This window comes from Microbacterium sp. 4R-513, assembly GCF_011046485.1.
Classification (GTDB): Bacteria; Actinomycetota; Actinomycetes; order Actinomycetales; family Microbacteriaceae; genus Microbacterium.
Genome location: NZ_CP049256.1, coordinates 3,384,116 through 3,609,831, shown reverse-complemented (window position 1 = coordinate 3,609,831; position 225,716 = coordinate 3,384,116). Strand labels below are relative to the sequence as shown.

The 225,716-nt window shown below is 69.9% G+C and carries 210 protein-coding genes, 8 tRNA genes, 1 other RNA gene and 4 pseudogenes (2 of these 223 running past the window's edge); 90 read left to right on the top strand and 133 right to left on the bottom strand.

Features of this window, described 5'->3' with window-relative positions; translation table 11 throughout:
• Positions 1-402, top strand: partial view of an ABC transporter ATP-binding protein gene (locus G5T42_RS16085; protein WP_165129771.1) — the 3' portion only. Its footprint begins 426 nt before the window's first position; the window shows 402 of its 828 coding nt (coding positions 427-828); its start codon lies off the left edge, out of view; its stop codon occupies positions 400-402.
• Between the two features lie 31 nt (positions 403-433).
• On the top strand, positions 434-1,477 hold the full coding sequence (locus G5T42_RS16080) for an iron-siderophore ABC transporter substrate-binding protein (protein ID WP_165129770.1): 1,044 nt from the start codon (positions 434-436) through the stop codon (positions 1,475-1,477).
• A 65-nt stretch (positions 1,478-1,542) separates the two neighbouring features.
• Here G5T42_RS16080 and G5T42_RS16075 read toward each other — a convergent pair whose 3' ends face one another.
• Entirely contained in the window at positions 1,543-1,788 is a 246-nt protein-coding gene (locus G5T42_RS16075) for a hypothetical protein (RefSeq protein ID WP_165129769.1), read from the bottom strand.
• 158 nt (positions 1,789-1,946) lie between these two features.
• Here G5T42_RS16075 and G5T42_RS16070 point away from each other — a divergent pair, with 158 nt between their 5' ends.
• Complete coding sequence (locus G5T42_RS16070; protein WP_165129768.1) at positions 1,947-2,969, top strand: hypothetical protein; 1,023 nt, start codon at positions 1,947-1,949, stop codon at positions 2,967-2,969.
• A gap of 83 nt (positions 2,970-3,052) precedes the next feature.
• Here the strand turns inward: G5T42_RS16070 and G5T42_RS16065 are convergent, their stop codons facing one another.
• Entirely contained in the window at positions 3,053-3,691 is a 639-nt protein-coding gene (locus tag G5T42_RS16065) for a biotin transporter BioY (protein ID WP_165129767.1), read from the bottom strand.
• A 124-nt stretch (positions 3,692-3,815) separates the two neighbouring features.
• On the opposite strand from G5T42_RS16065, the gene G5T42_RS16060 reads away from it, so the two are divergent.
• Positions 3,816-5,414 (top strand): ABC-F family ATP-binding cassette domain-containing protein, encoded by a 1,599-nt coding sequence (locus G5T42_RS16060; protein ID WP_165129766.1) that lies wholly within the window; start codon positions 3,816-3,818, stop codon positions 5,412-5,414.
• Positions 5,415-5,463: 49 nt separating this feature from the next.
• Here G5T42_RS16060 and G5T42_RS16055 read toward each other — a convergent pair whose 3' ends face one another.
• Genes G5T42_RS16055 through G5T42_RS16040 form a run of 4 tightly spaced genes read right to left on the bottom strand, consistent with a single transcriptional unit; the run spans position 5,464 to position 7,617 of the window.
• Positions 5,464-6,333 (bottom strand): SURF1 family protein, encoded by an 870-nt coding sequence (locus G5T42_RS16055; RefSeq protein ID WP_165129765.1) that lies wholly within the window; start codon positions 6,331-6,333, stop codon positions 5,464-5,466.
• A complete protein-coding gene (locus G5T42_RS16050; RefSeq protein ID WP_206535783.1) occupies positions 6,330-6,542 on the bottom strand; it encodes a hypothetical protein in 213 nt (70 codons plus the stop codon). The genes G5T42_RS16055 and G5T42_RS16050 overlap by 4 nt, the downstream gene beginning before the upstream one ends.
• Positions 6,543-6,544: 2 nt before the next feature.
• Positions 6,545-6,955 carry a DUF3099 domain-containing protein gene (locus G5T42_RS16045; RefSeq protein ID WP_241245866.1) on the bottom strand — a complete coding sequence of 137 codons (411 nt, stop codon included), beginning with the start codon at positions 6,953-6,955 and terminating at the stop codon, positions 6,545-6,547.
• Between the two features lie 59 nt (positions 6,956-7,014).
• The gene (locus G5T42_RS16040; protein WP_165129762.1) at positions 7,015-7,617 is read right to left on the bottom strand and encodes a DUF4190 domain-containing protein; all 603 of its coding nucleotides are present in this window, start codon (positions 7,615-7,617) and stop codon (positions 7,015-7,017) included.
• Between the two features lie 112 nt (positions 7,618-7,729).
• On the opposite strand from G5T42_RS16040, the gene fabG reads away from it, so the two are divergent.
• Positions 7,730-8,440 (top strand): 3-oxoacyl-ACP reductase FabG, encoded by a 711-nt coding sequence (gene fabG / locus G5T42_RS16035; RefSeq protein WP_165129761.1) that lies wholly within the window; start codon positions 7,730-7,732, stop codon positions 8,438-8,440.
• 39 nt (positions 8,441-8,479) lie between these two features.
• Here fabG and G5T42_RS16030 read toward each other — a convergent pair whose 3' ends face one another.
• The 3 genes from G5T42_RS16030 to G5T42_RS16020 are packed head-to-tail and all read right to left on the bottom strand — an operon-like array spanning position 8,480 to position 11,135.
• Entirely contained in the window at positions 8,480-9,175 is a 696-nt protein-coding gene (locus G5T42_RS16030) for an alpha/beta hydrolase (protein WP_165129760.1), read from the bottom strand.
• A gap of 32 nt (positions 9,176-9,207) precedes the next feature.
• The gene (serB, locus tag G5T42_RS16025) at positions 9,208-9,879 is read right to left on the bottom strand and encodes a phosphoserine phosphatase SerB (RefSeq protein WP_165129759.1); all 672 of its coding nucleotides are present in this window, start codon (positions 9,877-9,879) and stop codon (positions 9,208-9,210) included.
• A gap of 11 nt (positions 9,880-9,890) precedes the next feature.
• The gene (locus G5T42_RS16020) at positions 9,891-11,135 is read right to left on the bottom strand and encodes a glucose-1-phosphate adenylyltransferase (protein WP_165129758.1); all 1,245 of its coding nucleotides are present in this window, start codon (positions 11,133-11,135) and stop codon (positions 9,891-9,893) included.
• Between the two features lie 77 nt (positions 11,136-11,212).
• Here G5T42_RS16020 and glgA point away from each other — a divergent pair, with 77 nt between their 5' ends.
• From glgA to G5T42_RS16005, 3 genes are all read left to right on the top strand, one after another.
• The gene (gene glgA, locus G5T42_RS16015; RefSeq protein ID WP_165129757.1) at positions 11,213-12,406 is read left to right on the top strand and encodes a glycogen synthase; all 1,194 of its coding nucleotides are present in this window, start codon (positions 11,213-11,215) and stop codon (positions 12,404-12,406) included.
• Positions 12,407-12,415: 9 nt separating this feature from the next.
• Positions 12,416-13,207, top strand: coding sequence for an ABC transporter ATP-binding protein (locus G5T42_RS16010; protein WP_165129756.1), 792 nt, complete (start codon positions 12,416-12,418; stop codon positions 13,205-13,207).
• 143 nt (positions 13,208-13,350) lie between these two features.
• Positions 13,351-13,602 (top strand): type B 50S ribosomal protein L31, encoded by a 252-nt coding sequence (locus tag G5T42_RS16005; RefSeq protein WP_165129755.1) that lies wholly within the window; start codon positions 13,351-13,353, stop codon positions 13,600-13,602.
• Positions 13,603-13,652: 50 nt separating this feature from the next.
• On the opposite strand, the gene G5T42_RS16000 is transcribed toward G5T42_RS16005, so the two are convergent.
• The gene (locus G5T42_RS16000) at positions 13,653-14,372 is read right to left on the bottom strand and encodes a 3'-5' exonuclease (RefSeq protein WP_241245865.1); all 720 of its coding nucleotides are present in this window, start codon (positions 14,370-14,372) and stop codon (positions 13,653-13,655) included.
• A 155-nt stretch (positions 14,373-14,527) separates the two neighbouring features.
• On the opposite strand from G5T42_RS16000, the gene G5T42_RS15995 reads away from it, so the two are divergent.
• Positions 14,528-15,427 carry an alpha/beta hydrolase gene (locus tag G5T42_RS15995; protein WP_165129753.1) on the top strand — a complete coding sequence of 300 codons (900 nt, stop codon included), beginning with the start codon at positions 14,528-14,530 and terminating at the stop codon, positions 15,425-15,427.
• On the opposite strand, the gene G5T42_RS15990 is transcribed toward G5T42_RS15995, so the two are convergent.
• Entirely contained in the window at positions 15,387-15,941 is a 555-nt protein-coding gene (locus G5T42_RS15990) for a CGNR zinc finger domain-containing protein (protein ID WP_165129752.1), read from the bottom strand. The genes G5T42_RS15995 and G5T42_RS15990 overlap by 41 nt on opposite strands.
• Before the next feature lie 70 nt (positions 15,942-16,011).
• Here G5T42_RS15990 and G5T42_RS15985 point away from each other — a divergent pair, with 70 nt between their 5' ends.
• Positions 16,012-16,995 (top strand): DMT family transporter, encoded by a 984-nt coding sequence (locus tag G5T42_RS15985; protein WP_165129751.1) that lies wholly within the window; start codon positions 16,012-16,014, stop codon positions 16,993-16,995.
• Here G5T42_RS15985 and G5T42_RS15980 read toward each other — a convergent pair.
• On the bottom strand, positions 16,967-17,440 hold the full coding sequence (locus tag G5T42_RS15980) for an Lrp/AsnC family transcriptional regulator (RefSeq protein ID WP_165129750.1): 474 nt from the start codon (positions 17,438-17,440) through the stop codon (positions 16,967-16,969). The genes G5T42_RS15985 and G5T42_RS15980 overlap by 29 nt on opposite strands.
• Before the next feature lie 168 nt (positions 17,441-17,608).
• On the opposite strand from G5T42_RS15980, the gene pdhA reads away from it, so the two are divergent.
• The 3 genes from pdhA to G5T42_RS15965 are packed head-to-tail and all read left to right on the top strand — an operon-like array spanning position 17,609 to position 21,155.
• A complete protein-coding gene (gene pdhA / locus G5T42_RS15975) occupies positions 17,609-18,742 on the top strand; it encodes a pyruvate dehydrogenase (acetyl-transferring) E1 component subunit alpha (RefSeq protein ID WP_165129749.1) in 1,134 nt (377 codons plus the stop codon).
• A complete protein-coding gene (locus tag G5T42_RS15970; RefSeq protein WP_165129748.1) occupies positions 18,739-19,752 on the top strand; it encodes an alpha-ketoacid dehydrogenase subunit beta in 1,014 nt (337 codons plus the stop codon). The genes pdhA and G5T42_RS15970 overlap by 4 nt, the downstream gene beginning before the upstream one ends.
• A complete protein-coding gene (locus tag G5T42_RS15965) occupies positions 19,749-21,155 on the top strand; it encodes a dihydrolipoamide acetyltransferase family protein (RefSeq protein WP_165129747.1) in 1,407 nt (468 codons plus the stop codon). Before G5T42_RS15970 ends, G5T42_RS15965 begins: the two co-directional genes overlap by 4 nt.
• A gap of 76 nt (positions 21,156-21,231) precedes the next feature.
• Here G5T42_RS15965 and G5T42_RS15960 read toward each other — a convergent pair whose 3' ends face one another.
• Positions 21,232-23,109, bottom strand: a complete 1,878-nt coding sequence (locus G5T42_RS15960; RefSeq protein WP_165129746.1) for an alkaline phosphatase family protein — start codon at positions 23,107-23,109, stop codon at positions 21,232-21,234.
• A gap of 22 nt (positions 23,110-23,131) precedes the next feature.
• The gene (locus tag G5T42_RS15955; protein WP_165129745.1) at positions 23,132-23,728 is read right to left on the bottom strand and encodes a TetR/AcrR family transcriptional regulator; all 597 of its coding nucleotides are present in this window, start codon (positions 23,726-23,728) and stop codon (positions 23,132-23,134) included.
• Positions 23,729-23,844: 116 nt separating this feature from the next.
• Between G5T42_RS15955 and G5T42_RS15950 the strand changes: the two genes are divergently transcribed.
• From G5T42_RS15950 to G5T42_RS15940, 3 genes are read left to right on the top strand one after another with little or no spacing between them, the layout of a single operon-like run.
• Complete coding sequence (locus G5T42_RS15950; protein WP_165129744.1) at positions 23,845-24,999, top strand: acyl-CoA dehydrogenase family protein; 1,155 nt, start codon at positions 23,845-23,847, stop codon at positions 24,997-24,999.
• A 10-nt stretch (positions 25,000-25,009) separates the two neighbouring features.
• Positions 25,010-25,537: a MaoC family dehydratase gene (locus G5T42_RS15945; protein WP_165129743.1), complete on the top strand. Its 528-nt coding sequence runs from the start codon at positions 25,010-25,012 to the stop codon at positions 25,535-25,537.
• The gene (locus tag G5T42_RS15940) at positions 25,534-26,343 is read left to right on the top strand and encodes a CoA ester lyase (protein WP_165129742.1); all 810 of its coding nucleotides are present in this window, start codon (positions 25,534-25,536) and stop codon (positions 26,341-26,343) included. Before G5T42_RS15945 ends, G5T42_RS15940 begins: the two co-directional genes overlap by 4 nt.
• A gap of 30 nt (positions 26,344-26,373) precedes the next feature.
• Here G5T42_RS15940 and G5T42_RS15935 read toward each other — a convergent pair whose 3' ends face one another.
• Positions 26,374-26,979: a histidine phosphatase family protein gene (locus G5T42_RS15935; protein ID WP_165129741.1), complete on the bottom strand. Its 606-nt coding sequence runs from the start codon at positions 26,977-26,979 to the stop codon at positions 26,374-26,376.
• Between the two features lie 28 nt (positions 26,980-27,007).
• Positions 27,008-27,859 (bottom strand): Sir2 family NAD-dependent protein deacetylase, encoded by an 852-nt coding sequence (locus G5T42_RS15930; protein ID WP_165129740.1) that lies wholly within the window; start codon positions 27,857-27,859, stop codon positions 27,008-27,010.
• Between the two features lie 78 nt (positions 27,860-27,937).
• On the opposite strand from G5T42_RS15930, the gene G5T42_RS15925 reads away from it, so the two are divergent.
• On the top strand, positions 27,938-28,744 hold the full coding sequence (locus G5T42_RS15925; protein ID WP_165129739.1) for an RNA methyltransferase: 807 nt from the start codon (positions 27,938-27,940) through the stop codon (positions 28,742-28,744).
• 165 nt (positions 28,745-28,909) lie between these two features.
• Here G5T42_RS15925 and G5T42_RS15920 read toward each other — a convergent pair whose 3' ends face one another.
• Complete coding sequence (locus tag G5T42_RS15920; RefSeq protein ID WP_165129738.1) at positions 28,910-29,770, bottom strand: SGNH/GDSL hydrolase family protein; 861 nt, start codon at positions 29,768-29,770, stop codon at positions 28,910-28,912.
• A 223-nt stretch (positions 29,771-29,993) separates the two neighbouring features.
• Between G5T42_RS15920 and G5T42_RS15915 the strand changes: the two genes are divergently transcribed.
• The 5 genes from G5T42_RS15915 to G5T42_RS15895 all read left to right on the top strand — a co-directional run bounded on the left by G5T42_RS15915 (position 29,994) and on the right by G5T42_RS15895 (position 35,467).
• Positions 29,994-31,853, top strand: coding sequence for a DEAD/DEAH box helicase (locus tag G5T42_RS15915; RefSeq protein ID WP_165130289.1), 1,860 nt, complete (start codon positions 29,994-29,996; stop codon positions 31,851-31,853).
• Positions 31,854-31,970: 117 nt separating this feature from the next.
• Positions 31,971-33,062 (top strand): VIT1/CCC1 family protein, encoded by a 1,092-nt coding sequence (locus G5T42_RS15910; RefSeq protein ID WP_165129737.1) that lies wholly within the window; start codon positions 31,971-31,973, stop codon positions 33,060-33,062.
• Between the two features lie 72 nt (positions 33,063-33,134).
• A tRNA-Leu gene (locus tag G5T42_RS15905) sits at positions 33,135-33,219 on the top strand.
• Between the two features lie 109 nt (positions 33,220-33,328).
• Positions 33,329-34,630 carry a M20/M25/M40 family metallo-hydrolase gene (locus tag G5T42_RS15900; RefSeq protein WP_165129736.1) on the top strand — a complete coding sequence of 434 codons (1,302 nt, stop codon included), beginning with the start codon at positions 33,329-33,331 and terminating at the stop codon, positions 34,628-34,630.
• A gap of 9 nt (positions 34,631-34,639) precedes the next feature.
• Positions 34,640-35,467 (top strand): undecaprenyl-diphosphate phosphatase, encoded by an 828-nt coding sequence (locus tag G5T42_RS15895; RefSeq protein ID WP_165129735.1) that lies wholly within the window; start codon positions 34,640-34,642, stop codon positions 35,465-35,467.
• A 28-nt stretch (positions 35,468-35,495) separates the two neighbouring features.
• Here the strand turns inward: G5T42_RS15895 and G5T42_RS15890 are convergent, their stop codons facing one another.
• Positions 35,496-36,359: a PAC2 family protein gene (locus G5T42_RS15890; protein WP_165129734.1), complete on the bottom strand. Its 864-nt coding sequence runs from the start codon at positions 36,357-36,359 to the stop codon at positions 35,496-35,498.
• A gap of 129 nt (positions 36,360-36,488) precedes the next feature.
• On the opposite strand from G5T42_RS15890, the gene G5T42_RS15885 reads away from it, so the two are divergent.
• The 9 genes from G5T42_RS15885 to lnt all read left to right on the top strand — a co-directional run bounded on the left by G5T42_RS15885 (position 36,489) and on the right by lnt (position 46,480).
• Positions 36,489-37,175, top strand: a complete 687-nt coding sequence (locus G5T42_RS15885; protein ID WP_347103997.1) for an HAD family phosphatase — start codon at positions 36,489-36,491, stop codon at positions 37,173-37,175.
• A complete protein-coding gene (locus G5T42_RS15880) occupies positions 37,172-38,179 on the top strand; it encodes a tRNA (adenine-N1)-methyltransferase (RefSeq protein ID WP_165129733.1) in 1,008 nt (335 codons plus the stop codon). The genes G5T42_RS15885 and G5T42_RS15880 overlap by 4 nt, the downstream gene beginning before the upstream one ends.
• A gap of 9 nt (positions 38,180-38,188) precedes the next feature.
• Positions 38,189-39,136, top strand: a complete 948-nt coding sequence (locus G5T42_RS15875; RefSeq protein ID WP_165129732.1) for a hypothetical protein — start codon at positions 38,189-38,191, stop codon at positions 39,134-39,136.
• Positions 39,137-39,171: 35 nt separating this feature from the next.
• On the top strand, positions 39,172-40,167 hold the full coding sequence (locus tag G5T42_RS15870; protein WP_165129731.1) for a WYL domain-containing protein: 996 nt from the start codon (positions 39,172-39,174) through the stop codon (positions 40,165-40,167).
• Complete coding sequence (locus G5T42_RS15865) at positions 40,164-41,126, top strand: WYL domain-containing protein (RefSeq protein WP_241245864.1); 963 nt, start codon at positions 40,164-40,166, stop codon at positions 41,124-41,126. Before G5T42_RS15870 ends, G5T42_RS15865 begins: the two co-directional genes overlap by 4 nt.
• 79 nt (positions 41,127-41,205) lie before the next feature.
• On the top strand, positions 41,206-41,466 hold the full coding sequence (gene tatA / locus G5T42_RS15860) for a Sec-independent protein translocase subunit TatA (protein WP_165129730.1): 261 nt from the start codon (positions 41,206-41,208) through the stop codon (positions 41,464-41,466).
• Positions 41,467-41,532: 66 nt separating this feature from the next.
• Positions 41,533-42,294 carry a twin-arginine translocase subunit TatC gene (tatC, locus tag G5T42_RS15855; protein ID WP_165130286.1) on the top strand — a complete coding sequence of 254 codons (762 nt, stop codon included), beginning with the start codon at positions 41,533-41,535 and terminating at the stop codon, positions 42,292-42,294.
• Entirely contained in the window at positions 42,291-44,792 is a 2,502-nt protein-coding gene (locus G5T42_RS15850; protein WP_165129729.1) for a DEAD/DEAH box helicase, read from the top strand. The genes tatC and G5T42_RS15850 overlap by 4 nt, the downstream gene beginning before the upstream one ends.
• 53 nt (positions 44,793-44,845) lie before the next feature.
• The gene (gene lnt, locus G5T42_RS15845; protein WP_165129728.1) at positions 44,846-46,480 is read left to right on the top strand and encodes an apolipoprotein N-acyltransferase; all 1,635 of its coding nucleotides are present in this window, start codon (positions 44,846-44,848) and stop codon (positions 46,478-46,480) included.
• 6 nt (positions 46,481-46,486) lie between these two features.
• On the opposite strand, the gene G5T42_RS15840 is transcribed toward lnt, so the two are convergent.
• From G5T42_RS15840 to G5T42_RS15825, 4 genes are all read right to left on the bottom strand, one after another.
• Positions 46,487-46,870 (bottom strand): RNA polymerase-binding protein RbpA, encoded by a 384-nt coding sequence (locus G5T42_RS15840; protein WP_165129727.1) that lies wholly within the window; start codon positions 46,868-46,870, stop codon positions 46,487-46,489.
• 157 nt (positions 46,871-47,027) lie between these two features.
• On the bottom strand, positions 47,028-47,804 hold the full coding sequence (locus G5T42_RS15835) for a glycerophosphodiester phosphodiesterase family protein (protein WP_165129726.1): 777 nt from the start codon (positions 47,802-47,804) through the stop codon (positions 47,028-47,030).
• On the bottom strand, positions 47,801-48,856 hold the full coding sequence (locus G5T42_RS15830; protein ID WP_165129725.1) for an SPFH domain-containing protein: 1,056 nt from the start codon (positions 48,854-48,856) through the stop codon (positions 47,801-47,803). The genes G5T42_RS15835 and G5T42_RS15830 overlap by 4 nt, the downstream gene beginning before the upstream one ends.
• Positions 48,853-49,338 carry an NfeD family protein gene (locus G5T42_RS15825; protein ID WP_206535662.1) on the bottom strand — a complete coding sequence of 162 codons (486 nt, stop codon included), beginning with the start codon at positions 49,336-49,338 and terminating at the stop codon, positions 48,853-48,855. The genes G5T42_RS15830 and G5T42_RS15825 overlap by 4 nt, the downstream gene beginning before the upstream one ends.
• Positions 49,339-49,491: 153 nt before the next feature.
• On the opposite strand from G5T42_RS15825, the gene G5T42_RS15820 reads away from it, so the two are divergent.
• Positions 49,492-50,265 carry an SDR family oxidoreductase gene (locus G5T42_RS15820; protein WP_165129724.1) on the top strand — a complete coding sequence of 258 codons (774 nt, stop codon included), beginning with the start codon at positions 49,492-49,494 and terminating at the stop codon, positions 50,263-50,265.
• Position 50,266: 1 nt separating this feature from the next.
• Positions 50,267-52,250, top strand: a pseudogene (locus G5T42_RS15815) (S9 family peptidase).
• A gap of 60 nt (positions 52,251-52,310) precedes the next feature.
• Here the strand turns inward: G5T42_RS15815 and G5T42_RS15810 are convergent.
• Together G5T42_RS15810 and G5T42_RS15805 are read right to left on the bottom strand one after the other, a co-directional pair.
• Complete coding sequence (locus tag G5T42_RS15810) at positions 52,311-52,871, bottom strand: DUF308 domain-containing protein (RefSeq protein WP_165129723.1); 561 nt, start codon at positions 52,869-52,871, stop codon at positions 52,311-52,313.
• A gap of 143 nt (positions 52,872-53,014) precedes the next feature.
• Positions 53,015-53,935: an AEC family transporter gene (locus G5T42_RS15805; RefSeq protein WP_165129722.1), complete on the bottom strand. Its 921-nt coding sequence runs from the start codon at positions 53,933-53,935 to the stop codon at positions 53,015-53,017.
• 163 nt (positions 53,936-54,098) lie between these two features.
• On the opposite strand from G5T42_RS15805, the gene G5T42_RS15800 reads away from it, so the two are divergent.
• The 3 genes from G5T42_RS15800 to G5T42_RS15790 are packed head-to-tail and all read left to right on the top strand — an operon-like array spanning position 54,099 to position 55,689.
• Positions 54,099-54,692, top strand: coding sequence for a sulfite oxidase-like oxidoreductase (locus G5T42_RS15800; RefSeq protein ID WP_165129721.1), 594 nt, complete (start codon positions 54,099-54,101; stop codon positions 54,690-54,692).
• Positions 54,689-55,423, top strand: coding sequence for a ferredoxin reductase (locus tag G5T42_RS15795; protein ID WP_241245863.1), 735 nt, complete (start codon positions 54,689-54,691; stop codon positions 55,421-55,423). Before G5T42_RS15800 ends, G5T42_RS15795 begins: the two co-directional genes overlap by 4 nt.
• Complete coding sequence (locus G5T42_RS15790; protein ID WP_165129720.1) at positions 55,423-55,689, top strand: DUF6510 family protein; 267 nt, start codon at positions 55,423-55,425, stop codon at positions 55,687-55,689. The genes G5T42_RS15795 and G5T42_RS15790 overlap by 1 nt, the downstream gene beginning before the upstream one ends.
• A gap of 3 nt (positions 55,690-55,692) precedes the next feature.
• On the opposite strand, the gene G5T42_RS15785 is transcribed toward G5T42_RS15790, so the two are convergent.
• Both G5T42_RS15785 and G5T42_RS15780 read right to left on the bottom strand, forming a co-directional pair.
• On the bottom strand, positions 55,693-56,145 hold the full coding sequence (locus tag G5T42_RS15785) for an SRPBCC family protein (RefSeq protein WP_165129719.1): 453 nt from the start codon (positions 56,143-56,145) through the stop codon (positions 55,693-55,695).
• 141 nt (positions 56,146-56,286) lie between these two features.
• Entirely contained in the window at positions 56,287-57,210 is a 924-nt protein-coding gene (locus G5T42_RS15780) for a patatin-like phospholipase family protein (RefSeq protein WP_165129718.1), read from the bottom strand.
• Between the two features lie 250 nt (positions 57,211-57,460).
• On the opposite strand from G5T42_RS15780, the gene G5T42_RS15775 reads away from it, so the two are divergent.
• From G5T42_RS15775 to G5T42_RS15755, 5 genes are all read left to right on the top strand, one after another.
• On the top strand, positions 57,461-58,336 hold the full coding sequence (locus tag G5T42_RS15775) for an AraC family transcriptional regulator (protein ID WP_165129717.1): 876 nt from the start codon (positions 57,461-57,463) through the stop codon (positions 58,334-58,336).
• A 43-nt stretch (positions 58,337-58,379) separates the two neighbouring features.
• Positions 58,380-58,973, top strand: coding sequence for a VanZ family protein (locus G5T42_RS15770; RefSeq protein WP_165129716.1), 594 nt, complete (start codon positions 58,380-58,382; stop codon positions 58,971-58,973).
• 80 nt (positions 58,974-59,053) lie between these two features.
• On the top strand, positions 59,054-59,503 hold the full coding sequence (locus G5T42_RS15765; RefSeq protein WP_165129715.1) for a nitroreductase family deazaflavin-dependent oxidoreductase: 450 nt from the start codon (positions 59,054-59,056) through the stop codon (positions 59,501-59,503).
• Positions 59,500-60,426: a pseudouridine-5'-phosphate glycosidase gene (locus tag G5T42_RS15760; protein WP_206535661.1), complete on the top strand. Its 927-nt coding sequence runs from the start codon at positions 59,500-59,502 to the stop codon at positions 60,424-60,426. Before G5T42_RS15765 ends, G5T42_RS15760 begins: the two co-directional genes overlap by 4 nt.
• The gene (locus G5T42_RS15755) at positions 60,426-61,268 is read left to right on the top strand and encodes a PfkB family carbohydrate kinase (RefSeq protein WP_165129714.1); all 843 of its coding nucleotides are present in this window, start codon (positions 60,426-60,428) and stop codon (positions 61,266-61,268) included. The genes G5T42_RS15760 and G5T42_RS15755 overlap by 1 nt, the downstream gene beginning before the upstream one ends.
• A 4-nt stretch (positions 61,269-61,272) precedes the next feature.
• On the opposite strand, the gene G5T42_RS15750 is transcribed toward G5T42_RS15755, so the two are convergent.
• From G5T42_RS15750 to G5T42_RS15740, 3 genes are all read right to left on the bottom strand, one after another.
• Positions 61,273-61,536, bottom strand: a complete 264-nt coding sequence (locus tag G5T42_RS15750) for a DUF6458 family protein (RefSeq protein WP_165129713.1) — start codon at positions 61,534-61,536, stop codon at positions 61,273-61,275.
• Between the two features lie 106 nt (positions 61,537-61,642).
• The gene (locus tag G5T42_RS15745; RefSeq protein WP_165129712.1) at positions 61,643-62,089 is read right to left on the bottom strand and encodes an SRPBCC domain-containing protein; all 447 of its coding nucleotides are present in this window, start codon (positions 62,087-62,089) and stop codon (positions 61,643-61,645) included.
• Positions 62,082-62,462: a metalloregulator ArsR/SmtB family transcription factor gene (locus tag G5T42_RS15740; protein WP_165129711.1), complete on the bottom strand. Its 381-nt coding sequence runs from the start codon at positions 62,460-62,462 to the stop codon at positions 62,082-62,084. Before G5T42_RS15740 ends, G5T42_RS15745 begins: the two co-directional genes overlap by 8 nt.
• A gap of 85 nt (positions 62,463-62,547) precedes the next feature.
• Between G5T42_RS15740 and G5T42_RS15735 the strand changes: the two genes are divergently transcribed.
• A complete protein-coding gene (locus G5T42_RS15735; RefSeq protein WP_165129710.1) occupies positions 62,548-63,108 on the top strand; it encodes a dihydrofolate reductase family protein in 561 nt (186 codons plus the stop codon).
• Entirely contained in the window at positions 63,105-63,584 is a 480-nt protein-coding gene (locus G5T42_RS15730; protein ID WP_241245861.1) for a DUF2087 domain-containing protein, read from the top strand. Before G5T42_RS15735 ends, G5T42_RS15730 begins: the two co-directional genes overlap by 4 nt.
• Here the strand turns inward: G5T42_RS15730 and G5T42_RS15725 are convergent.
• The 3 genes from G5T42_RS15725 to G5T42_RS15715 are packed head-to-tail and all read right to left on the bottom strand — an operon-like array spanning position 63,573 to position 66,819.
• The gene (locus G5T42_RS15725; protein ID WP_165129709.1) at positions 63,573-64,337 is read right to left on the bottom strand and encodes an SGNH/GDSL hydrolase family protein; all 765 of its coding nucleotides are present in this window, start codon (positions 64,335-64,337) and stop codon (positions 63,573-63,575) included. The two genes, G5T42_RS15730 and G5T42_RS15725, sit on opposite strands and share 12 nt — an antisense overlap.
• A gap of 41 nt (positions 64,338-64,378) precedes the next feature.
• A complete protein-coding gene (locus tag G5T42_RS15720) occupies positions 64,379-65,728 on the bottom strand; it encodes an MFS transporter (protein WP_165129708.1) in 1,350 nt (449 codons plus the stop codon).
• Between the two features lie 47 nt (positions 65,729-65,775).
• Positions 65,776-66,819 (bottom strand): LLM class flavin-dependent oxidoreductase, encoded by a 1,044-nt coding sequence (locus G5T42_RS15715; protein ID WP_165129707.1) that lies wholly within the window; start codon positions 66,817-66,819, stop codon positions 65,776-65,778.
• An 85-nt stretch (positions 66,820-66,904) separates the two neighbouring features.
• Between G5T42_RS15715 and G5T42_RS15710 the strand changes: the two genes are divergently transcribed.
• Complete coding sequence (locus tag G5T42_RS15710; protein ID WP_165129706.1) at positions 66,905-67,531, top strand: phosphoribosyltransferase family protein; 627 nt, start codon at positions 66,905-66,907, stop codon at positions 67,529-67,531.
• An 11-nt stretch (positions 67,532-67,542) separates the two neighbouring features.
• Here G5T42_RS15710 and G5T42_RS15705 read toward each other — a convergent pair whose 3' ends face one another.
• Entirely contained in the window at positions 67,543-69,216 is a 1,674-nt protein-coding gene (locus tag G5T42_RS15705) for a DUF885 domain-containing protein (protein ID WP_165129705.1), read from the bottom strand.
• Between the two features lie 125 nt (positions 69,217-69,341).
• Positions 69,342-71,981, bottom strand: coding sequence for a DNA polymerase I (gene polA, locus G5T42_RS15700; protein WP_165129704.1), 2,640 nt, complete (start codon positions 71,979-71,981; stop codon positions 69,342-69,344).
• A gap of 93 nt (positions 71,982-72,074) precedes the next feature.
• Here polA and G5T42_RS15695 point away from each other — a divergent pair, with 93 nt between their 5' ends.
• Positions 72,075-72,503, top strand: a complete 429-nt coding sequence (locus G5T42_RS15695; protein WP_165129703.1) for a hotdog fold thioesterase — start codon at positions 72,075-72,077, stop codon at positions 72,501-72,503.
• 53 nt (positions 72,504-72,556) lie between these two features.
• On the opposite strand, the gene G5T42_RS15690 is transcribed toward G5T42_RS15695, so the two are convergent.
• On the bottom strand, positions 72,557-73,171 hold the full coding sequence (locus G5T42_RS15690) for a response regulator (RefSeq protein ID WP_141882809.1): 615 nt from the start codon (positions 73,169-73,171) through the stop codon (positions 72,557-72,559).
• Between the two features lie 34 nt (positions 73,172-73,205).
• On the opposite strand from G5T42_RS15690, the gene G5T42_RS15685 reads away from it, so the two are divergent.
• Positions 73,206-73,288 (top strand) — tRNA-Leu (locus G5T42_RS15685).
• Here G5T42_RS15685 and G5T42_RS15680 read toward each other — a convergent pair.
• From G5T42_RS15680 to rpe, 16 genes are all read right to left on the bottom strand, one after another.
• Positions 73,270-74,448 (bottom strand): low temperature requirement protein A, encoded by a 1,179-nt coding sequence (locus tag G5T42_RS15680; RefSeq protein WP_165129702.1) that lies wholly within the window; start codon positions 74,446-74,448, stop codon positions 73,270-73,272. The two genes, G5T42_RS15685 and G5T42_RS15680, sit on opposite strands and share 19 nt — an antisense overlap.
• Before the next feature lie 70 nt (positions 74,449-74,518).
• The gene (locus G5T42_RS15675) at positions 74,519-74,893 is read right to left on the bottom strand and encodes an SHOCT domain-containing protein (RefSeq protein WP_165129701.1); all 375 of its coding nucleotides are present in this window, start codon (positions 74,891-74,893) and stop codon (positions 74,519-74,521) included.
• Between the two features lie 108 nt (positions 74,894-75,001).
• Positions 75,002-76,444: a pyruvate kinase gene (gene pyk / locus G5T42_RS15670; RefSeq protein ID WP_165129700.1), complete on the bottom strand. Its 1,443-nt coding sequence runs from the start codon at positions 76,442-76,444 to the stop codon at positions 75,002-75,004.
• Positions 76,445-76,509: 65 nt separating this feature from the next.
• The gene (locus G5T42_RS15665) at positions 76,510-77,979 is read right to left on the bottom strand and encodes a glutamate synthase subunit beta (protein WP_165129699.1); all 1,470 of its coding nucleotides are present in this window, start codon (positions 77,977-77,979) and stop codon (positions 76,510-76,512) included.
• Complete coding sequence (gltB, locus tag G5T42_RS15660; RefSeq protein ID WP_165129698.1) at positions 77,972-82,558, bottom strand: glutamate synthase large subunit; 4,587 nt, start codon at positions 82,556-82,558, stop codon at positions 77,972-77,974. Before gltB ends, G5T42_RS15665 begins: the two co-directional genes overlap by 8 nt.
• Positions 82,559-82,639: 81 nt before the next feature.
• Complete coding sequence (gene lgt / locus G5T42_RS15655) at positions 82,640-83,620, bottom strand: prolipoprotein diacylglyceryl transferase (protein WP_165129697.1); 981 nt, start codon at positions 83,618-83,620, stop codon at positions 82,640-82,642.
• A gap of 50 nt (positions 83,621-83,670) precedes the next feature.
• Positions 83,671-84,465, bottom strand: coding sequence for a tryptophan synthase subunit alpha (trpA, locus tag G5T42_RS15650; protein ID WP_165129696.1), 795 nt, complete (start codon positions 84,463-84,465; stop codon positions 83,671-83,673).
• Positions 84,462-85,679 carry a tryptophan synthase subunit beta gene (gene trpB, locus G5T42_RS15645; protein ID WP_241246085.1) on the bottom strand — a complete coding sequence of 406 codons (1,218 nt, stop codon included), beginning with the start codon at positions 85,677-85,679 and terminating at the stop codon, positions 84,462-84,464. The genes trpA and trpB overlap by 4 nt, the downstream gene beginning before the upstream one ends.
• 53 nt (positions 85,680-85,732) lie before the next feature.
• Complete coding sequence (gene trpC, locus G5T42_RS15640; RefSeq protein ID WP_165129694.1) at positions 85,733-86,542, bottom strand: indole-3-glycerol phosphate synthase TrpC; 810 nt, start codon at positions 86,540-86,542, stop codon at positions 85,733-85,735.
• Positions 86,543-86,577: 35 nt separating this feature from the next.
• Positions 86,578-86,808, bottom strand: a complete 231-nt coding sequence (locus tag G5T42_RS15635; protein WP_165129693.1) for a DUF6704 family protein — start codon at positions 86,806-86,808, stop codon at positions 86,578-86,580.
• Between the two features lie 33 nt (positions 86,809-86,841).
• Entirely contained in the window at positions 86,842-87,450 is a 609-nt protein-coding gene (locus G5T42_RS15630) for a Trp biosynthesis-associated membrane protein (RefSeq protein WP_165129692.1), read from the bottom strand.
• Positions 87,447-87,806 carry a phosphoribosyl-AMP cyclohydrolase gene (hisI, locus tag G5T42_RS15625; RefSeq protein WP_165129691.1) on the bottom strand — a complete coding sequence of 120 codons (360 nt, stop codon included), beginning with the start codon at positions 87,804-87,806 and terminating at the stop codon, positions 87,447-87,449. The genes G5T42_RS15630 and hisI overlap by 4 nt, the downstream gene beginning before the upstream one ends.
• Positions 87,803-88,597, bottom strand: coding sequence for an imidazole glycerol phosphate synthase subunit HisF (gene hisF, locus G5T42_RS15620; protein WP_165129690.1), 795 nt, complete (start codon positions 88,595-88,597; stop codon positions 87,803-87,805). Before hisF ends, hisI begins: the two co-directional genes overlap by 4 nt.
• Positions 88,597-89,439, bottom strand: coding sequence for an ATP phosphoribosyltransferase (gene hisG, locus G5T42_RS15615; RefSeq protein ID WP_165129689.1), 843 nt, complete (start codon positions 89,437-89,439; stop codon positions 88,597-88,599). The genes hisF and hisG overlap by 1 nt, the downstream gene beginning before the upstream one ends.
• Before the next feature lie 46 nt (positions 89,440-89,485).
• Positions 89,486-89,749, bottom strand: coding sequence for a phosphoribosyl-ATP diphosphatase (locus tag G5T42_RS15610; protein WP_165129688.1), 264 nt, complete (start codon positions 89,747-89,749; stop codon positions 89,486-89,488).
• Positions 89,750-89,817: 68 nt separating this feature from the next.
• Positions 89,818-90,495 (bottom strand): ribulose-phosphate 3-epimerase, encoded by a 678-nt coding sequence (rpe, locus tag G5T42_RS15605; protein WP_165129687.1) that lies wholly within the window; start codon positions 90,493-90,495, stop codon positions 89,818-89,820.
• Between the two features lie 20 nt (positions 90,496-90,515).
• Between rpe and glsA the strand changes: the two genes are divergently transcribed.
• Complete coding sequence (glsA, locus tag G5T42_RS15600; RefSeq protein WP_206535660.1) at positions 90,516-91,688, top strand: glutaminase A; 1,173 nt, start codon at positions 90,516-90,518, stop codon at positions 91,686-91,688.
• Positions 91,689-91,850: 162 nt separating this feature from the next.
• Here the strand turns inward: glsA and G5T42_RS15595 are convergent, their stop codons facing one another.
• The 13 genes from G5T42_RS15595 to pyrR all read right to left on the bottom strand — a co-directional run bounded on the left by G5T42_RS15595 (position 91,851) and on the right by pyrR (position 107,319).
• Positions 91,851-93,215, bottom strand: coding sequence for a transcription antitermination factor NusB (locus G5T42_RS15595; protein WP_165129686.1), 1,365 nt, complete (start codon positions 93,213-93,215; stop codon positions 91,851-91,853).
• Positions 93,212-94,135, bottom strand: a complete 924-nt coding sequence (gene fmt / locus G5T42_RS15590) for a methionyl-tRNA formyltransferase (RefSeq protein ID WP_165129685.1) — start codon at positions 94,133-94,135, stop codon at positions 93,212-93,214. Before fmt ends, G5T42_RS15595 begins: the two co-directional genes overlap by 4 nt.
• 8 nt (positions 94,136-94,143) lie before the next feature.
• Positions 94,144-96,129 carry a primosomal protein N' gene (locus G5T42_RS15585; RefSeq protein WP_165129684.1) on the bottom strand — a complete coding sequence of 662 codons (1,986 nt, stop codon included), beginning with the start codon at positions 96,127-96,129 and terminating at the stop codon, positions 94,144-94,146.
• Positions 96,130-96,159: 30 nt separating this feature from the next.
• A complete protein-coding gene (metK, locus tag G5T42_RS15580) occupies positions 96,160-97,353 on the bottom strand; it encodes a methionine adenosyltransferase (RefSeq protein WP_165129683.1) in 1,194 nt (397 codons plus the stop codon).
• Positions 97,354-97,465: 112 nt separating this feature from the next.
• Complete coding sequence (rpoZ, locus tag G5T42_RS15575; protein ID WP_165129682.1) at positions 97,466-97,720, bottom strand: DNA-directed RNA polymerase subunit omega; 255 nt, start codon at positions 97,718-97,720, stop codon at positions 97,466-97,468.
• 80 nt (positions 97,721-97,800) lie between these two features.
• Positions 97,801-98,697 (bottom strand): guanylate kinase, encoded by an 897-nt coding sequence (gene gmk, locus G5T42_RS15570; protein ID WP_165129681.1) that lies wholly within the window; start codon positions 98,695-98,697, stop codon positions 97,801-97,803.
• Positions 98,690-99,583: an orotidine-5'-phosphate decarboxylase gene (gene pyrF / locus G5T42_RS15565; protein ID WP_165129680.1), complete on the bottom strand. Its 894-nt coding sequence runs from the start codon at positions 99,581-99,583 to the stop codon at positions 98,690-98,692. Before pyrF ends, gmk begins: the two co-directional genes overlap by 8 nt.
• Positions 99,580-102,870 carry a carbamoyl-phosphate synthase large subunit gene (carB, locus tag G5T42_RS15560; RefSeq protein ID WP_165129679.1) on the bottom strand — a complete coding sequence of 1,097 codons (3,291 nt, stop codon included), beginning with the start codon at positions 102,868-102,870 and terminating at the stop codon, positions 99,580-99,582. The genes pyrF and carB overlap by 4 nt, the downstream gene beginning before the upstream one ends.
• Positions 102,863-104,020 (bottom strand): glutamine-hydrolyzing carbamoyl-phosphate synthase small subunit, encoded by a 1,158-nt coding sequence (gene carA, locus G5T42_RS15555; protein WP_165129678.1) that lies wholly within the window; start codon positions 104,018-104,020, stop codon positions 102,863-102,865. The genes carB and carA overlap by 8 nt, the downstream gene beginning before the upstream one ends.
• Positions 104,017-104,526, bottom strand: coding sequence for a hypothetical protein (locus G5T42_RS15550; RefSeq protein WP_165129677.1), 510 nt, complete (start codon positions 104,524-104,526; stop codon positions 104,017-104,019). Before G5T42_RS15550 ends, carA begins: the two co-directional genes overlap by 4 nt.
• Positions 104,523-105,833, bottom strand: coding sequence for a dihydroorotase (locus G5T42_RS15545; RefSeq protein WP_165129676.1), 1,311 nt, complete (start codon positions 105,831-105,833; stop codon positions 104,523-104,525). Before G5T42_RS15545 ends, G5T42_RS15550 begins: the two co-directional genes overlap by 4 nt.
• The gene (locus G5T42_RS15540) at positions 105,830-106,792 is read right to left on the bottom strand and encodes an aspartate carbamoyltransferase catalytic subunit (protein WP_165129675.1); all 963 of its coding nucleotides are present in this window, start codon (positions 106,790-106,792) and stop codon (positions 105,830-105,832) included. The genes G5T42_RS15545 and G5T42_RS15540 overlap by 4 nt, the downstream gene beginning before the upstream one ends.
• A complete protein-coding gene (pyrR, locus tag G5T42_RS15535) occupies positions 106,789-107,319 on the bottom strand; it encodes a bifunctional pyr operon transcriptional regulator/uracil phosphoribosyltransferase PyrR (protein WP_165129674.1) in 531 nt (176 codons plus the stop codon). Before pyrR ends, G5T42_RS15540 begins: the two co-directional genes overlap by 4 nt.
• Before the next feature lie 194 nt (positions 107,320-107,513).
• Between pyrR and G5T42_RS15530 the strand changes: the two genes are divergently transcribed.
• On the top strand, positions 107,514-108,095 hold the full coding sequence (locus G5T42_RS15530) for a hypothetical protein (RefSeq protein WP_165129673.1): 582 nt from the start codon (positions 107,514-107,516) through the stop codon (positions 108,093-108,095).
• 18 nt (positions 108,096-108,113) lie between these two features.
• On the opposite strand, the gene G5T42_RS15525 is transcribed toward G5T42_RS15530, so the two are convergent.
• On the bottom strand, positions 108,114-109,676 hold the full coding sequence (locus tag G5T42_RS15525; RefSeq protein WP_165129672.1) for a Rieske 2Fe-2S domain-containing protein: 1,563 nt from the start codon (positions 109,674-109,676) through the stop codon (positions 108,114-108,116).
• Between the two features lie 102 nt (positions 109,677-109,778).
• A complete protein-coding gene (gene sigJ, locus G5T42_RS15520; protein WP_165129671.1) occupies positions 109,779-110,690 on the bottom strand; it encodes an RNA polymerase sigma factor SigJ in 912 nt (303 codons plus the stop codon).
• A gap of 63 nt (positions 110,691-110,753) precedes the next feature.
• Here sigJ and G5T42_RS15515 point away from each other — a divergent pair, with 63 nt between their 5' ends.
• A complete protein-coding gene (locus G5T42_RS15515; protein WP_165129670.1) occupies positions 110,754-111,725 on the top strand; it encodes an NAD(P)-dependent oxidoreductase in 972 nt (323 codons plus the stop codon).
• Positions 111,726-111,747: 22 nt separating this feature from the next.
• Here G5T42_RS15515 and nusB read toward each other — a convergent pair whose 3' ends face one another.
• The 15 genes and pseudogenes from nusB to G5T42_RS15445 form a co-directional block, all read right to left on the bottom strand.
• Positions 111,748-112,158 (bottom strand): transcription antitermination factor NusB, encoded by a 411-nt coding sequence (gene nusB, locus G5T42_RS15510; protein WP_165129669.1) that lies wholly within the window; start codon positions 112,156-112,158, stop codon positions 111,748-111,750.
• Positions 112,159-112,177: 19 nt separating this feature from the next.
• Positions 112,178-112,738, bottom strand: coding sequence for an elongation factor P (gene efp, locus G5T42_RS15505; RefSeq protein WP_165129668.1), 561 nt, complete (start codon positions 112,736-112,738; stop codon positions 112,178-112,180).
• Between the two features lie 122 nt (positions 112,739-112,860).
• A complete protein-coding gene (gene aroQ, locus G5T42_RS15500; protein ID WP_165129667.1) occupies positions 112,861-113,319 on the bottom strand; it encodes a type II 3-dehydroquinate dehydratase in 459 nt (152 codons plus the stop codon).
• Between the two features lie 12 nt (positions 113,320-113,331).
• A complete protein-coding gene (locus G5T42_RS15495) occupies positions 113,332-114,993 on the bottom strand; it encodes an MFS transporter (RefSeq protein ID WP_165129666.1) in 1,662 nt (553 codons plus the stop codon).
• A 134-nt stretch (positions 114,994-115,127) separates the two neighbouring features.
• Positions 115,128-116,204 carry a 3-dehydroquinate synthase gene (gene aroB, locus G5T42_RS15490; protein ID WP_165129665.1) on the bottom strand — a complete coding sequence of 359 codons (1,077 nt, stop codon included), beginning with the start codon at positions 116,202-116,204 and terminating at the stop codon, positions 115,128-115,130.
• A complete protein-coding gene (locus tag G5T42_RS15485; protein WP_165129664.1) occupies positions 116,201-116,713 on the bottom strand; it encodes a shikimate kinase in 513 nt (170 codons plus the stop codon). Before G5T42_RS15485 ends, aroB begins: the two co-directional genes overlap by 4 nt.
• Entirely contained in the window at positions 116,710-117,951 is a 1,242-nt protein-coding gene (aroC, locus tag G5T42_RS15480; protein WP_165129663.1) for a chorismate synthase, read from the bottom strand. The genes G5T42_RS15485 and aroC overlap by 4 nt, the downstream gene beginning before the upstream one ends.
• Before the next feature lie 4 nt (positions 117,952-117,955).
• The gene (locus G5T42_RS17835; RefSeq protein WP_241245860.1) at positions 117,956-118,798 is read right to left on the bottom strand and encodes a shikimate dehydrogenase; all 843 of its coding nucleotides are present in this window, start codon (positions 118,796-118,798) and stop codon (positions 117,956-117,958) included.
• Positions 118,792-120,660, bottom strand: a complete 1,869-nt coding sequence (mltG, locus tag G5T42_RS17830) for an endolytic transglycosylase MltG (RefSeq protein ID WP_241245859.1) — start codon at positions 120,658-120,660, stop codon at positions 118,792-118,794. Before mltG ends, G5T42_RS17835 begins: the two co-directional genes overlap by 7 nt.
• Before the next feature lie 2 nt (positions 120,661-120,662).
• On the bottom strand, positions 120,663-121,136 hold the full coding sequence (gene ruvX, locus G5T42_RS15470; protein ID WP_165129662.1) for a Holliday junction resolvase RuvX: 474 nt from the start codon (positions 121,134-121,136) through the stop codon (positions 120,663-120,665).
• Positions 121,133-123,789 (bottom strand): annotated as a pseudogene (alaS, locus tag G5T42_RS15465) (alanine--tRNA ligase). Before alaS ends, ruvX begins: the two are co-directional and overlap by 4 nt.
• A 64-nt stretch (positions 123,790-123,853) precedes the next feature.
• Positions 123,854-124,324 carry a hypothetical protein gene (locus G5T42_RS17825; protein ID WP_241245858.1) on the bottom strand — a complete coding sequence of 157 codons (471 nt, stop codon included), beginning with the start codon at positions 124,322-124,324 and terminating at the stop codon, positions 123,854-123,856.
• Between the two features lie 96 nt (positions 124,325-124,420).
• Positions 124,421-125,050, bottom strand: coding sequence for a 30S ribosomal protein S4 (gene rpsD, locus G5T42_RS15455; RefSeq protein WP_165129661.1), 630 nt, complete (start codon positions 125,048-125,050; stop codon positions 124,421-124,423).
• 179 nt (positions 125,051-125,229) lie between these two features.
• On the bottom strand, positions 125,230-125,685 hold the full coding sequence (locus G5T42_RS15450; protein WP_241245857.1) for an NUDIX domain-containing protein: 456 nt from the start codon (positions 125,683-125,685) through the stop codon (positions 125,230-125,232).
• Between the two features lie 10 nt (positions 125,686-125,695).
• Positions 125,696-126,970 (bottom strand): replication-associated recombination protein A, encoded by a 1,275-nt coding sequence (locus G5T42_RS15445; RefSeq protein WP_165130279.1) that lies wholly within the window; start codon positions 126,968-126,970, stop codon positions 125,696-125,698.
• A 225-nt stretch (positions 126,971-127,195) separates the two neighbouring features.
• Between G5T42_RS15445 and G5T42_RS15440 the strand changes: the two genes are divergently transcribed.
• From G5T42_RS15440 to G5T42_RS15430, 3 genes are all read left to right on the top strand, one after another.
• A complete protein-coding gene (locus tag G5T42_RS15440; RefSeq protein WP_165129659.1) occupies positions 127,196-127,525 on the top strand; it encodes a dioxygenase in 330 nt (109 codons plus the stop codon).
• Between the two features lie 118 nt (positions 127,526-127,643).
• A complete protein-coding gene (locus G5T42_RS15435; RefSeq protein WP_347103972.1) occupies positions 127,644-129,500 on the top strand; it encodes a DUF349 domain-containing protein in 1,857 nt (618 codons plus the stop codon).
• Between the two features lie 95 nt (positions 129,501-129,595).
• Entirely contained in the window at positions 129,596-130,159 is a 564-nt protein-coding gene (locus G5T42_RS15430) for a type IV toxin-antitoxin system AbiEi family antitoxin (RefSeq protein WP_165129658.1), read from the top strand.
• On the opposite strand, the gene G5T42_RS15425 is transcribed toward G5T42_RS15430, so the two are convergent.
• The 4 genes from G5T42_RS15425 to G5T42_RS17820 all read right to left on the bottom strand — a co-directional run bounded on the left by G5T42_RS15425 (position 130,138) and on the right by G5T42_RS17820 (position 135,412).
• Positions 130,138-132,399 carry a bifunctional (p)ppGpp synthetase/guanosine-3',5'-bis(diphosphate) 3'-pyrophosphohydrolase gene (locus tag G5T42_RS15425; RefSeq protein WP_165129657.1) on the bottom strand — a complete coding sequence of 754 codons (2,262 nt, stop codon included), beginning with the start codon at positions 132,397-132,399 and terminating at the stop codon, positions 130,138-130,140. The two genes, G5T42_RS15430 and G5T42_RS15425, sit on opposite strands and share 22 nt — an antisense overlap.
• A gap of 64 nt (positions 132,400-132,463) precedes the next feature.
• Positions 132,464-133,453, bottom strand: a complete 990-nt coding sequence (secF, locus tag G5T42_RS15420; protein WP_165129656.1) for a protein translocase subunit SecF — start codon at positions 133,451-133,453, stop codon at positions 132,464-132,466.
• Positions 133,453-135,207, bottom strand: coding sequence for a protein translocase subunit SecD (gene secD / locus G5T42_RS15415; protein ID WP_165129655.1), 1,755 nt, complete (start codon positions 135,205-135,207; stop codon positions 133,453-133,455). The genes secF and secD overlap by 1 nt, the downstream gene beginning before the upstream one ends.
• 40 nt (positions 135,208-135,247) lie before the next feature.
• Positions 135,248-135,412: a hypothetical protein gene (locus G5T42_RS17820; RefSeq protein WP_241245856.1), complete on the bottom strand. Its 165-nt coding sequence runs from the start codon at positions 135,410-135,412 to the stop codon at positions 135,248-135,250.
• Between the two features lie 7 nt (positions 135,413-135,419).
• On the opposite strand from G5T42_RS17820, the gene G5T42_RS15405 reads away from it, so the two are divergent.
• Positions 135,420-135,656, top strand: a complete 237-nt coding sequence (locus G5T42_RS15405) for a hypothetical protein (RefSeq protein ID WP_165129654.1) — start codon at positions 135,420-135,422, stop codon at positions 135,654-135,656.
• Between the two features lie 1,095 nt (positions 135,657-136,751).
• Here the strand turns inward: G5T42_RS15405 and ruvA are convergent.
• The 8 genes from ruvA to pdxS all read right to left on the bottom strand — a co-directional run bounded on the left by ruvA (position 136,752) and on the right by pdxS (position 142,236).
• The gene (gene ruvA / locus G5T42_RS15400) at positions 136,752-137,336 is read right to left on the bottom strand and encodes a Holliday junction branch migration protein RuvA (RefSeq protein ID WP_165129653.1); all 585 of its coding nucleotides are present in this window, start codon (positions 137,334-137,336) and stop codon (positions 136,752-136,754) included.
• Between the two features lie 51 nt (positions 137,337-137,387).
• Complete coding sequence (gene ruvC, locus G5T42_RS15395) at positions 137,388-137,963, bottom strand: crossover junction endodeoxyribonuclease RuvC (RefSeq protein ID WP_165129652.1); 576 nt, start codon at positions 137,961-137,963, stop codon at positions 137,388-137,390.
• A gap of 120 nt (positions 137,964-138,083) precedes the next feature.
• Positions 138,084-138,842 (bottom strand): YebC/PmpR family DNA-binding transcriptional regulator, encoded by a 759-nt coding sequence (locus tag G5T42_RS15390; protein WP_165129651.1) that lies wholly within the window; start codon positions 138,840-138,842, stop codon positions 138,084-138,086.
• 10 nt (positions 138,843-138,852) lie between these two features.
• On the bottom strand, positions 138,853-139,581 hold the full coding sequence (locus G5T42_RS15385) for a hemerythrin domain-containing protein (protein WP_165129650.1): 729 nt from the start codon (positions 139,579-139,581) through the stop codon (positions 138,853-138,855).
• 64 nt (positions 139,582-139,645) lie between these two features.
• On the bottom strand, positions 139,646-140,179 hold the full coding sequence (locus G5T42_RS15380; protein WP_165129649.1) for a DUF1697 domain-containing protein: 534 nt from the start codon (positions 140,177-140,179) through the stop codon (positions 139,646-139,648).
• A gap of 1 nt (position 140,180) precedes the next feature.
• Positions 140,181-140,702: a hypothetical protein gene (locus G5T42_RS15375; protein WP_165129648.1), complete on the bottom strand. Its 522-nt coding sequence runs from the start codon at positions 140,700-140,702 to the stop codon at positions 140,181-140,183.
• 33 nt (positions 140,703-140,735) lie between these two features.
• Positions 140,736-141,356, bottom strand: coding sequence for a pyridoxal 5'-phosphate synthase glutaminase subunit PdxT (gene pdxT, locus G5T42_RS15370; protein WP_241245855.1), 621 nt, complete (start codon positions 141,354-141,356; stop codon positions 140,736-140,738).
• Positions 141,346-142,236, bottom strand: coding sequence for a pyridoxal 5'-phosphate synthase lyase subunit PdxS (gene pdxS / locus G5T42_RS15365; RefSeq protein ID WP_165129647.1), 891 nt, complete (start codon positions 142,234-142,236; stop codon positions 141,346-141,348). The genes pdxT and pdxS overlap by 11 nt, the downstream gene beginning before the upstream one ends.
• Positions 142,237-142,315: 79 nt before the next feature.
• On the opposite strand from pdxS, the gene G5T42_RS15360 reads away from it, so the two are divergent.
• Positions 142,316-143,647, top strand: a complete 1,332-nt coding sequence (locus tag G5T42_RS15360; RefSeq protein ID WP_165130276.1) for an aminotransferase class I/II-fold pyridoxal phosphate-dependent enzyme — start codon at positions 142,316-142,318, stop codon at positions 143,645-143,647.
• An 8-nt stretch (positions 143,648-143,655) separates the two neighbouring features.
• A complete protein-coding gene (gene pdxY / locus G5T42_RS15355; RefSeq protein ID WP_165129646.1) occupies positions 143,656-144,507 on the top strand; it encodes a pyridoxal kinase PdxY in 852 nt (283 codons plus the stop codon).
• Between the two features lie 9 nt (positions 144,508-144,516).
• Here the strand turns inward: pdxY and G5T42_RS15350 are convergent, their stop codons facing one another.
• Together G5T42_RS15350 and thrS are read right to left on the bottom strand one after the other, a co-directional pair.
• Positions 144,517-145,071, bottom strand: coding sequence for an HIT domain-containing protein (locus G5T42_RS15350; RefSeq protein WP_241245854.1), 555 nt, complete (start codon positions 145,069-145,071; stop codon positions 144,517-144,519).
• Entirely contained in the window at positions 145,068-147,077 is a 2,010-nt protein-coding gene (gene thrS, locus G5T42_RS15345; RefSeq protein ID WP_165129645.1) for a threonine--tRNA ligase, read from the bottom strand. The genes G5T42_RS15350 and thrS overlap by 4 nt, the downstream gene beginning before the upstream one ends.
• Before the next feature lie 281 nt (positions 147,078-147,358).
• On the opposite strand from thrS, the gene G5T42_RS15340 reads away from it, so the two are divergent.
• Together G5T42_RS15340 and G5T42_RS15335 are read left to right on the top strand one after the other, a co-directional pair.
• Positions 147,359-148,438 carry an alpha/beta hydrolase gene (locus G5T42_RS15340; RefSeq protein ID WP_165129644.1) on the top strand — a complete coding sequence of 360 codons (1,080 nt, stop codon included), beginning with the start codon at positions 147,359-147,361 and terminating at the stop codon, positions 148,436-148,438.
• A 21-nt stretch (positions 148,439-148,459) separates the two neighbouring features.
• Positions 148,460-149,920 (top strand): hypothetical protein, encoded by a 1,461-nt coding sequence (locus tag G5T42_RS15335; protein WP_165129643.1) that lies wholly within the window; start codon positions 148,460-148,462, stop codon positions 149,918-149,920.
• 44 nt (positions 149,921-149,964) lie between these two features.
• Here the strand turns inward: G5T42_RS15335 and G5T42_RS15330 are convergent, their stop codons facing one another.
• From G5T42_RS15330 to G5T42_RS15320, 3 genes are read right to left on the bottom strand one after another with little or no spacing between them, the layout of a single operon-like run.
• Positions 149,965-150,888 (bottom strand): dipeptidyl aminopeptidase, encoded by a 924-nt coding sequence (locus G5T42_RS15330; RefSeq protein WP_165129642.1) that lies wholly within the window; start codon positions 150,886-150,888, stop codon positions 149,965-149,967.
• Positions 150,869-152,212, bottom strand: coding sequence for a cytochrome P450 (locus G5T42_RS15325; protein ID WP_165129641.1), 1,344 nt, complete (start codon positions 152,210-152,212; stop codon positions 150,869-150,871). The genes G5T42_RS15330 and G5T42_RS15325 overlap by 20 nt, the downstream gene beginning before the upstream one ends.
• 28 nt (positions 152,213-152,240) lie before the next feature.
• A complete protein-coding gene (locus tag G5T42_RS15320) occupies positions 152,241-154,100 on the bottom strand; it encodes a peroxidase family protein (protein ID WP_206535659.1) in 1,860 nt (619 codons plus the stop codon).
• A gap of 259 nt (positions 154,101-154,359) precedes the next feature.
• Between G5T42_RS15320 and G5T42_RS15315 the strand changes: the two genes are divergently transcribed.
• The gene (locus G5T42_RS15315; protein ID WP_206535658.1) at positions 154,360-156,768 is read left to right on the top strand and encodes a GMC family oxidoreductase; all 2,409 of its coding nucleotides are present in this window, start codon (positions 154,360-154,362) and stop codon (positions 156,766-156,768) included.
• On the top strand, positions 156,765-157,820 hold the full coding sequence (locus G5T42_RS15310; protein WP_165129638.1) for an alpha/beta fold hydrolase: 1,056 nt from the start codon (positions 156,765-156,767) through the stop codon (positions 157,818-157,820). The genes G5T42_RS15315 and G5T42_RS15310 overlap by 4 nt, the downstream gene beginning before the upstream one ends.
• On the opposite strand, the gene G5T42_RS15305 is transcribed toward G5T42_RS15310, so the two are convergent.
• Entirely contained in the window at positions 157,817-158,491 is a 675-nt protein-coding gene (locus tag G5T42_RS15305; RefSeq protein ID WP_165129637.1) for a DNA alkylation repair protein, read from the bottom strand. The genes G5T42_RS15310 and G5T42_RS15305 overlap by 4 nt on opposite strands.
• A 197-nt stretch (positions 158,492-158,688) precedes the next feature.
• Between G5T42_RS15305 and G5T42_RS15300 the strand changes: the two genes are divergently transcribed.
• The gene (locus tag G5T42_RS15300; RefSeq protein ID WP_165129636.1) at positions 158,689-159,561 is read left to right on the top strand and encodes a M23 family metallopeptidase; all 873 of its coding nucleotides are present in this window, start codon (positions 158,689-158,691) and stop codon (positions 159,559-159,561) included.
• Between the two features lie 31 nt (positions 159,562-159,592).
• Entirely contained in the window at positions 159,593-159,790 is a 198-nt protein-coding gene (locus tag G5T42_RS15295) for a KTSC domain-containing protein (protein ID WP_241245853.1), read from the top strand.
• A gap of 54 nt (positions 159,791-159,844) precedes the next feature.
• On the opposite strand, the gene G5T42_RS15290 is transcribed toward G5T42_RS15295, so the two are convergent.
• The 3 genes from G5T42_RS15290 to G5T42_RS15280 form a co-directional block, all read right to left on the bottom strand.
• A tRNA-Val gene (locus tag G5T42_RS15290) sits at positions 159,845-159,919 on the bottom strand.
• A gap of 26 nt (positions 159,920-159,945) precedes the next feature.
• Positions 159,946-160,019, bottom strand: a tRNA-Cys gene (locus G5T42_RS15285).
• 55 nt (positions 160,020-160,074) lie between these two features.
• Positions 160,075-160,147 (bottom strand) — tRNA-Gly (locus G5T42_RS15280).
• A gap of 149 nt (positions 160,148-160,296) precedes the next feature.
• On the opposite strand from G5T42_RS15280, the gene G5T42_RS15275 reads away from it, so the two are divergent.
• Positions 160,297-160,369 (top strand) — tRNA-Val (locus tag G5T42_RS15275).
• 46 nt (positions 160,370-160,415) lie between these two features.
• Here the strand turns inward: G5T42_RS15275 and G5T42_RS15270 are convergent.
• The 3 genes from G5T42_RS15270 to zapE form a co-directional block, all read right to left on the bottom strand.
• Complete coding sequence (locus tag G5T42_RS15270; protein ID WP_165129634.1) at positions 160,416-160,934, bottom strand: type II toxin-antitoxin system PemK/MazF family toxin; 519 nt, start codon at positions 160,932-160,934, stop codon at positions 160,416-160,418.
• Between the two features lie 68 nt (positions 160,935-161,002).
• Positions 161,003-162,277 carry an ammonium transporter gene (locus G5T42_RS15265; protein ID WP_165129633.1) on the bottom strand — a complete coding sequence of 425 codons (1,275 nt, stop codon included), beginning with the start codon at positions 162,275-162,277 and terminating at the stop codon, positions 161,003-161,005.
• A 167-nt stretch (positions 162,278-162,444) separates the two neighbouring features.
• Entirely contained in the window at positions 162,445-163,473 is a 1,029-nt protein-coding gene (zapE, locus tag G5T42_RS15260; protein ID WP_165129632.1) for a cell division protein ZapE, read from the bottom strand.
• Between the two features lie 120 nt (positions 163,474-163,593).
• On the opposite strand from zapE, the gene G5T42_RS15255 reads away from it, so the two are divergent.
• From G5T42_RS15255 to G5T42_RS15245, 3 genes are read left to right on the top strand one after another with little or no spacing between them, the layout of a single operon-like run.
• The gene (locus tag G5T42_RS15255) at positions 163,594-164,496 is read left to right on the top strand and encodes a sulfurtransferase (protein WP_165129631.1); all 903 of its coding nucleotides are present in this window, start codon (positions 163,594-163,596) and stop codon (positions 164,494-164,496) included.
• 42 nt (positions 164,497-164,538) lie between these two features.
• Positions 164,539-164,979, top strand: a complete 441-nt coding sequence (locus G5T42_RS15250) for a SufE family protein (protein WP_165129630.1) — start codon at positions 164,539-164,541, stop codon at positions 164,977-164,979.
• Positions 164,979-165,740, top strand: a complete 762-nt coding sequence (locus tag G5T42_RS15245) for a dihydrofolate reductase family protein (protein WP_241246084.1) — start codon at positions 164,979-164,981, stop codon at positions 165,738-165,740. The genes G5T42_RS15250 and G5T42_RS15245 overlap by 1 nt, the downstream gene beginning before the upstream one ends.
• On the opposite strand, the gene G5T42_RS15240 is transcribed toward G5T42_RS15245, so the two are convergent.
• The gene (locus tag G5T42_RS15240) at positions 165,709-166,932 is read right to left on the bottom strand and encodes an alpha/beta fold hydrolase (protein ID WP_165129628.1); all 1,224 of its coding nucleotides are present in this window, start codon (positions 166,930-166,932) and stop codon (positions 165,709-165,711) included. The two genes, G5T42_RS15245 and G5T42_RS15240, sit on opposite strands and share 32 nt — an antisense overlap.
• A 25-nt stretch (positions 166,933-166,957) precedes the next feature.
• Here G5T42_RS15240 and G5T42_RS15235 point away from each other — a divergent pair, with 25 nt between their 5' ends.
• From G5T42_RS15235 to G5T42_RS15220, 4 genes are all read left to right on the top strand, one after another.
• Positions 166,958-167,548, top strand: a complete 591-nt coding sequence (locus G5T42_RS15235; protein WP_165129627.1) for a DUF3000 domain-containing protein — start codon at positions 166,958-166,960, stop codon at positions 167,546-167,548.
• Positions 167,541-168,740 carry an HRDC domain-containing protein gene (locus tag G5T42_RS15230; RefSeq protein ID WP_165129626.1) on the top strand — a complete coding sequence of 400 codons (1,200 nt, stop codon included), beginning with the start codon at positions 167,541-167,543 and terminating at the stop codon, positions 168,738-168,740. The genes G5T42_RS15235 and G5T42_RS15230 overlap by 8 nt, the downstream gene beginning before the upstream one ends.
• A gap of 74 nt (positions 168,741-168,814) precedes the next feature.
• Positions 168,815-170,017 carry a thiolase family protein gene (locus G5T42_RS15225; RefSeq protein WP_165129625.1) on the top strand — a complete coding sequence of 401 codons (1,203 nt, stop codon included), beginning with the start codon at positions 168,815-168,817 and terminating at the stop codon, positions 170,015-170,017.
• A gap of 13 nt (positions 170,018-170,030) precedes the next feature.
• Positions 170,031-172,175 carry a 3-hydroxyacyl-CoA dehydrogenase NAD-binding domain-containing protein gene (locus tag G5T42_RS15220; protein ID WP_165129624.1) on the top strand — a complete coding sequence of 715 codons (2,145 nt, stop codon included), beginning with the start codon at positions 170,031-170,033 and terminating at the stop codon, positions 172,173-172,175.
• Between the two features lie 85 nt (positions 172,176-172,260).
• Here G5T42_RS15220 and dxs read toward each other — a convergent pair whose 3' ends face one another.
• The 6 genes and pseudogenes from dxs to dut all read right to left on the bottom strand — a co-directional run bounded on the left by dxs (position 172,261) and on the right by dut (position 179,324).
• A complete protein-coding gene (dxs, locus tag G5T42_RS15215; RefSeq protein WP_165129623.1) occupies positions 172,261-174,213 on the bottom strand; it encodes a 1-deoxy-D-xylulose-5-phosphate synthase in 1,953 nt (650 codons plus the stop codon).
• 184 nt (positions 174,214-174,397) lie between these two features.
• The gene (acnA, locus tag G5T42_RS17940) at positions 174,398-175,933 is read right to left on the bottom strand and encodes an aconitate hydratase AcnA (protein WP_277601785.1); all 1,536 of its coding nucleotides are present in this window, start codon (positions 175,931-175,933) and stop codon (positions 174,398-174,400) included.
• Positions 175,934-176,046: 113 nt separating this feature from the next.
• Positions 176,047-177,225, bottom strand: a pseudogene (locus G5T42_RS17935) (aconitase family protein); the annotation flags it as partial.
• Positions 177,226-177,363: 138 nt separating this feature from the next.
• Positions 177,364-178,167 carry a DUF3159 domain-containing protein gene (locus G5T42_RS15205; RefSeq protein WP_165129622.1) on the bottom strand — a complete coding sequence of 268 codons (804 nt, stop codon included), beginning with the start codon at positions 178,165-178,167 and terminating at the stop codon, positions 177,364-177,366.
• Entirely contained in the window at positions 178,164-178,787 is a 624-nt protein-coding gene (locus G5T42_RS15200; protein WP_165129621.1) for a DUF3710 domain-containing protein, read from the bottom strand. Before G5T42_RS15200 ends, G5T42_RS15205 begins: the two co-directional genes overlap by 4 nt.
• A 57-nt stretch (positions 178,788-178,844) precedes the next feature.
• Positions 178,845-179,324, bottom strand: coding sequence for a dUTP diphosphatase (dut, locus tag G5T42_RS15195; protein WP_206535657.1), 480 nt, complete (start codon positions 179,322-179,324; stop codon positions 178,845-178,847).
• 12 nt (positions 179,325-179,336) lie between these two features.
• Here dut and G5T42_RS15190 point away from each other — a divergent pair, with 12 nt between their 5' ends.
• The gene (locus G5T42_RS15190) at positions 179,337-179,837 is read left to right on the top strand and encodes a DUF3093 domain-containing protein (RefSeq protein WP_165129620.1); all 501 of its coding nucleotides are present in this window, start codon (positions 179,337-179,339) and stop codon (positions 179,835-179,837) included.
• On the opposite strand, the gene G5T42_RS15185 is transcribed toward G5T42_RS15190, so the two are convergent.
• Complete coding sequence (locus tag G5T42_RS15185; protein WP_165129619.1) at positions 179,812-180,105, bottom strand: DUF4193 domain-containing protein; 294 nt, start codon at positions 180,103-180,105, stop codon at positions 179,812-179,814. The two genes, G5T42_RS15190 and G5T42_RS15185, sit on opposite strands and share 26 nt — an antisense overlap.
• A gap of 214 nt (positions 180,106-180,319) precedes the next feature.
• On the opposite strand from G5T42_RS15185, the gene sepH reads away from it, so the two are divergent.
• On the top strand, positions 180,320-181,357 hold the full coding sequence (gene sepH / locus G5T42_RS15180) for a septation protein SepH (protein WP_165129618.1): 1,038 nt from the start codon (positions 180,320-180,322) through the stop codon (positions 181,355-181,357).
• A gap of 3 nt (positions 181,358-181,360) precedes the next feature.
• On the opposite strand, the gene G5T42_RS15175 is transcribed toward sepH, so the two are convergent.
• A complete protein-coding gene (locus tag G5T42_RS15175) occupies positions 181,361-182,488 on the bottom strand; it encodes a nucleotide pyrophosphatase/phosphodiesterase family protein (protein WP_165129617.1) in 1,128 nt (375 codons plus the stop codon).
• A 79-nt stretch (positions 182,489-182,567) separates the two neighbouring features.
• Here G5T42_RS15175 and G5T42_RS15170 point away from each other — a divergent pair, with 79 nt between their 5' ends.
• Positions 182,568-185,027, top strand: coding sequence for a DNA topoisomerase IV subunit A (locus G5T42_RS15170; protein WP_165129616.1), 2,460 nt, complete (start codon positions 182,568-182,570; stop codon positions 185,025-185,027).
• Positions 185,028-185,120: 93 nt separating this feature from the next.
• On the opposite strand, the gene G5T42_RS15165 is transcribed toward G5T42_RS15170, so the two are convergent.
• On the bottom strand, positions 185,121-187,214 hold the full coding sequence (locus G5T42_RS15165; RefSeq protein ID WP_206535656.1) for a DNA topoisomerase IV subunit B: 2,094 nt from the start codon (positions 187,212-187,214) through the stop codon (positions 185,121-185,123).
• A gap of 157 nt (positions 187,215-187,371) precedes the next feature.
• On the opposite strand from G5T42_RS15165, the gene G5T42_RS15160 reads away from it, so the two are divergent.
• Positions 187,372-187,590: a hypothetical protein gene (locus G5T42_RS15160; protein WP_165129615.1), complete on the top strand. Its 219-nt coding sequence runs from the start codon at positions 187,372-187,374 to the stop codon at positions 187,588-187,590.
• Between the two features lie 3 nt (positions 187,591-187,593).
• Here the strand turns inward: G5T42_RS15160 and G5T42_RS15155 are convergent, their stop codons facing one another.
• Together G5T42_RS15155 and G5T42_RS15150 are read right to left on the bottom strand one after the other, a co-directional pair.
• Positions 187,594-188,625, bottom strand: coding sequence for an alanine racemase (locus tag G5T42_RS15155; protein WP_165129614.1), 1,032 nt, complete (start codon positions 188,623-188,625; stop codon positions 187,594-187,596).
• Entirely contained in the window at positions 188,622-189,344 is a 723-nt protein-coding gene (locus tag G5T42_RS15150; RefSeq protein WP_241245852.1) for an alanine racemase C-terminal domain-containing protein, read from the bottom strand. Before G5T42_RS15150 ends, G5T42_RS15155 begins: the two co-directional genes overlap by 4 nt.
• A gap of 46 nt (positions 189,345-189,390) precedes the next feature.
• Here G5T42_RS15150 and G5T42_RS15145 point away from each other — a divergent pair, with 46 nt between their 5' ends.
• Both G5T42_RS15145 and G5T42_RS15140 read left to right on the top strand, forming a co-directional pair.
• On the top strand, positions 189,391-190,413 hold the full coding sequence (locus G5T42_RS15145) for a sugar-transfer associated ATP-grasp domain-containing protein (RefSeq protein ID WP_165129613.1): 1,023 nt from the start codon (positions 189,391-189,393) through the stop codon (positions 190,411-190,413).
• Between the two features lie 63 nt (positions 190,414-190,476).
• On the top strand, positions 190,477-190,797 hold the full coding sequence (locus tag G5T42_RS15140; protein WP_241245851.1) for a hypothetical protein: 321 nt from the start codon (positions 190,477-190,479) through the stop codon (positions 190,795-190,797).
• 80 nt (positions 190,798-190,877) lie between these two features.
• On the opposite strand, the gene G5T42_RS15135 is transcribed toward G5T42_RS15140, so the two are convergent.
• From G5T42_RS15135 to G5T42_RS15125, 3 genes are all read right to left on the bottom strand, one after another.
• Positions 190,878-191,588: a coenzyme F420-0:L-glutamate ligase gene (locus tag G5T42_RS15135; RefSeq protein WP_165129612.1), complete on the bottom strand. Its 711-nt coding sequence runs from the start codon at positions 191,586-191,588 to the stop codon at positions 190,878-190,880.
• The gene (locus G5T42_RS15130) at positions 191,585-192,973 is read right to left on the bottom strand and encodes an RNA polymerase sigma factor (protein ID WP_165129611.1); all 1,389 of its coding nucleotides are present in this window, start codon (positions 192,971-192,973) and stop codon (positions 191,585-191,587) included. The genes G5T42_RS15135 and G5T42_RS15130 overlap by 4 nt, the downstream gene beginning before the upstream one ends.
• 213 nt (positions 192,974-193,186) lie before the next feature.
• The gene (locus tag G5T42_RS15125) at positions 193,187-194,107 is read right to left on the bottom strand and encodes a PAC2 family protein (protein WP_165129610.1); all 921 of its coding nucleotides are present in this window, start codon (positions 194,105-194,107) and stop codon (positions 193,187-193,189) included.
• A gap of 83 nt (positions 194,108-194,190) precedes the next feature.
• Here G5T42_RS15125 and G5T42_RS15120 point away from each other — a divergent pair, with 83 nt between their 5' ends.
• The 3 genes from G5T42_RS15120 to sucB all read left to right on the top strand — a co-directional run bounded on the left by G5T42_RS15120 (position 194,191) and on the right by sucB (position 198,970).
• Positions 194,191-195,669, top strand: coding sequence for a leucyl aminopeptidase (locus G5T42_RS15120; protein WP_165129609.1), 1,479 nt, complete (start codon positions 194,191-194,193; stop codon positions 195,667-195,669).
• On the top strand, positions 195,666-197,039 hold the full coding sequence (lpdA, locus tag G5T42_RS15115) for a dihydrolipoyl dehydrogenase (protein ID WP_165129608.1): 1,374 nt from the start codon (positions 195,666-195,668) through the stop codon (positions 197,037-197,039). Before G5T42_RS15120 ends, lpdA begins: the two co-directional genes overlap by 4 nt.
• Before the next feature lie 65 nt (positions 197,040-197,104).
• Positions 197,105-198,970 (top strand): 2-oxoglutarate dehydrogenase, E2 component, dihydrolipoamide succinyltransferase, encoded by a 1,866-nt coding sequence (gene sucB, locus G5T42_RS15110; protein ID WP_165129607.1) that lies wholly within the window; start codon positions 197,105-197,107, stop codon positions 198,968-198,970.
• A gap of 12 nt (positions 198,971-198,982) precedes the next feature.
• Here the strand turns inward: sucB and G5T42_RS15105 are convergent, their stop codons facing one another.
• Entirely contained in the window at positions 198,983-200,299 is a 1,317-nt protein-coding gene (locus tag G5T42_RS15105; RefSeq protein ID WP_165129606.1) for a hypothetical protein, read from the bottom strand.
• 123 nt (positions 200,300-200,422) lie between these two features.
• Here G5T42_RS15105 and G5T42_RS15100 point away from each other — a divergent pair, with 123 nt between their 5' ends.
• Complete coding sequence (locus G5T42_RS15100) at positions 200,423-201,133, top strand: DUF4191 domain-containing protein (RefSeq protein ID WP_165129605.1); 711 nt, start codon at positions 200,423-200,425, stop codon at positions 201,131-201,133.
• Between the two features lie 85 nt (positions 201,134-201,218).
• On the opposite strand, the gene G5T42_RS15095 is transcribed toward G5T42_RS15100, so the two are convergent.
• The gene (locus G5T42_RS15095) at positions 201,219-201,641 is read right to left on the bottom strand and encodes an RDD family protein (protein WP_165129604.1); all 423 of its coding nucleotides are present in this window, start codon (positions 201,639-201,641) and stop codon (positions 201,219-201,221) included.
• Between the two features lie 104 nt (positions 201,642-201,745).
• On the opposite strand from G5T42_RS15095, the gene glnA (G5T42_RS15090) reads away from it, so the two are divergent.
• Positions 201,746-203,170, top strand: a complete 1,425-nt coding sequence (gene glnA, locus G5T42_RS15090) for a type I glutamate--ammonia ligase (protein WP_165129603.1) — start codon at positions 201,746-201,748, stop codon at positions 203,168-203,170.
• Between the two features lie 95 nt (positions 203,171-203,265).
• Here the strand turns inward: glnA (G5T42_RS15090) and G5T42_RS17815 are convergent, their stop codons facing one another.
• The 5 genes and pseudogenes from G5T42_RS17815 to G5T42_RS15060 form a co-directional block, all read right to left on the bottom strand.
• Positions 203,266-203,622: a polysaccharide lyase beta-sandwich domain-containing protein gene (locus G5T42_RS17815; protein ID WP_277601784.1), complete on the bottom strand. Its 357-nt coding sequence runs from the start codon at positions 203,620-203,622 to the stop codon at positions 203,266-203,268.
• Between the two features lie 57 nt (positions 203,623-203,679).
• Positions 203,680-204,144, bottom strand: a pseudogene (locus tag G5T42_RS17930) (polysaccharide lyase family 8 super-sandwich domain-containing protein); the annotation flags it as partial.
• 1,697 nt (positions 204,145-205,841) lie between these two features.
• Positions 205,842-208,841: a bifunctional [glutamine synthetase] adenylyltransferase/[glutamine synthetase]-adenylyl-L-tyrosine phosphorylase gene (locus G5T42_RS15070; protein ID WP_165129601.1), complete on the bottom strand. Its 3,000-nt coding sequence runs from the start codon at positions 208,839-208,841 to the stop codon at positions 205,842-205,844.
• A 15-nt stretch (positions 208,842-208,856) separates the two neighbouring features.
• Positions 208,857-210,194, bottom strand: a complete 1,338-nt coding sequence (glnA, locus tag G5T42_RS15065) for a type I glutamate--ammonia ligase (RefSeq protein WP_165129600.1) — start codon at positions 210,192-210,194, stop codon at positions 208,857-208,859.
• Positions 210,195-210,224: 30 nt separating this feature from the next.
• Positions 210,225-210,446 carry an SPOR domain-containing protein gene (locus tag G5T42_RS15060; protein WP_165129599.1) on the bottom strand — a complete coding sequence of 74 codons (222 nt, stop codon included), beginning with the start codon at positions 210,444-210,446 and terminating at the stop codon, positions 210,225-210,227.
• A gap of 65 nt (positions 210,447-210,511) precedes the next feature.
• On the opposite strand from G5T42_RS15060, the gene ppgK reads away from it, so the two are divergent.
• Entirely contained in the window at positions 210,512-211,276 is a 765-nt protein-coding gene (gene ppgK / locus G5T42_RS15055) for a polyphosphate--glucose phosphotransferase (protein WP_165129598.1), read from the top strand.
• A gap of 37 nt (positions 211,277-211,313) precedes the next feature.
• Here the strand turns inward: ppgK and rnpB are convergent.
• From rnpB to G5T42_RS15040, 3 genes are all read right to left on the bottom strand, one after another.
• Positions 211,314-211,700: RNase P RNA component class A (gene rnpB / locus G5T42_RS15050), an RNA gene on the bottom strand.
• Positions 211,701-211,749: 49 nt separating this feature from the next.
• On the bottom strand, positions 211,750-213,468 hold the full coding sequence (locus G5T42_RS15045) for a bifunctional 3'-5' exonuclease/DNA polymerase (RefSeq protein WP_165129597.1): 1,719 nt from the start codon (positions 213,466-213,468) through the stop codon (positions 211,750-211,752).
• A gap of 27 nt (positions 213,469-213,495) precedes the next feature.
• Positions 213,496-214,227: a C4-type zinc ribbon domain-containing protein gene (locus G5T42_RS15040; RefSeq protein ID WP_165129596.1), complete on the bottom strand. Its 732-nt coding sequence runs from the start codon at positions 214,225-214,227 to the stop codon at positions 213,496-213,498.
• 86 nt (positions 214,228-214,313) lie between these two features.
• Here G5T42_RS15040 and G5T42_RS15035 point away from each other — a divergent pair, with 86 nt between their 5' ends.
• Complete coding sequence (locus tag G5T42_RS15035) at positions 214,314-215,837, top strand: amino acid permease (protein ID WP_165129595.1); 1,524 nt, start codon at positions 214,314-214,316, stop codon at positions 215,835-215,837.
• Positions 215,838-215,871: 34 nt separating this feature from the next.
• Here G5T42_RS15035 and G5T42_RS15030 read toward each other — a convergent pair.
• A tRNA-Val gene (locus G5T42_RS15030) sits at positions 215,872-215,947 on the bottom strand.
• Between the two features lie 34 nt (positions 215,948-215,981).
• Positions 215,982-216,440, bottom strand: coding sequence for a peroxiredoxin (locus tag G5T42_RS15025; protein WP_165129594.1), 459 nt, complete (start codon positions 216,438-216,440; stop codon positions 215,982-215,984).
• Between the two features lie 124 nt (positions 216,441-216,564).
• On the opposite strand from G5T42_RS15025, the gene aceE reads away from it, so the two are divergent.
• The 6 genes from aceE (at position 216,565) to G5T42_RS14995 (ending at position 224,139) form a co-directional block, all read left to right on the top strand.
• Positions 216,565-219,294 (top strand): pyruvate dehydrogenase (acetyl-transferring), homodimeric type, encoded by a 2,730-nt coding sequence (gene aceE / locus G5T42_RS15020; protein WP_165129593.1) that lies wholly within the window; start codon positions 216,565-216,567, stop codon positions 219,292-219,294.
• Between the two features lie 29 nt (positions 219,295-219,323).
• Positions 219,324-220,523: a PucR family transcriptional regulator gene (locus G5T42_RS15015; protein WP_241245850.1), complete on the top strand. Its 1,200-nt coding sequence runs from the start codon at positions 219,324-219,326 to the stop codon at positions 220,521-220,523.
• Between the two features lie 85 nt (positions 220,524-220,608).
• The gene (locus G5T42_RS15010) at positions 220,609-221,523 is read left to right on the top strand and encodes an ACP S-malonyltransferase (protein ID WP_165129591.1); all 915 of its coding nucleotides are present in this window, start codon (positions 220,609-220,611) and stop codon (positions 221,521-221,523) included.
• A complete protein-coding gene (locus G5T42_RS15005; protein ID WP_165129590.1) occupies positions 221,520-222,521 on the top strand; it encodes a beta-ketoacyl-ACP synthase III in 1,002 nt (333 codons plus the stop codon). The genes G5T42_RS15010 and G5T42_RS15005 overlap by 4 nt, the downstream gene beginning before the upstream one ends.
• 76 nt (positions 222,522-222,597) lie before the next feature.
• Positions 222,598-222,846, top strand: a complete 249-nt coding sequence (locus tag G5T42_RS15000) for an acyl carrier protein (RefSeq protein ID WP_165129589.1) — start codon at positions 222,598-222,600, stop codon at positions 222,844-222,846.
• A 54-nt stretch (positions 222,847-222,900) separates the two neighbouring features.
• The gene (locus tag G5T42_RS14995; protein ID WP_165129588.1) at positions 222,901-224,139 is read left to right on the top strand and encodes a beta-ketoacyl-[acyl-carrier-protein] synthase family protein; all 1,239 of its coding nucleotides are present in this window, start codon (positions 222,901-222,903) and stop codon (positions 224,137-224,139) included.
• A gap of 184 nt (positions 224,140-224,323) precedes the next feature.
• Here the strand turns inward: G5T42_RS14995 and G5T42_RS14990 are convergent, their stop codons facing one another.
• Positions 224,324-224,827 (bottom strand): DUF3145 domain-containing protein, encoded by a 504-nt coding sequence (locus G5T42_RS14990; protein WP_165129587.1) that lies wholly within the window; start codon positions 224,825-224,827, stop codon positions 224,324-224,326.
• A 159-nt stretch (positions 224,828-224,986) separates the two neighbouring features.
• On the opposite strand from G5T42_RS14990, the gene G5T42_RS14985 reads away from it, so the two are divergent.
• Both G5T42_RS14985 and G5T42_RS14980 read left to right on the top strand, forming a co-directional pair.
• A tRNA-Ile gene (locus G5T42_RS14985) sits at positions 224,987-225,060 on the top strand.
• A gap of 262 nt (positions 225,061-225,322) precedes the next feature.
• Positions 225,323-225,716 carry the 5' end (the start) of an ATP-dependent DNA helicase RecQ gene (locus tag G5T42_RS14980; protein ID WP_165129586.1) on the top strand. Its footprint extends 1,226 nt past the window's final position, so the window shows 394 of its 1,620 coding nt (coding positions 1-394); it begins with the start codon at positions 225,323-225,325; its stop codon lies off the right edge, out of view.

Below are 225,716 nucleotides of genomic sequence, written 5' to 3'. Positions count from 1 at the left end.
CCGGTCGGCGACCTGTCCGGCGGTCAGCGGCAGCGCGTCTGGATCGCGATGGCGCTCGCGCAGGATCCGCGGATCCTGCTCCTCGACGAGCCCACGACCTTCCTCGACCTCAGCCACCAGATCGAGGTGCTCGACCTGCTCCGCGAGCTCAACCGCAGCGACGGCACGACGATCGTCGTCGTGCTGCACGAGCTCAATCTCGCGGCGCGCTATGCCGACGAGCTGGTCGTCATGTCGCACGGACGCATCGTCGCGCACGGCAACGCTGCCGAGGTGCTCACGCCAGAGGTGATCTCGGAGGCCTTCTCGCTCGACGCCCTGGTCATCCCCGATCCGCTCACCCAGACCCCCCTCGTCGTCCCCGTCCCCGGCGGCTCCCATGTCGTCGCGGACGAGGAATGACGGACCGCCCCACGAAAGGAAGAACACAGCAATGCCTTCTCGCCTTCACCCCGCCGCCGTGATCGCGGCCTTCGCCGCAGCAGGCGCCCTCATCCTGAGCGGCTGCGCGGGTTCGGCTGCGTCGGACTCGTCGTCGGATTCCGCGTCGGCCGCGCCCGGCGACGCCTCCGCGTTCCCGGTCAGCTTCGAGCACATCTACGGCGAGACGACGATCGACGCGGCGCCTGAGCGCATCGCGACATGGGGCTGGGGCGCCACCGACGCCGTTCTCGCCCTCGGCATCGTTCCCGTCGCGATCTCCTCGATGGACTACGGCGGGGGCGACGACCGCATCACGCCGTGGGTCGAGGACGCGATCGAGGAGCTGGGCGGCGAGAAGCCCGTCATCCTCGACAACGCGACGTACGAGCTGTCGATCGAGGAGCTGCTCGCTGCCGACCCCGACGTCCTGATCGCGCCGTACTCGGGGCTCACGCAGGAGGAGTACGACGCGGTCACGAAGGCGGGCATTCCCGTCGTCGCCCCGGAGGAGGCGCTGTGGTCGACGCCGTGGCGAGACGTGATCACCGAGACCGGCAAGGCTCTGGGCCTCGAGCCCGAGGCGGAGAAGATCGTCAGCTCACTCGACACACAGGTTGCGGATGCCGCGGCGGCGCATCCGGAGTTCGCCGGCACATCCATCGCGTACATCGACGATGACGTGGACACCCTGTACCTCTATCTGCCGGCCGATCCGCGAGTCGAGATCCTCGAAAACCTCGGATTCGTCTCGCCGGAGAGCGTCACGGCTCTCGACACAGGGGAGGGCACCTTCTACACGACGGTGAGCTACGAGAACCTCGACAAGATCGACGCCCAGGTCGTGTTCACGCAGGCCGAGGAGCAGTCCACGCTCGATGAGTTCCTCGCATCGGATCGTGGACAGCTGATCCCCGCGGTCAAGAAGGGCGCCGTCGCTCCGATCGTCGGCGAGGAGAACGTGGCTGCGGTCTCGCCGACGGCTCTGTCGCTGCCGTGGCTGCTCCCCACGATGGTGGAGAAGCTGGCCGAGGCGACGGCTGTGGCGAAGAGCTGACCGTCCCAGAAGAGCGAGAAGACCCCGGCCGCGCTGGCCGGGGTCTTCTCGGTTGTCTCGGGCGGCTACTCGTCGTCGCCGGGTCTGCCGGCCTTCCTCCGCTCGAGCCGCCAGTGGATCTCATGGGTCGTGGGATGCCGCCACTCGATCATTCGGTACTCGAATCCGGGAAGCAGGACGATCGGGATGGGGTCGGGCGATGCCGGGGCGACTGCGCCGACGACGATCTTGGCGTCCGTCGGGATGAACGGCGACTGGGCGGGGACGGGTGCCGTGATGATCTCTACCGGGTCTCCGTATGGTCTGGCCATAGACGCAACATAGCAGTAACCGGGAGATTCCTGAGTAGGCCTTGAAGATGTGTTAGGGACGACATAGAGAGATGATAAAGTTCTCATAAAGCAGTCAAGGCCGCTCCGGCGGCGCATGAGCGAACCCGAAACACCACCTGATCGAAGGAGATCACCCGATGCGTCGCATCACCAAGATCGCCGCGGGCACCGTCCTCGCGTGCGCGCTCGTCGGCACCGCCGGCGCGGCCAACGCCTATACGCTGACGCCCAACGGCACCGGCTTCATCGGCAAGGGCGAGGTCCAGACCGCGCTCGGCATGAACAACGCCGCGCTGCAGAAGGCCGTCGACGCGAACGCTCTGACGTTCACGAGCAAGCAGAGCGTGTCGCAGGCCGTATCGCAGGACGCCACGCAGGCGGGCACGCAGGCCGGCGTTCAGTCCGGCCTCCAGGCCGGCGTCCAGTCGGCTACCCAGGCCGGCACGCAGACCGTGTCATGGGACCTGTCCTGCACGATCGACAACAAGAACAAGCAGTTCCACCGCGAGGGCACCCGTGACGGCGTTCGCGCCGGCACCGCGGTCGGATCCCGCACGGCCGAGCGCGACGCCGTGCGCACCGCCGACCGCGACGGCGTTCGCACGGGCACCCGCTCGGGCGTCGTCTCCGGCGTCGTCGACGCCGACATCGACGCCAAGGCTCGCAAGACGGGCCAGTGGACCGGCTGGAACATCAAGGGCATGACCAACCAGAAGACCACGATGTCCGAGGTCGCGGTCTGGAACGAGCCGACGACGTTCGGCGACTGGGAGCTCGGTGCCTGGTCGCAGGGAGGCGAATGGTCGGCCGCCGGTGACTGGACCTTCGGCGACTGGTCGTTCGGCGACTACTCGTTCGGCGACGTCACGTGGGGCGGCTGGCAGAACGAGCCGGGCGAGGCTCCCGGCGACTGCGACCGCGGCAACGCCAAGGCCATCAACATCGTCGAGACGATCACGTACGGCGCGACGGTGAACGGCGTGATCACCCCCGGCACCATCGCCCCCGGTGCTGTCGTCGCGGGTGACGTCGCCGAGGCGGGCGACATCGTCCCCGGCGACGTGGCGTACATCGACCCGGTGCGGAACGTCGGCGACATGACGTACGGCTCGATCACGCTGTTCGTCAACGGCAAGTCGCTCGGCACTCCGGCGGTCTGATCGCCGGCACCACGCACACAGCCCCCCGGTCCTCATTCGATGAGGGCCGGGGGGCTGCTGCGTTGGCGGGTTCCCGAGTGCGCTCAGGCGCCCTTGCGCTTGTCGGCTGCGCGGACGAGGGCCCACGCGCCGGGGATGATGAGGGCCGCGAGGCCGGCCTTGATGAAGCCGCCCAGGATGAAGGGCAGGACGCCCACCTCGAGCACCTGCCAGAAGCCGTAGTCCAGGCCGAGCACCGAGTTCAGGATGTAGGCCATGTAGGGCACCCCGAACAGGAACGGGATCACGCTCGCGATGGCGAATCCCGCGAAGGCGAGCAGGGGCTTGCGGTCCCACGCGCGCTCGGCGAACCAGCCGGCCACGAACGCCGAGACGATGAAGCCGACGATGAAGCCGAAGCTCGGCTTGGTCACCGCGGCGATCGTGCCCGTGAACTCGGCGAAGATCGGGAGCCCCGCGAGGCCCAGTACGAGGTAGGTGGTCAGGGCGGCGGCGCCCCGCCAGGCGCCGAGAGCGGCGCCGACGACGATGACGCCGAGGGTCTGGCCAGTGATCGGCACGGGCCATAGCGGGATCTCCACCTGGGCGAGCACTGCGACGACCGCGGCGCCGGCGAGGACGAAAGCGGCGTCGACCGCAAGCGCGCGGGCGCGATCGGTGGGGCGGGCGATGAGGTCGGCGAGGACGAGGCGGCGATCAGGAGATGCGGCGATGGCGGACATGGGGCTCCTTGGCGTCGAGCGCACGGGGCGGCGCGGGAAGGGAGGGGCGGTCTCGCGACTTATACTAGGGGGCTGGCCATCGGCCCCATCTGCACCCATTCACCTAAGGAAACGGACGTCCGCTGTGCTCGCCGTGCACGACCTCGAGATCCGCGTAGGCGCTCGCGTCCTCATGTCGGACGTCTCGTTCCGCGTCTCGGACGGCGACAAGATCGGCCTCGTGGGCCGCAACGGCGCCGGCAAGACGACCCTGACCAAGGTGCTCGCGGGCGATGTGCTGCCCTCGGCGGGCAGTGTCGATCGCTCAGGCGAGCTCGGCTACCTCCCGCAGGATCCCCGTTCCGGCGACCCCGAGATGCTCGCCCGCACGCGCATCCTCGATGCCCGTGGTCTCGGCACGATCGCGATCGGCATGCACGACGCATCGCTCGCGATGGCATCGGACGACGCGGATGCCGCGGCCCGCGCCATGCGCAAGTACGCCAACCTCACCGAGAGGTTCGAAGCGCTCGGCGGCTACGCGGCAGAGGCGGAAGCGGCATCCATCGCCCACAATCTCTCGCTGCCGGATCGCATTCTCGACCAGCCGCTGAAGACCCTCTCGGGCGGACAGCGCCGGCGCATCGAGCTGGCCCGCATCCTCTTCTCGGATGCGCAGACGATGATCCTCGACGAGCCCACGAACCACCTCGACGCGGACAGCGTCGTATGGCTCCGCGAGTTCCTCAAGGGCTACAAGGGCGGCCTCATCGTCATCTCGCACGACGTCGAGCTCGTCGGCGAGACCGTGAACCGCGTCTTCTACCTCGACGCCAACCGCCAGGTCATCGACATCTACAACATGAACTGGAAGAACTACCTGCGTCAGCGGGTGGCCGACGAGGAGCGCCGCAAGAAGGAGCGCGCGAACGTCGAGAAGAAGGCGAGCGTGCTGCAGCAGCAGGCGGCACGGTTCGGAGCGAAGGCCTCGAAGGCCGCCGCGGCGCACCAGATGGTCGCGCGGGCCGAGAAGATGCTCGCGAGCCTCGACGACGTCCGTCAGGAGGAGCGCGTCGCGAAGCTGCGCTTCCCCAAGCCCGCACCGTGCGGCAAGACCCCGCTCATGGCCTCAGGTCTGTCGAAGTCGTACGGCTCCCTCGAGATCTTCACGGACGTCGATCTCGCGATCGACCGCGGTTCGAAGGTCGTCGTGCTCGGACTCAACGGCGCCGGGAAGACGACCCTGCTCCGCATCCTCGCGGGCGTCGACAAGCCCGACACGGGGCAGATCGAACCCGGCCACGGCCTCAAGGTCGGCTACTACGCCCAGGAGCACGAGAACCTCGACGTCAGCCGCTCGGTGCTCGACAACATGATGTCGGCCGCGCCGGACATCACGGCGACCGAGGCGCGCAAGGTGCTCGGCTCGTTCCTCTTCACGGGGGACGACGTGCTGAAGCCGGCGGGCGTGCTGTCGGGCGGCGAGAAGACGCGACTCTCTCTCGCGACGCTGGTCGTCTCGAGTGCGAACATGCTGCTGCTCGACGAGCCGACGAACAACCTGGACCCCGCATCGCGTGAGGAGATCCTCGGCGCGCTCGCGCACTACGAGGGCGCGGTCGTGCTCGTCTCGCACGACGAGGGTGCGGTCCAGGCCCTCAATCCCGAGCGCGTGCTGATCCTCCCCGACGGCGTCGAGGACATCTGGGGCCGCGACTACGTCGACCTCGTATCACTCGCCTGAAGGCGGGTGCGGCGGGCCCGGCGCTCACCGGTCTGCCGGCAGCCTGCCGTCACCGCCCCGCGGTGTCGAGAAGCGCATCCTCGGCGTCGGCATCGGCATCCCGGCGCTTCTTCGTCCGCACCGGCGCAGGCTCGCCGTTGCGCGCCGCTTCGGCGTCCTCCCGCCGGTGGGCTCGCTCCGTGCGGATGATGTAGCCGATGAAGATGAAGCCCATGACGGCGAAGAGGATCCACTGCACCGCGTAGGAGAGGTGGGGCCCCGGGTCATCCGACGGCGCCTCGAGAGCCTCGGGCCGCTCGGCCGGTGCCGGGTCCTCCGACACCATGACGCCGTACGCGCTCCGCTCGAGCGCGTCGCCGGCGGAAGGATCGACGAGGCCCGCGACGGTCGGCAGGTGGATTGTCGGCACCTGGCCGTCGGGCGCGGAGCGACCCGAGCCCGGGAGCGGCTCTCCCGGACGGAGGCGCACGACGACGGTCACCTCGCCGTCGGGCGGGCCGGGAACGTGGTCGGGGGCGTTCTGCGCCTCACCCGGCGGGACCCACCCCCGATCTACCAGCACGACCCGCCCATCGTCGAGGCGGAAGGGAACCAGCACCTCGTACGCGGCCGTGCCGCCGTGCGCCCGGTTGCGCGCGAGCAGCTGGTCGTCTGCGAGGTACGTGCCCGTGAGGGTCACGGGAGTCCACTCGTCGGAGGGCTTCAGCGAGGCCCCGGCCGGGATGACGTCGGCGAGCGGCACGGGATCGGAGTCGTAGTTCGCCGCCACGAGGGCGAGCTGCTCGGAGCGCTGCGCGTTGCGCGAGAACTGCCAGTTCGAGAGGAACGCGCACGCGATCGCGAAGACGATCGCGATGGCGACGTAGACCGTCCAGCGGACGGCGGCCGGGGCATCCCGGCGACGCGAGCGAACGCTCATCCCGGCTCTCCCGCCGCCTCGAGCTGAGACACCTCGACGGGGAAGTCCCGCGTCGCGAGGAAGTCGCGGAGGTAGTCGCGATGCTCGTCGCAGGCCACCCAGGTCTTGCGGCGGTCGGCGGAGTGGATCCGCGGATTGCGCCAATCGATCCGCCACGTCGCGGCCGCGCGGCATCCCGCCCGCGAGCACATCGCGGGCTCGGCATCCATGCTCATGCGGAGCTGCCCTGCTCGGGATCGGAGAGGTCGGACGGATGCCGCGGTACGCCGTCGTCGCTGCTCGCCGCGAGCGGTCGCTGCTCCTCGAGGCGGATCACCCGCGGATTCTCCTCGCGTGGAAGCGCCGGCGTGGCGCTCGGAAGCGCACGCTCGGGAGCCTCGCGACGGACCCTGCGTCCGTCCTCGCCGACATTCGCCATCACGACGGCGATGTAGGGGAGGAAGACGGCGCCCGCCGCGAAGATCCACGTGTACCAGCTGTAAGGAGTGATCACGACCATGAGGATGAAGCACGCGACACGGATGCCCATCGTGATGAGGTAGCGGGTCGACCGCGCGCCGACCTCGTCACGCGGCGCCTGCGGAAGCGACGTCGCGGACTGCGCTCCGCTCGAGTTCTTCACGATGCTTCCAGGGTACGCCGCGTGCAGGTCACAGGCCCCGCCGGGGGCCTCGGAACGGGCTACGAAGTCTGGAAGTTCCCCACGTTCGCGGTGAACCAGCTCAACCATGCGAAGAAGACGATGATCCCGATGATCGCGAAGGCGAGGCCCACATAGCCGACGATGGTTCCGGCGAGGGCGATGCCCCGGCCGTTCTCGCCGGTCCGCTTGATCTGACCGAGCGCCATGTGACCGGTGATGATGCCGACGATCGATCCGATGAACGGGATGATGAAGATGCCGACGAGAGACGAGACGAGCGACACGATCGCGAGCCCGTTGGTCTTGGGCGCCGCGTACGCCCCGTAGGCGGGAGCCGAGTACGCGCCGCCCGGGTAGGCGGCCTGGCCGTACTGCTGCTGCCCGTAGGCGGGCGGCGTGCCGTACTGGCCGTACGCAGGCGGCTGCTGGCCGTAGGACGGCTGCGCCGCGGCGGGGGGCTGCTGTCCGTACTGCTGGCCGTAAGCGGGGCTCTGATCCTGCCCGTACGCGGGAGGCTGCTGGCCGTAGGCCGGGGGAGCCGGGGGAGCGGGCGGCGCCGGGTCGAGAGGTGTCGTCGGCTGGTCGTCCGGGCGCGGCGTGTAGCCCTCGTCCCGCGTGTCGTCGTTGCGCGCATCGCTCATGATCGGGCCCCTTCCGTCGCGTGCGCTCCCAGGCTCCCAGCGCTGCGGGAGCGTGTCAAACGCGCCGCTAGGCTGGTGCGGACCACCGCCGTCACCTTCCCCGGGAGTGAGCATGTCCACTGATCGCGTCGTCCTCGTCACCGGTGGGAACCGCGGCATCGGCCGCGCGATCGCCGAACGCTTCGTCGCCGAAGGGTACAAGGTCGCCGTGACCGCCCGCTCGGGCGAGGGCCCCGAGGGAACGCTGACGGTCCGGGCGGATGTGACGGATGCCGCGGCCGTCGATGCGGCGTTCACCGAGGTCGAGGCATCCCTCGGTCCGATCGGGATCGTCGTCGCGAACGCCGGCGTCACGAAGGACACCCTCCTCCTGCGCATGACCGAGGACGACTTCGACAGCGTCGTCGCGACGAATCTCGGCGGCGCCTTCCGTGTCGTCAAGCGCGCCTCCAAGGGGATGCTGCGTGCCAGGTGGGGGCGCGTCATCCTCATCTCGAGCGTCGTCGGCCTGTACGGATCGCCCGGGCAGATCAACTACGCGTCGTCGAAGGCCGGGCTCGTCGGATTCGCCCGGTCGCTCACGCGCGAGCTGGGCGGCCGAGGCATCACGGCCAACGTGGTCGCACCGGGTTTCATCGAGACCGACATGACGGCCGCGCTCCCCGACGAGACCCAGGCCGAGTACAAGAGCAACATCCCTGCGGGCCGCTTCGCGACGCCCGACGAGGTGGCCGGAGTCGTGACGTGGATCGCGTCGGACGACGCCGCCTACATCTCGGGCGCCGTCATCCCCGTCGACGGTGGCCTGGGCATGGGGCACTGACCCCGAACCACGCGCCCCCGGCGCATCCGCCGTCCGGAGTCAGCGGTCGACGGCTTCGAGGATCGCGGACGCGACCACGTCGGGCTTGGAGAACTGCGGCCAGTGCCCGGAGTGGAGGTCGACGATCTCGAGGTCCTCGAGAGCGGCGAGCTCCGCTGCCCAGGGCGGCGGGTCGGCGATGAGCTCCCGGACCTGGGACCCGGTCATCGACCCCGCCAGCATCGTCACGGGCACGCCGCGCCGCCGCTCGTCGCCGAGCCGCACGCTGTCGGTCGGCACCTGCGCCGGCACGGACTTCACGCGACCCGCGACATCTCTGCGGGTCTGATCGTCGAGGTCGCCGATCTCGGCGTCTTCGAACGAGTCCCAGCCGGGGAAGGGCACGACGCCGTCGACGATCGGGAACTCCCAGATCGACCCGCCGTCGGTCGGCGTGAACGTGTCGAGCAGGATGACGCGCGCCACGCGGTCGGGGCGCGCACCCGCCGCACCCCACACGACGTTGCCGCCGCCCGAATGCCCCACGAGGACGACCGGCGCGTCGACCGCATCGATCTGCTCGACGACCGCGTCGACCCAGTCGTTGATGCCTATGTCGGAAGACTCCTCGCCGGACGCTCCGACGCCGGGCATCGTGAGCGGATGCACGCGATGCCCCGCCGCTTCGAGAGCGGGGGTGACGCCGTCCCAGGACGATGCGTCGAGCCAGAGACCGGGAACCAGGATGATGTCCATGCCGCGACGCTACGCGTGGCCGCCGACATCCGTCACGGGAGGAGCGGGATGACCTCGCGCAGGTCGACGGGCCCCACCACGATGTCGGCCCGCTCGCGCACGGCGGGCTTCGCGTTGAAGGCGATCCCGAGCCCGGCGACCGCCATCATCCGCAGGTCGTTGGCGCCGTCGCCGATCGCGATCGTGCGCGACAGGGCGACGCCGCCGTCATGCGCCCATTCGCTCAGCGCGAGCGCTTTGCCCTCGGCATCCACGATCTCACCGTCGACCAGGCCGGAGAGCCGGCCGTCGCTCACCGCGAGACGATTCGCGCGCCACACGTCCACGCCGAGCTCGGGGGCGATCGTGTCGAGGATCTCGTGGAAGCCGCCCGATACGACGCCCACGCGGCCCCCGCGCTCATGGACCGCATCGATGAGCTCCCGCACGCCGGGCGTCGGCTCGATCCGCGAGAGCACGTGCGCGAAGGACGAGACCGGGACGCCCTCGAGCGCCAGCACCCGCGAGCGCAGGCTCGTGGCGAAGTCGACCTCTCCGCGCATGGCGGCCTCGGTCGCCGCCGTCACCTCCGCGCCCCGCCCGGCCTCGTCTGCGATGAGCTCGATGACCTCGTTGCGGATGAGGGTCGAGTCGGCGTCGAGCACGACGAGGAAGCGGGTGGATGGCGCGGGCACGCCTTCCACCGTAGCGGCGGGCCGCGGCATCCCTCGCCCGCTCAGCGCTCGATGAGAACGCCCTTGCCGACGACCGTGATCCCGCTGTCGGTCACCGTGAAGCCGCGGGACAGGTCCCGCTCGCGGTCGACCCCGACCGTCGCCCCATCGGCGAGCACGACGTTCTTGTCGAGGATCGCCCGGTGCACACGCGCCCCCGCTCCGACTTGCACGTGATCGAACAGGACGGAGTCGGTGATCGTGGCGCCGCCGCCCGAGAGCGTCCACGGCCCCACGACGCTGCGCTCGAGATGCGTGCCGGAGAGCACCGACCCGAGCGACACGATCGAGTCGATCGCGTTGCCCATGCGCCCGACCGAGTCCCGAACGAACTTCGCCGGCGGGGAGTTGACCGTCTGCGAGTGGATGGGCCACTGCATGTTGTAGAGGTTGAAGATCGGGAGCGTCGAGATGAGGTCCTGGTGGGCGTCGAAGAACGACTCGATGGTTCCCACGTCGCGCCAGTAGTCGCGGTCGCGGTCGGTCGACCCGGGCACGTCGTTGCGCTTCATGTCGTAGACGCCCGCTTCGCCGCGGCCGACGAAATAGGGGACGATGTCGCCGCCCATGTCGTGGTTCGAGGTGGGCAGCTCGCCGTCCGCCTCGACGGCGTCGATGAGCGCATCGGCGTCGAAGATGTAGTTGCCCATCGAGGCGAGCACCTCGTGCGGCGAGTCGGCGAGCCCCGTCGGGTTCTGCGGCTTCTCGAGGAACTCGTTGATCCGCACGCCGCCGTCCTTGGCGACGTCTATGACGCCGAACTGGTTGGCCAGTGAGATGGGCTGACGGATGCCGGCGACCGTCGCCTGCGCGCCGGACTCGATGTGGGCCGCGAGCATCTGCCGGAAGTCCATACGGTAGACGTGATCCGCGCCGATGACGACGACGATGTCGGGCTTCTCGTCGTTGATGAGATTGAGGCTCTGCAGGATCGCGTCCGCGGAGCCCGAGAACCACCGCTTGCCGAGCCGCTGCTGCGCGGGAACGGATGTCACGTACGAGTCGAGCAGGGCCGACATCCGCCACGTCTGCGAGATGTGGCGATCGAGGCTGTGCGACTTGTACTGCGTCAGGACGACGACCTGTCGGAGACCGGAGTTGATGAGGTTCGAGATCGCGAAGTCGATGAGACGGTACTGCCCGCCGAACGGCACCGCGGGCTTCGCCCGGTCAGCCGTCAGGGGCATCAGTCGCTTTCCCTCGCCACCGGCGAGGATGATTCCGAACACCTTGGGGGCTGCTGGCATGGCACCACCCTAGAGGCACGTGCGCGGCCCGGGTAGCGGCTGTACCGCGGCGCGTCACTTGTACTAGGTTTCGTGGCATGCGCGTGGACATCGTCACGAAGGAGTACCCGCCCGAGATCTACGGCGGTGCGGGGGTGCACGTGACGGAGCTCGTCAAAGCGCTCCGGGAATCGATCGACGTGCAGGTCCGGGCCTTCGGCGCCGAGCGCGAAGAGGCCGGGACGACCGCCTACGGCGTGCCGCAGGAGCTGTCGACCGCGAACGCCGCGATCCAGACGCTGGGCACGGATCTCGAGATCGTGACGGATGTCGCGGGCGCCGACGTCGTGCACTCCCACACCTGGTACGCGAACTTCGCAGGTCATCTCGCGTCGCTCCTGCACGGCATCCCGCACATCGTCACAGCGCACAGCCTCGAGCCGCTGCGTCCGTGGAAGGCCGAGCAGCTCGGGGGCGGGTACGCCGTCTCGAGCTACATCGAGAAGACCGCCTACGAGGGCGCGGCCGCGATCGTCGCGGTGAGCGAGGGCATGCGCGGGGACATCCTCCGCAGCTACCCGTCGCTCGATCCGGCCAAGGTCCGCGTCATCTACAACGGCATCGACGTCGAGGCGTGGCATCCCGTCGAGGATGCCGAGCTGCTCGCGCAGCTCGGCGTCGACGCCGCGAAGCCGTCGATCGTCTTCGTCGGCCGCATCACGCGTCAGAAGGGCCTGCCGTACCTCCTGCGCGCCGCCGAGCAGCTGCCGCCCGACGTGCAGCTGGTGCTGTGCGCGGGCGCGCCCGACACGCCCCACATCATGGCTGAGGTCGAGGAGCTCGTGCGGGGCCTGCAGGAGTCCCGTGAGGGCGTGGTGTGGATCGACCGGCTGCTCTCGCGGCACGAGCTGTGCACACTGCTCAGCGCGGCCACGACCTTCGTCTGCCCCTCGGTGTACGAGCCCCTTGGGATCGTCAACCTCGAGGCCATGGCGTGCGGAGCCGCTGTCGTGGGGACCGCGACGGGCGGCATCCCCGAGGTGGTCGCCGACGGAGTGACCGGGCGGCTCGTGCCCATCGAGCAGGTGCAGGACGGCACCGGCACGCCGACCGACCCCGAGAAGTTCGTGGACGATCTCGCCCGCGTCCTGACCGAGGTCGTGACCGATCCGGAGCGGGCCGCCGGCTACGGCAGGGCCGGGCGGGAGCGCGCGGCGAACGACTTCAGCTGGGCCGCGATCGCCGATACGACGCGGGCGCTGTACGAAGAGGTGAGCGGCGCGGCCCGATAGGCTGGCGGCATGCCGCAGGTCCTCTCGTTCTCCGACGTCGTCGTCCGCAGGAACGCAAGGGACATCGTCGACCACTTGAACTGGTCGGTGAACGATGACGAGCGGTGGGTCGTCCTCGGCCCGAACGGCGCCGGCAAGACGACGCTCCTGCAGCTGGCCGACACCCTCATGCACCCGACCGGCGGTGTCGTCACCATCCTGGGCGAGCGACTCGGCCGCACCGACGTCTTCGAGCTCCGCCCGCGCATCGGCTTCGCGTCGTCGGCGATGGCCAAGCGCGTTCCGCCCGAGGAGACCGTCCTCAACGTCGTGCTCACGGCTGCGTTCTCGGTGCTCGGTCGCTGGAACGAGGCCTACGAGGACATCGACGAGCGGCGCGCGCTGCGCGTCCTCGCCGAATGGAAGCTCGACCACCTCGCCGACCGCACGTTCGGCACGCTGTCCGACGGCGAGCAGAAGCGCGTGCAGATCGCGCGAGCCGTCATGACCGACCCCGAGCTTCTGCTCCTCGACGAGCCGACCGCGAGCCTCGACCTCGGGGCGCGCGAGGAGCTGCTGACGCTTCTCGGCGGCTACGCGCAGGCGCCGACGACTCCCGCGATGATCATGGTCACGCACCACGTCGAGGAGATCCCCGTCGGCTTCACGCACGTCCTGCTGCTGCGCGACGGCCAGGTGGTCGCCGCCGGCCCGATCGGCGAGACGCTCACCGCCGAGAACCTGACGACGGCCTTCGGCCTCCCGATCGCGCTGACGTCGGAGGACGGCCGCCACGCCGCGCGCGCGGCCTCCGGCTCCTGAGCTGGTCTCCGGTTCCTGAGCTCGTCGAAGGACGATTCCTCGGTTCGGCACCAGGGCTGATAGAATCGCTCTTTGGTGCATTCGCACCGCAGACTTCGTCCGTCCTGGCAAAATCCAGGGCACCACATCTCAAAGGACTTCCCATGAAGACTGACATCCACCCCGAGTACCAGGCCGTCGTTTTCCGCGACCTCGGCTCCGGTGAGACGTTCCTCACGCGTTCGACCGTCACGAGCGACAAGACCGTCGAGCTCGACGGTGTCGAGTACCCCGTCATCGACGTCGAGATCTCGTCCGCCTCCCACCCGTTCTACACGGGCAAGCAGCGCATCATGGACTCGGCCGGTCGCGTCGAGAAGTTCAACCAGCGCTTCAAGAACTTCGGCTCCAAGTAAGTCCGAGCCCGAGAAGACCCCGTGTGTCGCACACGGGGTCTTCTTGCATTTCAGCGGATGGGCCAGTCTCCGTCCAGCCGCTCGGTCGGGTCGAGCCGCCCGATCTGGATGAAGTAATCGGTGAGGCTCGCGGCCTGAGCCCGGGCCCAGCCGATCTGGCGCGTGTGCAGCTCGTGCGCGGACGCGGGGAGCCAGGGTGCGAACCGCTCCGCGAGCGCCTGCGCGACCCGACCGGCCGCAATGGCGTCGGCGGAGGCCTCGTGGGCGGCATCCAGTCGTACGGCATAGTGCTGCGCCACCACCGTGAGCGTCCGCTTCCCGCGCCGCCAGCGGTCATAGGCCTTGTCGACGACGAGCGGGTCGATGACGGGGGAGGGCGACAGGATCGGCTCGACGCCGTGCCGCAGCGCCTCGTGCTTGAGCAGCGAGAAGTCGTACGGCGCGTTGTAGGCGACGACGGGGATGCCGGCATCCATGATCCCGCGGAGGGCGTCGACCACCTCCTGCACGACCTCGGGCGCCGGCCGACCATGGGCACGGGCGTACTCGGTGGAGACGCCGTGAATTGCAGAGGCACCCTCGGGGATCGGCACGCCGGGATCGGCGAGCCAGTCGTGCGCCGTGAGCACCGAGCCTGCCGCATCCAGGACCCCTACATGAGCGGTCACGATGCGATCGCGTGTCACGTCGACGCCGGTGGTCTCGAGGTCGAACACTCCCACGACCCGCGTCCACTCGGGCCTTCGGAACATGGCGAGGGGCTCCTGCATGCCGCCCACGGTATGAGTCGCCTCCGACATCGCCCCGCAGGCGCGCCTTCCGCACGACCGGACGCCGACACGCGGGACGGATGCCTCGGCCCGTCGGCGTGTCGTCAGCACGTCGTGCGGACGGCATCCGCACCGCCCGTCCGTAGACTCGAACAGTGACCGTCGCCAGCCCGTACTCGTCGCTCCTCGCCGGCATCCCCGTCGTACGACGCGAAGCCGAGCTTCTCGGAGGCACGACGGCGTACTGGACGTACGGCCCGGCGGATGCCGAGACGACCCTCGTCGCGGTGCACGGCTTCCGCGGCGAGCACCACGGCCTCGAGCCCGTCGTCGCCCATCTGCCCGAGTACCGGATCGTCTCGCCCGACCTGCCGGGTTTCGGCGAGACGCCGCCGCTGCCGGACCGCCGGCACGACCTCGACGCCTACGCCGAGTGGCTGACGGCGTTCGTCGCCGACGTCGCGCCCGGCGCGGTCATCCTCGGCCACTCGTTCGGGTCTATCGTCGTCTCGGCGGCGGTCGCCGCGGGGCTCCAGACCCCGCGCGTCGTGCTCGTCAACCCGATCGGGGCGCCCGCGCTCGAGGGGCCCCGAGGCATCCTGACCCGTCTCGCGGTCTTCTATTACTCGGCAGGCGCGAAGCTCCCGGCGGCGATCGGCGAGGCGCTCCTTCGCAACGGTCTCATCGTCCGGGCCATGAGCGTCTCGATGGCCAAGACCCACGACCCCCACCTGCGCCGGTTCATCCACGACCAGCACGACACGTACTTCTCGCGCTTCGCGGATCGCGATGTTCTGCACGATGCGTTCGTCGCATCCGTCTCGCACGACGTGCGCGAGTTCGCCCCCCGCATCGCCCAGCCGACGCTGCTCGTGGCGGCTCAGAAGGACGACATCACGCCGATCGAGGCCGAGCGAACGCTGGTGACGCTCTTCCCGTCCGCAGAGCTCGTCGAGATCCCCGAGGTCGGGCATCTCATCCACTACGAGACGCCCGAGCCCGCGGCGGCGGCGATCAGGCGGTTTCTCGCGCCTTCCGGGCCCGGTAGGCGATGACGTTCATGCGGTTGCCGCAGTTCCCGGTGTCGCAGTAGCGCTTCGATCCGTTGCGGGAGTAGTCGACGTAGACGGACTCGCAGTCGTCGGCGGAGCACACGCGGATCCGGTCGTACTCGTCGGAGCGGATGACGTCGACGAAGGCCATCGCCGCCTCTGCGAGGATGCGGGTCGACAATGGGGCATCGTCGGACGTCGCGTGGATGTGCCAGTCGTACGAGTCGTGGATGACCAGCTGGGGGAGTGCGCCGCTGTCGCGGAGCATCTCGTTCACGATCGGAACCGCTCCGACCCGGTCGACGTCCCAGAGCCGGCGGAGACGGCCGCGTGCGGCGCGCAGCTCGTCGACCGTGGCGCGGGTGCGGTCGATGCGACCCGTGAACGGGTTCGCGGCGAGGAAATCGTCGAAGTCGGCGAGGGTCTCGAGACGGTCGGGATCGTCGTGACCGGGCAGGGTGTTGACGAGATTCACGACCGCGGCGAGAGACAGACGGGTGTCATTAGTGAAAACCACATTGACTCCTGACTCCTCCGGCGGCTATTGTCACCAGTGTAACCTCCGACGCTCCTGACAGGCCCCTGCGATGACCGCGACTCTCACTCTGCCCCATGTCGCCTCGTCGCGCCGCGTGCGCACTGTCGGTCTCGTCATGGCCGTCACGTCGGCACTCGCCTTCTCGTCGAGCGGACCGATGATCAAGCCGCTTCTCGAAGCGGGCTGGTCGCTCGGTGCGGCCCTTCTCGTCCGCATGGGCGTCTCGGGCCTGCTCCTCGCGCCGGCGCTCCTCATCGCGATCCGCCGGGAGCGCTCGTTCCTCCGCAAGCACTGGCGCATCATCGTGGGCTTCGGCCTGACCGCCGTCGCGGGGTGTCAGATCCTCTTCTTCGCGGCCATGCAGCGGATGCCCGTCGCGGTCGCGCTGCTGATCCAGTACCTGGCCCCGGTGCTGCTCGTCGGCCTCGCCTGGGTCCGCACACGGCGCCCGCCGTCGCGGCTCGTCATGGTGGGCTCCGTCGTCGCCATCCTCGGACTCGTGCTCGTCGTCGACATCTCGGGTGCGACCTTCGACCTGCTGGGCACCTTCCTCGCCCTCGGCGCCGCGGTGTGCGTCGGCGCCTACTTCCTCATCTCGGAGCGAGCGGGCGACGACCTGCCGCCGCTGGCGCTCGCGTCCGGGGGACTGCTCGTCGGCGCGGCGCTCATGGCCGTCCTGTGCGCCAGCGGCATCCTTCCGTTCCAGACGCCGTCGGTCGAGGTCGTGCTCGGGGGAGCGACGCTGCCCTGGTTCGTGCCCCTCTTCTGGGTCGCCGGCATCGCGACGACGCTCGGCTACGCCTTCGGCGTCATGGCCGTGCCCCGCATCGGCTCGCGCGTGGCGTCGTTCGTCGGACTCTCCGAAGTGCTCTTCGCCCTCGGGTTCGCGTGGCTTCTTCTGGGCGAGGTGCCCGCACCGGTCCAGTTCCTCGGGGGCGCGCTCATCCTCGCGGGGGTGGTGCTCGTGCGGATGGATGCCGAGGCCGGCCTCCGCGACGAGCCGCTCACTGCTCCCGCTGTGCCAGCTCCATGAGGGGGGCCACGCGGTAGCCGATGACCTCGCCCATGACGAGCGAGGTCTCGGTGCGCTCGACGCCCTCGATCGCGAGGATCCGGGCATCCGTGTCGAAGAGGTGCTGGGTGTCGCGGCATGCGACGCGCACGAGCAGATCGACCTGGCCGCTGAGGCCGTGCACCTGCACGATCTCGGGGATCGCCGTGAGGTCGTGGCCGATGCGCGGAAGATCGGCCTGGCGCACGATGACGCTCACGAACGCCTCGATCGGGAAGCCGAGCGCGGCGGACGAGATGGCCCGCTCGTAGGACAGGAAGACGCCGGCGCGCTCGAGGCGGCCCATGCGCGCCTGCACCGTGTTGCGCGAGAGCCCGAGCTTCTCGGCGAGCGCGACGACCGTGGCGCGCGGGTCGGCCGACAGGGCCGCGAGTAGCTCGAGATCGACGTGGTCGAGGGTGCTCATAGTGCGAAACATTAGCACGACGACTCGACCCGTCCCTTGTCAACATGCTCAAAGCGATCGGTGATGCTTGAGCTAGGTGCAAGATCGACGTACTCTCGGCCTTGTCCGGTGAAGATGCCGGCACTCCGATGACGACCGCCTCACGAGGGCGGGTCGACTCGCGAAGGGATGACGACGATGCACACCCTCACACCACAGACGGATCTCGCGACAGATGTCGACGACGTCGCACGTCTCGTGAACGAAGACGGCGAGCGTGTCGCCGATCCCGAGCTCGAGCGGTGGGTCGCCGATGTCGACGTCACGGCTCTGCAGGGCCTCTACCGCGACATGACGCTGGTCCGTCGCATCGACACCGAGGGCATCGCCCTGCAGCGCCAGGGGCAGCTGGGCCTCTGGGCGCCGTGCCAGGGTCAGGAGGGCGTCCAGGTCGGAACCGCGCGCGCCTTCCGCGCCGATGACTTCGCCTTCCCGAGCTACCGCGAGATCGGCGTCCAGCACGTCCGCGGCGCGAAGCCCGCGGACTTCGTCATCGCCTGGCGCGGCGAGGAGCACTCGACGTACAACCCCTACGACATCAACACCGCGACGCCGCAGATCATCATCGGCGCGCAGAGCCTGCACGCGGTGGGCTACGCGATGGGCATCCAGCGCGACGGCACCGACCAGGTCGCCGCGGCCTACTTCGGCGACGGCGCCTCGAGCCAGGGCGACGTCAACGAGGCGATGATCTTCGCCTCGTCGTTCCGCGCCCCCGTCGTCTTCGTGTGCACGAACAACCAGTGGGCGATCTCGGAGCCCGTCACGGTGCAGGCCAAGTTCCCGATCGCCGGCCGTGCGCCGGGCTTCGGCATCCCGAGCATGCGCATCGACGGCAACGACGTCCTCGCGAGCCTCGCGGCGATGCGGTGGGCTCTCGACCACGCGCGCAGCGGCAAAGGCCCCGCCTTCATCGAGGCCGTGACGTATCGCATGGGCCCGCATACGACGTCGGACGACCCGACGCGCTATCGCGACAAGGAGGAGGTCGAACGCTGGAAGCGCCGCGACCCCATCGCCCGCGTCGAGGCGCTGCTGCGGTCGCAGAACGCCTTCGGCGATGACTTCCAGGCGGATGTCGCGGCCGACGCCGACCGTCTGGGCGCCGCTGTCCGTGCCGCGGCGCTCGGCGCCGTCTCGCGCCAGCCGATCGGCGTGTTCGACCACGTCTACGAAGAGCCGCACACGGGGCTCGCCGAGCAGCGCGAGCACTTCGCCGCCTACCTCTCCGGCTTCGAGGCAGATGCGGAGGTCGGGCGATGACGCAGCTCACGATGGCCAAGGCCATCAACGAAGGCCTGCGCCGTGCGATGGTCGACGACGACAAGGTCCTCGTCATGGGCGAGGACATCGGCAAGCTCGGCGGCGTCTTCCGCATCACCGACGGACTTCTCGACGAGTTCGGCGCGCAGCGCGTCGTGGACACGCCCCTCGCGGAGGCGGGGATCATGGGCACCGCCGTGGGCCTCGCGTTCCGCGGGTATCGCCCGGTCGTCGAGATCCAGTTCGACGGCTTCGTGTACCCCGCCTTCGACCAGATCGTCTGCCAGGTCGCGAAGCTGCACTACCGCACGCGCGGCAACGTCAAGATGCCGATCACGATCCGCATCCCGTGGGCGGGCGGCGTCGGGGCGGCCGAGCACCACTCCGAGTCGCCCGAGGCCTACTTCGTGCACACGTCGGGACTGCGCGTCGTGGCGGTCTCGAACCCCCAGGACGCATACGTCATGCTGCGTCAGGCGATCGCCTCCGACGACCCGGTGGTGTTCTTCGAGCCCAAGCGGCTGTACCACTCCAAGGGCGAGGTCGACCTCGGCGCCGATCTCGCCGATGCACCGCCGATGGGGCTGGCCCGCATCGCGCGCGAGGGCTCGGACGTCACGCTCCTCACGTACGGCTCGCAGGTCGCGGTGGCGATGGATGCCGCGACCGCCGCCGAAGACGAGGGCATCTCGATCGAGGTCATCGATCTCCGCTCGATCTCGCCCGTCGACTACCGCACCGTGACGGCGTCCGTCCGCAAGACGGGACGGGTCGTCGTGACGCACGAGGCCGCGCGCGAAGCCGGTGTCGGGGCGGAGCTCATCGCGAGCGTCACGGAGAAGTGCTTCAACTACCTCGAGGCCGCCCCCGTGCGCATCACGGGCCACGACATCCCGTATCCGCCCGCCAAGCTCGAGAAGCACCACCTGCCCGACCTCGACCGCATCCTCGACGGTGTCGATCGCGTGCTCGACCGGCCGAACAGCATGTCCGGGGTGATCGAACCGTGATCCAGGAGTTCCGTCTCCCCGACCTCGGCGAGGGTCTTCCCGAGGCCGAGCTCGTGCAGTGGCTCGTCGCCGAAGGCGACACCGTCACCCTCAACCAGACGATCGCCGAGGTCGAGACGGCCAAAGCCGTCGTCGAGCTGCCCTCGCCCCACGCCGGCGTGGTCTCCAAGCTCCACGCCCAGGCGGGCGACGTCGTCGCGGTCGGCTCGGTGCTGATCGCCTTCGACCTCCCCGGCGGGAACGGGACGAGCGAGAAGGCACCGTCGGCCGAGGCCCCAGTCGGGGCTCCGGTCGAGGAGAAGGCCGAGGAGAAGGCCCAGCCCAACCTCGTCGGCTACGGCGCGGCGCCGCAGTCCAGCGGACGCCCCCAGCGGCGCGCCCGGGCGGCCGCGGCATCCGTCTCCCGTTCCGGCGCCGACACCGCCGTGCTCGAAGCGGCCCCGCACGACGTGCTGCACGCGACCGAGACGGTCGACGTGCCGCTCGAGCGGCCCAAGTCGACGCCTCCCGTCCGCAAGCTCGCGAAGGATCTGGGGATCGACCTCGGCCTTGTCGAGCCCACCGGCCAGGGCGGCATCATCACGCGCGGCGACGTCGAGGCGTACGCCGAGCGCGTCGGAACGTCGGTCCAGCCCACGAGCGCCGCGGAGGAGCCCGTCGAGACCGCACCGTCCTCGCCCGCGGCGCTCGCGGCCGGCCGGGAGCGCGAGCGGCGCATCCCGATCCGAGGCGTCCGCAAGCACACCGCCGAGGCGATGGTGCGCAGCGCCTTCACGGCGCCGCACGTCACGACGTTCCTCACGGTCGACGTCACGGCGACGACCGAGCTTCTCGCGTCGCTCAAGTCCGACCGCTCGCTCGAGGGTCACCGCATCGGCATCCTGGCCGTCGCGGCGAAGGCCGTGTGCCTTGCTCTCGCCCGTACGCCCGAGCTCAACTCGCGGTGGGACGAGGAGCACGGCGAGATCGTCGAGTTCGGGTACGTGAACCTGGGCATCGCTGCTGCGACGCTGCGCGGCCTGGTCGTGCCGAACGTCCGAGACGCCGACGCCATGACGCTCGTCGAGCTGGCGGACGCGATCGGAGAGCTCGCCCAGACGGCTCGCTCGGGGAAGACCTCGCCCGCCGAGATGATGGGCGGCACCTTCTCGATCACGAACGTCGGCGTCTTCGGCGTCGACGCGGGCACGCCGATCCTCAATCCGGGGGAGGCGGGCATCCTCGCGCTCGGCGCCGTCCGTCGCCAGCCGTGGGAGCACCGCGGCGAGATCGCGCTCCGTGACGTCATGACCCTGGCGCTCTCGTTCGACCACCGCCTCGTCGACGGGGAGCAGGGTTCGCGCTTCCTGGCCGACGTCGGTGCGATCCTCCGTGAGCCCGGAAGGGCCATGCTGCTGCGCTGACGGGAGAGGGACTGACGGATGCCTCGGCCCGGCGCGGTGCGCCGGCCGAGGCATCCGTCGATCACGTCACCCGAGCTCAGTCGATCTTCGGGTAGAAGAGTCCGAGGCCGTGCTTTCGGAGGACCCGGTAGGCGTCGGCGTACGTCTCGGGCTCGGTGCTGTCGTCCGACTGGCCGTAGCGCGCGAGGAGGAGCCCGAGGAGCCCGCGCCCGGGAGGGCTGAGGGGCTTGTCCTTGTGCGGCGCGTCGTCGAGCTCCGAGACCTCGTCCGCCTCGGGGTTCGGCGGCACGTACATCGGGTGCACGATCGGCCACGTGCGGGGATCGCGCGGCTTGTCGAGGTTGACGATCGGGAAGAGGTCGTTGGCGCCTGCGTCGCGGCGTGTCAGCGGCCGCAGACCGTGCAGCCGGGAGAGTGTCGCGATGACGGCTCCGTGGTGCAGCTCGTCGTGGATGATTGTGCCCGCGCGGGTGTAGGCCGAGACGGCGATCGCCGGCACCCGCACGCCGAGCCGGTCGAAGGCGAAGCCCATCTCGCCGGGCGGCGCGTCGACGTGCGGGGGAGTGGCCGCGGGCGGCGGAACGTGGTCGTAGGTCCCGCCGTGCTCGTCGAACGTGATGAGCAGGAGCGTGTTCATCGCGTTGGAGCCCTTGGGGCTGTCGCTCTGCCTGATGGCGTCGTAGATGCCGGCGACGAGCTTCTCGCCGGCCCGGACGTCGGAGACCGCCGAGTCGATCACGACGACGCCGTCCACGTCGCTCGACCGCAGCTTGCCGAACGGCGGGTGGAAGTCGTTGTGGTTGTAGACGAGCCGGGGCTCGATGAACGAGTACGCCGGGAGCTCCCCCTTGCGCGCATCCTCGTAGAACTGCGACATGTGCGCGAACCGCTTCGTGCGCCAGTACTTCTCGAGCACGGGCGCGTGCATAATGCCCGTGAGCGACACGAGCTGCATCTCGTCGAAGTACACCTTCCACGAGACGCCGGCCTCTTCGAGCCGGTTGAAGATCGTCGGGGCGGGCTCGGCGTCGAGCCACTTGTCGTAGCCGCCGTCGTGCTTGTTGGTGACGAAGCCGTGCGACGTCGAGGCGTGGAAGAACGACCGGTTGCAGTACGTCTGCGAGGGGACGGCCGCGAACCACGCGTCGAAGACGGCGAACTCCTTCGCGAGAGTAGAGAGGACGGGGAGCTGCTCGGGGGAGAACCCGCCCATGATCTGGGATGCCTCGGCCGGCGTCGGCGCGAGACCCTTGCGCAGCCGCGTGATGTTGTTGACGTAGTCGTGGAGGAACCCCTGCATCGTCGCCTCGCTCCCGCGCGGAGGAGCGTTGAAGGGCGACGCCATGTCGCCGACCTGACTCGTCGCGTTGGAGGCGGGGCTCACGACTCCGAAGAGCTGGGTGTTGACGTGCGGGAACTCCTCGCCGGGGTCCGGGTTCGGGGCGCCCATGACGATGTCGGTCGGTCCCGAGTACGCGTGAGCCGCCACGCGGGATCCGTCCGGTCCGACGTTCGAGTAGTCCCCGAACGCGAGGCCGTCGAACGTCTGCCCCTCCGGCAGCGTCTCGGGGGTGTAGAGCCAGCCGAGGAGGTTGTCGAAGGAACGATTCTCGCCCATGAGCACGACGACGTGGTCGAAGCCCGGCTCGTGCCGCGGCGCGAGCGCGCCGTAGTCCTCGGCCCCCTCGCGGTAGCCGAGGCGCTGACCGATCGAGGCACCGGCCGCTGCGCCTACCCCACCCCCTACGATGAGCCCGGCCGCCGCGATGCCGCCGAACTTCAGGAAGTCGCGCCGGGACGCCGCCGTCTCGTCGGCTCCGGCAACGAGCGGTTCCGCCTCCAGCGGAGGTCTCGTCCGGGCGTCCGCAGGCGCATCCGGAGCGGCGTCCGCCCCGATGCGCGCGTCCTCGCCCCCGTTCGCGCCTGCCCCGTCGTGCTCGCTGTCACTCGGCATCGTGGCCCCAGGATAGCGAGTCTCAGATGGTGAGGGCCGCGAGCGCCATCGATTCGAGCACCGGGCGGACGGTGCGGTCGGACGCCGCCTGGCGCGCCCCGCGCATGCTGTGCGGCGTCGAGTTGATGAGGCCGAAGCACGCGTGCGCGCGGACTCTCAGGTCGCTCTCGGCGCGGTCGGGGTGAAGGCGGGCCAGGACGATCATCCACAGTTCGACGTACTCGCGCTGGAGCCTGCGGACTCGATTGCGGTCCTCGTCGCTCAGGCTCGCGAGGTCGCGGTCCTGCACGCGGATGACGTCGGCGTCGCTCAGGGCGAAGTCGACGTGGAAGGCGACGAGCGACGCGAGCTGCTCCCGCGGATCGTCGGAGCGCGCGAGCACCTCCTGCCCGCCGGCGAGGAGCCGCTCGCTCACGCCGACGAGGATGGCGCCCAGCAGCGCCTGCTTGTTGGCGAAGTGCCGGTACACGGCCGGGCCGCTCACGCCTACCGCCGCTCCCAGGTCTTCGAGGCTCACGCCGCTGAAGCCGCGCTCGGCGAAGAGACGTGCGGCCTCGTGCAGAATCGCGGCCTGACGATCGGCTTTCGCGCGGTCGCGCTCGGTCAGACCGCTTGTCATTTCAGTTAATCCTCGCTAACCTGAATATCGAGTTAGTGAACACTAACCAATGCGCGCGCGTCACGACAATGGATGTGATGCGATCGTGACGTCGACGGGGATGACACGGAGAACCCATGGATCAGTACGACCTGTCCGATGACGAGCGGGAGCTCGCGAAGCTCGTCCGCGAGTTCGCCGACGAGGTGGTGGCGCCGCGCTCCTACGAGGCCGATCGCACCAAGACCCTGCCGCTCGACGTGGTCGCGCAGATGGGGGAGCTCGGGCTGTTCGGACTGCCGTTCCCCGAAGAGCTGGGCGGTCAAGGCGGCGACTACTTCACGCTCTGCCTCGCGATCGAGGGTCTGGGCCGGGTCGATCAGTCCATCGCGATCACGCTCGAAGCGGGCGTCAGCCTCGGAGCCATGCCAGTCTTCCGCTTCGGCACAGACGTGCAGAAGCAGGAGCTGCTGCCGGATCTGCTCGCCGGCCGCGCGCTCGCCGGCTTCGGCCTGACCGAGCCCGAGGCGGGATCGGATGCCGGGGCGACGCGCACGACCGCAAGGCTCGACGGCGGCGAGTGGGTCGTCAACGGCTCGAAGCAGTTCATCACCAACTCCGGCACCGAGATCACGCGCTTCGTGACGGTGACGGCGGTCACGGGCGAGGCCGGCGGCCGCAAGGAGATCTCGACGATCATCGTGCCGAACGGCACGCCCGGTTTCACGGTCGAGCCCGCCTACGACAAGGTCGGCTGGCACGCGTCCGACACCCACCCGCTCACGTTCGTCGACGCACGCGTGCCCGAGGCGAACCTCCTCGGCGAGCGCGGCTGGGGCTTCGCCAACTTCCTCCACATCCTCGACGAAGGTCGCATCGCGATCGCCGCGCTCTCGACCGGAGCGGCCGAGGGATGCCTCGAAGCGGCCGTCGACTACGCCAAGAAGCGCACCGTCTTCGGCGAGCCGCTCTCGACGCGGCAGAGCATCCAGTTCACGATCGCCCGCATGCAGGCGCGCGTGCACAACGCTCGCCTCGCCTGGCACCATGCGGCCCGTCTGCGCGATGCCGGCAAGCCCTTCAAGACCGAGGCCGCGATCGCCAAGCTGACGGCGAGCGACGCCGCGATGGACAACGCGCGTGATGCGACCCAGGTCTTCGGCGGCAACGGCTTCATGAACGAGTACCCCGTCGCGCGGCACTACCGCGACTCGAAGATCCTCGAGATCGGCGAGGGGACCACCGAGGTGCAGCTGCTCGTCATCTCGCGCGCCCTCGGCCTCGACGGGTAGCGTGGCGATCGTGGGCGACGGCACGGGCTACGACGACAATTCCGAGCATCGGGCGCTCGAGGTGCTCCAGCGCGGGCTCTACTACGAAGAGCTCGACGTCGGCGTGCGGTACGTCCACCGCCCCGGGCGCACGGCGACCGAGGCCGACAACGTGCTGTTCTCGTCCCTGACGATGAACACCCAGGCGCTCCACCTCGACGCCGCCTTCTCGGCGACGCAGCCGTTCGGGCAGCGGCTCATGAACTCGATGTGGACGCTCGCCACGATGGTCGGGGCATCCGTCGCCCAGATCACGCAGGGCACGCTCGTCGCCCAGCTCGGGCTCAGCGACATCGCCTTCCCTGCGCCGCTCTTCCACGGAGACACGCTGTACACCGAGACCGAGATCCTCGAGAAGCGGCGATCGGGATCGCGGCCGGGGCAGGGCATCGTCACGATGCGTCACACCGGGCGCAATCAGGACGGCGTCGTCGTGGCGACGGCGACACGCGTCGCGCTCATGTGGTGCCGGGACCGCCCCGAGGAGGAAGCCCGATGACGTTCGACCACGGACCGGCGATCCTGTTCTGCCCGGCGGATCGACCCGAGCGGTACGCGAAGGCGCTGGAGCGGGCGGATGCGGTCATCCTCGACCTCGAGGACGCCGTCGCCCCCGCAGACAAGACGGCGGCACGAGGATTCCTCATCGAGTCCGAGCTCGATCCCTCCCGCGTCATCGTGCGCGTGAACCCGATCGCCTCCGATGCGTTCCTCAGCGACCTCGCGACGCTGTCCCAGACCGACTACCGCACGATCATGCTCGCCAAGACCGAGTCGCCCAAGCGCGTCGCCAAGATCGACGCGCGCTTCGAGGTGGTCGCGCTCCTCGAGACGGCGAAGGGGGTGTCGCAGGCCGAGCGCATCGCCGAGCTCGACAACGTCGTCGCGCTCATGTGGGGCGCCGAAGACCTGGTGGCGAGCATCGGCGGCACGTCGAGCCGCAAGCCCAACGGGCGCTACCGCGACATCGCACGCTATGCGAGAGCGCGCACGCTCCTCGCGGCGGGGGCGCGCAACAAAGCCGCGATCGACGCGGTGCACCTCGACATCTCCGACGTGAAGCGGCTTCGGATCGAGGCGACGGATGCCGCGGCCTCCGGCTTCGCGGCGACGGCATGCATCCACCCGAGCCAGGTCGAGATCATCCGTGCGGCCTATCGGCCCGACTCCGACGACGTCGCGTGGGCCGAAGCCGTCCTCGCCGCGGCGAAGGGCGAGCGCGGCGTCTTCACGTACGACGGCCGCATGGTCGACGAGCCCGTCCTGCGGCACGCCCGGGGCATCCTGCGTCGCGCCGAGGCCTGACTGCCTCCCGAAGCAAGGCGCCGCGTGAGACTAGGCGGCGTGCGGCGTGTACGACAGCAGACGCAGATGGTCGCGCTCGAACAGCACCGTGTGCGCTGAGGCGTTCGCGAGCTTCTCGCCCTCGAGCGGCAGCGTGTCGCCGCTCGCGTGGCGGATCACCTCGCGGATCAGCGCGCCGTGCGTGACGACGATGACGGATGCCGCGCCCGGCGCGGTCGCACGGCGCACGTCTCGCGCCACCTTCTCGAGACCTTGGATGGCCCGCGCCCGGAGGTCCTCGCGCGTCTCGGCCTCGGGCACATCAGTCCCATGCCAGTCGCCCCAGCGCTCGAAGTACTCGTCGACGCTCAGGCCCTCGGCGACCCCGTACGCCCGCTCACGGAGCTCGGGGTAGAGCCGGGGCGCCGCGAGCCCCAGCTCGCGCGCGATGATCTCCGCCGTCTCCCGCGCTCGGGACAGGTCGCTCGCCACGACGACGGCGGGAATGCGCTCGTCGAGCGTGTCGCGCAGGGTGGCCGCGGCATCCCGAGCCTGCTGACGACCCGTGTCGTTGAGCGGCACATCCGTCGCGCCCTGGATGCGGCGGGCGTGGTTCCAGTCGGTCTCGCCATGCCGCAGGAGGATGAGAGTCGTCACCCTCCGAGCGTAACCGCGCGCCCGGAGGTCAGCGCGAACGGGGGAGTGCCTCGGCGAAGGCGCGGAGCACATCGCTCGTTCCCGCGTCGATCTTCACCGTCGCCCGCGCATCGGCCCGCGTCTCGCCGCGGTTGACGATGACGACGGGGATGCGCTTGCGCCGTGCGCGCTCCACGAACCGGATGCCCGAGTTGACGACGAGGGACGACCCGGCGACGACGAGGGCGTCGCTCGTCCGGACGAGCTGTTCGGCCTCACGGAACTTCTCGGCGGGGATGAACTCGCCGAAGAACACGACATCGGGCTTCAGCATCCCTCCGCACACGGTGCAGGCGGGGATGCGGAAGCCGTCGGTGCTCTCGGGAAGCACGTCGCCGTCGGGGCCGAGGGCCACGTTCTCGGGGATCGCGATCCACGGGTTGTCGGCTTCGACGCGGGCAGCGAGGTCGCGCCGGTCGAAGACCTGCCCGCAGTGCGTGCAGAAGACGCGGCGCATCGTGCCGTGGAGCTCGACGACCCGCCGGCTTCCGGCTCGGACGTGCAGGCCGTCGACGTTCTGCGTGATGATGCCCGTCGCGACGCCGTCGGTCTCGAGCTGGGCAAGCGCCCGGTGGCCGTCGTTGGGCTCGGCCGCGGCGAACGCCTTCCAGCCGAGGTGGCTGCCGACCCAGTAGCGGCGCCGGGAATCCTCGCTGGCGAGGAAGGCCTGCGCCGTCATGGGCGTCCGTACGGGTGCGCCCTTGCCGCGGTAGTCGGGGATGCCCGAGTCGGTCGAGACGCCCGCGCCGGTCAGCACCGCGATGCGGCGGCCCGCCAGCACCTCGATCGCGCGCTCCAGCGACTCGGCCGTCGGCGCGTCGAACTCCGTCACGAGCGTCATGTATCCCACCCTCTCGCGTCCGAGGGTACGCCCGGCGCTTTTCCGGCGTGTTACAAGCCGGCGTGCGAAGGTGGAGTCGTGCATGTCATCCCCATCGGCTCGGCGGACGACCAGCGCATCGCCGACTACCGGGATCTGACCGATGTCGCGCTCCGCCGCGTGCTCGAGCCGGAAGGCGGCCTCTACATCGCCGAGTCGGCGAAGGTCATCGCCCGGGCGGTGCGGGCGGGGCACGAGCCGCGGTCCGTGCTGGTGCAGGAGAAGTGGCTCGACGACGTCGCTGACGTGCTCGGCGACGACTCGCGTGCGCCGGTGTACGTCGTGTCGCCGGAGGTCGCCGAAGGCATCACGGGCTACGTGGTGCACCGCGGCGCCCTGGCCGCCATGCACCGGCCCGCCCTGCCGTCGGTGGCCGAGGTCGTCGCCGATGCACGGCGCGTGGTCGTGCTCGAGGACATCGTGGACCACACGAACGTCGGAGCGATCTTCCGCGGCGCGGCGGGGCTCGGCGCGGACGCTGTGCTCGTCTCGCCGCGGTGCGCCGATCCGCTGTACCGGCGCTCCGTGCGCGTGTCGATGGGCACGGTCTTCCAGGTTCCGTGGACACGGCTTCCGGAGTGGAGCGAGGCACGCGGCATCCTGCACGGTCTCGGGTTCCACCTCGCGGCGCTCGCGCTCGCGGAGGATGCCGTGGCCCTCGACGATTTCGCGGCTCCGGCGCCCGAACGGGTCGCGCTGATGCTCGGCGCCGAGGGGGACGGGCTCTCGCGCCGCGCGCTCGAGGCGGCCGACACCGTCGTGACGATCCCGATGGCGGGCGGCGTCGATTCGCTCAACGTCGCCGCCGCCGCGGCGGTGGCGATGTGGGAGCTGCGCGTGCGCTAGTTCTCTCGTTCCGCGGTGCCCCCTGCGGTCGGTCCTGCCGTCGAGAACGTACGCACTCGCCGAATGCACACGTCGTCGTCGCCGACACGATGTGCGCTCGGCGAGTACGTACGATCTCGTCGCAGACCGCGGCGTTGAGCGGCACCGGATGAGCTCGGCGGCGGGCTAGACCTGCTCCCCGCGGGTCTGCTTCGGGTCCTTGCCGGGCAGCAGGGTCATGACGGGGAGCGGGTCCGGGCGCTTGGGCTTGATGTCGTCGCCCGACGACTGATGCCGCAGCCGGCGCAGCACCCAGGGCACGAGGTACTCGCGTGCCCACACGAAGTCGACGGCACGTGCCTCGCGCCACGTGCGGCGCGGATACGGGTCGGGCTGCATGGGCTGCAGGTCGTTCGACACGTTGAGGGCGCGCAGCACCATCCGTGCGACCTCGTGGTGACCGAGGCGGTTGTAGTGCAGCCGGTCGTCGTCGAAGAAGCGCATGTCCTGCACCTCTTTGAGCGCCCACTGGTCGGCCACGATGCAGTCGTACTTGTCGGCGATGGCGCGGATGTTCTCGTTGTAGATCGCGACCTTCCCGCGGATGCCGCGGAAGACCGGCGTGAAGTTCGTGTCGATGCCCGTGAAGACGACGAGCGTGGCGCCGTCGCGGCTCAGCCGCACGACGGCGTCCTCGAACTGCTGCGAGACGTTGTCGGGGTCGGTTCCGGGACGGATGACGTCATTGCCGCCCGCGGAGAAGGTGATCAGGTCGGGAGCCAGGGAGAGGGCCGGCTCGATCTGGTCGGCGATGATCTGGCCGATGAGCTTCCCCCGTACGGCGAGGTTGGCGTACGCGAAGTCGTCGACCTGCTGGGAGAGCACCTCGGCCACGCGATCGGCCCAGCCGCGGACGCCGTTGGGTGCCGTCGGCTCGGGATCGCCGACGCCCTCGGTGAACGAATCGCCGATCGCGACGTAGCGTCGCCACGGGTGCGGCCCGGTGTTCGCGACGTACGGGCTGCGGGAATGGTCGTTGCTCGACATCCGTCTTTCCTCGGTTTATGACCCCTAACCAGGCTATCGCCCGAGACGGATGCCGGTGAACCGCCGGGCTGTCGGCGCGAGCGTTTATGGTGGTCGTTCGTGCCGTCGGGTGCGCATGCGGAGGGGAGGCCGAGTGGAAGAGGACGCGGTTCTGCTCGCACGCGCCGAGGGCGACCTGCCCGCTGACGCCTCCGCCGAGACCGTCCGGGACTTCGGTGCGGAGTTGCGGGCCGAGCACACCGAAGCGGCGCCTTCCACCGACGATCACGGGCGCCCGCATCTCGGCAGCTTCGCTGCCGAGCACCTCTCGCCGTCGTATCCGCAGCGCGCCCCGTGGGGAACGGCGCAGCGCCTGCGTGCCTGGCAGGCCGAGGCCCTCGACCTGTACTTCAGCCTCGACGGACCCGATGGGGTCGGCGGCGGCCCGCGCGACTTCCTGGCCGCGGCGACGCCGGGCGCCGGCAAGACGACGTTCGCGCTCCGCCTTGCGAGCGAGCTGCTGCGCCGCCGCATCGTCGACCGCCTCGTCGTCGTGGCGCCGACGGAGCACCTCAAGACCCAGTGGGCGGATGCCGCGGCCCGCGTCGGCATCCGGCTGGACCCCGCCTTCAGCAACCGTCATGTGGCGCCCGCGCGGCATTACCACGGGGTCGCCGTCACGTATGCGCAGGTGGCGGTCAAGGCATCCGTCCACCAGCAGCTGATCCTCGACCGGCGCACGCTCGTGATCCTCGACGAGGTGCACCACGGCGGCGACGCCCTCAGCTGGGGCGACGCTCTGCGCGAGGCGTACAACCGCGCGACCCGGCGCCTCCTCCTCTCGGGCACGCCCTTCCGCAGCGACACCGCCCCGATCCCGTTCGTGGAGTACCACCCGAACGAGAAGGGCATCCGCCTCTCCCGCACCGATTACAGCTATGGCTATCGGCGCGCGCTCGAGGACGGGGTCGTCCGCCCTGTGATCTTCATGGTCTATGCCGGCCAGATGCGCTGGCGGACGAAGACCGGCGACGAGATGGAGGCGCAGCTCGGGCAGGACAACACGAAGGACATCACGTCGCAGGCGTGGCGCACGGCTCTGGATCCCGAGGGCGACTGGATCCCGGCGGTCCTGCGGTCAGCGGACCGGCGCCTGACCGAGGTCCGCGAGCACGTCCCCGACGCGGGCGGTCTCGTCATCGCGACCGATCAGACGGCGGCGCGCGCCTACGCCGCGATCCTCCGCGAGATCACGGGGGAGCCGCCGACCGTCGTGCTCTCCGACGAGGCCGAGGCGTCGAGCCGAATCGAGGAGTTCTCGAAGGGCGACTCGCGCTGGATGGTCGCCGTGCGCATGGTGTCGGAGGGTGTCGACGTCCCCCGCCTCGCCGTGGGGGTCTACGCGACGAGCGCGTCGACCCCGCTCTTCTTCGCACAGGCGATCGGCCGCTTCGTGCGCGCGCGCCGCCGCGGCGAGACGGCGAGCGTCTTCCTGCCGAACGTCCCGCAGCTCCTCGCACTCGCGAACGAGCTCGAGCGCCAGCGCGACCACGCACTGGATCGCGACAGCGACGGCGACGACGAGTGGAACGCCGAAGAGGACATGATGGATGCCGCGGAGCGTGAGGACAAGGCATCCGACGCCCTCACCGCGGAGTTCACCTATCAGGCGCTCGGGTCGCAGGCCCACTTCGACCGGGTCCTCTTCGACGGCAAGGAGTTCGGGCAGCTCGCAGTCCCCGGAACCCCGGAAGAGGAGGAGTTCCTCGGGCTTCCCGGACTCCTCGAGCCCGAGCATGTCCACGACCTCCTTATGCAGCGCCAGGCCCGCCAGACGCGCCACCGCAAGGCGCGCGAGGCCGCGTCGCCGGACGGCGACTCGACGCCGGCGTCCGCGCCGCCCCAGGCGCTGCACCGGACCCTGAAGGAGCAGCGCCAGCTGCTCAACAGCCTCGTCGGGCTCTACGCGCGCCAGTCCGGCGAGCCGCACGGCGCCGTGCACGCCGAGCTGCGGCGGATCTGCGGCGGACCGGCCGTCTCGCAGGCGACGGTCGCGCAGCTGCAGTCCCGCATCGACGTGCTCCGCCGGCGCGTCCACTCCTGACGCACCTCCGGTTCGGAGCCCCGAAATGCTGGCAATCGCGGGGTTTCCGCGATGGCGCCGACGCGCGCTGGCTAGCGTGGAAGCATCCCCGCACCGCCGCAGCCTTTGGAGGCTTCCTTGAGCGCGCCCGCCGCCGCCCCGACCGCCCGCGACCGACGCCGCTGGGCGCAGTACCTCGTCAACGAGCGCGCCGAGGCGCGGGTGTACCGGGAGCTCGCCGCCCGCCGCGAGGGGGAGGAGCGCGAGATCCTCACGGCGCTCGCCGACGCCGAGGGCCGTCACGAGGCGCACTGGCTGGAACTTCTCGGCGGGGAGCCCCCGCGTCTTCCGAAGCCGGACTTCGGCACCCGATCGCTCGGCTGGATGGCTCGGCGCTTCGGGTCGATCTTCGTGCTCGCCCTCGCGCAGAACGCCGAGGGGCGCTCGCCGTACGACGACGAGCCCTTCGCGACGTCGGCCATGGCCGCCGACGAGAAGGTCCACCACGAGGTCGTGCGCGGCCTCGCGGCGAGGGGGCGCCGTCGGCTGTCGGGAACCTTCCGGGCGGCCGTCTTCGGCGCGAACGACGGCCTCGTCTCCAACCTCGCCCTCGTCCTGGGCATCGGTGCGACGGGCGTCGCCCCGCAGTTCGTGCTCTTCAGCGGGATTGCCGGCCTTCTCGCCGGTGCGCTGTCGATGGGCGCGGGCGAGTTCGTCTCGGTGCGCTCGCAGCGCGAGCTGCTCCAGGCGACCGAGCCGAACGGATACGCGGATGCCGCGCTGCCGCATCTCGACATCGACGCGAACGAGCTGGCGCTGGTCTACCGGACGCGCGGGATGCCGGAGGCCGATGCGCTCGCACGCGCCCGGCGCATCGTCGCGGCGGCGCGCGGGCAGGAGTCGCAGAGCACGTACACGGGCCCGCTGGAGGTCGTCGAGTCGCACGAGGTCGTCGGAAGCGCGTGGGGAGCCGCGCTCTCGAGCTTCCTCTTCTTCGCATCGGGTGCGATCATCCCCGTCCTGCCCTGGATCTTCGGTCTCTCGGGCTTCGCCGCGATCGTCCTCGCGCTCGTGCTCGTGGGCATCGCGCTCCTGTCGACGGGCGCCATGGTGGGCCTCCTCTCGGGCGGTCCGCCGCTGCGCCGCGCCCTGCGACAGCTCGCGATCGGGTTCGGCGCGGCGGCGGTCACGTATGCGCTGGGACTCCTCTTCGGCGTCTCGATGGGATGACCGCCGATTCTGTCGCTGGCGCGGAACGTGATATCGTCGATCCTCGGTTGCGAAACCGAAAATCACCCAGATGCGCGGGTGGCGGAATAGGTAGACGCGCTAGCTTGAGGTGCTAGTGCCCGTATAGGGCGTGGGGGTTCAAGTCCCCCCTCGCGCACAGAAGAAGAAGAAGGCCCCCGAAAGGGGGCCTTCTTCGTTTCGGCAGGTGTCCTCGCGGCCACCGCCGCGAAACGGAGTCGCAACGCGCGGCAGGTAGGTTAGTCCGCATGCCCACGCCCGAAACCGACCTTCCCGAGGTCGTGCGGATCGCGCGCGATCTCATTCGGTTCGACACGACCAACCACGGCGGAGGACGCGCCGCCGGCGAGCGCGAAGCGGCGGAATACGTCGGCGCCTACCTCGAGTCGCTCGGGCTCGCTCCCGAGTACTACGAGCCCATTCCGAGGCGCACCAACGTCGCGGCGCGTGTGCCGGGGAAGGACCCGGGCAAGCCCGCGCTCGTGCTCCACGGACACCTCGATGTCGTGCCCGCGATCGCGGAGGACTGGAGCGTCGATCCGTTCGCCGGCGAGATCCGCGACGGACTGCTGTGGGGCCGCGGCGCGGTCGACATGAAGGACATGGACGCCATGATCCTCACCTCTGTCGCCGACCTGCTGCGGGCGGGGGAGCAGCCCGAGCGCGACCTCGTGCTGGCGTTCTTCGCCGACGAGGAGAACGGCGGCATCGAGGGCTCGGCCCTTGTGGTCCGCGACAAGCCGGACTGGTTCGCCGGGGCGACGGAGGCCATCAGCGAGGTCGGCGGCTACTCGATCGAGGCCGCGGGGCGCCGAGCGTATCTCCTGCAGACCGGCGAGAAGGCGCTCGTGTGGATCAGGCTCGTCGCGCGTGGGCGCGCCGCGCACGGCTCGAGCCTCCACGAGCACAATGCCGTCACGCGCCTCGGTGAGGCCGTCGCGGCGCTCGGCCGCACCGAATGGCCCGTTCGCCTCACCGAGACCACCACCGCCTTCGCCGACGGCCTCGCCGCTCTGCTGGACGCCGATGCGAGCGACCCCGACGCCCTTGCCGCGTCGATGGGCGCGGCATCCGGATTCCTCCGCTCGACGCTCCGCACGACGACGAACCCCACCGGTCTGACGGCGGGATACAAGCACAACGTCATCCCCGACCGCGCGGAGGCGCTCATCGACGTGCGCACCCTGCCGGGCATGGAGGAGGCGGTGCTCGCCGACATCCGCCGCATCGTCGGCGACGACGTCGAGGTCGAGATCGTGCACCAGGACATCGGTCTCGAGGTGCCGTTCCAGGGCGACCTCGTCGACGCGATGGTCGCGGCCCTCGGCCGCCACGACCCCGGCGTCCCCGTCATCCCCTACCTCATGGGCGGCGGGACCGACAACAAGGCGCTGTCTGCACTCGGCATCGCGGGCTACGGGTTCGCGCCGCTGCGGCTGCCCGCCGACCTCGACTTCACCGGCATGTTCCACGGCGTCGATGAGCGCGTGCCGCTGGATGCCCTCGTCTTCGGCCAGCGCGTGCTCACCGATCTCATCCGCAGCTACTGAAAGGCGCGTATGCACCTCCTCGAGGCGATCATCCTCGGGCTCGTCCAGGGCCTGACCGAGTTCCTCCCCGTCTCATCGAGCGCACACCTGCGCATCCTGGGCGAGCTGCTGCCCGGGGCGCAGGATCCGGGCGCCGCCTTCACCGCCATCACGCAGCTCGGCACCGAGACGGCCGTGGTGCTCTTCTTCTGGCGTGACATCGTGCGCATCGTGAGCCACTGGTTCAAGGCGCTGTTCGGGAAGATCCCGCGGAACGACCCCGACGCGAAGGTCGGATGGCTCATCATCATCGGCAGCATCCCGATCGTGGTGCTGGGGCTGCTGTTCCAGGACCAGATCGAGACGACCTTCCGCTCGCTGTGGCTCGTCGCGACGATGCTCATCGTCTTCGGCATCCTGCTCGGCATCGCCGACTGGGTGGGCCGCAAGACGCGGAGGATGGAAGACCTCACGGTGGGCCACGGCATCCTCTACGGCCTCGCGCAGGCGCTCGCACTCATCCCCGGCGTCTCGCGCTCGGGAGGCACCATCACGATGGGTCTGTTCCTCGGGTATCAGCGCGCCGCGGCGGCGCGCTACGCCTTCCTCCTCGCGATCCCCGCGGTGTTCGGCAGCGGCCTCTACCAGCTCTTCAAGAGCTGGGACGAGCCGAGCGTCTTCACCCTCGGCGAGACGGCGGTCGCGACGGGTGTGGCGTTCGTGGTGGGCCTCGGGATCATCGCGTTCCTCATGAACTGGATCTCGAAGCACAGCTTCCTGCCGTTCGTGATCTACCGGATCCTTCTCGGCGGCACCCTGATGGTGCTCCTCGCGCTCGGCGTGCTGCAGCCCTACTGATCCTCGGTCGCAGCGACGGGTCGCGCCGCTAGCGGCGCGGCTCGTCGCGACCGGGCTTGGTCGGTCCGTCGCCTCCGCGCCGCAGATAGCGCTCGAATTCCTGCGCGATGGCGTCACCCGAAGCCTCGGGGGAGTCCCACGTGTCGCGCGTCCGCTCGAGCTGGCGGATGTACTCCGTCATCTCCTCGTCGTCGGCCGCAGCCGCGTCGATCGAGGCCTCCCAGGCGACCGCTTCGCTGGCCAGGTCTCCGCGCGGGATCTGCGCGCCGGTCAGGTCTTCCAGACGATCCAGCAGTGCGAGCGTCGCCTTGGGCGACGGCGTGTGGCCCGCCACGTAGTGGGGGACGCTCGCCCACAGGCTCGCGGTCGGGATGCCGGCGGCATCCGCCGCATGCGACAAGACGCTCAGGATGCCGACGGGCCCCTCGTACGTCGAGCGCTCCAGGTTGAGAGACGTGCGGATCTGCTCGTTCTCGCTGCCCGCGAAGACCGAGATCGGCCGGGTGTGCGGAACGTCCGACATCATCGAGCCGATCGAGACGAGGCCCGTGATGTCTTCGCGGAGCGCGACATCGATGAACTCGCTCGCGAAAGCCTGCCACGCGCGGGCGGGTTCGACGCCGGTCAGCAGCCACAGCTGCGCGCTGCGGGTCGGTCGGGCGGGCCGCAGGATCGTCGCCTCGGGCCAGCGCAGGCTCCGCCGGCCGTCGCCGTCGGTCGCGATCTGCGGGCGCGTGTACTGGTAGTCGAAGTAGAGCTCGGGATCGACCGAGAACACCACCTCGTACTCGCCGCTCTCGCGCAGCTGCGTCACGGCGCTGGAAGCGGCTTCGCCCGCATCGTTCCAGCCGTCGAACGCGGCGACGAGCACTCGACGTCCCAGTCCGTCCACGCACCCTCCTCGGCCCCGTGCTGGGGCTCCATCCAGAATAGGCTCCTCGTCGGGATCTCGGGCCACGACCACCCGTGAGCGCCAGATCGGCCGCAGGATCGCCTGATCCCCGCCGGATAGCATGTGTCAGTGAGTCCCCGCCTCCCTGCCGCCGTCCTCTGGGACATGGACGGCACCCTCGTCGATACCGAGCCGTACTGGATGGCCGCCGAGACGCCGCTCGTCGAGAAGTTCGGCGGGACGTGGTCGCACGAGCAGGCGCTCCGCCTCGTCGGGCTCGGTCTCGAGGACTCGGCGCGCATCTTCCAGGATGCCGGCGTGCGGATGGGGATCACCGACATCGTCGACCACCTCACGGACGACGTCATGAACCAGCTCGCCACGAAGGGCGTGCCGTTCCGGCCCGGAGCGCGCGAGCTCCTCACGAGCCTGCGCGACGCCCGCATCCCCACGGCGCTCGTGACGATGTCGCTGCGCCGGATGGCGGAGTCCGTCGTCGATCTCATCGACTTCGACGCCTTCGACGTCATCATCGCGGGAGATGACGCGACCCGGCCCAAGCCGTTCCCCGACCCCTACTGGCAGGCGTGCGAGGCGCTCGGCGTCGCCCCGGCCGACACCGTCGCGATCGAGGACTCGCCCAATGGCCTGCGCTCGGCCGTCGCATCGGGAGCCGCGACGATCGGAGTCCCGCTCATGGTCTCGGTCGCCGGCGCCGGCGCCCACACGATCTGGTCGACCCTCGAGGGCCGGACCGCAGACGACATCGCGGAGTTCCACCGCGAGCACACGGCACGACAGGGAGCCCATCGATGACCTCGGCACGACCCAGCGGACCGTTCCGCATCGGCGATCGCGTGCAGCTGACCGGGCCCAAGGGCCGCCTGCACACGATCACCCTCCGCGAGGACGGCGAGCTGCACACGCACCACGGCGTCCTCAAGCACACGGCGCTCATCGGGCAGCCCGACGGCTCGGTCGTGATCAACAGCGGCGGACACGAGTACCTCGCGCTCCGCCCGCTCCTGCGTGACTTCGTCATGTCCATGCCGCGGGGCGCAGCCATCGTCTACCCGAAGGATGCCGCGCAGATCCTCGCCGAAGCGGACGTCTTCCCGGGCGCCGTCGTCGTCGAGGCCGGTGTCGGATCCGGCGCGCTGTCGCTGTGGCTCCTGCGAGCGATCGGCGGCGAGGGGCGCCTGGTCTCGTTCGAGCGGCGAGCCGAGTTCGCGGAGGTCGCGCGCGCCAACGTCGAGACCTTCACGGGGCATGAGCCCGGGAACTGGGACGTCGTCGTGGGCGACCTCGTGGAGGAGCTCCCGAACGCCGTGGCCGCGGCATCCGTCGACCGGGTCGTCCTCGACATGCTGGCGCCGTGGGAGTGCATCGACGCGGTTGCCGACGCCCTCGCGCCCGGCGGCGTGGTGGTCTGCTACGTCGCCACCGCGACGCAGCTCAGCCGTACGGCGGAGTACATCCGCGGCACGGGCCTGTTCACCGAGCCCGATGCGAACGAGACGATGGTGCGCGGCTGGCATGTCGAGGGCCTGGCCGTCCGGCCCGACCATCGGATGGTCGCCCACACGGGCTTCCTCGTCTGGGCACGCCGGCTCGCTCCGGGCGCGGTGCTGCCGGGGGTCAAGCGTCGCGCATCCAAGTCGAGCTACGGCGACGAGGACGTGGAGCTGTGGACTCCGGGCGCCGTGGGCGACCGCGACATCACGGACAAAAACCTCCGCAAGCGCGTGCGCGAAGCGCAGCGGGCGGCGCAGGGCGCCCGAGAGGCGGCCGGGTCGGGGCGGCCCGAGGCTTCCGCCTAGACTGTTCCGGTGCGCAAGATCCCCGCTGTCCTCGCGGTCCTCGGACTCTCCGCGATCGGCCTGACCGGCTGCGGCATCCCCGCCGGCTACCCATCCTGCCCGCGCCCGACGTCGGACACGTCGGCGGCCGACCTGGTGAAGGTCTCGGGCGAGACGGGCGAGGAGCCGAAGGTCACCACCCGCACGCCGTTCCACGTCGACTCGACCTCGTTCGGCGACATCGCGGAGGGTGACGGCACGGCGATCTCCGCCAAGAACCAGGCCGTCGTGCTCGACCTCCAGATCGTGAGCGGCAAGACCGGCGAGGTCCTCGTGTCGACCCCGTACGACGGCGACCTCTCGCGCGTCAACACGTACGAGCGCTGGATCCAGGCCGTGCCCGCCTTCGAGACGGCGCTGCAGTGCGCCACCGAGGGCACGCGCACGGTCGTGGCGCTCGCGCCCGGCGACATCGAGCCCGAGACCGCCGCGAGCCTCGGCCTCGGCGAGAAGGACTCCGCGATCGCCGTCGTCGACGTGCAGAAGGTCTACCTGCCGCACGCCCAGGGCTCGCTCGTCTACAACGACGCGCTCGGCCTGCCCACGGTCGTGCGCGCGCCCGACGGGCGCCCCGGCGTCATCGTCCCCGACGCGGCCGCGCCGAAGGAGCTCGTCGCCCAGACGCTCATCAAGGGCGCGGGCCCCGAGGTGAAGGCCGACGACACCATCCGCGTGCAGTACACGAGCGTGTCGTGGGACGACAAGTCGGTCCTCGACACCACGTGGGACGGCGAGCCGCAGTCGGTGACGCTCGAGCAGCTCGTGCCCGGGGCGGCCGAGGAGCTCGGAGACGTCACGGTCGGCTCGCAGCTGCTCGTCGTGCTCCCCGCCAGCGACGGCTCGGACGGCGGATCGGCCGGTGTCGCGCGCGTCTTCGTGATCGACATCCTCGGCGTGGACGCCGCTCCCGCCCAGTAGGCGAGTGTCGCGGCGGGCGACTCTAGGATGAGGGAGTGCCCGCGAAATCCCCTGTCCGCAACCCGCCCGAGGAGCGGCTCGTCAACCTCGTGGTCGCCCTCATGGCGACCGAGCAGGGGCTGACGAAGGACACCATCCTGACGTCCGTGTCGGGGTACCGCGAGCAGAGCGAGTCCGGTGCGTCGAAGGACGCGCTCGAGAAGATGTTCGAGCGCGACAAGGAGAGCCTCCGCGGCCTCGGCGTCCCGATCGAGACGATCGGCGACCGCGCCGATCCCGACGACCTCCGCGAGGCGCGCTACCGCGTGCCCACGGCCGAATACGAGCTCCCCGAGGACATCGAGTTCACCCCGGCCGAGATCGCGCTCCTCAACCTCGCCGGCGGCGTCTGGAGCGAGAGCTCGATGTCGGCCGAAGCACGCAGCGGCCTGCGCAAGATCCGCGCCCTCGGCATCGCCGTCGAGGACCCGATCATCGGCTACTCGCCGCGGATCAGCCTGCGCGATCCGGCGTTCCCCGCGCTCCAGCAGGCCATCGAGCTCAGTCGCGTCGTCACCTTCCCCTACCTCAAGCCGGGGGAGGAGGCGCCCCGGGTGCGCCGCGTCCGCCCGCTCGCGCTCGTCGAGTACGAGGCGCGCTGGCACGTCTTCGGCTTCGACCTCAACGTCGGCGCCGACCGCACGTTCCTCCTTTCCCGCATCGTGGGGGAGGTGCAGCAGACGCGGGAGTCGTTCGACCCGGCGCTGCGCGAAGGCGCCGGGGAGCGGGCCCTTGCCGGACTGGAAGAGCTCGCCGAGCGCCAGCTCGCGCTCCTCGAGGTCAACCCCGGCACCGAGGCCGCGCTGCGGCTGAGCCGCCGCGCACGACCCGCGGCACAAGGCATACGCGTCCCGTATGTGGACGCGCAGATCTTCGCGGACGAGCTGGCCTCGTACGGGCCCGAAGTCCGGGTGGTCGAGCCGTCCGACCTGCGCGAGCAGGTGATGGCGCGGCTGCGCGCCACGCTCGAGGTCCACGGAGGCGCCGCGTGACCACCCGCCGCCCCCTCATCGCGACCGATCGCGCCGCGATCATGCTGCAGCTCGTGCCGTACCTCATCGGCAAGGGCGAGGTCTCGGTCGAAGAGGCCGCCGACGAGTTCGACGTGACACCCGTCCAGATGCGCGGCATGGTCGAGAAGCTGACGGTCATCGGGCTCCCCGGCGAGCGCGGCTACTGGCAGATGGCGAACGATCTGTTCGACATCGACTGGGACCTGCTCGACGAGCGCGACCTCATCGTCATCACGAACTCGGTTGGTCTCGAGCGGTCGCCGAAGCTGACCGCCCGCGAGGCGGCCGCGCTGCTCGCGGGGCTTCAGGTGGCCCGCGCGATCCCGGGCGTCGGCGACACCGACCTCTTCACCGGCCTCCTTGCCAAGCTCGCACGCGGCGCGGCGACCGCACCCGCGGAGGTCATCGTCGCACCCGAGCCCGTCGACGCCGTGCGCGGCACCGTCGCGGCGGCCGTGCGGGAGGGCGTGGCCGTGTCGTTCACCTACAAGGCTCCGGATGCCGCGCCCACGACCCGCACGGTCGATCCGGTCAAGATCCAGATCGCGAGCGACCAGTGGTATCTGCAGGGCTGGTGCCACATGCGCCAGGCCATGCGCACGTTCCATCTGGATCGGGTGAGCGACCTGCGCCTCACCGACATCCCCGTGACGCACGGCGAGGAGCCGGCGCCCGGCTGGTTCGAGACCACGAGCGACGAGATCGTGGCCCGCGTCCGCTTCCCGGCCGCCGTCGCCCCGCTCCTCGGCGAGTACGTCGACCGTGCCGAGGTCGAGACGATCGAGGGCGTGTCCATGGCGACGATGCGCATCGCCGACGAGCTGAGCCTTCGCCGCCTCGCCGCCCGCAGGGGCGGCGCCCTCGAGATCATCGAGCCGGCCGGCGCGCGTCGTGCGGCCGCGGACTGGGCCGAGGCGGGGCTCGCGCAGTATCACTGAAGTCGGCCGGCTTCCGGCGGGGGTCCGAGGCTCCGGGTTTAGGATGGACTCATTCCCGCACGACGTTACGGAGCGCAACATGTTTGGCAACCTGAACGGCTGGCACCTGCTGATCCTGCTCGCCGTCATCCTGCTCCTGTTCGGCGCTGCGAAGCTGCCGGCCCTCGCCAAGAGCGTGGGTCAATCGGCCCGCGTCTTCCGCGGTGAGATGAAGGCGATGAAGGAGGAGGACGACAAGCCGTCGACCGCCGCCGGCACCGCCACCTCCACGACGCCCGACACCTCGGCCCCGGCATCCACCACGTCCTCGCCTGCCGACACGCCCGAAGCTAAGCCGTAGCCCGCAGTGAACCCGGCCGGACCGCCGCTGTTCGACGAGCCGGAAGCCCCCCGCCGCGACAAGCGGATGTCGCTCGGGGCGCACCTCGTCGAGTTGCGCAAACGACTCGTGATCGCCGCCCTCGCGCTCGTCGTGGGCATGGTGGTGGCGTTCTTCGTCACGGACTGGGTGCTGTGGCTCATCACCGAGCCGATCCGTGTCATCGCCGCCGAGGACGGTGACACGCGCAAGGTCGAGCTGATGTTCAGCACGGTGACCTCGGCCTTCGATCTGCGACTGCGGATCTCGTTCGCGATCGGCCTTCTCATCTCGGCGCCGATCTGGCTGTGGCAGATCTGGGCGTTCATCATGCCCGGGCTCACCCGCAAGGAGATCAAGTACACGTGGGGCTTCCTCGGCGCCGCGATCCCGCTGTTCTTCATCGGCAGCTACGTGGGCCTGCAGATCATGCCCCACATCGTCGAGCTCATGAACGCCTTCGTCCCCGAGGGCGGCGCGTCGTTCTACGACGCCCAGTACTACTACGACTTCGTCTTCAAGCTGCTGATCGTCGTCGGCGTCTCGTTCGTGCTGCCGGTCTTCCTCGTCGCGCTCAATCTCGCCGGCGTGATGTCGGGCCGGGCGATCCTCAAGGGCTGGCGCGTCGCGGTGCTCATCGCCACGGCCTTCGCCGCGCTCGCGACACCGGCCGCCGATGTGGTCAGCATGCTCATCCTCGCCGGCATCCTCATCGTGCTCTTCTTCGCCGCTGCGGCGCTGTCGATGCTCTTCGACCGGAGGAGGGCCAAGCGCCAGGCCGCCTTCCTCCCGCCGGAGGCGCCCGCGTGAGCGGCCCGAGTCCGGCAGAGCGGTACGCCCAGGCCCGCGAGGAGCGCGCCCATCCGATCACAGCCGCCTTCGCGGCATCCCAGCGCTTCACGCTCGACCCCTTCCAGATCGCGGGATGCCACGCCCTCGAAGAGGGCCGCAGCGTGCTGGTCGCCGCGCCGACCGGGGCGGGCAAGACGATCGTCGGCGAGTTCGCGGTCCACCTCGCCATGCGGGACTCCCCGGAGCGGCGGCATCCGTCGAAGGCTTTCTACACGACGCCCATGAAGGCGCTGTCGAACCAGAAGTTCCGCGAGCTCGTCGACGTGTACGGAGCCGATGACGTGGGCCTTCTCACGGGCGACACGAACATCAACGGCAACGCCCGGATCGTCGTCATGACGACCGAGGTGCTGCGGAACATGCTCTACGCCGACTCTCCGGCGCTGCGCGGCCTCGACTACGTCGTGATGGACGAGGTGCACTACCTCGCCGACCGCTTCCGCGGCGCCGTGTGGGAGGAAGTGATCATCCACCTCCCGCCCGGGGTCCGGCTCGTGTCGCTGTCGGCGACCGTGTCGAACGCGGAGGAGTTCGGCGACTGGCTCGACACGGTCCGCGGCGACACCGAGGTCATCGTGTCGGAAGTGCGTCCCGTGCCGCTCGAGCAGCACGTCCTCGTGCGCGGCGACCTCCTGCCTCTGTTCGACGATCGCGCCGGCGTCGCGACGGCGCAGGTGAATCAGGAGCTCATGCGCATCCGGTCCTTCAAGGGGCCGAACTTCGAGAACAACCGCCGCGTGCAGAGCATGAACAGTGCGCGGCAGCGCGGGTACGAGGCATCCCGTCGTCGTCCCAACAAGGGCGGCACGCGACCCGTGCGCTCCGCCAACGTGCACCGCATCGAGCGCCTCGACCGGCCCGACGTCGTGCAGCTCCTCGAGCGGGCGAACCTGCTGCCCGCGATCTTCTTCATCTTCAGCCGCGTCGGGTGCGACGCCGCCGTGCAGCAGGTGCGGCGGTCGGGCATGCGGCTCACGAGTCAGGACGAGCGTCGCGAGATCCGGGCGATCGTCGAGGAGCGCACGCGCACGCTGCTCGACGAGGATCTCGCCGTCCTCGGCTACTACGACTGGCTGGACAACCTCGAGCGCGGCGTCGCGGCCCATCACGCCGGCCTGCTGCCGGCGTTCAAGGAGGTCGTCGAGGAGCTCTTCCAGCGCAAGCTCGTGAAGGCCGTCTTCGCCACCGAGACGCTCGCCCTCGGCATCAACATGCCGGCGCGCACGGTCGTGCTCGAGAAGCTCGAGAAGTTCAACGGCGAGGCGCGCGTCGCCATCACGTCGGGGGAGTACACGCAGCTCACGGGGCGCGCCGGACGACGCGGGATCGACGTCGAGGGGCACGCGGTCATCCAGTGGACCGAGGGCCTCGACCCCCAGGCGGTGGCCGCGCTCGCCTCCCGGCGCACGTATCCGCTCAACTCGAGCTTCCGGCCGACGTACAACATGGCCGTCAACCTCATCGATCAGTTCGGCCGGGCGCGGGCGCGCGAGATCCTCGAGTCCTCGTTCGCGCAGTTCCAGGCCGACCGCGCCGTCGTCGGGCTCGCCCGGCAGGTGCGCGAGCAGGAGGAGTCGCTCGCGGGCTACGAGCAGGCGATGACGTGCGACCGCGGCGACTTCACCGAGTACTCCCGCATCCGGCGCGAGCTGAGCGACCTCGAGAAGATCAACCGCAAGGACCTCACTGCGGGCCGGGCGACCCGCGACCAGCGGCAGCGCCAGATCGCCTCACTCCGCAAGCAGATGCAGCGGGATCCGTGTCATCAGTGCCCCGACCGCGAGAACCACGCCCGCTGGGCAGAGCGGTACTGGAAGCTCAAGCGCACGATCGACGGCCTCCGCCGCCAGATCGAGACGCGCACCGGCACCGTCGCCCGCATCTTCGACCGGGTCGTCGATGTGCTCGCCGAGCTCGACTACGTGCAGCTCGCCGTCGACGGGGCGACGTCGCTGACGGGGGCCGGGCGCACGATGCGGCGCATCTACGGCGAGCGCGACCTGCTCGTGGCCGAGTCGCTGCGCACCGGCATTTGGGACCAGCTGGATGCCGCGTCCCTCGCGGCGCTCGCGTGCTGCCTCGTCTACGAGCCCCGCCGCGACGAGGGCGGCCCAGGGGAGCAGCGACTGCCTCGGGGTCCGTTCCGCACGGCGCTCTCGGCGACCGACGACCTGTGGCAGCGCCTGGACGACCTCGAGAAAGAGCACCACCTGCCGGGGACGGAGTCCATCGCGACGGGTCTCGCGCAGGCGATGCACTCCTGGGCACGCGGCGTTCCGCTCGACCGGGTGCTCGTCGAGGCCGACATGGCCGCGGGCGACTTCGTGCGCTGGTCGAAGCAGACGATCGACCTCCTCGACCAGCTCTCGCTCGTCGCGGACGGGGGCCTCGCCTCGACGGCGCGCAAGGCGCTCGACTCCGTTCGGCGCGGGATCGTCGCCTACTCCTCGGTATGACGGCGAACCCGGGCCTCAGCAGAGCATCAGCGGCGCGGCCTTAGGCTCGATCCGTGCCCGACGCTCCTCTCGCCGCCGCGCCTTCGCGACCGCTTCTTCCGCTCGCGATCGCGGCGCCCGCGTCAGCCGCCGCGGGGCTCGTGCTCACGACGGCGTTCCCCGCGCTCGCGTGGTGGCCGATGGTCTTCGTCGCGGTGCCGCTCGCACTCGTGTGCCTCGTCGGCCGGCGGACATGGTCGGCGTTCCTCGTCGGGTTCGCCTTCGGGGCGGCGTTCTTCTTCGTGAACCTGAGCTTCACGGCCCGCTACCTCGGCCCGGTGCCGTGGATCGCGCTGTCGATGCTGGAGGCGCTTCTCACCGCCGCCTGCGCGATCCTCATCGCTCTGGCATACCGGTGGGTGCCGCGCGTGCTGCCGAACGCCTGGGGACGGCTCGTCGTGCTGCCGGTCGTCGTCGCCGGACTCTGGACGCTGCGCGAGGAGGTGCTCGGCACCTTCCCTTATGGCGGCTTCCCGTGGGGGCGTATCGGCGTGACGCAGTCGAACGGTCCCCTCGCCGATGTCGCCTCGTGGGTCGGGATGTCGGGCCTCTCATTCCTCGTCGTGCTCGTCTGCGCCGCCGCGATCGAATACGTCCGGCTCGGGCGGTGGCGCGACCTGCGCGCAGCGGTTCCGACCGTCGTCGCACTCGTCCTCCTGATCGCGCCGCCTCAGTTCGCGACGACGGATGCCGGGAGCATCCGCGTCGGAGCCGTGCAGGGCAACGGGCCGGCCGGCTACTTCGACCAGCGCGGGCCGAACGACATCCTGCGTGCCCAGGTCGAGGCGACGCGTCCGCTCATCGGCGAGGACATGGACGTGCTGCTCTGGCCCGAGGGCGGCATCGACTCCGATCCCACCCAGAACGAGGCGACGGCCGGCGTGCTCGACACGCTCGCGGATCGCATCGGAGCGCCGCTGCTCGTGAGCGCCGTCACACAGCGCGGCGCCGAGTACTTCAATTCGTCGCTGCTGTGGGAGGACGGCGCCGACAACCCCGTCGACACATACGACAAGCGGCATCCCGTCCCCTTCGGGGAGTATGTTCCCGATCGCTGGCTGTACCGCAACTTCGCACCCGACCTCATCGACCTGATCCAGCGCGAATACACCCCCGGAACCTCGTCGCCGATGTTCGACGTGAACGGGGTCGGGGTTGGCCTCGCGATCTGCTTCGACGTCATCTACGACGACGTCATCTGGGAAGGCGCTCAGGCCGGCGCAGAGGTGTACATGTTCCAGACGAACAACGCCGACTTCCGCGGCACGGACGAGAACCTGCAGCAGCTCGCCTTCGCGCGCATGCGCGCCATCGAGACCGGCCGCTCCGTCGTGAACCTCTCGACCGTCGGCACGAGCCAGGTCATCGCCCCCGACGGCACCACGATCGACGGTCTTCCCGCGGACGAGGCCGGTCAGATGCTCACTGACGTTCCGCTGCGGACGGGGCTCACGCCAGCCGTCGTCCTGGGTCCGTGGGTGAAGGCGCTCCTTGCCTGGGGGAGCGTCGTCGCGCTTCTCGGCTTCGGGCTCGCGATGGCCATCCGCCGGCGATCCGCCGCGCGCAGCACGACCCCGCCCTCGGCGGGAACCGGCGCTGCACACAGCACGACGCCGGCCCCCGAAGGGACCGGCGTCGTGGACGTCTGATGCGGGTCAGGCGCTGATCTTGTCGACCGTCACGTCCTCGCCGGCGCCGCGACGGGCGCGGACGTAGGCGAGACGCTCCTCGAGGAGCTCTTCGAGCTCCGGGAGGCTGCGACGCTCGAGCAGCATGTCCCAGTGGGAGCGCGCCGCCTTGTCGCCGCTGTGGTCGACCGTCGCGGTGCCCTCGCCGATGCGCAGGAGAGCCTCGGCGCCGCACGTGCGGCATTCCCAGGTCTCGGGAACCTCGGCGTCCGCCGCGAAGGTCAAAGTCGTGTCACGCCCGCAGGACGTGCACGCGTAGATGTGCTGTGCGCGCTCATGGAACACGACGCCCTCCTCGCTCTGGAGGCTCTGGGCGCCGAGCCGGATGCCGCGCAGGCTGCGATCTGCCATGGTTTTCGGGTCCTCTCGTCGCTGTACAGGTATAACGAAACGACCTGGGCATCTCATCCGAACGGAGGGCCTGCATCGCGCTTTCACAGTGTATGCACAGGCGAGACGCAGTACCGCCGGTCGTGGGACCGAGGATCGGGTCCGGTGGGTCGAGAGGTCAGCGCAGCGCCGCGAGCGCGACGTCGGCGCGATCGGTCACGATGCCGTCGACACCCATGCCGACGAGTCTCGTCATCTCGCCCGGATCGTTGACCGTCCACACGTGCACCTCGACATCCGCACCGTGCGCGTAGTCGAGCAGGCGCGGCGTCACGATCCGCAGCCGGCCCTGGCGCTCCGGAACCTGCAGAGCATCGATGCCGCGAAGCAGGCGCCGCGCGAGCGGACGTGAGCGCATGGACACAGCGCCGATGAGCCGCGTCACTATCGACGTCCCGGCCGAGGTCGCGGGACGGATGCCGCCACCCGCCGCCGCCGCGGCATCCAGAGCAGCGCGCCGGCGGTCGTCGGAGAAGCTCGTGAGGAGGACGCGTGCCCCGTGCGGCGCGACGATGCGCCCGACCGCCTCGGCTGCACCCTCCGCCTTGACGTCGAGGTTGAAACGGACGTCGGGGAACGCGTCGAGCGCCTGCTCGAGCGTCACGAGGCCGCCGTGCCCACCCATGAGCTGGTCGAGCTCGCGCGAGGTCACCGCGTCGACGCGCCGAGGATCACCCGTGACCCGGGACAGGTCGGCATCGTGGAAGAGCACGACCACGCCGTCGAGGGTCAGGTGGCAGTCGGACTCGACGTAGTGCGCGCCGGCGGCCTGGGCTGCCGCCACCGCGGCGAACGAATTCTCGACCACACCGTGCGTGGCATCCAGCGGTGTGACCAGGCCGCGATGCGCCAGCACCCGCGGTCGCGGGACACCGGCGAACCACGGGTGGGTCACGCCGACGGCGGCTGCTCGGCCGGGCTCTCGGGAAGCTCCCGCTGCGGCGACTCCGGCGATCCGGAGGTCGCGGCGGGCCCGGCCGGTGATGCGGCGGCTTGCGGCACAGCGGCGCGGGCGGCGGGGGACGAGGCATCCGTCGTCTTCGCAGCCTCGGCGAGCGAACCCGCGAAAGCCCCGCTGACGCCCTTGAGCGCCTCGGTGAACTCGCTCGGGATGATCCAGAGCTTGCTCGACGGGCTCTCGCTGATCTTCGGGAGCGTCTGGAGGTACTGGTAGGCCAGGAGCTTGGGGTCGGGGTCTCCGACGTGGATGGCGTTGAAGACCGTCTCGATCGCCTCGGCCTCGCCCTGCGCGCGAAGGACGGCGGCCTGCTTGTCGCCCTCCGCCTTGAGGATCTCGGCCTGCCGGCGACCCTCCGCCTCGAGGATCTGCGACTGCTTGGAGCCCTCGGCCGTCAGGATCGCCGCACGACGGTCGCGCTCGGCGCGCATCTGCTTCTCCATCGAGTCCTGGATCGAGATGGGCGGATCGATCGCCTTGATCTCGACGCGCCCGACGCGGATGCCCCATTTGCCGGTCGCCTCGTCGAGGACGACGCGCAGCTGGCCGTTGATCTCGTCGCGGCTCGTGAGCGCCTCTTCGAGGTTGAGCCCGCCGACGACGTTGCGGAGCGTCGTCGTCGTCAGCTGCTCCACAGCGCCGAGGTAGTTCGCGATCTCGTACGTCGCGGCCCGGGCGTCGGTCACCTGGAAGTAGATGACGGTGTCGATCGAGACGACGAGGTTGTCCTCGGTGATGACGGGCTGCGGCGGGAACGACACGACCTGCTCGCGGAGGTCGATCAGCGGGCGCAGGCGGTCGATGAAGGGGATCAGCAGGTTGAGGCCCGGCATGAGCGTCTTGTGGTAGCGGCCGAGACGCTCGACGATGCCCGCGTTCGCCTGCGGGATGATGCGGATGGATCGGAAGATCACCACCAGCACGAAGATGAAGACCGCGGCGGCGAGCACCCACCCGATCGTGGCGGGGATGATGTCGTCCGGGTTCATGCGGGAAGCTCCTGGGTGTCGACGGGACGGACGTAGGCGGTGGCGCCGTCGATGCGGCTGACGCGCACCGGCGTTCCGGGCTCGAGGGCGAGGGTGGCGAAGGATGCCTCGGCCCGCGCCGTCCAGACGTCGCCGTTCGAGAGCTTGACCTGGCCCGCGTCCGCCGAGACGGTCGAGAGGACGCGCCCGGACAGGCCGATGAGGGCGGCCACGTTGCTCGGCGTCGGGTCTTCGCCGCGGCGCAGACGCCGCAGCAGCGGCGGACGGAGGAACAGGACGAGGACGGCGGCGACCACGGCGGCGATCACGACCTGGAGCCACAGCGGGGCGCCGAAGAGGTCGGAGGCGAGACCGGCCACGCCGCCGATGCTGAGCATCAGGAACGTGAAGTCGAGCGTCAGCATCTCGATGACGAGGAACAACAGGATCAGCACCAGCCAGCCGATCCATGCCCAGTCTTCGATCGTCTGGATGAGCTCCACGATGTGCCTCCCTGTGCTCGAACCTACCACGGTGATTTCGGGCCGGATCGGCCCGGCGGAGGCGGATTGGTAGGGTCGAAGAGCGCCGCGCGACACGACCGCGGCGGCCGCGGCATCCGTCGCTCGGCACCTTCTTACCCGTTGGGAAATCACGTGTCCGAAACCCTCACGCCCCTCCCGCAGGGCTCGCTCAGCGGCAAGACCGCTCTTGTCACCGGATCGTCGCGCGGCATCGGCGCAGACACCGTCCGCTACTTCGCGCAGGCGGGTGCGAACGTCGTCATCAACTACCGCAACAAGGCTCCGCGGGCCGAGAAGCTGGCGGGCGAGCTGCGTGGGCTCGGCGTCGAGGCGCTCGTCGTCGGAGCCGACCTGACCGATCCCGAGTCGGTGCGGGCGATGTTCGCCGAGGTCGAGCGCGCGTTCGGCGGCCTCGACATCCTGGTGCTCAATGCCTCCGGCGGCATGGAGTCGGGCATGGCCGAGGACTACGCCCTGCAGCTCAACCGCGACGCCCAGGTGAACGTGCTCGAGACGGCTCTGCCGCTCCTTCGCGAAGGCTCGCGGGTCGTCTTCGTCACGAGCCACCAGGCGCACTTCATCCGCACGACGCCGACGATGCCCGAGTACGAGCCCGTCGCACTCTCCAAGCGCGCCGGGGAGGACGCTCTGCGGGAGCGCATCCCCGAGCTCGAGGGCAAGGGCATCGGCTTCACCGTCGTCTCGGGCGACATGATCGAGGGCACGATCACGGCGACCCTCCTCGAGCGCGCGAACCCCGGGGCCATCGCCGCGCGGCGTGAGGACGCCGGAAAGCTCTACAACGTCGCCGAGTTCGCCGCCGAGGTCGCGCGCGCGGCGCTCGACCCCGTGCCCGCCGACAACACGCGCCTCGTCGGCGACACCGACTCGTTCGGCGAGGAGTGACGTGCGCGCGAACGACATCGAGAAGCTCGTCTCCGTCGGCCGCCCCGACATCGCACCGGACGGCTCGTTCGCGGTCTTCCCGACCTCGCGTCCCGATCTGGCCGCGAACAAGGCGGTCGGCCAGCTGTGGCGTGTCGACCTTCCGGACGGCACTCCGCGCCGCCTGACCCGCGGCACGTCCGATTCCGCCCCCCGCCTCTCGCCGGACGGCGGCCGTCTCGCCTTCCTCCGCGGCGACGGCAAGGGCAAGCCGCAGATCTTCGTCGTGGACGCCGGGGGAGGGGGAGCCGGTTCAGGCGACGGATGCCGAGGCCGGCGTCTCGGAGTTCGCCTGGGCGCCTGACGGCGCAACCTTCGCCTACATCGCCCGGGTGCCGGAGAAGGGCCGCTACGGAACGGTCGAGGGGCTGGATGCCTCGGCGGAGGCGCCTCGGCACATCACGAGCATCCGCTGGCACGCCAACGGCCTCGGCTACGTCGCGGACCGCCCGGCGCACGTGTTCGCGATCGCCGTTCCGGCGACCGACTCCGAGCCGTTCTACGAGCCCGCCGCACGGGTGCTCGGCGAGGACGAGAAGCCCGACGAGAAGCGCGTCGTGGCCGCGGAGCCCCGGCAGCTGACCGAGGGCGAGGCATCCCATTCCGGCGTCGCCTTCCTCGGCCGCGAGATCCTCACGGTGCGCGATGTGCTCGAGACCGGCAAGCGCGACCTCCGCACGACCGTCGTGGCGGTCGGCGACGACGGCGCGGGGGAGCGGGAGGTCGTCTCGCGGGACGCGGGCCTGTCGATCAGCGATGTCGACGTCGCGCCCGACGGGACCGTCGTGCTGCTCGCGAACGACGTCGGACCCGACTTCACGGACTTCGTCGCACCCGGCGTCGCCCTCTACGTCGTCGAGAACGGCGAACCGCGCCGGCTCACCGACGCCGAGACGGTCGACCTCGGCGAGGTGGGCAGCCACGTCGCTTTCGACGGCGAGGACTTCCTCGTGCAGGACCGCACCCGCGGTCGCGTTCGGCTTCTCCGCGTCACCCGCGCGGGCGGTGTGTCGGAGGTGCTGGCCGGCGATCTCGAGGTCAACGGCCACGCCACGTCCGGCGGCCGCACGGTCGCGGCGGTCGCGACTCCCGAATCGTTCGGTGAGCTCGTGCTCGTCGACGGCGGGGATGCGACGACGCTGACGGCCTTCGGCGCGGGGGCCGCCGCATCCGGCATCTCCGTTCCCAGCGAGCTGACCATCGAGGGGCGCGACGGCTACCCCGTGCACGGATGGGTCGCCAAGCCCGCCGGCGAAGGGCCGTTCCCCGTCATCCTCCAGATCCACGGCGGCCCGTACGCGTCGTACGGCGTGCACCTCTTCGACGAGACGCAGGTGCTGGTGGATGCCGGCTACGCCGTCGTCTACTCGAACCCTCGCGGCTCTGCGGGCTACGGGCGCGAGCACGGGCGGGTGATCCGCCAGGCCATGGGCACGGTGGACTTCCACGACGTCATCGACTTCCTCGAGGGAGCGGTCGCGGCCGACCCGTCGCTCGACGGCTCGCGCGTCGGGATCATGGGCGGCTCGTACGGCGGGTACCTGACGGCGTGGATCATCGCGCACGACCACCGCTTCGCCGGCGCGATCGTCGAGCGCGGCTTTCTCGACCCCGAGAGCTTCCAGGGCACGAGCGACATCGGCTCGTTCTTCGGCGACGAGTACGTCGGCGTCTCAGCCGAGGACATCGCGCGGCAGAGCCCGATGGCCGTCGTCCGCGACGTGACGACCCCGACCTTCGTCGTGCATTCGGAGCTGGACTTCCGCTGCCCGCTCGAGCAGGCCACACGGTACTACTCGGCGCTCAAGCGCCAGGGCACGCCGGCCGAGCTGCTGATCTTCCCCGGCGAGAATCACGAACTGACCAGGGGCGGCCAGCCACGGCACCGCGTCCAGCGCTTCGAGGCGATCCTGGACTGGTGGAGCCGGTACCTTCCGGTCGGCTGAAGCGGCAGAAAGAAGAAGGGCCCCGGGAGTTCCGGGGCCCTTCTTCTCATGCGCGTCGACTCAGAGGTCGCGGCCCGAGAAGCGGAACGCGCGGATGATCTGGATGATGCCCAGCACGACGAGCGCGATGCCCAGCAGCCACCACAGCACGAAGGCGCCGTAGAGGGGCGTGAAGAGCAGCACGATGCCCGCGAGGATGCTGATGATGGCGAAGAAGATCGTCCACCCCTTCGACGCGGCGTCGCCGAGGGTCGAGAGCGAGACGATGCCCTCGATGATCCACAGGATGCCGACGAGGATGCCGAGGAAGACGGCGAACCAGCCGGTGGCGGCCTGGAGGTTCACGAAGGCGAAGATGCCGGCCAGGATGAACAGGATGCCGAGGACGATGTGTCCGACGCGCGCCCACCCGCCCTTGGACTTCGAGAAGATCCCGAGGCCCGCGTAGACCAGGCCGGCTGCGATCGCGTAGATGGCGATGATGGCCGTGACGACGACCGCGGTCTTGCCGGGCCACACGAGGATCAGGATCCCGATGATGACGGAGAGCACGCCGCCGACGCCGAAGGCGGTGCGGATGCCGTTGACGGCCGACTTCTCGGCTGCGGATTCGGTGGACATGGGAGCGAGCCCTTTCTGAGTGTTTGCTGTGAGCGTTCTGCCACAGCCTAGACCCGCCGGTGCACGCGGTTCGGCAATGCCGCGGTGCGTTCACCGTTTTGTGACGAGGTGTGTCGGCGCGGTGGTCGGCCCGCCACTTGGGCTCAGCCGAGCAGGATCGTCGCGAGCAGGAGGATCGGGACGCAGCCCACGGTGGTGAGGAAGACGGTGTCTCGCGAGATCGTCTCGCCGACGCCGTAGCGCTGCGAGTAGTTGAAGACGTTCTGCGCGGTCGGCAGCGCCGCGAGTACGACGACGACCAGCACGTCGTGCGCAGGCAGTCCGAACACGAACTCCGCGACGAACCACGCGACGACGGGCATGACGAGCAGCTTGAGCGCCGAGGCGAGCGCGATGTCGCGTCGGCGGCCCGACGGCCCGAGCACCCGCTGTCCGTGCAGCGAGATGCCGTAGGAGATGAGGAGCACCGGCACGCACGCGTTCGCGATGAGCTGCGCGGGCTCCATCACGATCGGCGGGGGATCCCAGCCGGAGACCGAGACGATCGTGCCGAGCGCGGATCCGAGCACGATCGGATTGGTCGCCGTGCGCAGAAGCGCGCGGCCGAACGAGGAGCGTCCTGCGGTCGCGGCCTCGAGGATCGTCATCGAGATGGGCGTGAAGACGAGCAGCTGCATCAGGATCACGGGCGCGGGATACGCCGCCGAGCCGAGCAGGTAGAGCGACAGTGGGATGCCGATGTTGTTGGAGTTGACCTGTCCGGCCGACAGCGCGCCGATGACGATCTCGCCGATGGACCGACGCCAGATGAGCCACGCGACGACGCTGTAGATCGCGATCATCGAAACGGCGGCGATCGCCGAGACCGGCAGCATCGCGGAGAAGAGCGTGTGGACGTCCGCGTTCGCGAGCACGACGAAGAGGAGGAACGGCGACAGCACGAAGAACGTCAGACGGCTGAGGACGGGTCGAGCATGTTCGCCGAGCAGGTCCGTGCGCCCGATGATCCAGCCGACGAGGATCGCCACGCCGACGACGGCGAACCCGGTGAGCGCCTCGATCACGAGGTCGGGAACGCTTCGCCGACGGATGCCACGTCCTCCAGGCTATCGACCGGTTCCGCCTGCTCCGTTCCCCGGCGGATCGGCGCTGTCGCGCCGCCCTCGCCGTCGCTAGCCTGGAGGCGGTCGACGCGTGGGCGCCGATCGCTGTGCGAGGAGGGGTTCGATGGCTGTTTTCTCCCGCGGGTTCGGCGCGCGACGCCGGGAGTCCGACCCGAGGCTGCCTCCGGGGCAGTACCTGACGGAGGACTTTCCGGTGCTGTCAGCGGGCCCGACGCCGGACGTCGACCTCGCGGATTGGCGTTTCACGATCCGCACCGAGAAGGGCATGCAGACGACCTGGACGTGGGACCAGTTCATGGCTCTGCCGATCGAGACGATCGACACCGACATCCATTGCGTCACGCGCTGGTCCAAGCTCGGCACGCAGTGGCGCGGGGTCTCGCTCGACACCCTCTTCGAGAACGTCGACACGGACGTCGAGTTCGCCATGGCGCATTCGTACGGGGGCTACACGACGAACGTCCCGCTCGACGACCTGCTCGACGGCAAGGCGTGGGTAGCGTTCGAGTTCGACGGCGAGCCCCTCGATCCCGAGCACGGCGGACCGGCGCGCCTGCTCGTGCCGCATCTCTACTTCTGGAAGAGCGCGAAGTGGCTGCGCGCGCTCGTGCTGCAGGACCGCGACGACCCGGGGTTCTGGGAGCAGAACGGCTACCATATCCACGGTGACCCGTGGACCGAGGAGCGCTACTGGTGACGGGCGCCGGACGAGTTTCGTGGCGGGAGGCCACGGTGCTTTCGGTGGTCGAGGCGAACGCGCACGCCCGCATCCTGACGCTCTCGGTGCCGGGCTGGGAGGGCAGCGTGCCCGGGCAGCACATCGACGTCCGCCTCACGGCGGAGGACGGCTATCAGGCTGTGCGGTCCTATTCGCTCGGCCTGGCGGGGGAGGGGGGCACGGTCGAGATCGGGGTCGACGAGGTGCCCGACGGCGAAGTCTCGCCGTACCTCGTGCGAGACGTCGCGCCGGGGGACGCGCTCGAAGTGCTCGGACCCCTCGGCGGCTACTTCGTCTGGCGCGAGGAGGATCCCTCGCCTGTGCAGCTGATCGCCGGGGGCTCGGGGATCGTGCCCCTGCGGGCGATGGTGCGATCGCGGCTCGCCGCCGCCAGCGACCAGCCGTTCCGCCTCCTGGTCTCGGTGCGAACCCCGGAAGACGCGATATATCGTGATGAGCTCGAATCCGTGCCGGGGGACAGGGGAGTGGAGGTGGCGTGGGCGTACACCCGCGAGGCGCCGGCTTCCTGGTCCGGTCACGTCGGACGCCTCGACGCCGAGACGCTGGACGCCGCGGTGTGGCCCGTCGCCGACGACCCGGTGATCTACGTGTGCGGCCCGACGGGATTCGTCGAGTTCGTCGCACACGAGCTCGTGGCGCGCGGACACTCGCCGCGCCGCATCAAGACCGAGCGCTTCGGGGGCCTCTGATGAGTCGGAACGTGCAGCACCTGGACGGGAACGCCCTCGCGGGAGTGCTGGCCGAATTGATGAGCACGGATGCCTCATCCCTGACGATCACGTGCGCTCACTGCGGCGCGCACGGCGACATGGCAGAGGTGTCCGTGGAGCGCGATGCCGTGGCATCCATCGTCCGCTGCCTCTCGTGCGACCACACGCTGCTCGTGATCCTTCGGGACGCGGGCGGAGGCATCCGTCTGCGCTTCGAAGGCACCGCGGAGATCGCGTCGGCCTGAGGACTACCGCTCGTCGAGCCTGGGCAGGGCGTCGGAGATGAGGCGCTGCCACTCGGCGAGCATGTCGTCGTACTCGGCGACGAACTGCTCGAGCAGCGCGTCGGCGGACGGGTCGAGCGACGTGAGGTCGTAGTCGACGTGGACGAGCGATCCGGTAACGGTCGCCTCGAGGCGCACGCGGACCGTCGTCGCGCTGTGACCGGGCGTCACGCGCGCGTAGGTCGCCGCTGTGGGCGGCCGCGACTCCACGACGATCCAGGTCGTCTCGTGCTCGTGCGTTCGCGTGCGCCACACCGTGCCGGGCTGCGTGTCGTCGTCGACGTCTGAGACGAACTCGGGCGACCAGCCCGGTACCCAGAGCGTCTCACCGCGCGCGGTGAACAGCGGAAAGGCCCGCTCGGGCGGAAGCGCCACGGTCAGCGTTCCGGTGCAGATGTGGCGAGGGCGGTGCGGCACAGCGGAGAGGCTACACGTGCTCCGGCGTGCGAGCGGTCGATATAATCGCCGATAATGCACATTATGTCAACTCACCCACCGGATGCGACCCTGGTCCGCGCGGCACGCGAACCAGGGACGCTCCCCCTCGGCGAGGCTAGGTCAGTCCCAGAAGGCGCTCAGTGATTCGGCGAGCGAGGCGCCGTGCGCGTGCCCGGCTCGTGCGGCCGGCGGTCGGCTCGCGGGATCCATGACGTCGTCGCCGAACGCCGCCAGCGCGTCGGCGTCCGGGTAGATCGCCTCGACGTGGCTGCCCTGAGCGCGCAGCTCGTCGATCTGCGTCACGAGATCGAGACGCCACTCCAGGGGCAGTCTCGTGCGCCCGCCGAACGGCGACAGCACGAGAACCTTCTCGTAGCCGCTCGCCAGATCGGCGTTCTCGGCATTCGTGCGATAGCCGCCGTCGATGTACCGCCGGTCGCCGATCGCGTACGCGAAGCCGCCGGCGCAGCTCGCGGCGACGGCGTCGGCGAGCTCCACGCCGCTGTCGCGGTCGAACACCACGGGTTCGCCGGTACGGGCATCGACAGCTGTGATGAGCACACGCTGCCGCGGCCATTCCTGCTGCGGAAGCCGTGCGGCGACGATCGTGCGCCACCTGTCGCTTCCGGTGGCCGAGGACGCGGCATCCGCCTCCAATTCGGCGCCCATCCTGCGGCGCATGTCGGCAGCGTCCCGTGAGTCGGCGATCACCGCGTTCATGCGTTCGAGGTGGGTGCGTGTGAGTGTCGGCCGGGCGGGGCGACCGCCGCCCGGTGTGACCGCCGGCGCATCGAGGACGTCCGCGAGGAGCCGTTCGGGGCTCGCTCCGGTGATCTGGGCGGCGGCGGTCGACCCGGCGGAGGTGCCGACGATGAGGTCGGCGGTCGTGACGTCGAGCCCGCCGTCGTACAGGCCGGCGACGACGCCGATCAGCCAGGCATTGCCCGCCGATCCCCCGCCGCCGAGCACGAGGGCCTTGCCGGATGGATGCTCCGACTGCGCGCCGGACCGGGGCTCCGCGTCGTGGAGAAGAGAGTGCTTCATGTTCGCAGCTTTCGGAAGTGCTGAGGCGCTCCCTGCGACGGCTACGTCAGTCGCGCGATCGTGAACTCGAAGGAGCGCCCGGAATGGACAGTGTGTGCATCGGGCTCACCTCCTTCACTCGTGTCACGTTCGGTGAGAAGCCTACCCGTTCGCCCGGCCGACGAGCGACGGTGCGGCACGATCGAATCGGGCACGGATCATCGGGTCGGCGGGCGGTCGGTCGGCGAGGCTCGATGTCGAAGGAGGAACTGTGATCGCGATTCTCAATCGAGTCGTCGATCTCGTCGAGGAGCGTCTCACGGACGAGATCGACGTCGGGGGCCTGGCGACGAGCCTGGGCACGACGGAGTACCACGTCCGCCGGATGTTCTCGTCGCTCGCCGGGATGCCGCTGTCGGAGTACATCCGTCGCCGTCGCATGACGGTCGCCGCAGCGGAAGTGATCGGTGCGGACGACCTGCTGGACATCGCGGTGCGCTACGGATACGGCTCGACCGAGGCATTCGGACGAGCGTTCCGCGCTGTCCACGGCGTCCGTCCCGGCGACCTCCGCCGAGACGGCGGTCCCCTTCGCTCGCAGCCGCAGCTCAGGTTCCGCCTGACCGTAGAAGGGAACATCATCATGGACACGCGAATCACGGACCGACCCGCGTTCCGGCTCGTCGGCCACGCCGTTCGGGTCCCCCTCATCCATGACGGCGTCAATCCGCACATCCAGGCGCACGTCGCCGCGCTCCCCGAGGCGGAGCACGCTCGACTGAAGGCCCTCAGCAGCACCGAGCCGTCGGGCCTGCTGCAGGTGACCGCCGACGTCGATCCGGACTACACCGAAGGAACCGAGCTCACCTACCTCCACGGCGTCGCGATGCGGGACGACTCCCCCGTGCCCGAGGGTCTGGATGCGATCGATGTTCCTGCCGGCGTCTGGGCCGTGTTCCGCAGTGCGGGCGCATACCCCGCGGCGCTTCAGTCGACCTGGGCGGCGACGGCGAGCGAGTGGTTCCCGTCGAATCCATGGCGACTCCGGCCCGGCCCGTCGATCGTGGCGATCCTGGACCGCTCCCCCGACTTCCGCACTGCGACGACCGAGCTGTGGGTGCCCGTGGAGCCCGAGTCCACGAGGTGAAGCGCATACGCGGAGGAAACGCCCGACACGGTTGACTGGACGGATGCCTCTCCCCCGCCGAGACCGGACGAGAGCCCGTCTGCGGGTGCTCTTCGGCGTCTACGTCGTGCTCCTGATCTGGATCGTGCTGTGGAAGCTCAATCTCCCGTGGATCGGCGTGCATCGTCTGGTGAAGCTCGTGCCGTTCGTTCCGACCGGTGCGGAAGGGCCCAGTGAACCGCTCGAGATCGCGATCAACTTCCTCCTCTTCGTCCCGTTCGGCATCTACCTCGCGCTTCTCGCGCCGAGCTGGCGGTGGTGGCGCGCCACGCTGGTCGTCGCCGGCACGAGCCTCCTCCTCGAGGCGGCGCAGTTCGCCTTCGGCGTCGGGAGCTCCGACACGTCGGATCTCATCGTCAACACGATGGGTGGCCTGGCCGGGATGGGGCTCGTCGCGGCGATCGTGCGGCGCCAGCGTCCTGAGCTGGCGCGAGCGGTCATCGCGCGCGGGCTCTCGATCGGGACGGTGCTCGCAGTAGCCGCGGCGGCGGTCTTCGTCGCGGCTCCCCTTCACTACGGGCGGCCGCCCGGCGATGGCCCCCGTCAGGCGCCGGGGCAGTCGATGGAGACGGGAGTGGGCACGGAAGCCGGCAGATGAGCCGTCGACGCCCCCTCGTTGCGCCGACCCGGCCGCACGCCTGGTTGACTGGGAAGCGAAGGCAGTTCGAGGAGGATCAGATGCCGTTGCAAGGTGAGTATCTGCCCAGCACGTCGCAGTGGGCGCGCCGCCAGGCCGAGGCGTATGAGGCGAGCGGCGGGGCCGAAAAGGCAGACATGCGGGGCAAGCCCGTCATCGTCCTGACGACCGTCGGTGCGAAGTCCGGCGGCCTGCGTAAGACCGCTCTCATGCGCGTCGAGCACGAAGGCAAGTACGCCGTCGTGGCTTCCATGGGCGGCGCTCCGCAGCATCCCGCGTGGTACTGGAATCTGCGGAAGAACCCGCACGTCGAGCTCCAGGACGGTCCGGACAAGAGCGACTACCTCGCGCGGGAGCTCGACGGCGAGGAGTACGCCGCCTGGTGGGAGCGCGCCGTCGAGGCGTGGCCGGACTACGCGAACTACCAGACGCGGACCGACCGGCGGATCCCCGTCTTCCTGCTCGAGCGCGCCGGCGACGGAGCCGCGTGACCTCTCGCCCGGAGCGAGGGCTCCATATCGGCGACGAAGTCTCCGATGCTTTGGAACGCGGCATCCCGGTCCTGGCGCTCGAGTCGACGATCTTCACGCACGGCCTTCCACGCCCGCGCAACCTCGTCGTCGCGCTCGAGGCTGAGGAGAGAGTCCGCGCGGCGGGAGTGGTCCCTGCCACGATCGGCGTGATCGGAGGGCGCGCGACAGTGGGCCTCTCCCCCGCCGAGATCCAGCGGCTCTCGACGGACGACGGCGCCGTCAAGCTCAGCCTCCGCGATCTCCCCGTCGCCTCCGCCAAAGGGCTGAGCGGCGGCACGACCGTCGCCGCGACCGCCTTCCTCGCCAGCAGAGCCGGCATTCGCGTCTTCTCGACGGGCGGTCTGGGCGGCGTGCATCGCGAGGCGCAGCAGACCTTCGACGAGTCGGCCGACCTGCCGACCCTCGCGGCGCTCCCCCTCGTCGTGGTCAGCGCCGGCGTCAAGTCGATCCTCGACATCCCGCTCACGCTCGAACGACTCGAGACTCTGAACCTGACGGTGGTCGGTTACCGCACGACGGACTATCCGGCGTTCTACATCGCGGACTCCGGCTTCGATGTCGAGTACGCCGCCGAGTCGGCCGACGAGATCGCCGACATCGCCGCAGCGCGGGACGCGCTCGGCATCGTGTCGACGCTCCTCGTCGCGAACCCGGTCGATGCCGATCGGCAGCTCCCCGCCGAGGTGCACGACGACGTCCTCGCCCGCGCGCTCGCCGAAGCGACGGAGCGAGGTGTGACCGGGCACGACACGACGCCGTTCCTCCTCGACTTCATGCAGCGCGAGACGGGCGGGCGGAGCCTCGACGTCAATGTCGAGGTGTACCGGGGGAACGTCGCGCTCGGCGCCGAGATCGCGACGGCGCTCGCCGCGCGGGCCTGATGCTCACCGTCATCGGGGACCTCCTCGCGGACGTCGTCGTGCTGGGTGCGTCGTCGTTCGAGACGGGCACGGACAACCCTGCGGTCATCACGCACACCCGAGGCGGGAGCGCCGCGAACGTCGCCGCGGCGGCGGCCGGCTCGGGTCGCGTCCGATTCATCGGACGAGTGGGAGCGGATGCCGAGGGCGATGCGCTGACGCATGCACTCGCACTGAGCGGGGTCGACGTGCGCGTCCAGCGCGGCGGCCGGACGGGCTCGATCGTGATCCTCGTCGACGACGCCGGTGAGCGGACCATGCTCACGGATCGCGGCGCCGCGGCCGAGTTGGAGCCGGTCGAGCCCGAGTGGCTCGAGGGGTCGCACTGGCTGCACCTTCCGCTCTACGGCTTCGCGGCTCCCGTCTCGCGGCAAGCCGTCCTCGCCGCATGCCGGTGGGCGCATGAGTCTTCGGTGCGGGTCAGCCTCGACCTCTCGAGCGTCTCGGCGATGCGTGAGCTCGGCCCGGTCATCCTGGCGGCCATCCTCGGGGATGCCGCGCCCGCTGTCGTGTTCGCGAATGCGGACGAAGCGCGGCTCCTCGGCGAGCTGGGGCTGCGGCATCCGGTCGGCTCTGTCCTGGTCGTCAAGCGGGGACCCGACCCTGTGGTGGTCGTCGGAGACGGCGGCACGGCGGAGATACCGGTCGAAGCGGTGCCCGACGTGGTGGACACGACGGGCGCGGGCGACGCCTTCGCCGCCGGCTACCTCGTCGCCGCGCTCGGCGGCGCGATGCCCCGAGAATGCGCGAAGGCCGGCGCAGCCTCCGCACGCGGAGCGCTGCGCCGGCCAGGCGCGATCTAGTGGGTCAGAGGCCCGCGGCGTCGTCGGGGTGCGACGCCGTGCGGCGCGTCACCTGCTCGCCCGCGACCGGGTCGACCGCGGTGCGCGTGACGACGTCGGAGCGGCGGCGACGCATCAGAAGGATGATCCCGATCAGGACGACCACGACGCCGGCTGCCATGAGGATGTAGCCGACGAGGTCGAGGTTCACCCAATCCAGCTGGACGTTGAGGGCGAACGTGAGGATCGCGCCGATCACGAAGAGGACGATTCCAGCACCGATGCTCATGCGAGGATTCCTTTCCGGGACTACCCCAAGTGGCATCCCTTGGCCCTCATCGTGACAGGCGGCCCGGGGTCGACCCAGGCCCTTGACAACCGCCGGAAACGGCTCATCACGCCTTCTGCATGCGGGAGAGCTCGTTCTCGATGTCGTCGATGAAGGCGTTGTAGCCGGCGATCGTCGCGGCGACCTGCTCGTCCGAGAAGTCCGCGCGATCCTGGCTGATCGTCAGACGCGTGCCGCCGTCGACCTCCTCCAGATCGAAGAGGACAGGGAGGCCCGCATACTCGTCGGGCCGGTCGGTGAGGGTCATCGCGAGGTGCGCCGGCGGGTCGACCTCGACGTACTCTCCCGCCCAGTCGATGCGGTTGCCGTCGGGGAGGAGCATGACCGCACGGAAGGCGCCGCCCGGGCGGACCTCCATCGTCAGCGAGTCGCGCGGGACCTCGACGGCCGCGGTGCCGAACCAGACGGCGAAGTGCTCGGGCTTGGTGATCGCGTCGAAGACGAGCTCGCGCGGTGCGGTGAGCTCGCGCGTGATCGTGAAGTACTCAGCCATGGGGATTCTCCTTGTCGTGGGTGTTGTCGGTGGATGAGAGCTGCTGCAGGGCGTGAAGGTACGAGTCCAGGGAGTCGAGAGAGTCGCCCCAGAATCTGGCGTAGTCCGAGATCCAGTGCGAGGCGGCGGCGAGGGGCCGAGCGTCGAGTCGCGCGGGCCGGTACTGCGCCTCCCTCCCCCGCGTCACGAGCCCCGCTCCCTCGAGCACCCGCAGGTGCTTCGAGACGGCCGCGAAGGTCATGTCGAAGGGCTCGGCGAGCTCGCCCACCGTCGCCTCCCCCTGCGCCAGGCGCTCGAGGATCTCGCGGCGGGTCGGATCGGCGAGCGCGGCGAATGTCCGGCTCAGGCCGTCCCGTTCGCTGTCACTGCTCATCTCGGCTCCTTATTCAACTAGTAGGTACTGTACCGAATGGTTGAATAGCTGTCAAGCGTCGGATGCCGCCGCTAGCGTGTCGCTCATGACACGCGTCGTCTACAACACCGCCACAACCCTCGACGGATACCTCGCCGACCCTGACGACTCGCTCGAGTGGCTCTTCGCCGTCCCCGGCTCGGCGGAGGCCGAGAGCTCCTTCCCCGCCTTCCTCGAGGGCATCGGAGCGCTGGTGATGGGATCGACCACCTACGAGTGGGTCTACAACCACGAGAGGCTCGACGAGCACCCCGAGAAGTGGGCCTACGGCGACCGTCTCTCGCTGGTGCTGACGACGCGCGACCTGCCTCTCGTCGAAGGCGCGAACATCCGGCTCCACTCGGGCTCCGTCCGCGAAGCCTGGGAGCAGCTCGTCTCGGCCGCGGACGGCAGGGACGTGTGGGTCGTGGGCGGCGGGGACGTCGTCGGCCAGTTCGCCGACGCAGGCCTCCTCGATGAGATCCGCGTCTCGATCGCCCCCGTCACGCTCGGCGCCGGCAAGCCGCTGCTGCCGCGGCGCCTCGAATCCGACCGCCTCGTGCTCGAGTCCGCCCGCCAGAGCGGGCAGTTCGCCGAGCTCGTGTACTCCGTGCGGAGTTCCTCGTGAGCGAGCGCTGGCGCGGCGTCGTGGCGGCGCTCCTCAATCCCGAACTTCGGGCCGCCCTGGCGGAGGTGATGACGGATGCCTCGCTCACGCCGTCCCGGCGGGAACGCGCCCTCGCACGCCTGGGCGAGCTCGGACTCGTGCGCGACCTCGACGGGCATGCCGTGTTCGACGACACCGCGCTGCGCGGCATCCTCGCCGACGGCGCTCCCGCCAAGCCCCAGGGTCCGCACCGCTACCTCGACCGGAACGGCCGCATCGATCAGTACCCCGTCCGGGAGGCCGACCGCCGGGAGCTCCTCGCCTGGGTGGCCGATCGCGCCGTCGCGCCGGGCGAGGTGCTGACCGAGAAGGAGTTCAACGAGCGGCTGGGCGGTTTCACCACCGACGTCGCCCTGTTGCGCCGGCACCTCGTCGATCACGAGCTCGTCCAGCGCACGCGGTCGGGATCCGCGTACATGCGGCCGTCAGACGGCTGAAGGCTCGATCGGCGTCCATGCGCCGTACTTCGGCTCGCGGCCGTCGCCCGACGATGTGCGCGTGAGCCGCCGCCGCACCCAGGGGCCGACGTGAGTCCGGTAGTACGCGCTGCCGGCGAGCGGTGCAGCCTCGGGCAGGGCGGGGAGCGACCACCACGCGGCAGGCGGCTCCATGCCGAGGGCCGTCAGCACCCGCGCCGCCACGCGGTGATGCCCACGGGCGTTCATGTGGAGCCGGTCCTCGGACCAGTAGCCGGCTGTGGAGAGCTCACGGTCGGGCCAGTTGAGCGCGCGGATGACGTCGGGGCGCTCATCGAGCCTCGCCGAGACGGCCGCCGACAGCAGATCGCCGCGACGCTGGATAACGCGGCTGAGCGGCAGCTGGGCGGAGGGGTTGGCGCCGGAGAGGACGATCAGCCGCACCCCTTCCTCGTCGCAGCGGTTCAGCACGTGGTCGAAGGCCGCCACGACGTGCGCGATCGAGGTGCGCGGGCGCAGCATGTCGTTGCCGCCGCCGTTGAACGACAGGTGCGTCGGCTGCAGGGCGAGCGCGGGCTCCAGCTGCTCGTGGACGATAGGCCACACGAGCTTCCCGCGGATCGCGTAGTTCGAGTAGTCGACGCTCTCCCCCAGAGCGTCGGCCCAGCCCTGCGCGACGAGATCCGCCCACCCGCGTACACGCCCGTCGGGCAGCTCGTCGCCCACGCCTTCGGTGAAGGAGTCGCCGATCGCGACATATCGAACCGATGCCATCCGTCCAGCCTACGACCGGCGTGGAGCGTGCCGAGCGGTCGTCAGCGGTCGTCGAGTGCGCGACCGCGCCGATCGACGAGACCCCATGCCGCGATCGCCGCGATGGCGAAGAACACCGCGAAGAGGACGAACAGCGCCGGTGCGCCGCCCAGCGCGAGCATGACGGGCACCGTGAGGGGCGCGACGATGGACGCGATGCGCCCGACGCCCGCGGCCCAGCCGGACCCCGTCGCGCGCAGGGACGTCGGGTACATCTCGGGCGTCACGGCGTAGAGCGCGCCCCACGCGCCGAGATTGAAGAACGACAGCGCCATGCCCGTCGCGATGACGGTGGCCTCGCTCGTCGCGGTGCCGAAGAGGACGGCGGCGACGGTGGATCCGGCGAGGAACACCGACAGCGTCGCGCGGCGCCCCCAAACCTCGATGAGCCAGGCCGCAAGCGCATAGCCGGGAAGCTGAGCGAGCGTGATGATGAGCGTGAATCCGAACGACCGCACGAGGTCGTATCCCTGCGACACGAGGATCGTCGGGATCCAGATGAAGGCGCCGTAGTACGAGAAGTTCACGCAGAACCATACGAGCCACAGGCACGCGGTGCGCACGCGGAACTCCGGCGACCAGAGCGCGCCCAGTCGCTGACCCGCCGTGATCGCCGCGGGGGCATCGGCGGGGGTGCTCGGCGCCGACGCCGGCGCGATCGCGGTGTCACCCGCCTCCGCCTCGAACTCCCGGACCACCCCGTCGGCCTCCTCGAGCCGACCCCGGCGCTCGAGCCAGCGCGCCGACTCGGGGAGGCCCCAACGCACGATGAGGGCGTAGACGGCGGGAATGGCGCCGAGTGCGAACGCCCACCGCCATCCGTTCTCGGAGCTCGGGATGACGAGATAGCCGATGAGGGCGGCAGCGGTCCATCCGATCGCCCAGAACGCCTCGAGGATCACGACGAGCCGCCCCCGGATGCGTGCCGGCGCGAACTCGCTCACGTAGGTCGATGCCACAGGCAGCTCGGCACCGAGACCCAGCCCGACGAAGAACCGGAAGACGAGGAGCAGGGCCAGACCGCCCACGAGCGCGCTGGCACCGGTCGCGACGCCGTAGACGATGAGGGTCAGCGCGAAGACCTGCCGGCGCCCGAACCGGTCGGCGAGGAGCCCGCCGAGGCTCGCGCCGATCGCCATGCCGACGAATCCGATGGAGGCGATCCAGGCCGTCTGCGAGGGCTCGAGGGCCCACTGCTGCGCGAGCGCCGCGATGATGAACGAGATGAGCCCGACGTCCATGGCGTCGAGCGCCCAGCCGATGCCCGACCCCGTGAGCACTCGCAGGTGCCGGCGGGTGAAGGGCAGGCGGTCGAGGCGCTCCGAGATCGTCATGGTCGTGGCATCCGTCATGAACGTCATCGTACGGATGCCGCGACCCGCCTTGCGAGCCTTGACGGCTACGCGAGCATGTCGCGCACGAGCGGGGCGACCTTCGTGCCGAAGAGCTCGATGGAGCGCAGCAGCTTGGCGTGCGACAGGGTGCCGGTCGAGAACTTCATGTCGAAGCGCTCGACCCCGAGAGTCCGGACCGTGTCGGCGATCTTGCGGGCGACGGTCTCGGGCGAGCCGACGTACAGAGCGCCCTCCGGCCCGACGTCGTGCTGGAAGCGCAGGCGGTTGTAGGTCGGCCAGCCGCGCTCGCGACCGATCGTGTTGTTCATCGCCTCGAAGCCCTCGTAGGCCTCGTCCCACGCCTGCTGGTCGGAGGCGGCGACGTGCCCGGGCGAGTGGACGCCGATCGGCAGCCGGTCGCGCCCGAACGAGTCGAGCGAGCGGTGGTAGAGATCGACGAAGGGCCGGAAGCGACCGGCAGGCCCGCCGATGATTGCCAGCATCAGGCCGTAGCCGTACCGCGCCGTGCGCACGACCGACTCGGGGGTGCCTCCCACGCCGACCCAGGCCTTCAGGCCGTTCTCGGTCTTGGGGAACACATCGGCGTCCTCCAGCGCTGCGCGCGTCGTACCGTTCCACGTGACGGGCTTCTCGGTCAGCAGCTGCGAGAAGAGGTCGAGCTTCTCGTCGAAGAGCACCTCGTAGTCCCGCAGGTCGTAGCCGAAGAGCGGGAACGACTCGATGAACGACCCGCGGCCGAGGATGACCTCGGCGCGACCGCGCGAGATCGCATCGAGCGTCGCGAAGCGCTCGTAGACGCGCACGGGATCGTCGCTCGACAGCACCGTGACTGCCGTGCCCAAGTGGATGTTCTTCGTGCGCGCGGCCGCGGCGGCCAGAACGATCTCGGGACTCGACACGGCGAACTCCGGCCGGCGGTGCTCCCCCACCCCGAAGAACGAGAGTCCCACCTCGTCGGCGAGGACGGCCTGGTCGACGACGTTGCGGATGGTCTCGGCGCCGCTCACGAACGCGCCCGACTCGTCGCGGGTCACGTCTCCGAAGGTGTCGAGCCCGAGCTGGAGCTGCGAGGGTGCGGTGTTCGGCATGTGCCTTCCTTCCATTCACCTGCATAGAACCGAGGAGGCGTCTCTCCCATTCCCGCGCTCCCCCGGCGCGCGTAGGGTGAGGCACGTGGCCATCTTCTCGGACCGGGCCGAAGCGGGCCGCGAACTCGCGGAGCATCTTCTCGATCGGAAGGGGACGGATGCCGCGGTCCTCGGCATCCCCCGCGGCGGCGTCGTCGTCGCAGCGGAGGTGGCGCGGCTGCTCGGGCTGCCGCTGGGCGTGGCGGTCGTGCGCAAGCTCGGAGCCCCCGCGCACGAGGAGTTCGCGGTCGGCGCGATCGCCGAGGGCGTGCGCATCGTGGATCCCCATGCACTTCGTCAGGGCGGAGTGACGGCCGCGCAGCTCGCGTCGGTCGAGGAGCACGAGCGAGCGGAGCTCGAACGGCGGACTCGCGCGTTCGACCCCGATCCTCTCGACGTCCGGGGCCTCACCGTGATCGTGGTGGATGACGGCGTCGCGACCGGGTCGACCGCGATGGCCGCATGCCGCGCGCAGCACGCGCGGGGGGCGTCGCTGATCGTCCTGGCCGTGCCGGTCGCCCCGGCGAGCTGGCGGCCCGAGGCATCCGTCGTCGACGCATACGTCTGCCCGCACCCGATCGCCGACTTCTGGGCGGTGGGCCAGTTCTACGACGACTTCCGGCAGACCGAAGACGAGGAGGTCGCGCGCCTGCTGGCGCGCGACCTCCCCTGAATTCGCCGGCGTCAGCCGATGAGAGCCGTGCGCAGTGTGTCGAGGCCGACTCCGCCGATGCTCAGCGCGCGCTTATGGAACGCCTTGATCGAGAAGTCGTCGCCCTCGCGTTCGGCGACCTCGTCGCGCAGCTGCTCCCAGATGCGCTGACCGACCTTGTACGACGGAGCCTGCCCGGGCCAGCCGAGGTAGCGGTTGACCTCGAACTGGACGAACTCGTCCGACATGTTGACGTTGTGGCGCATGAAGTCCAGCGCATAGTCGGCATCCCACTCGCCCTGACCGTCGAGGCGGGGCTTGCCGAGGTGCACGCCGATGTCGAGCACGACGCGGGCGGCCCGCATGCGCTGTCCGTCGAGCATGCCGAGGCGGTCGGCCGGGTCGGAGAGATAGCCCAGCTGCTCCATGAGGCGCTCGGCGTAGAGCGCCCAGCCCTCGGCGTGACCCGACGTTCCGCCGAGGAGACGGCGGTACGAGTTGAGCTCCGCGCGGTTGTAGACGGCCTGCGCGATCTGCAGGTGGTGGCCCGGAACGCCCTCGTGGTACACGGTGGTGAGTTCACGCCACGTGTCGAAGTCCTCGACGCCCTCCGGGACGGACCACCACATGCGGCCCGGGCGTGAGAAGTCGTCGGTCGGCCCGGTGTAGTAGATCCCGCCTTCCTTCGTCGGCGCGATCATGCACTCGAGCTTGCGGATCGGCTCCGGGATGTCGAAGTGCGTCTTGCCGAGCTCGGCGACGGCCCGGTCGCTCGTCTCCTGCATCCAGCGCTGCAGCGCCTCGGTGCCGTGGAGCTTGCGGGACGGGTCCTGTTCGAGGAAGGCGACGGCCTCCTCGACGCTCGCGCCGGCCTTGATCTCGTTCGCGATCGACTCCTGCTCGGCGACCATGCGCGCGAGCTCCTCGATGCCCCACTCGTATGTCTCGTCGAGGTCGATCGTTGCACCCAGGAAGCGGCGCGACATGAGGCCGTAGATCTCGCGGCCGACGCCGTCCTTCTCCGTCGCGGCGGGTGCGAGCTCGCTCGACAGGAACGTGGCGAGCTCGTCGTAGGCGACGCGCGCGGCGTTGGCGTTGTCGGCGAGGTCGCGCGCGAGCGAGGCGGGAAGCTGCCCCTCACTCGGTGCGGCGTCGCCGGCGAACGTCGCGAAGAAGCCCGACTCGTTCGTGTAGCGGGCGATCTGCGTCACGACCTCCTCGACCTGACGTCGGGCGGGGACGACTCCCTGATCGACACCCGCGCGGAGGGTCGTGATGTAGCCCTCCACCGCGGCGGGGAGCGCCTTCAGACGCGTCGCGACAACGGACCAGTCGTCGACCGTGTCGGTGGGCATGAGGTCGAAGACCGATCGGATCTCCTGCGCGGGAGAGGCGATGACGTTGAGGTCGCGCAGGTTCCACTTCGCCTCGTGAAGCTGGATCGCAAGGCGGATCTCGCGCGAGACGTCCTCCTTCGTCACCTCATCAACCGCGTCCACGGGGGTCGCCGCCTCGAAGGCGGCAAGGGTCGACCGACCCTCGTCGATGAGGCGCGCCGTACCCTCCGGCGTGTAGTCGGCGAAGCGGTCGTTGTACTCCGTGCGGCCGATGTACGTGGCGAGCGACGGATCGAGCTCTGCGAGCGTGTCGACCCACGCGTCGGCGATCTTGTCGATCGACGTGGGAGTCCGGGGTGCATCTGTCATGCGTCGAGCCTATAAACGGCACGGCGTCCCAGCCAATCTCAGACGCCGTCTCAGCGCCGCAGATCTCGGACGACTCCTCCTCCCCGGTGCTTCCGAGAAGCGGGGCGATCCGACTCCGCCGTGGCTCAGTGCGCCGCTTCGTTCCAGTCGGCTCCCCGGCCGATCTGCACGTCGAGGGGCACCGACAGTTTCGCGGCGTCGCCCATCCGGTCGCGCACGACGCGCTCGGCCGCATCCCACTCCCCCTCGGCGACCTCGACCACAAGTTCGTCATGGATCTGCATGAGGACGCGGGAACGCAGGCCCTCGGCGGCGAAGTCGTCATGGATGTGGAAGAGCGCGATCTTCATGATGTCGGCCGCGCTTCCCTGGATCGGAGCGTTCAACGCCGCGCGTTCGGCGTTCTCGCGCAGCACGCGGTTGGGGCTGGCGAGATCGGGGAAGGGCCGACGGCGACCGAAGATCGTCTCGGTGTAGCCGTCGATCCGCGCGCGCTCGACGGATGACCGGAGGTAGTCGCGGACGGCGCCGAAGCGCGCGAAGTACTCCATCATGAGCTGCTTGGCCTCGGACTGCTCGATGCGCAGCTGCTTGGAGAGTCCGAACGCCGACAGGCCGTAGACGAGCCCGTACGACATCGCCTTGACCTTCGTGCGCATCGCCGGCGTGACCTCTTCCGGGGCGACGGCGAACACCCTCGCGCCGACGAAGCGGTGCAGGTCCTCCCCCGAGTTGAACGCCTCGATCAGTCCGGGGTCTTCGGACAGATGCGCCATGATGCGCATCTCGATCTGCGAGTAGTCGGCGGTGAGGAGCGTCTCGTAGCCCTCGCCCACCTCGAAGGCGGACCGGATGCGGCGGCTCTCGTCCGTGCGGACGGGGATGTTCTGCAGGTTCGGGTCGGTGCTCGACAGGCGCCCCGTCTGGCTCCCGGTCTGCAGGTAGGTCGTGCGGACGCGCCCGTCGCCGGCGATCGCGACGTCGAGCGACTCGATGATCTGCCGGAGCTTCGTCGCCTCGCGGTGCTGGAGCAGCAGGTCGAGGAACGGATGCGGGTTGGTCTCCTGAAGGTCGGCGAGGACCGCGGCATCCGTCGAGTAGCCGGTCTTCGTCTTTCGGGTCTTGGGGAGCTGCAGCTCGTCGAACAGCACCTCCTGCAGCTGCTTCGGCGAGCCGAGATTCACCTCGCGGCCGATTGCGGCGTACGCCTCCTGTGCGATCGCATCGGCACGGTCGCCGAGCTCGCCCGAGAACGTCGACAGTTTGTCGTGCGACACGGTGACGCCCGCCAGCTCCATGTCGGCGAGGGTCTGCAGCGTCGGCAGCTCGATGTCGGTGAGGACGGATGCCACGGACTCGGCGAGCTCGCCGCGCAGCGCTTCGGCGACCCGGAGCGTGAACCACGACACCTGCCCGGGCGTCGCACCCTCGGTCTCGGGGACGAGCTGCGCCGGGTCGGACTCGGGCAGCTTCTCGTCGAGGTAGCGGTCGACGAGGTCGGCGAGCGTCTTGTCGGGGAAGCTCGGCCGGAGGAGCCATCCAGCGAGGACCGTGTCGAATGTCAGGCCCCCGAGCCGCACGCCCGCCCGGTGCAGGGCCTTCACCTGCGGCTTGGCGTCGCTGAAGATCTTGGGGGCGTCGGAGGCGAGCCACGGCGCCACGGCGGCTGCGACATCGGCCGTCCACTCGGCCTCGGCCGCGGCATCCATCGTCGCGAAGCCCACCCGGCGGGGCAGGCCGCCCTCGACGACGAAGGTCACGCCGACCTCGCCCTCGGCCGCGTCGAGCCACGCCCGCAGCTCGGCGGCGGACGGCGTGAGCGGCACGGGCATGGGAACCGCCGCGGCCGACGTGACGGCGGCCATCTGCTGCTCGATGCCCGCGAGCTCGGCGACGCGCGGGATGAGCGTCTTGAACTCGAGGCGCGCGAAGATGTCGCGCACCGCCTGGGCGTCCATCGGCTGCACCTCGAGGTCGCCGGGGCCCAGGGGCAGCTCGACGTCGGTGAGCAGACGGTTGAGCGAGCGGTTCCGGCGCACGTCGTCGAGGTGCTCGCGCAAGTTGTTGCCCACGACGCCGGTGACCTTGTCGGCGTTCTCGAGCAGACCGTCGAGCGACCCGAACTGGGTCAGCCACTTCACCGCGGTCTTCTCGCCGACCTTCGGCACACCCGGCAGGTTGTCGCTCGTCTCACCCACGAGCGCGGCGATGTCGGGGTACTGCTCGGGTGGGACGCCGTAGCGGTCGATGACGGCCTGCCGGTCGTAGCGCTTGAGCTGCGACACGCCCTGCACATTCGGGTACAGCAGCGTCACCCGCTCGTTGACGAGCTGGATCGTGTCGCGGTCCCCCGAGCAGACGAGGACGTCGAACCCCGCGTCGGAGCCCTGGGTCGCGAGCGTCGCGAGGATGTCGTCGGCCTCGATGTCCTCCTGCTGGAGCACCTGGATGCTCATCGCGGCGAGGCAGTCCTGCAGGAGCGGGATCTGCCCCTTGAACTCGGACGGCGTCTCGGAGCGGTTGGCCTTGTACTCGGTGTACTCCCGCGTGCGGAAGGACTGCCGCGACGTGTCGAACGCGACCGCCATGTGGGTCGGCTTCTCGGCCTTGATGAGATTGATGAGCATCGAGAGGAACCCGTAGATGCCGTTCGTGTGCTGGCCGTCCTTGGTCGAGAAGTTCTCGACCGGCAGGGCGTAGAACGCCCGATATGCGAGCGAATGGCCGTCCACGACGAGGAGGGTAGGCTTTGCGGAGTCCGTCACCCTGCAAGCCTAGTCAGGGCACCCGACACCCCCGTCCCCGCGAGGAGGCGCTCGATCGCCGTCCTGCGCGGGCGTCCGCAGCACAGGAGAACGATGTCCGACGCCTCCCCCGCGACCGAGGATCGACTCGACTGGGCACGTGCCCGGGGCGTCGGCGCCCTTGCCGAGAAGATGGGCTTCGAGTGGGTCGAGTTCACCCCCGAGCGCGCCGTGGCGACGATGCCCGTCGAGGGCAACACGCAGCCCGTCGGCCTCATGCACGGCGGCGCATACGTCGTGCTCGGCGAGTCGCTCGGCTCGATGCACGCGAATCTCCACGCCGGTGCCGGCCGGCTCGCGGTGGGCATCGACATCAACGCGACGCACACGCGCTCCGCGACCTCGGGCCGCGTCACGGGCGTGTGCACGCCGATCCACCTCGGCCGGAGCCTCACGGTCCACGAGATCGCCGTGACCGACGATCAGGGCCGGCGGTGCTCGACGGTCCGCATCACCAACATGATCCGCGATCTACCGGAATAGGAAGACGGATGCCGCGACCCGAGGGCCGCGGCATCCGTCGAAGTCTTTGGGGCTCAGCCCTTCTTGGGCGCGAGCTGCTCGATGATCGCCTTCGCGACGTCCTGCATCGTGAGGCGACGGTCCATCGAGGCCTTCTGGATCCAGCGGAACGCCTCGGGCTCGCTCAGGCCCATCTTCTCGTTGAGGAGGCCCTTGGCGCGGTCGACCAGCTTGCGGGTCTCGAAGCGCTCGACCATGTCGGCGACCTCGGCCTCGAGCGTGATGATCTGGTCGTAGCGGGCCAGGGCGATCTCGATCGCGGGCAGGAGGTCGTTCGGCGTGAACGGCTTGACGACATAGGCGAGGGCACCGGCCTCGCTCGCGCGCTCGACGAGCTCCTTCTGGCTGAAGGCCGTGAGGAGGACGACGGGCGCGATGTGGTTCTTGCTGAGCTTCTCGGCGGCGCTGATGCCGTCGAGCTGGGGCATCTTGACGTCCATGATGACGAGGTCGGGACGCAGCTCGGTGGCGAGGGCGACGGCGGTCTCGCCATCCCCTGCCTCGCCGACGACGTCGAACCCGTTGTCACGGAGGATCTCGACGATGTCGAGGCGGATCAGCGATTCGTCCTCCGCTACGACGACGCGGCGGGGGGCAGTGGCCGAGGCGGCCTGCTCTTGCTCAGTCACCATTGAATCCTACGGTATGGTCAATCGCGTGCCGGCCGGTGTGGCGGAATGGCAGACGCGACCGACTCAAACTCGGTTGCCCGAAAGGGCGTGTGGGTTCAAGTCCCACCACCGGCACGATCCGCGGTCTTCGACCGCGCTGCGTGCACGCGGCGTGCGTTCACGGCGTTGAGCGTCGCAAGGACCGCGATGACGAGCAGCGCGACGCCCACGAGTCCGACGGCACCGATCGCCCCGCGCAGCGGCACGAGGATCCACGGCAGCAGGATGCCGGCCGGCCCCCACAGCACGATGTCGCGCCACGGGGCGCCGTAGCGCAGCGACTCGGCCGTGCTCGCGAGGAAGAACAGGCTCACCCCGCCGGCGAGGCACACCGCGGCTCCGAGCGGCAGCTCTCGCTCCCCCTCGGCGACGGCCGTCCCGAGACCTGCGGCGAACAGGGTGATGCCCGCGATGAGGAGGAACGGCAGGTACATCACGGCATCGCGCAGCCCGGAGACGTTCCCCCGGGACTGGAGCCGATGGAGCCCCCGTTCGACGGCTCTCGTCGCGAACCCGAAGAAGATCCACGCGAGCAGCGCGACCGATGCGAAGGCGAGCGCGGCGGTGACGCCCGCGACGACGGACCAGTGCTCCGAGAGCTCGTCGATGATCGAGAGGATCGACTCGCCGAAGACGATCACGACGAGCAGGCCGACCCGCTCGACGGCATGGTCGACGTCGATCGAGTCGCGCACCCAGCCGTGATCGCCCACCCTGCCGAGGAGCGCCACTTCGATCGCGACGGCCAGCACCCAGAGGAGCACCTGCCACGGCTGCGGAACCGCGATGGAGACGAGCCAGAGTCCGATCGGCACGATGTTGTACGCGACGGGTCGCCACCACGGGAGGCCGGTGATGCGGCGCTTGACGAACCACGGGACCATCCAGATCGCCCTGATCGCCGCGTTGCCGATGGCGAAGGCGGCCGCGCGGTCGCCGAGCGCCTCGGGAGCGGCGGCCGCCATGAGTCCCATGGCGGCCATCGCGAGGATCACGGCGGTCCAGATCATCGACGTCACCCGTGCGCCGAACAGGTTCATGGTGATCGTGGCGTTGACCCATGCCCACCAGACCGCTGCGAGCAGCAGAGTGAACACGGCCGCGGCCGCCCAGTCGGGATCGCCGTGCATCGTGTGCGCGATCTGCCCGATGCACGCGACCATCACGAGGTCGAAGAAGAGCTCCAGCCAGTGCACGCGGCGGCCGCCGGGCGGGTTCGGCTGCTCAGCGCTCACGCTCGCCCCGCCTCCCATGCGAAGAGCGGATGCCTCGGCCGAGGCATCCGCTCTTCATCGTCGTACGGCGCTACGCGCCGAAGTACTGGTTGCCGAGCGCCTTGCTCTTGAGAGCGTCGAACTCGCCCTGTGAGATCGTGCCGGCGTCGAGGAGCGCCTTGGCGCGCGCGATGTCCTCAGACGGGCTGGACGAGGCCTGCGGGGTGTACGAGTCGTTCTCGGGAGCCATGCGCCGCGCTTCGTACTCGCGCTCGGCGATGCCCTTGCCGTTGACGATGACGTAGATGAGCCCCGTCAGGAACGGCACGAAGATGAGCAGGATGATCCACAGCGCCTTGATCCATCCGTTCGCCTTGTGATCGCGGAAGAGGTCGCGGATCACGAAGATGATCACGTACAGGTATGCGGCGAAGTAGAAGAACCACAGCAACCACCAGAAGAACATGGCCGAGCCCTTTCGAGTGACGACGTTCCACTGAAGACGCCGAATGGCCCTCACTCTAGCGAGCGAGGGCCATCCGGATGCGTGTCGTTCGCCCGTGTCGGGTGAGCGTCACTGACGGTAGATCGGGGCTGCCCCGTGCACCGCGTCCCCGACCTTGTGGACGCGGATGTCGTTCGTCGAGCCGATGATCCCGGGGGGCGATCCCGAGATGACGACGACCTTGTCTCCGACCTTCGCGAGGTCGTTCGACAGGAGGTAGTCGTCGACCTGGATGAACATCCGGTCGGTGTGCGGCACGTGCTCGACGAGCGTCGAGCTGACGCCCCACGTGATCGCCATGCGGCGGCGGATGGCCGGCTCGGGCGTGAAGGCGATCATTGGGATCTTCGAGCGGATGCGCGACATGCGGCGCGCCGTATCGCCCGACTCGGTGAAGAGGCAGAGGTACTTCGCCTCGACGAAGTCGGCGACCTCGACGGCGGCGAGGGTGATCGCGCCGCCCTGCGTTCGGGGCTTCGCGGTGAGCGGGAGGATGCGCTCGAGGCCGTGCTCCTCGGTCGACTGCACGATGCGGGCCATCGTCTCGACGACGCCGACGGGGTACTTGCCGACGCTCGTCTCGCCCGAGAGCATGACCGCGTCGGCGCCGTCGAGCACGGCGTTGGCGACGTCGCTGGTCTCGGCGCGCGTCGGGACGGGGTTCTCGATCATCGACTCGAGCATCTGCGTGGCGACGATGACGGGCTTGGCCATGCGGCGGCACAGCTCGACGGCGCGCTTCTGGACGATCGGAACGGCCTCGAGGGGCAGCTCGACGCCGAGGTCGCCACGGGCGACCATGATGCCGTCGAACGCGTCGATGATCTCTTCGAGGTTGTCCACCGCCTGCGGCTTCTCGATCTTGGCGATGACGGGGACGTGGCGCCCCTCCTCGGCCATGATGACGTGGACGCGCTGGATGTCCTTGGCGTCGCGCACGAACGACAGCGCGATGAGGTCGGCGCCGATGCGCAGGCCCCAGCGGAGATCGGCCTCGTCCTTCTCGGAGAGTGCCGGCACGTTGACCGCGACGCCGGGCAGGTTGATGCCCTTGTTGTTCGACACCGGGCCCGCGACGATCACCTTGGTGGTGACGACGGTCCCGTCGGTCTCGACCACCTGAACGCGCACCTTGCCGTCGTCGATGAGCAGGTAGTCGCCGGGCTTGACGTCGTTCGGCAGCCCCTTGAAGGTCGTCGAGACGATCTCCTTGGTGCCGAGGATGTCCTCGGTCGTGATCTTGAAGATGTCGCCGACGGCGAGCTCGTGCGGTCCGTTCTCGAACTTTCCGAGGCGGATCTTCGGGCCCTGCAGGTCGACGAGGATCGCGACGGGACGACCTGCGTCGTCAGCAGCCTTCCGGACGTTGGCGAAGTTGTTCTCGTGCACGGAGTAATCGCCGTGGCTCAGGTTGAACCGCGCGACATCGACGCCGGCCTCGATGATCGCGCGGACCATCTCGTACGTCGAGGTTGCGGGGCCGAGGGTTGCGACGATCTTGGCGCGTCTCATCCGTATGTGCTCCGTGGGTGGGAGGGGAATATGTCGGGAAAGCGGTCGAAATGACCTCCGTCAGCCTACGCGGGCTGGAGGCCTATCGCGACATCGTCGGCCCGCACGGGGGCCGGCAGGGCGGTCTCGCCCATGAGGTACGCGTCGACGGACGCGGCGGCCGCACGGCCCTCCGCGATCGCCCACACGATGAGCGACTGCCCGCGCCCCGCATCGCCCGCGACGAAGACGCCGGGGGTCGTCGAGTGGAAGTCGCTCGCGCGCTCGTAGTTGCCGCGCCCGGTGAACTGCGTGCCGAGCTGCTCCTCCACGAGGGCTCGCTCGGGGCCCGTGAAGCCCATGGCGATGAGCACGAGGTCCGCGGGGATCTCGCGCTCCGTGCCGCTCTTGGGGATGCGCCGGCCGTCGGCCGCGTACTCCGTCTCGGCCACGCGGATGGCGCGGACCTCGCCCGCACCGTTGCCCACGAACTCGACGGTCGAGGCGAGGTACGACCGCTCGCCGCCCTCCTCGTGGGCGGACTGGACCTCGAACACCGTCGGCGTCATGGGCCAGGGCTGGTGCTCGGGACGCTCGCCCGGGGGGCGGCGGCCGATGGCCAGGTTCGTGACGCTCAGTGCGCCCTGGCGGTGCGCCGTGCCGATGCAGTCGGCGCCGGTGTCGCCGCCGCCGATGACGACGACGTGCTTGCCTTCGGCGGTGATCTGGTTCGGCACGGAGTCGCCGGCCGTCGCGCGGTTGGACTCGACGAGGTACTCCATCGCGAAGTGCACCCCCGCGAGGTCACGACCCGGGATCGGGAGGTCGCGCGGCAGCGTCGCGCCCGTGGCGACCACGACGGCGTCGTAGCGCGCCCGGAGGTCGCTCCACGAGATGTCCTTGCCGATCTCGACGCCCGCGCGGAAGCGCGTTCCCTCGTCGCGCATCTGGCGAAGACGCATCTCGAGGTGCTTCTTCTCCATCTTGAAGTCCGGGATGCCGTAGCGCAGGAGTCCGCCGATGCGGTCGTCGCGCTCGAACACGGCGACGGTGTGGCCGGCGCGCGTGAGCTGCTGCGCGGCCGCGAGACCCGCGGGACCCGAGCCCACGACGGCGACCGTCTTGCCCGTGAGACGTCCCGGCGGCTCGGGCTCCACCCAGCCGTTGCCGAACGCCTCGTCGATGATCGAGACCTCGATCTGCTTGATCGTGACGGCGGGCTGGTTGATCCCGAGAACGCACGCGCTCTCGCACGGCGCCGGGCAGAGCCGCCCCGTGAACTCGGGGAAGTTGTTCGTCGCGTGCAGACGCTCGATCGCGCCGCGGCCCTCGCCGCGCCACATGAGGTCGTTCCACTCCGGGATGAGGTTGCCGAGCGGGCAGCCCTTGTGGCAGAACGGCACGCCGCAGTCCATGCAGCGTCCGGCCTGCCGGCGGATGACCGCCGAGTCGCCCGGCTCGTACACCTCTTTCCAGTCGAGGATGCGCACCGGCACCGGGCGGCGAGGCGGAAGCTCGCGCTCGGTGACCTTCAGAAAGCCTTTCGGGTCAGCCACCCGTCACCTCCAGGATGCGGTTCCAGACGACGTCGCCGTCGGGGTCGAGCCCCTGCGCGACGGCCTCCTGCCGTGTCTGCAGCACGGCCGCGTAGTCCCGCGGCAGCACGCGGACGAAGTCGTCCAGCACTGTTTCGAAGTCTTCCAACAGGGATGCCGCGAGCGACGAGTCCGTCTCGGCGACGTGCTGCGTCAGCAGGTCGCGCAGGATCTCGGCATCCCCCGATCCCAGCTCGCCCAGGACGAGCTCGCCCGCCGCGAGAGCCTCGCGGTTGACGAGGGCCTCGTCGAGCTTGTACACGTACGCCATGCCGCCGGACATCCCCGCGCCGAGGTTGCGGCCCGTCTTGCCGAGGATGACGGCCAGGCCGCCGGTCATGTACTCGAGCGCGTGGTCGCCCACGCCCTCGACGACCGCGGTCGCCCCGGAGTTGCGCACGAAGAAGCGCTCGCCGACGACGCCGCTCAGGAACATCGTCCCCTGTGTCGCGCCGTAGCCGATGACGTTGCCCGCGATGACGTTCTCGGACGCCGCGAACGTCGCGCCCTTCGGCGGGCGGATGACGATCTGCCCACCCGAGAGGCCCTTGCCGACGTAGTCGTTCGAGTCGCCCTCGAGCCGCAGCGTGATGCCCGCGGGCATGAACGCGCCGAACGACTGTCCGGCGGAGCCCTTGAGCTCGATGACGATCGAGCCGGTCGGGAGGCCGTTCTGCCCGTGCGCACGGGTCACGTGGTGGCCGAGCATCGTGCCGACGGCCCGCTCGGTGTTGCGGATCGGAAGCTCGATCTTCAGCTCGCCGCCGTGCGCCACGACGTCCTGCGCGCGCTCGATGAGCTGCACGTCGAAGTGCTCGTCGAGCTCGTGCTTCTGCCCGCGGCGGTTGCGTCGCGGCTCGTCGTCGGCGAAGGCCGGACCCTCGAGCACCGGGGCGAGGTCGAGGCCGTTCGCCTTCCAGTGGTCGACCGCGCCGTTGATGTCGAGGAGCTCCGTGCGGCCGATCGCCTCGTCGAGTGAGCGGAAGCCGAGCTCCGCGAGGTACTCGCGCACCTCTTCGGCGATGAACTCCATGAAGTTCACGACGAACTCGGGCTTGCCGTTGAAGCGCTGCCGCAGAACCGGGTTCTGCGTCGCGACGCCCACGGGGCACGTGTCCAGGTGGCACACGCGCATCATGACGCACCCGGACACGACCAGCGGAGCCGTCGCGAAGCCGAACTCCTCGGCGCCGAGCAGGGCGCCGATGACGACGTCGCGCCCGGTCTTGAGCTGTCCGTCGACCTGGACGACGACGCGGTCGCGCATGCCGTTGAGGATGAGCGTCTGCTGCGTCTCGGCGAGGCCGAGCTCCCACGGGGTGCCCGCGTGCTTGAGCGAGTTCAGCGGGCTCGCGCCCGTTCCGCCGTCGTGGCCCGAGACGAGGATGACGTCGGCGAGGGCCTTCGCGGTGCCGGCGGCCACCGCGCCGATGCCCGACTGGCTCACGAGTTTGACGTGGACCCGTGCCCGGGGGTTGGCGCGCTTCAGGTCGAAGATGAGCTGCTTGAGGTCTTCGATCGAGTAGATGTCGTGGTGCGGCGGCGGCGAGATGAGACCGACACCGGCCGTCGCATGCCGAGTCCGCGCCACCCAGGGGTAGACCTTGGTCGGCGGCAGCTGGCCGCCCTCGCCGGGCTTCGCGCCCTGAGCGAGCTTGATCTGGATGTCGTCCGACTCGGTGAGGTAGAGGCTCGTGACGCCGAAGCGGCCGGAGGCGACCTGCTTGATCGCGCTGCGGCGCTCGGGGTCGAGCAGCCGGTCCACGTCCTCGCCGCCCTCGCCCGTGTTGGACTTCGCGCCGATGGAGTTCATCGCGATCGCGAGCGTCTCGTGCGCCTCCTTGGAGATCGAGCCGTAGCTCATCGCCCCTGTGGAGAACCGCTTCACGATCGACGACACCGGCTCGACCTCGTCGATCGGCACGGCCGGGCGCACTCCCGTGCGCAGCTTGAAGAGCCCGCGCAGGGTCTTCAGCTCGCTCGCCTGGTCGTCGACGAGCTTCGTGTACTCGCGGAAGATGTCGTAGCGGCGCGTGCGCGTCGAGTGCTGCAGGCGGAAGACCGTCTCGGGGTTGAAGAGGTGCGGCGAGCCGTCGCGGCGCCACTGGTACTCGCCACCGGTCCAGAGCCGCTCGTGCGCGCGGACCGCGGCATCCTCCGGGTACGCGTACGCGTGCCGCGCGGCGTTCTCGCTCGCGATGACGTCGAGCCCCACTCCCCCGAGCTTCGTCTCGGTCCCGGTGAAGTACTTCTCGACGAACTCCTGCGAGAGGCCGATCGCCTCGAACACCTGTGCGCCCGCGTAGGACGACACGGTCGAGATGCCCATCTTCGACATGATCTTGAGGACGCCCTTGCCGAGCGCCTTGATGAGGTTCTTGACGGCCTTCTCGGGGGCGATGCCGGTGATGTAGCCGGCGCGCACGAGGTACTCGACGGTCTCCATCGCGAGGTACGGATTGACGGCGGATGCCCCGTATCCGATGAGCGTCGCGACGTGATGCACTTCGCGCACGTCGCCCGCCTCGACCACGAGACCGCACTTCATGCGGGTCTGGTTGCGGATGAGGTGGTGGTGGACCGCCGCGAGCATGAGCAGCGACGGGATCGGCGCGAGGTCCTTGTTCGAGTCGCGGTCGCTCAGGACGATGAACTCCGCACCGTCCTCGATCGCCTGGTCGACCTCGTCGCACATCTGCGCGAGGCGCTTCTGCATGCCCTTGTGACCGGCTTCGACGCGGTACAGGCCGCGGATCGTCACCGAGGTGCGGCCCGGGAGGGCGGTGTCGATGTGCTGGATCTTGGCGAGCTCGTCGTTGTCGATGACCGGGAAGTCGAGGGTCACGACGCGCGTGTGGTCGGGGCCCCACGTCAGGAGGTTGCGTTCCGGGCCGAGGCCGAGCGAGAGCGAGGTCACGACCTCTTCGCGGATGGAGTCGAGCGGAGGGTTCGTCACCTGCGCGAACTGCTGCGTGAAGTAGTCGAACAGCAGGCGCGGCCGGTCGCTCAGCACGGCGACAGGCGTGTCGCTGCCCATGGCGCCGAGGGGCTCGGCACCGGTCTGGCCCATCGGCGTCAGGAGGATGCGCACCTCCTCCTCGGTGTACCCGAACGTGCGCTGACGGCGGGTGATCGAGGCGATGGGGTGCACGATGTGCTCGCGCTCGGGCAGCTCGGCGAGGCGGACGCGCCCCTTGTCCAGCCAGTCCTGCCACGGCTCGAGCTCGGCGAGGCTGCGCTTGATCTCGTCGTCCTCGATGATGCGGCGCTGCGCCGTGTCGACGAGGAACATGCGTCCGGGACGCAGGCGTCCGCGGCGCTTGATGCGCTCCGGCTCGAAGTCGAGCACGCCGGTCTCGCTGCCGATCACGATGAGGCCGTCGGTCGTCTCGGTCCAGCGGCCGGGGCGCAGGCCGTTGCGGTCGAGCGTCGCGCCGACGAGCGTGCCGTCGGTGAAGATGAGCGCGGCGGGGCCGTCCCACGGCTCCATCTGCATCGAGTGGTACTCGTAGAATGAGCGGAGCTTTGGGTCGATGTCGAGCTGCTTCTCGTACGCCTCGGGGACCATCATCATGATGGCGTGCGGCAGGCTGCGGCCAGTCAGGGTGAGGAGCTCGAGCACCTCGTCGAAGGACGCCGAGTCGCTCGCGCCGGTCGTGCAGATGGGGAGCAGCGGCTCGATGTCGCCGAGGAGCTCGGACTCGAGCTGGGACTGGCGGGCCCGCATCCAGTTGCGGTTGCCGTTGACGGTGTTGATCTCGCCGTTGTGCGCGAGCATCCGCAGCGGCTGCGCGAGGGGCCACGACGGGAAGGTGTTGGTCGAGTACCGGGAGTGCACGACGGCGAGCTCCGACATGAAGCGCTCGTCCGACAGGTCGGGGTAGAACGGCTCGAGCTGGAGGGTCGTGACCATGCCCTTGTAGCCCAGGGTGCGGCTCGAGAGCGAGACGAAGTAGGCGTCGAGCTCCGTACGGGCGCGCTTGCGCAGACGGTACACGCGCCGGTCGAGGGCGATGCCCGACAGAGCGGCCTGGTCGCCCACGGCCGGACGCGAGACGAACAGCTGCTCGAAGGCGGGGCGCGCGGCGTAGGCGAGCTTGCCGAGGTTCTCGTCCTCGGTCGGCACCTCGCGCCAGCCGAGCACCGTGAGGTTCTCGCTAGCGGCGAGCTCCTCGATGCCCGCCTTCTGCGCAGCCCGCTCCTCGTCGTCGAGCGGGAGGAAGATCATGCCGGCCGCGTACTCGCCGACCGGAGGAAGCTCGAAGTCGACGACGGCGCGGAGGAAGGCATCCGGCATCTGCGTCAGGATGCCCGCTCCGTCGCCCGTGCCGGCGTCGGATCCGATCGCGCCGCGGTGCTCCAGGTTGCGCAGCGCCGTCAGCGCCAGCGCGATGATGTCGTGACCGGGCTCGCCGCGGAGGGTGGCGACCATCGCGAGGCCGCAGGCGTCCTTCTCGAAGGCAGGGTTGTACATGCCCTGCTTCTCGGGGAAACCGGTGGGTCCCGACGGGCGTGCGTTGTGACGGGGGCTCGAGGCCATACCAACCGTCCTCACTTGACTCGAAATGGGACGCCGTCGGCCCGGGGTGCTAGCTGTGCTGCATCTCAGATGTGCAGTGGGTTACTTCGAGGCGACAGTGCTTGTGGCGGCGCGCTGCTCGACATCGTCGGCGGGTGGTTCGCTGACGTCGACGAAGTCGGTGTCCTGCGATTGTACAGCCCCCTTGGGCTTCCATTCGCGGCCGGGCACGTACGGCGAGGGCTCGAGGCCCGGGTGGCGCCGCTTCTGCACGAAGAAGATCACGATGCCGAGGAGCACCCCGAAGATCGCCGCCCACACGTTCGTCCGGAGGCCGAAGTAGATCTCGCTCGGGTCGATCCGGATGGTCTCCCAGACGATGCGCCCGGCGCTGTACCAGACGAGGTACAGGGCGAAGAGGCGGCCCCACTGCAGGCGGAACTTCTTGCCGACCCACAGGAGGAAGAGGACGCCCAGCACGTTCCAGACGACCTCGTAGAGGAACGTCGGGTGGAAGAGCGTGTCGGCGGGCAGCCCTGCAGGGAACGCCGGGTTGTCGGCGTCGATCTCGAGGCCCCACGGGAGGTCGGTGGGCAGGCCGAAGAGCTCCTGGTTGAACCAGTTGCCGAAGCGGCCCAGCGCCTGCGCGAGGAGGAGTCCCGGGGCGAGGGCGTCGGCGAACGTCCAGAACCGGATGCCGGTCCACTTGCAGCCGAGCCATGCGCCGATCGCACCGCCGATGAGGGCGCCGTAGATCGCGATGCCGCCCTCCCAGATGCGGAACACCGCCCAGATGTCGGTGCCGGGCCCGAAGTAGAAGCCGGGGTGGGTCGCGACGTGGTAGATCCGCGCGCCGATGATCGCGAGCGGCACGGCCAGCAGCGCGATGTCGATGACGACCCACGGCTCGGCGCCCCGCTTGGTGAGGCGGTGGTTCGTCATGAAGACCGCGACGATGATGCCCGCGATGATGCACAGCGCGTAGAAGTGGATGCGGAACGGTCCGAGGTCGATGTAGCTCACCGAGGGACTCGGGATGCTGGCGGCCACGCCTCCCGCAAGGCTCAGAGCGGCATTCATCATGGGTGTGTCCTTCGAGGCAGGGGGGATCGGCCGCGGCCGACCTGAGAAGTCTAGTTCGCGCGCCCGCGTGTGCCCGCGGCGAGGGCCCGCGCGGTCTCGGCGAGACCGTCGAGCCCGCCGTCGCGCAGCGCCCGGACGAGCGCCGTGCCGACGATCGCTCCGTCGGCGTACTCGAGCACGCCGCCGACCTGCTCGGCGTTCGAGATGCCGATGCCGACGCACGTGTGGCCGGCCCCGTGCTCGCGCAAGCGTGCGACGAGCGTGCGGGCTGCGGCATCCAGCTGCGCCCGCTCGCCCGTGATGCCCATCGTCGAGACCGTGTACACGAACCCGGTCGTGCTGCGGACGATCATCTCGAGGCGCTCGTCGGTCGACGTCGGCGCCGCGAGGAAGACGCGGTCGAGGCCGGTGCGGGTGCTCGCGGCGATCCAGTCCTCCGCCGCGTCCGGCGTGATGTCGGGCGTGATGAGGCCGGCACCGCCGGCGGCGAGGAGGTCGTCGGCGTAGCGGTCGACGCCGTACTGCACGACGGGGTTCCAGTACGTCATGACGAGCACGGGCACATCGACGCGGCTGGCGATCGCCTCGACGGCCGTGAAGGTGTCGCGCATGCGGAAGCCCCCCGCGAGGGCCGCCTGCGTCGCCTCCTGGATGATCGTGCCGTCCATGACGGGGTCGGAGTAGGGAGGGCCGAGCTCGAGCACGTCGGCGCCGTTCTCGGCGAGCGTGACGGCGGCCTCGATGCTCGTCTCGAGGTCGGGGAATCCGAGCGGGAGGTAGCCCACGAAGGCTCCGCGCCCCTCCGCCTTGGCGGCGTCGATCGCCGCCGCGACCCGCGAGCTCACAGCTGCACGCCTTCGCCCGAGGCGGCGTCGCTGTGCTCCGGCGACTCGACCGGCGAGCCCTCTTCGGGTGTCGTGCCGTCGTAGAGGTCGAAGTAGCGGGCGGCGGTGTCCATGTCCTTGTCGCCGCGTCCCGAGAGGCACACCGCCAGCACGGCGTCGGGGCCGAGCTCGCGCCCGATGCGCAGGGCGCCCGCGAGGGCGTGCGCCGACTCGATGGCGGGGATGATGCCCTCGGTGCGGCTCAGGAGCCGGAGGGCCTGCATCGCCTCGTCGTCTGTCGCCGGAATGTACTCCGCGCGGCCGATCGAAGCCAGCCACGAGTGCTCGGGGCCGACGCCCGGGTAGTCGAGGCCCGCCGAGATGGAGTGCGACTCGATCGTCTGGCCGTCCTCGTCCTGCAGGACGAAGGTCTTCGCGCCGTGCAGCACGCCGGGGCGCCCGCGCTCGATGGATGCCGCGTGCCGGGGCGTGTCGACGCCGTCCCCGGCCGCCTCCACCCCGTAGAGCTTGACGCCCTCGTCGTCGAGGAACGCGTCGAACATGCCGATCGCGTTGGAGCCGCCGCCGACGCACGCGAGGACGGCGTCGGGCAGGCGGCCGAGCTCGTCGAGGAGCTGCGCACGAGCCTCTTCGCCGATGATCTTCTGGAAGTCGCGCACCATCGCGGGGAACGGATGCGGCCCCGCCGCCGTCCCGAAGATGTAGTTCGTCGTCTCGACGCTCGCGACCCAGTCGCGGTACGCGTCGTTGATCGCGTCCTTTAGCGTGCGGGAGCCGGTCTTGACGGGCACGACCTCGGCGCCGAGGAGCCGCATCCGGGCGACGTTGAGCGCCTGCCGCTCCGTGTCGACCTCGCCCATGTAGATCGTGCACTCGAAGCCGAAGAGCGCAGCGGCTGTCGCCGTGGCGACGCCGTGCTGCCCGGCACCCGTCTCGGCGATGACGCGCGTCTTGCCGAGCCGCTTCGTGAGGAGCGCCTGGCCGAGCACGTTGTTGATCTTGTGCGAGCCGGTGTGGTTGAGGTCTTCGCGCTTGAGGAAGACGCGGGCTCCCCCGGCGTGCTCCGCGAAGCGGGGCACCTCGGTGATCACCGACGGACGGCCGGCGTAGGAACGAAGGAGCTCGGCGAACTCGGCGAGGAACGCGGGGTCCACGATCGCGGCCTCGTACACGGCCGTCAGCTCGTCGATGGCGGCGATGAGCGATTCCGGCATGTACCGCCCGCCGAACTCGCCGAAGAAGGGGCCTTTTGCTTCACGCAGCAGCGTCACTTCGTCTCGCTCCGCTCGCTCAGTACGGCGCACTTGCCTGCCTCCAGGAATGCTCCGAGCGTCGCGACGGGATCGCCCGTCACGAGCGCCTCGCCGATCAGCACGACGTCGGCTCCCGCCGACCGGTAGTGTGCGACATCCTCGGGAGCGAGGACCGCGGACTCTGCGATCCTGATCGCGTCGGCCGGGATGCGCTCGGCCAGCCGGCCGAACAGGTCGCGGTCCAGCTCGAACGTCGACAGGTCGCGGGCGTTGACGCCGACGAGCTTCGCGCCGATGTCGGCGGCGCGGTCGACCTCGTCAGCCGAGTGGGTCTCGACGAGCGGCGTCATGCCGAGGTCGAGCGTGAGCGCGTGGAGGCGCGCGAGCACATCCTGCTCGAGCGCCGCGACGATGAGGAGCACGAGGTCCGCGCCCGAGGCGCGCGCCTCGAGCACCTGGTACTCCGTCGCGATGAAGTCCTTGCGCAGCACGGGGAGCGCGACGGCGGCCTTGACCGCCTCGAGGTCTGCGAGGCTGCCCTTGAAGCGCCGTCCCTCGGTCAGCACCGAGATGGCCGAGGCACCGCCCTGCTCGTACAGCCGCGCCTGAAGAGCGGGGTCGGGGATCGACGCGAGGTCGCCGCGCGACGGGCTCGCGCGCTTGACCTCGGCGATGATCTTGACGCGATCGGCCGGCGCGAGGGCCGCGAGGGCGTCGCGGGCGGGCGACTGCGCGGCTGCGGCGGCCTCGACCGCGGCGAGCGGCCGCTCGAGGGCGCGGGCCTCGGCATCCTCCACCGCACCGGCGGTGAGGTCGGCGAGCATCGTCCCGATCACTGGCGCTCGCCCGGCTCGGATGCTCAGTGCTCTTTCGCCTTGTACTTGGGGCCGTTCACGCCATAGCCCATCCGGGCCATGATCCAGCCCACGATGAGACCGATGACCAGCAGGACCGCGGCCGCCCACACGAAAGCGGGCATGTCGAGGAAGAAGAAGAACGTGCCGATCGCGATCGCGACGAGGCCGATGATGACGGCCGTCCAAGCTGCCGGCGAGTGTCCGTGGCCGGGGTCGCCGATGGGGTTGCTCATGGATTTCCTCCGTAGTGCGCGGGCTGCCCCAGTCTAGCGGGCGGTGGGATCGTCGCCGCGCGACAGGTCGTCCCACGAGTCGATGGCGTCGTGGGGCCGGGATGCCGCGGGGCCGGTCGCTGCGGAGGCCGGGGTCGTGGCATCCGCCGTGTACTTCCGGCCGCTCCCCCGCCACCGTCGCGCCGTGACGACCGTGAGGACGCCGGCGCCGACGAGGACGATCCACGCGAAGAGCGTCACGGCGGGCCAGAGTGTCGGCTCGATCCGCAGCACGAGGTCCGAGACGGCCTTCTCACCCGTGAGACCCGTCGCCGTCGTCACGGTCGAAGCGACGGATGACAGCGGCCGGGCGAAGGCCACCTGGGCGGTGAGGATGCCGGAGACGGCGCCGATCGCGAGGGCGAGGGCGCCGAAGACGTACCGGAGGACGAGTCCCACGATCGACAGCGCCGCTCCGAGGGCGAGAGCGGCGAGGCTCAGCGGGGCGAGCACCGGGATGGCGTCGGCCCCGGCCACGGCGAGGGAGTGCTTCGCGCCGTCGTTCAGCACGACAGTGAGCCACGTCTGCGTCGAGGAGATGATGCCGACCGCGCCCGCGAGCACGGTCGCGACGACGGCGAGGAGCCGTGCGCGGGCGATCACTTCTCGGGTCCGCGGACCGGGTCGAGGTCGTCGGAGTCGAAGCACGTGCGGGTGCCCGTGTGGCAGGCCGGCCCGATCTGCTCGACCTGCAGCAGGATCGCATCGCCGTCGCAGTCCAGACGGGCGCCGCGGACGAGCTGGATGTTCCCGGACGTGTCGCCCTTGCGCCAGTACTCCTGCCGCGACCGGGACCAGAAGGTGACGCGACCCTCGGTGAGGGTGCGGCGGAGGGCCTCGGCATCCATCCACCCGAGCATGAGGACCTCGAGCGAGTCCCACTGCTGGACGATGGCCGCCACGAGGCCCTGGTCGTTGAACTCGACGCGCGCGACGCGCTCCTCGACGGTCTCGCTCATGCTGCGACCTCGGTCTCTCGGACGGGGATACCGGCCGCGACGAGCGACGCCTTGACGTCGCCGACGGTCAGCTGGCCGGAGTGGAAGACGGATGCCGCGAGCACGGCGTCGGCGCCGGCGTGGACGGCGGGTGCGAAGTGCTCGACGGCACCGGCTCCCCCCGAGGCGATGACGGGCACGCTCGAGACCTCACGCATGAGCGAGACGAGCTCGAGGTCGAAGCCCTCGCGCGTGCCGTCCGCGTCGATGGAGTTGACGAGGAGCTCGCCCGCGCCTCGTTCGATCGCCTCGCGGGCCCACGCGAGGGCATCGAGATCGGTCTCGGTGCGGCCGCCGTGGGTCGTCACCACGAACCCGGACGGGATCTGCCCGGCGCGCTCGGCCGAGACGCGCTTGACGTCGAGCGAGAGGACGAGCACCTGCGCACCGAAGCGGTCGGCGATCTCGTCGAGCAGCTCCGGGCGGGCGATCGCGGCGGAGTTCACGCCGATCTTGTCGGCGCCGACCGAGAGCAGGCGTGCCACGTCGTCGGTCGAGCGCACTCCCCCGCCGACCGTCAGCGGGATGAAGACCTGCTCGGCGGTGCGGCGCACGACGTCGTAGGTCGTCGCGCGCTCGTCGACCGTCGCCGTGACGTCGAGGAAGGTGATCTCGTCGGCTCCCTGGTCGAAGTACAGACGAGCGAGCTCGACGGGGTCGCCCATGTCGCGGAGGTTCTCGAAGTTGACGCCCTTCACGACGCGGCCGCCCGCGACGTCGAGGCACGGGATGACGCGGGTGACGAGCGACATCAGAGCCTCGCGTTGTGGATCGCGGTCACGAGGATCGCGCGCGCGCCGATCGCGTACAGCGCGTCCATGACCTGATTGACGCCCTTGCGAGGGCTCATGACCCGCACGGCGACCCACTCCGGGTCCCGAAGCGGCGAGATCGTCGGCGACTCGATGCCCGGGGCGACCTTGACCGCCTCGTCGACGAGGTGCGCCGGCAGGTCGTAGTCGATGAGCACGTACCGGCGCGCGACCATGACGCCGCGCAGTCGGCGGAGAAGCGTCTCGGTGCCGTCCGCCTCCTCCGGCGCCGCGATGAGCACGGCCTCGGAGTTCAGGATGACGGGGCCGAAGATCTCCAGGCCCGCCTGTCGCAGGGTCGTCCCGGTCTCGACGACGTCGGCGATCGCGTCCGCGACGCCCAGCCGGACGGCGGACTCCACCGCTCCGTCGAGCGGCACCAGGTCGGCGGCGACGCCGCGCTCGTCGAGGAACGCGTCCACGAGGCCCGGGTACGAGGTGGCGATGCGGATGCCCTCGAGATCGCCGACGTCGGCGAAGCGTCCGGGAGGCGCCGCGAAGCGGAAGGTCGACCCGGCGAACCCGAGGGCTTCGATCTCGCGGGCCCCCGGCATCCGTGCGTCCAGAAGCAGGTCCCGGCCCGTGATGCCGACATCGAGCGCGCCGGACCCGACGTAGGTCGCGATGTCCTTGGGGCGCAGGTAGAAGAACTCGACCTCGTTCTGCGGGTCGATGACGTGGAGGTCCTTCGGGTCGCGTCGGCCGACGTATCCGGCCTCGGAGAGCATCTCGGAAGCGGTCTCGGCGAGCGAGCCCTTGTTGGGCACGGCGATTCGCAGCATGCGGCGGTGGCTTTCGGTGTCGGAGCGTCGGAGGTCGAGTCGTCGCTCAGAGATGTCGATAGACGTCCTCGAGCCCCAGGCCCTTCGAGATCATGAGGACCTGCAGGTGGTACAGCAGCTGCGAGATCTCCTCGGCCGCGGCATCCGTCGACTCGTACTCCGCCGCCATCCAGACCTCGGCGGCCTCTTCGACGATCTTCTTGCCGATGTGGTGCACACCCGCGTCGAGCTCGGCGACGGTGCCCGATCCCTCGGGCCGCTCGACCGCTTTCGCGGAGAGCTCGGCGAACAGCTCGTCGAACGTCTTCACCATGCCAGGGTAGCGGGCGGGACGGATGCCTCGGTCCCCCGTGACTCCGCCAGTCTTCGCGGACCGGGTCAGTGCCGGTGCGCCGCCAGGTCGCGGAGCGCCGCGATCGCGGCATCCGGGTCATCGGCGCCGAACACCGCCGAGCCCGCGACGAAGGTGTCGGCTCCCGCGTCGGCGGCCTGCGCGATCGTCGAGGCCGAGATGCCGCCGTCGACCTGGAGCCACACCGCGGACCCGCGACGTCGCGCCTCGGCCGAAAGCGCCGTGAGCTTCGGCATCGTCTCGGGCATGAACGACTGGCCGCCGAAGCCGGGCTCGACCGTCATGACGAGGATCTGGTCGAACTCGTGGAGGTGCTCGAAGAGCGGTTCGACCGGGGTCGCCGGCTTGACGGCGACCCCCGCGCGGGCGCCGATGTCGCGCAGCCGACGGGCGAGCGCGACGGCCGCCCGCGCGGCTTCGAGATGGAAGGTGACGGATGCCGCGCCGAGCTCGGCATAGCCGGGCGCCCAGCGGTCGGGGTCATCGATCATCAGATGCACGTCGAGGGGAACCGGGCTCGTGGCCTGGATGCGCTCGACCATCTGCGGCCCGAAGGTCAGGTTGGGCACGAAGTGGTTGTCCATGACGTCGACGTGCACGAAGTCGGCGGCATCGATGCGGGCGAGCTCGGCCTGCATGTTGACGAAGTCGGCGGCCAGGATGCTCGGGTTGATGCGGACGCCGGGCTCTCCGTCTGGCTGCATGCGTCCATTATGGTCGAGCCGTGGATCCCATCGTGGCGCTCATGCAGCAGGTGCTCGACGACGTGAAGGACGACGACAGCGGCGCCACCGCCTCGTACATCCCCGAGCTCGCCGCCGCTGAGCCGGACCATCTCGGGTTCGCAATCGTGGGGCCGCGCGGGCAGGTGCGATCGGTCGGCGACGATGCGGTGGAGTTCACGATCCAGTCCATCTCGAAGCCGTTCGTGCTCGCCCATGTGCTGTCCGAGATCGGCCTCGACGCGGTCATGAAGCGCGTCGGCACAGAGCCGAGCGGCGAGCCGTTCAATGCCATCAGCCTCGAAGAGGACACCGGGCGGCCGGCGAACCCGATGGTCAACGCGGGGGCGATCGCGACGACGGGGCTCGTCGAAGGCGCCGACATCGACGAGCGGACCGAGCGGATCCTGGAGACGCTCTCGGCGTTCGCGGGCCGGGACCTGCGCGTCGACGAGTCGGTGTACCGGTCGGAGTCGTCGACGGGCGACCGCAATCGCGCCCTCGGTCACCTCATGCGCTCCTACGGCGTCGTGGATGCGCCCGTCGAGATCGCCCTCGAGACGTACTTCCGCCAGTGCTCGATCCTGGTCACGGTGCGGGACCTCGCCGTGATGGCGAGCACCCTCGCCTTCGGCGGCGTGAACCCCGTGACGGGGAACCGGGTGGTCGAGGAGCGGGTCGCGCGCAACGTCCTGTCGATCATGTCGAGCTGCGGGATGTACGACTTCTCGGGCGAGTGGCTCCTGCGTGTGGGCCTTCCGGCGAAGAGCGGCGTGAGCGGAGGCGTCCTCGCCGTGGCGCCGTCGCAGTTCGGCGTCGCGGCCTTCAGCCCGCGCCTGGACCGTCACGGCAACAGCGTCCGCGGGCAGGCGATCGTCGCCACGCTGAGCGACCGGATGGGGATGCACCTGCTCGAGCCCCACGAGAGCATCTCGCAGCCCATCGTGGACATCTCCGAGACCGACGACGGCCGCACGATCCGGCTGAGCGGCGAGCTCGGTTTCGCCGCCGCCGAGCGGGTGCTCGCGGTCCTGCGCGACCTCGCGGTCGTGCTCCCGGACGGCTCCGTCATCCACCTCGACGCGCGGGAGCTCGCGCGGACGCATCCGGCGGCCCTCGTCGCCCTGCAGAGCGAGCTCGACGCGCTCCCGGTCACGATCCGGTACGTCGAGTAGCGCCCCGCCGCAGGCCGCCCGGGGGTGCCGCCGCCCCGTGCGCCGGCCACGTGTGCACAGCGGCGGATGAAGTGGACGACACGCCGGTTCCACCCCGGCGTGTCGGTCGAAATCTCCGCCGTTGTGCACTGGTGGAACCAGCCCGGCGTGCGGGCCGGGGGGTCAGAGTTTGCGCAGCAGCGAGATCGACATGGCGTCGGTGTTGTGGCGGTGGGGCCACAGCTGAGCGCGCTTCGAGCCGTCGGCCTGATCCGGCAGGCGCGGATCCGTCGACGAGATCTCGGTCAGCACGGCGCGCGCGTCGAGCTCTTCGAGCGAGGAGCCGAAGGAGCGGCGCACCTCGCTGACGACCCCCGACGTCTCGGCGAGGTGCGGCGAGCACGTGACGTAGGCGACAATCCCGCCGGGCTTGAGCGCCACGACGGCGGCGCTCAGGAGCTCGGTCTGCAGCTCGGTGAGCGACGGGACGTCGGCCGGCGACTTGCGCCACCGCGCCTCGGGCCGGCGACGGAGTGCCCCCAGGCCGGTGCAGGGAGCATCGACGAGGATGCGGTCGTACATGTCCGGGCTCTCGGACGCCCGCACCCGCCCGTCGGCCTCCGACACGGGGACGTCGAGAGGCACTCCCTCGATGGCCCGGCGCACGAGTCCCGCACGGGCCGGCGAGACCTCGTTGGCCTCGAGGGACGCGCCGCCCGCGAGGGCCTCAGCAGCGAGCACCGCCGTCTTTCCGCCGGGGCCGGCGCAGAGGTCGAGCCACCGCTCCCCCGCGCGCACGGGCTCGGCGCGGGTCAGCGCGAGCGCGGCGAGCTGCGAGCCCTCGTCCTGCACCCGCACCCGGCCGTCGGACCCCGACACGAGCGACTCGGGGTCGCCCCCGCCGAGGCGGAAGCCGAGGGGCGAGTACGGCGTCCGCCGCGCCTCCTCGGGCACCTCGCCGAGTCCCGGGAGCGCCGCCATGGTCACGCGCGGGGACGCGTTGTCGGCCGTCAGGAGCGCTTCGAGCTCGTCGGTGCGCCCCTCGGCCGCGAGCGCCCGGCGGAAGGCGCGGACGACCCACACCGGATGCGAGTACACGAGACCCAGTCGCTCGTCATCGGAGCGCGCGGAGTCCTCGACCCTCGTCATCCAGTCCCCCGGCGTGTCACGCGAGATCCGTCGGAGAACGGCGTTGACGAACCCGGACGCCGCCCGCCCACCCTCGCGGGCGAGTTCGACCGACTCGTTCACGGCGGCATGCGAGGCGACCCGCGTCGAGAGCAGCTGGTGCACTCCCAGGCGCAGCGCGTCGAGCACGGCCGGGTCGATCTCCTGAACCGGGCGGTCGGCGGCGATCGAGATCACGGCGTCGTAGGTGCCTTGGCGTCGTAGCGTGCCGTACGTGAGCTCGGTGGCGAGGGCCGCGTCGGCCGTCGTCAGTCGCGCGCGCTCGATCGAGGTCGGCAGCAGCAGATTGGCGTAGGCGTCGGACTCGTTGACCGCCCGCAGCACGTCGTAGGCGACGCGGCGCGGGGCACTCGCCGTCATGACGCCACCACCGTTCCGTCGACGCGCAGTCCGCGCCACCAGTCGGGCGCGCTCATCGAGCCCTTGCCCGCCGGCTGAACCCGCTCGAGCACGATCGGCTCGGTCCCGGTGCCGGCCACGACCGTCTTGCCCGCGAGTCCGATCTCGCCCGGCGCCAGTGCAGCGACGGATGCCTCGGCCTCCCCCGCGGCGAGGATCTTGAGCCGCGCGTCGTCCAGCGTCGTGTGCGCACCGGGCTCGGGCGTGACGCCGCGGATGCGGGCGAGCACCGCCTCGCGCGACTCCTCCCAGCGGATGCGGCCGTCGTCGAGCGTCAGCTTGGGCGCGACGGTCGCCTCCCCCTCCTGCGGCACGGCGCGCGCGGTGCCGTCCGCAATCGCGTCGACGACGTCGGTCAGCACGTCGGCTCCGTCGACCGCCAGAGCGGCCAGCAACGCGCCTGCGGTGGCACCGGCGGGGATGAGATACGGAACCTGAGCGAAGACGTCGCCGGCGTCGAGCTCGGGCACGAGCTGGAACACGGCGACGCCGGTCTCGGCATCCCCCGCCATCACGGCCCGCTGCACGGGAGCCGCCCCGCGCCAGCGCGGCAGGAGCGAGAAGTGCAGGTTGATCCAGCCGTGGGCGGGCAGCGACAGGAGCGGCTCGCGGACGAGTCCGCCGTACGCGACGATGACCCCGAGGTCGGGCCGCAGGTCGTGGATCGCGTCGGTCGCCGCGCTGTCGAGCCGATCGGTCTTGATCGTCGGAATGCCGAGCTCGTCGGCCGCCTGGGCGACAGGCGACGGCGTGAGCACGCGCTTGCGCCCGAGCGGCGCGTCCGTGCGGGTGACGACCGAGACGATGTCGTGATCGGATGCCGCGAGCCGCCGGAGCGACGGGACCGCCGCCTCGGGGGTGCCGGCGAAGACCAGGCGCATGAAGCTCCTCACAGATCGAGGTCGGGAACGTCGACCCGGACTCTGAGTGTATTGCGGGCGCCGGGCGTCCTCCCCTTGGCCGCCTTCCGGGCGCGGAGCGCATCGGCGACGACGGACGAACGCAGGCTCTCCGCGACCCGTGACCCGAGGCCGTAGTCGAAGCGCACGAGTGCTCGTGCGCCGCCCTCGTCGCGGCTGACGGGTCCGAGGACATCGTCCGGCCCGAGGGCCGGCACCGTCTCGCGGAGGGCGGAGAGCGCAGCCGAGATGGACGTGGATGGGCCGTCGACCGAGGCGACTCGCACCACGGGCGGCATTCGGAGAGGTGTGCGGTCGGCAAGCTCCGAGCGGGCGTACGCCGCAGGCGTCCAGGTCGCGAGGGCTCGGGCGACGGGACCGGCGACCCCGACGAGGTGCACCGGGGCGCCCGGCGCGGCGAGGGCGGCGGCGTTCATCCACCACCTAAGCGCCGACTCTCCGATGCGCAGGTCGTCGGCCAGCAGCATCCGCTCCCCGTCGAGCAGCATGATCGCGCGATACCCGCCCTCGGCGATGGGCTCGGCGCCGCGCGTCGCGACGACGAGAGCCGGGCGCGCGTCGACGCGCGCCACAGGATGCTCGCCGTCGGCGACGATGACGCGGACGCCGGGGAACGCCCGGCCGAGCTCGTCGGCCGTGCGCTCGCTGCCGGCCGAGGCCATCCGCACGCGTGTCGACTCGCAGTGCGGGCACGTCCAGCCGTTCGCGGCGCGGCCGCACCAGCTGCACTCGGGCACGGCGCCCGGCCGCTTCGCGCGCAGCGGCCCGGAGCAGTGGGCGCAGCGCGCGGGTCGCCGGCACTCGGCGCAGACGAGGACCGGCGCGTAGCCCGGGCGGGCGACCTGCACGAGCACAGGGCCCGCTGCGAGCGCCTCACGCGCCGCGGCGAAGGCGGCCGACGGCACCCGGGCCCCGCGCGACTCCCCCTCGCGTGTCGCGCTGAGCACGACTCGGGGGCTGGCCCGGCGCTTGGGCGGCACCTCGCGCACCCAGCCGACGCCGACGAGTCGCTGGACGTCGGTCGTGCGGGTGTGGCCCGCGAAGAGAAGGGCGCCGCCCTCGAGCTCCTGACGGATGAGGGCCGCGTCGCGCGCGTGCACGCCCGGCGAGAGCGGCTCGGTGAGGAGCGGGTCGCCGTCGTCCCACACCGCGATGAGTCCCGGTGCGTGGGCCGGGGCGTAGACGGCGGAGCGCTGGCCGATCACGATGCACGGCACCGGGTCGAGGGTGCGGAGGAACGAGGAATAGCGGGCGGGCGAGGCCTGGCGAGCGTCGTGCCGGACGACCGCGCCCTCCGGCACCCGTCCCATCAGGGCCGTCTCGAGCTGCGCCTGGTCGCGGTGGTCCGGCACGACGAGGATCGCGCTCCGCCCCCGGGCGATCGTGCGCACGGCGGCCGCGGCGAGGAGTTCCGCCCACGCGCCGACCGACAGGGCACCGCCCGCGGCATCCGGAACAGTCACGAGCTTCGCGGGCGCCTCGACGGCGAGGCGATGCCCTTCGTCGAGACCCTCCGCGAGGCGCGGGAAGGCGTCGAGCGCCCGGTCGATCCATGCACCCTGCTCGATGACCGGGGCCTCCGGCGCCGGCGCGGCGAGCCACGCCTTCTCGGCCCGCACCATGCGCTTCGGGATCGCGAGGCGCAGGATGTCGGATGCCGATCCCGCCGCCCGATCGGCGGCGCGGCGTGCCAGCGCGTAGAGCCCTGGGGTCAGCACTTCGACGCGAGAGACCACCGCATCGAGTTCGGACAGCGGCCGGTCGCCCGGGTCTTCGATCACCCGCTCGACGAGGAAGCCGTCGACGACTCTGCCGGCGCTCCGCAGCGGCACGCGCACGCGCACGCCGGGCTTCGCGTCGGCATCCAGCTCGCGCGGGATGGCGTAGTCGAACAGCCGGTCGAGCTGTGGCAGGGGCGAGTCCAGCAGCACTCGTGCGACGGCCCGCGCGGTCATGTCGGCGCCCCGGTGAGACGCGCGATCACGTCAGAGCCCGGCGGCCGCGCGGAGCTCCTCGACACGGTCGGTGCGCTCCCACGTGAAGTCGGGAAGCTCGCGACCGAAGTGGCCGTACGCGGCTGTCTGTGCGTAGATCGGGCGGAGCAGGTCGAGGTCGTCGATGATCGCCTTGGGGCGCAGGTCGAAGACGCTCTGGATCGCGCGCGTGATGACGTCGTCGGCCACATGGCCCGTGCCGAACGACTCGACGTAGAGGCCGACGGGCTTCGCCTTGCCGATCGCATAGGCCACCTGCACCTCGAGACGGTCGGCGAGCCCCGCGGCGACCGCATTCTTGGCGACCCAGCGCATGGCGTAGGCGGCAGAGCGGTCGACCTTCGAGGGGTCTTTGCCGCTGAAGGCGCCGCCGCCGTGGCGAGCGGCACCGCCATAGGTGTCGATGATGATCTTGCGGCCCGTGAGACCCGCGTCGCCCTTGGGTCCGCCCGTCACGAACGGGCCCGCCGGGTTGATGTAGTACTTGACGTCCGGCAGGTCGAGACCCGTCTGCTCCAGCACCGGGTCGATGACCTCGGCGCGCACGAGCTCGCGCACCTCGTCCTGCGTGATGTCGGGGTGGTGCTGCGTCGAGAGCACCACCGACTCGACGGTCTTGGGGGTGCTGCCGTCGTAGCCGAGGGTGACCTGCGTCTTGCCGTCGGGGCGCAGGAACGGCAGCGTGCGCGACCGGCGCGTCTCGGTGAGGCGCTCCGCGATCCGGTGCGCCGTCCAGATGGCCATGGGCATGAGCTGCGGCGTCTCGCGGGTCGCGTAGCCGAACATGATGCCCTGGTCGCCGGCGCCCTGGAGGTCGTGCGGATCCTCAGACCCGTCCTCGCGCCGCTCGAACGCCTTGTTGACGCCTGCTGCGATGTCGGACGACTGCGCGCCGATCGAGATGCTCACGCCGCACGAGTCGCCGTCGAAGCCCGTCTCGCTCGACGTGTAGCCGATGCGATTGACGACCTCGCGCACGATCGCCGGGATCTCGACGTAGGCATGGGTCGACACCTCGCCGGCGACATGCACGAGGCCCGTCGTGACCAGCGTCTCGACCGCGACGCGCCCAGTCGGATCGGCCGCGAGGATCGCGTCGAGGATGCTGTCGGAGATCTGGTCGCAGATCTTGTCGGGGTGGCCCTCGGTGACGGACTCGGAGGTGAACAGGCGCAGCTCGGTCATCGCAGCTCCAGGATCGTGGCGGAGACGGGTGCGGGCACCCACTGATTCTGCTGGCTACCGCCGACAGCGCGCCGGAGCGCGCCGTGCGGCGTAACCTGCGGCCCGGTCGGTCTTACTCGGCGCTGCGGAGGCGGAGCTTGTCCTCGTGGATCTCGTGGAGCGCGATGGTGAGCGGCTTGTCCTCGACGGTCGAGTCGACGAGCGGCCCGACGTTGTCGAAGAGGTTCCCCTCGTGAAGGTCGGAGTAGTAGTCGTTGATCTGACGCGCGCGCTTCGATGCGTAGATGACGAGCTGGTACTTCGAGTCGACCTTGTCGAGCAGGTTGTCGATGGGCGGGTCGATGATGCCCTGGTTCGTTCCGGCCATGGGGGAACCTCCTGGTTCGCAGACGGATGTCGATGGAAGACGTTCGGCGCGCGTACGGGACGCACGCCCAAACGGACAGTCTACCGCGTGAGAGCGACGACCTCTTCGGCGGCCCGCCCGACGTCGTCGTTCACGACGCGGAAGTCGAACTCGCCCTGTGCGGCGAGCTCGATCTTGGCGGTGCGCAGGCGCCGGCTGCGCTCCTCGGCGCCCTCCGTGCCCCGCCCCACGAGTCGCTGCACGAGCTCGTCCCAGCTCGGCGGCAGGAGGAAGACGAGCGTCGCGGTCGGCTCGGCGGCGCGCACCTGGCGTGCGCCCTGCAGGTCGATCTCGAGCAGCACCGTCTTGCCCTCGGCGAGCGCCCGCTCTATCGGCTTGCGGGGCGTGCCGTAGCGGAAGCGGTTGTGCACCGTGGCGTGCTCGAGCAGCTCGCCGTCTCGGACGAGACGGTCGAACTCGGCGTCGTCCACGAAGTAGTAGTGCCGGCCGTCCACCTCACCGGGCCGCGGTGCGCGTGTCGTCGCGGAGACCGACAGATGGATCTCCGGGTGCGCCTCGGCGATGCGCGCGGCGACCGTGCCCTTGCCGACGGCGGTGGGCCCGGCGAGCACGACGAGGCGACTGCGGCCCTCGCGCGGCTGCAGCTCGGGCCAGCGCTCGTCGAGGAACGCCGAGATCGCCCGTCGCTGGCGCGCGCCCAGGCCACCGAGGCGTTTGACCGGCGAGATGCCGAGGCGCTCGAGGATCCGGTCGCGCTTGCCCTCGCCGATCGCCGGGATGCTGGTGAGGAACTCCGTGACGCGCATCGTGCCCGCCGGAGACGCGGGGTCGTCGAAGGCGCGGCGCAGCAGCTCCTGCGGCGTGATGACGCGCATCGTCACGTCCTTCTTGAGCGACGCGCGGGCGCGGCGCGCTGCGACGGCGCGCCGGGATGCCGCGACGCGGTCGACCTCGGGCGGGTGCTGCGCGTCAGCCACGGTCACTCCCCCGGTACAGCGCGGCACGCTCATCGATGCGTGCGGCGAGGGCATCAGGACCCGCGGAGAGGATGCTGCGGCTCTCGCTCGCGACGACGTTCGGGCTCAGCGCCCCGAAGAGCGCGGGCAGGTCGGCGGGCTCGGCGCCCTGCGCGCCGAATCCGGGCGCGAGGATCGGGGCTCCGCGGAGGACATCGTCGGTCAACCCGAACGCGAGCCGGTCGACGGTCGCGCCCACGACGAGGCCGACAGGACCGGTCCCGCCGTCGAACGCGGCCGAGCCGTTGACCCACCCGACGTCGCGGGCCACGCGCGCGGCGACCGTCTCGCCGTCGGTGGCCGCGACATCCGTCGTCTGCGCGGTCTGGAGAGCCGCCGCCTCGGGGTTGCTCGTCGCGGCGAGGACGAAGACGCCCTTGCCGGCGCGGACCGCGAGGGTCAGCGTCGCGCGCAGCGACTCGGGGCCGAGGTACGGGCTCACCGTCACGGCATCGGCTTCGAGAGGGGATCCGGCCGAGAGCCACGCCTCGGCGTAGCCGTCCATCGTCGTGCCGATGTCGCCGCGCTTCGCATCCGCGATCACGAGGAGGCCGGCCGCGCGTCCCGCGGCGAGCACCTCCTCGAGCGCCGCGTACCCGGCCGAGCCGAAGCGCTCGAAGAACGCCACCTGGGGCTTGACCACGCCGACGCGTCCAGCGGCGGCGTCGACCACGCGCAGCCCGAACTCCCGCGCGCCGGCGGCCGAGGCATCCAGCCCCCACTGCTCGAGCAGGTGCGCGTGCGGATCGATGCCCACGCACAGCGGGCCGAAGTCGGCGAGGGCGGCGGCGAGCCGGGCGCCGAACCCCGCGCCTGGCACGTCTCCCTCGGGGAGGCGTTCCGTCATCGCAGGCGCTCCGCCCGGTCGACGGCGTACTCCTGGAGGCTCCGCACGTTGAAGCCCTCGCGGAGGACCGGCAGCGCGCTCACGGCGGCGCCGAGCACGGCCATCGTCGTGAAGAGGGCCTTGTCGGCGGCGACGGCCGCCGCGCGGATCTCGTATCCGTCGGCCCGCGCGGAACCGCCGCTCGGCGTATTGACGATCATGTCGATCTCGCCCGCGTTGATGAGGTCGACGATGTTCGTCTCGCCCGTCTCCTGGGTCTCGGAGTACTTGCTCACGACCTCGACGGCGATGCCGTTACGGGCGAGGATCTCGGCGGTCCCCTCGGTCGCGATGAGCTGGAAGCCGAGCTCCTGCAGGCGGTGGGCGGGCAGGATGACGGCGCGCTTGTCGTCGTCGGCGACCGAGATGAACACGCGGCCCTCGAGCGGCATGCCGCCGTACGCGGCCTCCTGGCTCTTGGCGAACGCGGTGGGGAAGTCCCGGTCGATGCCCATGACCTCGCCGGTCGAGCGCATCTCGGGGCCCAGCACGGAGTCGACCATGAGGCCGTCGCGCGTGCGGAAGCGCTTGAAGGGCAGCACGGCTTCCTTGACCGCGACGGGGGCGTCGAGCGGCACGCGGGAGCCGTCGACCTCGGGCAGGAGGCCCTCGGCCTTCAGCTCGGCGATCGTCGAGCCCGCCATGATCCGGGCGGCGGCCTTCGCCATCGGGATGCCGAGCGCCTTGGAGACGAACGGAACGGTCCGCGAGGCCCGTGGGTTCGCCTCGATGACGTAGAGCACACCGGCGCTGACGGCGAACTGCACGTTGAGGAGCCCGCGCACGCCGACGCCCTCGGCGATGGCGTTCGTCGCCTCGCGGACGCGGTCGATCTCGGTGCGTCCGAGCGAGATCGGCGGCAGGGTGCAGCTCGAGTCGCCGGAGTGGATGCCGGCCTCCTCGAGGTGCTCCATGACGCCGCCGATGTAGAGCTCGCCACCGTCGTAGAGCGCGTCGACGTCGATCTCGACGGCGTCATCCAGGAAGCGGTCGACGAGGAGCGGCATCCCGGGTCCGATGATCGCCTGATCGGCGATGCGCACGAAGTAGTCGCGGAGGCTCTCGGTGTCGTACACGATCTCCATGCCGCGGCCGCCGAGCACGAAGCTCGGCCGCACGAGCACCGGGTAGCCGATCTCCTCCGCGATGGCGACGGCGCCGGACTCGTCGATCGCCGTGCCGTTGCGCGGCGCGACGAGGCCCGCGCGGTCCAGCAGGCGCGAGAACAGCTCGCGCTCCTCGGCCAGGTCGATCGCGGCGGGGCTCGTGCCGAGGATGCGGTAGCCGGCGTCCTCGATGCCCTTCGCGAGGCCCAGCGGCGTCTGGCCGCCGAGCTGGCAGATGACGCCGAGGATCTCGCCCGACTGCGCCTCGGCCTGCAGGACCTCCAGGACGTCCTCGAGCGTCAGCGGCTCGAAGTAGAGCCGGTCCGACGTGTCGTAGTCGGTCGAGACCGTCTCGGGGTTGCAGTTGACCATGATCGTCTCGAAGCCCGCGTCGGAGAGAGCGAACGAGGCGTGGACGCACGAGTAGTCGAACTCGACGCCCTGGCCGATGCGGTTGGGGCCGGAGCCGATGATGACGACCTTGGTGCGGTCGGACGGGCTCACCTCGGTCTCGAAGTCGTAGCTCGAGTAGTGGTACGGCGTGAGGGCGGGGAACTCCCCCGCACAGGTGTCCACGGTCTTGAACACGGGCCGGATGCCCAGTCCCTGACGGACCCCGCGCACCTCCTGCTCGGTGTCGCCGCGCAGCTGCGCGATCTGGGCATCGCTGAAGCCGTGCTCCTTCGCGACGCGGAGGGTCGCGGCATCCAGCTCCCCCGCCTGACGGACGAACTCGGCGACCTCGTTGATGAGGGCGATCTGATCGAGGAACCAGGGGTCGATCGCCGTCGCGTCGAAGGCCTGCTCGATCGTCGCTCCCTTGCGCATCGCCTGCTGGAGCACGACTATGCGGCCGTCGGTCGGCGTCTTCGCGATCTCGAGGAGCTCCTCGACCGAGCGGGGCTCGTCACCCCAGTGGAAGCTCGACCCGCGCTTCTCGAGGGAGCGCAGCGCCTTCTGCAGCGCCGTCGCGTAGTTGCGGCCGATGGCCATCGCCTCGCCGACCGACTTCATGGTCGTCGTCAGCGTGACGTCGGCGGCGGGGAACTTCTCGAAGTTGAACCGAGGCACCTTGACGACGACGTAGTCCAGCGTCGGCTCGAAGCTCGCCGGGGTCGCCTGCGTGATGTCGTTCGGCACCTCGTCGAGGCGGTAGCCGATCGCGAGCTTGGCGGCGAGCTTGGCGATCGGGAACCCGGTCGCCTTCGAGGCGAGCGCCGACGACCGCGAGACGCGCGGGTTCATCTCGATGACGATGATGCGGCCGGTCTTCGGGTCGACGGCGAACTGGATGTTGCAGCCGCCCGTGTCGACGCCCACCGCGCGGATGATGTCGATGCCGATGTCGCGGAGCTTCTGGTACTCGCGGTCGGTGAGGGTCAGCGCGGGCGCGACCGTGATGGAGTCGCCCGTGTGCACGCCCACCGGGTCGACGTTCTCGATCGAGCAGACGACGACCGTGTTGTCGGCGGTGTCGCGCATGAGCTCGAGCTCGTACTCCTTCCAGCCGAGGATCGACTCCTCGAGGAGCACTTCGCTCGTCGGCGAGTCGTGCAGGCCCGCGCCGCCGATGCGGCGGAGATCGGTCTCGTCGTAGGCGAAGCCCGAGCCGAGCCCGCCCATCGTGAAGGACGGGCGCACGACGAGCGGGTAGCCGAGCTTCTCGGCGCCGGCCAGCAGATCTTCCATCGAGTGGCAGATGACGGATGCCGCGACATCCGCCCCCGCGTCCAGCACGAGCTGCTTGAACACCTGCCGGTCCTCGCCCTTGCGGATCGCATCGACCTTGGCGCCGATGAGCTCGACGCCGTGCTTGTCGAGGATGCCGCGGTCGTGCAGCGCGATCGCCGCGTTGAGCGCCGTCTGCCCGCCGAGGGTCGGCAGGATCGCGTCCGGCTTCTCCTTGGTGAGGATCGTCTCGAGCACCTCGGGCGTGATCGGCTCGATGTACGTGGCGTCGGCGAAGTCGGGATCGGTCATGATCGTCGCCGGGTTCGGGTTGACGAGGATGACGCGGAGGCCCTCCTCCCGGAGCACGCGGCAGGCCTGGGTGCCGGAGTAGTCGAACTCCGCGGCCTGCCCGATGACGATGGGGCCGGAGCCGATCACCAGGACGCTCTTGATGTCGTCGCGCTTAGGCATTCTTCTTGTTCTCCAGGGTCGCCACGACGAGGTCACGGAAGCGGTCGAAGAGGTAGTTGGCGTCGTGCGGGCCGGCCGCGGCCTCGGGGTGGTACTGCACCGAGAAGGCGGGGATGTCGAGGGCGCGCAGTCCCTCGACGACCTGGTCGTTGAGGCCCACGTGCGAGACCTCGATGCGGCCGTAGCCGTTCGGGCTGTCGAACGAGCCCTCGAGCGGCGCCTGGACCGCGAACCCGTGGTTGTGGGCGGTGATCTCGACGCGTCCGGTCTGCTTGTCGAGCACGGGCTGGTTGATGCCCCGGTGCCCGAACGGCAGCTTGTACGTGTCGAGGCCCAGCGCGCGGCCGAGCAGCTGATTGCCGAAGCAGATGCCGAAGAACGGCAGTCCGTCGTCGAGCACGCCGCGCAGCAGGTCGACGTGGTCGCCCGATGCGGCCGGGTCGCCGGGTCCGTTCGAGTAGAAGACCGCGACGGGATCGATCGCGCGGACCTCGTCGATCGAGACGTCCTGGGGCAGGACGTGCACGTCGAAGCCGCGCTCGGCGAGGTTGTCGATGGTCGCCTGCTTGACGCCGAGGTCGAGCACGGCGAGGTTGCCGATGCGCTCGCCCTTCGCGGGCGTCACCTCGGCGGCGGAGACCGAGACGGATGCCGAGAGGTTCTGTCCGGCCATCTCCGGCGCCTCGCGCACGAGGCGCAGCTGCTCGTCCTCGTCGATCGCGGCGGCCTCGCCCGAGAAGATGCCGCCGCGCATGCTGCCGGCCGACCGGATGTGGCGCGTCACGGCGCGCGTGTCGATGCCGCTGATGCCGACCACGCCGTCGTTCACGAGGGCGTCGTCCAGCGACTCGTCGGCGCGCCAGTTCGAGACGACACGGGAGGGGTCGCGGACGATGTAGCCCGAGACCCAGATGCGGCGCGACTCGGGGTCCTCGCCGTTCATGCCGGTGTTTCCGATGTGCGGCGCCGTCTGCAGGACGATCTGGCCGGCGTACGAGGGGTCGGTGAGGGTCTCCTGGTAGCCGGTCATGCCGGTGGAGAACACGACCTCGCCGAGGGTCGTGCCCTGGGCGCCGTAGGCTCGGCCCACGTGGCGCGTCCCGTCCTCGAGCACGAGGACGGCGGGATCGGACGAAAACAGGGTGGTCATGCGTCAGGTCCTGTCGTGGTCGGGGTGAGGATGTCGGCGATGGCGTCCGCGAGGGCGCGGGCCGAGGCCTCCTGGGGTCGGAAGTAGGAGTCGACGACGGTGCCGCCGTCGGTGCGCCATTCGAGGCGGACGAGTCCGTCCGGCTCGACGACGCGGTCGATTGCGACGGTCGCCTGCGCGACGCCCGCGATGCGCTCGGCCGCGAGGAAGACGCGCGGCTGACCGGTGAGGTCGATCGCGACGCCGCGGTCCGTCACCGTCACGTCGGCCTTCGAGCGGAACCCGAGCCCGCCGATCGCGAGGCGTTCCAGCGGCTCGCGGTGCTTCGTCGTCGCGACGTAGAGGCCGGGGAAGACCGCGGTGACCGCTCCACCGGCGGGGATCTCGCCCTGCGGCGCCGTGAGGCCCTGGTCGCGACGCACTCGCCGGGACCAGCCCCAGACGAGGAGGGCGAGGAGCACCGCGGCGACGGCGATCATGACGAGGAGAGCGCCCTGCTGGGTCACGCGCGCACCCCCGGGGTGTCCAGGAGCGCGCCTTCGGCGACGGTCGGGATGCCTCGGTGCAGCGTCCAGCGCACCTCGCCCGGGAGCTCGCGCCCCACGTAGGGCGAGTTGACGCTCCTCCCCCGGAGGTCGTCGGTCGAGAAGGGCCGGACGGGCTTCGGGTCGTAGAAGGTGACGGATGCCGCGTGCCCCTCGCTGAGCGGCGTGCCGTGCCCCTCGAGCCGCGCGATGCGGGCGGGCGTGCGCGACATGATGCGCGCCACGTCCTGCCACACGATGAGGCCCGTGTCGACCATCGACTGCTGCACGACGCGCAGTGCGCTCTCGAGGCCCACCATGCCGTTGGCGGCGGCCTGCCACTCGCACGCCTTCGCCTCCGCCGGGTGCGGCGCGTGGTCGGTCGCGACGATGTCGATCGTGCCGTCGGCGAGTCCCTCGCGGACGGCCTGCACATCCTCTTCGCGTCGGAGCGGCGGGTTCACCTTGTACCGCGCGTCGTAGCCCCGGGCCAGTTCGTCGGTGAGGAGCAGGTGGTGAGGCGTGACCTCGGCCGTGACATCCACCCCGCGGCGCTTCGCCCACCGGATGATCTCCACCGAGCCTGCCGTCGACAGATGGCAGACGTGAAGGCGGGAGCCCACGTGCTCGGCGAGCAGCACGTCGCGCGCGATGATCGATTCCTCGGCGACCGCGGGCCAGCCGGCGAGCCCGAGCTCGGCCGACACGATCCCCTCGTTCATCTGCGCGCCTTCGGTGAGGCGCGGATCCTGCGCGTGCTGCGCGATCACTCCGTCGAACGCCTTCACGTACTCCAGCGCCCGCCGCATGATGAGCGGGTCCCACACGCAGAACCCGTCGTCGCTGAACACGCGGACGCGGGCGCGCGAGTCGGCCATCGCGCCGAGCTCCGCGAGGCGCTCGCCCTTCTGGCCGACCGTGACGGCGCCGATCGGCTGCACCGTGACATACCCGGCGGCCTCGCCGAGGGCGAGCTCCTGCTCGACCACTCCGGCCGTGTCGGCCACGGGCGACGTGTTGGGCATCGCGAAGACGGTGGTGTAGCCGCCCGCTGCGGCGGCTCGTGAGCCGGTGAGGATGGTCTCGGATGCCTCGTACCCCGGCTCCCGCAAGTGCGTGTGCAGGTCCACGAGGCCGGGAAGGGCGACGAGCCCGTCGACGTCGACCACGGTCGCGCCGGCGCGACTGAGTCCCGTGCCGACCTCGATGATGACGCCGTCCTCGACCAGCAGGTCGCCGGCTTCGCCGCCTTCCAGACGTGCACCTTTGAACAGGAGGACTTCCGTCACCGTCCGTCCTCCTTCTGATCCGTGGCTCCTGCGAGCAGCAGGTAGAGCACCGCCATCCGCACGGACACGCCGTTCGTCACCTGGTCGAGCACGGTCGAGCGGGGCGAATCGGCGGCATCGGCGGAGATCTCCAGGCCACGGTTCATCGGGCCGGGGTGCATGACCATGCTACCGGTGCCGAGCGCCGCCAAACGCGTCGCATCGAGGCCCCACCGACGGGAATACTCCCGTTCAGTCGGGAAATACGCGGCATTCATGCGCTCGAGCTGGATGCGGAGCATCATGAGCGCGTCGCAGCCGTCGGCGATCGCCTCGTCGAGGTCGTACAGGACGCGCACGGGCCAAGCCGAGACATCCTGCGGCACCAGAGTGGGCGGCGCCACGAGCGTGACGTCCGCACCGAGCGCGTGGAGCAGCCACACGTTCGATCGCGCGACGCGCGAGTGCAGGACGTCGCCGACGATCGTCACGCGCAGGCCCTCGAGGTCGCGGCCCCTGCTGTCGTCGCCGAAGGTGCGCTTGCGGATCGTGAAGGCATCGAGCAGCGCCTGCGTCGGGTGCTCGTGCGTCCCGTCGCCCGCGTTGACGACGCCGGCGGTGATCCAGCCGCTCGTCGCAAGGGTACGGGGCGCCCCGGAGGCACCGTGGCGGATGACCACGGCATCCGCCCCCATCGCCTGCAGCGTCTGGGCGGTGTCCTGGAGCGACTCGCCCTTCGAGACGCTCGAGCCCCTCGCAGAGAAGTTGATGACGTCCGCGGAGAGGCGCTTCGCGGCGGCCTCGAACGAGATGCGGGTGCGCGTGGAGTCCTCGAAGAAGAGGTTGACGACGGTCTTCCCGCGGAGCGTCGGAAGCTTCTTGATCTCGCGGCGCTGCGTGTCGGCCATGTCCTCGGCGACATCGAGGATGCGGAGCGCGTCGTCGCGGCCGAGGGTCTTGGTGTCGAGGAGGTGCCTCATGACTCGATCGTCACCTCCTCGGAGCCGTCGATCTCGGCGAGGCGGACGTTCACGCGCTCTTCGCGGGAGCTCGGCAGGTTCTTGCCCACGAAGTCGGGCCGGATCGGGAGCTCGCGGTGGCCGCGGTCGACGAGGGTCGCGAGGCGCACCGCCGCGGGGCGGCCGATGTCCTGCAGGGCGTCGAGGGCCGCCCGGATGCTGCGGCCCGAGAAGAGCACGTCGTCGACGAGGATCACCGTCTTGCCGTCGATGCCGCCGGACGGGATCTGCGTGCGACGCGGGGCTCTCGTCGGATTGCGGTGCAGATCGTCGCGGTACATCGTGACGTCGAGCGAGCCGACGGGGACTGGCCGTCCGCCGAACTCCGACACGAGCGCGCCGACGCGGTTGGCGAGGGTCACTCCTCGAGTGGGGATGCCGAGGATGACCAGATTCTCGGGGCCTTTGTTCGACTCGAGGATCTCGTGCGAGATCCGAGTCAATGCCCGGGCTATGTCGGCCTCGTGCAGCACGGTGCGCGTGCTCATCCGCCGCTCCCTTCTCCGCCTCACGGGACGGGGTTAAAGGTTGCTGTGGTGTTCGGTCGAGTCTACCGGGCGGGCCAGGGCTCCGCGAACGTACGGCGCGGCAGGCGCCTTGATGCCCGCTCCACGCGGTTCTACCCTGAGAGCGAAGCCGACGACAGCCGCTCCTCGCCCTCCGCCCGATCAGGAGGCATGAAATGTCGCTCTTCTTCTCCCGGCACCTCCGCCTTCTCAGCGCGTCAGCCGCGGCGGTGTGGCTCATCATCCTCGGCGTGAGCGTCTTCTCGTTCGCGACGTCGACCCTCGCCTTCGACGACGTGGCGTACTACTCCGCCTCCGCGGTTCTCGGTGCCGCGATCCTGTGCACGACCGCCGTGCTGCTCGGAGTCCAGGCCCGCGCCTCCATCGCGGCCGATGAGCGGGTGCGCGGCGCAGGGCTGCTCGGCATCGCCGCGGCCCTCCTGGCGGTCGTCTTCGTCTTCGCCATTCCCGGTTGGGCGACCCTGTTCATCTGGGCCGTCGCCGCGACGGTCATCCGCTCGCGTGACACGAGCCTCACCTCGCCCCGGATGCGCGTCGTCGTGCTGGCGGGCCTGGGCGTCTGCGCCCTCTCGATCCCGGTCACGGCGTTCCTCGCCGTCACGGGCGACGTGCTCGGCGCCGCCCTGTGGGGCACGCTCGTCGTGCTCAGCCTCGTGCTCCTCGCCTGGCACGTCGAGGTCGCGATGCGGGCCGCCGCCCCCTCGCCGTCGACGTCGCAGCCGCCGGCCCCGGTCTGAGGCCGGTCGACGCCCGGCTCACGCGGCGGGCTGGTCGGCTTCTTCCTCGACGAGCGACGCGCGGATGGGGTGACCCTGCGACGTGAGGCACTTGCCCGACGCAAGGTCCCACTTCCAGTCGTGCAGCGAGCATGTGAGCACGCCGTCCTCGATCTTGCCGGTCTTCGACAGGTCGGCCCGCAGATGCGGGCAGCGCCGCTGCACCATCCAGTCCCCGAGCTGCGCGTCCTCGGTCTGGTCGGTCTGCTCGGAGTACCAGTTCTCGACGTACTCGATGCGGTCTCGCGACAGGCACTTGAGGAAGGTCGTCAGGAACTCGTTGAACTTGCCGCTGCGCCCGACCTCGAACTGCATCGAGAGGAAGATCGAGTTCGACCAGTCGATCTCGTGATCGCGGATGTTCGTCGACACCAGGTCGGCGGGGATCGTGTACCAGTAGATGCACTCCTCGCCGTCGTACGCGCGCACCTTCGCCTTGGGGAAGTCCACGACCATGTCGAGGTCTCCGATGCGGAAGCGGACGTTCCCGCCCACGCCGTTGCGGATCGTGCGGGCGCGGCGCAGCAGCGGCTCCCACCACTCCTTGATCGCGGCGAGCATCTCGTCCGGGGGCAGGACGGCTGCCCGGGATGCCTCCTCCGCCCGGATCTCGTCCTGTCGCGAGTCGCGCTGCTCGGCGAGGTAGGACCACTTGTCGTCGAAGATGCGGTCGATCTCGGCATCCGTGTACAGCGTCTGCGTGACCGACAGCGCGCCGTTCTCGATCTCGACGACCGTGCCGGGAAGGAACTCGTAGCCCTTCTGCTCGGGGCGCTGCTCGCGCATGTGCGCGAGGAACTCGCGCTGGTCGGTGAAGATCGCGTCGTTCTGGAGTCCCTGGCCGTTGTACTTGAAAAGCTCCTCGCGGAGGAACATCGGCGGGCCGGCCATCGGGAAGACGTGCTCGGCATCCACCTTCTCGATGTAGTACATCGCGCGCTTGTTCTGCGCGTCGCGCTTGAGCTTGGCGAAGTTCTGCTTGGAGTCCTGCGGCAGGTCGTAGACCATGGGCCACCAGATCGCACCCGACACCTGCGTGAAGTACGCCTCCGGCTTCGAGAACGCCATCAGCTTCTCGAGGTCGAGAGGGTGGGAGTCGTTCTGGTTCAGGATGCTCGCGGTGCCGTCGTCGACCGAGAGGGACGAGTCTCCGATGGGGCCGTCGCTCGGAGCGCGCAGCGGCGTCACCATGACCTTGAGCGGACCGAACTCGAGCGGGACCCCGGCCTGCGTGTACACGATGTTGTCGTAGCCGAGCTTGCGGAGGTCCTGCTCGAGGTCGTCGGTCGGGTACTCCGGCAGCAGCACCTTGATCGTCTTCGGGATGTGGCGCTCCATGAGAGCCGGGTCGAAGTGGTCGCGGTGGCGGTGCGAGACGTAGAGGAAGTCGGCGGCGCCGTACTTCGCCCAGTCGAGTCCGCGGTTGTCGGGGAAGGGAAACCACGAGCCGAAGAAGGTCGGCCCGATCACCGGGTCGCAGAGGATGCTTCCGCCCGCCGTCTCGATGAACATTCCGGCGTGGCCGAGGCCTGTGATGCGCATGGCGGTACTCCCGTTGTCGAACCAGACGATTCTAGGCGAGAGGGCTCCATACGCCTCGACGACCGGCCGGGTCGCGAGACGCCCGCCGCGACGCTCGCCCGTCTACGAGCCGGTCTCGTGCCGCAGGAGCGCGAAGAGGTCGCCGACCGGAGCCAGGTGCTGAAGCTTGTCGGGATTCAGCTGGTTCATCATCGCCGTGATCGCGCCATCTTCGACGTGGAGGGTGAGCACCGAGACGGTGGCACCGTCCGCGGTTCGGAAGCGCAGCGAGTGCTCGGCGTTGGCGATCGTGTGCTCCAGGCGCACGCCGAGCCCGGCGCCGCGCCGCATGAGGCCGACGAGGAATCGCGCGACCGCGACATCGCCGCTCATCGAGTGCTGGATCGCGGGCGCCTTCCCGCCGCCGTCGGCGGTGAGCACGACATCCCCCGCCAGAACGCGCGCGACCCCCTCGGCGTCCTCAGAGCGAAGCGCGTCAAGGAATTCGTCGACCACCCGCCGCACGTCCGTGTCGTCGGCATCGAACCGTGGCCGGCCGGCCATCCGCTGCCGCGCGCGGCGGAGGATCTGACGGCAAGCTGCGGCATCCCGGTCGACGATCTCGCCGATCGCGCCGTACTCGAGGCCGAGCGCCTCGCGGAGCACGAACACCGCGCGCTCGACCGGCCCCAGCCGTTCGAGCATCGTGAGGACTGCCATCGAGAGGGTCTCGTCCTGCTCGATGCGCCGTGCGGGGTCGGAGTCGTCGACGAGCAGCGGCTCGGGGAGCCAGGGCCCCACGTACAGTTCGCGGGTCCGCCGAGCCGACCGCAGCGCATCGATCGAGAGCCTCGTGGTGATGGTCGACGCGAAGGCGTCGGGGCGTTCGATGGGCTCGCCGTCACGGGTGCGCTCGTGGATGCGGAGCATCGCTGCCTGCACCACGTCTTCGGCCTCGGTCACGCTGCCGAGCATCCGATAGGCGATCGAGAACATCAGCGGGCGAAGCGTCGGAGCTTCGACGGCGAGATCCATTGCCCGAGCCTGTCACATCCGCGGGCGGTCATCCGTCGTAGGGGGTGAAGAGAGGAGAACATCATGAAGATCTTCATCGCCGGCGGGTCGGGTGCCGTGGGTTCACGACTCGTCCCCCAGTTCCTGGCGGCAGGACACGAAGTGACCGGGACGTCCCGAACGGAGGAGGGTGCTCGGCGGATCGAGGCCGCCGGTGCCCGAGGTGTCGTGATGGACGGCCTCGACGAGGCATCCATCCGGCGCGCTGTCTTGGAAGCCCGGCCGGACGTGCTCGTGCACCAGCTCACGTCCCTGTCGGGAGGGTTCGACTTCAAGCGGTTCGACGAGACGTTCGCCACGACGAACGAGCTGCGGACGCGTGGCACCGACGCGCTCATCGCGGCGGCCGAGGAGGCCGGCACGAGCCGGATCGTCGTGCAGAGCTACACGGGCTGGACGAACGAGCACTCCGGCAGTCCGGTCAAGACCGAAGCCGATCCGATCGACCCGGATCCGGTCCCGATCGCCCGGAGCACCCTCGCCGCGATCGCCTACGCGGAGCGGGCGACGGTGGCGGCCGGGGGCTTGGCCCTGCGGTTCGGCAGCTTCTACGGGCCCGGCCAGGCGCTGGGCGAGGGCGGCGAGATGCTCGAAGCGGTGCGCAGGCGCCGCATCCCGCTCGTCGGCCGCGCTGAGGGCATATGGTCGTTCTGCCACATCGACGACGCCGCGACGGCGACGGTCGCCGCGGCCACGCGGGGAGCCGCCGGGGTCTACAACATCGTCGATGACGAGCCCGCACCCGTCTCGACGTGGCTGCCTGAGCTCGCGCGCGCCGTCGGCGCGAAGCGCCCGCTGCGCGTGCCCGCCTGGATCGCCCGCACGATCATCGGGGATTTCGGAGTCGCGTGGATGACCACGGCGCGCGGCTCATCCAACGCGAAGGCGAAGGCCGAGCTGGGGTGGACGCCCCGATACGCCTCGTGGCGCGAGGGATTCCGCAGCGGGCTCGGAACGGAGACCGCGTCGGCGTCGCCGACCGCGTCGGGCCGCTGACGCCGGGAGCGGTCCTCGGCGGTCAGGACGCCCGCGCGATGCGCGCGAGCACGCCGTGCACGAACGAGCCGGAGTCGTCGGTCGAGAACTCCTTGGCGAGGTCGACGGCCTCATCGATCGCGACCGCCGTCGGCACCTCGTCGTTGTAGAGGATCTCCCACACGCCGATGCGCAGCAGCGCCCGATCGACGGCGGGCATGCGCGCGAGCGACCAGTCCTTCGCGAAGGTCGTGATCTGCTCGTCGATCGCGTCGCGGTTGTCGATGACTCCGTCGACGATCTCGCGGGCGTAGAGCCACGAGCCCTCGCGGGACGGCTCGCTCGCGGCGCGCTTGGCCTCGGCGGCGAGGATGGTCCCGAGGTCCTCGTCGCGGACGTCGGCCTGGAACAGGATGTCGAGCGCGCGTTTGCGCGCCTTCGTACGGGCACTCATGCGGTGGGCGCCGCCGCGGTCAGTTGACGCGGCCGAGGTAGTCGCCCGTGCGGGTGTCGACCTTGACCCTCGTGCCGGTCTCGAGGAACAGCGGCACCTGGATCTCGTAGCCCGTCTCGACGGTGGCGGGCTTGGTGCCGGCCGACGAGCGGTCGCCCTGGAGGCCCGGCTCGGTGTACGTGATCTCGAGGACGACGGATGCCGGCAGCTCGATGTAGAGCGGGTTTCCGTTGTTGAGGGCGATCTGCACCTGCTGGTTCTCGAGCAGGAAGTTCTTCGCGTCGCCGACCGTCGCGGCGGGTACGGTGAGCTGGTCGTAGTCGGCCACGTCCATGAAGACGAAGCCCTCGCCGTCGTTGTAGAGGTACGTGAAGTCGCGGCGGTCGACGTTCTCGATCTCGATCTTCGCGCCCGCGTTGTAGGTGCGGTCGACGACCTTGCCCGAGACGACGTTCTTGAGCTTCGTGCGGACGAACGCGCCGCCCTTGCCCGGCTTGACGTGCTGGAACTCGATGACGCTCCAGAGCTGTCCGTCGATCGAGAGGACGACGCCGTTCTTGATGTCTGCGGTCGATGCCATGACTGAAGGGATTCCGTTCGTGAGAGTCTGGGGGCGGTGGGCGCCTGCGATCAGGCTCGGGAATCCGAGCCGAGGCGCAGCCCGACGTCCGATTCTACGGGATGCCGCGTCCCGGCCTCGGATCAGTTGTCGGTGAGGCCCGTGATGACGCGGATGAGTCGCTCGACGGCCGTCGCGTAGCCCGCGACGCCCTCCCCCACAACGTGCACCACGGCGACGTCGGCGATGTACGAGTGGTGCCGGAACTCCTCACGCGTCCGCACATCCGAGATGTGCACCTCGGCGACGGGCAGCGCCACGGCCGATAGCGCGTCGCGCAGCACGACGGATGTGTGCGTGAGGCCGCCCGGGTTGATGACGATCCCCGAGGAGTCCTCGCGTGCCGAGTGGATCGCATCGATGAGGACGCCCTCGTGGTTGCTCTGCACAGCGCGCACCTCGAAGCCGCGCGATGCGGCGGCATCCGTCGCGATGCGCTCGACGTCCGCGAGCGTTGCGGTGCCGTAGACGTCCGGCTCGCGCGTGCCCAGCAGATTCAGGTTCGGTCCGTTGACGAGCAGAAGGCGACGCGGCGACGGCATGTCGGCACCCTATCAGCGGGTGTCAGGGGTCTCCGGCGCGGTGCCGGCAGGGGGCGCCTCGGCCGCGGGCGACCCGCCGGGTGCCGTCGATACGGGCGCAGCGGCCTGCGAGGCGGCGACATCTTCGGCGTGGTACTCGGCGAGGAGCTGACGCTCCCGCTCCTGCTTCGGGAAGGCGAAGAACACGAGGACTGCGCCGACGACGACGGCCGCGATGCCGGCGAGATAGGCCCAGTCCTGTCCCTGCAGGAACGATTCGCGCGCCGCCTGCGTGATCGCACTGGCGTACTGGGGGTACTGCTGGGCCACGGTCTCGGCGCTCGCGAACGACTTCTGCAGCTGCGTCTGAACGCTCGCGCTCACCTCGCTCGAATCCGGCGACGCGCTGATCTGCTGGGCGAAGGCGGCCGCGTAGCCGGCCGTGAGGAGGGCGCCGAGGAGCGACTGCATGATCGCGCCGCCGAGATCGCGCTGCAGATCCGCCGTGCCGGATGCCATTCCGGCACGCTTCACCGGAACCGCCCCGGTGAGCGAGCGGGATGCGGGGGTGCCCGCGAGTCCGACGCCCGCTCCCACGAGGGCGTAGCCGAGTGCCACGACCCAGTACGGCGCACCCTCCCGCCACAGCACGAACATCGTGACGAAGCCGAGGAACACCGGGATGTATCCGAGGAGGAGCGTGAAGCGTGCGCCGCGCGACTCCACGAGCTTCGCCGAGCGGGGAGCGAGCAGCACCATGAAGACCGCGCCCGGGAGGATCGCGGCACCGGACTCGATCGTCGAGTAGCCGAGCACGTTCTGCAGGAACTGCTGGCCGATGAACATCGCCGCCATGAGCGAGCCGAACACGATGACACCCGCGACGGCGGCCACCCAGAAGATGGGCCGCGCGGCGATGGTCAGGTCGTAGAGCGGGTTGCGTGCACGCCTCTGCCGCCAGATGAAGGCGATGAGCGACGCCACGCCGATGATCGTCAGGCTGAGCACGAGAGTGCCCGCGTCCGGCACGCTCGCGAAGTTGATGGCGAGGATCGCCGCACCGACGAGCAGCGAAGAGAGGATGCCCCCCAGATTGTCGACCGGATCGGTCGCCTCGTTGACGTGGCTCGGGATGAACTTGATGACGAGCGGGATGGCCACGACGATGAGCGGGATCGTGACGAGGAAGACCGACCCCCAGTCGAACACCTCCAGGAGCGACCCGGAGATGAGCGGCCCGAGTGCCGAGATCGCGCCGCCTGTCGCCGACCAGAGCGCGATCGACCGCGTGCGGGCGGGGCCCGACCAGAGGGCGGCGATGAGAGCCAGCGTCGTCGGGTAGGCCATGCCGGCGGCGATGCCGCCGACGATGCGGGCGATGATCAGCACGTCGACGTTCGGCGCGAACGCGGCGACGAGTCCTGCCGGAAGTGAGAGCCCGACGCCGATCAGCAGCATCATCTTGCGGCCGTAGCGGTCGCCGATGGCACCCAGCCACAGGACGGATGCCGCGAGTCCGAGCGAGTAGCCGACGGCGACGAGGTTCAGCTCGGTCTGCGACGCGTCGAACGCGAGTCCGATGTCGGGAAGTGCGACGTTGGCGACCGCGAGCGGCAGGTTGGCGACCGCCGCGACCAGGATGAGCGTCGTGAGCACGGCGCCCGAACGAGCGGGCTTCGTCGACGTGTCGGTCATCGGGGCCTCCTCGGGGCTCGCGGCGCGCACGCGCCCGCGTTCGCACCGACGGATCCGATCATGCCCGATGAGCCCCGCCCCGGTGCCAGTCCTCTCGCCCGCGCAGGGTGACCGGGCCCGGGAGCGGGACGGCGCTAGCCTGCCACTTCCTGATACGCCGCGAAGAGGAGGGACTCGTCGGGCGCCTGCAGCACCGTCGGTCGAGCGATGTCGTCGAGGACGATGAAGCGCAGCATCCCGCCGCGGCTCTTCTTGTCGCGCTGCATCGTCGCGAGGAGCTGCGGCCACGCACCGGCTCGGTACGTCGTCGGCAGGCCGAGGAGGGTCAGGATGTCGCGGTGGCGCTGGGCCGCAGCATCCGGCAGTCGTCCGGCCAGGCGCGAGAGCTCGGCCGCGAAGACCATCCCGACCGAGATCGCCGCGCCGTGGCGCCAGCGGTAGCGCTCGGCATGCTCGATCGCGTGCCCGAGGGTGTGGCCGTAGTTGAGGATCTCGCGAAGTCCCGCCTCGCGGAGGTCTTCCGAGACGACCCGCGCCTTCATGCCGATCGCGAGCTCGATGGAGCGGCGGAAGGCGTCGCTGCGGGGATCGACGGATGCCTCGGGGTCGGCCTCGATCAGATCGAGGATCTCGGGAGCCCAGATGAAGCCGGCCTTGACGACCTCTGCGAATCCGGCGACGCGCTCGTTGGCTGAGAGCGAGTCCAGCAGGTCGAGGTCGCACAGCACGGCGCGCGGCGCCCAGAAGGCTCCGACGAGGTTCTTGCCCTCGGCCGTGTTGACACCCGTCTTGCCGCCCACCGCTGCGTCGACCATCGCCAGGACGGTCGTGGGCACCTGCACGATCTCGACGCCTCGCAGCCACGTCGCCGCGACGAACCCCGCGAGGTCGGTCACCGCTCCCCCGCCGAACCCGACGACGGCGTCACTGCGGGTGAAGTCGGCCTGACCCATGACCTGCCAGCAGAAGGCGGCGACCTCGATCCGCTTGCCCTGCTCGGCATCGGGGATCTCGGCGAGCAGCACCTCGCGGTCGGAGGTGAGCGCCGCGCGCAGACGCTCCGCCTGCTCGGCGAGCGTCGGCGGATGGATCACGAGCACCTTGCGGGCGGCTGGGGGCAGCTTCTCGCCGAGGAGCGGAAGGATGCCGCGTCCCACCGTGATGTCGTACTCGGCGTCACCGGACACCGAGATGGTCGTGGCGTCGGTCACTTCGTCTCCTCCTCGGTCGAGCGTGCCCATTCGGCAACCGCCTCGACCACGTTCTGCAGCGGCCCGCTCGACGTGTCGAACGTCACGTCGGCGAGCTCCTCGTAGATGGGCCGGCGCGCCGCGGAGATCTCGACCCAGCGGGCCGCGGCATCCTCCGCCTGAAGCAGCGGGCGCTCGGTTCCGCGGATCCGGCTCGCGACGACGTGGGGCTCGACGGTCAGCAGCACGACACGGTGGTGTGCGAGGTCTGCTCGCGTGTCGGCGTCCAGGACGGCGCCGCCGCCGAGGGAGACGACTCCTCCGCCCGCGAGGCCCTCTCGGACGGCCGCGCGCTCCAGTCCGCGGAAGACCGCCTCGCCCTGCGACGCGAAGATCTCCTCGATGGGACCGTGCGCGCGGACGATGGCGATGTCCGTGTCGAAGAACGGGACGCCGAGCGACTTCGCCACCTTGCGGCCGATGCTCGTCTTGCCGGCGCCCATGGGGCCGATGAGGACGAGCGTCGTCATGCGTCGGCGAGTGCGGCCGCGCTCCCGGAGGCGAGGCCGGTGTCGCTCTCGGTCGTCGTGCGCAGCGTCTCGGGGATCGCGGCGAGGTAGCCCTCGAGGTTGCGGCGGGTCTCGCCGACGCTGTCGCCGCCGAACTTCTCGAGCACCGCCTCGGCCAGGACGACGGCGACCATCGCCTCGGCGACGACGCCGGCTGCCGGAACGGCGCAGACGTCGGAGCGCTGGTGGTGCGCCGCCGCCGTGTCCCCGGTCGCGACGTCGACGGTGCGAAGGGCGTGCGGGACCGTCGCGATGGGCTTCATGCCCGCGCGGACGCGCAGCACTGTGCCGGTCGACATGCCGCCCTCGGTGCCGCCCGCGCGGTCGGACGCGCGCGCGATGCCGTCGGTCGTGGCGAAGAGCTCATCGTGCGCCTGCGAGCCGCGGCGCGTCGTCGTGAGGAATCCGTCGCCGACCTCGACGCCCTTGATGGCCTGGATGCTCATGAGCGCCTGCGCGAGCCTGCCGTCGAGGCGACGGTCCCAGTGCACGTGGGAGCCGAGGCCCGGCGGGAGGCCGTACGCGAGCACCTCCACGATGCCGCCGAGGGTGTCGCCGTCCTTGCGGGCCGCATCGACCTCGGCGACCATTGCCTCGCTCGTCGTCGGGTCGAAGCAGCGCAACGGATCGGCGTCGAGCACGTCCACGTCGTCGGGTGCGGGCAGAGCGGCGTCCTCGGGCACGCGGACGGGCCCGATCGAGAGCGTGTGGCTCACGAGACGGATGCCGAGCTCGGCGAGGAACGCCCGCGCCACCGCGCCGAGTGCGACGCGCGCCGCCGTCTCGCGCGCGCTCGCCCGCTCGAGGATCGGGCGTGCCTCGTCGAAGTCGTACTTCTGCATGCCGACGAGGTCGGCGTGGCCGGGTCGGGGACGCGTCAGCGCGGCGCCCCGCCCGCGCGACTTCTCGGTCAGCTCGACGGGCTCGGGGCTCATCACCTCGACCCACTTGGGCCATTCGGTGTTGCCGATGCGCAGGGCGATGGGGCTTCCGAGCGTGAACCCGTGCCGGACGCCGCTCGAGATCGTCAGCTCGTCCTCTTCGAACTTCATGCGCGAGCCGCGGCCGTAGCCCAGCTTGCGGCGGGCGAGGTCGGCCTGGATGGCGGCGCGCGAGATGGGGACGCCCGAAGGCAGGCCCTCCATGATGGCGACGAGTTCTGGGCCGTGCGATTCGCCGGCCGTGAGCACGCGGAGCATTGATCTAGTCTCCCACGACCGCTCGACGCATCGCGGCGAGGACGGATGCCTCGTCATCGAGCGGAACATCGGGGTCGCCGCTCGTGAAGATCCGCACCTGCAGCACGGCCTGGTGCAGCAGCATCCCGAGACCCGACACGGCCCGGTGGCCGGCACGCTCCCACGCACGGGAGAGGACGGTCGGCCAGTGCCCGTACACGACGTCGAGCAGCAGGCCGCCCGGTGCCGTGAGGGCGTCTGCCGCGGCATCCGTCACCGGCGCATCGCCCGGAAGGGTCGCGATCGTCACGGGCACGGGGGCGAGGCCCCCGGCGCCGAAGTCGACGCGGGTGACCGCGATCCCGAGGCGCTCGCCGAGCTCGCGAAGCGGCTCGACGGCGGCAGCGCGTCGCGCCACGACCTCGACGGCCTGAGCCCCGAGCTCGCTGAGGGCCACGAGTGCCGACGTCGCGGTGGCGCCGGCGCCGACGATGCGCGCTGCGTCGACGGCTTCGATGCCCTCCTCGGCGAGGGAGCCGACGATGCCGCCGATGTCGGTGTTGAAGCCGAGGAGCCCAGCCGGGTCGAGGAGGAGGGTGTTGGTCGCGCCCGTCAGCTGCGCGCGCCGATCGTTACGGCGTGCGGCCGAGAACGCGACGCCCTTGAGCGGCATCGTGAGCGAGAGCCCGCGCCAGGACCCGTCGAGGGCATCGAGCGCGGCCGGGAAGTCCGACTCCGAGACCTGTCGGCGGTCGTACGTCCAGTCGAGACCGAGCACGCGGTACGCGGCCGCGTGCAGCTGCGGCGACCTGCTGTGGGCGATCGGATCGCCCCAGACGGCCAGCCGCGTGGCCGCAGAGCTCAGCACTTGCCGGGGTTGTCCGAGCACCACTGCTGCCACTGCGCGACGGCCTTCTCGTGGTCGGCGGCGTTCGTGGTGAAGACCGTCTCGCCCGAGTCCGGGTTCACCGTCACGAAGTACAGCCACGGTCCTTCCGCGGGGTGCATCGCGGCGTCGATGGCCAGGTCGCCGGGGTTGGCGATGGGTCCCTTCGGCAGGCCGGGGTGCTTGTACGTGTTCCACGGATTGTCGTCGTCGAGGGCCGCCTGCGACGACGACACGGTGCCGTCGTGCATCTCGCCGTAGCCGTACTGCGCCGTGGAGTCCATCTGGAGCAGACCGAACGTCTGGTCGTTGCTCGGATCGAGACGGTTCTCGATGACGCGCGACACCTTGTAGAAGTCGTCCTCGAAGCGCGCCTCGCGCTGGATGATCGATGCGACGGTGAGCACCCGCTGCCGGTCGTCGGCCGGGACGCCCGCGGCATCGAGCGACTCGACCGTGCGGTCGACCATCGTCTGGATGACGTCGGTCGGCGTCGCGTCGGGGTCGAAGGTGTACATCGCCGGGAACAGCCATCCCTCGAGGCTGTCGGCCGGGACGCCGAAGGTCGCGGGCGTCGCCGCGGCGGCCTGGAACTCCTCGAGCGGCATGCCGAGGCTCTCGGAGAGGATCTGCAGCGTCTGGTCGGCGGTCAGCCCCTCCCGGATCAGGGCCGAGTTCTCGAGCTTGTTGGCGGGATCCTGCAGGGCCTCGAGGGCCGCCGCCGAAGTCATCTTCTGCTGCAGCTTGTAGACGCCGGGATAGAACGTGGGGTTCTGCGCCGTCTCGACGAGCATGTCGTAGAACGCGCCGGAGGTCTTCGTCACGCCGGCGTTGTACAGCGACGTCGAGATCGTGCTGCCGGTGTCTCCCTCGGAGATCGTGACGAGGGCTTCACCGGTCGCGAGCCCCTCCTCGTAGTCCTTCGGTTCCTCCCAGCCCATGAACGCGCGGATCTTGTCCTCGTAGGTGTTCCACACCCACAGGCCCCCGGCGGCGATGCCGCCGAGGAAGATCAGCACGATGGCGAGAGCGATCCAGCCGCCGACACGGCGGCGGCGCTTGTCGGGCGGAGGGGGCGTGTGGCCCAGGTCGTCCGACGACGAGCGGCCCGTGAACAGGTCCTCGAGGCTCGCCTGCGAGGCGACCGGACGAGAGTCGGTGGATGCCTCGGATCGCCCCGCCGCGGCGGTGCGGGCGTCGGCGGCCGCGGCATCCGTCGCCACGAGCTCGTCGAACGTCGTCACGGGGAGCGCAGCGGTGGCCTGACCGGCCGCGGGGTCGTCGTCCCGCGATTCGGAGCGAGGCGGCAAGGTCTCGGCCGGCTGCTCGCGGACGGCCTCGCCGGCAGAGGCCGTGGCGGCGACCTGCGGGATCTGGCCGGTGCGCGCCGCCTCGGCTGCGGCCGCCTCTCGCGCCGCGCGGCGCGAGAGGGGGGTGCCGCCGGTCGTGGGGGTGCCGCCGGTGATGGGGGTGCCGCCGGTGGTGGGGGTGCCGCCCGTGGTGGGGGTCGTCGGGACGGGGCCGCTCGTCGGGACGGGGCCGCTCGTGTCCGGCCCTTCGTCGGAGTGCCGGCCAGGCTCGGACGCCGGCGGCACGGCCGAAGCAGTCGCGGTCGCCGGAGCCGCGCGGCGCGGCTGGGGCTGGGGCTGCGTATAGGCGGGCGTCGGGCGAGTCGACGTCGTAAGCGGAGCGTGCACGAACGCGCCGGTCTCGTCGGGGCCTGGGATGAGCGGGGCCGGCGTGCGCCGTGGTCCGGGCGCCGCCCCCTCGCGGACGCGCGGGTCGGGCAGCTTTCCGAAGAGATCCGCGAACGGATCGTCGAACGGCGACGGGGAATCGGGCATGGTCAGGCGAGCTCCTGTGCCGGGGGTACGGGGGTTCCGGGCGGACGCCCCGAGCTCTTCTCGACATCGAGAGCCTGTTGCAGCAGCACCACCGCGGCGACCTGGTCGACAATCCTACGAGACTCGCGCTGGTTTCTGCCCGCACCCCGCAGCGCCGAGTGCGCCGAGACGGTGCTCAGGCGCTCGTCGACGAGGCGGACGGGGACCGTGGATGCCTCGGCGAGCGTCGAAGCGAACTCCCGCGCGTCGACGGTCGACGGTGTGTCTCCCCCGCTGAGGCCGATCGGCAGACCGACGACGTATTCGAAGACGGAGTGCTCGTCGCCGAGCGCGAGGATCCTCGCGATCGAGCCGTCGTCACGCGCCACGGTCTCGACCGGAGTGGCCAGGAGGCCGTCGGGATCGGAGCGCGCCACCCCGACGCGGGCCTTGCCCACGTCGATCCCGAGACGCACTCCGCGTCGGAAGCCGGTCACGCCGCGAGCGCATCCTTCACGGCGCTCAGGGCAGCCGGGAGTGCCGAGGCATCCGTCCCCCCGCCCTGCGCGACGTCGTCACGACCGCCACCGCCGCCGCCCAGCGTCGTCGCAGCGGCCTTCGCCAGCACGCCGGCCTTCGCTCCCGCCGCGCGCGCGGCTTCGTTCGTCACCGCGACGACGACGGGCCGGCCGTTGACGTCGGCGCCGAGCGCCACGACAGCCGCGTCGGACCCGAGGCGGTCGCGTACCTGGAGCGCGAGGGAGCGGACATCGTCGGCCGACGTGGCCGAGCCGAGCGATTCAGCCACCACGCGGTACGGGCCGACCTGCGCCGCCGTGTTCGCGAGCTGCGGAAGGCGGTCGGCGAGGGCCCGCGATTCGAACTGGGCGATCTTCTTCTCGGCCGACTTGAGACTGGCCTGCAGTTCGGCGATGCGCGCCGGGAGCTGGTCGCGCGGCGTCTTGAGGGTCGAGGTGAGCTGCGAGACGATCGCGCGCTCGGCGGCGAGGGACCGGAAGGCGTCGAGCCCCACCAGGGCCTCGACACGACGGTTCGACGCGCCGACCGAGGACTCGCCGACGAGGCTGATGAGTCCCACCTCGGAGCTCGTCGCGACATGAGTGCCGGCGCACAGCTCGCGCGACCACGGGCCGCCGATGTCGACCATGCGGACGGTGGTGCCGTACTTCTCGCCGAAGAGGGCCATCGCGCCCGCCGCCTTCGCCTCGTCGAGCGGCAGCACGCGGGTCGTCACCTCGAGGTTGTCGCGCACGGCGTTGTTGGCGATCTCTTCGATCTCGCTCTTGGTGTCGTCGGACAGCGCCTGGTTCCACGAGAAGTCGAAGCGCATGTATCCGGCGCGGTTGAGCGAGCCGGCCTGCGTCGCGGTCTTGCCGAGGGTGTCGCGGAGGGCGGCGTGCACGAGGTGCGTCGCCGAGTGCGCCTGGCGGGCCGCACGGCGGTTCGCGGCGTCGACGACGGATGTCGCGGGCTGGCCGACTCCGACCTCGCCGGAGGAGACCTCGACCGTGTGGCTGACGAGACCGGGCACCGGCTTCTGGACGTCGAGCACCTCGAGCTCGTAGCCCGGCCCGACGATCACGCCCTTGTCGGCCACCTGGCCACCCGATTCGGCGTACAGCGCCGTCTCGGCCAGGATGACCTCGGCGATCTGCCCCGTCGAGGCGCGGTCGACCGACATGCCGTCGACGAGGATGCCGAGCACGCTCGACTCGGTCTCGAGGTCGGTGTAGCCGGTGAAGATCGTCTCCCCCTGCGCGCGCAGATCGCGGTAGACGCTCGTGTCGGCGAGCTGGCGCTTGCGCGACCGGGCGTCGGCCTTGGCGCGCGCACGCTGCTCCTGCATGAGGCTGTCGAACGCGGCACGGTCGACCGTGAGACCCGCCTCCTCGGCGATCTCGAGCGTCAGGTCGATGGGGAAGCCGTAGGTGTCGTGGAGCAGGAACGCCTCGGCGCCGGCGATCGTGGTGCCGCCCTCCGCCTTCGTCGCAGCGAGCGAATCGTCGAGGATCGTCTCACCGGCGGCGAGCGTCCGGAGGAAGGTCGCCTCCTCGGCGAGGGCGTACTGCGAGATGCGCCCCCAGTCCTCGGCCACGACGGGATAGGCATCCTTCATCGCATCCCGCGATGCGGTGAAGAGCTCCGCGAAGGTCGGTCCGTCGACGCCCAGGAGCCGCATCGAGCGGATCGCGCGGCGCATGAGACGACGGAGGATGTACCCGCGGCCGTCGTTGGAGGGGTGACGCCGTCCGACAGGAGCATGAGCGAGGAGCGGACGTGGTCCGCGACGACGCGGAAGCGCACATCGTCCTCGTGGTTCGCACCGTACGTCCGGCCCGCCAGGGCGACGGCGCGGTCGAGCACGGGTCGCACCTGATCGGTCTCGTACATGTTGTCGACGCCCTGCTTGATGAACGCGACGCGCTCGAGGCCCATGCCGGTGTCGATGTTCTTCGCCGGGAGCTCGCCCACGATGTCGAAGTCGTACTTCGACCGCACGTTGGTGATCTCGTACTGCATGAACACGAGGTTCCAGATCTCGACATAGCGGTCGTCGTCGGTCGCCGGACCCCCGTCGATGCCGTACTCGGGACCGCGATCGAAGAAGATCTCGGAGCAGGGACCGGCGGGCCCCGGAAGGCCCGTGCTCCAGTAGTTCGTGTCCTTCCCGAGGCGCTGGATGCGGTCCTCGGGGAGGTCGGTGAGCTTCAGCCAAAGATCGTGGGCCTCGTCATCCTCCTCGTACACCGTGACCCACAGGTCCTTCGGGTCGAAGGCGAGACCGCCCTCATCCTCGGGCGACGTGAGGAGCTGCCATGCGAAGCGGATGGCGCCCTCTTTGAAGTAGTCGCCGAACGACCAGTTGCCGAGCATCTGGAAGAAGGTGCCGTGGCGGGGCGTCTTGCCCACCTCTTCGATGTCGTTCGTACGCAGGCACTTCTGGACGTCTGCGGCGCGCTTGTAAGGAGCGGGGACGTCACCGCTCAGATACGGGATGAACGGCACCATGCCGGCCACCGTGAAGAGGAGGGCCGGATCGTCTGTGACGAGCGACGCCGAGGGGACGATGGTGTGGTGGTTCTTCTCGAAATAGTCGAGAAAGCGCTGCGCGATCTCCGCGGTCTTCATTCGTGTGAGGTTCCTCGAGGGCGAGCGGGGGCGATCCCCGTGCCGGGGTCGGTCGCGCCGTGGGTCAGTCGATGGTCTTCTGGGCCGCGTCGTCAGCGGCGTCGGCGGTGTCGGATGCCGCGACATCCGCCGAGTCGAGTGCATCGGATGCCGCGCCCTGAGCGGAGTCGAGAGCGTCGGATGCCGCGTCCTGGGCGGAGGCGAGAGAGTTGGCTGCCGCGTCCTGGGCGGAGTCGAGGGCGTCGGATGCGGCGCCCTTGGCGGAGCCGAGTGCGTCGGATGCTGCGCCCTGAGCGGCTGCGAATGCCCCGCCCGCGGCATCCACCACGTCCGAGGCGGCGCTCTTGGCCGCATCGACGACGCCCGCGAAGCGCGCCTCCTGCTCGCGGTAGGCGTCGCTCATCCGGTCGGTGAACTCACCGATGCGCGCGTCGACCTCGGCGAGCAGCTCGTGCCCGCGCGGGTCCTTGTTGACGAGATGCGCGACGACGAAACCGCCGATGACGCCGAGCAGGAACCACAGGACGTTCTTCATGTCATCACTCCTCGGTCGCAGTTCGCGGCATCCACCCATCGTAAGCGGAAACGACGAAGGGCGCCGGGTCTCCCCGACGCCCTCCTGCGCTCGTGATCACCGAGCGGCGTAGTACTCCACGACGAGCTGGACGTCACAGACGACCGGGACCTCGGCGCGCTTGGGGCGACGCACGAGGCGCGCCTGCAGCTTGTCGAGCTCGACCTCGAGGTAGCCCGGAACGGGGGGCAGGACCTCGGCGTGACCGCCGAGCGCCGCCACCTGGAAGGGCTCGAGGCCCTCGCTCTTGGCCTTGACATGGATGAGCTGGCCCGGCTTCACGCGGAACGACGGGCGGTCGACGAGCTGGCCGTCGACGAGGATGTGACGGTGCACGACGAGCTGGCGGGCCTGCGCGGTGGTGCGGGCGAAGCCGGCGCGCAGCACGAGGGCGTCCAGACGCATCTCGAGCAGCTCGACGAGGTTCTCACCCGTCAGGCCGTCCTTGCGGCGGGCCTCGTTGAACGTGTTGCGCAGCTGCTTCTCGCGGATGCCGTACTGCTCGCGCAGACGCTGCTTCTCGCGGAGACGGACGGCGTAGTCGCTGTCCTGCTTGCGCTTCGTGCGGCCGTGCTCACCCGGAGCGTAAGGACGCTTCTCGAGGTACTTGGCTGCCTTGGGGGTCAGCGCGACGCCGAGCGCGCGCGACAGGCGGACCTTGCGGCGGTCCTGGGACTTCGTTGCCACGAAGTGTTCCTTCCGATGACGCGGCCGTGTCTTTCACGGCTCGCGGACGTATCGCCTGTCTTCGCCCTGTCCGGACTGCACGCCGGGGCATGCCGGAAGGTGGTTCAGAAGAGAGGGGATGCCCGAAAACTCGGTTTCGAGCCGGTCAAGTCTATCAGACGGCCCACTGCTCCCCCTGGTCAGGACCGGGATGCCTCGGCCAGCCGCTCCGCGAGAGCGAGCATCCCGATCGGGTAGAGCGGAGGCTCGTCGGCGCGCAGCCGCTCGAGCGGCACCCACCGCACGGTGGTGTGGTTGTCGAGGACCCGCAGCTCGGCGTCGTCCGCGAGCGATTCGAACTCGGGGCTCACGACGGCGAAGGAGTGGACGATCTCGTGCCCCCGTGCGCCACCGGACTCGAAGATGTTCTCCGTGATCGCGAGCGACTCCGCGTCGCTCAGCTCGATGCCGAGCTCCTCGACGAACTCCCGTTGCACGGCCTGCCGGGCGGTCTCGCCGAACTCGATCCCTCCGCCGGGCACGCGCGCGAAGACTCCGTGCCTGGCGGTCGCGGGGTAGATCTCGACCAGCATGCGGCCGTCGCGCACCACGAGCCCTACCGCGATGTTGCGGATGCGACGCGGGTTCGGCGGCATGGCGCTCCCCTCACTCGCCATCGAGGATTCGACGGATCTTGTCGAGCCGCGCCTGCACGTCGCGCTCCTGTCCGTGGTTCGTGGGTTCGTAGTACCGGCGCCCGCGAAGCTCGTCGGGGAGGTACTGCTGGGCGACGACGCCGATCTCGCTGTCGTGCGGGTAGCGGTAGCCCTTGCCGTGCCCGAGGCGCTTCGCCCCCGGGTAGTGCGCGTCGCGGAGATGCGTCGGCACCCGGCCGAAGCCGCCCGTGCGGACGTCTTCGATCGCCTGGTTGATCGCGAGGTAGGCGGCGTTGGACTTCGCGGTCGTCGCGAGGTAGGCCGTCGCCTCGGCGAGCGGGATGCGCCCCTCGGGCATGCCGATGAACTGCACCGCGTCGGCCGCAGCGACGGCGAGCGGGAGCGCCTGCGGATCGGCGAGGCCGATGTCCTCCGCCGCCGAGATGATGAGGCGCCGCGCGATGAACCGGGGGTCCTCGCCCGCCTCGATCATGCGGGCGAGGTAGTGCATCGCGGCATCCACGTCCGATCCGCGGATCGACTTGATGAACGCGCTGATCACGTCGTAGTGCTCGTCGCCCTGCCGGTCGTAGCGCAGCAGGGCGCGGTCGACCGCCTGCGCCACGTTGTCGGCGGTGATCGCGATCTCGTCGCCCTCCGCTTCGCCGGCCGCGATGGATGCCGCGGCCTCGAGTGCGGTGAGCGCTCGACGCGCGTCGCCCGACGCGAGGCGGACAAGTGCCTCGCGGGCATCGGGCAGGAGCGTCGCCGCATCAGCGAGACCCCGCGGGTCGCCGACGGCGCGGTCGACGAGGAGGCCGAGGTCGTCGTCGGTCAGGGGCTTGAGCGTCAGGAGGAGGGAGCGCGAGAGGAGCGGAGAGACGACGGAGAACGACGGGTTCTCGGTCGTCGCCGCGATGAGCACGACCCATCCGTTCTCGACGCCGGGGAGCAGCGCGTCCTGCTGCGCCTTCGTGAAGCGGTGGATCTCGTCGAGGAACAGGATCGTGGACTGCCCGTAGAGGTCGCGCTGGGTCAGCGCCTCCTGCATGACCTCCCGCACGTCGCGCACACCGGCCGTGACCGCCGAGAGCTCGACGAACCGGCGGCCCGACGAGCGTGCGATCGCCTGCGCCAGCGTCGTCTTGCCCGTGCCGGGCGGACCCCAGAGGATGACGGAGGTCGCCGTGGTCGCGGCATCCGGATCCGCGAGGGCGACGAGCGGCGATCCTCGGCGCAGGAGGTGACCCTGCCCCGCGACCTCGTCGAGCGACGTCGGCCGCATGCGCACGGCGAGCGGTGTCTGCCCCTGGAAGAGCGCGGCAGGCGCGCCGACGCTCCCCGAGGCTCCGCGTGAGGCGCCGCCGGCACGAGGAGAAGGGGCGGGAGAGGTCACCCGACAAGGCTAGTCGCGGCTTCTGACGGAGGGCCTCGCGGCGGTTTGGCGGGCTACGACGCGTTCAATAGGATCGACGCGGCCCTGGGCGTCCAGGGGAATGAGGGAGGTCCCGTGGCGACCGGTGGCAAAGACCGTTCTGGGCGCGAGTCGCGCGAGCGGGCGCGGGTGTACCAGGCGCGGCAGCAGCTGCACGACGACCAGGCACGCCGCCGTCGCCGCGACAACCTGCTCGCCGGCATCATCGGCGGCATCCTGATCCTCGGCGTGATCGGCGTGCAGGCCGCGTACTTCACCGTCGGCCCCGGCGCCCCCGAACCCTCGCCCAGCGTCACCCCGTCGCCCAGCATCACGCCCGCGCCGGCCGACTCCCCCGCACCCACGGACGAGCCTGCACCGGTTCCCTCCGACGAGCCGGTACCCTCTCCCTCGGCATCGTCCTGAGGCCGGGATCGGGGCACGGTGCAGCACCCGGGGGAGCCTGAGCGGACCTCGTCCCCCGTACTAGGCTGGACTCCGTCCATCCCCCGCAGGCGGCGAGAGCCGCATTGAGGTGCATCCCGTGACTGCCGCAGCAGACCCCACTCCGCAGCCCACCACCGACGTCGAGGCGCAGACGCCCGACGCTGCCGAGCTGAACGACACCCCCGACACCGAGGCGCAGGCGCCCTCGACCTCCGAGCAGGACGCCGACGCCGTGGCCGTGGCCGGCGGTGACGTGGCGGCTGAGCCCGATCCCACCGCCGACGCGGACGCGCAGGATGTCGCTGCGCCCGAGGCTGACGCTGAGTCCGCCGAGGCGGATGCTCCGGTCGTCGCCGCGCCCGAGGCTGACGCTGAGGCCGCCGCCGACACCGACGCGGCGGACGACGAGCCGGCCGTCGAGGCTGACCCCGCCACGAGCGCTGAGCCGACTGAAGCGGACAGCAGCGCCGAGCCCGAGCCGGAGCCGGCCGTCGAGGCCGACACGAACGCTGGGTCGACGGAAGCGGACGCCGAGGCAGCGCCTGAGGCCGACACCAACGCTGAGCCTGAGGCCGACACCAACGCCGAGCCTGAGGCCGACGCCAACGCTGAGCCTGTGGCCGACGCCCCGGCGGCGCCCCGGTCCCCCGCACCTGTGCCGACTCCCAGCCCTCGGCCGATGCCCGTGCCGCGGCCGTCCGCCGGCGTCGCCCCGCGCGCCGCCGCGCCGGCCGAGCCGTGGGGCCGCGTCGACGACGACGGCACCGTCTCGGTCCGCGAGGGCGACCAGTGGCGTGTCGTCGGGCAGTTCCCCGACGGTCCGCCCGAAGAGGCCCTCGCCTACTTCGAGCGCAAGTACACCGACCTCGCGAGCGAGGTGACTCTGCTGGAGGTGCGTCACCGCCGTGGCGGTGCCTCCGCGTCCGACCTGCGCGCGGCCGCGAAGACGGTGTCCGACAAGATCTCCGGTGCCGCCGCCGTCGGCGACCTCGCCTCGCTCGAGGCGCGCGTCACGGCCCTCACCCAGTCGCTGTCCGCCGCATCCGAGACCGAGGCCGCCGCCGCTCGTGAAGCGGTCGACGAGGCGATCAAGACCCGCACCGAGCTGGTCGAGAAGGCCGAGGCGCTCGCCGCTCGCGATCCTCGCACCGTCCAGTGGAAGCAGGCCTCGGCCGACCTGACGTCGCTCTTCGATCAGTGGCAGCTGCAGCAGCAGAACGGTCCCCGGCTTCCCAAGTCGACGGCGCAGGCGCTGTGGAAGAGGTTCCGCGACGCCCGTGCGACGGTCGACAAGCACCGTCGGGAGTTCTACGCCGAGCTCGATGAGGCGCACAAGTCCGTCCGCGACCGCAAGGCGAAGCTCGTCGAGCGGGCCGAGGCGCTCGCGCCCAAGGGCGAGGAGGGCATCGCGCAGTACCGCGAGCTCCTCGACCAGTGGAAGACCGCGGGCCGCGCCGGCAAGAAGGCCGACGACGCCCTCTGGGCCCGGTTCAAGGCGGCGGGCGACGCGCTGTACTCGGCACGCGGCGAGCGTGAGGCGGCGGATGCCGAGGCATCCCGCGAGAAGATCACCGCGAAGCGGGCGCTGCTCGAAGAGGCCAAGGCCGTCGCCGACGAGCGCGATCTCGGCAAGGCGCGCTCCCTCCTCACCGGCATTCAGCGCCGCTGGGACGAGATCGGGCGCATCTTCCCGCGCGAGGCGGAGCGCGGTCTCGACGACGACCTGCGCAAGATCGAGCAGGGTCTGCGCTCCCGCGAGGACGCCGACTGGAAGCAGAACGATCCCGAGCAGAAGGCGCGTGCGAACGACATGACGCGTCAGCTGACCGAGGCGATCGAGAAGCTGGAGCAGGAGCTCGCGACCGCCGAGAAGTCCGGCGACAAGCGCGCGATCGCGAACGCCCAGGAGGCGCTCGAGGCCCGCAAGGCCTGGCTGCGAGCTCTCGGCGGCTGAACCCCGGGGCGCGTGCGCCGCGCGTTCGGCAGAGGTTCTCCACAAGGGCACCTCTTCGTCGGATGGAGCCATCCGCCATGCGGCACACTGCCGTTGTGACCTCGCCGTTCCTGTACTTCCCGGGTGACCGCCTCTCCCGTGCCGAACTGTCGGCGGCGCGCCTCGACGGCGACGTCGTGGAGCTCGGAGAGGCCTACATCCCGGCCGATGCGGTCGAGACGATGGCGCTGCGGGCCGGTTCGCTGCGGGGCATCCTGGGTGAGACGCTCGCCGCGACGCACCTGAGCGCCGCGTGGGTGCACGGCGCCCTCGTCGGGCCGCCGGCGCGTCACACGGTGCAGCGCGCGGTGGAGTGGCGGGTGCACCAGGTGATCGATCGGCGCGTGGTCTATCGCGACCCGCAGGTCGCCGCCGACGACCTGTGGCGCATCGGCGGGGTGCTCGTCACGTCACCCCAGCGCACGCTCGCGGATCTCGCCCGCGTGCCCGACGACGAATACGCCGAGGCCGCTCGGCTCTTCTCCGACGCCTTCCCGGGGCTGGCGCTCGAGGCGGCCGCGTGGTTCGACGAGCGCAGCCCGGTCCCTCACAAGCGGACGGCCGTCGCCTTCCTGCACGGCCTGGCCGCGCGGCTGCCTCAGGACGAAGTCACGCGGTAGACGTCGTAGACCGCGTCGATGCGGCGCACGGCGTTGAGCACGCGGTCCAGGTGCACGATGTCGCCCATCTCGAAGACGAAGCGGCTGAGGGCCAGCCGGTCGTTCGTCGTCGAGACCGTCGCCGACAGGATGTTGACGTGGTGCTCGCTGAGGACCCGCGTGACGTCGCTCAGCAGACCCGACCGGTCGAGCGCCTCGACCTGGATCTGCACGAGGAAGACGCTCTTCGTCGTGGGGGCCCACTCGACGTCGATGAGGCGCTCGGAATCCTGCATGAGCGACTTGACGTTCGTGCAGTCGCCGCGGTGCACCGACACACCGCTCCCTCGCGTCACGAAGCCCACGATCTGGTCGCCGGGAACGGGCGTGCAGCACTTCGCGAGCTTGACGAGGATGTCGGGGGCACCGCGGACCAGCACGCCCGAGTCGCCGCCGCGCGGTGCGCGCGAGCGCCCCACCTGCGGCAGATCGATCGGCCCGGTCGTGGTGTCGTTCGCCGCGACGAGCGCCGTCACCTTCTCGATGACGGACTGCGTCGAGACGTGGCCTTCGCCGACGGCGGCGTAGAGGGCCGAGACGTCCTCGTACCGGAGCTGCTGGGCGACCTCGGCGAACGAGTCCTGGTTCATGAGCCGCTGCAGCGGCAGGTTCTGCCGGCGCATCGCGCGGGCGATGGCCTCCTTGCCCTGCTCGATCGCCTCTTCGCGGCGCTCCTTCGTGAACCAGCCGCGGATCTTGCTGCGCGCGCGGGTGCTCTTGACGAATCCGAGCCAATCCTGGCTCGGCCCGGCATCCGGATTCTTGGAGGTGAAGACCTCGACGACATCGCCGCTCTTGAGCTCCGACTCGAGCGGCACGAGGCGGCCGTTGACCTTCGCGCCCATTGTGCGGTGACCGATCTCGGTGTGCACGGCGTACGCGAAGTCGACCGGGGTGGCGCCTGCGGGCAGCCCGATCACGCGCCCCTTGGGGGTGAAGACGTAGACCTCTTTCGCGCCGATCTCGAAGCGGAGGGAGTCGAGGAACTCCCCCGGGTCGGCGGTCTCGGCCTGCCAGTCGGAGATGTGCGCGAGCCACGCCATGTCGGCGTCGACCGACTTCGAATCGGGCTTGCCGCCGGCCAGCTGCTCCTTGTACTTCCAGTGCGCGGCGACACCGTACTCCGCCTGCTGGTGCATCTCGTTCGTGCGGATCTGGATCTCGACGGTGCGGCCGCCCGGTCCGATCACCGTCGTGTGCAGCGACTGGTAGAGGTTGAACTTCGGCGTCGCGATGTAGTCCTTGAAGCGGCCGGGAAGCGGCGTCCAGCGCGCATGGATCGCGCCGAGGACGGCGTAGCAGTCGCGGACGCTGCCCACGAGCACGCGGATGCCGATGAGGTCGTAGATGTCGTCGAACTCGCGACCGCGCACGACCATCTTCTGGTACACCGAGTACAGCTGCTTGGGCCGCCCCATCACCCGCCCGCGGATCCGCAGCTCGCGCAGGTCGGCGTCGACGGCGGCGATGACGTTCTGGACGTACTGCTCGCGCTGCGGCGTCCGCTGGCGCACGAGGCTCTCGATCTCGGCGTAGAGCTTGGGATGCAGGACGGCGAACGAGAGGTCTTCCAGCTCCGACTTGATGGTCTGGATGCCGAGCCGATGCGCGAGCGGCGCGTAGATCTCGAGTGTCTCGGTCGCCTTCTTCTGCGCCTTGTGCGGCGGGACGAAGCCCCACGTGCGCGCGTTGTGCAGGCGGTCGGCGAGCTTGATGAGCAGCACGCGGATGTCGCGCGACATCGCGACGATCATCTTGCGGACCGTCTCGGCCTGCGCGCTCTCGCCGTACTTGACCTTGTCGAGCTTCGTCACGCCGTCGACGAGCATCGCGACCTCGTCGCCGAAGTCGGCGGTCAGCTGGTCGAGCGAATAGTCGGTGTCTTCGACGGTGTCGTGCAGGAGCGCGGCAGCGATCGCCCGCGGCCCGAGCCCGAGGTCGGCGAGGATCTGGGCGACGGCGAGCGGGTGGGTGATGTAGGGCTCACCGCTCTGCCGGACCTGTCCGGAGTGCGCGCGCTCGGCGACGGTGTAGGCGCGCTCGACGATCGAGAGATCGCCCTTCGGATGGTGCGTGCGCACCGTCCGGAGAAGCTGCTCGACGTCGTCGCGACGCGCCGATCGCGAGAAGATCCGCGGAACGAGCCGTCGGAGCGAGGACGTCTGCTGGGTCGTGGCAGACGAGGGGACGGTCTCGGTCATACCGATCGTCTCCCCTCCGCTGGATTCGTCAATCCTACGCCAGCGGAGGTCCTGCTCGGAGCCGTCAGGCCGGGACCACCGCCCGCTCGCGGGCCGCGAGGACGCGCTCGTCGCGCGCCTTGATGGCGGGCTCGTTCTCGCGCAGGAGCGAGTACAGAGGTGCCGCGACGAAGATCGTCGAGTACGCCGCCACGATCGTTCCCACGAAGATCGACAGCGAGATGTCGGTCAGCGTCTGCGCACCGAGCCACAGGGCGCCGATGAACAGGATCGCGCCGGTCGGCAGGATCGCGACGACTGTCGTGTTGATCGAGCGCACGAGCGTCTGGTTGACCGCGAGGTTCACCGACTCGCCGAAGGTGCGCCCGGAGACTTCGCCGTCCTCGCTCGTGTTCTCCCTGATCTTGTCGAACACGACGGTCGTGTCGTACAGCGCGTAGGACAGGATCGTCAGGAAGCCGATGACGGCGGCCGGCGAGATCTCGAAGCCGAACAGCGCGTACACGCCGATCGTGATGATGAGCACGTCTACGAGGCCGATGATGGCGGCGGCCGACATCTTCCACGTCCGGAAGTAGAGCCCGAGGATGATGAAGGTCAGCGCCAGGAAGATCGCGAGGCCCCACAGGGACTGACGCGTGACGTCGGCGCCCCAGCTGGGTCCGATGAACGAGGCAGTGACCTCGCTCTCGGGCACGTTGTAGGCCTCGGCCAGTGCCGTCGTCACCTGACGCGTCTCTTGCGAGGTCATCTGGTCGGTCTGGACGCGGATCGTGTCGGACCCGATCGTCGTGACCTTCGTCGCGGCATCCGGAACGACCGAGTGGACGGCATCCTCAGCCGTCTTCTGGTCGGTACTGCTCACACCGGAGACGGTGAACTGCGAGCCGCCGGTGAACTCGATCGAGAACTGGATCGGGCGGAACAGCGGCACGAGCACCGAGCCGAGCACGAGGGCCGCGGCGATGATGAACCACAGGCGTCGGCGCCCGACGAACGGGAAGGACGTCTTGCCGGTGTAGAGGTCGTTGCCGAGCTGATTCATGGAGCGCATCAGTCGTCTCCCTCCTTGCCGGTCGTGCCGGGTTTCTCCTTGACGGCCGTGCTGGTCTTCGGGCGCTCGGATGCCGCGAGCTCCGCCTGCTTGCGCTCGGCGATCGTCTGCCGGCGCTCGGCCTCGCCACGGGAGCGCGCGTTGCGGCGCGCGGCCTGCGTTGCGGGGCCGGTCGTGACGGGGGTCCGGAACTGCGCGCGGCCGCGGTACACGGCACCGAGCGCCTCGGGGTCCATGCCGGAGAGGCGGTGCCCCGACCCGAAGAACTTGGTGCGGGCGAGCAGCTGCATCACGGGGTGCGTGAAGAGGATGAAGATCAGGACGTCGATGACGGTCGTGAGACCCAGCGTGAAGGCGAAGCCCTTCACCGTGGCGTCGGCGAGGATGTACAGCACGACGGCCGCCAGGATGTTGATCGACTTCGAGATGTAGATCGTGCGCTTCGCACGTCCCCAGCCGTCCTCGACTGCGCCGGTGATCGACTTGCCGTCTCGCAGCTCGTCTCGGATGCGCTCGAAGTACACGATGAACGAGTCGGCTGTGAAGCCGATCGACACGATCAGACCCGCGACACCGGCGAGCGACAGGCGGAAGCCCATGCGCCAGGCGAGGATGCAGATGGTGATGTAGGTCAGCACGCCCATCACGATCAGTGACGCGATGATCACGAACCCGAGGGCTCGGTAGACGATGAGCGAGTAGATGGCGACGAGCGCGAGGCCGATGAGGCCGGCGATGAGGCCGATCGCGAGCTGCTGCGAGCCCAGGGTCGCCGAGATCGTGTCGGAGCTGACGACCTTGAAGCTCAGGGGCAGCGCGCCGTACTTCAGCTGGTCGGCGAGGGTCTTGGCCGACTCCTGCGTGAAGTTGCCGGTGATGCTCGGCTTTCCGTCGAGGATCACACCCTGCATCGCCGGAGCGGAGAGCACGTAGCCGTCGAGGACGAAGGCGAACTGGTCGAGCGGCGACTCAGCGCCGTACAGCCGCTGGCTGATCTTGCCGAAGGTGTCGGTGCCCTCGCCGTCGAAGACCAGGTTGACGGCCCACACGCCGTTGTTCTGCTGCAGGCCGTACGTCGCGTCGGCGATCGACGAGCCGTCGAGCTCGACAGGCCCGAGGATGTACTTGACCGTGCCGTCGGTGTCGCACGTGATGAGCGGCTCGTCGGTCGGCTCGCTGGCCGGGTCGTTCGCGTCGCTGCCGCAGTCGTACGCCTGGAACTCCGCCTGCAGGGCCGGCGTGATCCAGGCCGGGTCGCTCGCGTTCGTCGGCGCCGCGGTCGGCGTCGCCTGAAGGGACGGGTCGGGCGTCGGGTACGGCGTCTCGGCGCCGTCCTGCCCGACGAAGGTGTTCGCGGGGGCGCCCGCGAAGAGCACCGGCCGCAGCTGCAGCTGGGCGGACGCCTCGATCCGCTGACGCGTCTCGTCGTCGGCCTCACCGGGGATCTGGACGACGATGTTCTTGCCGCCCTCGGTCGTCACGTCCGCCTCGCCGACACCTGACGCGTCGACGCGCTGACGGATGATCGTCACCGCCTGATTCATCTGCTCCTGCGTCGGATCGGCGCCATCGGCCGTCTGCGCTTCGAGGATGATCTGCGTGCCGCCCTGGAGGTCGAGGGCGAGCTCAGGGGTCCACGAGCTCGCCTTGAAGACGTAGACGCCGAGAGCATTGATTCCGAACAGCACGGCGATGATGGCGACGAGGCCGATCAGTGCGCGCCAGGCATGACGGACGGGAGTGGATGTGGCCACGAGGGTCAGCTTTCTGGAGTGCCCGGAGAGGGGCGGAGGGTCAGGCCTTGGGCTTGGTGTCCGTGTCGCCGTCGAGGTCGGGGTCGACCGTCGACTTCGTCTGAGCGGCCTGGTCGTCGCTGATGGAGCTGATGCCGCCGTTCGCGACGCCGGCGATGTACTCGGCCTCGCTCGCCTCGGCCTCGATCAAGTCGTCCTCGGTCACGGCGCCCGTGCTGGGGTCGACGACCCGCAGGATCGCCTGGCTGTGGACCTTGATCTGGACGCCCGGGGCGATCTCGACCGTCGGCTTGGGTCAGCATCGTAAACGTAATCATTTGGCGGAGACGCGCAACGCGATATGGCGCCAGGAGGAAGAAAAAATTGCGGAAAAAAGAAAAAACGCGGCGAACGCGAAAAAAAAAACAAAGAAAACGATGGAGCGCAGGGGTCGGAAAAGCGAAGAATGATCAAAACCATATTTACAGAAGTGTTATGTGAGAGTATCGAAGGAGGACCACCTCAGTCAAACCTTATGATTATGTTTCTTCTTTGGAAATTTAAAACTGTAAAGTGGTCCTGGACCATATTATCGATCTCTGACCGTCATGTATTCTTACGTTTAATATAACTTCTGGTTCATGTTGAAGCGCGTAAAAAAACCAGAATGCGAAATAAGATCACGACGAATAAATCAATCGGCGCTCCTCAACGCTGTGATCATCAAATGCTTTGAAACTACCTCTGGATTATCATTTTGAATATGGAGTGCGTCATTGTTAGATATCGATTCTGATTGGAATTACATTCAGACATCGTCATGGACGGGAAGAAAAAAGCGGGCGCGTGTATCAATGCGCCATTGCCGCTGTGCTGGTGCTGGGCAATAAAAGAATCATAAGGTGAAGCTCTGGACCGCCACCTGGATGCCACTCAGAAGATCTCGAGACCATGAGCGTGGCGAGGAACGTGAAGCTCAAACAGCGAGCGCGAGCAGACAAATCGCTCTGAAGCTGCTTTGATACTAGAACCTGAGGTGTGAGCAAGCCTGAAGCGACATTACCTACAGAGGCCTGATTCCTACGAGGAGCGAAACTTCAGACATCATTTTTAAAACGCATAAACTGCTTTGGAAAAATCTTCAGGGTCTCTGATGTCAGGGAAACTTACTTTCATCATGAGCTGCTGTGTTCTGAATCTCATGCGAGGCATGTTCTGCTTGGGCGTGCTAATACAGGTGAAAGCAAATATTATGGGCGTGGAAGGAAACTCAATGCGGTAAAATCGGAAGCATGCCACGGGATAACCAAAAGCCTTTGGATAACTGGTTTGACAATGGAAGTGCCGCTCTGGCTAAAGCAAGACAATGCGAAATATCGCCAGACCAGGAGATGAAGATGTCTGATCTGGGTGGACAGCCAGCGGATCAGCGAAATCAGGCAGCAACCATTCGGTGACGCTTCGCGACGCGAGACGTGGGCGCGCATGTGCTCTGATTGCAATGTGTTCGCCACATCTCTCACCTGGATCAAATCGCGGCAGAAGTTATGCTTTAGCGCGGATGATCATGGGGTGGCGCTTTGCAGCAGCGCCTGGACGGACGCGCGGTCGGTTGCGGACGCCTCGTCGGCGACGGATGCCACGGCTTCCGCCGCGGTGCGCTCGGACCAGCCGAGGCCGATGAGAGCCTGCGCGACCTGCGCCGAGACGGCGGGCGAGGCATCCGTCCCCGAAGAGAAGGCGGGACGAGGCGGCGCGAGCTTGCCGGCGAGCTGCACCACGATGAGCTTTGCGGTCTTCGGGCCGATGCCCGAGACGCGCCGGAAGGGGGCGTCGTCGTCGGCCGCGACGGCCGCGGCGATCTGGTCGACCGTGAGCGTCGAGAGCACGCCGAGCGCGGACTTGGGGCCGACGCCCGTGACGCCGAGGAGCAGCGTGAAGACGGAGAGCTCGTCACGTGACTCGAAGCCGAAGAGCGAGAGGGCGTCCTCGCGGACGATGAGGCTCGTGTGCAGCTGCAGCTCGTCGCCCAGGTGCACCGCGCGGGCCACCTGCGGCGTCACGGCGACGGAGAGCCCGAAGCCCCCCATCTCGACGACGACGGAGTCGGCATCCGCGTGCACGACGCGTCCGCGCAGAGAGGAGATCATCCTCCGAGCCTAAAGACGCCTTCGGACTTTTGTTCGACCGACACGCACGGGTCAGCGGCGAGCGACGCGCTCGGCCTGGGCCCACGCCCGCTGAGCGGGTGTCAAGCCGCCCGCCGGGGGTGTCACCGGGGCGGTGCCCGACCGCCACGCGTGGCAGAGCGCGAGGGCCAGGGCGTCAGCGGCGTCGGCGGGCTTGGGGAGGTCGTCGAGGCGCAGGATGCGGGCCACCATCGTCTGCACCTGCCGCTTGTCGGCATTGCCGTAGCCCGTGATCGCGGCTTTGACCTCGCTGGGAGTGTGGGTCGCTGCCGTGAGGCCCCGCTCCCCGGCGAGCAGCAGCGCGATGCCGCTCGCCTGGGCCGTGCCCATGACGGTGCCGCGGTTCTGCTGGGCGAACACCCGCTCCACTGCCACGACGTGCGGGTGATGCTCGTCCATCACGGCGCGGAGCCCGGCAGCGATCAGGGCGAGACGCCGCTCGATGGGCAGGTCGGGGTCGGAGCGGACAACTCCGACGTGGACGAGCGTCGCGGACCGGTCGCGGGCGACGTCGACGACTCCCACACCGCAGCGCGTCAGGCCCGGGTCGACGCCGAGCACGCGAACGGATGCCTGAGCGCGAGCCACTCCCCCACGCTAGGCGCCGTCTCGGCCGGACGGCCCCAGGCGCGCGGCGGGAGCTGCGCCTGAGACGACGAGACCCGCCGGGTGGCCGGCGGGTCTCGGTCGATCAGGCTCGGAACGGAGTCACTCGTCGTCTTCGAGCTCGGCCTGCACCTCGGGGCTCAGGTCGAAGTTGCTGTAGACGTTCTGCACGTCGTCGCTGTCCTCGAGCGCGTCGATGAGGCGGAAGACCTTGCGCGCGGTGTCGGCGTCGATCTCGACCTTGAGGTTGGGGACGAACTCGACGTCGGCCGACTCGTAATCGATGCCGGCCTCCTGAAGGGCCGAGCGGACCGTCACGAGGTCGGAGGCCTCGGTGATGACGGCGAACCCCTCGGCGTGGGGCTCGACCTCCTCGGCACCGGCCTCGAGAACGGCGAGCATCACATCGTCCTCGGTGGTGCCCTCGTTCGATACGACGATCACACCCTTGCGCGTGAAGTTGTAGGCGACGCTGCCGGGGTCGGCGAGGTTGCCGCCGTTGCGGCTGAGCGCCGTGCGAACCTCCGCGGCCGCGCGGTTCTTGTTGTCGGTAAGGCACTCGATCATGAGGGCGACGCCGTTCGGTCCGTACCCCTCGTACATGATCGAGGTGTACTCGACAGCCTCGCCGCCGATACCGGCGCCGCGCTTGATGGCGCGATCGATGTTGTCGTTCGGGACCGAGGTCTTCTTCGCCTTCTGCACGGCGTCGTACAGCGTGGGGTTGCCTGCGAGGTCGGCACCGCCCATCTTGGCGGCGACTTCGATGTTCTTGATGAGCTTGGCGAACGACTTGGCACGGCGCGAATCGATGATCGCCTTCTTGTGCTTGGTCGTCGCCCACTTGGAGTGGCCGGACATGCCGACAAGTCTACGGCGCGGACGACTCCGGCCTCGCTGAATACGAGCCCGGCTCGACCGTGCCCGCCGACAGCAGTGCGAGGTCCTTCTCATACCGGCGCTTTCCGTACAGCCGATACAGCAGCCGGATCGCGGTGGGCACTTCGGCGAGGAACTCATCGAGCTGGGCACGGGTCATCGAGTCCTGGATGAGCCCGAGGAAGAGGAAGATCTGCGAGCGGGCGTAGCCCTTCTGCGCCTCCTCCCCCACGGTCTCCCACTCCTTCTCGGTGAAGGTCTCTGCGATGACCGGGAGGATCAGGCGCTCCTCCTTCGCCAGGTGCTCCTCGAGCAGCGCTCCGATCGCCTCGAGATGCTCGGCGACCGCCTCGGCGGTGTCCGCCGCCGGATCGGCGCTCCAGGCCTCCAGCAGCGCAGGCGCCGCGGTGAGGAGGACCGCGACTTGGGCGTGGTGGTGCTTCATCAGCTCGACATGCACGGCGCACGCCGGCCGACGCTGCTCGAGGCGGTCCCAGAAGAGATCGTCTTCCAGCACGTGGTGATGATGGAGCGCGTCATTGACGAGCCCGACCGCTTTCACGACCTTCTCGACCCGACGTCGGTCGGCTTCCGTCGCGCGGACGCCGGTCGGCATGATGGCGTAGAGGCGCCGGAACGCGTCGTGCACGAAGACGAGGTCCTGCGGGTCGCAGCCGGCACCCGATGGGACGTCTCCTGACGCGGGGAGCGCAACAGCCATACGAACCTCCGGTCGGATCGAGATGCGGGGAGGCTACACCGCGCGGGGCTCTGCCCGAAGGAGCTCAGCCGACGATCTTCGCCAAGGTCCGGAGATTTCGGTTCGTCGTGCGGGGCTTGAAGGTCTTCTTCGCGAGCAGCTTCGCGAAGGGCGTGTCGGTCGTGGTGCCCTTGACGGGGTTCCAGTACACGACGCCCGGGCCGGCCTTGACGGGATCGACCGTGGAGTCGAGGGATGCCGCGGCATCCGTCAGCTCGTCCCGCGTGGCCTCGTCGACGCAGAAGATCACCCACGGCTGGCGCCCGGCATCCTTCTCGTCGAACGGGACCCCCTCGATCGCAGCCGCGAGCTCGTCCTGCGTCAGAAGCAGGATCCAGGCGTCGTACCCGAAGCGGTCGCGGAGAGCCTGCTCGATGGACGATTTGAGGTGGCCCCGCGCGCGGGCCGCGGCATCCGCCTCGAAGGCCACGTTTCCGCTCGCGAGCACCGTGCGCACGGCGCCGAACCCGAGGTCGCGGAAGACCTGCGCGAGATCGGCGCTGCGGATCGTGATGCCGCCCACGTTGACGCCGCGGAGGAGCGCGACCCAGGACGTCATGTCACAGCGCGAACTCGAAGCCGAAGCGCGACGAGAGGAGTGCGACGAGGTCGCGCGGCATCTTCGTGAGGTACGCCGGCGCCGGGACGAGGGTCTCGGGACCGCCGATGAAGGGGAAGTAGACCGGACCGTCGGTCAGGGCTTCGACGGCGTCCCGCACCGCGATGATGTCGGATCCGATGCGGCGCAGCGCCGCGAGCGTGATGGGCGAAGCGAGCCGCAGCGTGTCGCTCACGGGCATGCGCCAGTGCGGCAGGGTGTCGCCGCGGCGGGCGTGCTCGTCCTCGGTCAGCGGTCCGAGGATGCGCCCCCATGCGCCGATGCCGGGCATCGAGAGCGTCCGGTCCCAGACGAAGATCGTGTCACCCGGCTCCGTGAACCCGACCAGCTCGTGCGACCACTCGAAGCGACGGTCCAACGACGACTTGGGTGCGCTCAGAGCATCGCCGACGACCCCGCGTGAGGGAGCGATCATCCAGTACCGCTCCTCGGGATGATCCCGCCACCAGTCGTTGATCCCCATGCCTGAGAATCTAGCCTTTCGCCCGGGCGATCCTCAGACTGCGGCGCGCACGCGGTGGAGGAACCGCTCGTGGAATCTCGTCTCGCCCGAGACCTCGGGGTGGAAGGCGGTCGCCAGAAGGCTGCCCTGCTCCACCGCCACGACCCCGCCGTCCGGCAGCGTCGCGATCGGCGTCGCACGCTCCCCCACCTCGGTCACGAGAGGTGCCCGGATGAACGCGGCGTGCACGGGTCCGCCCTCGAAGCCGTCCACCTCCAGATCGGTCTCGAACGAGTCCACCTGGCTCCCGAAGGCGTTCCGCGCGACCACGACGTCGAGGCCGCCGAAGGTCTCCTGGCCGTCGATGGCACCTGTGATGCGGTCGGCCAGCATGATCATGCCGGCGCACGTCCCGTAGACGGGCATGCCCGAGGCGATCGCGTCGCGGATGGGATGCTGCATCCCGAACGCGCGCGACAGTTTGTCGATGACGCTCGACTCGCCCCCGGGGATGACGAGGCCGTCGACCGCCGCAAGCTCGGACGGGCGGCGGACGAGGGACACCTCGGCGCCGAGTCCGCGCAGCACGTGGGCGTGCTCGCGCACATCGCCCTGGAGCGCCAGGATGCCGATGTGCGGCGTGCGGCTCGACGCGCTCAGCGGGTCACCAGCCACGCTCGGCGAGGCGGTGCGGAGCGGGCAGGTCGGAGACGTTGATGCCGACCATGGCCTCGCCGAGTCCGCGCGACACGTCAGCGATGACCTTGGCGTCGTCGAAGAACGTCGTCGCCTTGACGATGGCGGCCGCGCGCTGGGCGGGGTTGCCCGACTTGAAGATGCCCGAGCCGACGAAGACGCCGTCGGCCCCCATCTGCATCATCATCGCGGCGTCCGCGGGGGTCGCGACACCGCCCGCGACGAAGAGTACGACGGGCAGCTTGCCGGTCTCGGCGACCTCGGCGACGAGCTCATAGGGCGCCTGCAGCTCCTTCGCCGCGACGTAGAGCTCGTCCTTCGACATCGAGGTGAGGCGGTTGATCTCGCTCGAGATGGTGCGGATGTGCTTGGTCGCCTCCGAGACGTCGCCCGTGCCGGCCTCGCCCTTGGAGCGGATCATCGCCGCGCCCTCGTTGATGCGGCGCAGCGCCTCGCCGAGGTTGGTGGCACCGCAGACGAAGGGCACCGTGAAGCCCCACTTGTCGATGTGATTGACGTAGTCCGCGGGCGAGAGCACCTCGGACTCGTCGATGTAGTCGACCCCGAGCTCCTGCAGCACCTGGGCCTCGACGAAGTGGCCGATGCGCGCCTTCGCCATGACCGGGATCGAGACGGCCTCGATGATGCCGTCGATCATGTCGGGGTCGCTCATCCGCGAGACGCCGCCCTGGGCGCGGATGTCGGCGGGGACCCGCTCGAGGGCCATGACGGCGACGGCGCCCGCGTCCTCGGCGATCTTCGCCTGGTCGGGCGTGACGACGTCCATGATGACGCCGCCCTTCAGCATCTCGGCGAGACCGCGCTTGACGCGCGAAGATCCGGTGGTGGGGGAAGACATCGATAGACTCCTCAAGATTGGCCTAGGCCAAAAGATAGCACGTACCAGCACGTACACTTCGACGGTGGCAGGGGGCCGGATGGACGACGACATCAGCGGCGGCACGGCGGTCGAGATCGCCGAGAGCGTGCGACGGCTCCTCGACCGCGGCATCCTGTCCCCCGGCGATCCGCTGCCGCCCGTCCGGGCTCTCGCGGACCGGATCGGAGTGAACCGGAACACCGTCATGGCGGCGTACCGGCTGCTGACCGGCGCGGGTGTCATCGACACGAGGGGCCGCGGCGGCACGCGCATCGCCGACCGTGCGGCCGTCGCCCAGGAGGGCTACGCGAGCGACAGCGTGCTGCGCGACATCGGCACGGGCAACCCCGACGCCGAGCTGATCCCCGACCTGTCCGAAGCCCTCGCGCATGTGGCCGGCAGGCCGGTGCTCTACGGCGAGCCCGTGATCGACCGCGATCTCGAGGAATGGGCGACCGAGTGGATGGGCGACGCCGTGGATCCGGCGCTGCCCTTCCGGCTCACCATCACGAGCGGCGCGTCCGACGCCATCGAGCGGCTGCTGGCGCAGGCGCTCACGCGCGACGACGCCGTCGGCCTCGAAGACCCCTGCTTCCTCGCGAGCATCCATACCGTCCGGCTGGGCGGCTACCGGCCCGTGCCGATCCCCGTCGACGACGAGGGGATGACGGTCGAGGGTCTGCGCGCCGCGCTCGCCGAAGGCGTCCGCGCGGTGGTCTGCACGCCCCGTGCCCAGAACCCCACGGGCGCGAGCCTCTCGGAACGACGGGCCGCCCAGCTGCGCGCCGAGCTCGCCGATCATCCCTACGTCCTCGTGATCGAGGACGACCACTTCGCGATGCTCTCCACCCGCCCGTACCACTCCCTGATCGGGCCCGGGCATCGCCGCTGGGCGCTGGTGCGGTCGGTCTCGAAGTTCCTCGGACCCGACATGTGCCTCGCGGTCGCGGCATCCGATCCCCGCACGGCGGAGCGGCTGGCGATGCGCCTCACTCCCGGGACGACGTGGGTGAGTCACCTGCTGCAGCGGCTCACGCACGCGCTCGTGACGGACGCCGCCGTCGTCGCCGAGATCGGCGCGGCCGCCGACCACTACGCCGAGCGCAACGCGGCGTTCGCGCGCCGCCTCACGGCGCACGGCCTTCCTGCTTTCGCCGGCGACGGGCTCAACCTGTGGGTGCGCCTGCCCGAGCCCGCGCGCGCGGTGACCGAGCGGCTCATGCGGCGCGGATGGCTCGCGCGTCCCGGCGATGAGTTCGTCCTCGCCGACGACGACGCTGCGTGGCATGTGCGGCTGACGGTCCACGATCTCGATGACGAGGATGCCGAGCAGCTCGCCGCCGACCTCGCGGCCGCCTGCTCCGGCGACGCCATGCGCAAGGTGGGATGATCGATCGGGTGAAGATCCTCTCCATCCAGTCGGCGGTCGCCTACGGTCACGTCGGAAACTCCGCAGCGGTCTTCCCGCTGCAGCGCATCGGCGTCGAGGTCCTGCCCGTCTACACCGTGAACTTCTCGAACCACACGGGGTACGGCGCATGGCGCGGACCGCTCATTCCGCCGAGCGACGTGGCCGACGTCATCACCGGCATCGAGGAGCGCGGGGCGTTCCCCGACATCGACGTCGTGCTGTCGGGCTACCAGGGCAGCGAGGGCATCGGTGACGTGATCCTGGATGCCGTGGCCCGCGTCAAGGCGGCAAACCCGTCGGCGATCTACTCGTGCGACCCGGTCATGGGCAACGCCAAGTCGGGGTGCTTCGTCGCCCCGGCGATCCCCATCCTCCTGCGCGAGCGGGTCGTGCCGAGCGCCGACATCATCACCCCCAACCAGTTCGAGCTCGGCTTCCTGACGGGGACCGAGCCCGCCGACCTCGACTCGACCCTCGCGTCGGCCGACCTGGCCCGCGACATGGGCCCGCGGACGATCCTGGTCACCAGCGTCGAGCGCCCCGACCGGCCAGAGGGCACGATCGAGATGCTCGTCGTGAACGACCACGGGGCGTGGATCGTGCAGACGCCGCAGATCCCGATGAAGGCCAACGGCTCGGGCGATGTGACGGCGGCGCTCTTCACCGCGCACTACCGCGCCACCGGCGACGCCGGTCTCTCGCTCGCGCGAACCACCTCGAGCGTCTTCGACCTGCTGCAGAACACGTTCGACTCCGGCGAGCGCGAACTGCGGCTCGTCGAGTCGCAGGACTCCTACGCGGAGCCGCGCATGCAGTTCGAGGTGCGCCAGGTCCGCTGAGCCCGCGACTCAGGAATCCCAGGCGTCGGCGACGGTCTGGCGCACTTCGCCGAGCAGCTGCGGCAGCGCCTTCGTCTTCGCGATGATCGGGAAGAAGTTCGCGTCGGTCGCCCACCGCGGCACGACGTGCTGGTGCAGGTGCTCGGCGACGCCGGCCCCCGCGACCTTGCCCTGATTCATGCCGATGTTGAAGCCGTCGCACCGCGACACCGTCCGGAGCACCTGCATGGCGCGCTGGGTGAGGGCGCCGATCTCGGCGACCTCCTCGGGCGTCGCCTCGTCGTAGGTCGAGATGTGGCGGTACGGGCACACCAGCAGGTGGCCCGAGTTGTACGGGAAGAGGTTGAGCAGCACGTACGACGTGACCCCGCGGTGGACGATGAGCGCGTCAACGTCGCTCTTGTCGGGCGCCGCGCAGAACGGGCACGTCTCGCGCAGGGGCTCGGGTCCCGCCTGGATGTAGGCCATCCGGTGCGGAGTCCAGAGCCGCTGGAACTCGTCCGGGACGCCGGGGAGCTCGCTCGCGGCGATGAGCTTCGCGTCCCCGGCGTCCTCGGCGGTCACGCCAGGTCCTCGCTCGTGTTGACGAGAGCCTTCGACTCGATCGCCGCGCGGACGCGCGCGACGGCCTCGTCGATCGGGATGCCGTTGAGCTGCGAGCCGTCGCGGAACCGGAACGAGACGGTGCCGGCCGAACGGTCCTGCTCCCCCGCGATGAGCAGGAGCGGGACCTTCTGCGTCGTGTGGTTGCGGATCTTCTTCTGCATGCGGTCGTCGCTGCGGTCGAGCTCGGCGCGCACATCCTCCGACCGGAGCCGGTCGATGACGTCGCCGAGATAGTCGGCGTATTCGTCGGCGACCGGGATGCCGACCACCTGCACCGGCGCGAGCCACACCGGGAACGCACCGGCGTAGTGCTCGAGCAGGATCGCGAAGAAGCGCTCGATCGAGCCCATGAGCGCGCGGTGGATCATGACCGGCCGCTTCTTCTCGCCGTCACGGTCCGTGAACTCGAGGTGGAAGCGCTCGGGCAGGTTGAAGTCGATCTGCACGGTCGACAGCTGCCACACGCGGCCGATCGCGTCCTTCGTCTTGAGGTCGATCTTCGGACCGTAGAAGGCGGCTTCGCCGGGCACCTCGGTGAGCTTCAGACCGGATGCCTGGGCCACGCGACGGAGCGCATCGGTGGCCTCGGCCCAGTGGGCCTCGTCGCCGATCCACTTCGACTTCTCGTCGTCGCGCATCGACAGCTCGAGCTCGAACTCCGTCAGGCCGAAGTCGCGCAGGAGTGAGAGCACGAAGTCGAGGACCTTGCCCACCTCGGTCTCGAGCTGATCGGGCGTGACGAAGAGGTGGGCGTCGTCCTGGGTGAATCCCCGCACACGGGTGAGTCCGTGGAGGGCGCCGGACAGCTCGTTGCGGTAGACCGTCCCGTTCTCGGCGAGCCGCATCGGCAGATCGCGGTAGCTCCGTGCCCGCTCCCGGTAGATCAGGATGTGCATCGGGCAGTTCATCGGCTTCAGGTAGTAGTCGACGCCGGCCTTGGTGATCTCGCCGTTCTCGTCGCGCTCCTCGTCGAGGTGGATGGGCGGGAACATCCCCTCCTTGTACGTCACGAGGTGGTTGGACTCGATGAAGAGATCCTTCTTGGTGATGTGCGGCGTGTAGACGTAGGTGTACCCGGCGCTGCGGTGCCGGCGCAGCGCGTGCTGCTCCATCTCCTGACGGACGACTCCGCCGCGCGGGTGCCACACCGAGAGTCCCGAGCCGATCTCGTCGGGGAACGAGAACAGGTCGAGCTCCTTGCCGAGCTTGCGGTGGTCGCGCTTCGCCGCCTCCTCCAGGCGGGCCTGGTAGGCGCGCAGGTCGTCCTTCGTCGGCCACGCGGTGCCGTAGATGCGCTGGAGCTGCGGGTTCTTCTCGCTCCCCCGCCAGTACGCGCCGGCGACGCGGGTGAGGTCCCACCCGTTCCCGATGAGGCGCGTTCCGGGGACGTGCGGCCCGCGGCAGAGGTCCTTCCAGACCACCTCGCCGTTGCGGTCGACGTTGTCGTAGATCGTGAGCTCGCCCGCGCCGACCTCGACCGAGGCGCCCTCGGTCTTGTCGGCCGAGGGGCCCTTGAGGCCGATGAGCTCGAGCTTGAACGGCTCACCGGCGAGCTCGGCGCGGGCCTCGTCATCCGTCACGACCCGGCGGACGAACCGCTGGTTGTCGCGGACGATCCGCTCCATCTCCTTCTTGATCGCCTTGAGGTCCTCAGGAGTGAACGGCTCCTCGACGCCGAAGTCGTAGTAGAAGCCGTCGGTGATGGGCGGGCCGATCCCGAGGTTGGCCTGGGGGCGGATCCGCTGGACGGCCTGCGCGAGCACGTGCGCGGTCGAGTGGCGGAGGATGCCGAGTCCGTCGGGGCTGTCGATCGTGACCGGTTCGACGGCATCCGTCTCGGACACGGTCGTCGCGAGGTCTTTCAGCTCTCCGTTCACGCGGAGTGCGACCACGGAGCGGTCGGGGAACAGGGCGAAGCCGTCGGTGGGATACGACACGTCCGACGAAGGGGCGACGTCAGTCAAGGGAGGTCTCCAAGAAGTGGGTTCGGTTCGAAGTCTGCTCAGCTTCGGACGCACGCAGCGTCCCGCCCGCTCAGGCCTGAAGCGTTCGCGTGCCGGTCACCGCGACGACGGTCGCGTGGGTGAGGCGGCGGAGTCCCATGGCGTCATCCTACCGTCGCGATCTCGTCGAGATTTCAGTGACGCGGAAGCACCCTTGCCAATATGCTGAATCGTCGCGCGGGCGGGGCATGGGGGCTTCCGGGGCGCGGCGGAAGGCCACGGCATCCATTCAGGGGGCTGAAATGAGCGATGGCGACGAAGCGCGCACGATGACGGATGCCTCGACCCGGCCGCGCCGCCCGCTCCGGTGCGGCGAGCCGACGATCCACCGGTTCCGGACGCAGGACGGCGTCGAGCTGCAGCTGTCCCGGTTCCAGGGCGGGACGAAGGGTCCGGTGATCCTCACCCCAGGTTTCGGCACGTCGTCGCTCGCCTACACGCTCGACACGACCGACACGAACTATCCCGAGTACCTGTACGAGCACGGCTACGACGTGTGGGTGCTGGACTACCGCGCCAGTCCCCTCCTGCCGTCGGGCGGCACGCAGTTCACGCTCGACGACATCGCCCGCTACGACTATCCGGCCGCCGTCGACGAGGTCCGCCGCGAGGCGGGCGTCGACGACGTGCAGATCATGGCGCACTGCGTCGGGTCGCTCACGTTCCTCATGGCGCTGAGCCTCGGCCTTCCGGGCGTCCGCTCCGGCGTCGCCTCCCAGCTCACGCTGCATCCGCGCGCGGGAACGCTCAACGAGCTGCGGGCCGGGATCTACGCCGCCAACGTCATGGACGCACTAGGCATCGACACGCTGACGACCGAGTTCGACGACGATCCGTCCTGGTTCGAGCGACTCTACGATCAGGCGCTCGCTGTCTATCCGTCCGGCGACGAGCCGTGCGATCGTCCCTTCTGCCGGCGCGTCATGTTCATGTACGGCGAGGTCTACGATCACGACAAGCTCAACGACGCGACCCACGATCACCTCGAGGAGGCGTTCGGCGTCGCCAACATCAAGACGCTCACCCAGATCACGAAGATCCTGCGCGAGGACCACGCCGTCAGCTATGACGGCGATCACGACTACCTCGACGGCGCCGCGAACATGCGGGTGCCGGTCGCCTTCCTGCACGGCGAGCACAACCGGCTCTTCCTGCCCGAGGGCAGCCGGCTGACCTACGAGTGGCTGCGCGAGCAGAACGGGCCCGAGCTCTACTCGCGCCACGTCATCCCCGGCTACTCCCACATGGACTGCTTCGTGGGGAAGGATGCCGCGCGCGACGTCTACCCCGTCGTGACCGCCCAGCTCGACCTCTACAACTGACCCCGCCGCGAGGAGCCGCGCATGACCACCATCGACGAGTCCACGGCACCGGAATCGAGCGCGACGCGGCGGAATCCCGCGCTCGCCGACCTCGCGAGCTACCCGTTCCTGTCAGCGCTCACTGAGCGCCGGACGAGACGCATCCCGCGGGGATTCTCGGTGAACGCCGGTCCGCTCAGCCACGAGAGCCACAACGCCGCGGCGCCTCTGAGCAGGCTCGAGGAGGCCATCCTCGTCACGTGCGTGACGGGCATCACCGGCGTCACGACCCACGACGGCCCGCTCGTGGAGAACAACGGCCTGAACGAGCTCGGCACGCCGTTCCTGAACATCATGGCGAGGACCGGCAGCAGCGCCGACAACGCGCAGGCCACCCACTTCTTCATGATCAACGACGACGGCATCTTCCTGTTGCGCACTCCTCGCGGCGAGCGGGCGCTCGAGCTGCTGAAGGACCTGCCGCCGAAGTGGGGCGACTGGACAGACGACGACTGGATCGGCGCCGCCGACGAATGCCTCATCCGGGTCTCGGACAAGCGCCTCGAATTCCCGCGGGAGTGGCCCTACTACCTGGGCTGGAACAATCAGGCGTCCAACACCCCGGGCACGACGGTCTTCTTCCCCGTCGTCGACTGCACGTGGCAGTACATCAACGCGATACTGATCATCCTCACGGAGCCGGGCGGGATGCGCCCCCTCTTCCTCGACGACTGGCGCAGCTTCCACCCGAAGAACGCGGTGGAGTGGCTGGCGAAGATCGGCAGCAGCATCGGCATCGGGCCGAAGATCCCCTACCACCCGATCGGCGGCCTCGACCGGGTGCGCAGTGGGTACGTCAATAAGGACAGCCAGGCGCCCCTCGGCTTCGCCCATGCGATGCGCACCGACTACGAGGCCTTCTTCTACTTCCAGAACCTCATGCTGCTCGGGCAGGCGATGGGGTTGGGCGGGTGGATCCACGGCTCCGTGTTCCCGCCGTACATCTGGCAGCAGGACGAGTCCAAGGGCTGGCACGGCCTCGGATTTCGCATGGAAGAGCCGAAGAAGCACCGGTCGTGGCCGCCCATTCCGGCATCCCAGCCCAACCCCGTCGGGATCGACGGCATCCTCGAAGGACTCACTCCCCCGTACGTGTCGTCGATGGATGAAGCGGTCGACCGGGTCGTCGAGTCGAAGTACAGCGCGAGCGGCCATGCGTACGGCAACGAGAAGGTCTTCTCCAGCTCCTACCGCAACTCCGACGACGCCCGCGCCTTCCTCGAGAAGGGCACGCGGTTCGGTCCCGACGAGATCGCCTACACGAAGGAGATCTGCAACTACATCTGGGACACCTACGGCCGGTTCCCCGCGCACGTCGACGCGTTCTACACCCCGGGCATGTGGCTGCAGTTCTCGCACCTCGAGCTGGAGTACTACGACCGGTTCTTCGACCCGCGGCAGTACACGCGTCAGGCGGCTCACGACGGCCTCTGGCACCCCTGAGCGATTGGTTCGCGCCGAGGCGGCGTGGGCCCGGTCCGTGCCGCCTAGAGGTACCGGCGGAAGAAGCCGACCACGGCGTCGGGGTCGTCCATGACGTACCGATACCCCTCGTAGCGTCCCGGGGGCGAGGGATAGCGGATGACGCCGAGCGAATGCGGCGTCGCGGCCGAGATGTCCTCCACGACGGCGACGGTGCCCCAGGGGTCTCCCACGCCCTGCACGTACTGCACCGTCGCCTCCCCCGCACGGCGAGCGGGAATCGCAGGATTCTGCCTGCTCGGAAGAGGCGCTCGGAGGAGCCAGTACGCGAGGTCCATCGACTTCGCCACGATCGAGCCGAACCGCCCGAGCTGGTCGCGGGCGAAGTTGTCGTTGAAGACCGTGAGCTTCGTGGGCTGGACGATGAGCAGCGCCTTGAGCGGCTGCGCCTCGGGAGCGCCGTACAGGACGGTGTTCCCACCGGCCGACATGCCGATGGCACCCAGCCTGTGCGCGATGACGTCGCTGCGCGATCGGAGGTAGGTCACGGCGCCGACGAAGTCCCGCGCCTCCCAGGGCCCGAACGTCAGCGGTCGGCGCTCGCCGCTCTCGCCGTGGTTGGCGAGGTCGAAGGTGAGAACGTGGAATCCCGCTTCATGCAGAGCCTTCGTCGACGGGAGGAAGTCGACGTCGCGGTCGGGAAACGGAACGCGCCCCGAGACGTTGCCCATGCGGTTCCAGAGCCACCCATGCACCCATACCACCGTGGGAGCTGGGTCGGGACCTGCGGGGATGAACCAGCCGTGCAGCTCGACGCCGTCGACCGCGTGGAAGACGACGTCCTCGTAGGCGAGCCCGGCGTCCGCCGGCGTCCGCGTCAGGGGGAGGCGTGAGCCGACGATCATGAGCTTGCAGAGGTGGACGAGCTTCCTGACGCCGCGCTCCCGCCTCTTCGGCGCGACGGACTGGTCAGTTCCCGACAGCGACATGCTCGCGGAACCTCACTCGCAGGCCGCTCGCCGGCAGCGGGAACAGTTCGTTCGTGAGGGTCAGATCCTGCGCCGGGATCGACCACTCGGCCCTGCGCAGCAGCAGCGTCAGGTAGACCTTCACGGCGACCGTCACGATGTTCTCGCCCGGGCATCGGTGGTGCGTCGCCTGTCCGTCGCCGTGCGGCACGTAACTGCCCGGGGGCAGCGCCGCTTCGCGCTTGGGGAGGAAGCGGTCGGGATCGAACCGATCCGGATCGGGGAAGACATCGGGGTTGCGCATGTTGATGTGGATGCCGCCGATCGCACCCCAGCCCTTCGGGATTCGGAAGCCGGCCACCTCCATGTCCTCCTGGACGCGGCCGAAGAACGTTGCCGAGTTCATCGCGAAGAAGCGCCGCACCTCTTTCGAGATCTGCTCGAGATACTCCAGCTGCTCGATCTGCTCCATGGAGATCGGGCCGTCGGGCGAGATCGCCATCACTTCCGCCCGGGCCCGCTCCATGATGTCGGGATGCTGTCCCACGGCCATCGTCGTGAGAGTCAGCGGGACGAAGTACCCGCCCTGGCCCGCGAAGATGAGGTGTCGGATGTCGCCGCGGAGGTTCTCGATGGGGATGTCGGCTTCGGTCGCGGCGACGATCATCCGCGACACGATGTCGTCGTACTGCCCGGTGAGGTGCTTCTGGAGAGCGTCGTCGATGATCTCGTCGATGCGTTTGCGGCTCGCGATCGCCTTGCCGTACTTCGTGCCGGGGATCGGCGCCGGCAGCGTCATGAAGGCTTCGCGCATGTTGGCGAGGTTCCTGTCGAGCTCGGCGGCGTGCTCCTCGGAGCGGTCGCCGGTGTAGAGCGCGCCCGTCAGCCGCGCGGCGAACCGCTGCAGATCCGCTCGAAGGTCGACCCCCTCGCCCATCTCCAGCCACGGGTCGATCGTGCGATCGAAGAGCTCCTGCATCACCGGAAGGTACGACGCGATCGCCGAGCGATAGCCGACGGCCCGGAGCATCACCGACTTCCGGGTGTGGTGCTCCACCCCGTCGATCAGAGCCAGCGAATTGAGGAAGATCTGCTCCGCCGAGATGGGGTCCGCATCGCCTCGGACGATCCGGGGATCCGTCGCGAAGGCGTGGAAGGCCTCGTGCCCCGAGAAGACGACGAAGCTGTTGCCGAACAGCCGCGTCTTGAAGACCGGTCCGTACTTCGCGAGGCGGTCTTTGTAGAACCCGTGGTTGTTGCGCAGGATCGCCAGGGTCTCCCCCAGCCACGGCAGGCCGAATCGACCGGGAGGCAGGGGTTTCCGGTCGGCAGGGGATGTGGTCATGTGGCTCCTCCTCCGACGCGCGCCGGCGTCACTCCTGCGTTCCGACCGCGGCGGAGGCGCTGGCAGGAGAGCTGGACGACGTGCGTGCTGTGCTCACGTTCCAGGGCACGAACGCGTTCGGCACGCCGTCGAGCGACTTCCGGAGCTCCGGGAAGTGACGCAGCAGGACGCTGCGCATGTCGTTGTCGGCGACCCACTGCAGACCGGTCTTCGTGTAGTACTCCTCCGTGTAGCAGTCCGTGATGAAGCGGTCGCTCTTCAGGCGGCGGCTCGCCATCAGGATGAACACGCGGAAGGCCGTGTCACTGAATCCGAAGCCCTTCGGGGGCGTCTCGGCGTGCATGCCCACCTGCAGATCCACCTTCTCGACATCGCCGTAGATCTCCTCGAGCTCTCGCGCCCACACGGGATTGTCGGTGAGCTCGTCGAACGTCGCGGCCGGCTTGAGGTGCAGCTGCCGCCGGAACTCGTTGTACCTCGGCACGCCGCGCTCGCGATCCCGCGTGATGTCGAGTGCCGCGATGTCGAGGCGCAGACCGTCCGGAAGGGTGATGTCCTGCATCCACCGCGGGAAGTTGTGCAGTTGGACGGCGCCCGGATGCTGCGTCCCGAACGAGTACCAGAGATCCTGCACCTCCTGCGGTCCCTCGAGCACGCGCTGGGCATTGAGCAGGATGATCTCCTGGAACTCCATCGAGTCCAGCAGCGCGTTGTCGTCGAGCGAGCGCACCTCGAGCTCCTCCGGAAGGAGCGGATGCAGGCGGTACACCGCCGCGAACTCCTCGGTCAGCTGATAGGGCGCGCCGTGGTGATCGTGCGCGGACCCCGGGATGCCGCTGATGACGTCGCTCCTGCTGATGCGGCCGAACCGCCGGTGGATCTTCTCCTCGGCGAGGCCCCACCAGTTCGCTCGCATCGCGACCTTCATGACGGGGTGGGCGATGATCGCGGGCGTCCACTCGACGGTGTGGATCTTCGCGAGGAGGGCGGAGTTCACGAGCTGCGCCGTGCCGAACAGCTCCTCCTCCGTCAGATGCGGATGCTCCTTCTTCAGCGCGTCGCAGATGGCGTTGTGCTCGAGCGTGAACAGGGTGTGCAGCATCCCGAGCCCCACCCACCAGTTCTCGCTGAAGCCCGTGAGAGCCACGCCCGTGGCGGGATCGAGGGGCAGGTGCCCGTCCTTGAGCAGCAGCTTGCCGTCGACGTGGCTGCGAACCTGCTCGCGTCGCTCTTCCGTGCTGCCGTAGATCGACGAGGCATCCCACCAGTGGGAGTTGGTGTTGATGTACGTCGGCGGGATGTCCTGGTCGGCATCGACGCGCGTCGAGTCCTGCTTCGTCCGGGGAATCCGCATGGGGTTCTCGAACCACGGGTCGCCCTCGGGCAGCGGGATGTCGATGGTCGAGTTGTCCTCGCGGCCGTGCGCGAACCAGTCGTGGGTCTGGAACTGGATCCAGGCCGCCGCGAGCAGGTTGATCGAGGTCGCGGGCGTGAACTCGTCGCGCCGCAGGAGCCTCTGGCTGATCTCGCGCGCGTTGGGGCGGGCGATGTCGGGGTCGGCGGCCGGGTACGCGTTCGCGAGGGCGACGTTCCGGGCGAACCGCGTGGTCGCCATGCCCATGTCGGGATCGCTCAGGTCGTTGAACGAGCCGTCCGCCGACCGGAACCGCCGTTGCGCGTCGGTCGCATCGGCGAGCGCGACGCCCGGGCGCCGGCCGCCTTCTCCGGGCGTGCGGGTGTCGACCAGGTTCTCCCTGCGCAGCTGATCCCGCAGTGCGATCAGGTTCACGAGCGACAGGAGGAACGGCAGCCTGTGCCACGGAGTCCGCCGGTTCACCCGCGTGTAGACGCCGATCAGCGCGCGCTCGAACACCGATGGTCTGCTCACTGCCGACTCCATTCGTCGCAGGCGGGGGTCCCCCACTGGATGCCCCCATCCGGGTGGATCTGCCCGAATCATAGTGAGTACCGGGATGCCCCGGCCATCCTTCTTCGCCGGACCGCGGGTCGGGGGCGGGCGAGGCATCCCTCACCATCTCATCGACGGCCCGGTCGCGATGATTGCGACGGCATTGCCCGCTCACTAGCGTGAGCACTGGTGCCGGAGCGGGGGCTCGATGGTCGACTGTGCACCGGAAGGGACAGCCGTGGGGGCACAGGTGGAGCACGTCGACGCCGTCGTGGTGGGCTCCGGGTTCGGCGCATCGGTGTCGGCGTTCCGGCTCGCGGAGGCAGGACGCTCGGTCGTGGTGCTGGAGCGCGGCCGGGCATACCCGCCCGGCAGCTTCGCGCGCAGCCCGTATGAGATGAGCCGCGCCTTCTGGGAGCCGAAGGACGAGCTCTTCGGGCTCTTCGACATCAGATCGTTCCGCAAGATCGAGGGGATCGTCTCGGCGGGGCTGGGCGGCGGATCGCTCATCTACGCCAACGTGCTCCTGCGCAAGGACGAGCGCTGGTTCGTGCACGACTCGCCGCTCCCGGGCGGCGGGTACGAGAACTGGCCGATCGGCCGCAGCGACCTGGACCGGCACTACGACGCCGTCGAGGCGATGATGACGCCGACGACGAACCCGTATCCCGATCTCCCCAAGTCGAAGGCGCTTCGGGATGCCGCCACCAGCCTGGGTCTCGAGAGCTTCGACCCTCCCCTCGCGATCTCGTTCTCGTCGCGGCGGGGTGCCCCGGCGCAGCCCAAGCAGATCATCGAGGAGCCCGCGTACGGCAACCTCCACGGTGCGACGCGTCTGACCTGCCGGCTCTGCGGCGAGTGCGACATCGGCTGCAACGAGGGGTCGAAGAACACGCTCGACCACAACTACCTCTCGGCGGCGAAGGCGAAGGGCGCTGAGATCCGCACACTCGCCGACGTCTTCGGCATCACGCCGCTGCCGGACGGCGGGTACGAGGTGCGCTACACGCAGTACGGCACCGACCCCGAGGCCGACGGCAAGCGGGGTCGTGTGGAAGTGCGGATCACGTGCGAGCAGCTGTTCCTCGGCGCCGGGACGTTCGGCTCGACGACCCTGCTGCTGCGCAACCGGGTCGCCCTGCCCGCGCTCGGGCGTGCGCTGGGCAGCCGCTTCAGCGGCAACGGCGACCTTCTGACGTTCTCCCTCGCGGCGCAGGCGGCGTCGGACTCGGGGCAGATGCGGCTCATCGACCCGGCGTACGGTCCGGTCATCACGACGGCGATCCGCAAGCCGGACGGCGTGGATGAAGAGGGAGCGGGCCGCGGCTACTACGTGCAGGAGGCCGGCTTCCCCGAGTTCGCGAACTGGCTCATCGAGACATCGCAGGTCACCTCGTCGATGAAGCGCGCGGCCGCCGTGGTGCGTCAGCTGATCTCGTATCGCCTGAAGAACACGAATGAGTCGACCATCTCGGCCGAGGTCGCCAAGCTCGTCGGGCAGGGGCGGCTCACCTCCAGCTCGCTCCCTCTCCTCGGCATGGGTCGCGACACTCCGGACGGCAGGATCACCCTCACCGACGGCGAGCTCGACGTGGAGTGGACCACAGCGACGAGCGAGGCCTACTTCGACTCGATGCGCAGCACGATGCGCGACATCTCCGACACGCTCGGCGGACGCTTCCGCGACAACCCCCTCTGGTGGACGAAGCGCGTCATCACGGTCCACCCGCTCGGCGGAGCGCCGATGGGCCGTCACGTCCACGAGGGCGTCGTCGACAGCTGGAACGAGTCGTTCGGGCACCCCGGGCTCTTCGTCGTCGACGGCTCGGCCGTACCGGGCCCCGTCGGCCCGAACCCCTCCCTCACGATCGCCGCGATGGCCGACCGGGCCGTCGAGCGCGTCCTCGAGCAGCCCAGGAAGAAGGGGCGTCCCGCCTCTGCCGCGGCGGCACCTGTCGAGGAGCCGGAACCCGTCGCGCCGGCCGATCCCATCGCGGGCCGCGGCATGGAGTTCACCGAGAAGATGCGCGGCTTCATCGCTCTGGGCCAGACCGACTCCCGGACCGGATGGCGGATGGGGCGCCAGCTCACGCAGCGCTTCATGTTCAAGCTCACGATCACGGCGCCGGACGTCGAGCGCTTCGTCGGCACGGAGGATCACACCGCCGTCGCGAAGGGCTACGTCGACAGCGACATCCTCGGCGGGCAGCTCCCGGTGCAGCGGGGCTGGGCGAACCTCTTCGTCGACACCGAGCACGACGGCACGCGCGAGATGCGCTACCGGCTGTGGTTCAGCGACATGTCGGGCACCCCCATCACGATGTACGGCTTCAAGACCGTGCGCGACGACCCTGGCTTCGATATCTGGACCGACACCTCGACGCTCTACATCAGGCTTCTCAAGGGGCACGTCCCCCCAGGGCCGAACGGCGCCGACGACGGCACCGGCGAGGTGATCGCGGCGGGAATGCTCCGCATCCTCCCCGCCGACTTCGCGCGGCAGCTCACGACGTTCAAGGGCTCGGGACGTGGTCCGATCGCATCGATCGCGCGGTTCGGCACCTTCTTCACGAAGTCCGTGATGGATGCCTACCTCCCGCCCGCCTCGGAGAAGGGGCCCTCGCCCCGCCAGGAGGCCGGCCGATGACCGCGCTCGCCGTCAACCGTCGGCTGCACGTCGACGAACCGCATTTCCTCCGCACCGAGGACGGCGTCGCGCTCACCCTCATCCACGTGCGTGGCCCGCACGAGCCGACGAAGGGGCCGGTGCTCCTCGTCCACGGCGCCGGGATGCGTGCCGAGTCGTTCCGCCCGCCGGCGATCCGATCCCTCGTCGACGTCCTCCTCGAAGACGGACGCGACGTCTGGATGCTGAACTGGCGAGGCTCGACCGACCTCGCGCGCATCCCGTGGACCCTCGATGATGTGGCCCGGTACGACCACCCCGCCGCCGTGCGCCATGTCTCGGAGCAGACCGGTTCGACCGCGATCAAGGCCATCGCGCACTGCCAAGGCTCGACGAGTCTCAGCATGGCGGTCGTGGCGGGGCTCGTGCCCGAAATCGAGACGGTGGTCTCGAACTCGGTCTCGCTCCATCCCGTCCTGCCGGGTTTCGCGAAGGTCAAGCTGGGCGTCCTGCGCCCCCTCTTCCAGGGCCGCGAGCCCTACGTCGACGTCGCCTGGGGCGACGGGCCGGAGCGAGGCATCCGTCGTGCGACGCGCAATGCCGTACGGCTGTGGCATGTGGAGTGCCGAGAACCCTCCTGCAACATGGCGAGCTTCGCGCTCGGCTCGGGTCATCCCGCCCTCTGGCATCACCGCAACCTCGACGCTGCCACGCACAAGTGGCTGAGCGGCGAGTTCGGCCAGATCCCGATGAGCGTCTATACGCAGCTCGCGAAGTCCGCGCGCGCGGGCCAGATCGTGGCGATCCAGCCCCGGGACGGGATGCCGCTCCGCTATGCGAGCGCGCCGCCGAAGTCGGAGGCGCGCTTCGCCCTCTTCACGGGTGCGGACAACCGCGCGTTTCTGCCCGCAAGCCAGCGCGCCACCTACGCCTATCTCGCTGAGCATCAGCCCGGTCGCCACTCCGTGCGCGTGATCCGCGGCTATGGGCACGCCGACGTCTTTGTCGGCCACCGCGCGCACATCGACGTCTTCCCCCATTTCGTGGCGGCCCTCGACGGGGCGCCGATCTAACCTGCCGGTCCGATGTGCTTGAGCGCCTCGCGCACGGTGAGGGCGCTCAGGTCGTGGTGGGCGACGAAGCGGCGCACCCAGTCCGGCTGAACCCGCGCGTACTCGCGCAGCGCCCACCCGATCGCTTTGCGGATGAAGAACTCCCCGTCCGCCGTGTTCGGCTCGATCGCATCGGTCAGCAGGTCAGGGTCGACCCGATCGCGCCGCCCGAGCTGGGCGAGGATCGCGAGGCGGCGCATCCAGAAGTCGTCGTCGACGGCCCACCGCCGCACGAGCGCCGCGGTCTCGTCCGGTCGCGCATCGAGCGCCTCGGCCAGCCGGTGCGCCAGCTCGTCTGTGATGTCCCACCACTGTCCCGTGCGCACCATGTGCTCCGCCAGCGGCAGCACGGCCGGATCGGCCCTCAGCGGCCGGAGGGCGAGCAGCGCCATCGCGGCGTAGCGCTCTTCGCGATGGGATGCCTCGTCCCACAGCTGCCGCGACGCCGAGAGAAGGGCCGAGGCATCCGTCGTCCGCTGCGCTGCAGCGCGCGTGAGGCGCCGCACCTCCGGCACAGCCACGCCGTAGAACGGCATCGCCGACTTCATGTAGGCCTGCTGGCCGGGCGCGCGCTCCGCGTCGGCCGCTGCCCGCAGTGCCGCGCGGATCGCATCGGGAAGGGCGCTGCTCATGAGGACACGCTAGCGGCGACGCCGGTCCGCCCTCAGCGACCACCGCTTCGCCGGCGCTCGCCACCGCGGAGGCCTCGCCGCCGAGTCGCAACGGGCGTATCTTGGGGGCAACGTGGGCGATGGGGGTCATCACGTATCAGAAGCCGTGTGATGCGCCGGTGAGCGTCGGGGGGACGTACTGGGATCACAGGAATCGAGTGCCACCCTCCCAGGAGCCGGGCACTGATTACGCGTGCGCGCCGGGCACCACGGTGCGCTGCGCGGCGGACGGATGGGTCATCGACCGCAAGCTCACCAACAGCGGAGCGATGGGCAGGTACATCACGGTCGCGCTGGACGACGGCCGAACGGTCCGGTACCTCCACCTCTCGAGCCCGTGGGCCCGGGTCGGGGACCGGGTCGCTGCAGGTCAAGGGATCGCGGCATCGGGCGCCTCCGGGTTCGGATCGGATCAGGGTTATGGGGCGCATGTGCATGTGACGCTGTGGCCCGGCGCCGCCTGGGCTGCGACCCCGATCGACTTCCACGCGCACGCCGGGGCGGCCTCCGCATCGCTCGCTGCGGTCGCGGTCCGCCGGCCACGCGCCACCCAGCCACGAGAGGAAGAGACGGAGATGAAGACCATTCGGCGTCCCGAGGGGACGATCTTCTTCGCGGACGAGATCGGCGCCGACCATGTCGGTTCCTATCGCACGCCCGATATCGGACTCGGAGAGTTCCTCGAATCGATGTCCAAGGTCTTCGGCGCGACGGAGGAGGTGAGCGCCCGCGAGTTCGACATCGCTGTGGCGATCGCGCAGCGCCGCTGGGCTGCGAAGCGGGCCGAGATCGTCAACGAGGTGGTCGCGAAGCTCACGCCGATCGTGGCGGGTGCGCAGCCAGTGATCGACCCGGCTCTGATCCGCGATGCCATCCTCTCCACCCTCGACGGCCTGGACGCCGGCCTCGATCCGGCGACGATCGACGCGATCGCCAACAACATCGCCAACGACCAGCACGACCGCATGAGCGGGATGCCGGACCGGTTCCCGACCGAGCCCCTGCCCGACCGCGGCAGCCGTCACGACTGATCGCGGCATCGACAGGGTGAAGCGTTCACATGTGGAGTCGACGGTCATCCGCGCGGTGGGCTACGACACGGCGACGGCGGTGCTCGAGATCGAGTTCACCTCCGGCGATGTGTACCGCTACTACGCCGTCCCGCCCTCCGCTCATCGCGCCCTGATCGGGGCGGAGAGCGCCGGGCGCTTCTTCGCGGAGAAGATCCGGCACGTCTATCCGACCGAGCGGGTGAGGTAGCGGCATCCCCCTCCCCCGCAACGACGAAACCCCCGGCGAACCGGGGGTTTCAGTTGGTGCGCGATACTGGGATCGAACCAGTGACCTCTTCCGTGTCAGGGAAGCGCGCTACCGCTGCGCCAATCGCGCCTGTGAAGGCTCTTCAGTTGAGAGAGTGGAGGTGGCGACGGGATTCGAACCCGTGTAAACGGCTTTGCAGGCCGGTGCCTAGCCGCTCGGCCACGCCACCGCGTGTGGTTTGACCCCACGTGCCGTGACTCCCCGTCGGGGAATCCCTGCACTCGAGCGGATGACGAGACTCGAACTCGCGACCCTCACCTTGGCAAGGTGATGCGCTACCAACTGCGCTACATCCGCGTTACTCCGGATCTCTCCGGCGCTTGAATGACTTTAGCCGATCCCCGCGCAGGTGCAAAACCGGACGGAGCCCGCGCGTGTCACACCGGTGTGATTCGTGCGGCCCCGCGGCATCCGGTAGGATCGGGACTCGGCCCCAACGGGCCCACGGGCGATTGGCGCAGTTGGTAGCGCGCTTCCTTCACACGGAAGAGGTCATCAGTTCGAGTCTGGTATCGCCCACCCTGCGAAGCCCCGGATGCGTCCGGGGCTTTCGTGTCTTCCGGCCTCAGGCGCCCTCGACCGCCCAGCCGTAGCGCTGGTGCAAAGCGCTTGCCACGCGCGTGAACCGCTCGAGGTCGAGAGCGGATGCCTCGCGCCGCATGCCTGCGGAGTGCACGGTGTAGAGCTGCTCGATGTCGACCCAGGACGGTCGTCCCTGCGGGTCCCACGGACCCGATCCGATCGCGAGGAAGTCCCGATCGCCGTCGTGGGACTTGGAGGTGAGGCGCACCGCGTACACGCGCGAGTCGTCCAGGCGTCCGATGACGAGGACGGGGCGGTCCTTGCCGCGTCCGTCTCGCTCCGCGTACGGCACCCAGGTCCAGATGATCTCGCCCGCGTCGGGATCGCCGTCGAGGTCGGGCTGATAGGTGATCCGGAGCGCCTTCGCGGCCGGCGGTGCGATCTCGATCGTCGCGGCGAAGCCGGAGCGGCCGTCGCCGTGGGACGTCGTCGTCGCCGGAGTGCGCCGGGACGGCGTCAGAAGGCTCTTCAGGGCTCCGAGGAGGCTGCGGCGCGGGCTCATGACCCACACCCTAACGGGACGCGGAAGGGGCGCCGCGCAGCGCGCGACGCCCCTTCCTGGTTACGGTGTCAGCCGCGGGTGTCGGTGAGGACGTAGCCCTCCTCGCCGTGCACGACGGTGTCGATGCCGGCGATCTCGTCCTCGTTCTTGACGCGGAATCCGATCGTCTTCTGGATGATCCAGCCGATGGCGTACGCGAGCACGAACGAGTAGATGAGCACGGAGAAGGCGGCGATCGCCTGGACGAGCAGCTGCGTGCCGTCGCCGCCCGTGAACAGTCCGACGCCGGTCGCGAAGAAGCCGATGTACAGCGTGCCGATGAGGCCGCCGACCAGGTGGATGCCCACGACGTCGAGCGAGTCGTCGAAGCCCCACTTGAACTTGAGCTCGATCGCGAGAGCGCAGACGGCGCCGGCGATGAGGCCGAGGAGGATGGCCCATCCCGGCGTGAGCGAGGCGCACGCCGGGGTGATCGCGACGAGGCCTGCAACGGCGCCGGAGGCGGCGCCGACCGAAGTGGGCTTGCCGTCCTTGATCTTCTCGACGATGAGCCACGCGAGCAGGGCCGCCGCGGGAGCGGCGATCGTGTTGACGAACGCGAGAGCGGCCGTGTTGTCGGCGGCGAGCTCCGATCCGGCGTTGAAGCCGAACCACCCGAACCACAGGAGGCCGGCGCCGAGGAGCACGAACGGCGGGTTGTGGGGCACCTGGATGCCCTTCTGGAAGCCGACGCGCTTGCCGAGGACGAGAGCCAGGGCGAGGGCTGCGGCACCGGCGTTGATGTGGACCGCCGTGCCGCCCGCGAAGTCGATCGCGCCGGCGCCCAACCAGGTCTGCAGACCGTAGGTGATCCAGCCTCCGTAGGCGAAGCTGCCGTCGTCGGCGAGGCCGAAGTTGAAAACCCAGCTCGCCACCGGGAAGTAGACGATCGTCGCCCAGATCGTCGCGAAGATCATCCATGCGCCGAACTTGGCCCGGTCGGCGATCGCGCCCGAGACGAGCGCGACGGTGATGATCGCGAACGTCGCCTGGAAGGCGACGAAAGCGAGGGGCGGGTACGCCGCGCCGTCAGGCGTCTCGAGCAGGCTCGTGAGGCCGAACTCGGCGGGGTCGATCGCCCACGGCGCCTGGATCTGTCCGTCGGCGGTCTTCGGGAACGCCACGGCGTAGCCGTAGAGCACCCAGAGCACGCCGATGAGACCCATGGCGCCGAAGCTCAGCATCATCATGCTGATGACGCTCTTGGCCTTCACGAGTCCGCCGTAGAAGAACGCCAGTCCCGGCGTCATGAGGAGGACGAGGGCGGCTGCGATGAGGATGAATGCGGTGTTGCCTTGATCCATCTCGGGAGGAACCTCTCTGCAGGGACGCAGGGAATAGCGTCGGGTCCGCCCATTGTCACGAGCGCCCGTTACCGCGGACCGGGATGCCTGTTTCGCGTCTGTTACGCGTACCGTGCCCGTGTAAACATCAGGTTTCGGGCAGCCGCAAGTCGTCCGCGGACCCGCTGTCAGTCGTGCGTCAATGCCACCAGGCGCGAGATTGCGCGCAGGTACTTCTTGCGGTACCCGCCGCCGAGCATCTCCTCGCCGAAAACCTGGTCGAGTGAGACGCCGGTGGCCCGGATCGGGATCTGGGCGTCGTAGGCACGGTCGACGAACGCGACGAAGCGCAAGGCGGCCGACTGGTCGTCGAGCTCGGCGACGTCCCGCAGGCCGATCGTCGAGAGCCCTTCGATGAGCCTGATGTACCGGCTCGGGTGCACGCGCGACAGGTGATCGATGAATGCCGGGAAGGCGTCGTCCGACGCGACGCCGCGGGCCGCGGCATCCGTCACCGTCCTCTCGTACTCGGAGTCGGTGAGCACGGCGGCGTGCCCGTCGATCGCGCGCTGGCGGTAGTCGGTGCCGTCGATCCGCAGCGTCTGGAAGTTGGCGGACATCGCGTGGATCTCGCGCAGGAAGTCCTGCGCCGCGAACCGGCCCTCGCCGAGCGCGTTGGGAGGGGTGTTGGATGTCGCGGCCATGCGTGTGCCGCCGGCGACGAGCTCGCCGAGCAGCCGCGTCATCACCATCGTGTCGCCCGGGTCGTCGAGTTCGAACTCGTCGATGCAGAGCAGGTCGGAGCCGCGGAACAGCTCCACGGTGTTCTGGTAGCCGAGAGCGCCGACGAGGGCCGTGTACTCGATGAACGAGCCGAAGTACTTCCGGCGTGCGGGCAGCGCGTGGTAGATCGCCGCGAGGAGGTGCGTCTTGCCGACCCCGAAGCCGCCGTCGAGATAGACGCCGGGCTTGAGCTCCGGACCCTTCTTGGCGCGGCGGAAGAAGCCGCCCTTCGCGACCGGCTGGCCCCTGCCCGAGAAGGCCATGAGCGTGTCCTTGGCCTCCTGCTGCGAAGGGAAGGACGGGTCGGCACGGTACGACTCGAAGGTCGCGCCGTCGAACTGCGGCGGCGGCACGAGGGCCTCGACCATCTCGGCGCCCGACACGTGAGGCATGCGCTGGGTCAGGTGCACGATTCCGGAAGCCGTCGTGGTCATCTCGTCCTGTATCGCCGTCTTACGGGGTGGATGCGCCCGCACCCGCGGGAATCTAGGGTCGGAAGCGCGCGTTCAACCCTACGCCGTCGCCCGCCCGCCCCCTTCACCCGAGGAGTGCCGTTGTCCGTCGAGTTCGACACCTCGTCCCCCAAGTTCGCCGACTACGCCGAGCCCGGCCGCCTCGTCACGGGCGACTGGCTGCAGGCGCGGCTCGGTCAGCCGGGTCTCGTGGTCGTCGAGTCGGACGAGGACGTGCTCCTCTATGAGACCGGCCACATCCCCGGTGCGGTGAAAGTCGACTGGCACACCGAGCTGAACGACCCGGTCGTGCGCGACTACGTCGACGGCGAGGGATTCGCCGAGCTGCTGAGCCGCAAGGGCATCCGGCGCGACGACACCGTGGTCATCTACGGCGACAAGAACAACTGGTGGGCCGCGTACGCGCTCTGGGTGTTCTCCCTGTTCGGCCACGAGGACGTGCGCCTCCTCGACGGCGGCCGCGACAAGTGGATCGCGGAGGGTCGTCCTCTGACGACGGATGCCTCGACCCTCGAGCCGACGGACTATCCGGTCGTCGAGCGCGACGACTCGACCCTCCGCGCCTACAAGGAGGACGTGGTCGCCCATTTCGGCAACCCGCTCATCGACGTCCGCTCCCCCGAGGAGTACAACGGCTCGCGCACGTCCGCGCCCGCCTATCCGGAGGAGGGAGCGCTCCGCGCCGGGCACATCCCGTCGGCCCAGAGCGTCCCGTGGGCCCGCGCCGTGGCGGCGGACGGCGGCTTCAAGACCCGCGCCGAGCTCGATGCGATCTACCGCGGCGACGCGGGCCTGCAGGACGGCGACGACATCGTCGCCTACTGCCGCATCGGCGAGCGGTCGAGTCACACCTGGTTCGTCCTGCACCACCTCCTCGGCTTCGAGCGGGTCCGCAACTACGACGGCTCGTGGACCGAATGGGGCAGCGCGGTCCGGGTGCCGATCGCGACGGGCGACGAGCCGGGCGAGGTCCCGGGCCGCTGACCGCCGGGCCCCGGCATCCCGCCCCGTGAAAGGATGGTGGCGATGACCGAAGCCGTCCTTCCCGAGACCCTCGCCGAGATCCGCGACGAGTTCCTCGAGCTGCCCGAGGCCGATCGGCTGCAGCTGCTGCTCGAGTTCTCGAACGAGCTCCCGGACGTGCCGTCCGAGTACGACGACCACCCCGAGCTCCGGGAGCGCGTGGCGGAGTGCCAGTCGCCGGTCTACATCATCCTCGACGTCGCCCCCGATGGGCGGGTCGCGATGCATGCGACCGCGCCGAAGGAGGCCCCGACGACGCGCGGGTTCGCGAGCATCCTGGTTCAGGGGATCTCGGGCCTCACGGCCGACGAGGTGCTGGCGATCCCCGACGACTTCCCGCAGAGCATCGGCCTCACGCGCGCCGTCTCGCCGTTGCGCATCGCCGGCATGACCGGCATGCTCATGCGCGCCAAGCGCCAGGTGCGGGCGAAGCTGGTGGCGTGATGGAGCTCGCGCCCAAGCCCACCGACTCCCCCGCGGAGGCCGGCATCGTCACCGAGCTCTTCCCCCGCTCGCTCGAGTCGGCCCGTATCGGCGACGAGGGCACGGACGAGTGGATGTCGCGGCGCTATGCCGTGGAGGGCGACCGGATCGTGCGGCTCAACCTGATCACGACCATCACGGGGGCGACCTCCGGCGACGACGGCACGAGCGAGAGCATCACGTCGCGCACCGATCGCTACGTCCTCGGCGCGATCCGCCGCGCATCGGACGTCGTGGTCGTCGGCGCCCAGACCGTCCGCATCGAGGGCTACCTGCTGCCGAAGACGGCGCGACTGGCCGTGGTCACCTCGACGGGCGACCTCGGCGCGGGCAAGCTGAGCGCGGCCGGCCGCGAGGACCGCCCGCCGGCGCTCGTGCTGTGCCCGCAGGACCGCGCCGACCTCGTGCGACACGCGCTGGGCGATGCCCCGGCGGAGGTCGTTCCGCTTCCGACCGACGGAGAGCGCCTGACGCCCCAGACGATCGTCGCGGGCCTGCGCGCCAAAGGGTTCGGCCGCATCGTCTGCGAGGGAGGCCCCGAGCTCGCGACGCAGTTCGTCGAGGCGGGCGTGGTGGATGAGCTCTGCGTCACGGTGTCGCCCGTGCTCGAGCCCGCACGACAGCCGTTCGTCCGCCTCACGGAGCGCGTCGAGACCCGGGTCGCCGGCATGCTCGTGGACGATGCGGGCTTCAGCTATCTGCGGCTTCGCGTGCGGGGATGAGGTCGTGGCGCTCGAGCCAGGATCGGATGCTGTCGCTCCAGCGCTCCTGGTCGTAGTTCCACAGCTTGGTGTGGCGCGCCACCTCGAACACCTGCATCTCGACGAGATCCGGGCGCCGGACGACGAGCTCGTGGGAGGCGTCCGACGGCACGAAGCCGTCGTCGTCGCTGTGCAGGATGAGGACCGGATGCCGCAGCTCGGCCGCACGCGCGACCACGTCGAGACGGTCGAACGGGATGGCGGCACCGGTCCGCGTGACGGGCGTCGCCCACTCCGACTGCAGCGCGCCGATCGCGAGGCCCTTCACGGCCGTCGGGAGGCGGTACTGCTTGGCCTGATAGTCGAGCACGACGCGCCAGTCGATGACAGGCGACTCGAGGATGAGACCCGCGATGAGGTCGCGGTGGGCGCTGTTCAGATCGACCTGCAGCGAGATGGCTCCGCCCATGGACCAGCCCATGAGGATGACGCGCCGGGCGCCGCGCCTCCGCGCGAATCCGACGGCGGCATCGACGTCTCGCCACTCGGTCGCCCCGAGGGTGTAGGTGCCCGAACGGCTGCGCGGGGCCTCGCCGTCGTTGCGGTACGACACCACGAGGGATGTGATGCCCAGCCCGTGGAAGAGCGGCACGGCGCGCAGCGCCTCCGCGCGGTTGGTGCCCCGGCCGTGCACCTGGATGACCCATGTGTCGGTGGACTCCGCCGCGGGGAAGAGCCACGCGGGGCACGGGCCCACGGCCGAGCCGATCAGCTCCGGGGTGAACGGGATGTGCAGCTCTTCCGGCCGGTCGTAGTACCAGCCGCTGAACGCCGCGTCCGACGACAGGCGCGATGCCGGTCCGATGTGCGTCAGCAGCTTGCGCTTGACCGAATGCGCGTCCTCGGCGAGCACCGAGCCGAGCTTCACGTAGGACGCCGTGCCGGTGGTGAAGAGGCCGTATCGACCTGGGAGCTCCGTGTCGGCGGTGCGGCTGAGCGTGATCGTCTGGGCCGCCGTGTCGAGGTCGAGGATCTTCGTGTCGGGCACGCGGGTAGCAGGGGTCACGATCTGCCGCGCCGTGCGCACCGAGAGGACTCCGATGAGGCCCAGCACGCCCCCGAGCGCGAAGCTCAGCGCGACGACCGCCGCACGGACGCCGGCCATCAGCGCGGGTGTTGCGCCACGCGTCGCGGCGCGCCTGGGAGTGACCATCGAGGCCTCACTCTAGTCTGTCCGCGTGGCTGAGCTTCGTCCCCCGGCGACGCCTGTGTCGTTCGCCCAGGCGGCCGCGGACGTGCGCTCGGTGAGCTTCCGCGACGACCTCGTCGTGCGCGAGATCGCCGCGCCGTCGGGTCTCGCCCCCGACGCCCTCGCGGTGGCGGCCGACGTGCGTCCGGACGCCCCCGGCGAGGACTCCGCCTACGGCACCGGACGCTTCGTCCTGCTCCACGACGACGGCGAACCGTCGGGCTGGGAGGGCCCGTGGCGGATCGTATGCTTCGCCCAAGCGCCCCTCGAACCCGACATCGGGGTCGACCCGCTCCTGGCAGATGTGGCATGGTCGTGGCTCGTGGATGCTCTCGATTCTCGTCACGCCGCTTACCGGGCCGCGTCCGGCACGGCGACGAAGACGCTCTCCAAGGGATTCGGCTCGCTGGCGGCCGAGGGCGACGGCGCGCAGATCGAATTGCGCGCCTCGTGGTCGCCGTCGGGGCCGATCGGCGCTCACGTCGAGGCGTGGGCGGAGCTCGTCTGCATGCTCGCCGGTCTTCCGCCGGGCTCCGAGGGCATCACGATGCTCGGATCGCGCAGGTCGCCGCGTGGCTGAGTACGAAGTCATCGCCGACGCGGAGGGACTCGAGCACGCGGCATCCGTCCTCGCCGGTGGAACCGGACCAGTCGCGGTCGATGTCGAGCGCGCATCGGGCTTCCGCTACTCCCAGCGCGCGTACCTCATCCAGGTGTTCCGTCGTGACGCGGGTCTCTTCCTCTTCGACCCCCCGCCGATCGGCGACTTCACCGCCCTGCAGGGCGCGATCGGCGGTGCCGAGTGGGTGCTCCATGCAGCGAGCCAGGACCTGCCGTCGCTCCGCGAGCTGGATCTCGTGCCCGCGTCGATCTTCGACACCGAGCTCGCCTCCCGGCTGCTCGGCCGGGAGCGCGTGGGGCTCGGCGCGGTCGTGGAGGAGACGCTCGGCATCGCGCTCGCGAAGGCGCACTCCGCTTCCGACTGGTCCACACGCCCTCTCCCCCAGGCCTGGCTCGAATACGCGGCGCTCGACGTCGAGCATCTCGTCGATGTCCGCGACGTCCTCGCCGAAGCGCTCGAGAAGCAGGGGAAGATGCAGTTCGCCGTCGAGGAGTTCCAGGCCGTGCTCGATCGGCCGCCGAAGGTCGCGCGCGAAGAGCCCTGGCGGCGATTGAGTGGCCTGCACACCGTCCGCGGACGGCGCTCGCTCGCGATCGCGAGGGCGCTGTGGGTCGCCCGTGAGGAGTTCGCGCAGGCGGAGGATGTCGCGCCCGGGCGGCTCGTCCCCGACCGGGCTCTCGTCGCAGCCGTGCTCGCCGATCCCAAGTCGAAGGCCGACCTCGCCCGCGTGAAGGAGTTCACGGGACGCGCGAGCCGCACGCAGCTCGACCGCTGGTGGGCGGCCATCGAAGCCGGCCGCGCCACCACGGAGCTCCCCAGCGAGCGCGGGACCGGCGGCGACTCCCTTCCGCCGCCGCGCGCCTGGGCAGACCGAAACCCGCCCGCCGATGCACGGCTCAAGACCGCACGCCCGCTCGTCGAGGCCCGCGCGGCCGAGATCGACATGCCCGTCGAGAACCTGCTTACGCCGGAACTGCTGAGGCGCGTCGCCTGGGCTCCGCCCGAGCCCGTCACCGCGGCATCCATCGGTGAAGCGCTGGCGGAACTGGGTGCGCGGCCCTGGCAGATTGAGCAAACCGCACAGGTGATCGCCGATGCCTTTGTCGGATCCGTGCAAGGGCCGTCGGAGGCGTCGGAAACCGCTTCGTAGGTTTCCCCCACCCGATTCCGGGGCATTCGGGGCCGCTTCTAGGGTGGAAGCATCCCCAACTTTCTGGAGGCAGAGTGGCCGAGATTTCGGACGTCTTCTTCGTCGATGGAGTGCGCACACCCTTCGGGCGCGCCGGCGAAAAGGGCATGTACTGGAACACCCGCGCCGATGATCTCGCCGTCAAGGCGACCATCGGCCTCATGGAGCGCAACCCGGACGTTCCCAAGGATCGCGTGGACGATGTGGCGATCGCCGCGACGTCGCAGACGGGCGACCAGGGCCTGACCCTGGGCCGCTCGGTGGCGATCCTCGCGGGGCTGCCGCAGACGGTTCCCGGCTTCGCCATCGACCGCATGTGCGCGGGCGCCATGACGAGCGTCACGACCATGGCGGCGTCGATCGGGGTCGGGATGTACGACGTCGCGCTCGCGGGCGGCGTCGAGCACATGGGTCACCACCCCATCGGCGGCAACGCCGACCCGAATCCGCGCTTCGTCGCGGAGAAGATGGTCGACCCGGGTGCGCTCAACATGGGCGTCACGGCGGAGCGCATCTTCGACCGCTTCCCGCACCTCACGAAGGAGCGCTCGGACCGCTACGGCATGCTGAGCCAGCACAAGGTGCAGGCCGCCTACGACGGCGGCAAGATCCAGCCCGACCTCGTGCAGGTCGCGATCAAGGGCGCCGACGGCGCGTGGGGCCTCGCGACCGAGGACGAAGGTCGCCGCCCCCAGACGACGATGGAAGACCTGGCGAGCCTCAAGACGCCCTTCCGGCCGCACGGCCGCGTCACGGCGGGCACGTCCTCGCCCCTGACGGACGGGGCGACGATGTCGCTCCTCGCGGGCGGCGGCGCCGTGAAGGAGCTCGGACTCCGCCCCAAGATGAAGCTCGTCTCCTTCGCCTTCGCCGGCGTGCAGCCCGAGATCATGGGCATCGGCCCCATCCCGTCGACCGAGAAGGCGCTCAAGAAGGCCGGCCTCACGATCGACGACATCGGTCTTTTCGAGCTCAACGAGGCGTTCGCCATCCAGGTCATCTCCCTGCTCGACCACTTCGGGATCGCCGACGACGACCCGCGGGTCAACCCGTGGGGCGGTGCCATCGCGTTCGGCCACCCGCTCGCCGCCTCGGGCGTCCGGCTCATGATCCAGCTCGCGGCGCACTTCGCCGAGCGCCCCGACGTCCGCTACGGCCTCACCGCGATGTGCGTGGGCCTCGGGCAGGGCGGCTCGGTCATCTGGGAGAACCCGCACTACGACGGCAAGAAGAAGTAGGAATCACCTCGCAATGACGAACTACGACGAGATCGACTTCTCGCCCCTCGAAGCCCTGACCGATGGAGAAGTGATCACGCACTCCCCCGTGCGCGACATCCGCCTCCCGTCGGGCAAGGTGCTCGCCCTCATCACGCTCGACAACGGCCGTGACCACAACCGCCCGAACACGCTCGGGCCGGCGACGCTGACGGAACTCGGCGCCACCCTCGCGACCCTCAAGGCGCGCGCGGCCGCGGGTGAGATCCAGGCCGTCGGGATCACGGGCAAGCAGTACATCATGGCGGCCGGTGCCGACCTGTCCGACATCACGCGCCTCGGCTCGAAGGAGAACGCCCGCCTCATCGCGCAGCGCGGACACCAGGTGCTCGGCGGCCTCTCCGAGCTCGGAGTGCCGACGTTCGCCTTCGTGAACGGGCTCGCGCTCGGCGGCGGACTCGAGATCGCACTGAATTCGACGTACCGGACGGTGGATGCCTCGGCCGCGGCGGTCGCGCTCCCCGAGGTCTTCCTCGGCATCATCCCGGGGTGGGGCGGCGCGTACCTGCTGCCGAACCTCATCGGCATCGAGAACGCGCTCGAGGTCGTGGTCTCGAACCCGCTCAAGCAGAACCGCATGCTCAAGCCGCAGCAGGCCTACGAGTACGGCATCTTCGACGCGATCTTCCCCGCGGCCACCTACCTCGAGGACTCGCTGAAGTGGGCCGACGGCGTGCTCGGCGGCTCGGTCAAGGTCGTGCGCAAGAACGAGCCGGGCAAGATCGAGCGGCTCACGAAGTGGCCTATCGCGATCAAGGTCGCCCGCGGGATGCTCGAGTCCAAGATCGGCACCGTGCCGAAGTCGCCGTACGCCGCGCTCGAGCTGCTCGACAAGGCGAAGAGCGGCACGAAGGCCGAAGGCTTCGCGCGCGAGGACGAGGCTCTCGCCGAGCTCGTGACAGGCGACCAGTTCGCGGCATCCATGTACGCCTTCGATCTCGTGCAGAAGCGGGCCAAGCGGCCGGTCGGCGCGCCCGACAAGGAGCTCGCGAAGAAGGTCACGAAGGTCGGCATCATCGGCGCGGGTCTCATGGCGAGCCAGTTCGCCCTGCTCTTCGTGCGCAAGCTGCAGGTGCCGGTGCTCATCACCGACCTCGACCAGGCGCGTGTGGACAAGGGACTCGCTTACATCGGCGACGAGATCGCCAAGCTCGAGGCGAAGGGGCGCCTCGACGGCGACACCGCCAACAGGCTCCGCGCTCTCGTCACGGGCACGACCGACAAGAGCCTGTACGCCGACTGCGACTTCGTCATCGAGGCCGTCTTCGAGGAGGTAGGGGTCAAGCAGCAGGTGTTCGGCGAGATCGAGCAGATCATCGCCGACGATGCGATCCTCGCTACCAACACCTCGTCGCTCTCGGTCGAAGAGATCGGCGCGAAGCTCGCTCACCCCGAGCGTCTGGTCGGCTTCCACTTCTTCAACCCGGTCGCCGTCATGCCGCTCATCGAGATCGTCAAGACGCCGCAGACGACGGATGCCGCGCTCTCGACCGCCTTCGTCGTCGCGAAGGGCCTCGGCAAGAACGCGGTGCTCACCGCCGACGCTCCGGGCTTCGTCGTGAACCGGCTCCTCGCCAAGGTCATGGGCGAGGCGGCGCGCGCCGTCTACGAGGGCACTCCCCTCCTCGCGGTCGAGAACGCCTTCCGCCCGCTCGGCCTGCCGATGACGCCGTTCCAGCTCATCGACCTCGTCGGCTGGAAGGTCGCCGCGCACGTTCAGGACACGATGGCGCACTCGTTCCCCGACCGCTTCTACGCGAACGAGAACTTCCACCGGCTGGCTGAGCTGCCCGAGGTCGTCGAGAAGGACAAGTCGGGCCGCGTGACCGGCTGGTCGAAGGCCGCCTCCGGCGTCCTGAAGGGCGCCGTCGGCTCGACCCCCGCGAGCGAGGACGAGATCCTCCGACGCGTGCAGGACGGACTCGCGCAGGAGATCAAGCTCATGCTCGACGAGGGCGTCGTCCCGGAGGTGGAGGACATCGACCTGTGCCTCATCCTCGGCGCCGGCTGGCCCTTCATCGACGGCGGGGCGTCGCCCTACCTCGACCGCGAGGGGGCGTCGGAGCGGGTCTTCGGCGACACCTTCCACCACCCGGTGATCAAGGGGATCGGCGGCTGAGGCATCCGTTCATCGAAAGGGCGGTCCTTTTTCGGAAGGACCGCCCTTTCGCATGTGTGCGGCGCGTGGCGAGCCGCGGGGTGTTTCAGCCCTCGCGACGGCTCGCCCACTCCGGGATCGTCGGCAGCTCTGTGGTCGGCGTCTGACGGGCGACGGGGATGCGGGTGCCGAGGACCTGCGAGACGACGTCCTGCGCGATCTTGGCGGCTGTCAGGCCGGCGTCCTCGAGGATCTGCTCGCGGCTCGCGTGGTCGATGAACTCGTCGGGCACGCCCAGCTCGTCCACAGCAGTGTCCACTCCCGATTCGCGCAGCACCTGGCGCACACGCGTCCCGATGCCGCCGACGCGGATGCCGTCCTCGATCGTGATGACGAGGCGGTGCTCCGCGGCCAGCGTCACGATCGAGGGCTGCACGGGGACGACCCAGCGCGGGTCCACCACGGTGGCACCGATGCCCTGCGCGCGCAAGCGCTCCGCGACGTCGACGGCGAGGTGGGCCATCGGCCCGATGCCGACGAGGAGCACGTCCTTCGCCTCGCTCTGGACCAGCACGTCCACGCCGTCCTCGAGGCGCTCGACGGCGGGCAGCTCGGGGCTCACCGTGCCCTTCGGGAAGCGGATCACGGTAGGCGCGTCGTCGACCGCGACCGCCTCGCGCAGCTCCTCGCGAAGGCGCTCGGCGTCGCGCGGGACGGCGATGCGGATGTGCGGCACGATCTGCAGCATCGCGAGGTCCCAGATGCCGTGATGGCTCGGCCCGTCGGGGCCTGTGACGCCGGCACGGTCGAGGACGAACGTGACGCCCGCGCGGTGGAGCGCGACATCCATCAGCACCTGGTCGAACGCGCGGTTCATGAACGTCGCGTAGATGGCCAGGACGGGGTGCAGGCCACCGAAAGCGAGGCCCGCCGCCGACGCGACGGCGTGCTGCTCGGCGATCCCGACGTCGTACACGCGGTCGGGGAAACGCTGCGAGAACGGGAGCAGGCCCGTCGGACGGAGCATCGCGGCCGTCATCGCGATGACGTCGGGGCGCTCTTCGCCGATGACGGGCAGCTCGCCGGCGAAGACATCGGTCCAGGCTTCGCCGCCGCTCGCGCCGAGCGCCTCGCCCGTCAGCGGATCGATGCGTCCGACGGCGTGGAACTGGTCGGCCTCGTCGAGCAGCGCCGGTTCGTAGCCGCGCCCCTTCTCGGTGATCGCGTGGACGATGACCGGAGCGCCGTAGTCCTTCGCGAGCTGGAGCGTCTCGAGCAGCGACGCGAGGTCGTGTCCGTCGACCGGACCGAGGTACTTGATGTCGAGGTTCGAGTAGAGCGCGGCGTTGTTGGTGAAGCGGCTGAGGAAGCCGTGCGTGCCGCCGCGCAGACCGCGGTACATCGCGCGTCCGGCCGGGCCGAACTTGCGGAACAGCGACTCCGATGAACCGCGCATCGTCTCGTATGCGTCCGCGGTGCGCACGCGATTGAGGTAGCGCGCCATGCCGCCGATCGTGGGCGCGTAGGAGCGGCCGTTGTCGTTGACGATGATGACCAGGTTGCGATCGTTGTCGTCGGAGATGTTGTTGAGCGCCTCCCACGTCATGCCGCCCGTGAGTGCGCCGTCGCCGACCATCGCGACGACATGCCGATCACGACGGCCGGTCCGCGTGAGGGCGCGGGAGACGCCGTCGGCCCAGCTGAGCGAGCTGGAGGCGTGCGAGGACTCGACGACGTCGTGCGGGCTCTCGGAGCGCTGGGGGTAGCCGGCGAGGCCGCCGCGGGCACGCAGCCGGGAGAAGTCCTGGCGCCCCGTGAGGAGCTTGTGCACATAGGACTGATGGCCCGTGTCGAAGACGATCGGGTCGTTCGGCGAGTCGAACACGCGGTGCATCGCGATCGTGAGCTCGACGACGCCGAGGTTCGGGCCGAGGTGACCGCCCGTGCGCGCGACGTTCTCGATGAGGAACTCGCGAATCTCCCCGGCCAGCTGCTGCAGCTGCTCGACGGTCAGGGAATCGAGATCGCGGGGTCCGGTGATGGACGGAAGGATCGCCATCCGACTCCCTCGCTGTACGTGCGGCAAGGGCGCCCGCGGGGTGCGGATGCCGACACCCAGTCTAGCCGGGGGTACCTGAACGCCTGGCGAGCATGGCTCGGTGTGGAGACTTCCCGCGGTCGGTCCGGGCATGCGAGAGGCCCCGGATCCATCGGATGCCGGGGCCTCTCGCGCCTGCCGTCGGTCAGACGAGCGAGCGCAGCACGTACTGGAGGATGCCGCCGTTGCGGTAGTAGTCGGCCTCTCCGGGTGTGTCGATGCGGACGACCGCGTCGAACTCGACGGTCTCCTTGCCGGGCGCCGAGAACTCGCTCGGAGCGGCGGTGACGTGGACCGTCTTCGGGGTCACACCCTCGTTGAGCTGTTCGAGCCCCGTGATCGAGACGATCTCGGTGCCGTCGAGGCCCAGCGACTCCCACGTCGTGCCAGCCGGGAACTGCAGCGGGACGACCCCCATGCCGATGAGGTTCGAGCGGTGGATCCGCTCGAAGCTCTCGGTGATGACCGCCTTGACGCCGAGGAGGCTCGTACCCTTCGCCGCCCAGTCGCGCGAGGAACCCGAGCCGTACTCCTTGCCGCCGAAGATGACGAGGGGGGTGCCGGCCGCCTGGTAGTTCTGGCTCGCGTCGTAGATGAACGACTGCCGACCGCCCTCCTGGGTGAAGTCGCGCGTGTAGCCGCCCTCGACGACGTTGCCGTCGTTGACGGCGCGGACGAGGAGGTTCTTCAGGCGGATGTTCGCGAACGTGCCGCGGATCATGACCTCGTGGTTGCCGCGGCGCGAGCCGTAGGAGTTGAAGTCCTTGCGGTCGACTCCGTGCTCCGCGAGGTACTTGCCGGCCGGGCTGTCGGCCTTGATGTTGCCGGCCGGGCTGATGTGGTCGGTGGTGACGGAGTCGCCGAGCGTCGCGAGGACGCGAGCGCCGGAGATGTCGGAGACCGGCGTCAGCTCCATCGTCATGCCCTCGAAGTACGGGGGCTTGCGGACGTAGGTCGAGTTCTCGTCCCACTCGAACACGTCGCCGGTGGGCGTCGGCAGGTTCTTCCAGCGCTCATCGCCCTCGAACACCGTGGCGTACTGCCTCGTGAACATCTCCTCGCTGATCGACGAGTCGATCGTGGCCTGCACCTCCGCGGCATCCGGCCAGATGTCCTTCAGGAACACGTCGTTGCCGTCGGTGTCCTGGCCCAGCGGGTCGGTCTCGAAGTCGAAGTTCATCGAGCCGGCGAGCGAGTAGGCGATCACGAGCGGCGGGCTCGCGAGGTAGTTCATCTTCACGTCGGGGTTGATGCGGCCCTCGAAGTTGCGGTTGCCCGAGAGGACGGCCGTCACGGCGAGGTCGTTCTCGTTGACCGCGGCCGAGACCTCCTCGATGAGGGGTCCGGAGTTGCCGATGCAGGTCGTGCAGCCGTAGCCGACGGTGTAGAAGCCGAGGTCCTCGAGGTCCTTGGTGAGACCGGCCTTCTCGTAGTAGTCCGTGACGACCTTCGAGCCGGGCGCGAGCGTGGTCTTGACCCACGGCTTGGCCTTGAGGCCCTTCTTGACCGCGTTGCGGGCGAGGAGGCCCGCCGCCAGCATGACCGAGGGGTTCGACGTGTTCGTGCAGGACGTGATGGCGGCGATCGTCACGGCGCCGTGGTCGAGCGTGAAGGACTCGCCGCCCGCGAGCGTCACCGGCGTCGGCTTCGATGCGCTCTTCGGCGAGTGCGACCGGTGCACGTGGAAGTGCACGTTGTGCTCGGACTCGGGGCTGTTCCCCGGGGGTCGGAGGCCGGGAACGACTCCGAGATCTCGAGGTCGACGAGGTCGTGCTCGACATCGGCGTAGTTGGTGAGGTCGCTCTCGAACTGCGCCTTCGCGTGCGACAGGACGATGCGGTCCTGAGGGCGCTTCGGACCGGCGATCGAGGGGACGACCGTCGACAGGTCGAGCTCCATGTACTCGCTGAACACCGGCTCGACGGCCGGGTCGTGCCAGAGGTGCTGCTCCTTGGCGTACGCCTCGACGAGCGCGAGCTGCTCCTCGCTGCGGCCCGTGAGGCGCAGGTACTCGACCGTGACGTCGTCGATCGGGAACATGGCGGCGGTCGAGCCGAACTCGGGGCTCATGTTGCCGATGGTCGCGCGGTTCGCGAGCGGAACCGATGCGACGCCTTCGCCGTAGAACTCGACGAACTTGCCGACGACGCCGTGCTTGCGGAGCATGTCGGTGATCGTGAGCACGACATCCGTCGCCGTCACGCCGGTCGGGATCGATCCGGTGAGCTTGAAGCCGACGACACGAGGGATGAGCATCGAGACGGGCTGCCCGAGCATCGCGGCCTCGGCCTCGATGCCGCCCACGCCCCAGCCGAGGACGCCGAGACCGTTGACCATCGTCGTGTGCGAGTCGGTGCCGACGCACGTGTCGGGGTAGGCGCGCAGCACGCCGCCGACGGTGCGGTCGTAGATGACCTTGGCGAGGTGCTCGATGTTGACCTGGTGGACGATGCCTGTCCCGGGCGGGACGACCTTGAAGTCGTCGAACGCCGTCTGGCCCCAGCGGAGGAACTGGTACCGCTCGCCGTTGCGCTCGTACTCGATCTCGACGTTCCGCTCGAGGGCGTTCTCGGTGCCGAACAGGTCGGCGATGACCGAGTGGTCGATGACCATCTCGGCGGGCGACAGCGGGTTGATGCGCTTCGGGTCGCCCCCGAGCGCCTCGACGGCCTCGCGCATGGTCGCGAGGTCGACGATGCAGGGCACGCCGGTGAAGTCCTGCATGACCACGCGGGCCGGGGTGAACTGGATCTCGGTGTCGGGCTCTGCCGCGGCATCCCACGACCCGAGGGCCTCGATCTGCTGCTTCGTGACGTTCGCGCCGTCCTCGGTGCGAAGCAGGTTCTCCAGCAGCACCTTGAGGCTGAACGGAAGCTTCTCGTAGCCCGGCACCGTGTCGATGCGGAAGATCTCGTAGTCGGTGCTGCCGACCGTCAGGGTGCTCTTCGCACCGAAGCTGTCAACCGTGGACACGTCTGTCTCCTTCGTCGGCGGCGGGATCGGGCGCGAGGCCCAGCACTCCCCATCCTCCCTCGCGCGGGATGCCTCGGCTAGTGAGGATCGCCTAAGCGGCGCGGAGGAGGAATTTATCTCGATATCGAGATAAATGTATCACCTGGGAGAGCGGGGATAGAGCGCCCGCACGGCGAGCCATGTGACGGCGACGAGGGGCGCGAACAGCGGCAGGCCCATGATGAGCTTCACCGTGCCGAGGGCCGCCACATCGCCCGAGAAGTAGAGCGGCAGCTGCACGAGAAGGCGCGCCGCGAAGAGCGCGGCCCACGTGATGGCGAGCCAGAAGAAGACGCGACGCTTGCGCTTGTCGCGGCGCCAGGCGGTGCCCTCCCCCATGAGGAAGCCGGCCGCGAGTCCGATGAGCGACCACCCGATGACCGCCGACACGAGGAACGCGGTGCCGTAGATCGCGTTCGTCGCGAAGCCCCAGAGGAAGTTGTCCTGTCCGCGCCCCGTGAACAGGGCGAGCGCGGCTGCCGCGGCCGTGGCGACGAGACCGCCGATCGCGGCTGCCGCGGGGCTGCGCTGGATGAGCCGGACGACCGTGAAGACGACCGCGAGGCCCACGGAGAGCCCGAGGCTCAGCGGCAGGTCGGCCTGCCCTGTGGCCGGGTCGTACGTGAGGGTCCAGACAACGATGAACGTGATCCCGGGAAGGACGGACTCGAGGATGCCGCGCCACCCGCCCATCGCGCGCCAGACGACGTGGCCCGTGCTCGCCTCGGAGGCGGGGTCGAGGCCCGCGCGGCGGGCGGCGCCGCCGAGGGCTGCTCCGAGGAGCTCGGACGCCGTCGGCTCCGCCGGCTCCTCGGCCTGCGCGCGTGCGGGAGTCGTCTCCGGGTCGCCCGCGGGATCGGGGGATGCCTCGGCTTTCGCCGGCTCGCGGTGGTCGTCGGTCATGCCGTGCCCGGCGTCGCCGGCATCTTCAGGGGGATGAGGTCGCGCGGGGGCATGGGTGACCCGCCGCGGACGACCACGATCGACCGGAACAGGTCCTCGACTTTGGCCGCGGCATCCACGTCGCTCGCCGCCGCACCGCCGATGACGCCGCGGAGGAACCAGCGCGGTCCGTCCACGCCGACGAAGCGGGCGAGGCGCTTGCCCGCCGTGCCGTCGGGGCCGGCGATGACCGGCACCTCGGCGAGGAGCTCGGGGCCGAGCGGTCCCTCGCGCTCCTCGACCCGGCCACCCTGCTGGCGGATCTGCTGGCGGATCTGGTCGCGCGTCTCATCCCAGAGACCTGTGGAGCGCGGCGCGGCGAACGGCTGCACCTGCAGCGTCGAACCCGCGTAGTCGAGGCCGACGGCGACGATGCGCTTGGTCTGCTCCTCGACCTCGAGGCGCAGGTTGAGGCCCTCGCGGGGCAGGATCTTGATGCCGCCCAGATCGATGTACGGGCGCACCGGATTGGCCTCGGACTCGTCGAACGGCCCCGTCGCGGCGCGGTCGCTGAGTGCCGACGCGGTCGGGACGGCCTCGTCCGAAGCGTCGGGGGCGTCTGCGGGAGTGGCGTCTGTCATGCCAGGACTCCGTCCTTCTGGTCTTGTCGTGATGCGGGAAGGTCCCGCGCGGACCCGCTACCGCTCGTCTGCGACGACGGTGAGTCCTCCGTTGGTTCTGGTGCCGTTGGTTCCGGTGGAGCCGAAGCCGCCCTCGCCGCGCACGCTCTCGGGCAGCGTGTCGACCGGGATGAACCGTGCCTGCGGCACGGGCATCACGATGAGCTGCGCGATGCGGTCGCCTTTGACGACCTCGAACGCGTGCTCGGAATCGGTGTTCAGCAGGGTGACCTTGATCTCACCGCGGTAGCCCGCATCGACTGTCCCGGGCGAGTTGACGACGGTGATGCCGTGCTTGGCGGCCAGGCCGCTGCGCGGGACCACGAAGGCGGCGTAGCCCTCGGGGAGGGCGATCCGCACGCCGGTGCCGACGAGGGCTCGCTGTCCGGGTTCGAGGCGCACGTCTTCGGCGGCCGTGAGGTCGGCGCCGGCGTCGCCCGGGTGAGCGTAGCTCGGAACGTCGGGCGCGATAATGAGGACGTCCACGGTTTCGGTCACTCAACGAGGGTAATGCAGAAGACAGCCGCCAGAAGCGCCCGAGCTCAGGCTCCCGGCGCCTTCCGAGAACGCCTCAGTCCGTCCCTCTGGGTGCTCGTCAGCGCGGCCGTGGTGGCGCCGATGGCGGCCCTCGTGTTCGCGCCGCTCGACACGACGGTCTCGCTCGTCGCGGGCGTCGTCGTGGGGGTCCTGTTCGTGACCCTGCTGATCGTCGGGTCGCCAACCGTCGCGGTGGAGGACGGGATGCTGCGCGCCGGACGCGCCCGCATCCCGCTGGAGCTCCTGGGCGAGCCCGTGGCTCTCGCGGGCGAGGATGCGCGCACGGCGCGGGGTCCCGCCCTCGACCCGCGATCGTGGCACGTCATCCGCGGGGGAATCGACGGCGTCGTGGTCGTTCCGGTGGAGGATGCGGACGACCCGACCCCGTCATGGGTCGTGTCGTCGCGCACTCCCGACCGCCTCGCGGCGGCCATCCGTCGTGGTCAGGTCAGGCCGCGCACTCCGCGCAGATAGGGCCGTCGGCCGTGTCGTGGTCGAGCTGCGAGCGGTGCTTCACGAGGAAGCAGTTGCTGCAGGTGAACTCGTCCTCCTGAGGCGGCAGCACGACGACGTCGAGTTCGAGGTCGGAGAGGTCGGCACCGGGCAGCTCGAAGCCCGAGGGGTTGTCGGCATCCTCGACATCCACCGACCCCGACATCTTGTCGGGAACCCGCTCCTTGAGGGCCTCGATCGACTCGCTGTCGTCCTCGGTCTTGCGGGGGGCGTCGTAATCCGTAGCCATGCGTAAACGTCTCTACTTCCGGAAATCTCGGGTTCGCATGCCCGTATGGGCGGCGATAGTTTGCATGACGGAAGGGCATTTCGCAAATGCGACCTCGGCGGCTTCCCGTCACGCGCTATCCGTGAAACTCGCGGCGCGCCCGCGTTATTCCCGGCCGCCCCCTGCCCGGCGTGCGAGCATGGCCTGACACGGCTGGATGGGAGAGGGCGTTCGCATGGAACAGCTCAAAGTCATCGGAACCGAGGACGAGACCATCGTCCTGGCCACCGAGTCCGGCGAGCGGTTCTCGCTCGCGATCGACGATGTGCTGCGCGCGCAACTGCGCCGGGCACGTCGCGAACGCGACGGCGAGGAGCGCACGGCGCGCCCGAGCCCTCGCGAGATCCAGGCGCACATCCGCGCCGGCATGTCGGCGGAAGAGGTCGCGAGCCTCCTCGGCGCACGGGTCGAAGACGTCCAGCGGTTCGAGGGTCCTGTGCTCGCGGAGCGCGAGCACATCGTGGGACAGGCGCTCGCGGTGCCCGTGCTCCTGGGCGCCGATCTCGACGGCGACACCCACCCCACGTTCGGCACGGCCGTGCGCGCCAAGCTCGCCGAGGCGGGCGCCTCTGGCGAGCGGTGGACCAGCTGGAAAGAGCAGACCGGCTGGATCGTCAAGCTCGAGTTCACGGCGGCCGAGATCGACCACGATGCGCGCTGGGGCTTCGAGCCGCGGCGCTCGACCCTCTCGCCCCTCAACCCGGACGCGATCCAGCTCTCCCGCCAGGGTTCGCTCCCGGAGGGACTCATCCCCCGCCTGCGCGCACTCGATGCGAGCCCGCTCAAGGACGACTCCCGGTTCGACAGCGGAGCGTTCGGACCCCGCCGGCTGCCCGAGCCGGAGGCCGACCTCGAGTCGCCCGACGTCCCCACTCCCACGGCGAAGGCCGTGCAGCAGGCCGCGATCAAGCGCGCCGACGAGCCGTCGCTGACGTCGCCTGAGACCGCCGATCTGCTCGAGGCACTCCGCCGTCGCCGCGGACAGCGGGAACCCCTTCCCGGCGCCGATGAGGTCGCACGCGCAGCGGCGCCGGTCGCACTCTTCGACGCCCTCGAGCCGGGGTACGACGAGACGCCCGCGGCCGAGCCCGAGGAGTCGTTCACCCCGGATCGCCCGGTGGCCGCCGAGGCGTCCGGTCGGCGGAAGGGCCGCACCTCGATGCCGTCGTGGGACGAGATCGTCTTCGGTGCGGGCGCCCGCGGCGACGACTGACGCCTAGGCGAACGCCCCGAGCCGGATGAGCGGCACCGTCCGCTCCTCGTCGGTCAGCGACCCGTGCTGCCCGACCATGTTCTGCGGTCCTTTGTCGTCGAGCCGGTCGTCGTAGTACGCGATGCTCGCCCGCGCCGCCACGACGACATCGCCGATCCGTTCCCGCACCTCCGGGACCACCGTGCCGAAGAGACCGGCGTCGATCGCCTCCTCGCGGGACAGGACCCACGACCTGCTGCTCTCCGACTCCCGCCACGCCTGGAGGACGGATGCCTCGCGCCCCGGCTCCACGTAGAGATGCAGCATCCGCGGCTCTCCGCCGATGATGCGGACGTAATCCACGAGCGGGTCGTCCTCCGTGAGCAGGACCTGCCGATGCCGCGGAACGTCGATCATCCCGTGGTCGGCGGTGAAGAGTGCACCGACCCCCGGTGCGAGCGCGCTGGACAGGGCGCGGGCCGCGGCATCCACCGTCTCCAGTCCCGAGGCCCACTCGTCCGACTCCCAGCCGCGCTGGTGGGCGATGCCGTCGAGCTCGGGTGCGTAGAGATACACGAGGGCCCCGGGATGCCGCGCCGCGAGGTCGGCGGCGATCTCGGCGCCCTCGGCGGCCGTCTTGGCGGAGACGAACCCCGCTCCGCGGAGGATCGCCTTCGTGAACCCCGAGCCCGCGAACTTCGGCCGTGACACGACGAAGCACGGGCGGCCCCTCGCCGACTCGCGCTCCAGCAGGGGCTGAGCGCGCTGCCACGAGTAGGGGTCGAGCCCGTCGGTCTCCCATCCCTTGAGCTGATTCGGAGCGAGGTCGGTACCGGGAATGCGCACGCGGTATCCGACGAGGCCGTGCTGGCCGGGATCGACGCCGGTCATCAGCGACGTGAGAGCCGCGGCCGTGGTCGACGGGAAGACGGAGCGCGCGACATCCTTCCGCCCGCCCCTCTCGGCGAGGAAGCGGGCGTGGCCGGCTCGGGCGGCGAGGCTGCGGGCGCCGAGGCCGTCGACGACGAAGAGGATCGCGCTCGTCGCGGGGGCCAGCCACTCCGCGCGGCCGTCGAGAGCCGAGAGAACCTCGGGGACGACACGGGTGAGGCTCCGGGCTCGCGGCGACTCCGCCGGTAGGCTGAGGGACATCCGGGCCAGTCTCGCACACCGGCGAGCGGCCCCGGCCGGACACCCCGTGCCGGCCCGTCGTCACTGAGGCCACATCGTCATGCCTGCATCCCGCACCGACTCCTCCCCCGCCGACCACGGCCGCATCGAAGACATCGATGTCGCCGCCGAGATGCAGGGGTCGTTCCTCGAGTACGCGTACTCGGTCATCTACTCGCGCGCCCTCCCCGACGCCCGCGACGGCCTCAAGCCGGTCCAGCGGCGCATCCTCTTCCAGATGGCCGACATGGGCCTGCGTCCCGACCGCGGTCACGTCAAGAGCGCGCGCGTGGTCGGCGAGGTCATGGGAAAGCTGCACCCGCACGGTGACGCGCCCATCTACGACGCCCTCGTCCGGCTCGCGCAGCCGTTCTCGCTGCGAGTGCCGCTCGTCGACGGTCACGGCAACTTCGGCTCGCTCGACGACGGACCCGCCGCCCCCCGTTACACCGAGGCGCGCCTCGCGCCCGCAGCCCTCGCTCTGACCGAGAACCTCGACGAGGACGTCGTCGACTTCATCCCGAACTACGACGGCCAGTTCCAGCAGCCCGCCGTGCTGCCGGCCGCCTTCCCCAACCTCCTCGTCAACGGTGCGACCGGCATCGCCGTCGGCATGGCGACGAACATGGCGCCGCACAACCTCATCGAGGTCGTGGGCGCCGCGACGCACCTGCTCGACAACCCCGAGGCGACGCTCGAAGAGCTCATGGAGTTCGTTCCGGGCCCCGACCTGCCGTCGGGCGGTGTCATCGTCGGCCTCGACGGCATCAAGGACGCGTACCGCACGGGGCGCGGCACCTTCCGCACGCGCGCCAAGGTGTCCATCGAGCCGCTGGGTCCGCGCCGCACCGGCCTCATCGTGACGGAGCTGCCGTACCTCGTCGGCCCCGAGCGGATCATCGAGAAGATCAAGGACGCCGTCCAGTCCAAGAAGCTCCAGGGCATCTCGGACGTCACCGATCTCACGGACCGGCACAACGGCCTGCGCCTCGTCATCGGCATCAAGACGGGCTTCGACCCGCAGGCCGTGCTCGAGCACCTCTACCGGCTGACGCCGCTCGAGGACTCGTTCGGCATCAACAACGTCGCCCTCGTCGCGGGTCAGCCCCAGACGCTCGGCCTGCGCGAGCTCCTGCGGGTCTACCTCGACCATCGCATCGAGGTCGTCACGCGGCGCAGCGCCTACCGGCTCGCACGCCGCAAGGAGCGCCTGCACCTCGTCGAGGGCCTCCTCATCGCCATCCTCGACATCGACGAGGTCATCCAGGTCATCCGCTCGTCCGACGACTCCGATGCCGCACGCACGCGCCTGCAGGAGGTCTTCGACCTCTCCGAGCTCCAGGCCGAGTACATCCTCGAGCTGCGCCTGCGCCGCCTCACGAAGTTCTCGCGCATCGAGCTCGAGACGGAGCGCGACAAACTGCGTGCCGAGATCGCCGAGCTGGAAGAGCTGCTCGCGAGCGAGGTCCTCCTCCGGGCTCAGGTGGCACGGGAGCTGGATGCCGCGGCCGAGACGTACGGCACTCCTCGCCGCACGCTCCTGCTCAACGGCGGCCCGGTCGCCCCGCGCTCCCGCGCCGCCGCGTCGGCTCCCGACCTCCAGATCGCCGACGCGCCCTGCCGCGTCTTCCTGTCGGCCACGGGTCGCATGGTCCGAGCCGAGGTCACGCCGGATGCCCCGAACGGCGGTATCGTGACGCCCTCGCGCCGATCGAAGCACGACGCGGTCCGCTCGTCGGTCGATGCGACGACCCGCGGCGACCTCGGCGCCGTCACCTCGGCAGGCAGGCTCGTTCGGTTCTCGCCGGTCGATCTGCCGTCGGTGCCCGGCAACTCGGTCCAGCTCGCTGCAGGGACCCGTGCGGACCAATACCTCGGCCTCGGCTCGGGCGAGCACGTCGTGGGGCTCGTGGCCCTCGTCGACGCCCCGCCGATCGCGCTCGGGACGGCGCAGGGCGTCGTCAAGCGCGTGTCCGCCACGGAGCTCGGGAGCAAGCACGACATCGAGATCATCGCGCTGAAGGACGGGGATCGCGTCGTCGGGGCGGCACCCGCCGCTGACGGCGCCGAGCTCGTCTTCGTCGTCTCCGATGCCCAGCTCCTGCGCTTCGACGCCGACTCGGTGCGGCCGCAGGGGCGGGCGGCGGGCGGCATGGCCGGCGTACGGGTCGCCGACGGCGAGCGCGTGATCTACTTCGGCGTCGTGGGGGCCTCCGTGTTCGACGCGGTCGTGGTGACGATCTCGGGCAGCACGCAGGCGATCGCGGGCGCGGACGCCGGCTCGGCCAAGGTGTCGGACTTCTCCGAGTTCCCCGCGAAGGGCCGCGGCACCGGCGGTGTGCGCGCTCAGCGCTTCCTCAAGGGCGAAGACACGCTGACCCACGCGTGGGTCGGCGTCGAGCCGCGTGCGGTCGGCGCCGACGGGGCGACGCGTGCGCTTCCGCCGGTCGGTGCCAAGCGGGATGCCTCCGGCCAGCCCCTCGACGGGGTGGTCGGCGCGATCGGCACGGCCGTCCGCTGACCGACGTCTCGCGGAGCGAGGAGATCTCGCGAGTCGCGGACGAAACGAGCCGAATCCTCCTCGTTTCGCGAGATCCCCTCGGCCGGCGAGGCCTCAGGCGTCGATCGCCTCGCGCGAGAGGCGGTCGCTCGAGCTCACGATGAACTCGCGCCGCGGTGCGACCTCGTTGCCCATCAGGAGCTCGAAGACCGATGCCACGGCCTCGGCATCCTCCAGCCGCACGCGACGGAGCGTCCGGCCGGCGCGGTCCATCGTCGTCGTCGCGAGCTGCTCGGCATCCATCTCGCCCAGCCCCTTGTAGCGCTGCACCGGCTCCTGCCAGCGCTTGCCGGCCTTCGACAGCTTCGCGAGCAGGCCGTGGAGCTCCTGCTCGCTGTAGGTGTAGATCGTCTCGTTGGGCTTGGAGCCGGGGTTGATCACGACGACCCGGTGCAGCGGCGGGACCGCGGCGAACACGCGCCCCTCCTCGATGAGCGGCCGCATGTAGCGGAAGAAGAGCGTCAGGAGCAGAGTGCGGATGTGCGCGCCGTCGACGTCGGCGTCGCTCATCAGGATGATCTTCCCGTAGCGGGCCTGCTCGATGTCGAAGGAGCGTCCGGAGCCCGCTCCGATGACCTGGATGATCGACGCGCACTCGGCGTTGCCGAGCATGTCGCTGATCGACGCCTTCTGCACGTTCAGGATCTTGCCGCGGATGGGCAGCAGCGCCTGGTATTCGCTGTTGCGCGCATGCTTGGCGGTGCCGAGGGCCGAGTCCCCCTCGACGATGAAGAGCTCCGACTCGGCGACATCGTTCGTCCGGCAGTCGGCGAGCTTGGCCGGCAGCGACGACGACTCGAGGGCGTTCTTGCGGCGCTGCGTCTCTTTGTGCGCGCGTGCCGAGATCCGGGCCTTCATCTCGGCGACGACCTTGTCGAGGAGGAGCGCCGTCTGGTTCTTGTCGTCGCGCTTGGTCGAGGCGAACTTCGCGGTGAGCTCACGGGTGACGACGTTGGCGACGATCTGCCGGACCGCCGGAGTGCCGAGCACCTCCTTCGTCTGCCCCTCGAACTGGGGCTCGGGGAGACGGACGGTGAGGACCGTCGTCAGGCCCGCCAGGATGTCGTCCTTCTCGAGCTTGTCGTTGCCCACCTTGAGGCGTCGCGCGTTCTGCTCGACCTGTGCGCGGAGCACCTTCATGAGCGCGAGCTCGAAGCCCTGCTGGTGGGTTCCGCCCTTGGGTGTCGCGATGATGTTGACGAACGACCGGCCCACGGTCTCGTAGCCGGTCCCCCAGCGGACGGCGACGTCCACCACGCACTCGCGCTCGACCTCGGTGGGCACCATCGCGCCGGTCGGCTGCAGCACCGGAACCGTCTCGGTGAAGGTGCCCGTACCCGTCAGACGCCACGTGTCGGTCACGGCCGCGTCGGGCGCCAGGAAGTCCGCGAACTCCGAGATGCCGCCGTCGAAGCGGAAGGTCGTCTCGTTGCGGCCGCCCTCGCGTTCGTCACGGATGACGATCTCGAGGCCCGGCACGAGGAAGGCCGTCTGGCGCGCCCGCTGCTCGAGCTCTTCGAGATTGAAGGTCGCATCCTTCGTGAAGATCTGGCGGTCGGCCCAGTAGCGGATCCGGGTGCCGGTGACACCCTTGGCCGCGCGGCCCGCCACGCGCAGCTCCGAGCTCTTCTCGAACGGTGTGAACGCGGCATCCGGACTCTGTCCGGCGAAGACGCCGGGCTCGCCGCGGTGGAACGACATGGCCCACGTCTTGCCCCCGCGGTCGACCTCGACGTCGAGTCGCTCCGAGAGGGCGTTGACGACGGATGCGCCGACACCGTGCAGGCCGCCCGACGCGGCGTACGATCCGCCGCCGAACTTGCCTCCGGCGTGCAGCTTCGTGAAGACGACCTCGACGCCGGAGAGGCCGGTGCGCGGCTCGATGTCGACAGGGATGCCGCGGCCCTGATCGCGGACCTCGACGCTCCCGTCGGGGTGGAGCACGATCTCGATGCGGCTGCCGTTGCCGGCGAGCGCCTCGTCGACCGCGTTGTCGATGATCTCCCAGAGGCAGTGCATGAGGCCCCGGGAGTCCGTCGAGCCGATGTACATGCCGGGGCGCTTGCGGACCGCTTCGAGGCCCTCCAGCACCTGGAGATGATGGGCGGAATACTCGGCGGTCACAATCCTCAAGCGTATCCGGGGCATCCGACCCCGCCTTGCACAGACACGACCTGCCGGCGCCGCGGTACGCGGTGAGCGAAATGTCATCTGTTCACGGCATTCGCGAAACAATCGCGTGGTTATATCTATGGACTCGCAGAAGCGACGTGACAGAGTGACACAGCACAGAGGAGGCACCGAGATGAACACGCTTTCGACCCCTACCGAGCCGGGCGCTGTCCTCGAGTACCGCCTCACCGCGATGGACCGCTGCGATTCGTGTGGCGCCCAGGCCTACATCGCCGCCGAGGTCAACGGCAGCGAGCTGCTGTTCTGCGCCCACCACGGCCGCAAGTACGAAGAGAAGCTGCGCGCCATCGCCACCTCCTGGCACGACGAGACCTCGCGCCTCAGCGAGTAAGACTCACTTCCCGCAGTACTCGCGCCGCATCGTCGGTGCAAACCGCAAGGCGATCTCTTCGCCGATCGTTCCCAGTTGCTCTGCCGCGTCGGTGACGCTCTGCGGCGCGCCGGCGCCCACCACGAAGATCTCGTCACCGACCGTCGCCGTCGGCCATGCGTCGACGATGCTCTCGTCCGCGCCGATGGCACGCACGGCGCGCGGACCATCGGGCGTCCCGACGCGGAGCCTTCCCGCGAGCGTCGACGGCAGTCCGTCGAGCGCGCCGACGTGGATCCGCACGCTCGTCCCGTCGACGCCGGTGACCCGGGCGATCAGACTCGAGATCGGGCGGATGCCGAGCTCAGCCTCGCCCGGACCATCCGCGGGACGGATGCCGTACGCGAAGGCGCCGATCCGCACGAGGTCGTAGCGGAACTCGGGCCGGGCGAAACCGGCGGCTGATGCGGCGAGGTGTCGGAGCCGGGGGCGGAGACCGGCATCCCCGGCCTGCGCGACCGCCCGGTCGTACAGCGCCCGTGCCGCGTCGTCCTCCTCGTCGGAGGCCTCGGCGATGTGGCTCCAGATGCCGACGACCTCGATTTCGCCCGCGCGCTCGAGCTCTGCAGCCCTCGCCACGAACGCCGGCCATTCCTCGGGCCGCACGCCGTTGCGGTGCAGGCCGGTGTCGATCTTGAGGTGAACCCGCCCGACACCCTCGGCGGCGGCGACGTCTTCCAGGAGGATGCCGTCACCCACCCCGATGTCGAGGCCGGCAGCCACGGCGCTCCGCGCCTCGTCGGCCGTCGCGACGATCCACACGAAGATCCGCGCGTCGTCGCCGAGCTCGGCGCGCACCGCCTGACCGGTCCGGACGTCGAAGGCGCCGAACCAGCGGACGCCCTCCGCCCAGGCGAGCGAAACGATGCGCTCGAGCCCGTGGCCGTAGGCGTCGTCCTTGACGACGAGCATGTGCTCGGCCGGCGCCACCCGGCGGCGGATCTCGGCGAGGTTCCCGGCGAAAGCGCCGGAATCGATGCGGAGCACGGCCTTCATGCGATGTGCTCCCGCTGGGCGCGGAGCCCCACCGCCGTCACGATCTCTGCAGCCGACAGCCCTGTCGCGTCTGTCCAGTCCGAGAGCGCCGGGTCGCCGTCCGCCGGCCCGAAGAAGACGACGGCGTCGCCACGCGCCACGTCGCCATCGCCGATGTCGACGACGCAGACATCCATCGCGACCCGTCCCACGATCGGACAGCGGAGTGGGCCGATCGCGACCGACACGCGGTCGCCGAGTCCCCGGACGATGCCCTGCGCGTACCCTCCCGTGACGAGTGCCACGCGGGTGTCGTGCGCGGCGCGGTGGGTGTAGCCGTAGGACACGCCCTCCCCCGCTCGGAGCTCCTTCGTGAGCAGCACGAAGCCCGAGAGACGCATGACCGGCGTCGGCCCGGCCGCCGAGAGGCCGTAGATCTCGGTGCCGTCCAGTGTGGCGCCGCCGGCCGCGCTCACCGCGACGCCGGAGAAGTCGCCCGTCATGGCTTCCGCCTCACCCTCGTCGACGATGAAGGCGTCGACACCCGCTTCGGCGAGCGTCCTCGCGACGGGCCGAAGGCCGTGACCCCACGCGTCGTGACGGAGGTCCGCGACGGCGTACTGGTCGTCGGCGCGGAGCAGGAGCCTCTCGACGTTGGCGCGCAGCGCGCGGTGGTCGATCGTCGCGACGGGACCGCTGCGCCGTGGCGCGGCATCCGTCATCCCGTCGGCCTGAAACACGCCGTCTAGACTATCGAGGTCCCCCACCCCCGACCCTGGAGCACGCATGCCTTCGAAGGGCCTCGGCCTCGCGCCCCGCCTTCGCTACCTCGCCGGACGAGCGCGTCGCATCGACGTCGGATCGGTGCTGGAACGCGCCAGGGAGGCGTCCGAAGAGCACGGCAAGTGGCGCCCCGCGATCGTGGCGGACATGCTGTGGCAGGCGGGTTTCAAGAACGTCGGGTTCCAGGACTACATCGACTACGACTTCGCGATCCTGAACGCGGCCGAACGGGCGACTTACATGACGCACCCCGTGTCGAACCAGCTCTCGCAGAAGTACGACCACCCCGACTTCCGGCACATCTTCCAGGACAAGGTGGCGTTCGACCGGGTCTTCAGTGACCACCTTCACCGCCAGTGGATGGTCGTCGAAGAGGGGAACGCCGACGCCGTCCGCGCCTTCGCCGAGCGGCTCGGCACGATCGTCACCAAGGAGCCCGTCGGACAGGCGGGCACGGGCGTGCACCGATACCACGCGGCCGAGATCGAGGACTGGAACGGCTTCCACCGCGGTCTGCTCGAGCGCGGCGAGCTGCTGATCGAGGAGGTCATCGTCCAGCACGACGACCTCGCGGCCGTCTGCCCCGGGACGGTCAACACGACGCGCGTCACGGCCTTCTTCGACGGCGAGAAGACGCACATCCTCGCGATCGCGCAGAAGTTCGGACGCGGCGCAGTGAGCGACCAGATGACCTACGGCGGCTTCTACACCATGCTCGACGACGAGGGTCGCGCGCTGGGCAAGGGCTACGACTCCCACGGCCACATCCACGAGTTCCACCCTGAGTCGCGCGTGCGCATCCCCGACTTCCGACTTCCACTCATGGACGAGGTCGTCGCCTTCGTCGACCGCGTCGCCCGGGTCGTGCCGCAGGTGCAGTATGTCGGCTGGGACATCGTCGTGACCCCGACCGGTCCGGTTCTGGTCGAGGGCAATTGGGCGGCCGGCGTCTACGAGAACAAGCCGAGCGCGACGGGCATCCGCACGGGGCACAAGCCCCGCTACCGGGCCGCGATCGGGTTCTGAGGCGGTCGAGCCGCTCGTCGGCCCGGGGGTGCGCGCACCGCCGGACCGGAGCATCCTAGGACGATGAGCTCTTCACAGCCGATCGTGCGGATGTGGCGCGGCGTGATCCGCACCGAGGACCGCGACACCTACCTCGACTACATCGCCCGCACGGGCATGGAGGAGTATCGCGCGACACCGGGGAATCTCGACGCCTGGATGCTGTCGCGCGACCTCCCCGACGGGCTGACGGAGATCGTCACGGTGTCGCGCTGGGAGTCGATGGAGGCGATCCGCGCGTTCGCGGGCGACGAGGTCGATCGCGCCGTCTTCTATCCCGAGGACGAGCGCTACCTGGTCGAGCGCGACGTCACCGTCCGGCACTACCTCGACTCCCAGCGCTGACCTCGCGCACGCCGCACGCGAAGACCCCCGTCATCCTCCCTCGACGAGAAGGGATGACGGGGGTCTTCGTACGTCTGGGCCTAAGCGGAGGCCGTCGTCTTCCGCACGATGCCGAGGGGCGTCGACTGATGCCCCTGCCCGAGCGGGTTGTCGCGGAGGATGGTCACGAGCTGCTTGTCGCCGTCCTTCGTGAGCGTCGAGCCGAGGATGTTGCCGCCGATGTCGTTGATGTCGACGACCGCGACCTCGGGCACGCCGCCGAGGAGGGCCTTCAGGCGCTGCGCGACCTCACGGGGCTTCTCGGGGCCGAGCACGACCGCCTTGTTGTACGGCGGGATGGTGCCGCTCGTCGGGCCGTCGATGGCCCGCGCCTTGTCGCCCGCGATGCGGTAGAAGTCGCCCTTGCGGCCGAACAGCTTCGTGACGGCCGAGACGGATGCCGCGAACAGGATGCGCAGCGTGCCGCACTCGCGCAGCGCCATCTCCATCGTCTCGGGCATGCCGAGCCCGATGCCGTAGGGCGTCTTCACGACGAACTTCGACAGGAAGAACGCGAGACGACGCGGCTTGATCGAGTCGACCGGGAAGGAGCGTCCCTGCGTGATGGCGACGATCTTCTCGGTCACGAACAGCGTGTCACCCGGCTGCACGACCTCACTCGCGTACTCGCGCACGAACGAGTCGAGGTCGTCGCCGGGCATGACGACGCGCGTCTTGATCGGAATCCGTGAGAAGCTCGCGCCCTCGAGGTCGACGGTCAGCGCCTTGCCGGCGTTGGCCTCGGCGCTCATTCGAGGTAGTCCCGGAGGGACTGCGAGCGGGAGGGATGCCGCAGCTTGGCCATCGTCTTGGACTCGATCTGGCGGATGCGCTCACGCGTGACGCCGAAGGTGTCGCCGATCTGGTCGAGGGTCTTCGGCTGGCCGTCGCCGAGGCCGAAGCGCATGCGGATCACGCCCGCCTCGCGCTCCGAGAGGGAGTCGAGAAGCGACTCGAGCTGACGCTGCAGCATCGTGAAGCCCACCGCGTCGGCCGGGACGACCGCCTCGGTGTCTTCGATGAGGTCGCCGAACTCGCTGTCGCCGTCCTCGCCGAGCGGGGTGTGCAGCGAGATCGGCTCGCGGCCGTACTTCTGCACCTCGATGACCTTCTCGGGGGTCATGTCGAGCTCGCGGCTGAGCTCTTCCGGCGTGGGTTCGCGACCGAGGTCCTGGAGCATCTGGCGCTGGACGCGCGCGAGCTTGTTGATGACCTCGACCATGTGGACGGGAATGCGGATCGTGCGGGCCTGGTCGGCCATGGCGCGCGTGATGGCCTGACGGATCCACCAGGTCGCGTAGGTCGAGAACTTGAAGCCCTTGGTGTAGTCGAACTTCTCGACGGCGCGGATCAGACCGAGGTTGCCCTCCTGGATGAGATCCAGGAACTGCATGCCGCGGCCCGTGTACCGCTTGGCGAGCGAGACGACGAGGCGGAGGTTCGCACCCAGCAGGTGCGACTTGGCGCGCTGGCCGTCGCGGGCGACCCACTGCAGGTCGAGGCCCAGCTGGGACGACTTCTCGGCCGCCGTCATGTGCGACAGCTTCTCTTCGGCGAACAACCCCGCCTCGATGCGCATCGCCAGCTCGACCTCTTCGGCCGCGTTGAGGAGCGGGACCTTGCCGATCTGCTTCAGGTAGTCCTTGACGGGGTCGGCCGTGGCGCCGGTGATCTGCGTCGAGTAGACGGGGATGTCGTCCTCATCGCTCGACGAGATGACGATGGCGCCGGTCGGGAGGGGCTCGGCGAAGACGGGGGCCTTCGTGCCCTCCTCCTCGTCGTCCTCCTCGTCGGCGGACTCGGCATCCGTCGTCGCAGCCGTCTTCGCGCGCGCCGCGGGCGCGGCGGCCGGCTCGTCCGACTCGTCATCGGAGTCCTCATCGACGGCGACGTCCTCTTCGAGATCGGCGGCATCGAGTTCGACGTCGTCGTCGAGGTCCTCGTCGTCGCCGGACTCGTCGTCCTTCGCCTTGGCCTTGCTCGCCTTGGGCGCGGCCTTGGCCTTCGCGGGGGCCTTCGTCTTCGCGGCGGTGCGCTTGGCGGTGGCGGGCTTCGTCTCGACCTCCTCGACGGGGGTCTCTGCCTCGGTGTCCTGCGCTGCTCGGGATCGAGGTGTGGTCTTCGTGCTCGAGGTCACGTTTCGCCTTTCATCGGCGGGCGCTGCGTCCGGCGCCCCCCGATCGATTTCGGACACTAGTAAGACCCTTGTCAAGTCCCCGAACCTCTGAGTTGGTCTCAAGGAAGGGGTTGACAACGGGTCAGGTCATCTATTGTCTCACACTCCCCGCGGTATGACGGGCGGGAGAACACGCACTTAGAGGGAACGCGCGCGAGACGGCGCGCATTCCCGTCAGGGACGCTTGTCGTCGTCGCCGGACGGGCGTGTCGCGAGGAACCGCTCCAGCTCCGCGGCGAGCTCGTCCGCGCTCGGCAGATCGCCCGTGTGGATGATCGGGGTGGCGAGGGTCGACCCCGCCATGTAGGCGTCGTAGCGCTCCTCGAGGCCCTCGAGCATGCGCGAGAGCTCCTCGCTTCCGGTGACCTGCTCATCGACCTTCGTCAGGTACTCGCGGTTCTGCTCGCGGAGGTCGTCGCCCGTGAAGACGAGTCCCGTCGCCGCGGTGATGCTGTCGAGACCCGCGAGCGTCGCCGCCGGATACTCGGTGTCGCCGAGATAGTGCGGGACGAGCAGCACGAATCCCGCAATGGCGAAGCCCTCCTGCGAGAGCCGGTACTCGAGCAGATGCCCCGCCGTCGCCGGCACCTGAGTGTGCGGCTTCCAGACGGAGTGGGCCTCGGTCAGCTCGTCGCGCGTGCCGCTCACCGTCGTGCCGATGGGCCGCGTGTGCGGGACGGGCATGGGGATGGCGTGCACCCAGGTCACGGTCGACACCGCGAAGGTCTCGGCGAATTCGACGATGGTCGACGCGAAGGCATCCCATGCGAAGTCCGGCTCGTAGCCCGCGAGCGCGAGGAACGGCTGCCCGACCGAGTCGTGGGCCAGCGAAAGCTCGAGACGCGGCGGCCGGTAGTCCGTGAGGTGGTCCTGGTCGAACGAGATGATCGGACGACGCGCCCGGTAGTCGAGCAGGACGTCATTGGAGAAGACGGCGACGGGAGTGGGGTCGAGTTCGTCGCGCAGATAGTCCACGAGGCCGCTCACGGCGCTCCCCGCGTCGGTGAATCCCGTCAGCGCGATGACGAGCGGAAGGCCGGCCGGCACCGGCGGAGCCGAGACGGCACGCTCGAAGAGGGGCGCGGACTGGGGCATGGGTCCATGCTACGAGCCGTGTTCGTCCCCAGGGCCCGCGGCATCCCGCTGACAGCGAACACCGGCTCCCTAGGATGGAACCCATGTCGTTCCCCGACCTCGAGTACTCCACCGCACCGATCCGAGAAGCCGACGCAGACGCCATCCTCCTGGCGCTCCCCCCGCTCGACAGGGATGACTCCCCCGGGCTCGACGACTGGCCCGGGCTGCGCGACGCTCTCGTCGGCACCGGATTCACGGGCGCTCCGGGCTCGTATCAGCGGGCGTTCGCTCCTGACTCCACGGCGCTTCCGCTCGCAGTGGTCGGAACGGGCGCGAATCCGGATGCCGCGGCCCTCCGCGATGCCGTCGGCGCAGGCATCCGCACCCTCACCGGGTTCGGGTCCGTCGCCGTGGCCGCACCCGCCGCCGACCCGCAGCTCTGGCGAGCCGCCGCGGAGGGTGCCGCACTCGGCGGCTACCGCTTCGACGGCTACAAGTCGGATGCGCCGAAGCCCCGCGCTTCGCGCGTTCGGATCCACGGCTCCGACGCGGTCGACGACGACGCCGTCGCGGCCGTGACGGCCGTCGCCGGTGCCGTCGCGCTCGTCAAGGACCTCGTGTCGATCCCGGCCGAGTGGCTCGGACCGGCGGACTTCGCCGACCGCGCCGCAGCCTCTGTCGCCGACCTGCCCGTCACGGTCGAGGTGCTCGACGAGACCGCGCTCGCTGCCGGCGGCTACGGCGGGATCCTCGGTGTCGGGCAGGGTTCCGACCGGCCTCCGCGCCTCGTCCGCCTGGACTATGCGCCCGACGGTGCGACACGTCACGTCGCGCTCGTCGGCAAGGGCATCACCTTCGACACGGGCGGTCTGTCGCTCAAGCCCGCTGCGGCGATGGTCGGCATGAAGTACGACATGTGCGGCGCGGCGACGGCGCTCGCCGTCCTCCGGGCCGCCGCGGCCCTCGCGCTCCCGGTACGCGTCTCGGCGTGGCTGTGCATCGCCGACAACATGCCCTCCGGTCGCGCGACGCGCCCCGGCGATGTGCTGCGGCTCCTGGACGGCTCGACCGTCGAGGTCCTGAACACGGATGCCGAGGGACGCCTGGTTCTCGCTGACGGCCTGGTCGCGGCGAGTCGCGAGCATCCCGACGTCATCGTCGACATCGCGACGCTGACAGGTGCCATCACGATCGCCCTGGGCACCCGTCACGCCGGCGTCATGGGCGACGACGACGCGGTCGCGCGCTATCTGGCCGCGTCGGCCGAGGCGGGCGAGCTCGCGTGGCAGCTGCCCCTCCCCGAGCACATGAAGGACGAGCTGGACTCCCCGATCGCCGATCTCGTCAACGCGAAGGTGGGCGATCCCGCGGGCGGCTCGCTCTTCGCAGGGCTCTTCCTGCGCCACTTCGTCGGGCGGTCGTCGGACGCCGACGACGCGGGACGGATCCCCTGGGTGCACCTCGACATCGCCGGCGTCGGCATGAACAAGGGCGGTCCCTTCGGCTTCACCGACAAGGGCCCCACCGGGGCGACCGTCCGGTCGCTCATCCACTTCATCGGCGAGGAGGCCGGGCGTTGACCGATCACAGCTTCGACATCGTGGTGCTCGGCGGTGGCAGCGGCGGGTACGCCGCCGCCCTCCGTGCAGCCGAACTCGGCAAGTCGGTCGCGCTGATCGAGAAGGACAAGGTGGGCGGCACGTGCCTCCACCGCGGGTGCATCCCGACGAAGGCGCTGCTCCACGCGGCCGAGATCGCCGACAACGTGCGGGAGTCGGCCTCGTTCGGCGTCCGCTCCTCCTTCGAGTCGATCGACATCGACGGCGTCCGCACGTACCGCGAGGGCATCGTCGCCAAGAAGTACAAGGGCCTCGAGGGACTCGTGAAGGCCCGCAAGATCGAGGTCGTGCACGGCGAAGGCCGCCTGGAGCGCGACCGCGCGGTGCGCGTCGGCGACGACCGCTACATCGGCACCGACGTCATCCTGGCGACCGGCTCGTACAGCCGCACCCTGCCGGGGCTCGAGATCGGCGGCCGCATCCTCACGAGCGAGCAGGCCCTCGAGCTGACCGAGGTGCCGCGGTCCGTCGTGGTGCTCGGCGGCGGTGTCATCGGCGTCGAGTTCGCGAGCGTCTGGCGCTCGTTCGGCGTCGACGTGACGATCGTCGAGGCGCTCGATCACCTGGTCCCCGTCGAAGACCTCGCCCTCAGCAAGGGCCTCGAGCGTGCGTTCCGCAAGCGCGGCATCGCGTACTCCCTCGGTGTGCGCTTCGCGAGCGCGACCCAGACGACGGATGCCGTGACCGTGACGCTCGAAGACGGGAAGACGTTCGAGGCGGACTACCTCCTCGTGGCGGTGGGCCGCGGTCCGGCCACGGCCGGGCTCGGCTTCGAAGAGGCCGGCGTCACCATCGACCGGGGCTTCGTCGTCACGGACGACCGGCTGCGCACGTCGGTCGACCACGTGTGGGCCGTCGGCGATATCGTCCCCGGACTTCAGCTCGCGCACCGCGGCTTCCAGCAGGGCATCTTCGTCGCGGAGGAGATCGCCGGGCTCTCGCCCGTCCTCATCCCCGACGTGCACGTCCCGCGGGTGACGTACTCGCATCCCGAGGTCGCCTCGGTGGGCCTCACCGAGGCCAAGGCCGTCGAGGCTCACGGAGCCGACGGCATCGTCGCCTACGAGTACAACCTCGCCGGCAACGGCAAGAGCGAGATCCTCGGCACGTCGGGCATCGCCAAGGTCGTGCGTCAGAAGGAGGGTCCGGTCCTTGGGGTGCACCTCATCGGCGACCGCGTCGGCGAGCTCATCACGGAGGGGCAGCTCATCGTCGGGTGGGAGGCGCACCCCGAAGACATCGCGCCGTTCGTGCACGCGCACCCCACGCAGAGCGAGGCCCTCGGCGAGGCCTTCCTGGCTCTCGCGGGCAAGCCGCTGCACACCCTGTGAACCCCGACGTACGAACCTCATCACTAAGCTAGACACGACATCGGCATCTTGAAGGAGACAGTCCCATGAGCACATCCGTGGTCCTCCCCGCGCTCGGAGAGAGCGTCACCGAGGGAACGGTCACCCGCTGGCTCAAGAAGGTCGGTGACACCATCGAGGCGGACGAGGGTCTGCTCGAGATCTCCACCGACAAGGTCGACACCGAGATCCCTTCGCCGGTGGGCGGCGTGATCGAAGAGATCCTCGTCCAGGAGGACGAGACCGTCGAGGTCGGCGCCGTGCTGGCCAAGATCGGCGACGGCTCGTCGGCTCCCGCCGAGTCTCCCGCGCCCGAGCAGGCTCCCGCGCAGGCCGAGTCCGCGCCCGCTGAGGCGGCGCCGGCGCAGGAGGCCCCGGCACCTGCCGCAGAGGCCGCGCCGGCCGCAGAGGCCGCGCCGGCCGCAGAGCAGGCTCCCGCGGCTCCGGCTGCCGAGGCATCCGCCCCCGCCGCGTCCGGCGGCAAGGAGGTCGTCCTCCCCGAGCTCGGCGAGAGTGTCACCGAGGGCACCGTCACGCGCTGGCTCAAAGAGGTCGGCGACTCCGTCGAGACCGACGAGCCCCTCCTCGAGATCTCGACCGACAAGGTCGACACCGAGATCCCGTCGCCGTTCGCCGGCGTTCTGCAGGAGATCCTCGTGAAGGAGGACGAGACGGTCGCCGTCGGCGCGGCTCTCGCCCGCATCGGCGACAGCGCCGCTCCCGCTCCAGCCCCGGCCGCGCAGGCTCCTGCGCAGGAGGCCGCCCCGGAGCCCGCCGCCCCGGCCACGCCGGCTCAGGAGGCGCCTGCCCAGGCAGCGCCCGCGCCCGCACAGGCAGCCCCCGCGCAGGCAGCGCCCGCGCAGGCAGCCCCTGCCCCGGCCGCCGCTCCGGCTCAGTCCGCTCCGGCACAGGCCGCTCCTGCTCAGGCCGCGCCCGCACAGGCCGCGCCCCCCTCCGGAGCCCCGGCAGCCGCCGCGGCCCAGGGCTCGGACGACTCGGACGTTCCCACGTACGTCACCCCGCTGGTGCGCCGGCTGGCGCAGCAGCAGGGCGTCGACCTCGCGACCGTCACGGGCACGGGAGTCGGCGGACGCATCCGCAAGGAAGACGTGCTGAAGGCCGCCGAGGCGGCATCGGCGCCGGCCGCTCCTGCAGAGGCGCCGGCCGCACCGGCCGCACCGAAGCTCGAGATCTCGCCGCTCCGCGGGACGACCCAGCCGATGTCGCGTCTGCGCAAGGTGCTCGCCGAGCGCGCGGTCGCCTCGATGCAGTCGACGGCTCAGCTCACGACCGTCGTCGAGGTCGACGTGACGAAGCTCTCGTCGTTCCGCGACAAGGTGAAGGGCGACTTCCAGTCCAAGACGGGCGACAAGCTGTCGTTCCTGCCGTTCTTCGCCCTCGCGGCGGCCGAGGCGCTGCAGGCGTACCCCGTGGTCAACTCCACGGTCGACGGCACCGACATCGTCTACCCGCCGACCGAGAACCTGTCGATCGCGGTCGACACGGAGCGCGGCCTGCTCACCCCGGTGCTCCGCGACGCCGCGAGCAAGAACCTCGCGCAGATCGCGCACGAGATCGCCGATCTCGCGGCGCGCACGCGTGAGAACAAGCTCAAGCCCGACGAGCTCGCCGGCGGCACCTTCACGCTGACGAACACGGGTTCGCGCGGCGCGCTGTTCGACACCCCCGTCGTGTTCCTGCCCCAGTCCGCGATCCTCGGCACGGGCATCGTCGTCAAGCGCCCCGGCATCGTGACGGTCGACGGCAAGGACGCGATCTCGGTGCGCTCTTACGTCTACCTCGCGCTGTCGTACGACCACCGCATCATCGACGGTGCCGACGCCGCCCGCTTCCTGGGTGCGGTCAAGTCGCGCCTCGAGGCAGCGGCCTTCGAGGGCGACCTCGGCATCTGATCCGAACCGGCTTCACCGTGGGTGCTCCACGACGTCGTGCACGTCGCGGAGCACCGACGTCTCCTTTGCGCGGACGATGACCACGAGCTGAGAGGCCTGGTCCTCGGCGACGGCGTCGACCCGCAGGACGGCCGCTCCGCCGAACTCGTCGAGCAGCGCGATCCGGCGATCGGCGCTCGGAAGGTCGATCGGGCCGGGCGGAAGCGACACCGCCGCATCCTCCTGCAGCGCGCCGCGGCATCCGTCGTCGTCGCACGCCGCGCGTGCGGTGAGCAGCGCATCGAGCGTCGATGCGAGGTCGGCCGTCCCAGCGCCCGCTGACTCCTCCGGCGGGGAGGTGGATGCCGCGGCATCCGTCGCCTCGGTGCCTTCCTCGCCGCCCGGCCCGACACCGGCCGAAGCGGATGGGGACGGGCCCGGGCCGGGCGTCGCCGGAGCCTCGGCCGTAGCCGGGCCACCCGAAGGCCACAGAAGCCCACCGGCGAGGACCGCGCCGGCCACGACGGCGGCCGCAACGATGGGCTTCCTGCGACTCGGTTCGCGCTCCGTGCGGAACCGGCGCCACACCGCCGTCGTCGCGCGCGAGAAGGCGTCGGCGAGGTCGGCGTCGACGTGGCCGGCGAGCCGAACGAGGAGCGGCGGCTCCGCCGGCTCGGCGGCGGTCGGTGGATCCGTCGCGGCCGTCGCGGCACGCGCCCGCCGCGGTGCGAACACCGTCGTGGCGAGCGGCTCGGGTGACGCCACCGCGAACAGCGTCTCTTCGACCCGCGAGAGGGACCGCGCGAGGCGTGTCGGTTCGCTCGCGACCTCGATGGCGTCTTCCAACTCCCGCGCGAGCCGTGGGGACGCGGCAGCACGGAGCTCGTCGAGGAGGCGATCCGTCGCGGTGTCTACCGGGTCGCCCGTCTCGCAGAAGGCGAAGACCGGACGGCCGTCACCGTCGAGCCACCAGACGCCGTTCCCTCCGCCGCCGGGCAGGGTCAAGGTCTCGGCGAGCCCGCGGAGCGCGCTCACCGCCAGTGTGAGGCACTCTCCATCGGTCAGCGGCGCGTCGCCACGACGCGCGAGGAACTCGTCGACTCGCTCGCCGCACGGCGGAAACGCGGCGAAGTGGCCCTGCACCTGGCGGACGAGGTCGAGCGGAGCCAGGACGTGCCCGTCGCCGGCGGCCCGCCAGCCCGGCCATTCGGCGCCGAGCGACGCCAGATCGACCAGCAGCACCGCTCCGGTCGGATCGTGCGCGAGCAGGCCTGGCCACGGCGCCTCTGCGGGAGCATCCAGGCGGCGGATCACGCGGTAGGCGGCGAGGAGCGGGTCGTCGGCAGGCACGGTTCCACTATGAAGAGGGGATGTCGCTGTCGACTCGTGCGCCGCAAGATCGGTGACGTGCTTCCGCCCTCAGCGCACTGGGGAGGAGCGGATCGGCGGACGCCTGAAAGGTAGGCTGGATACATGTCCGGCCGTTCGACCGCGCCCGAGAAGCGACCCAACTTCTTCCGGCAGCTGCGCACCCTCTACACGTACACCCAGAAGGCCTTCCCCTGGCTCCCCTGGCTCATCGCGGGCATCTTCGTGCTCTCGATCGCGGCCGGCGTCACGGTCGGTCTCTTCATCCCGCCCGTGCAGTGGTGGAGCATCGTCCTGTGGTCGATCACGGGTGTGATGCTCGGCATCCTCGTCTCGCTCATGACCATGACGCGTCTGTCGACGAAGGCGATGTATCGGCAGATCGACGGGATGCCGGGGGCCGCCGGACACGTGCTGTCGACATCGCTCGGTCGCAACTGGACCGCGAGCGAGATGCCGGTGGGCGTCAACCCCAAGACGCAGGAAGCGGTGTATCGCGTCATCGGCCGGGGCGGAGTCGTCATCGTGGGCGAAGGTGCCCGCGGCCGGCTCACGCGCCTCGTGAACGAGGAGCGGTCGAAGGTCACGCGCGTCGCCTCGGGGGTCCCCATCACAGTGCTCTACGTCGGCCACGGTGATGACGAGGTGTCGATCGACAAGCTCGCGTCCACCATCAAGGCGCTCCCCAAGAAGATCGACCGCACGACTCAGGCCGCCGTCATCAAGCGCGTCGACTCCGTCTCGCAGTCGCTCGCATCGCTGCCCATCCCCAAGGGCATCGACCCAACCCGGGCCCGCGCGCCGCGCCCTCGCTGAACCGAGGGCGCTCAGCGGCGGCCCGGTCCGTGCGGCCACCGGGCCGGCCGGCCGGCCTCGCCGTGGACGTCGACCCGGTGCGCCGCTAGGCGCGCAGGAGGACGGTGCCGGCCGCTTTGTCGTGCAGTCCGCGCTGGTCGGCATCCCAGATCACCGCGGGGATGACGATGACGAGCAGGAGCGTTCGGACGATCGGACGCCACAGTCCCGTCCACACGCCGTCGAGCCGCACGAGGCGCAGCCCGAAGATCCGGTGACCGGGGCTTCCCTGCAGCGTCGGGATGAACACGATCTGGATGGTCGCGAAGATCGCCAGGATCGCGAGGGAGTCCCAGCCCCAGAAGCCCGAGATGAGATAGGCGGCGCCGTAGTCGATGAAGAGCGCGCCGACACGGCGGCCGAGACGTGCGATCGAGCCGCTGCCGCGCTCCGGCAGCCCGAGTCGTTCACCGGGATATCGCTGGCTCGTCTCCGTCACCTCCTCAGCGTACCCAGGTGCGCGTAACATGCCGGAAACAATCGCGTCACTGCCGGGCAATGCCCCACGGGTACCGTGCATGAGGACCCGCGCGAACGGGTCGCACTTCCCGATGCGCTACCTCTGGAGCCTCAATGTTCAAAGATTCTTCCGAGGTGCTCAAGTACATCAAGGATGAGGACGTCAAGTTCCTCGACATCCGCTTCACGGATCTCCCTGGTGTGCAGCAGCACTTCAACATCCCGGCAGCAACCGTCGACGAGGAGTTCTTCACCGTCGGACAGCTGTTCGACGGCTCCTCGATCCGTGGCTTCGCGAACATCCACGAGTCGGACATGCAGCTGATCCCGGATGTCTCGACGGGCTACCTCGACCCGTTCCGCGACGCCAAGACGCTCATCATGGTGTTCGACATCTACAACCCGCGCAACGGCGAGATCTACGCGAAGGACCCCCGCCAGGTCGCCAAGAAGGCCGAGAAGTACCTCGCGTCGACCGGCATCGCCGACACCGCGTTCTTCGCGCCCGAGGCGGAGTTCTACATCTTCGACGACGTCCGCTTCGAGGTGAAGCAGAACTCGAGCTTCTACTCGGTCGACTCCGAAGAGGGCGCCTGGAACTCGGGCCGCGAGGAAGAGGGCGGCAACCTCGCCAACAAGACCCCCTACAAGGGCGGCTACTTCCCCGTCTCCCCCGTCGACAAGCAGGCCGACCTGCGCGACGACATCAGCCTCAAGCTCATCGAGGCGGGCCTGCACCTCGAGCGCGCGCACCACGAGGTGGGCACGGGCGGCCAGGCCGAGATCAACTACCGCTTCGACACGATGGTGCACGCGGCAGACGACATCCTGAAGTTCAAGTACATCGTCAAGAACACGGCCGAGCAGTGGGGCAAGACCGCCACGTTCATGCCGAAGCCGCTCTTCGGCGACAACGGCTCGGGCATGCACACGCACCAGTCGCTGTGGAACGGCGGCCAGCCGCTGTTCTACGACGAGAAGGGCTACGGCGGTCTCTCCGACATCGCCCGCTGGTACATCGGCGGCATCCTCGCGCACGCCCCCGCTGTCCTCGCCTTCACGAACCCGACCCTCAACAGCTACCACCGTCTGGTGAAGGGCTTCGAGGCTCCGGTGAACCTGGTCTACTCGGCGGGCAACCGCTCGGCCGCGATCCGCATCCCGATCACCGGCTCGAACCCGAAGGCCAAGCGCATCGAGTTCCGCGCTCCGGATGCCTCGGGCAACCCGTATCTCGCCTTCGCGGCGCAGCTCATGGCCGGCCTCGACGGCATCAAGAACCGCATCGAGCCCCACGAGCCGGTCGACAAGGACCTCTACGAGCTGCCGCCCGAGGAGGCCAAGGGCATCCCGCAGGTGCCGAACTCGCTGCAGGACTCCCTCGACGCTCTCGCCGCCGACCACGCCTTCCTCACCGAGGGCAATGTCTTCACCGAGGAGCTCATCGAGACCTGGATCGACTACAAGGTCGAGAACGAGATCAAGCCGCTCGCGCAGCGTCCCCACCCGTTCGAGTACGAGCTGTACTACGGCGTGTGAGCTGACTGCTTCCAGCGCGAGAGGGCCCCGGGACTTCCCGGGGCCCTCTCGTCGTGCCCTGGGTGGACGGGTCGCCCCGACCGGCACGGCCGGCACTAGTAGCGGAAGGCCGCGTCGAACTCCTTGCCTCGCGCACCGGTCACGTCGACGTCGAGCACGATCGTCGGCGTGAGTCGCACGACGCGCACCCCCGCACTGAGCGAGACAGCGGCCGCGGCCCCGCGCGCCACCTCGACGCGGATCGTGCCGGTCCGTGCCTGCGTCGGATCGGTGACGGCGACGCGGATGCCGGTCGAGGACTCCTCGGTCATGACGACCGACCGGGCGGACGACGTGAGGAACGCCTTGCCGCCGACGCTGACGGTTGCCGCAGCATCCCTCCAGAAGATCGCCCCGACCGCGTTCCGGGTGTTCTCCCGCACCGCTGACACGGCGGTCGTATTGCTCAGCACGGACGTATCGGGCGACGCGGCGTAGGCCTTCGTCTCCGCGAGCGTCGAGCCGGGCAGGATGACATAGGAGTAGGTCGCATCGACAGGCGTCCTCCCGTGGTCCACCCAGAGGGCGAAGTAGGTGTCGGTGCGGCGGGTCGTGGTGCCGTTCTTGGCGTTGACGTCGAACCAGGAGCCCGTGTTGGTCGTCTTCGCCGCTCGGAGCGGCTCGGCACCGGGGAAGGTGTAGCCGACCTGGCCCGTCGTTCCGGTGATCTGCGCCCATGCCGGGTTCGTGAGACTCGTCGCTGACGCCGACGTGATCGGCTTGTCGTCGACGACGAGCGCCTGGGACGCGGCATCCATTCTGCGGTCCTCCACGATCGTCTCGGCATGGAGTGCGGTGCCGTCCCAGCCGGTCCCCGAAAGGCCGGGATCGGTGACGCCGCTGCCGAGCGCCACGACCTCGTCGTCGAAGGTGAACCAGGCCTTGTTCGCGACGAGGTTGCTGAGAGCCGCGTCGAGTACCACGCCGTACGCGCCGAACGCTCCCGAGGGGGGACGACACTCCCCCGGCGAAGGTCTGCGAGCTGCGGTAGTTGCGGCCGTCGTTGACGTCCTTCTTCCGGGTGTCGACGGTGGTGCCGGGAAGGCGGTAGCGGTTGACCGTCGCCCAGTAGTTCCCCGTGTACGGGGTGCTTCCCGCCAGGTAGAGCGAGGTCATTCCGTCGGCCGTGTACCAGGCTTTCTGGTTCTCGCCCGCGTTGGCGGTCTCGAAGTTCGAGATGCGGGAGCTCGAGGCGCTGACGGCGAGCGCCCACTCCGGTGCCCGGTGCACGAAGCGGTCCATCGAGGGGAACGGGAAGGCGCCCTGCAGGCCCGCGCTGGGCGTGAGCGTCGCATCCGCCAGGATCAGCTCCGCGCGGCGGAGTTCCATGAGCGAGCTGGTGGACCGGAACGTCGCCAGGTCGGTGCCCAGCAGCTGCGCCTTGAAGGCCGCTTGCAGCCTCCGCGCGACGCCGGAGGGAGCGGATGCCGAGAGCAGCCCGATGGCGCGGATCGTGGCGGACCCGGCATCCCGGTCCTGGTGGTACTCGCGGGAGATCTCGCGCCCGCGAACGGCGTCCATCATGACGCCCTCGAAGAGGAACGGGGCGAATGTCACCTCGACGGCGTCGTAGAGGTTGGCGGTCACGGGATCCACCACGGCCCACGGCGAGCTGCGGAAGAGGTACATCACCTCGGCGGTCAGTTCGAGGGCCGAGATGCCGTAGCCGCCCACGTACGGGATAGAGGTGTGTTGGATGAATCCCCCGCGCTTGTAGAAGCCGTCGCCGCTCGTGACGTAGGCGAGCACGCCGGGCACGCCGTCGCGCGCCTCGCGCGCCTTGGCATCGTTCTCGGTGAGGACGGCCCGGAGGGCCACGACCTTGATCGACCAGGCGCGATTGGCCCCTGTCGCGTAGGCGCCGGTCGTGTACACGCCGGGGAGGAAGCGGGTCTGGGCGGCGGCATACGCCGAAATGCGCGACGCGCCGAGCTCGTCGTAGAGCAGGACGCTTGTGTCGTTCAACTCCATCGGGATGCCGAGGGCCCAGTACCAGGTGTTGGTGTCGCGCTGGGTCGTCGTGTTGTAGCGGTGCGCGCTCACCCAGTCCAGGCCGGTCAGGATCGCCGAGAGCAGTCCCGCATCGCGCGCGAGCGGCGAGCCCTTCGTCCGGTAGGCGAGCGCCATCTCGCGGAGCCGGATGTATGCCTCGTAGAGATCGGCGACGCGGGTCCCGGTCGAGAGGTCGGCCCACGGCTCGGCGAATGGCGCCGCAGCCATCGAGGTCCAGTTCGCCCGCGCTTCGGCGGTGATGCGCTCGACGCCCTCGCGGTAGGGCGAGGCGGCGGGATCGATGTCGGTCCCGGCGGTCAGCTGCAGCAGCCAGCGAGCCCGGGCGGCGTCGAAGGCGTCGGCGGCCTCGGCGGCATCCGGACGCGTGAGCGGTGCGATGACCAGCGCGGCACCGAGCACGATCGCCACCAGTGCGCGCAGCATCCTCGAGCGGTTCGTCACCAAGCGTCCTCCCCCGTGTCCTGGGGTGAAATCCCGGGCGACCGTGGAGCACATCGCCACTCACCGTGCGTCTCACGGTATCGGCGGGCGGTTTCGCCGGCGTGACGAGCGGGTGAAGGGCGCGCGCCCCTTCAGTCGTCGCGGAACCCGATCCCGGGCCGGCGCACGGTCGCGCGCGTCAGCCGTAGAAGAGCTTCTCGAACTCGCGGCGCGCACGCCGCGTCGCGGCGAGGTAGTCCTCCTCGACCTGCGTCGCGGAGCGCGGCGGATACTCGAGCAGGCGCCCGATGCCGTCGAGCCGCTGCCGGTCGGCGGGGAGGACGTCGCTCGTCTGCCCGGAGAGGAGCGTGTTCGCCGAACGCAGTCGGCTGGCGAGGCGCCAGGCCGCCGCGAGGCGGTCGCTCGCCGACTCGGGGACGAGACCTGCCTCCTGCGCCGCGCGGAGGGCCTTCATCGTCGACGTCGTCCGCAGCGCCGGGACACGGTGGGCGTGCTCGAGCTGCAGAAGCTGCACGAGCCACTCGACGTCGCTGAGCGAGCCGGGCCCGAGCTTGAGGTGGCGCGCGGGGTCGACGCCCTGCGGCAGGCGCTCGTTCTCGACGCGGGCCTTGATCCGCTTGATCTCGCGCAGACCCTGGGGGTCGACGGATGCCGGATACCGCACCGCGTCGGCGAGCTCCATGAACTCGACGATGAGCTTGACGCTGCCCGCGACCCCGCGGGCACGCAGAAGCGCCTGGGCCTCCCACGAGAGGGACCAGCGCTGGTAGTACGCGGCATAGGAGTCCAAGGAGCGCGCGAGCGGGCCGTTGCGACCCTCGGGCCGCAGGTCCGCGTCGAGGTCGAGGGGCACGCGGTGGTCCTCGGAGTGCTTGCGCACCGCCGCCACGAGCTTCAGTGCGAGCTCGTGGGCCCGCTGCGGGTCGACGTCGTTCGGTTTGTACACGTACATGACGTCGGCGTCCGAGCCGAAGCCGAGCTCGCGCCCGCCGAAGCGGCCCATCGCGATGACCGAGAAGTCGAGCGACGCGTCCTCGGGCGGCACGATCTCGCGGCGCACAGCCCGCAGCGTCGCCTGGATCGTCACCTCGGTGATGGTCGTCAGGGACTCGGCGAGCTCCTCGACCGTGATGATCCCCAGGATGGCCGCCATCGCCGTGCGCAGCAGCTCCCGCCGCCGCAGGCCGCGGATCGAGCGCATCGCGTCGTCGGTCGACGAGTGGCGCGCCTGGATCGCGCGCGCCTCCTCCTGCAGCGCGTGCCCGGTGCGCGGGACCAGGAGCTCATCGTCATCGAGCCACGCCGCGGACTCCGGGATCCACTCCATGAGCTCGCCCACGTACCGCGACCCCGACAGCACCCGCGTGAGACTCTCTGCGGCCCCGGAAGAGTCGCGCAGCATGCGCAGGAACCACGGGCTGTCGCCGAGCCGCTCGCTGATGCGGCGGAACGCCAGAAGACCGTAGTCCGGGTCGGCGCCGTCCGCGAACCAGCGGATCATGACGGGCATGAGGTGCCGCTGGATCGTCGCCTTGCGGCTGAGGCCGTTGGTCAGGGCGGCGATGTGGCGGAGGGCGCCGGCGGGATCGGCGAAGCCGATGGCCGCGAGCCGGTCGTGCGCCTGCTCGGGCGACAGCGTGCGCTCCTCGGCGGGCAGCGCCGCCACTGCCGACAGGAGCGGCCGGTAGAAGAGCCGGACATGGATGTCGCGCACTTCGCGCTTGACGGACTCCCAGACCTGCCAGACACCGGGTCCGGAGTCGGCGAGCCTGCTGGCGCGCGCGAGCGCCCGGAGCTCTTCGGGACGCGACGGCATGAGGTGGGTCCGCCGAAGGCCGCGCAGCTGCATCCGGTGCTCGAGAACCCGCAGGATGCGGTAGTCGCGCGAGAACGCGGCGGCCTCGGGGCGTCCGATGTAGCCCTCCGTGACGAGCGCCTCGAGGGCGTCGAGCGTGCCGCGCTGACGGATCCCTTCGTCGCTCAGGCCGTGCACGAGCTGCAGCAGCTGCACCGTGAACTCGACATCGCGGATGCCACCGGGGCCGAGCTTGATCTGGTGGGCGAGCTCAGCGGCGGGGATGTGCTCGGTGACCCGCTCGCGCATCCGCTGCACGCTGTCGACGAAGTCCGTGCGCGCGGCGCTCGTCCAGACCTTCGGCTGCACCGCTCGCACGTACGCATCCCCGAGCTCGGGGTCGCCCGCGATCGGGCGGGCCTTGAGCAGCGCCTGGAACTCCCAGCTCTTCGCCCATCGGTCGTAATACGAGAGGTGGGAGTCGAGCGTCCGCACGAGTGCACCCTGCTTGCCCTCGGGACGCAGGTTGGCGTCGACCTCCCAGAGCGCCGGTTCGATCTCGGCACCCGAGACGCCGCGCATGGCCTGCACCGCGAGGCGCGTGGCGATGTCGACGATGCGGCTCTCGCCGACCTCGGCGATCAGAGCGTCGTCGGCACCCGCGACGAAGATGACATCCACGTCGCTCACATAGTTGAGCTCGCGGGCGCCCGTCTTGCCCATGCCGATGATCGCCAACCGCGTGCCGGCGACCTGCTCTCGGGGGAAGAGCCCGGGTGCGGTTCCGCCGGACACCTTGGTCCGTGCGACGCAGAGGGATGCCTCGAGCGCCGCGCCCGCGGCATCCGCCAGGATCGCCGCGACCGGCGCGACCTGCTCGACCGGGTCGGGGCTCAGCAGGTCGAACGCCGCGATCCGCGCCAGCAGAGTGCGGTAGCGCACGCGGAGGGCGATCCACGCGTTCTCGCCGCCCGCGGCGGCGAACCCTTCGGTCGCCTCGACGGCGTCGAGGAGTCCCCTGCGGAGCTCGTCGGGCGACGGCAGCGCCAGACCCGCGCCCACGAGCATGGGCAGCTCCTCGGGATGGCGCAGGTAGAAGTCGCCGAAGCCGGACGATGCACCGAGGAGCGTCCACAGAGCGCGCCACCCCTGGCGGTCGCGGCTCAGCTCCTGCACCCGCTCCGCGTCGCGGCGCGCCACGCGGGCGAGTGCTCCGAGCGCGGCATCCGGGTCGGCTGCCAGCGGCACGTTCTCGGTGAGGATGTCGCGGCCGACGCCGAGTGCTTCCTGAAGCTCGCTCAGCAGGGCATCGGCCTCACCGAGCTCGCCGAAGCCGAGCCTCGCCAGTCCGGTGAGGGTCGAGGACCGTTCGGTCGAAGACATGGTCGCCCCGAGGGGTCAGAGCATCTCGAGGTTGCTCTTCAGCTCGAACGGCGTCACCTGAGTGCGGTACTCCTGCCACTCGGTGCGCTTGTTGAGGAGGACGTAGTTGAAGACCTGCTCGCCGAGCGTCTCGGCGACGAGCTCGGACTCCTCCATGTACTCCAGCGCGTGGTCGAGGCTCGCCGGCAGCGGCGCATAGCCGAGGGCGCGGCGCTCCGTATCCGTCAGCGACCACACGTTGTCCTCGGCCTCGGGGGGCAGCTCGTACTCCTCCTCGATGCCCTTGAGACCCGCGGCGAGCATGAGCGCGTAGGCGAGGTACGGGTTCGCGGCCGAGTCGAGGGCGCGGTACTCGACGCGGGACGACTGGCCCTTGCTGGGCTTGTAGAGCGGCACGCGCACGAGCGCGGAGCGGTTGTTGTGACCCCAGCAGATGAAGCTCGGCGCTTCGTCGCCGCCCCAGAGCCGCTTGTACGAGTTCACGAACTGGTTGGTGACGGCCGAGATCTCGTTGGCGTGGCGCAGCAGGCCCGCGATGAACTGACGACCGACCTTCGAGAGCTGGTACTGCGCGCCCTCTTCGTAGAAGGCGTTGACGTCGCCCTCGAAGAGCGACATGTGCGTGTGCATCCCGCTGCCGGGCTGGCCGCTGAGCGGCTTCGGCATGAAGGTGGCGTACACGCCCTGCTCGATCGCGACCTCTTTGATGACGGTGCGGAACGTCATGATGTTGTCCGCCGTCGCCAAAGCGTCGGCGTAGCGCAGGTCGATCTCGTTCTGGCCAGGGCCGCCCTCGTGATGGCTGTACTCGACCGAGATGCCGAGGTCTTCGAGCATGCGGACCGACCGGCGGCGGAAGTCGTGCGCCGTGCCCCCGGGCACGTTGTCGAAGTAGCCGGCCGAGTCGACCGGCTCCGGCCCCTCGGCGCCGAACGCCGACGACTTCAGCAGGTAGAACTCGATCTCGGGGTGCGTGTAGAAGGTGAAGCCCGCGTCGGCGGCCTTCGCGAGGGCGCGCTTGAGGACGTGCCGAGGGTCGGCGACGGCCGGCTGGCCGTCGGGCGTCGTGATGTCGCAGAACATGCGCGCCGTGGGGTCGATCTCGCCGCGCCACGGGAGGATCTGGAACGTCGTCGGGTCGGGGTGCGCGAGGAGGTCGGACTCGTACGACCGGGTCAGCCCCTCGATCGCCGATCCGTCGAACCCGAGGCCCTCGCTGAACGCGCCTTCCACTTCGGCGGGTGCGATCGCCACCGACTTCAACGTGCCGATGACGTCGGTGAACCAGAGCCGGACGAACTTGACGCCCCGCTCCTCGATCGTCCGCAGAACGAAGTCACGCTGCTTGTCCATCTGATCCTCTCCTGGCCGCCGCGGCCGGGCTTATCGGCCGGTCTCGCCGGTCTCGTCGGATGAACCCCAGTGGTCTTCGCGTGCCTCGTCCTCCGACCACGCGCGTGACCGCTCGCGGATGACCTCGGGGGCGTGAGCCGCTTCCTCGGGGGTGTCGAAGGGGCCGGCGCGATCGACCGATGGGGACTCGAAGCCCTTCTCGACCTTCCCGGTCTTGAGGTTGTACCAGTACTTCTCGCTGCCGTCCGTCATGGTGACCCCCTTCGATCTCCATCGATCCTACTGATCGGCCAGGTCCCGCTGGATAGGCTGAGCGCATGGCATCGAAGACGAATCGAGCGGTCGGCGTCGACATCGGGGGCACGGGCATCAAGGGCGCGATCGTCGATCTCGATCAGGGTGTGCTCAAGAGCGATCGCATCAAGGTCCCCACCCCCCGAGGGGCCGAGCCCGACGACGTGCTGCAGGCCGTCAAGCAGGTCCTCGACACCCTGGGCGTGGCCGACGACCACGACGTCCACCTGGGCGTCGCCTTCCCCGCGATCGTGAAGGGCGGCCGCACCCTCTCGGCCGCGAACGTCTCGAAGAACTGGATCGGCTTCGAGGCCGAGAAGTTCTTCGAGGACGGCCTGGGACGCGACATCCACTTCGCGAACGACGCGGATGTCGCCGGCGTCGCCGAGGTGCGCTACGGCGCCGCGCGCGGCCACGACGGCTTGATCCTCCTCACGACGCTCGGCACGGGAATCGGCTCGGCGCTCATCTACAACGGGGTGCTCGTGCCCAACTCGGAACTCGGCCACGTCCAGCGCGCCAAGCACAAGGGCGACGCGGAGTCGTTCGCTGCGTACTCGGCGATGGAGCGCGAGGAGCTCTCGTGGGACGAGTGGGCGGCCAGGTTGCAGTGGTACTACGAGTACATCGAGTTCCTCTTCAGTCCCGACCTCTTCATCGTCGGCGGCGGCGTCTCGAAGCACGCCGACAAGTTCCTGCCCCTGCTGAAGCTCGACACCCCGATCGTCGCTGCCGTGCACCGGAACAACGCGGGGATCATCGGGGCCGCGTCTCTCGCGCTCGACTGACGTCGAGTCGAAGCGCAGGGCATGCCGTGTGAGAGGGCGAATGGGCCGGCCTGTACGCCGGGTTCTGTCCGGGGGCCGAAGCCCCGTGGACGGTCATCTCTCTCGGCGACACGTTGCCGTGCCGCTCCAGCGGCCTACCCGGGGACTCGGCGGGCCGCGTCATCATCCCCTGTCTGGCCTTGCTCCGGGCGAGGTTTGCCGTGCGGGTCGTGTCACCACGACCCCGGTGGTCTCTTACACCGCCCTTTCACCCTTACCTCTTCGGTCCTGAGACGAGCTCGGGGACGAGGAGGCGGTCTGCTCTCTGTGGCACTGTCTCGCGGATCGCTCCGGGTGGGTGTTACCCACCGCCCTGCCCTGTGGAGCCCGGACGTTCCTCGGCGCGGCAGCCGAAGCCCCGCGACGCGACCGTCCAGCCGACCCATTCGCGCTGTCGAGTCTATCGGCGGTGCGTGCGCGGGCCCCGGTCCATCTCAGTCCTTGACCGCGGTCCGCGAGACCTTGAGGTCGAGCGGGAAGTCGATCGGGAAGCTCCCGAACAGCAGCCGACCGGCGGATGCCGCGGCATCCCGCACCGCGTCGACCACGACGTCGACGCGGTCTTCCGGAGTGTGCACGATGATCTCGTCGTGCAGGAAGAAGGCGAGGTGGGGCCGCGCCTCGAAGACGGGCCCCGAGCGCGGCGACGTCTGCGCCTCCGTCACGGGCGGCAGCTCGGCCAGGCGCCCCCGGAGGTCGGCGAGCCACGAGAGCGCCCACTCGGCCGCCGTCCCCTGCACGACGAAGTTGCGGGTGAACCGGCCGCGATCGCGCGCCCAGCGCCGCGCACGGGTCTCGTCGGCGCCGGATGCCTCGGCCTCGCTCGCGCGAAGCTGCGAGTCGCGCCAGCCCGACGACGGCGCCGGTGAGCTGCGCCCGAGCCACGTCGAGACCACGCCGCCCTCCTCGCCGACCCGCGCCGCGTCGTCGACCAGTGCCATCGCGCGCGGGTACGCGCGTCGGAGCCGGGGCACGAGACGTCCGCTCTCCCCCGTCGTCGCGCCGTACATGGCGCCCAGGAGCGCGACCTTCGCGTGCTGGCGGGTGTCGATCGCGCCGCTGTCGACGATGCCCGAGTACAGGTCGCGACCCCGAGCCGCGTCCGCGAGCTTCTCGTCGCGTGCCATGGCGGCCAGCACACGGGGCTCGAGCTGCGCGACGTCGGCCACGACCAGCACCCAGCCGGGGTCTGACCGCACCGCGCCCCGCAGCTGCCGGGGGATCTGCAGAGCGCCGCCCCCGGACGACGCCCAGCGTCCGGTCACGACGCCGCCGGGCACGTAGACCGGACGGAACCGTCCGTCGTGCACCCACTCGTCGACCCAGGCCCATCCATTGGCGCTCAGCAGGCGCGAGAGCTTCTTGTACTCGATGAGGGGGGCGACGACGGGGTGGTCGTGCTGGGCGAGCTCCCAGCGGCTCGTCGACTCGACGAGCACCCCAGCGCGGTGGAGCGAGCGAAGCAGCTTGGGCTGCGAATCGAGGCTCGCGGCGGGGTCGCCCAGCTCGCGACGGACGCGGTCCGCGGCATCCTGCATCCGGGCGGGCAATCCGCCGCCGGCGGGACGCTCCCCCAGGATCTCCGTGAGGATCCGATCATGCGCCGCGGCGTCCCACGGGAGCCCGGCGGCCTGCAGCTCGGCGGCGATGAGGGCTCCTGCGGACTCGGCAGCCAGGAGGAGCCGCAGCCGGCCGGGGTCCGATGCCTCGGCCAGCGCCGCCCGCTGTCGCCGGAACTCTTCCAGCGTCTCATCGAGCCCGTCGGGCGCACCGGTCGCGCCCCCGGCGTCGTCGAGTGCGAAGAGCGTCGCCGTCTCCTCGACCTCCGCGACCGGGGCCGCATCCCACTCCGCGGCGGCCCGGAGGGAGGGGGCCTCGACGACGAGGGCCGAATCGCGGAGGATCGCGTGGCAGAGCCGCAGGTCGTGGCAGCGCCCCACCCGCACTCCCGCGGCGAGCAGGCGCGTATACCAAGGGGTCGCATCGCTCCATACCCAGCGCGGACCGGCGGCTTCGCGGTCGGCGACCCAGGAAGGGAGTCGGTCATCGCTCAGCGAGACGCGCTCCTGCTCCTCCCCCGCCGAATCCAGCAGCGCGGCGACGGGTGCGCCGTCGACGCGTCCGAGGACGATCCAGAGGGGCGCCTCAGCCATCCGTCTCGACAGCCCCGCGGGCCGTCGTCACAGGCCGGACTCCTCCGTGCGCACGAGGATCGCGCCGCACTCGGGGCAGTTCACGACGGTGTCGGATGTGGCCTGGCGGATCGCCTGCAGATCCGTGCCCGCGAGCACCATGTTGCACGCCTCGCACGTGTTGCGGCGGAGCAGTCCTGCGCCGGTCGTGCGCTGGGCGATGCGGTCGTAGGCGGCGAGGAGGTCGGCCGCGATGGCACCCGCGATCGCGGCTCGGTCGCGTGTCGCCTGCTCGAATGCCGTGGTCGCATCCGAGACGGACTGCTTGCCCTCGGCGCTCAGCCGGGCGCCCTCCGCGTTGATCTCGGCGATGACGGCCTCCTGTTCGGAGACGGATGCCTCGGCCTGCTCGAGGCGGTCCATGACATCGAGCTCGGCATCCTCGAGGTCGCTCTTGCGGCGCGCGAGGGACGCGAGCTCGCTCTCGAGACCCTGGGCCTCTTTGGAGTTGGAGGAGGCGGCGAGCCGCTCGCTGTCGCGCGTGCGACGTGCGTCGACGAGAGCGACGTCCGACTCGATGCGCTTGAGCTCGGTGCGCAGGTCGTCGCGGGCGCCGAGCCGCTTGGTGAGCTCTTGGCTCAGCTCCTGGCGGCGGGCGATGAGCTCGTTCACCCGGGCAGCCTGCGGCGGGTTCTTCCGGGCGGCGTCGGCGCGACCGATGCGGGCGTCGAGGTCGGCCAGGTCGAGGAGGCGGCGCTGGTCTGCGGGGCTGGCTTTCACGCTCCCCAACCTACCGTGGGGCGTCGACGCCGCGGTGGGCGGCTACTAGCATGCAACGACCGGTCCCATCGGAGAGGAGCACCCTGATGAGCGTTCTGAGGACGAAGTCGGTCGAGCAGGCCATCGCCGACACGGACGAACCGGAGTTCCGCCTGAAGAAGTCGCTCAGCGCCCTCGACCTCACCGTGTTCGGGGTCGGCGTCGTCATCGGCGCGGGCATCTTCACCCTCACCGGCCGAGCCGCGCACGACGTCGCAGGTCCCGCGATCGTCGTGAGCTTCGTCGTGGCGGCGATCGCATGCACGCTGGCGGCCCTGTGCTACGCGGAGTTCGCGTCCACCGTGCCCGTGGCGGGCTCGGCGTACACCTTCTCGTACTCGTCGCTGGGCGAGCTCTTCGCCTGGATCATCGGCTGGGACCTGATTCTCGAGATGTTCCTCGGCGCGAGTGTCGTCGCCCAGGGCTGGAGCGCGTATCTCGGCACGCTGATGAGCCAGCTCGGAGCGCCCATCCCGGAGGCGATCGGCTACGGCGGCACCGTGGATCTCATGGCGATCCTGCTCGTCGTCGTCCTCGGGGCGCTCATGACGTTCGGCATCAAGGAGTCGCTGCGGGTCAACCTCGTGCTCGTCGCCGTGAAGATCTTCATCGTGCTCTTCGTCATCGTCGCCGGGCTGCTCTTCGTCAACCCCGCCAACTGGGACCCGTTCGTACCGCCCGCGCAGCCGACCGAGGCGACCTCGGGACTGACTCAGCCGCTCCTGCAGTTCTTCTCGGGCATCGAGCCCACGGCGTTCGGAGTGGGCGGCATCTTCGCCGGCGCGGCGCTGGTGTTCTTCGCCTACATCGGCTTCGACGTCGTCGCCACCACCGCCGAGGAGACCCGCAACCCGCAGCGCGACATGCCGATCGGCATCATCGCCTCGCTGCTCATCTGCACGCTGCTGTACTGCGCGGTGTCGCTCGTCGTGACCGGGATGGTGCCGTATCAGGATCTCGACCCCGCCGCGGCGCTGGCCAACGCCTTCGTGTACCACGGCGCGGACTGGATGGCGACGCTCATCTCGGCCGGCGCGGTCGCGGGCCTCACTACCGTCGTCCTGACCCTGCTCATCGGCGCCACCCGCATCATCTTCGCGATGTCGCGCGACGCGCTGCTGCCGGCGGCCCTCGCGAAGGTGCACCCGAGGTTCCGCACCCCCTGGGTCATCTCGATCGTCGTCACCGCCATCGTCGCCGTGGTGGCCGGCTTCACGCCGATCGGGCTCCTCGAGGAGATGGTGAACATCGGCACGCTCTCCGCGTTCGTCCTCGTCTCGGTGGGTGTCATCGTGCTGCGCCGCAAGCGCCCCGACCTGAAGCGCAGCTTCAAGGTGCCGCTCAACCCGTGGCTCCCCGGGCTCTCGGCCCTGGTCTGCCTCTACCTCATGCTCAACCTCACGGTCGAGACGTGGCTGCGGTTTCTCATCTGGCTGGTGGTCGGCTTCGTGATCTACTTCGCCTACTCGCGTCGCCACTCCCGCGTCGGCCAGCCCGGATACGAGGAGTTCGCGCTGCCGCACGTCGTCTCGCACGAGCGCGGCGAGAGGGACGACGATCCGCGCCGCTGAGCGGCGTGAAGTCCGAGCGAGGGGTCGAGATCGGTGGTGGGCCCTGCCGGGATCGAACCGACGACATCCACGGTGTAAACGTGGCGCTCTACCAGCTGAGCTAAAGGCCCTTCCGGGTCAGTCTATGGGGCGACGGCAGGCGCTTCAGAGCGCCGCGATCGCCTCGCGATAGCCGGCGAGCGGACGCGATGTGCCGGGGTCGGTCACGACACTCCACCGCACCACGCCGCCCCGGTCGATCAGGAAGCTCGCCCGGTTGGCCATGCCCCGTTCGTGCAGGAAGACGCCGTACGCCTGAGCCACGTCACCGTGCGGCCAGAAGTCGGACACGAGATCGAAGGTGTACCCCTGCTCCTCGGCCCACGCGTGGAGCGAGTGGTGGCTGTCGACCGAGATCCCGATGATCCGCACCTTCGCGTCGTCGAAGACCGCGATGTTGTCGCGCAGCTCGCAGAGCTCGCCCTGGCATCGGCCGGAGAAGGCGAAGGGGAAGAACACGAGCGCGACCGGGCCCTCGTTCCACGCCTCGCTGAGGGTCACGGTTCCGCCGCCCGCGCGGGGAAGCGTGAAGTCGGGTGCCTGGTCTCCGGTCTCGATCGCCATGCAGCAATCCTGGCACCTGCGGACTCGCTAGGCTGATAGACGGTGCGTTGTCGATGGCAGACAAAGCCGACCGCATCCGAATCCGAATCCCTGGCACGACCTGCCAGACGAAGAAAGGTCTCTTGTGACTGTCAACGATCAGGATCCGTACTCCCAGGGCCCGCTCGACAGCGACCCGGAAGAGACCTCAGAGTGGCAGGAGTCCCTGCAGCAGCTCGTGAAGGCGAAGGGATCCGGTCGTGGCCGCGAGATCATGCTCAGCCTTCTGCAGAAGTCCCACGAGCTGCAGCTCAACGTCCCGCAGGTCCCCACGACGGACTACATCAACACGATCGCGCCCGAGAACGAGCCCGAGTTCCCCGGTGACGAGGAGCTCGAGCGCCGGTACCGCCGCTGGATCCGCTGGAACGCCGCGATCACGGTGCACCGCGCGCAGCGCCCCGGCATCGGCGTCGGCGGTCACATCTCGACGTACGCCTCGTCCGCGTCGCTCTACGAGGTCGGCTTCAACCACTTCTTCCGGGGCCTCGACGACCCGTCGGGCGGCGACCAGATCTTCATCCAGGGTCACGCCTCCCCCGGCATCTACGCCCGCTCCTTCCTCGAGGGCCGCCTGAGCTCCGACCAGCTCGACGGCTTCCGGCAGGAGAAGTCGAAGGCGCCGAACGGCATCCCGTCGTATCCGCACCCGCGTCTCATGCCGGACTACTGGCAGTTCCCCACCGTCTCGATGGGACTCGGCCCCGTCAACGCCATCTACCAGGCGATGACGAACAAGTACCTCACCAACCGCGGGATCAAGGACCTCTCGAACTCGCGGGTGTGGGCGTTCCTCGGCGACGGCGAGATGGACGAGGTCGAGAGCCGCGGCCAGCTTCAGGTCGCGGCGAACGAGGGCCTCGACAACCTGACCTTCGTCGTCAACTGCAACCTGCAGCGCCTCGACGGACCGGTGCGCGGCAACGGCAAGATCATCCAGGAGCTCGAGAGCTTCTTCCGCGGCGCGGGCTGGAACGTCATCAAGGTCGTGTGGGGCAGCGGCTGGGACCAGCTGCTCGCCAACGACACCGACGGCGCGCTCGTGCACCTCATGAACACGACCCCCGACGGCGACTTCCAGACGTACCGCGCCGAGGACGGCAAGTTCATCCGCGACCACTTCTTCGGGCGCGACGAGCGCACGGCCGCCCTCGTGAAGGACTGGTCGGACGAGGACATCTGGGGCAACCTCCGCCGCGGCGGCCTGGACTACCGCAAGGTCTACGCGGCCTACAAGGCGGCCACCGAGCACAAGGGCCAGCCGACCGTCATCCTCGCCAAGACGATCAAGGGCTACGGCCTCGGGCACCACTTCGAGGGCCGCAATGCGACCCACCAGATGAAGAAGATGACGCTCGAGGACCTCAAGCACTTCCGCGACTCGATGCGCATCCCGATCTCCGACCAGCAGCTGGAGGAGAACCCCTACCTGCCGCCGTACTTCCACCCGGGTGGCGAGGACGAGACGGTCCAGTACATGATCGAGCGCCGGCGCGCGCTCGGCGGGTTCCTGCCCGAGCGCCGCTCGCACCACGTGCCGATCACGCTTCCCGGCGACGAGTCCTACGCGCTGCCGAAGAAGGGCTCGGGCACGCAGGAGATCGCGACGACCATGGCGTTCGTCCGGCTCCTGAAGGACCTCCTCCGGGCCAAGGACTTCGGCCACCGCATCGTGCCGATCATCCCCGACGAGGCCCGCACCTTCGGCATGGACGCGTACTTCCCCACGGCGAAGATCTACAACCCGCACGGCCAGAACTACACCTCGGTCGACCGCGAGCTGCTCCTCGCCTATAAGGAGAGCCCGCAGGGCCAGATCCTGCACGTCGGCATCAACGAGGCCGGGGCGGTCGCCGCCTTCACCGGCACGGCGACGTCGTACTCGACGCACGGCGAGCCGCTCATCCCGGTCTACGTCTTCTACTCGATGTTCGGCTTCCAGCGCACGGGCGACGCCCAGTGGGCCGCGGGTGACCAGATGGCACGCGGCTTCATCATCGGCGCGACGGCCGGTCGCACCACGCTCACCGGTGAGGGCCTCCAGCACGCCGACGGGCACTCACAGCTCCTCGCATCGACGAACCCGGCGACCGTGTCGTACGACCCGGCATACGGCTACGAGATCGCGCACATCGTGCGCTCGGGTCTCGAGCGGATGTACGGCGGCAACCACCCCGACCCCAACGTCATGTACTACCTCACGGTGTACAACGAGCCGCTCGTCCAGCCGGCCGAGCCCGAGGGCGTCGACGTCGAGGGCATCGTCCGCGGCATCCACCGCATCTCGAGCCCCGAGGGTGAAGGCGCGCGCGCCCAGATCCTCGCGTCCGGCGTCGGCGTGCCGTGGGCGCTCGAGGCGCAGCAGCTGCTCCGCGACGACTGGGGCGTGCAGGCGGATGTCTGGTCGGTGACCTCGTGGTCGGAGTTGCGTCGCGACGGCCTCGCCGCCGACGAGCACAACTTCCTGCACCCCGACCAGGAGCCGCGCACCGCGTACATCACCGAGAAGCTCCGCGACACCCCCGGCCCCGTCATCGCGGTGAGCGACTGGATGCACGCCGTCCAGGACCAGATCCGTCCGTGGGTGCAGCACCGCTTCGCGACGCTCGGCGCCGACGGCTTCGGCTTCTCGGACACCCGTCCGGCGGCACGCCGCTTCTTCAAGATCGACGGTCCGTCGGTCGTCGTGCGGACGCTCCAGGCGCTGGCCGAGGACGGCGTCGTCGACCGCGGGCTCGCGGCGCAGGCGATCGAGAAGTACCGCCTGCACGACGTGAGCGCCGGCACGAGCGGCAACGCGGGCGGCGAGAGCTGACCGACCGGATGCCCGCCAGCCCCGCCCCGATGGACAAGACCGAGACGCTCGCCTGGCTGCGGCGCATCTCGGGTGATCTCGCGACGGTCACCATCAAGCGGCTGGAGGACACGCTCCCCTGGTACGCGGAGATGCCGCCGGCGCGACGGTCGGCGGTGGGGCTCGTCGCCCAGGCGGGCATCACGTCGTTCATCTCGTGGTACGACGACCCCAACTCCACGCCCTGGATCGCGGCCGACATCTTCGCCGCGGCTCCTCGTGAGCTGCTTCGCAGCGTCAGCCTTCAGCAGACGCTGCAGCTGATCCGCGTCACGGTCGAGGTGACCGAGGAGCGTGTCGCCAGCAAGAGCGAGGATCTGCGGGAGGCGATGCTCCTCTACTCGCGAGAGGTGGCCTTCGCGGCGGCCGACGTCTACGCCCGTGCGGCCGAGACGCGCGGGCTCTGGGATGCGCGCCTCGAGGCGCTCGTCGTCGACTCGATCCTCACGGGCGAAGCCGACGAGGAGCTGCCGAGCCGCATCGCGGCCCTCGGCTGGCACGGTCACGGCGAGGTCGCGGTGCTCGTGGGGACCACTCCCCCGATGCTCGACATCGATCAGCTGCGACGCACCTCGCGCAAGCTCGGCGTCGATGTCCTCATCGGCGTGCAGGGATCGCGACTCGTGCTCGTGCTCGGACGTGCCGAGCTTCCCGCCCGGAGCGAGGAGCTGACCGCCGAGCTGCCCTTCCCCGAGATCGCCCGGCGCCTGGAACCCGGCTTCGGTGCGGGCCACCTCGTGCTCGGGCCGGCCGTGCCGGCCCTCGTCGACGCGAGCCAGAGCGCCCGGGCGTCGCTCGCCGGCTTCGCCGTGGCACGCGCGTGGCGTCACGCCCCGCGCCCCGTCGAGGCGGACGACCTGCTGCCCGAGCGCGCCCTCGCGGGAGACCCGCTCGCCAAGCAGACGCTGGTCGAGAGGATCTACCGCCCTCTGCAGCAGCACAGCGCGGACCTCGTCGCGACGCTGTGGAGCTACCTCGACAACGGCCGGTCGCTCGAGGCCACGGCGCGCGAGCTGTTCGTGCACCCGAACACCGTCAGGTACCGGCTCAAGCGCGTGTCGGAGGTGATCGGGTGGGATGCCACAGGCCCGCGCGAGGCGCTGATCCTGCAGACCGCTCTCATCCTCGGCTCCATCGGCACCGACACGACGCGGCGACGGCCCCCGGCATCCCGTCGCCCGCACGGATGACTCTGTACCCCGTACACAAAGCAATCCAGGATTTCTGTGCGCTGATCGCCAGAGGGCCGGATTCGATCCTTGGGAGGATGGACAAGTGATCATCGCGGTCTTCCCCGGGCAGGGCTCTCAGTCCCCCGGTTTTCTCGCACCCTGGCTCGAGCGGGAGGGTGCACGCGACAGACTCGGCGAGTACTCGGAGTGGGCCGGCGTCGACCTCGTGGCTGCAGGCACCGAGTGGGACGCCCAGCAGATCCGCGACACGAAGGTGGCGCAGCCGCTCATCGTGGCCGCGAGCCTGCTGTCGTGGAACGCGCTCGAGTCGCGTGAAAAGGCGGTGGGCGTCGCCGGGCACTCGGTCGGCGAGTTCGCCGCTGCCGCTGCCGCCGGCATCCTCTCGGAGGAGGACGCCCTGCGACTCGTCGGCCTGCGCGGTCGCGCGATGGCGGAGGCGGCAGCCGCGGCCGAGACCGGCATGAGCGCCGTCATCGGCGGGGACGAGGCATCGGTCGTCTCGCGACTGGAAGAGCTCGACCTCACGCCCGCGAACTACAACGGCGGCGGTCAGCTCGTCGCCGCCGGCTCCCTCGAGGCGCTGCAGCGGCTCGCCGCAGAGCCGGTGCCGGGGACGCGCGTCATCCCGCTCCAGGTCGCAGGCGCGTTCCACACGCGCTACATGGCCCCCGCTGTCGCGACGCTCCGCGACGCGGCCGGGCGGGTCGCGACGAATGAGCCGGCGCAGCGCATCTGGACGAACCGCGACGGGTCTGCCGTCGACTCCGGAGCCGTCTACCGCGACCTCCTCGTCGAGCAGGTCGCCGCACCGGTGCGCTGGGACCTCTGCATGGCGTCGTTCGCCGAGGCGGGCGTCACAGGCATCGTCGAACTGAGCCCGGCCGGCACGCTCGTCGGTCTCGCCAAGCGCGCCCTCCGGGGCGTCCCGGGCGTCGCGGTGAAGACACCCGACGACCTGGCGTCCGCGGACGCCCTCCTGAACGGATCACGGGCATGACCCGATCGCTCGTCCAGCCCACGGGGCCGGCGCACACCCGCATCTACTCGTACGGCGCGGCCCGCGGTGAGATCGCGGTGCCCAACGACGACCTCATCGGTCCGATCGACTCCAGCGACGAGTGGATCCGGCAGCGCACCGGCATCGTCACGCGGATGCGCGCGGTGAAAGAGACCGATGCCATCGATCTGGCGACGGATGCCGCGCGCGAGGCGATCGAGCGATCCGGCGTCCCCGCCTCCGAGGTCGACGCCGTCATCGTCGCGACCGTGAGCAACCCCAAGCAGACGCCGTCGGTCTCGGCCATCGTCGCCGACCGGGTGGGCGCCAACCCCGCCGCGGCCTACGACGTCAACGCCGCCTGCGCGGGCTTCGCGTACGGCGTCGCGCAGGCCGACGCGCTCATCCGCGGCGGCATCGCGAAATACGCCGTCGTGATCGGCGCCGAGAAGCTCAGCGACATCGTGGATCCCACCGACCGGAGCATCTCGTTCCTCCTCGGAGACGGTGCCGGCGCGGTCGTGATCGGTCCGAGCGACACCCCGGGCATCGGTCCCACGGTGTGGGGCTCGGACGGTTCGAAGGCCGACGCGGTCGGGATGAACCACACCCTGACCGAGTTCCGCGACGGCGAGGCGCCGTGGCCGACCCTGCGTCAGGAGGGCCCCACCGTCTTCCGCTGGGCCGTGTGGGAGATGGTCAAGGTCGCACGTCAGGCCCTCGAGGCCGCCGGGGTCGAGGCATCCGATCTCGCCGCCTTCGTGCCGCACCAGGCGAACATGCGCATCATCGACGAGTTCGCGAAGCAGCTCGGCCTTCCCGACACCGTCGTGATCGGCCGCGACATCGAGACGACCGGCAACACGTCCGCGGCATCGATCCCCCTCGCCACCCACCGCCTGCTCGAGGAGCACCCCGAGCTGAGCGGCGGCCTCGCGCTGCAGATCGGCTTCGGCGCAGGACTCGTCTTCGGCGCCCAGGTCGTCCGGCTCCCGTGACGCGAAAGCACCCGACCCTAGACTGAACAGCGGTCCCGCCAGGGTCCGCGAACCCCCGAGAAACAGGAGAAACCCCATGGCATTCACCAACGACGAGGTCCTCGCAGGGCTCGCCGAGCTCATCACCGACGAGACCGGCATCTCGGCCGATGAGGTCGCGCTCGACAAGTCGTTCACGGACGACCTCGACATCGACTCCATCTCGATGATGACGATCGTCGTCAACGCGGAGGAGAAGTTCGGCGTCACGATCCCCGACGACGAGGTCAAGAACCTCAAGACCGTCGGTGACGCCGTCGACTTCATCACGTCCAACCAGGCGTAAGCCATCCGGTGGGGGCTTCGGCCCCCACCGGCTCGAGCGAGGATCCCCCACCATATGAGCAACTCCCGCATCGTCGTCACCGGCATCGGCGCGTCGTCGCCCCTGGGCGGCACGGCTCCCGAGAGCTGGTCGGCCCTCCTGGACGGCGAGTCCGGCGCCCGCACCCTCGAGTACGACTGGGTCGAGAAATACGGCCTTCCCGTCTCGTTCGCCGCCGAGGCGAAGGTCCGCCCCGACACGGTGCTGGAGCGCCCGGTGGCGAAGCGCCTCGACCCGTCCTCGCAGTTCGCGCTCGTCGCGGCGATCGAGGCGTGGAACGACGCCGGCGGACCCGACGTCGAGCCGGAGCGGCTGGGAGTCGACTTCGCGACCGGCATCGGCGGACTTCACACGCTCCTCGACGGGTGGGACATCCTCCGCGAGAAGGGCCCCCGCCGGGTCCTCCCCATGACCGTCCCGATGCTCATGCCGAACGCGGCGGCCGGGAACCTTTCCCTCCACTTCAACGCGCGTGCGTACGCGCGCACGGTGGCGAGCGCGTGCGCCTCGAGCACGGAGTCGATCGTCAATGCGATCGAGCACCTGCGCTCGGGTCTCGCCGACGTCGTCATCGCGGGCGGCACCGAGTCCGTCATCCACCCCGTGACGATCGCCGCGTTCTCGTCGATGCAGGCCCTGTCGCGGCGGAACGACTCCCCCGAAACGGCCTCTCGCCCCGGCAGCATCGACCGCGACGGCTTCGTCATGGGCGAGGGTGCCGCCGTGCTGATCCTCGAGACCGAGGAGCACGCGAAGGCTCGCGGCGCCAAGATCTACGCGGCGGTCGTGGGCGGTGGCGTGACCGCCGACTCGTACCACATCACGGCGAACGACCCCGAGGGCACGGGCGCCGCGCGCGCGGTGCGGATGGCGCTCGAGATGGCGGATGCCTCGCCCGAGGACGTCACGCACATCAATGCGCACGCCACCTCGACCCCGGTCGGCGACCCGAACGAGTACGTCGCGCTCAAGACGGTCTTCGGATCGAGGATCGACGACATCCCGGTGTCGGCGACCAAGGCCTCCACGGGCCACCTGCTGGGCGGTACGGGCGCGCTGGAGGCGATCTTCACGATCCTCGCGCTCCGCGATCGCGTGGCACCCCCCACGATCAACATCACGACGCAGGACCCCGAGGTGCCGTTCCGCATCTCGGGCGAGACGCAGGCGCTCGGCGACGGCCAGCAGCTGGCGATCAGCAACTCCTTCGGCTTCGGCGGTCACAACGCCGTCGCCGCGTTCGCCTCGGTCTGATCCGCGACGACGCACACGTGAAGAGGCCCCCGGGAACCGTTCGGTTCCGGGGGCCTCTCTCATGTCAGGCGGCGATTCGCGGTCCCAGCGCCCGGGTTCATCGGCCTCCGATCACCGGTAGTGGCGCCTCGCCCTCCTGAAATCTCGATCCTCGATCCGGGATGCCGCCCCTCCGCGCTCTGCGTCAGCCGACCTTGTGGAGCCACACCACGGGAGCGTCGTCGCTCGCGTGCCGGAACGGCTCGAGCTCCTCGTCCCACGCGGCCCCGAGGGCGACCTCCAGCTCTCGCTGCAGTTCTGCGAGATCGCCGGCGGACACCTCCAGCGCGTAGCGCACACGGTCCTCGCCGACGACGACGTTGCCCGCCGTGTCGGTCTGGGCGTAGTGGATGCCGAGTCCCGGTGTGTGCATCCAGCGGCCGCCGTCGCTGCGGGGGGTCGGGTCTTCACTCACCTCGAACCGCAGGTGCTCCCACCCGCGGATCGCCGTGGCGAGGGCGGCGCCGGTGCCGGCCGGGCCCTCCCAATAGAACTCGGCTCGTCGGCTGCCCGCCAGGATGGGCTGATCGGCCCAATCGAAGTTCACGGCGCGCCCGAGGGCTCGCCCGACAGCCCACTCGAGGTGGGGGCACAACGCGCGTGGCGCGGAGTGGATATAGATCACTCCACGCGCTTGTGGTGTCGCCATGGTCTCTCCGTTTCACCAGGTACGTCTTCCCCAACGACCTGAACGGAACCGCGACTGCTGTTCGGTTGTGCTGGGGCCATTATGACCCAGCGCGAGTGCTAATGACAAGCGTGTCATTCGCGTGCACGGTAGGCTCGTTGCGCGTCCGCGAGGGCGCGAGGGGCGGTGGCCAAGCTGGTCAAGGCAGCGGGCTCATAACCCGACGATCGTGGGTTCAAGTCCCACCCGCCCTACGAGTGCGGCGCGGGCTTGTCCCGCGCCGCACTCGTATGTCGGGTGGCTGCGCGAGCCCACCCGTGGGCGGGCCCCTGCCGCCGGAGGCTCCGCGCGCCGCGGAGCGGCGTGTGGAGTGGCGGTAGGGACAAGTCCCACCCGCCCTACGAGTGCGTGCGCGAGCAACCCCGCTCAGGCCACTTCTCCACAGGACGCTGTCAATCCCCGGCATCCCTCCCCCGCCGCTTGCGAGGATGGTGCGACGTCGGAGGGAGACGAGGGATGGCGGCAGGGCCGATCGCGCAGGCGGCGCGGGACTTCTTCGGCTGGGAGCACCTGCGGGACGGCCAGGAGGAGGCTGTGGCCGCGCTCGTCGACGGCCGCGATGTCATCACGGTGCTGCCGACCGGAGCGGGAAAATCGGCCGTCTATCAGCTCGCCGGCACCATCCGGGAGGGCATCACCGTAGTGGTCTCGCCGCTGATAGCGCTCCAGCGCGATCAGCTGAACCAGCTCGAAGAGACGCCTCGTGCGCCCAAGGGGGTCGCGATCAACTCCTCTCGAGGGGAGCGGGCGGTCGAGGAGGCCTGGGACGCCCTGGCTGAGGGCGCGGCGGAGTTCGTCTTCCTCGCGCCGGAGCAGCTCGCGAAGGACGATGTCGTGGAGCGCCTGCGCA

Coding starts and splice junctions, on each gene's coding strand:
- G5T42_RS16080 (WP_165129770.1), top strand. CDS start 434: ATGCCTTCTCGCCTTCACCCCGCCGCCGTGATCGCGGCCTTCGCCGCA.
- G5T42_RS16075 (WP_165129769.1), bottom strand. CDS start 1,788: ATGGCCAGACCATACGGAGACCCGGTAGAGATCATCACGGCACCCGTC.
- G5T42_RS16070 (WP_165129768.1), top strand. CDS start 1,947: ATGCGTCGCATCACCAAGATCGCCGCGGGCACCGTCCTCGCGTGCGCG.
- G5T42_RS16065 (WP_165129767.1), bottom strand. CDS start 3,691: ATGTCCGCCATCGCCGCATCTCCTGATCGCCGCCTCGTCCTCGCCGAC.
- G5T42_RS16055 (WP_165129765.1), bottom strand. CDS start 6,333: ATGAGCGTTCGCTCGCGTCGCCGGGATGCCCCGGCCGCCGTCCGCTGG.
- G5T42_RS16050 (WP_206535783.1), bottom strand. CDS start 6,542: ATGGATGCCGAGCCCGCGATGTGCTCGCGGGCGGGATGCCGCGCGGCC.
- G5T42_RS16040 (WP_165129762.1), bottom strand. CDS start 7,617: ATGAGCGATGCGCGCAACGACGACACGCGGGACGAGGGCTACACGCCG.
- fabG (WP_165129761.1), top strand. CDS start 7,730: ATGTCCACTGATCGCGTCGTCCTCGTCACCGGTGGGAACCGCGGCATC.
- G5T42_RS16030 (WP_165129760.1), bottom strand. CDS start 9,175: ATGGACATCATCCTGGTTCCCGGTCTCTGGCTCGACGCATCGTCCTGG.
- serB (WP_165129759.1), bottom strand. CDS start 9,879: ATGCCGCGGCCCGCCGCTACGGTGGAAGGCGTGCCCGCGCCATCCACC.
- G5T42_RS16020 (WP_165129758.1), bottom strand. CDS start 11,135: ATGCCAGCAGCCCCCAAGGTGTTCGGAATCATCCTCGCCGGTGGCGAG.
- glgA (WP_165129757.1), top strand. CDS start 11,213: ATGCGCGTGGACATCGTCACGAAGGAGTACCCGCCCGAGATCTACGGC.
- G5T42_RS16010 (WP_165129756.1), top strand. CDS start 12,416: ATGCCGCAGGTCCTCTCGTTCTCCGACGTCGTCGTCCGCAGGAACGCA.
- G5T42_RS16005 (WP_165129755.1), top strand. CDS start 13,351: ATGAAGACTGACATCCACCCCGAGTACCAGGCCGTCGTTTTCCGCGAC.
- G5T42_RS16000 (WP_241245865.1), bottom strand. CDS start 14,372: ATGCAGGAGCCCCTCGCCATGTTCCGAAGGCCCGAGTGGACGCGGGTC.
- G5T42_RS15985 (WP_165129751.1), top strand. CDS start 16,012: ATGACCGCGACTCTCACTCTGCCCCATGTCGCCTCGTCGCGCCGCGTG.
- G5T42_RS15980 (WP_165129750.1), bottom strand. CDS start 17,440: ATGAGCACCCTCGACCACGTCGATCTCGAGCTACTCGCGGCCCTGTCG.
- pdhA (WP_165129749.1), top strand. CDS start 17,609: ATGACGACGATGCACACCCTCACACCACAGACGGATCTCGCGACAGAT.
- G5T42_RS15970 (WP_165129748.1), top strand. CDS start 18,739: ATGACGCAGCTCACGATGGCCAAGGCCATCAACGAAGGCCTGCGCCGT.
- G5T42_RS15960 (WP_165129746.1), bottom strand. CDS start 23,109: ATGCCGAGTGACAGCGAGCACGACGGGGCAGGCGCGAACGGGGGCGAG.
- G5T42_RS15955 (WP_165129745.1), bottom strand. CDS start 23,728: ATGACAAGCGGTCTGACCGAGCGCGACCGCGCGAAAGCCGATCGTCAG.
- G5T42_RS15950 (WP_165129744.1), top strand. CDS start 23,845: ATGGATCAGTACGACCTGTCCGATGACGAGCGGGAGCTCGCGAAGCTC.
- G5T42_RS15940 (WP_165129742.1), top strand. CDS start 25,534: ATGACGTTCGACCACGGACCGGCGATCCTGTTCTGCCCGGCGGATCGA.
- G5T42_RS15930 (WP_165129740.1), bottom strand. CDS start 27,859: ATGACGCTCGTGACGGAGTTCGACGCGCCGACGGCCGAGTCGCTGGAG.
- G5T42_RS15920 (WP_165129738.1), bottom strand. CDS start 29,770: ATGTCGAGCAACGACCATTCCCGCAGCCCGTACGTCGCGAACACCGGG.
- G5T42_RS15900 (WP_165129736.1), top strand. CDS start 33,329: ATGCCCACGCCCGAAACCGACCTTCCCGAGGTCGTGCGGATCGCGCGC.
- G5T42_RS15895 (WP_165129735.1), top strand. CDS start 34,640: ATGCACCTCCTCGAGGCGATCATCCTCGGGCTCGTCCAGGGCCTGACC.
- G5T42_RS15880 (WP_165129733.1), top strand. CDS start 37,172: ATGACCTCGGCACGACCCAGCGGACCGTTCCGCATCGGCGATCGCGTG.
- tatA (WP_165129730.1), top strand. CDS start 41,206: ATGTTTGGCAACCTGAACGGCTGGCACCTGCTGATCCTGCTCGCCGTC.
- tatC (WP_165130286.1), top strand. CDS start 41,533: ATGTCGCTCGGGGCGCACCTCGTCGAGTTGCGCAAACGACTCGTGATC.
- G5T42_RS15840 (WP_165129727.1), bottom strand. CDS start 46,870: ATGGCAGATCGCAGCCTGCGCGGCATCCGGCTCGGCGCCCAGAGCCTC.
- G5T42_RS15830 (WP_165129725.1), bottom strand. CDS start 48,856: ATGAACCCGGACGACATCATCCCCGCCACGATCGGGTGGGTGCTCGCC.
- G5T42_RS15810 (WP_165129723.1), bottom strand. CDS start 52,871: ATGTCCACCGAATCCGCAGCCGAGAAGTCGGCCGTCAACGGCATCCGC.
- G5T42_RS15800 (WP_165129721.1), top strand. CDS start 54,099: ATGGCTGTTTTCTCCCGCGGGTTCGGCGCGCGACGCCGGGAGTCCGAC.
- G5T42_RS15790 (WP_165129720.1), top strand. CDS start 55,423: ATGAGTCGGAACGTGCAGCACCTGGACGGGAACGCCCTCGCGGGAGTG.
- G5T42_RS15780 (WP_165129718.1), bottom strand. CDS start 57,210: ATGAAGCACTCTCTTCTCCACGACGCGGAGCCCCGGTCCGGCGCGCAG.
- G5T42_RS15770 (WP_165129716.1), top strand. CDS start 58,380: ATGCCTCTCCCCCGCCGAGACCGGACGAGAGCCCGTCTGCGGGTGCTC.
- G5T42_RS15765 (WP_165129715.1), top strand. CDS start 59,054: ATGCCGTTGCAAGGTGAGTATCTGCCCAGCACGTCGCAGTGGGCGCGC.
- G5T42_RS15755 (WP_165129714.1), top strand. CDS start 60,426: ATGCTCACCGTCATCGGGGACCTCCTCGCGGACGTCGTCGTGCTGGGT.
- G5T42_RS15750 (WP_165129713.1), bottom strand. CDS start 61,536: ATGAGCATCGGTGCTGGAATCGTCCTCTTCGTGATCGGCGCGATCCTC.
- G5T42_RS15745 (WP_165129712.1), bottom strand. CDS start 62,089: ATGGCTGAGTACTTCACGATCACGCGCGAGCTCACCGCACCGCGCGAG.
- G5T42_RS15740 (WP_165129711.1), bottom strand. CDS start 62,462: ATGAGCAGTGACAGCGAACGGGACGGCCTGAGCCGGACATTCGCCGCG.
- G5T42_RS15735 (WP_165129710.1), top strand. CDS start 62,548: ATGACACGCGTCGTCTACAACACCGCCACAACCCTCGACGGATACCTC.
- G5T42_RS15725 (WP_165129709.1), bottom strand. CDS start 64,337: ATGGCATCGGTTCGATATGTCGCGATCGGCGACTCCTTCACCGAAGGC.
- G5T42_RS15720 (WP_165129708.1), bottom strand. CDS start 65,728: ATGACGGATGCCACGACCATGACGATCTCGGAGCGCCTCGACCGCCTG.
- G5T42_RS15715 (WP_165129707.1), bottom strand. CDS start 66,819: ATGCCGAACACCGCACCCTCGCAGCTCCAGCTCGGGCTCGACACCTTC.
- G5T42_RS15705 (WP_165129705.1), bottom strand. CDS start 69,216: ATGACAGATGCACCCCGGACTCCCACGTCGATCGACAAGATCGCCGAC.
- G5T42_RS15695 (WP_165129703.1), top strand. CDS start 72,075: ATGTCCGACGCCTCCCCCGCGACCGAGGATCGACTCGACTGGGCACGT.
- G5T42_RS15675 (WP_165129701.1), bottom strand. CDS start 74,893: ATGTTCTTCTGGTGGTTGCTGTGGTTCTTCTACTTCGCCGCATACCTG.
- pyk (WP_165129700.1), bottom strand. CDS start 76,444: ATGAGACGCGCCAAGATCGTCGCAACCCTCGGCCCCGCAACCTCGACG.
- gltB (WP_165129698.1), bottom strand. CDS start 82,558: ATGGCCTCGAGCCCCCGTCACAACGCACGCCCGTCGGGACCCACCGGT.
- lgt (WP_165129697.1), bottom strand. CDS start 83,620: ATGATGAATGCCGCTCTGAGCCTTGCGGGAGGCGTGGCCGCCAGCATC.
- trpB (WP_241246085.1), bottom strand. CDS start 85,679: ATGCCGGAATCGCTCATCGCCGCCATCGACGAGCTGACGGCCGTGTAC.
- trpC (WP_165129694.1), bottom strand. CDS start 86,542: ATGCTCGCCGACCTCACCGCCGGTGCGGTGGAGGATGCCGAGGCCCGC.
- G5T42_RS15635 (WP_165129693.1), bottom strand. CDS start 86,808: ATGAGCAACCCCATCGGCGACCCCGGCCACGGACACTCGCCGGCAGCT.
- hisI (WP_165129691.1), bottom strand. CDS start 87,806: ATGAGCGAGACCGTCGAGGAGCGCGTCGCGCGCGTCGAGTTCAACGAC.
- hisF (WP_165129690.1), bottom strand. CDS start 88,597: ATGTCGCTCGTCACCCGCGTCATCCCGTGCCTCGACGTCGCGGGCGGC.
- hisG (WP_165129689.1), bottom strand. CDS start 89,439: ATGCTGCGAATCGCCGTGCCCAACAAGGGCTCGCTCGCCGAGACCGCT.
- rpe (WP_165129687.1), bottom strand. CDS start 90,495: ATGCAGCCAGACGGAGAGCCCGGCGTCCGCATCAACCCGAGCATCCTG.
- G5T42_RS15595 (WP_165129686.1), bottom strand. CDS start 93,215: ATGACGGCGAGTGCCCCGCGCCGCGTCGCCTACGACGTGCTGCGGGCG.
- fmt (WP_165129685.1), bottom strand. CDS start 94,135: ATGCGCCTGGTCTTCGCCGGCACCCCCGAGGCGGCGGTCCCGTCGCTC.
- G5T42_RS15585 (WP_165129684.1), bottom strand. CDS start 96,129: ATGACCGCGCGGGCCGTCGCACGAGTGCTGCTGGACTCGCCCCTGCCA.
- metK (WP_165129683.1), bottom strand. CDS start 97,353: ATGACCGAGCTGCGCCTGTTCACCTCCGAGTCCGTCACCGAGGGCCAC.
- rpoZ (WP_165129682.1), bottom strand. CDS start 97,720: ATGGCCGGAACGAACCAGGGCATCATCGACCCGCCCATCGACAACCTG.
- pyrF (WP_165129680.1), bottom strand. CDS start 99,583: ATGACGGAACGCCTCCCCGAGGGAGACGTGCCAGGCGCGGGGTTCGGC.
- carB (WP_165129679.1), bottom strand. CDS start 102,870: ATGCCTAAGCGCGACGACATCAAGAGCGTCCTGGTGATCGGCTCCGGC.
- carA (WP_165129678.1), bottom strand. CDS start 104,020: ATGACCACCCTGTTTTCGTCCGATCCCGCCGTCCTCGTGCTCGAGGAC.
- G5T42_RS15540 (WP_165129675.1), bottom strand. CDS start 106,792: ATGAGGCACCTCCTCGACACCAAGACCCTCGGCCGCGACGACGCGCTC.
- pyrR (WP_165129674.1), bottom strand. CDS start 107,319: ATGAGCACGCGCACCGTGCTGCACGAGGCCGACATAGCCCGGGCATTG.
- G5T42_RS15530 (WP_165129673.1), top strand. CDS start 107,514: ATGTCGCTCTTCTTCTCCCGGCACCTCCGCCTTCTCAGCGCGTCAGCC.
- G5T42_RS15525 (WP_165129672.1), bottom strand. CDS start 109,676: ATGCGCATCACAGGCCTCGGCCACGCCGGAATGTTCATCGAGACGGCG.
- sigJ (WP_165129671.1), bottom strand. CDS start 110,690: ATGGATCTCGCCGTCGAAGCTCCGACGCTTCGCCCGCTGATGTTCTCG.
- G5T42_RS15515 (WP_165129670.1), top strand. CDS start 110,754: ATGAAGATCTTCATCGCCGGCGGGTCGGGTGCCGTGGGTTCACGACTC.
- nusB (WP_165129669.1), bottom strand. CDS start 112,158: ATGAGTGCCCGTACGAAGGCGCGCAAACGCGCGCTCGACATCCTGTTC.
- efp (WP_165129668.1), bottom strand. CDS start 112,738: ATGGCATCGACCGCAGACATCAAGAACGGCGTCGTCCTCTCGATCGAC.
- aroQ (WP_165129667.1), bottom strand. CDS start 113,319: ATGCCGTCGCCGCGTCGCCTTCTGCTCGTCAACGGACCGAACCTGAAT.
- G5T42_RS15495 (WP_165129666.1), bottom strand. CDS start 114,993: ATGACCGACACGTCGACGAAGCCCGCTCGTTCGGGCGCCGTGCTCACG.
- G5T42_RS15485 (WP_165129664.1), bottom strand. CDS start 116,713: ATGACGACGCTCGTCCTCATCGGCCCCATGGGCGCCGGCAAGACGAGC.
- aroC (WP_165129663.1), bottom strand. CDS start 117,951: ATGCTCCGCGTGCTCACGGCCGGCGAATCGCACGGCCCAGAACTCGTC.
- mltG (WP_241245859.1), bottom strand. CDS start 120,660: ATGCCCGATTCCCCGTCGCCGTTCGACGATCCGTTCGCGGATCTCTTC.
- G5T42_RS17825 (WP_241245858.1), bottom strand. CDS start 124,324: ATGAAGAACGTCCTGTGGTTCCTGCTCGGCGTCATCGGCGGTTTCGTC.
- G5T42_RS15450 (WP_241245857.1), bottom strand. CDS start 125,685: ATGCCGCCGAACCCGCGTCGCATCCGCAACATCGCGGTAGGGCTCGTG.
- G5T42_RS15445 (WP_165130279.1), bottom strand. CDS start 126,970: ATGCGGCCGACGTCGCTCGACGAGGTCGCGGGGCAGGGTCACCTCCTG.
- G5T42_RS15425 (WP_165129657.1), bottom strand. CDS start 132,399: ATGACCGAGACCGTCCCCTCGTCTGCCACGACCCAGCAGACGTCCTCG.
- secF (WP_165129656.1), bottom strand. CDS start 133,453: ATGCGCTCCATGAATCAGCTCGGCAACGACCTCTACACCGGCAAGACG.
- ruvA (WP_165129653.1), bottom strand. CDS start 137,336: ATGATCTCCTCTCTGCGCGGACGCGTCGTGCACGCGGATGCCGACTCC.
- G5T42_RS15390 (WP_165129651.1), bottom strand. CDS start 138,842: ATGTCCGGCCACTCCAAGTGGGCGACGACCAAGCACAAGAAGGCGATC.
- G5T42_RS15385 (WP_165129650.1), bottom strand. CDS start 139,581: ATGGCTGTTGCGCTCCCCGCGTCAGGAGACGTCCCATCGGGTGCCGGC.
- G5T42_RS15380 (WP_165129649.1), bottom strand. CDS start 140,179: ATGACGTCCTGGGTCGCGCTCCTCCGCGGCGTCAACGTGGGCGGCATC.
- G5T42_RS15375 (WP_165129648.1), bottom strand. CDS start 140,702: ATGGGGATCAACGACTGGTGGCGGGATCATCCCGAGGAGCGGTACTGG.
- pdxS (WP_165129647.1), bottom strand. CDS start 142,236: ATGTCTTCCCCCACCACCGGATCTTCGCGCGTCAAGCGCGGTCTCGCC.
- G5T42_RS15360 (WP_165130276.1), top strand. CDS start 142,316: ATGGACGACGACATCAGCGGCGGCACGGCGGTCGAGATCGCCGAGAGC.
- G5T42_RS15340 (WP_165129644.1), top strand. CDS start 147,359: ATGAGCGATGGCGACGAAGCGCGCACGATGACGGATGCCTCGACCCGG.
- G5T42_RS15335 (WP_165129643.1), top strand. CDS start 148,460: ATGACCACCATCGACGAGTCCACGGCACCGGAATCGAGCGCGACGCGG.
- G5T42_RS15330 (WP_165129642.1), bottom strand. CDS start 150,888: ATGTCGCTGTCGGGAACTGACCAGTCCGTCGCGCCGAAGAGGCGGGAG.
- G5T42_RS15325 (WP_165129641.1), bottom strand. CDS start 152,212: ATGACCACATCCCCTGCCGACCGGAAACCCCTGCCTCCCGGTCGATTC.
- G5T42_RS15310 (WP_165129638.1), top strand. CDS start 156,765: ATGACCGCGCTCGCCGTCAACCGTCGGCTGCACGTCGACGAACCGCAT.
- G5T42_RS15305 (WP_165129637.1), bottom strand. CDS start 158,491: ATGAGCAGCGCCCTTCCCGATGCGATCCGCGCGGCACTGCGGGCAGCG.
- G5T42_RS15270 (WP_165129634.1), bottom strand. CDS start 160,934: ATGAGCCCGCGCCGCAGCCTCCTCGGAGCCCTGAAGAGCCTTCTGACG.
- G5T42_RS15265 (WP_165129633.1), bottom strand. CDS start 162,277: ATGGATCAAGGCAACACCGCATTCATCCTCATCGCAGCCGCCCTCGTC.
- zapE (WP_165129632.1), bottom strand. CDS start 163,473: ATGACCACGACGGCTTCCGGAATCGTGCACCTGACCCAGCGCATGCCT.
- G5T42_RS15250 (WP_165129630.1), top strand. CDS start 164,539: ATGACCGAAGCCGTCCTTCCCGAGACCCTCGCCGAGATCCGCGACGAG.
- G5T42_RS15245 (WP_241246084.1), top strand. CDS start 164,979: ATGGAGCTCGCGCCCAAGCCCACCGACTCCCCCGCGGAGGCCGGCATC.
- G5T42_RS15240 (WP_165129628.1), bottom strand. CDS start 166,932: ATGGTCACTCCCAGGCGCGCCGCGACGCGTGGCGCAACACCCGCGCTG.
- G5T42_RS15220 (WP_165129624.1), top strand. CDS start 170,031: ATGACGAACTACGACGAGATCGACTTCTCGCCCCTCGAAGCCCTGACC.
- dxs (WP_165129623.1), bottom strand. CDS start 174,213: ATGGCGATCCTTCCGTCCATCACCGGACCCCGCGATCTCGATTCCCTG.
- G5T42_RS15205 (WP_165129622.1), bottom strand. CDS start 178,167: ATGACCGACGACCACCGCGAGCCGGCGAAAGCCGAGGCATCCCCCGAT.
- G5T42_RS15200 (WP_165129621.1), bottom strand. CDS start 178,787: ATGACAGACGCCACTCCCGCAGACGCCCCCGACGCTTCGGACGAGGCC.
- G5T42_RS15190 (WP_165129620.1), top strand. CDS start 179,337: ATGCAGAAGACAGCCGCCAGAAGCGCCCGAGCTCAGGCTCCCGGCGCC.
- G5T42_RS15185 (WP_165129619.1), bottom strand. CDS start 180,105: ATGGCTACGGATTACGACGCCCCCCGCAAGACCGAGGACGACAGCGAG.
- sepH (WP_165129618.1), top strand. CDS start 180,320: ATGGAACAGCTCAAAGTCATCGGAACCGAGGACGAGACCATCGTCCTG.
- G5T42_RS15175 (WP_165129617.1), bottom strand. CDS start 182,488: ATGTCCCTCAGCCTACCGGCGGAGTCGCCGCGAGCCCGGAGCCTCACC.
- G5T42_RS15170 (WP_165129616.1), top strand. CDS start 182,568: ATGCCTGCATCCCGCACCGACTCCTCCCCCGCCGACCACGGCCGCATC.
- G5T42_RS15165 (WP_206535656.1), bottom strand. CDS start 187,214: ATGCCCCGGATACGCTTGAGGATTGTGACCGCCGAGTATTCCGCCCAT.
- G5T42_RS15160 (WP_165129615.1), top strand. CDS start 187,372: ATGAACACGCTTTCGACCCCTACCGAGCCGGGCGCTGTCCTCGAGTAC.
- G5T42_RS15155 (WP_165129614.1), bottom strand. CDS start 188,625: ATGAAGGCCGTGCTCCGCATCGATTCCGGCGCTTTCGCCGGGAACCTC.
- G5T42_RS15145 (WP_165129613.1), top strand. CDS start 189,391: ATGCCTTCGAAGGGCCTCGGCCTCGCGCCCCGCCTTCGCTACCTCGCC.
- G5T42_RS15140 (WP_241245851.1), top strand. CDS start 190,477: ATGAGCTCTTCACAGCCGATCGTGCGGATGTGGCGCGGCGTGATCCGC.
- G5T42_RS15135 (WP_165129612.1), bottom strand. CDS start 191,588: ATGAGCGCCGAGGCCAACGCCGGCAAGGCGCTGACCGTCGACCTCGAG.
- G5T42_RS15125 (WP_165129610.1), bottom strand. CDS start 194,107: ATGCCCCAGTCCGCGCCCCTCTTCGAGCGTGCCGTCTCGGCTCCGCCG.
- G5T42_RS15120 (WP_165129609.1), top strand. CDS start 194,191: ATGTCGTTCCCCGACCTCGAGTACTCCACCGCACCGATCCGAGAAGCC.
- sucB (WP_165129607.1), top strand. CDS start 197,105: ATGAGCACATCCGTGGTCCTCCCCGCGCTCGGAGAGAGCGTCACCGAG.
- G5T42_RS15100 (WP_165129605.1), top strand. CDS start 200,423: ATGTCCGGCCGTTCGACCGCGCCCGAGAAGCGACCCAACTTCTTCCGG.
- G5T42_RS15095 (WP_165129604.1), bottom strand. CDS start 201,641: ATGTTACGCGCACCTGGGTACGCTGAGGAGGTGACGGAGACGAGCCAG.
- glnA (WP_165129603.1), top strand. CDS start 201,746: ATGTTCAAAGATTCTTCCGAGGTGCTCAAGTACATCAAGGATGAGGAC.
- G5T42_RS15070 (WP_165129601.1), bottom strand. CDS start 208,841: ATGTCTTCGACCGAACGGTCCTCGACCCTCACCGGACTGGCGAGGCTC.
- glnA (WP_165129600.1), bottom strand. CDS start 210,194: ATGGACAAGCAGCGTGACTTCGTTCTGCGGACGATCGAGGAGCGGGGC.
- G5T42_RS15060 (WP_165129599.1), bottom strand. CDS start 210,446: ATGACGGACGGCAGCGAGAAGTACTGGTACAACCTCAAGACCGGGAAG.
- ppgK (WP_165129598.1), top strand. CDS start 210,512: ATGGCATCGAAGACGAATCGAGCGGTCGGCGTCGACATCGGGGGCACG.
- G5T42_RS15045 (WP_165129597.1), bottom strand. CDS start 213,468: ATGGCTGAGGCGCCCCTCTGGATCGTCCTCGGACGCGTCGACGGCGCA.
- G5T42_RS15035 (WP_165129595.1), top strand. CDS start 214,314: ATGAGCGTTCTGAGGACGAAGTCGGTCGAGCAGGCCATCGCCGACACG.
- G5T42_RS15025 (WP_165129594.1), bottom strand. CDS start 216,440: ATGGCGATCGAGACCGGAGACCAGGCACCCGACTTCACGCTTCCCCGC.
- G5T42_RS15015 (WP_241245850.1), top strand. CDS start 219,324: ATGGACAAGACCGAGACGCTCGCCTGGCTGCGGCGCATCTCGGGTGAT.
- G5T42_RS15005 (WP_165129590.1), top strand. CDS start 221,520: ATGACCCGATCGCTCGTCCAGCCCACGGGGCCGGCGCACACCCGCATC.
- G5T42_RS15000 (WP_165129589.1), top strand. CDS start 222,598: ATGGCATTCACCAACGACGAGGTCCTCGCAGGGCTCGCCGAGCTCATC.
- G5T42_RS14995 (WP_165129588.1), top strand. CDS start 222,901: ATGAGCAACTCCCGCATCGTCGTCACCGGCATCGGCGCGTCGTCGCCC.
- G5T42_RS14990 (WP_165129587.1), bottom strand. CDS start 224,827: ATGGCGACACCACAAGCGCGTGGAGTGATCTATATCCACTCCGCGCCA.